Origin of the sequence: Jiella sonneratiae, assembly GCF_017353515.1 — a bacterium.
GTDB lineage: Bacteria > Pseudomonadota > Alphaproteobacteria > Rhizobiales > Rhizobiaceae > Jiella > Jiella sonneratiae.
This window is the reverse complement of sequence record NZ_JAFMPY010000003.1, coordinates 1-224,263: the sequence shown is the minus strand read 5'-3', so window position 1 is coordinate 224,263 and position 224,263 is coordinate 1. Positions and strand designations below refer to the sequence as shown.

The 224,263-nt window shown below is 68.3% G+C and carries 208 protein-coding genes, 4 tRNA genes, 1 other RNA gene and 1 riboswitch (1 of these 214 cut by a window edge); of the genes, 93 read left to right on the top strand and 120 right to left on the bottom strand.

Annotated elements, in window-relative coordinates; all coding sequences use genetic code 11:
* Positions 1–118: the 5' portion of a C40 family peptidase gene (locus J1C47_RS03335; RefSeq protein ID WP_207349302.1), read on the bottom strand. Its footprint begins 755 nt before the window's first position; the window shows 118 of its 873 coding nt (coding positions 1–118); it begins with the start codon at positions 116–118; its stop codon lies beyond the left edge, outside the window.
* A 98-nt stretch (positions 119–216) separates the two neighbouring features.
* Complete coding sequence (locus J1C47_RS03330) at positions 217–1,626, bottom strand: leucyl aminopeptidase family protein (protein ID WP_207349301.1); 1,410 nt, start codon at positions 1,624–1,626, stop codon at positions 217–219.
* A 254-nt stretch (positions 1,627–1,880) separates the two neighbouring features.
* Here J1C47_RS03330 and J1C47_RS03325 point away from each other — a divergent pair, with 254 nt between their 5' ends.
* The gene (locus J1C47_RS03325) at positions 1,881–2,696 is read left to right on the top strand and encodes a tetratricopeptide repeat protein (protein WP_207349300.1); all 816 of its coding nucleotides are present in this window, start codon (positions 1,881–1,883) and stop codon (positions 2,694–2,696) included.
* A 96-nt stretch (positions 2,697–2,792) separates the two neighbouring features.
* Here J1C47_RS03325 and J1C47_RS03320 read toward each other — a convergent pair whose 3' ends face one another.
* The 9 genes from J1C47_RS03320 to J1C47_RS03280 all read right to left on the bottom strand — a co-directional run bounded on the left by J1C47_RS03320 (position 2,793) and on the right by J1C47_RS03280 (position 10,357).
* The gene (locus J1C47_RS03320) at positions 2,793–3,167 is read right to left on the bottom strand and encodes a DUF2934 domain-containing protein (RefSeq protein WP_207349299.1); all 375 of its coding nucleotides are present in this window, start codon (positions 3,165–3,167) and stop codon (positions 2,793–2,795) included.
* 468 nt (positions 3,168–3,635) lie between these two features.
* Positions 3,636–4,313, bottom strand: a complete 678-nt coding sequence (gene gph / locus J1C47_RS03315) for a phosphoglycolate phosphatase (protein WP_207349298.1) — start codon at positions 4,311–4,313, stop codon at positions 3,636–3,638.
* A complete protein-coding gene (locus tag J1C47_RS03310) occupies positions 4,313–4,870 on the bottom strand; it encodes a thioredoxin family protein (RefSeq protein WP_207349297.1) in 558 nt (185 codons plus the stop codon). Before J1C47_RS03310 ends, gph begins: the two co-directional genes overlap by 1 nt.
* Before the next feature lie 148 nt (positions 4,871–5,018).
* Entirely contained in the window at positions 5,019–5,225 is a 207-nt protein-coding gene (locus tag J1C47_RS03305) for a hypothetical protein (protein ID WP_210382227.1), read from the bottom strand.
* A 177-nt stretch (positions 5,226–5,402) separates the two neighbouring features.
* Positions 5,403–6,212, bottom strand: coding sequence for a formylmethanofuran dehydrogenase subunit C (locus J1C47_RS03300; RefSeq protein WP_207349296.1), 810 nt, complete (start codon positions 6,210–6,212; stop codon positions 5,403–5,405).
* The gene (gene fhcD / locus J1C47_RS03295; protein WP_207349295.1) at positions 6,209–7,129 is read right to left on the bottom strand and encodes a formylmethanofuran--tetrahydromethanopterin N-formyltransferase; all 921 of its coding nucleotides are present in this window, start codon (positions 7,127–7,129) and stop codon (positions 6,209–6,211) included. Before fhcD ends, J1C47_RS03300 begins: the two co-directional genes overlap by 4 nt.
* Positions 7,117–8,757 carry a formylmethanofuran dehydrogenase subunit A gene (locus tag J1C47_RS03290; protein WP_207349294.1) on the bottom strand — a complete coding sequence of 547 codons (1,641 nt, stop codon included), beginning with the start codon at positions 8,755–8,757 and terminating at the stop codon, positions 7,117–7,119. Before J1C47_RS03290 ends, fhcD begins: the two co-directional genes overlap by 13 nt.
* 30 nt (positions 8,758–8,787) lie before the next feature.
* Positions 8,788–9,900 carry a molybdopterin-binding domain-containing protein gene (locus tag J1C47_RS03285; protein WP_207349293.1) on the bottom strand — a complete coding sequence of 371 codons (1,113 nt, stop codon included), beginning with the start codon at positions 9,898–9,900 and terminating at the stop codon, positions 8,788–8,790.
* Positions 9,901–9,985: 85 nt separating this feature from the next.
* Positions 9,986–10,357: a 4a-hydroxytetrahydrobiopterin dehydratase gene (locus J1C47_RS03280; RefSeq protein ID WP_425354530.1), complete on the bottom strand. Its 372-nt coding sequence runs from the start codon at positions 10,355–10,357 to the stop codon at positions 9,986–9,988.
* Between the two features lie 73 nt (positions 10,358–10,430).
* Here J1C47_RS03280 and J1C47_RS03275 point away from each other — a divergent pair, with 73 nt between their 5' ends.
* From J1C47_RS03275 to J1C47_RS03240, 8 genes are all read left to right on the top strand, one after another.
* Positions 10,431–11,414, top strand: a complete 984-nt coding sequence (locus J1C47_RS03275) for a beta-ribofuranosylaminobenzene 5'-phosphate synthase family protein (RefSeq protein ID WP_207349291.1) — start codon at positions 10,431–10,433, stop codon at positions 11,412–11,414.
* A gap of 90 nt (positions 11,415–11,504) precedes the next feature.
* On the top strand, positions 11,505–12,398 hold the full coding sequence (locus tag J1C47_RS03270; protein ID WP_207349290.1) for an NAD(P)-dependent methylenetetrahydromethanopterin dehydrogenase: 894 nt from the start codon (positions 11,505–11,507) through the stop codon (positions 12,396–12,398).
* The gene (locus J1C47_RS03265; protein WP_207349289.1) at positions 12,395–13,525 is read left to right on the top strand and encodes an ATP-grasp domain-containing protein; all 1,131 of its coding nucleotides are present in this window, start codon (positions 12,395–12,397) and stop codon (positions 13,523–13,525) included. The genes J1C47_RS03270 and J1C47_RS03265 overlap by 4 nt, the downstream gene beginning before the upstream one ends.
* Complete coding sequence (mch, locus tag J1C47_RS03260) at positions 13,522–14,496, top strand: methenyltetrahydromethanopterin cyclohydrolase (protein WP_207349288.1); 975 nt, start codon at positions 13,522–13,524, stop codon at positions 14,494–14,496. Before J1C47_RS03265 ends, mch begins: the two co-directional genes overlap by 4 nt.
* Positions 14,497–14,509: 13 nt before the next feature.
* A complete protein-coding gene (locus J1C47_RS03255; protein WP_207349287.1) occupies positions 14,510–15,442 on the top strand; it encodes an ATP-grasp domain-containing protein in 933 nt (310 codons plus the stop codon).
* The gene (locus J1C47_RS03250) at positions 15,439–16,335 is read left to right on the top strand and encodes a triphosphoribosyl-dephospho-CoA synthase (RefSeq protein ID WP_207349286.1); all 897 of its coding nucleotides are present in this window, start codon (positions 15,439–15,441) and stop codon (positions 16,333–16,335) included. The genes J1C47_RS03255 and J1C47_RS03250 overlap by 4 nt, the downstream gene beginning before the upstream one ends.
* Before the next feature lie 233 nt (positions 16,336–16,568).
* Positions 16,569–17,078 (top strand): formaldehyde-activating enzyme, encoded by a 510-nt coding sequence (gene fae, locus J1C47_RS03245; protein ID WP_207349285.1) that lies wholly within the window; start codon positions 16,569–16,571, stop codon positions 17,076–17,078.
* A gap of 264 nt (positions 17,079–17,342) precedes the next feature.
* Positions 17,343–18,116, top strand: coding sequence for an NAD kinase (locus J1C47_RS03240; RefSeq protein ID WP_207349284.1), 774 nt, complete (start codon positions 17,343–17,345; stop codon positions 18,114–18,116).
* Between the two features lie 159 nt (positions 18,117–18,275).
* Here the strand turns inward: J1C47_RS03240 and J1C47_RS03235 are convergent, their stop codons facing one another.
* From J1C47_RS03235 to J1C47_RS03225, 3 genes are all read right to left on the bottom strand, one after another.
* Positions 18,276–19,403: a DUF2336 domain-containing protein gene (locus J1C47_RS03235; protein WP_207349283.1), complete on the bottom strand. Its 1,128-nt coding sequence runs from the start codon at positions 19,401–19,403 to the stop codon at positions 18,276–18,278.
* A 162-nt stretch (positions 19,404–19,565) separates the two neighbouring features.
* Positions 19,566–20,186 carry a flavin reductase family protein gene (locus J1C47_RS03230; protein WP_425354533.1) on the bottom strand — a complete coding sequence of 207 codons (621 nt, stop codon included), beginning with the start codon at positions 20,184–20,186 and terminating at the stop codon, positions 19,566–19,568.
* A gap of 2 nt (positions 20,187–20,188) precedes the next feature.
* Positions 20,189–20,773: a nitroreductase family protein gene (locus J1C47_RS03225; protein ID WP_207349281.1), complete on the bottom strand. Its 585-nt coding sequence runs from the start codon at positions 20,771–20,773 to the stop codon at positions 20,189–20,191.
* A gap of 769 nt (positions 20,774–21,542) precedes the next feature.
* Here J1C47_RS03225 and J1C47_RS03220 point away from each other — a divergent pair.
* Positions 21,543–22,676, top strand: a complete 1,134-nt coding sequence (locus J1C47_RS03220; RefSeq protein ID WP_245396327.1) for a hypothetical protein — start codon at positions 21,543–21,545, stop codon at positions 22,674–22,676.
* A gap of 54 nt (positions 22,677–22,730) precedes the next feature.
* Here J1C47_RS03220 and J1C47_RS03215 read toward each other — a convergent pair whose 3' ends face one another.
* From J1C47_RS03215 to pdxH, 5 genes are all read right to left on the bottom strand, one after another.
* Positions 22,731–24,131 carry an NAD(P)(+) transhydrogenase (Re/Si-specific) subunit beta gene (locus tag J1C47_RS03215; RefSeq protein ID WP_207349280.1) on the bottom strand — a complete coding sequence of 467 codons (1,401 nt, stop codon included), beginning with the start codon at positions 24,129–24,131 and terminating at the stop codon, positions 22,731–22,733.
* A 10-nt stretch (positions 24,132–24,141) separates the two neighbouring features.
* Positions 24,142–24,564 (bottom strand): proton-translocating transhydrogenase family protein, encoded by a 423-nt coding sequence (locus tag J1C47_RS03210; RefSeq protein ID WP_207349279.1) that lies wholly within the window; start codon positions 24,562–24,564, stop codon positions 24,142–24,144.
* Positions 24,564–25,769 (bottom strand): Re/Si-specific NAD(P)(+) transhydrogenase subunit alpha, encoded by a 1,206-nt coding sequence (locus tag J1C47_RS03205; protein ID WP_207349278.1) that lies wholly within the window; start codon positions 25,767–25,769, stop codon positions 24,564–24,566. Before J1C47_RS03205 ends, J1C47_RS03210 begins: the two co-directional genes overlap by 1 nt.
* A gap of 71 nt (positions 25,770–25,840) precedes the next feature.
* Positions 25,841–26,065, bottom strand: a complete 225-nt coding sequence (locus J1C47_RS03200; RefSeq protein WP_207349277.1) for an aa3-type cytochrome c oxidase subunit IV — start codon at positions 26,063–26,065, stop codon at positions 25,841–25,843.
* Positions 26,066–26,201: 136 nt separating this feature from the next.
* Positions 26,202–26,822, bottom strand: coding sequence for a pyridoxamine 5'-phosphate oxidase (gene pdxH, locus J1C47_RS03195; protein WP_207349276.1), 621 nt, complete (start codon positions 26,820–26,822; stop codon positions 26,202–26,204).
* 66 nt (positions 26,823–26,888) lie between these two features.
* On the opposite strand from pdxH, the gene J1C47_RS03190 reads away from it, so the two are divergent.
* The 5 genes from J1C47_RS03190 to J1C47_RS03170 all read left to right on the top strand — a co-directional run bounded on the left by J1C47_RS03190 (position 26,889) and on the right by J1C47_RS03170 (position 30,754).
* Complete coding sequence (locus J1C47_RS03190) at positions 26,889–27,296, top strand: RT0821/Lpp0805 family surface protein (RefSeq protein ID WP_207349275.1); 408 nt, start codon at positions 26,889–26,891, stop codon at positions 27,294–27,296.
* Positions 27,297–27,462: 166 nt separating this feature from the next.
* Entirely contained in the window at positions 27,463–28,422 is a 960-nt protein-coding gene (locus J1C47_RS03185) for a DnaJ C-terminal domain-containing protein (RefSeq protein WP_207349274.1), read from the top strand.
* 111 nt (positions 28,423–28,533) lie between these two features.
* The gene (gene fabI, locus J1C47_RS03180; protein WP_207349273.1) at positions 28,534–29,355 is read left to right on the top strand and encodes an enoyl-ACP reductase FabI; all 822 of its coding nucleotides are present in this window, start codon (positions 28,534–28,536) and stop codon (positions 29,353–29,355) included.
* A 117-nt stretch (positions 29,356–29,472) separates the two neighbouring features.
* The gene (locus J1C47_RS03175; protein WP_207349272.1) at positions 29,473–30,084 is read left to right on the top strand and encodes a histidine phosphatase family protein; all 612 of its coding nucleotides are present in this window, start codon (positions 29,473–29,475) and stop codon (positions 30,082–30,084) included.
* Positions 30,085–30,148: 64 nt separating this feature from the next.
* Positions 30,149–30,754 carry an LOG family protein gene (locus J1C47_RS03170; protein ID WP_207349271.1) on the top strand — a complete coding sequence of 202 codons (606 nt, stop codon included), beginning with the start codon at positions 30,149–30,151 and terminating at the stop codon, positions 30,752–30,754.
* 61 nt (positions 30,755–30,815) lie between these two features.
* Here J1C47_RS03170 and J1C47_RS03165 read toward each other — a convergent pair whose 3' ends face one another.
* From J1C47_RS03165 to J1C47_RS03130, 9 genes are all read right to left on the bottom strand, one after another.
* Positions 30,816–32,123: a replication-associated recombination protein A gene (locus tag J1C47_RS03165; protein ID WP_207349447.1), complete on the bottom strand. Its 1,308-nt coding sequence runs from the start codon at positions 32,121–32,123 to the stop codon at positions 30,816–30,818.
* Positions 32,124–32,223: 100 nt separating this feature from the next.
* Positions 32,224–33,804 (bottom strand): Do family serine endopeptidase, encoded by a 1,581-nt coding sequence (locus tag J1C47_RS03160; protein WP_207349270.1) that lies wholly within the window; start codon positions 33,802–33,804, stop codon positions 32,224–32,226.
* Positions 33,805–34,096: 292 nt separating this feature from the next.
* Positions 34,097–34,225 (bottom strand): hypothetical protein, encoded by a 129-nt coding sequence (locus J1C47_RS23960; protein WP_281065458.1) that lies wholly within the window; start codon positions 34,223–34,225, stop codon positions 34,097–34,099.
* A gap of 276 nt (positions 34,226–34,501) precedes the next feature.
* Positions 34,502–35,527 (bottom strand): NAD-dependent epimerase/dehydratase family protein, encoded by a 1,026-nt coding sequence (locus J1C47_RS03155; RefSeq protein WP_207349269.1) that lies wholly within the window; start codon positions 35,525–35,527, stop codon positions 34,502–34,504.
* A gap of 203 nt (positions 35,528–35,730) precedes the next feature.
* Positions 35,731–36,153 (bottom strand): 50S ribosomal protein L17, encoded by a 423-nt coding sequence (rplQ, locus tag J1C47_RS03150; RefSeq protein ID WP_207349268.1) that lies wholly within the window; start codon positions 36,151–36,153, stop codon positions 35,731–35,733.
* 172 nt (positions 36,154–36,325) lie between these two features.
* Positions 36,326–37,360, bottom strand: a complete 1,035-nt coding sequence (locus J1C47_RS03145) for a DNA-directed RNA polymerase subunit alpha (protein ID WP_207349267.1) — start codon at positions 37,358–37,360, stop codon at positions 36,326–36,328.
* A 208-nt stretch (positions 37,361–37,568) separates the two neighbouring features.
* On the bottom strand, positions 37,569–37,958 hold the full coding sequence (rpsK, locus tag J1C47_RS03140; RefSeq protein ID WP_207349266.1) for a 30S ribosomal protein S11: 390 nt from the start codon (positions 37,956–37,958) through the stop codon (positions 37,569–37,571).
* Positions 37,959–38,128: 170 nt separating this feature from the next.
* Entirely contained in the window at positions 38,129–38,497 is a 369-nt protein-coding gene (rpsM, locus tag J1C47_RS03135; protein ID WP_207349265.1) for a 30S ribosomal protein S13, read from the bottom strand.
* Between the two features lie 340 nt (positions 38,498–38,837).
* Positions 38,838–39,287, bottom strand: a complete 450-nt coding sequence (locus J1C47_RS03130; RefSeq protein WP_207349264.1) for a GatB/YqeY domain-containing protein — start codon at positions 39,285–39,287, stop codon at positions 38,838–38,840.
* 351 nt (positions 39,288–39,638) lie between these two features.
* Between J1C47_RS03130 and carA the strand changes: the two genes are divergently transcribed.
* The 5 genes from carA (at position 39,639) to J1C47_RS03100 (ending at position 46,905) form a co-directional block, all read left to right on the top strand.
* A complete protein-coding gene (carA, locus tag J1C47_RS03125; protein WP_207349263.1) occupies positions 39,639–40,826 on the top strand; it encodes a glutamine-hydrolyzing carbamoyl-phosphate synthase small subunit in 1,188 nt (395 codons plus the stop codon).
* 317 nt (positions 40,827–41,143) lie between these two features.
* A complete protein-coding gene (carB, locus tag J1C47_RS03120; protein ID WP_207349262.1) occupies positions 41,144–44,650 on the top strand; it encodes a carbamoyl-phosphate synthase large subunit in 3,507 nt (1,168 codons plus the stop codon).
* Between the two features lie 220 nt (positions 44,651–44,870).
* The gene (gene greA / locus J1C47_RS03115) at positions 44,871–45,344 is read left to right on the top strand and encodes a transcription elongation factor GreA (protein WP_207349261.1); all 474 of its coding nucleotides are present in this window, start codon (positions 44,871–44,873) and stop codon (positions 45,342–45,344) included.
* Positions 45,345–45,375: 31 nt separating this feature from the next.
* Entirely contained in the window at positions 45,376–45,840 is a 465-nt protein-coding gene (locus J1C47_RS23605; protein ID WP_245396326.1) for a BrnT family toxin, read from the top strand.
* Positions 45,841–45,852: 12 nt separating this feature from the next.
* A complete protein-coding gene (locus J1C47_RS03100) occupies positions 45,853–46,905 on the top strand; it encodes a glycosyltransferase family 4 protein (RefSeq protein WP_207349259.1) in 1,053 nt (350 codons plus the stop codon).
* 160 nt (positions 46,906–47,065) lie between these two features.
* On the opposite strand, the gene J1C47_RS03095 is transcribed toward J1C47_RS03100, so the two are convergent.
* Complete coding sequence (locus tag J1C47_RS03095; protein ID WP_207349258.1) at positions 47,066–47,902, bottom strand: glycosyltransferase family 25 protein; 837 nt, start codon at positions 47,900–47,902, stop codon at positions 47,066–47,068.
* A gap of 5 nt (positions 47,903–47,907) precedes the next feature.
* Positions 47,908–49,293, bottom strand: a complete 1,386-nt coding sequence (locus tag J1C47_RS03090) for a TrkH family potassium uptake protein (RefSeq protein ID WP_207349446.1) — start codon at positions 49,291–49,293, stop codon at positions 47,908–47,910.
* 267 nt (positions 49,294–49,560) lie between these two features.
* Here J1C47_RS03090 and trxB point away from each other — a divergent pair, with 267 nt between their 5' ends.
* The 3 genes from trxB to J1C47_RS03075 all read left to right on the top strand — a co-directional run bounded on the left by trxB (position 49,561) and on the right by J1C47_RS03075 (position 52,359).
* Positions 49,561–50,532, top strand: a complete 972-nt coding sequence (trxB, locus tag J1C47_RS03085; RefSeq protein WP_207349257.1) for a thioredoxin-disulfide reductase — start codon at positions 49,561–49,563, stop codon at positions 50,530–50,532.
* A gap of 54 nt (positions 50,533–50,586) precedes the next feature.
* Positions 50,587–51,483: a LysR family transcriptional regulator gene (locus J1C47_RS03080; RefSeq protein ID WP_207349256.1), complete on the top strand. Its 897-nt coding sequence runs from the start codon at positions 50,587–50,589 to the stop codon at positions 51,481–51,483.
* Between the two features lie 84 nt (positions 51,484–51,567).
* Positions 51,568–52,359, top strand: coding sequence for a metallophosphoesterase (locus J1C47_RS03075; protein ID WP_207349255.1), 792 nt, complete (start codon positions 51,568–51,570; stop codon positions 52,357–52,359).
* Between the two features lie 146 nt (positions 52,360–52,505).
* Here the strand turns inward: J1C47_RS03075 and J1C47_RS03070 are convergent, their stop codons facing one another.
* The 3 genes from J1C47_RS03070 to J1C47_RS03060 all read right to left on the bottom strand — a co-directional run bounded on the left by J1C47_RS03070 (position 52,506) and on the right by J1C47_RS03060 (position 54,077).
* The gene (locus J1C47_RS03070) at positions 52,506–52,991 is read right to left on the bottom strand and encodes an SRPBCC family protein (RefSeq protein ID WP_207349254.1); all 486 of its coding nucleotides are present in this window, start codon (positions 52,989–52,991) and stop codon (positions 52,506–52,508) included.
* 290 nt (positions 52,992–53,281) lie between these two features.
* Positions 53,282–53,560, bottom strand: a complete 279-nt coding sequence (locus J1C47_RS03065; RefSeq protein ID WP_207349253.1) for a hypothetical protein — start codon at positions 53,558–53,560, stop codon at positions 53,282–53,284.
* A gap of 268 nt (positions 53,561–53,828) precedes the next feature.
* Positions 53,829–54,077, bottom strand: a complete 249-nt coding sequence (locus tag J1C47_RS03060; RefSeq protein ID WP_207349252.1) for a hypothetical protein — start codon at positions 54,075–54,077, stop codon at positions 53,829–53,831.
* 596 nt (positions 54,078–54,673) lie between these two features.
* Between J1C47_RS03060 and J1C47_RS03055 the strand changes: the two genes are divergently transcribed.
* On the top strand, positions 54,674–55,693 hold the full coding sequence (locus tag J1C47_RS03055; RefSeq protein ID WP_207349251.1) for an SOUL family heme-binding protein: 1,020 nt from the start codon (positions 54,674–54,676) through the stop codon (positions 55,691–55,693).
* A gap of 154 nt (positions 55,694–55,847) precedes the next feature.
* On the opposite strand, the gene J1C47_RS03050 is transcribed toward J1C47_RS03055, so the two are convergent.
* The gene (locus J1C47_RS03050) at positions 55,848–56,531 is read right to left on the bottom strand and encodes a queuosine precursor transporter (protein ID WP_207349250.1); all 684 of its coding nucleotides are present in this window, start codon (positions 56,529–56,531) and stop codon (positions 55,848–55,850) included.
* Positions 56,532–56,694: 163 nt separating this feature from the next.
* Positions 56,695–56,994, bottom strand: a complete 300-nt coding sequence (gene rpmB / locus J1C47_RS03045; RefSeq protein WP_207349249.1) for a 50S ribosomal protein L28 — start codon at positions 56,992–56,994, stop codon at positions 56,695–56,697.
* 296 nt (positions 56,995–57,290) lie between these two features.
* Here rpmB and J1C47_RS03040 point away from each other — a divergent pair, with 296 nt between their 5' ends.
* From J1C47_RS03040 to J1C47_RS03025, 4 genes are all read left to right on the top strand, one after another.
* Positions 57,291–58,082 (top strand): DUF3108 domain-containing protein, encoded by a 792-nt coding sequence (locus tag J1C47_RS03040; RefSeq protein ID WP_245396325.1) that lies wholly within the window; start codon positions 57,291–57,293, stop codon positions 58,080–58,082.
* 284 nt (positions 58,083–58,366) lie between these two features.
* A complete protein-coding gene (locus J1C47_RS03035; RefSeq protein WP_207349247.1) occupies positions 58,367–60,586 on the top strand; it encodes a DUF2610 domain-containing protein in 2,220 nt (739 codons plus the stop codon).
* 293 nt (positions 60,587–60,879) lie between these two features.
* The gene (locus J1C47_RS03030) at positions 60,880–61,845 is read left to right on the top strand and encodes a cyclase family protein (RefSeq protein ID WP_207349246.1); all 966 of its coding nucleotides are present in this window, start codon (positions 60,880–60,882) and stop codon (positions 61,843–61,845) included.
* 147 nt (positions 61,846–61,992) lie between these two features.
* Positions 61,993–63,417 (top strand): DUF2252 domain-containing protein, encoded by a 1,425-nt coding sequence (locus J1C47_RS03025; protein ID WP_207349245.1) that lies wholly within the window; start codon positions 61,993–61,995, stop codon positions 63,415–63,417.
* Between the two features lie 92 nt (positions 63,418–63,509).
* On the opposite strand, the gene J1C47_RS03020 is transcribed toward J1C47_RS03025, so the two are convergent.
* Both J1C47_RS03020 and J1C47_RS03015 read right to left on the bottom strand, forming a co-directional pair.
* Positions 63,510–63,941, bottom strand: coding sequence for a hypothetical protein (locus tag J1C47_RS03020; protein ID WP_207349244.1), 432 nt, complete (start codon positions 63,939–63,941; stop codon positions 63,510–63,512).
* Positions 63,942–63,945: 4 nt separating this feature from the next.
* Positions 63,946–64,338 (bottom strand): hypothetical protein, encoded by a 393-nt coding sequence (locus J1C47_RS03015; protein WP_207349243.1) that lies wholly within the window; start codon positions 64,336–64,338, stop codon positions 63,946–63,948.
* 75 nt (positions 64,339–64,413) lie between these two features.
* Here J1C47_RS03015 and J1C47_RS24195 point away from each other — a divergent pair, with 75 nt between their 5' ends.
* The 5 genes from J1C47_RS24195 (at position 64,414) to J1C47_RS02990 (ending at position 73,759) form a co-directional block, all read left to right on the top strand.
* Positions 64,414–65,010 carry a hypothetical protein gene (locus J1C47_RS24195; RefSeq protein WP_207349242.1) on the top strand — a complete coding sequence of 199 codons (597 nt, stop codon included), beginning with the start codon at positions 64,414–64,416 and terminating at the stop codon, positions 65,008–65,010.
* Positions 65,011–65,553: 543 nt separating this feature from the next.
* Positions 65,554–69,087: an excinuclease ABC subunit UvrB gene (gene uvrB, locus J1C47_RS03005; protein WP_207349241.1), complete on the top strand. Its 3,534-nt coding sequence runs from the start codon at positions 65,554–65,556 to the stop codon at positions 69,085–69,087.
* Between the two features lie 631 nt (positions 69,088–69,718).
* A complete protein-coding gene (locus tag J1C47_RS03000; RefSeq protein WP_207349240.1) occupies positions 69,719–70,006 on the top strand; it encodes a GIY-YIG nuclease family protein in 288 nt (95 codons plus the stop codon).
* 837 nt (positions 70,007–70,843) lie between these two features.
* Positions 70,844–72,421: a tetratricopeptide repeat protein gene (locus tag J1C47_RS02995; RefSeq protein WP_207349239.1), complete on the top strand. Its 1,578-nt coding sequence runs from the start codon at positions 70,844–70,846 to the stop codon at positions 72,419–72,421.
* Between the two features lie 813 nt (positions 72,422–73,234).
* Complete coding sequence (locus tag J1C47_RS02990) at positions 73,235–73,759, top strand: hypothetical protein (protein WP_207349238.1); 525 nt, start codon at positions 73,235–73,237, stop codon at positions 73,757–73,759.
* Positions 73,760–73,859: 100 nt separating this feature from the next.
* Here J1C47_RS02990 and ftsW read toward each other — a convergent pair whose 3' ends face one another.
* From ftsW to J1C47_RS02930, 12 genes are all read right to left on the bottom strand, one after another.
* Positions 73,860–75,014, bottom strand: coding sequence for a putative lipid II flippase FtsW (gene ftsW / locus J1C47_RS02985; protein WP_425354532.1), 1,155 nt, complete (start codon positions 75,012–75,014; stop codon positions 73,860–73,862).
* Positions 75,015–75,022: 8 nt separating this feature from the next.
* Entirely contained in the window at positions 75,023–76,420 is a 1,398-nt protein-coding gene (gene murD, locus J1C47_RS02980) for a UDP-N-acetylmuramoyl-L-alanine--D-glutamate ligase (RefSeq protein ID WP_207349237.1), read from the bottom strand.
* 10 nt (positions 76,421–76,430) lie between these two features.
* Positions 76,431–77,513 carry a phospho-N-acetylmuramoyl-pentapeptide-transferase gene (gene mraY, locus J1C47_RS02975; RefSeq protein ID WP_207349236.1) on the bottom strand — a complete coding sequence of 361 codons (1,083 nt, stop codon included), beginning with the start codon at positions 77,511–77,513 and terminating at the stop codon, positions 76,431–76,433.
* Positions 77,510–79,000 carry a UDP-N-acetylmuramoylalanyl-D-glutamyl-2,6-diaminopimelate--D-alanyl-D-alanine ligase gene (locus tag J1C47_RS02970; protein ID WP_207349235.1) on the bottom strand — a complete coding sequence of 497 codons (1,491 nt, stop codon included), beginning with the start codon at positions 78,998–79,000 and terminating at the stop codon, positions 77,510–77,512. Before J1C47_RS02970 ends, mraY begins: the two co-directional genes overlap by 4 nt.
* Entirely contained in the window at positions 78,997–80,445 is a 1,449-nt protein-coding gene (locus tag J1C47_RS02965; protein ID WP_207349234.1) for a UDP-N-acetylmuramoyl-L-alanyl-D-glutamate--2,6-diaminopimelate ligase, read from the bottom strand. Before J1C47_RS02965 ends, J1C47_RS02970 begins: the two co-directional genes overlap by 4 nt.
* Before the next feature lie 64 nt (positions 80,446–80,509).
* Positions 80,510–82,258 (bottom strand): peptidoglycan D,D-transpeptidase FtsI family protein, encoded by a 1,749-nt coding sequence (locus tag J1C47_RS02960; RefSeq protein ID WP_207349233.1) that lies wholly within the window; start codon positions 82,256–82,258, stop codon positions 80,510–80,512.
* Positions 82,255–82,611 (bottom strand): cell division protein FtsL, encoded by a 357-nt coding sequence (ftsL, locus tag J1C47_RS02955; protein WP_207349232.1) that lies wholly within the window; start codon positions 82,609–82,611, stop codon positions 82,255–82,257. The genes J1C47_RS02960 and ftsL overlap by 4 nt, the downstream gene beginning before the upstream one ends.
* Positions 82,612–82,614: 3 nt before the next feature.
* Positions 82,615–83,649, bottom strand: a complete 1,035-nt coding sequence (gene rsmH, locus J1C47_RS02950; RefSeq protein WP_207349231.1) for a 16S rRNA (cytosine(1402)-N(4))-methyltransferase RsmH — start codon at positions 83,647–83,649, stop codon at positions 82,615–82,617.
* Positions 83,649–84,119, bottom strand: coding sequence for a division/cell wall cluster transcriptional repressor MraZ (gene mraZ, locus J1C47_RS02945; protein ID WP_207349230.1), 471 nt, complete (start codon positions 84,117–84,119; stop codon positions 83,649–83,651). Before mraZ ends, rsmH begins: the two co-directional genes overlap by 1 nt.
* Before the next feature lie 600 nt (positions 84,120–84,719).
* An RNA gene (rnpB, locus tag J1C47_RS02940) (RNase P RNA component class A) lies at positions 84,720–85,162 on the bottom strand.
* Between the two features lie 68 nt (positions 85,163–85,230).
* On the bottom strand, positions 85,231–86,016 hold the full coding sequence (locus J1C47_RS02935) for an N-acetylmuramoyl-L-alanine amidase (protein ID WP_342591922.1): 786 nt from the start codon (positions 86,014–86,016) through the stop codon (positions 85,231–85,233).
* On the bottom strand, positions 86,001–86,714 hold the full coding sequence (locus J1C47_RS02930) for a J domain-containing protein (protein ID WP_207349229.1): 714 nt from the start codon (positions 86,712–86,714) through the stop codon (positions 86,001–86,003). The genes J1C47_RS02935 and J1C47_RS02930 overlap by 16 nt, the downstream gene beginning before the upstream one ends.
* A 346-nt stretch (positions 86,715–87,060) precedes the next feature.
* On the opposite strand from J1C47_RS02930, the gene J1C47_RS02925 reads away from it, so the two are divergent.
* The 6 genes from J1C47_RS02925 to J1C47_RS02900 all read left to right on the top strand — a co-directional run bounded on the left by J1C47_RS02925 (position 87,061) and on the right by J1C47_RS02900 (position 92,145).
* Complete coding sequence (locus tag J1C47_RS02925; protein WP_207349228.1) at positions 87,061–87,885, top strand: glycoside hydrolase family 25 protein; 825 nt, start codon at positions 87,061–87,063, stop codon at positions 87,883–87,885.
* Between the two features lie 70 nt (positions 87,886–87,955).
* On the top strand, positions 87,956–89,143 hold the full coding sequence (locus tag J1C47_RS02920; RefSeq protein ID WP_207349227.1) for a lytic murein transglycosylase: 1,188 nt from the start codon (positions 87,956–87,958) through the stop codon (positions 89,141–89,143).
* 393 nt (positions 89,144–89,536) lie between these two features.
* On the top strand, positions 89,537–90,268 hold the full coding sequence (locus tag J1C47_RS02915; RefSeq protein WP_207349226.1) for a helix-turn-helix transcriptional regulator: 732 nt from the start codon (positions 89,537–89,539) through the stop codon (positions 90,266–90,268).
* Between the two features lie 444 nt (positions 90,269–90,712).
* The gene (locus tag J1C47_RS02910; RefSeq protein WP_207349225.1) at positions 90,713–91,456 is read left to right on the top strand and encodes an acyl-homoserine-lactone synthase; all 744 of its coding nucleotides are present in this window, start codon (positions 90,713–90,715) and stop codon (positions 91,454–91,456) included.
* Complete coding sequence (locus J1C47_RS02905) at positions 91,453–91,764, top strand: hypothetical protein (RefSeq protein WP_207349224.1); 312 nt, start codon at positions 91,453–91,455, stop codon at positions 91,762–91,764. The genes J1C47_RS02910 and J1C47_RS02905 overlap by 4 nt, the downstream gene beginning before the upstream one ends.
* A gap of 90 nt (positions 91,765–91,854) precedes the next feature.
* Positions 91,855–92,145 (top strand): helix-turn-helix domain-containing protein, encoded by a 291-nt coding sequence (locus J1C47_RS02900; RefSeq protein WP_245396323.1) that lies wholly within the window; start codon positions 91,855–91,857, stop codon positions 92,143–92,145.
* 123 nt (positions 92,146–92,268) lie between these two features.
* On the opposite strand, the gene recJ is transcribed toward J1C47_RS02900, so the two are convergent.
* The 5 genes from recJ to J1C47_RS02875 all read right to left on the bottom strand — a co-directional run bounded on the left by recJ (position 92,269) and on the right by J1C47_RS02875 (position 98,806).
* Entirely contained in the window at positions 92,269–94,068 is a 1,800-nt protein-coding gene (gene recJ / locus J1C47_RS02895; RefSeq protein ID WP_207349222.1) for a single-stranded-DNA-specific exonuclease RecJ, read from the bottom strand.
* A gap of 148 nt (positions 94,069–94,216) precedes the next feature.
* Entirely contained in the window at positions 94,217–95,209 is a 993-nt protein-coding gene (gene glpX / locus J1C47_RS02890; RefSeq protein WP_207349221.1) for a class II fructose-bisphosphatase, read from the bottom strand.
* Positions 95,210–95,608: 399 nt separating this feature from the next.
* Positions 95,609–96,913: a homoserine dehydrogenase gene (locus tag J1C47_RS02885; protein WP_207349220.1), complete on the bottom strand. Its 1,305-nt coding sequence runs from the start codon at positions 96,911–96,913 to the stop codon at positions 95,609–95,611.
* Positions 96,914–97,044: 131 nt separating this feature from the next.
* The gene (locus tag J1C47_RS02880) at positions 97,045–98,262 is read right to left on the bottom strand and encodes an LL-diaminopimelate aminotransferase (RefSeq protein WP_207349219.1); all 1,218 of its coding nucleotides are present in this window, start codon (positions 98,260–98,262) and stop codon (positions 97,045–97,047) included.
* Between the two features lie 112 nt (positions 98,263–98,374).
* Entirely contained in the window at positions 98,375–98,806 is a 432-nt protein-coding gene (locus J1C47_RS02875; protein WP_207349218.1) for a hypothetical protein, read from the bottom strand.
* Between the two features lie 248 nt (positions 98,807–99,054).
* On the opposite strand from J1C47_RS02875, the gene phaC reads away from it, so the two are divergent.
* The 5 genes from phaC (at position 99,055) to radC (ending at position 104,083) form a co-directional block, all read left to right on the top strand.
* Positions 99,055–100,887, top strand: coding sequence for a class I poly(R)-hydroxyalkanoic acid synthase (gene phaC / locus J1C47_RS02870; protein ID WP_207349217.1), 1,833 nt, complete (start codon positions 99,055–99,057; stop codon positions 100,885–100,887).
* Positions 100,888–101,217: 330 nt separating this feature from the next.
* Complete coding sequence (locus J1C47_RS02865; protein ID WP_207349216.1) at positions 101,218–101,664, top strand: glyoxalase superfamily protein; 447 nt, start codon at positions 101,218–101,220, stop codon at positions 101,662–101,664.
* 54 nt (positions 101,665–101,718) lie between these two features.
* Entirely contained in the window at positions 101,719–102,429 is a 711-nt protein-coding gene (gene sfsA, locus J1C47_RS02860) for a DNA/RNA nuclease SfsA (RefSeq protein ID WP_207349215.1), read from the top strand.
* Positions 102,426–103,277: a type I methionyl aminopeptidase gene (gene map / locus J1C47_RS02855; protein WP_207349214.1), complete on the top strand. Its 852-nt coding sequence runs from the start codon at positions 102,426–102,428 to the stop codon at positions 103,275–103,277. Before sfsA ends, map begins: the two co-directional genes overlap by 4 nt.
* A gap of 8 nt (positions 103,278–103,285) precedes the next feature.
* Positions 103,286–104,083, top strand: coding sequence for a RadC family protein (radC, locus tag J1C47_RS02850; protein ID WP_207349213.1), 798 nt, complete (start codon positions 103,286–103,288; stop codon positions 104,081–104,083).
* Between the two features lie 22 nt (positions 104,084–104,105).
* Here the strand turns inward: radC and J1C47_RS02845 are convergent, their stop codons facing one another.
* The 12 genes from J1C47_RS02845 to J1C47_RS02790 all read right to left on the bottom strand — a co-directional run bounded on the left by J1C47_RS02845 (position 104,106) and on the right by J1C47_RS02790 (position 117,014).
* Positions 104,106–104,387 (bottom strand): usg protein, encoded by a 282-nt coding sequence (locus tag J1C47_RS02845; protein WP_207349212.1) that lies wholly within the window; start codon positions 104,385–104,387, stop codon positions 104,106–104,108.
* Between the two features lie 262 nt (positions 104,388–104,649).
* A complete protein-coding gene (locus J1C47_RS02840) occupies positions 104,650–106,185 on the bottom strand; it encodes a cryptochrome/photolyase family protein (RefSeq protein ID WP_207349211.1) in 1,536 nt (511 codons plus the stop codon).
* Between the two features lie 7 nt (positions 106,186–106,192).
* Positions 106,193–106,921: an SDR family NAD(P)-dependent oxidoreductase gene (locus tag J1C47_RS02835; protein WP_207349210.1), complete on the bottom strand. Its 729-nt coding sequence runs from the start codon at positions 106,919–106,921 to the stop codon at positions 106,193–106,195.
* Between the two features lie 162 nt (positions 106,922–107,083).
* Positions 107,084–108,481, bottom strand: coding sequence for a sigma 54-interacting transcriptional regulator (locus J1C47_RS02830; RefSeq protein ID WP_207349209.1), 1,398 nt, complete (start codon positions 108,479–108,481; stop codon positions 107,084–107,086).
* A 9-nt stretch (positions 108,482–108,490) separates the two neighbouring features.
* Positions 108,491–110,248: a sensor histidine kinase gene (locus J1C47_RS02825; RefSeq protein WP_207349208.1), complete on the bottom strand. Its 1,758-nt coding sequence runs from the start codon at positions 110,246–110,248 to the stop codon at positions 108,491–108,493.
* A 68-nt stretch (positions 110,249–110,316) separates the two neighbouring features.
* Entirely contained in the window at positions 110,317–111,312 is a 996-nt protein-coding gene (locus tag J1C47_RS02820; protein WP_207349207.1) for an alcohol dehydrogenase catalytic domain-containing protein, read from the bottom strand.
* 8 nt (positions 111,313–111,320) lie between these two features.
* Positions 111,321–112,085 (bottom strand): SDR family NAD(P)-dependent oxidoreductase, encoded by a 765-nt coding sequence (locus tag J1C47_RS02815; protein WP_207349206.1) that lies wholly within the window; start codon positions 112,083–112,085, stop codon positions 111,321–111,323.
* A 4-nt stretch (positions 112,086–112,089) separates the two neighbouring features.
* Positions 112,090–113,403 carry a histidinol dehydrogenase gene (hisD, locus tag J1C47_RS02810; RefSeq protein WP_207349205.1) on the bottom strand — a complete coding sequence of 438 codons (1,314 nt, stop codon included), beginning with the start codon at positions 113,401–113,403 and terminating at the stop codon, positions 112,090–112,092.
* Between the two features lie 67 nt (positions 113,404–113,470).
* Positions 113,471–114,529 (bottom strand): ABC transporter substrate-binding protein, encoded by a 1,059-nt coding sequence (locus J1C47_RS02805; RefSeq protein WP_207349204.1) that lies wholly within the window; start codon positions 114,527–114,529, stop codon positions 113,471–113,473.
* A gap of 107 nt (positions 114,530–114,636) precedes the next feature.
* A complete protein-coding gene (locus J1C47_RS02800; protein ID WP_207349203.1) occupies positions 114,637–115,434 on the bottom strand; it encodes an ABC transporter ATP-binding protein in 798 nt (265 codons plus the stop codon).
* Between the two features lie 13 nt (positions 115,435–115,447).
* Complete coding sequence (locus J1C47_RS02795) at positions 115,448–116,236, bottom strand: ABC transporter permease (RefSeq protein ID WP_207349202.1); 789 nt, start codon at positions 116,234–116,236, stop codon at positions 115,448–115,450.
* A gap of 1 nt (position 116,237) precedes the next feature.
* On the bottom strand, positions 116,238–117,014 hold the full coding sequence (locus J1C47_RS02790) for an ABC transporter permease (protein ID WP_207349201.1): 777 nt from the start codon (positions 117,012–117,014) through the stop codon (positions 116,238–116,240).
* Between the two features lie 167 nt (positions 117,015–117,181).
* On the opposite strand from J1C47_RS02790, the gene J1C47_RS02785 reads away from it, so the two are divergent.
* Both J1C47_RS02785 and J1C47_RS02780 read left to right on the top strand, forming a co-directional pair.
* Positions 117,182–118,204, top strand: coding sequence for a LacI family DNA-binding transcriptional regulator (locus J1C47_RS02785; protein WP_207349200.1), 1,023 nt, complete (start codon positions 117,182–117,184; stop codon positions 118,202–118,204).
* A gap of 109 nt (positions 118,205–118,313) precedes the next feature.
* A complete protein-coding gene (locus J1C47_RS02780; RefSeq protein ID WP_207349199.1) occupies positions 118,314–119,516 on the top strand; it encodes a DegT/DnrJ/EryC1/StrS family aminotransferase in 1,203 nt (400 codons plus the stop codon).
* A 159-nt stretch (positions 119,517–119,675) separates the two neighbouring features.
* Here J1C47_RS02780 and J1C47_RS02775 read toward each other — a convergent pair whose 3' ends face one another.
* From J1C47_RS02775 to cuyB, 4 genes are all read right to left on the bottom strand, one after another.
* A complete protein-coding gene (locus tag J1C47_RS02775; RefSeq protein ID WP_207349443.1) occupies positions 119,676–120,491 on the bottom strand; it encodes an ABC transporter permease subunit in 816 nt (271 codons plus the stop codon).
* 98 nt (positions 120,492–120,589) lie between these two features.
* Positions 120,590–121,381, bottom strand: coding sequence for a taurine ABC transporter ATP-binding protein (locus tag J1C47_RS02770; protein WP_207349198.1), 792 nt, complete (start codon positions 121,379–121,381; stop codon positions 120,590–120,592).
* 71 nt (positions 121,382–121,452) lie between these two features.
* A complete protein-coding gene (gene tauA / locus J1C47_RS02765; RefSeq protein WP_245396322.1) occupies positions 121,453–122,451 on the bottom strand; it encodes a taurine ABC transporter substrate-binding protein in 999 nt (332 codons plus the stop codon).
* Between the two features lie 120 nt (positions 122,452–122,571).
* Complete coding sequence (cuyB, locus tag J1C47_RS02760; protein ID WP_207349197.1) at positions 122,572–123,303, bottom strand: cysteate racemase; 732 nt, start codon at positions 123,301–123,303, stop codon at positions 122,572–122,574.
* Positions 123,304–123,410: 107 nt separating this feature from the next.
* Between cuyB and J1C47_RS02755 the strand changes: the two genes are divergently transcribed.
* Complete coding sequence (locus tag J1C47_RS02755; RefSeq protein ID WP_207349196.1) at positions 123,411–124,988, top strand: aminotransferase-like domain-containing protein; 1,578 nt, start codon at positions 123,411–123,413, stop codon at positions 124,986–124,988.
* Here J1C47_RS02755 and aptA read toward each other — a convergent pair.
* On the bottom strand, positions 124,982–126,304 hold the full coding sequence (gene aptA / locus J1C47_RS02750; protein ID WP_207349195.1) for an omega-aminotransferase AptA: 1,323 nt from the start codon (positions 126,302–126,304) through the stop codon (positions 124,982–124,984). The two genes, J1C47_RS02755 and aptA, sit on opposite strands and share 7 nt — an antisense overlap.
* 173 nt (positions 126,305–126,477) lie before the next feature.
* On the opposite strand from aptA, the gene J1C47_RS02745 reads away from it, so the two are divergent.
* On the top strand, positions 126,478–127,293 hold the full coding sequence (locus J1C47_RS02745; RefSeq protein WP_207349194.1) for a sulfite exporter TauE/SafE family protein: 816 nt from the start codon (positions 126,478–126,480) through the stop codon (positions 127,291–127,293).
* On the top strand, positions 127,290–128,039 hold the full coding sequence (locus tag J1C47_RS02740; RefSeq protein ID WP_207349193.1) for an SDR family oxidoreductase: 750 nt from the start codon (positions 127,290–127,292) through the stop codon (positions 128,037–128,039). The genes J1C47_RS02745 and J1C47_RS02740 overlap by 4 nt, the downstream gene beginning before the upstream one ends.
* A 132-nt stretch (positions 128,040–128,171) precedes the next feature.
* Here J1C47_RS02740 and J1C47_RS02735 read toward each other — a convergent pair.
* The 4 genes from J1C47_RS02735 to J1C47_RS02720 all read right to left on the bottom strand — a co-directional run bounded on the left by J1C47_RS02735 (position 128,172) and on the right by J1C47_RS02720 (position 130,495).
* A tRNA-Pro gene (locus tag J1C47_RS02735) sits at positions 128,172–128,248 on the bottom strand.
* 81 nt (positions 128,249–128,329) lie between these two features.
* Positions 128,330–128,779 (bottom strand): Fur family transcriptional regulator, encoded by a 450-nt coding sequence (locus tag J1C47_RS02730; protein WP_207349192.1) that lies wholly within the window; start codon positions 128,777–128,779, stop codon positions 128,330–128,332.
* Positions 128,776–129,606, bottom strand: a complete 831-nt coding sequence (locus J1C47_RS02725; protein ID WP_207349191.1) for a metal ABC transporter permease — start codon at positions 129,604–129,606, stop codon at positions 128,776–128,778. The genes J1C47_RS02730 and J1C47_RS02725 overlap by 4 nt, the downstream gene beginning before the upstream one ends.
* Positions 129,599–130,495 (bottom strand): ATP-binding cassette domain-containing protein, encoded by an 897-nt coding sequence (locus J1C47_RS02720; protein WP_207349190.1) that lies wholly within the window; start codon positions 130,493–130,495, stop codon positions 129,599–129,601. The genes J1C47_RS02725 and J1C47_RS02720 overlap by 8 nt, the downstream gene beginning before the upstream one ends.
* A gap of 214 nt (positions 130,496–130,709) precedes the next feature.
* On the opposite strand from J1C47_RS02720, the gene J1C47_RS02715 reads away from it, so the two are divergent.
* The 7 genes from J1C47_RS02715 to J1C47_RS02685 all read left to right on the top strand — a co-directional run bounded on the left by J1C47_RS02715 (position 130,710) and on the right by J1C47_RS02685 (position 137,825).
* Entirely contained in the window at positions 130,710–131,711 is a 1,002-nt protein-coding gene (locus tag J1C47_RS02715) for a zinc ABC transporter substrate-binding protein (RefSeq protein ID WP_342591921.1), read from the top strand.
* 258 nt (positions 131,712–131,969) lie between these two features.
* Positions 131,970–133,334 carry a substrate-binding protein gene (locus J1C47_RS02710; protein ID WP_207349188.1) on the top strand — a complete coding sequence of 455 codons (1,365 nt, stop codon included), beginning with the start codon at positions 131,970–131,972 and terminating at the stop codon, positions 133,332–133,334.
* Between the two features lie 216 nt (positions 133,335–133,550).
* Entirely contained in the window at positions 133,551–134,564 is a 1,014-nt protein-coding gene (locus tag J1C47_RS02705; RefSeq protein ID WP_207349187.1) for a branched-chain amino acid ABC transporter permease, read from the top strand.
* 93 nt (positions 134,565–134,657) lie between these two features.
* The gene (locus tag J1C47_RS02700; RefSeq protein WP_425354531.1) at positions 134,658–135,803 is read left to right on the top strand and encodes a branched-chain amino acid ABC transporter permease; all 1,146 of its coding nucleotides are present in this window, start codon (positions 134,658–134,660) and stop codon (positions 135,801–135,803) included.
* Positions 135,804–135,816: 13 nt separating this feature from the next.
* Complete coding sequence (locus J1C47_RS02695) at positions 135,817–136,578, top strand: ABC transporter ATP-binding protein (RefSeq protein ID WP_207349186.1); 762 nt, start codon at positions 135,817–135,819, stop codon at positions 136,576–136,578.
* A complete protein-coding gene (locus tag J1C47_RS02690; RefSeq protein ID WP_207349185.1) occupies positions 136,575–137,345 on the top strand; it encodes an ABC transporter ATP-binding protein in 771 nt (256 codons plus the stop codon). The genes J1C47_RS02695 and J1C47_RS02690 overlap by 4 nt, the downstream gene beginning before the upstream one ends.
* Before the next feature lie 210 nt (positions 137,346–137,555).
* On the top strand, positions 137,556–137,825 hold the full coding sequence (locus J1C47_RS02685; RefSeq protein ID WP_207349184.1) for a type 1 periplasmic-binding domain-containing protein: 270 nt from the start codon (positions 137,556–137,558) through the stop codon (positions 137,823–137,825).
* 183 nt (positions 137,826–138,008) lie between these two features.
* On the opposite strand, the gene J1C47_RS02680 is transcribed toward J1C47_RS02685, so the two are convergent.
* A complete protein-coding gene (locus J1C47_RS02680) occupies positions 138,009–138,338 on the bottom strand; it encodes a response regulator (RefSeq protein ID WP_342591920.1) in 330 nt (109 codons plus the stop codon).
* Positions 138,339–138,384: 46 nt separating this feature from the next.
* Positions 138,385–139,914: a sensor histidine kinase gene (locus J1C47_RS02675; RefSeq protein ID WP_207349182.1), complete on the bottom strand. Its 1,530-nt coding sequence runs from the start codon at positions 139,912–139,914 to the stop codon at positions 138,385–138,387.
* Between the two features lie 619 nt (positions 139,915–140,533).
* Here J1C47_RS02675 and ugpB point away from each other — a divergent pair.
* From ugpB to ppa, 5 genes are all read left to right on the top strand, one after another.
* On the top strand, positions 140,534–141,832 hold the full coding sequence (ugpB, locus tag J1C47_RS02670) for a sn-glycerol-3-phosphate ABC transporter substrate-binding protein UgpB (RefSeq protein WP_207349181.1): 1,299 nt from the start codon (positions 140,534–140,536) through the stop codon (positions 141,830–141,832).
* A gap of 122 nt (positions 141,833–141,954) precedes the next feature.
* Positions 141,955–142,836, top strand: coding sequence for a sn-glycerol-3-phosphate ABC transporter permease UgpA (gene ugpA, locus J1C47_RS02665; RefSeq protein ID WP_207349180.1), 882 nt, complete (start codon positions 141,955–141,957; stop codon positions 142,834–142,836).
* Between the two features lie 12 nt (positions 142,837–142,848).
* Entirely contained in the window at positions 142,849–143,697 is an 849-nt protein-coding gene (gene ugpE, locus J1C47_RS02660; protein ID WP_207349179.1) for a sn-glycerol-3-phosphate ABC transporter permease UgpE, read from the top strand.
* Position 143,698: 1 nt separating this feature from the next.
* Positions 143,699–144,763 carry a sn-glycerol-3-phosphate ABC transporter ATP-binding protein UgpC gene (locus J1C47_RS02655; RefSeq protein ID WP_207349178.1) on the top strand — a complete coding sequence of 355 codons (1,065 nt, stop codon included), beginning with the start codon at positions 143,699–143,701 and terminating at the stop codon, positions 144,761–144,763.
* Between the two features lie 218 nt (positions 144,764–144,981).
* A complete protein-coding gene (ppa, locus tag J1C47_RS02650) occupies positions 144,982–145,542 on the top strand; it encodes an inorganic diphosphatase (protein WP_207349177.1) in 561 nt (186 codons plus the stop codon).
* 266 nt (positions 145,543–145,808) lie between these two features.
* Here ppa and J1C47_RS02645 read toward each other — a convergent pair whose 3' ends face one another.
* The gene (locus J1C47_RS02645) at positions 145,809–145,973 is read right to left on the bottom strand and encodes a hypothetical protein (RefSeq protein WP_207349176.1); all 165 of its coding nucleotides are present in this window, start codon (positions 145,971–145,973) and stop codon (positions 145,809–145,811) included.
* Between J1C47_RS02645 and J1C47_RS02640 the strand changes: the two genes are divergently transcribed.
* The 5 genes from J1C47_RS02640 (at position 145,937) to J1C47_RS02620 (ending at position 151,874) form a co-directional block, all read left to right on the top strand.
* Positions 145,937–146,013: transfer RNA gene (locus J1C47_RS02640), tRNA-Met, on the top strand. The genes J1C47_RS02645 and J1C47_RS02640 overlap by 37 nt on opposite strands.
* A gap of 281 nt (positions 146,014–146,294) precedes the next feature.
* Positions 146,295–147,956, top strand: coding sequence for an ABC transporter substrate-binding protein (locus J1C47_RS02635; protein WP_207349175.1), 1,662 nt, complete (start codon positions 146,295–146,297; stop codon positions 147,954–147,956).
* A 5-nt stretch (positions 147,957–147,961) separates the two neighbouring features.
* Entirely contained in the window at positions 147,962–148,927 is a 966-nt protein-coding gene (locus J1C47_RS02630) for an ABC transporter permease (RefSeq protein ID WP_342591919.1), read from the top strand.
* On the top strand, positions 148,924–149,817 hold the full coding sequence (locus J1C47_RS02625; protein WP_207349174.1) for an ABC transporter permease: 894 nt from the start codon (positions 148,924–148,926) through the stop codon (positions 149,815–149,817). The genes J1C47_RS02630 and J1C47_RS02625 overlap by 4 nt, the downstream gene beginning before the upstream one ends.
* On the top strand, positions 149,814–151,874 hold the full coding sequence (locus J1C47_RS02620; protein WP_207349173.1) for an ABC transporter ATP-binding protein: 2,061 nt from the start codon (positions 149,814–149,816) through the stop codon (positions 151,872–151,874). The genes J1C47_RS02625 and J1C47_RS02620 overlap by 4 nt, the downstream gene beginning before the upstream one ends.
* A gap of 26 nt (positions 151,875–151,900) precedes the next feature.
* On the opposite strand, the gene J1C47_RS02615 is transcribed toward J1C47_RS02620, so the two are convergent.
* From J1C47_RS02615 to pdhA, 10 genes are all read right to left on the bottom strand, one after another.
* Positions 151,901–152,347, bottom strand: coding sequence for a type II toxin-antitoxin system RatA family toxin (locus tag J1C47_RS02615; RefSeq protein WP_207349172.1), 447 nt, complete (start codon positions 152,345–152,347; stop codon positions 151,901–151,903).
* Positions 152,348–152,351: 4 nt separating this feature from the next.
* Positions 152,352–153,326 (bottom strand): lipoyl synthase, encoded by a 975-nt coding sequence (gene lipA / locus J1C47_RS02610; protein ID WP_207349171.1) that lies wholly within the window; start codon positions 153,324–153,326, stop codon positions 152,352–152,354.
* A 106-nt stretch (positions 153,327–153,432) separates the two neighbouring features.
* Positions 153,433–153,681, bottom strand: coding sequence for a GlsB/YeaQ/YmgE family stress response membrane protein (locus J1C47_RS02605; protein WP_207349170.1), 249 nt, complete (start codon positions 153,679–153,681; stop codon positions 153,433–153,435).
* Positions 153,682–153,851: 170 nt separating this feature from the next.
* Positions 153,852–155,306, bottom strand: a complete 1,455-nt coding sequence (gene lpdA / locus J1C47_RS02600) for a dihydrolipoyl dehydrogenase (RefSeq protein ID WP_207349169.1) — start codon at positions 155,304–155,306, stop codon at positions 153,852–153,854.
* A gap of 118 nt (positions 155,307–155,424) precedes the next feature.
* Complete coding sequence (locus J1C47_RS02595; RefSeq protein WP_207349168.1) at positions 155,425–156,072, bottom strand: SGNH/GDSL hydrolase family protein; 648 nt, start codon at positions 156,070–156,072, stop codon at positions 155,425–155,427.
* Positions 156,073–156,082: 10 nt separating this feature from the next.
* Positions 156,083–157,525 carry a pyruvate dehydrogenase complex dihydrolipoamide acetyltransferase gene (locus J1C47_RS02590; RefSeq protein ID WP_207349167.1) on the bottom strand — a complete coding sequence of 481 codons (1,443 nt, stop codon included), beginning with the start codon at positions 157,523–157,525 and terminating at the stop codon, positions 156,083–156,085.
* Positions 157,526–157,546: 21 nt separating this feature from the next.
* Entirely contained in the window at positions 157,547–158,164 is a 618-nt protein-coding gene (locus tag J1C47_RS02585) for a Uma2 family endonuclease (RefSeq protein WP_207349166.1), read from the bottom strand.
* A 14-nt stretch (positions 158,165–158,178) separates the two neighbouring features.
* Entirely contained in the window at positions 158,179–158,682 is a 504-nt protein-coding gene (locus J1C47_RS02580) for an SRPBCC family protein (RefSeq protein ID WP_207349165.1), read from the bottom strand.
* 23 nt (positions 158,683–158,705) lie between these two features.
* Complete coding sequence (locus J1C47_RS02575) at positions 158,706–160,178, bottom strand: pyruvate dehydrogenase complex E1 component subunit beta (protein WP_207349164.1); 1,473 nt, start codon at positions 160,176–160,178, stop codon at positions 158,706–158,708.
* 177 nt (positions 160,179–160,355) lie between these two features.
* Positions 160,356–161,465 (bottom strand): pyruvate dehydrogenase (acetyl-transferring) E1 component subunit alpha, encoded by a 1,110-nt coding sequence (gene pdhA, locus J1C47_RS02570; protein ID WP_207349163.1) that lies wholly within the window; start codon positions 161,463–161,465, stop codon positions 160,356–160,358.
* A gap of 719 nt (positions 161,466–162,184) precedes the next feature.
* Here pdhA and J1C47_RS02565 point away from each other — a divergent pair.
* Positions 162,185–162,261 (top strand) — tRNA-Met (locus tag J1C47_RS02565).
* A gap of 553 nt (positions 162,262–162,814) precedes the next feature.
* Here the strand turns inward: J1C47_RS02565 and dnaK are convergent.
* Both dnaK and J1C47_RS02555 read right to left on the bottom strand, forming a co-directional pair.
* Positions 162,815–164,746 (bottom strand): molecular chaperone DnaK, encoded by a 1,932-nt coding sequence (gene dnaK / locus J1C47_RS02560; RefSeq protein ID WP_207349162.1) that lies wholly within the window; start codon positions 164,744–164,746, stop codon positions 162,815–162,817.
* A 578-nt stretch (positions 164,747–165,324) separates the two neighbouring features.
* A complete protein-coding gene (locus J1C47_RS02555; protein WP_207349161.1) occupies positions 165,325–167,580 on the bottom strand; it encodes a transglycosylase domain-containing protein in 2,256 nt (751 codons plus the stop codon).
* Between the two features lie 392 nt (positions 167,581–167,972).
* On the opposite strand from J1C47_RS02555, the gene J1C47_RS02550 reads away from it, so the two are divergent.
* Positions 167,973–168,770, top strand: coding sequence for an SDR family NAD(P)-dependent oxidoreductase (locus tag J1C47_RS02550; RefSeq protein WP_207349160.1), 798 nt, complete (start codon positions 167,973–167,975; stop codon positions 168,768–168,770).
* A 67-nt stretch (positions 168,771–168,837) separates the two neighbouring features.
* Here J1C47_RS02550 and J1C47_RS02545 read toward each other — a convergent pair whose 3' ends face one another.
* Both J1C47_RS02545 and J1C47_RS02540 read right to left on the bottom strand, forming a co-directional pair.
* Positions 168,838–169,656 (bottom strand): alpha/beta fold hydrolase, encoded by an 819-nt coding sequence (locus J1C47_RS02545; protein WP_207349159.1) that lies wholly within the window; start codon positions 169,654–169,656, stop codon positions 168,838–168,840.
* Positions 169,657–169,806: 150 nt separating this feature from the next.
* Positions 169,807–170,637 (bottom strand): MipA/OmpV family protein, encoded by an 831-nt coding sequence (locus J1C47_RS02540; RefSeq protein ID WP_207349158.1) that lies wholly within the window; start codon positions 170,635–170,637, stop codon positions 169,807–169,809.
* A gap of 281 nt (positions 170,638–170,918) precedes the next feature.
* Between J1C47_RS02540 and J1C47_RS02535 the strand changes: the two genes are divergently transcribed.
* From J1C47_RS02535 to J1C47_RS02520, 4 genes are all read left to right on the top strand, one after another.
* Complete coding sequence (locus tag J1C47_RS02535) at positions 170,919–173,174, top strand: tetratricopeptide repeat protein (protein ID WP_207349157.1); 2,256 nt, start codon at positions 170,919–170,921, stop codon at positions 173,172–173,174.
* Between the two features lie 388 nt (positions 173,175–173,562).
* On the top strand, positions 173,563–174,318 hold the full coding sequence (gene lipB / locus J1C47_RS02530) for a lipoyl(octanoyl) transferase LipB (RefSeq protein ID WP_245396321.1): 756 nt from the start codon (positions 173,563–173,565) through the stop codon (positions 174,316–174,318).
* Positions 174,319–174,349: 31 nt separating this feature from the next.
* Complete coding sequence (locus J1C47_RS02525) at positions 174,350–174,670, top strand: hypothetical protein (RefSeq protein ID WP_207349155.1); 321 nt, start codon at positions 174,350–174,352, stop codon at positions 174,668–174,670.
* A 3-nt stretch (positions 174,671–174,673) separates the two neighbouring features.
* Positions 174,674–174,922: a hypothetical protein gene (locus tag J1C47_RS02520; protein WP_207349154.1), complete on the top strand. Its 249-nt coding sequence runs from the start codon at positions 174,674–174,676 to the stop codon at positions 174,920–174,922.
* Positions 174,923–174,929: 7 nt separating this feature from the next.
* On the opposite strand, the gene J1C47_RS02515 is transcribed toward J1C47_RS02520, so the two are convergent.
* Complete coding sequence (locus J1C47_RS02515; protein ID WP_207349153.1) at positions 174,930–175,208, bottom strand: acylphosphatase; 279 nt, start codon at positions 175,206–175,208, stop codon at positions 174,930–174,932.
* Between the two features lie 182 nt (positions 175,209–175,390).
* On the opposite strand from J1C47_RS02515, the gene J1C47_RS02510 reads away from it, so the two are divergent.
* The 4 genes from J1C47_RS02510 (at position 175,391) to J1C47_RS02495 (ending at position 178,690) form a co-directional block, all read left to right on the top strand.
* The gene (locus J1C47_RS02510) at positions 175,391–175,837 is read left to right on the top strand and encodes a YaiI/YqxD family protein (RefSeq protein ID WP_207349152.1); all 447 of its coding nucleotides are present in this window, start codon (positions 175,391–175,393) and stop codon (positions 175,835–175,837) included.
* A gap of 125 nt (positions 175,838–175,962) precedes the next feature.
* Positions 175,963–176,811, top strand: a complete 849-nt coding sequence (locus J1C47_RS02505; protein ID WP_207349151.1) for a cytochrome b/b6 domain-containing protein — start codon at positions 175,963–175,965, stop codon at positions 176,809–176,811.
* Complete coding sequence (locus J1C47_RS02500; RefSeq protein WP_207349150.1) at positions 176,808–177,590, top strand: molybdopterin-dependent oxidoreductase; 783 nt, start codon at positions 176,808–176,810, stop codon at positions 177,588–177,590. The genes J1C47_RS02505 and J1C47_RS02500 overlap by 4 nt, the downstream gene beginning before the upstream one ends.
* 119 nt (positions 177,591–177,709) lie before the next feature.
* The gene (locus tag J1C47_RS02495) at positions 177,710–178,690 is read left to right on the top strand and encodes a diguanylate cyclase (protein ID WP_207349149.1); all 981 of its coding nucleotides are present in this window, start codon (positions 177,710–177,712) and stop codon (positions 178,688–178,690) included.
* 37 nt (positions 178,691–178,727) lie between these two features.
* Here J1C47_RS02495 and J1C47_RS02490 read toward each other — a convergent pair whose 3' ends face one another.
* From J1C47_RS02490 to J1C47_RS02460, 7 genes are all read right to left on the bottom strand, one after another.
* Positions 178,728–179,453, bottom strand: coding sequence for an ATP12 family chaperone protein (locus J1C47_RS02490; protein ID WP_207349148.1), 726 nt, complete (start codon positions 179,451–179,453; stop codon positions 178,728–178,730).
* 92 nt (positions 179,454–179,545) lie between these two features.
* A complete protein-coding gene (locus J1C47_RS02485) occupies positions 179,546–180,211 on the bottom strand; it encodes an HAD-IA family hydrolase (protein WP_207349147.1) in 666 nt (221 codons plus the stop codon).
* A 10-nt stretch (positions 180,212–180,221) separates the two neighbouring features.
* Entirely contained in the window at positions 180,222–181,205 is a 984-nt protein-coding gene (locus tag J1C47_RS02480; protein WP_207349146.1) for an RluA family pseudouridine synthase, read from the bottom strand.
* Positions 181,206–181,476: 271 nt separating this feature from the next.
* Positions 181,477–182,427 (bottom strand): NAD-dependent epimerase/dehydratase family protein, encoded by a 951-nt coding sequence (locus J1C47_RS02475; RefSeq protein ID WP_207349145.1) that lies wholly within the window; start codon positions 182,425–182,427, stop codon positions 181,477–181,479.
* A gap of 52 nt (positions 182,428–182,479) precedes the next feature.
* The gene (locus tag J1C47_RS02470; protein WP_207349144.1) at positions 182,480–183,313 is read right to left on the bottom strand and encodes an aspartyl/asparaginyl beta-hydroxylase domain-containing protein; all 834 of its coding nucleotides are present in this window, start codon (positions 183,311–183,313) and stop codon (positions 182,480–182,482) included.
* A 136-nt stretch (positions 183,314–183,449) separates the two neighbouring features.
* Entirely contained in the window at positions 183,450–183,827 is a 378-nt protein-coding gene (gene crcB / locus J1C47_RS02465; RefSeq protein ID WP_207349143.1) for a fluoride efflux transporter CrcB, read from the bottom strand.
* Positions 183,828–183,923: 96 nt separating this feature from the next.
* Positions 183,924–185,540: a BCCT family transporter gene (locus J1C47_RS02460; RefSeq protein ID WP_207349142.1), complete on the bottom strand. Its 1,617-nt coding sequence runs from the start codon at positions 185,538–185,540 to the stop codon at positions 183,924–183,926.
* A 301-nt stretch (positions 185,541–185,841) separates the two neighbouring features.
* On the opposite strand from J1C47_RS02460, the gene J1C47_RS02455 reads away from it, so the two are divergent.
* The 3 genes from J1C47_RS02455 to truA all read left to right on the top strand — a co-directional run bounded on the left by J1C47_RS02455 (position 185,842) and on the right by truA (position 189,386).
* A complete protein-coding gene (locus J1C47_RS02455) occupies positions 185,842–186,567 on the top strand; it encodes an SDR family NAD(P)-dependent oxidoreductase (RefSeq protein WP_342591918.1) in 726 nt (241 codons plus the stop codon).
* 184 nt (positions 186,568–186,751) lie between these two features.
* Complete coding sequence (locus J1C47_RS02450; RefSeq protein ID WP_207349140.1) at positions 186,752–188,302, top strand: bifunctional GNAT family N-acetyltransferase/carbon-nitrogen hydrolase family protein; 1,551 nt, start codon at positions 186,752–186,754, stop codon at positions 188,300–188,302.
* A 304-nt stretch (positions 188,303–188,606) separates the two neighbouring features.
* Positions 188,607–189,386 carry a tRNA pseudouridine(38-40) synthase TruA gene (truA, locus tag J1C47_RS02445; protein WP_207349139.1) on the top strand — a complete coding sequence of 260 codons (780 nt, stop codon included), beginning with the start codon at positions 188,607–188,609 and terminating at the stop codon, positions 189,384–189,386.
* A gap of 141 nt (positions 189,387–189,527) precedes the next feature.
* On the opposite strand, the gene J1C47_RS02440 is transcribed toward truA, so the two are convergent.
* The 3 genes from J1C47_RS02440 to J1C47_RS02430 form a co-directional block, all read right to left on the bottom strand.
* Positions 189,528–189,719, bottom strand: coding sequence for a hypothetical protein (locus J1C47_RS02440; RefSeq protein ID WP_207349138.1), 192 nt, complete (start codon positions 189,717–189,719; stop codon positions 189,528–189,530).
* Positions 189,716–190,057, bottom strand: coding sequence for a hypothetical protein (locus J1C47_RS02435; RefSeq protein WP_207349137.1), 342 nt, complete (start codon positions 190,055–190,057; stop codon positions 189,716–189,718). The genes J1C47_RS02440 and J1C47_RS02435 overlap by 4 nt, the downstream gene beginning before the upstream one ends.
* A gap of 322 nt (positions 190,058–190,379) precedes the next feature.
* Entirely contained in the window at positions 190,380–191,282 is a 903-nt protein-coding gene (locus tag J1C47_RS02430) for a LysR family transcriptional regulator (protein ID WP_207349136.1), read from the bottom strand.
* A 96-nt stretch (positions 191,283–191,378) separates the two neighbouring features.
* On the opposite strand from J1C47_RS02430, the gene J1C47_RS02425 reads away from it, so the two are divergent.
* Entirely contained in the window at positions 191,379–192,245 is an 867-nt protein-coding gene (locus J1C47_RS02425) for an aldo/keto reductase family oxidoreductase (protein ID WP_207349135.1), read from the top strand.
* Positions 192,246–192,297: 52 nt separating this feature from the next.
* On the opposite strand, the gene J1C47_RS02420 is transcribed toward J1C47_RS02425, so the two are convergent.
* On the bottom strand, positions 192,298–192,888 hold the full coding sequence (locus J1C47_RS02420; RefSeq protein WP_207349134.1) for a hypothetical protein: 591 nt from the start codon (positions 192,886–192,888) through the stop codon (positions 192,298–192,300).
* A 4-nt stretch (positions 192,889–192,892) separates the two neighbouring features.
* Positions 192,893–194,083, bottom strand: coding sequence for a succinyl-diaminopimelate desuccinylase (gene dapE, locus J1C47_RS02415; protein WP_207349439.1), 1,191 nt, complete (start codon positions 194,081–194,083; stop codon positions 192,893–192,895).
* A gap of 270 nt (positions 194,084–194,353) precedes the next feature.
* Here dapE and J1C47_RS02410 point away from each other — a divergent pair, with 270 nt between their 5' ends.
* The gene (locus J1C47_RS02410) at positions 194,354–195,421 is read left to right on the top strand and encodes a lytic transglycosylase domain-containing protein (RefSeq protein WP_207349133.1); all 1,068 of its coding nucleotides are present in this window, start codon (positions 194,354–194,356) and stop codon (positions 195,419–195,421) included.
* A 50-nt stretch (positions 195,422–195,471) separates the two neighbouring features.
* Here J1C47_RS02410 and J1C47_RS02405 read toward each other — a convergent pair whose 3' ends face one another.
* The 3 genes from J1C47_RS02405 to dapD form a co-directional block, all read right to left on the bottom strand.
* On the bottom strand, positions 195,472–196,227 hold the full coding sequence (locus tag J1C47_RS02405; protein ID WP_207349132.1) for a phosphodiester glycosidase family protein: 756 nt from the start codon (positions 196,225–196,227) through the stop codon (positions 195,472–195,474).
* Positions 196,228–196,298: 71 nt separating this feature from the next.
* Positions 196,299–196,748, bottom strand: a complete 450-nt coding sequence (locus tag J1C47_RS02400) for a GNAT family N-acetyltransferase (RefSeq protein WP_207349131.1) — start codon at positions 196,746–196,748, stop codon at positions 196,299–196,301.
* 162 nt (positions 196,749–196,910) lie between these two features.
* Positions 196,911–197,765, bottom strand: coding sequence for a 2,3,4,5-tetrahydropyridine-2,6-dicarboxylate N-succinyltransferase (gene dapD / locus J1C47_RS02395; protein WP_207349130.1), 855 nt, complete (start codon positions 197,763–197,765; stop codon positions 196,911–196,913).
* A gap of 120 nt (positions 197,766–197,885) precedes the next feature.
* Here dapD and J1C47_RS02390 point away from each other — a divergent pair, with 120 nt between their 5' ends.
* Positions 197,886–198,740 carry an LOG family protein gene (locus J1C47_RS02390; protein ID WP_207349129.1) on the top strand — a complete coding sequence of 285 codons (855 nt, stop codon included), beginning with the start codon at positions 197,886–197,888 and terminating at the stop codon, positions 198,738–198,740.
* Positions 198,741–198,764: 24 nt separating this feature from the next.
* On the opposite strand, the gene J1C47_RS02385 is transcribed toward J1C47_RS02390, so the two are convergent.
* Both J1C47_RS02385 and J1C47_RS02380 read right to left on the bottom strand, forming a co-directional pair.
* Positions 198,765–200,063, bottom strand: a complete 1,299-nt coding sequence (locus J1C47_RS02385; RefSeq protein ID WP_207349128.1) for a ChaN family lipoprotein — start codon at positions 200,061–200,063, stop codon at positions 198,765–198,767.
* A 288-nt stretch (positions 200,064–200,351) separates the two neighbouring features.
* Positions 200,352–201,491 (bottom strand): acyl-CoA dehydrogenase family protein, encoded by a 1,140-nt coding sequence (locus tag J1C47_RS02380; protein WP_207349127.1) that lies wholly within the window; start codon positions 201,489–201,491, stop codon positions 200,352–200,354.
* 188 nt (positions 201,492–201,679) lie between these two features.
* Positions 201,680–201,891: riboswitch (cobalamin riboswitch) on the top strand.
* 54 nt (positions 201,892–201,945) lie between these two features.
* Between J1C47_RS02380 and J1C47_RS02375 the strand changes: the two genes are divergently transcribed.
* Positions 201,946–202,629, top strand: a complete 684-nt coding sequence (locus J1C47_RS02375) for an energy-coupling factor ABC transporter permease (protein ID WP_207349126.1) — start codon at positions 201,946–201,948, stop codon at positions 202,627–202,629.
* 284 nt (positions 202,630–202,913) lie between these two features.
* Complete coding sequence (locus J1C47_RS02370; protein ID WP_207349125.1) at positions 202,914–204,500, top strand: acetolactate synthase large subunit; 1,587 nt, start codon at positions 202,914–202,916, stop codon at positions 204,498–204,500.
* Between the two features lie 166 nt (positions 204,501–204,666).
* Here the strand turns inward: J1C47_RS02370 and J1C47_RS02365 are convergent.
* Together J1C47_RS02365 and J1C47_RS23600 are read right to left on the bottom strand one after the other, a co-directional pair.
* Positions 204,667–204,741, bottom strand: a tRNA-Glu gene (locus J1C47_RS02365).
* Positions 204,742–205,072: 331 nt separating this feature from the next.
* Positions 205,073–205,459 carry a hypothetical protein gene (locus J1C47_RS23600; RefSeq protein WP_245396320.1) on the bottom strand — a complete coding sequence of 129 codons (387 nt, stop codon included), beginning with the start codon at positions 205,457–205,459 and terminating at the stop codon, positions 205,073–205,075.
* Positions 205,460–205,547: 88 nt separating this feature from the next.
* Here J1C47_RS23600 and J1C47_RS02355 point away from each other — a divergent pair, with 88 nt between their 5' ends.
* The gene (locus tag J1C47_RS02355; RefSeq protein WP_207349124.1) at positions 205,548–206,564 is read left to right on the top strand and encodes an RluA family pseudouridine synthase; all 1,017 of its coding nucleotides are present in this window, start codon (positions 205,548–205,550) and stop codon (positions 206,562–206,564) included.
* A 253-nt stretch (positions 206,565–206,817) separates the two neighbouring features.
* Positions 206,818–207,720 (top strand): RNA polymerase sigma factor RpoH, encoded by a 903-nt coding sequence (rpoH, locus tag J1C47_RS02350; RefSeq protein ID WP_207349123.1) that lies wholly within the window; start codon positions 206,818–206,820, stop codon positions 207,718–207,720.
* Between the two features lie 171 nt (positions 207,721–207,891).
* Here rpoH and J1C47_RS02345 read toward each other — a convergent pair whose 3' ends face one another.
* Entirely contained in the window at positions 207,892–208,914 is a 1,023-nt protein-coding gene (locus J1C47_RS02345) for a DUF2125 domain-containing protein (protein WP_207349122.1), read from the bottom strand.
* Between the two features lie 64 nt (positions 208,915–208,978).
* Between J1C47_RS02345 and J1C47_RS02340 the strand changes: the two genes are divergently transcribed.
* A complete protein-coding gene (locus J1C47_RS02340) occupies positions 208,979–209,491 on the top strand; it encodes a gamma-glutamylcyclotransferase (protein WP_207349121.1) in 513 nt (170 codons plus the stop codon).
* On the opposite strand, the gene J1C47_RS02335 is transcribed toward J1C47_RS02340, so the two are convergent.
* The 4 genes from J1C47_RS02335 to ftsE all read right to left on the bottom strand — a co-directional run bounded on the left by J1C47_RS02335 (position 209,467) and on the right by ftsE (position 213,179).
* On the bottom strand, positions 209,467–210,321 hold the full coding sequence (locus J1C47_RS02335; RefSeq protein ID WP_207349120.1) for a lysophospholipid acyltransferase family protein: 855 nt from the start codon (positions 210,319–210,321) through the stop codon (positions 209,467–209,469). The two genes, J1C47_RS02340 and J1C47_RS02335, sit on opposite strands and share 25 nt — an antisense overlap.
* Positions 210,322–210,623: 302 nt before the next feature.
* Entirely contained in the window at positions 210,624–211,337 is a 714-nt protein-coding gene (locus J1C47_RS02330; RefSeq protein ID WP_207349119.1) for a YdcF family protein, read from the bottom strand.
* Between the two features lie 200 nt (positions 211,338–211,537).
* The gene (locus J1C47_RS02325) at positions 211,538–212,527 is read right to left on the bottom strand and encodes a cell division protein FtsX (protein ID WP_245396319.1); all 990 of its coding nucleotides are present in this window, start codon (positions 212,525–212,527) and stop codon (positions 211,538–211,540) included.
* Positions 212,520–213,179 (bottom strand): cell division ATP-binding protein FtsE, encoded by a 660-nt coding sequence (gene ftsE, locus J1C47_RS02320; RefSeq protein ID WP_207349118.1) that lies wholly within the window; start codon positions 213,177–213,179, stop codon positions 212,520–212,522. Before ftsE ends, J1C47_RS02325 begins: the two co-directional genes overlap by 8 nt.
* 160 nt (positions 213,180–213,339) lie before the next feature.
* On the opposite strand from ftsE, the gene J1C47_RS23595 reads away from it, so the two are divergent.
* The 3 genes from J1C47_RS23595 to J1C47_RS02305 are packed head-to-tail and all read left to right on the top strand — an operon-like array spanning position 213,340 to position 215,181.
* Complete coding sequence (locus tag J1C47_RS23595; protein ID WP_207349117.1) at positions 213,340–214,077, top strand: hypothetical protein; 738 nt, start codon at positions 213,340–213,342, stop codon at positions 214,075–214,077.
* Complete coding sequence (gene hpt / locus J1C47_RS23590; protein WP_207349116.1) at positions 214,074–214,616, top strand: hypoxanthine phosphoribosyltransferase; 543 nt, start codon at positions 214,074–214,076, stop codon at positions 214,614–214,616. Before J1C47_RS23595 ends, hpt begins: the two co-directional genes overlap by 4 nt.
* On the top strand, positions 214,558–215,181 hold the full coding sequence (locus J1C47_RS02305) for a response regulator (RefSeq protein WP_342591917.1): 624 nt from the start codon (positions 214,558–214,560) through the stop codon (positions 215,179–215,181). Before hpt ends, J1C47_RS02305 begins: the two co-directional genes overlap by 59 nt.
* Before the next feature lie 164 nt (positions 215,182–215,345).
* Here J1C47_RS02305 and sciP read toward each other — a convergent pair whose 3' ends face one another.
* Positions 215,346–215,636 carry a CtrA inhibitor SciP gene (gene sciP / locus J1C47_RS02300; protein WP_207349115.1) on the bottom strand — a complete coding sequence of 97 codons (291 nt, stop codon included), beginning with the start codon at positions 215,634–215,636 and terminating at the stop codon, positions 215,346–215,348.
* Between the two features lie 307 nt (positions 215,637–215,943).
* Here sciP and mnmA point away from each other — a divergent pair, with 307 nt between their 5' ends.
* Positions 215,944–217,122 carry a tRNA 2-thiouridine(34) synthase MnmA gene (mnmA, locus tag J1C47_RS02295; protein WP_207349114.1) on the top strand — a complete coding sequence of 393 codons (1,179 nt, stop codon included), beginning with the start codon at positions 215,944–215,946 and terminating at the stop codon, positions 217,120–217,122.
* 388 nt (positions 217,123–217,510) lie between these two features.
* Here the strand turns inward: mnmA and J1C47_RS02290 are convergent, their stop codons facing one another.
* Positions 217,511–218,458 carry a Gfo/Idh/MocA family protein gene (locus tag J1C47_RS02290; RefSeq protein ID WP_207349113.1) on the bottom strand — a complete coding sequence of 316 codons (948 nt, stop codon included), beginning with the start codon at positions 218,456–218,458 and terminating at the stop codon, positions 217,511–217,513.
* Between the two features lie 168 nt (positions 218,459–218,626).
* Positions 218,627–220,129 carry a sigma-54-dependent transcriptional regulator gene (locus J1C47_RS02285; protein ID WP_207349112.1) on the bottom strand — a complete coding sequence of 501 codons (1,503 nt, stop codon included), beginning with the start codon at positions 220,127–220,129 and terminating at the stop codon, positions 218,627–218,629.
* Between the two features lie 238 nt (positions 220,130–220,367).
* Here J1C47_RS02285 and J1C47_RS02280 point away from each other — a divergent pair, with 238 nt between their 5' ends.
* Both J1C47_RS02280 and J1C47_RS02275 read left to right on the top strand, forming a co-directional pair.
* Complete coding sequence (locus J1C47_RS02280) at positions 220,368–222,191, top strand: M3 family oligoendopeptidase (RefSeq protein WP_207349436.1); 1,824 nt, start codon at positions 220,368–220,370, stop codon at positions 222,189–222,191.
* 165 nt (positions 222,192–222,356) lie between these two features.
* Positions 222,357–223,913, top strand: a complete 1,557-nt coding sequence (locus J1C47_RS02275) for an ABC transporter substrate-binding protein (RefSeq protein WP_207349111.1) — start codon at positions 222,357–222,359, stop codon at positions 223,911–223,913.
* Positions 223,914–224,263 lie beyond the last annotated feature (350 nt).

Here is a 224,263-nt window from a genome sequence, read left to right as displayed (position 1 = left end):
CGGCGACGACTCGCGGCTTGCCTGCCACGAAGCGCGCCGCCTCGACTCGGCCCTCGAGCCGAATGTCGGCAAGGTCCGTGCGAAAGGCGTTCAGCCGGGCGTCGGGCTTGTCGGTCATCGGCCTCCTCCAACGTCTCCTGAGATATTTTATCGCCGGCGACCGCTCGCAACCGCCGTCCGGAGGCGCCGCGGTCACAGTCTCCCGGCGCAGGCCGGTCAGCGCGCGCCGTAGCGTTTTTTCAAGACGTCGTAGAGCGCCCGGATCGCCTGCGCCTCGCCGCCGACGGGGCCGATCGGCGCGGCCTTCGGCCGCCAGCCGTAGATGTCGAAATGCGCCCAAATCCGGGCCTTTTCGACGAAGCCCTCGAGGAACAGCGCCGCAGTGATCGAGCCGGCGAAGCCGTCGCTCGTGACGTTGTTGACGTCGGCGATCTTGGAGGCGAGATTTTCGGCATAGGGCTGCCAGAGCGGCAACTGCCACACCGGATCGGCCACTCGCGCCGCGCTGTCGCCGAGCGCGGCGGCGAAGCCTTTGTCGGCGGTGTAGAAGGGCGGCACCTCCGGCCCCAGCGCCACCCGGGCCGCGCCCGTCAGCGTCGCCATGTCGACGATGATCTCCGGCTCCTCGGAATCGGCGAGGTCGAGTGCGTCGGCGAGCACCAGCCGCCCCTCGGCATCGGTGTTGCCGATCTCGACCGTCCGGCCCTTGCGGCTCGTCAGCACGTCGCCCGGCCGGAAGGCCGCGCCGCCGATCGAATTCTCCACCGCCGGGATCAGGACCCGCAGCCGCACGGCAAGGCCACTCGCCATGACCAGCCGGGCGAGGCCGAGGACGTTGGCGGCGCCGCCCATGTCCTTCTTCATCAGCAGCATGCCCGAAGACGGCTTGATGTCGAGGCCGCCGGTGTCGAAGCAGACGCCCTTTCCGACCAGCGTCACCTTCGGCGCGTCGGCGCGGCCCCAGGAAAAATCGATCAGCCGCGGCGCCGAGGCGCTGGCGCGCCCGACAGCATGGATCATCGGGAAGTTCTGCGCCAAAAGCTCGTCGCCGGTGGTGACGCTGAAGGCGGCGCCGAATTCCGACGCCAGCGACCGCGCCGCCGCTTCGAGTTCGGCCGGGCCGAGGTCGTTGGTCGGGGTGTTGATCAGGTCGCGGGCGAGGAACACGGCCTCGGCGAGGCGGCGGGCCTCGGCGACGTCGGCGCCGTCGCCGGCGAACACCTCGCCCGGCGCGTCCGCGGCGGCAGCGCTGTCGCCGCCCTTGTAGCGGGAGAAACGGTAGCCTCCGAGAAGCATCGCGAGGGCCCGCAGCGTCGGATCGCCCGCCCTCTCGTCCGTCTCGACGTGCCAGGCCCCGCCGGGCAGCTTGCCCGCCAGCGCGCCGAAGGCGAGCGCCGTCGCACCGGCCGCCCATTCGCCCTTCGCCGGCCGGCCGAGCCCGAGGACCGCCGATTGCGCTTCGCCCTTCGCCCCCGGCACGACGAGGACCGCGCCGGCCTCGCCGCCGAAGCGCATGGTCCGTGCCCACTGCCGCTCGCCGTCGGGCAGCGTCTCGACCTCGCCCGAAAAGACGGTGCGGACCGGGCGCGAGGCGGCGCCGGGCGTCGAAGAGAGCGTGATCGGCATGGCAGGTGCTCCTTGATTCGCGTGACGGCCGCGGCGGTCGCCACCCGACCGGACTTGTCGGCACCTCGGGTCGCATAATCAAGAGGCGCGATCGCCTTCGCGCCCTGCGGCCGACGTCGCGGCTGCGGGAAAGCCCCGTCGGGGAGCCGGTTCCGACAGCGAATTAACCTTCGGTTAGGGTTAACAAACTATTCCTTCGGGAAAGCAGCCACGCAGCCGGGCCGTGGCCGTCCGCCCCGCCATGGAGTTCACCGATGACCGTCCGCCACCTTGCCCCGTCCTTCCGCCTCAAGCGGCTCGCCCTCGGTCTCGCGGCGGCTGCGCTGCTGGCGGCCCAGGGCTGCGCCTCGGTTTCCGGCGAGACGACGGGCTCGGTCAGCCGCGCGGACGGCGGCGCGACGATTTCGTCGCTGCCGGCGGGCCAGATCGACGGCGCGCTCCAGTCCTACGGCGAGGCCTATCAGAAAAACCCGAAGGACAAGGGCACCGGCATGTCCTATGCGGCGATCCTGCAGATGGCGGGCCGCAACGACCAGTCGCTCGCCGTCATGCAGCAGGTGGCGATCGCCAATCCCAACGACCGCGACGTCCTCGCCGCCTATGGCAAGGCGCTTGCGGCGGCGGGCAACCTGCCGAAGGCGCTGGAGACCGTGCGCCGCGCCCAGACGCCCGACCGCCCCGACTGGCGCCTGCTCTCGGCCGAGGGCGCGATCCTCGACCAGATCGGCCAGTCCGATCAGGCCCGCGTCCTCTATCGCAAGGCGCTCGACATTCGTCCGAACGAGCCGACGATCCTTTCCAATCTCGGCATGTCCTACGTCCTCACCAACGATCTCGCCTCGGCGGAACAGTATCTGCGCCAGGCGGCGAAGATCCCCGGCGTCGACAGCCGCGTGCGCCAAAATCTCGCGCTGGTCGTCGGGCTGCAGGGGCGGTTCGACGAAGCCCAGCAGATCGCCGTCGCCGACCTGCCGCCGCAGCAGGCCGAAGCCAACGCCGCCTATCTCAGGCAGATGCTCGCACAGCAGAACACCTGGTCGATGCTTAAGGACAAGGAAAAGCGCGGCTGAAGCCTTCCGGTTCGCCGCGCGAGGCAGGTTTGCTGACGGGCGAGCGGGCACCGCTCGTACGTGAGAGATGCTCCCCCTCGGGGCGGCCCTGCCCGGTCAGAAACGCTGGCCGACACGCAGCCGCACCTGTTCGCCGTCGCTCATCACCTTGCCGAAACCGTCGGCAAGCGCCGGCTTGCGGCGCCAGACCGGGCGCTGCTCGGATATCTCGTTCGGATAGAGATCCCGGCTGAAAGGCTCGGGCGTCCACAGCGCCGTGCGCAGGCGGTCGATCTCCGAGCCGCCGGCATTCATGGCGAAGGCGTCGACCTGCCGCTCCTCGGCCGGCTCGGCCTTTGCCGGATGGAGCTCCCCGTAGATCCGGTTGGCCTGCGCCCAGTGCTCGTGCTCACGGCCGCTCGGGCAGCCTTCCTGTTCCCAGATCTGATAGGCCAACGCCCGGATCTCCGCCGCATCGTCGATCCTCGGCATGACAGTCTCCTTCCCGCCCGCCCATCGGCAGGAGCCAACGCGATACTTCATCGACACAGAAATACCGTGCACCGGCAACCGGTTGCATCGAACACGCGACTCAGGAATTTTATCTAATTGGCAGCCTAAATTTTTTTCGTCAAGCCTGCGCTTGACAGAACGTGCGCTGCAGCAAGGCCGGCTGATTCACAATCCGGTCAGATAGGCGATTGCAACGATCAGAAGCCAGAATCCGGCCGTAACCAGCAGAATCGTGTCCTCGGCGGTTCGATAACTCATGAACAAACTTTCCCTCCTCCGTCGATCATCGACGAAGTTCGAAGCCGCATCCGGAATCTCACCTAGATGCCTGAAGCAAAAGTCAAATCAGTCGGGGAGGGAATACCGCGCACAGGCGGGCCGCGCCGGCGTTGGACGCAGTGGCGGACGAGCTGCTCCGCCGCTGCGCCGAGCGGGACCGATCGCCTTTCAGCGCAGACTTGCGAACAACTGCGGCAGGTCGGCGAGCCCTGTCGCCACCGCATCGGCGCCGAGGTCTTCGGCCGCGATCCGGGTGTAGCCGCCGGCGACGACGACGACGGCGATCGCACCGGCCTTGGCGGCGCCGACGTCGTTCTCGCTATCGCCGACGAAGAGCACGTCGGAGGGCGGCAGGGAGAGCCTCTCGCAGGCCAGGAGCAAGAGCCCCGGCTCGGGCTTCTTCGCAGGACCGGCATCGCCACCGACGACGACGTCCATCAGGTCGTAGAGGCCGAAATGCCGCAGGATCGCCTCGGTGGCATGGCCCGGCTTGTTGGTCACGACGCCGAGCGCCCTGCCCTCTTCCTTCAGTTGCCGCGTCACCTCGCTGGCGCCGGAATAGAGCGTCGTCAGCTCGGTGCTCCGCGGCTCGTAGATCTTCAGGAAGCGGTCGACGATCCTGTCGCGCGTCGCCGCATCGAGGCTCTTGCCGAGCCCGGCATAGGCCCGCTCGATCAGCTTCGGCACGCCGGCGCCGATCATCCCGGTCACCGCTTCGAGGGTGAAGGGCGGTTCGCCGTAGCTTTCCAGCGTCTGATTGAGCGCGGCATGTAGATCGGGGGCGGAATCGACCAGCGTCCCGTCGAGATCGAAGAGCACCGCCTTCGGCCAGCCATCCGTCGCCATCAGGCGGCATCCTTCCATTTGATCGAACAGCCGATCGACGGGATCTGCTCGCGCGGCCCCTCGCCGGTCTCGGCGATCTGGCGCATCGCCTCGTAGAGGTCGCGCCGCGTGCCTGCGGGCGCCTCCCGGCCGCGCGAGGCGTCGATGCGGCCGCGATACTGAAGCGTCAGATCCTTGTCGAAGCCGAAGAAATCCGGCGTGCAGACGGCGCCGTAGTCCTTGGCGACGCGCTGGTCCTTATCGTGGAGATAGGGAAAGGCAAAGCCGTGCGCCGCCGCGAAGGCGGCCATGTTCTCAAACGAGTCGGCCGGATAGGCCACCGCGTCGTTGGAGCAGATCGCCACCGTGCCGATGCCGATCGCCGCAAGGTCGCGCGCATCGCGCACCAGCCGGTCGATCACCGCCTTCACATAGGGGCAGTGATTGCAGATGAAGGCGACGAGGAGCCCGTTGTCGCCGCGGCAATCGAGCAGCCGGTGGGACTTGCCGTCGACGCCCGGCAGTTCGGCGTCGCGCGCCGCCCAGCCGAAGTCGCAGATTGGGGGCTGCTGAGCCATCGTCACCCTCCCGATCGCATCCGGTGCCGGGAAGGATTATGGAGCGCGGCGCCGCCGAGGAAAGCGCGGCGGCAGCACCGGCCCGGCGGGCGACGCAGCTGGTCGGCGGGTCGGCAGCAGACACCCGGCAGGCGCGATGCAGCGCCGGTCAGACCGGCTGCTTGCGCTGGTCCGGCCACTCGCAGCGCCAGCGCGTCACCTTCCATTTCGGATGCTCGCCCGCCCATTGGGCGACGTAGGGAGCCGACAGCATCATGCATTGGGCGCTGGTCGCGCGGGCCTGATAGGTCAGGCGTTCCTGCTTGCAGTTCGCCGGGTCGGCGAGAAGGCAGACGGTCAGGACGAGATCGATCATCGGACGGATGCTTCCTCAAACGGGCGGTGCCCACACCGGTCGGTCGGATGTCAGAAGATACGGCGATGATAGGCAGGCGGATCCGCCGCGACAGAGCCCCGCCCCGCGACGAATCGGCGCGACCCGAAAAGCTGAAACGCGCCCGAAGGTGGCGGCGGACGCGCCGCCGCCCGTCCCTCAGAGCGGCAGGAAGATCTCGCCGAGGCCGAGCACGGCGGTGTCGCCGCCGAGCCGGCGCATCGGCGCGCCGTCGAACGGCACTTCGCCGACCTCGCCTTGCGCGAAGGCGCTCGCCATCACCTTCAGGATCAGGATGTCGGCCGGCCCGTTGTCGACGAAGGTCGGAGCGAAGCGCTCGGCGCCGCCGCAGAGGATCAGCGTGCCGCGCTTCATCATCCGCCCGGGCGTGCCGGCCGCGCGCCTGCCGACGACGATCGTGCCGGCGATCATCCGGCTGCCGAGGCCGTCTCCCGCCTCGCCGGCGACGCAGATGACGCCGCGCCGCATGCGGTCGCCGGCGCGTTCGCCGGCCCTGCCGCCGACGACGATGGTGCCGCCCTTCAGCCCCATCGTCTCGCCCGCCAGCGGGCCGCCGAGGAAGTCGCCGGCGTCGCCGCCGATGCGCAGGACGCCGCCCTCCATCGCCGAGCCGGCATGCATGCCGGCCGAGCCGGTAACGGTGATGCGTCCGGCCTTGAGCATGCGGCCGAGCCGCGCGCCGGCATCGCCCTCGACGGTGATCTCGCCGCCCGCCATCGCTTCGCCGATGCGGTCGAAACGCGGCGAGCCGCCGGCAAAGCGCAGCACCGACGGGTCGTCGCCGCTCACCGCGAAGACGTCGCCGACGACAACGCCGCGGCGGCTCGTGCCAATCGCGATGCGCGCGATCTCGGCGCTCGACAGGCCCTTCAGCCGCGCCGGCACCAGCGCAGAGAGGTCGAGCCGCTCCTCCGGTTCCTGCGTCTTCAGAAAGGTCATCCCGGTCATGGCAGGAGATCCTTCAGATGGAAGTGGTGCGGGCCGAGATTGCCGCCATAGTTGCCGGCGCCGATCCGCAGCGCCCCTTCCGCCGGGCCGAGATCGGTCACCGCCTTGATGCCGACGCGCATCGCGTCGGCGACCGCACCGGCGGTCAGCCCGTCGATGACGATCTCCAGCACCGAGCCGATCTCCGGGCCGAGCTGGCTCGCCGTCACGCCTTTCAGCGTCGGGCAGTAGGCGTCGTTGGTGGAGGCCATCATGCCCTTGTACTTGCCGCCGACCTTGGAGCCGGACCGCACGATGCCGCCCGGAAACGGCATGATCACGTCCGGCACCTTGCGCATCGCCGCGATCGCCGCCTCGGAAGCGGCCAGCGCCTGGGCGGTGCTGCGCGCCATCAGCAGGAGATTGCCGCCGCCGACGCCGTCGGTGGTGATGCCGGTCTTCGCCTCGCAGAGGAACTCGCCCTCCATCACCGGCATGCGCCAGAAGTGCCTGCCCTCGAACTTCTTGGAGATCTGCCAGCCATCGGCGAAATAGCGGATCGCCGATCCGAGATCGATTTGCTTCTCGCCGCCGAGATCGGCGTAGCAGGCCGAGGTCGGGCTGGTCAGCACGCACTGGCCGAGCCGCGTCGTCACCTGCTTCTCGAGGCCGCCGGCGTCGAAGCCGAAGAACAGCACCCTGACGCCCGGCCGCCCGTCGCGCGTCTCCTCGGGCGAAAGCATCCGGTCGATGCCACCCTCGCAGCCGCAGGCGATCACCGAGGTCGCGAAACCGGTCATCGCACGGGCGGCTTCCAGCGCCCACTTCTCGTTCACCGCGGTGATCTGCAGTGCCGTGCCGGCCATCGGAAAGGCCTCGGCGAAGCCGTCGTCGATGACGACGCCGTTGATCACTCCTGCCTCCGTTACGCCCGGCATGGCACCACCTCGAACGGATCGTCGCGGCGCAGCGCGCCTTCCGGCACCTCGAACCAGCGGGAGGAAACCCCGTAGCGCTCGTCGAAATAGCGGTCGAGCCGGGTCTTCATCGCCTTGTCCGGTTCGGGCCTGAGCGTCACCGCCCGGCCGAGCGTGCGCCTGACCACCGTCCCGTCCTTCACCACCACGACGCCGTCCTTCAGGACATAGGCGGCCTTGCCGAACATCGCCGCCTTGTCGTCGTTCGGCCGGTAGACGGCGATGTCGGCGCCGGCGCCGGCGCCGAGATGGCCGCGATCCGGCGTGCCGAGCAGCCGGGCCGGCGCCGCCCGGGTCATCACGGCGATCTCCTCAAGCGTATATTCCCGTTCGAGTTCAGGAAGTTGCGTCATCTTCTTCACAGACGATGGCAAGGCGTCGAGCCACTTCGCCCGGACCCCGCGATCCATCAGCAGCGCGAAGACGTCCGGATAGGCGGTAAAGGGCGCGCCGTTCGGATGGTCGGTGGTGAAGAACACCCGCGACGGGTCCTCGATCAGGAGGAAGAGTTCGAGGCCGATCGCCCATTGCAGGGCGTTGAAGAAGCTCCTGGCCTTGTAGTCCATCGGCACGACGCCGCCGCCGTTCGCCTCGTGGTCGAAGATGACGCTCTTCTTCGGGCTCGCCTGCTTGGAGCCGGCGAACTGACGCAATTCGTCGGAGGAGATCGTGACCGTCTGGCCGAACATCACCTGGCCGATGTCGACCGTCACCTCCGGCGTCGCGTTGACGAGGTCGGCGAGCGCCTGGGCGCGCGAGGAGAAGCGCCGCTTGCCCTCGTCGCCATAGCCGTAGAACTGGATGTGGGCGAGGTGCAGCGGGTCGCCCTCGGCGGCCCGGATCGTCGCCGCGATCGAATCGGACGCCGCGCCCGGCACGCCGAGATTGTTGCAGTGGACATGCAGCGGATGCGGGATGCCGAGGCCGGTCACCGCCTTCTGCAGCGTCTTGACGATCTGGCGCGAGGAGACGCCGTAGTCCGGCACCACGTCGTCGAAGTCGAACTTGCGGACGTTTTCCTTGAAGGCCGCCGAACCGCCGGCATTGATGCATTTGACGCCGAGGGCGCGGCTTGCGGCCACCGTCCAGGCGACGTAGTCGGCGATCGCCGTCTCGCTCTCGCCGTCGCGGATCATCGACATCATGAGGTCGTCGTTGCCGAGGACGACGAGCGTCGCCTTGTCGATGATCGGCGTGTCGGCGAGTTCCAGATGCGCATGCAGCGCCGAGGACGGCGCCATGGCCGGCTCGACCACCATGGTGAAGCCCATCTCGGCATAGCGCAGGCCCGTCTCCTCGGTGGTCCAGCCGACCTTGGAGAGCGCCGTTTCGCCTGGGCGGGCGGAAAACGCCCGGTGCCATTCGGGCAGGAGCAGGCGCGCGGTGTTCACGTGGCCGCCGGCGATGTGGGAATGGATGTCGATCGCGCCGGCCATGACGACGAGGCCGGTGCAGTCGATCGTCTCGTCCGGCGCCTTGGCGTCGGTCGGCGCATCGACGACGACGCCGTCCGAGACGAAGACGTCGCCGACGCCGTTGCGATTGTTGGCGGGATCGACCACGTGGCCGCCCTTCAGCCGTGTCAGCATGTTCGGTAGATCCTCCCGGCCGGCGATCGGTCAGGCCGCATCGGCGACGCGGCCGCCGAGGCGATCGGCCAGCGCGTCGAGGATGGCGGCCGCCGTCGGCAGCTCGCTTTTGGCGTCGGCGGGGCGGCCGACGAAGCTGCCAAACCGCGCATCGTAGAACACCGCGTCGTGGTCGCAGCCCGCGGCGCCGACCGCGAAGGTCACGCGGGCGCCTTCGACGGCGCCCGGTTCGCTGGTGACGGCGATCTGCGGCAGGGCGCATGGCGGCCCGCCGGCGCCGGGCTCCGCCAGCGCGTCGACGATCAGCGCGAGGTCCGCCTCGCCGTCGCCGGAGAGCTGCCGGCGGGCCGAAAACAGCGCCGCGTCATGTTCGGCAGCGCCCCTTCCGAAGCCGACCCGCAGCGGAAAGCCGCTCGTCCAGGCGCCCTGCAGCGCGGCGCCCATGGCGTTGGTCGAGGCCGAGACGGGCAAGGTGCTCGCCCGGGTCGTCTCGTTGAGGTCGGAAACGAGGCCGAAGACCTGCTCGGTTCCGAGCGCGCCGAGTTCGGCCGGCGCGAAGACGACGGCGGCAAAGCCGGCACCTTTCAGAAATTCCGCAAGGCCTGCGACCGCATCCCCGCCGACGGCGCCCTCGCCGGCCCGGCGGCCCGAAAGCTTCGCCCTGACGAGGCCGACGACGTCGACGATGTCTTCCGGCGCACAGTCGACATGCTCTGCCCGGCCGCGCCCGGCGCTATCGAGCGGCGCGCGGCAGAGGGAACGGAACTCGCGCGCGTCGCCCCTGGTCCGGACGCCGAGATCGGGCTCGGTCTCGGTCAGCATCGCCAGAAGATCGGGAGCGACTTTCGCAACCTCGTCGCCGAGGACGAGCACACGGTCGGCGCGTCTCTTCATCTCGGCCGGTGCGCCGAGGAAGGCGCCGCCGTCCCGCAGCGCCGTCAGAAGCGGATAGATCGCGTCGGATTCGCCGTGATCGACGATCGCGCCGATCCGTCTTGCGAGGCCAAGGGCGGCCCGTATCCCGGAAACGTCGGTCCGGAGCCCTCCGACGAAGGGCTGGCGCGAGCGCTCGAGGAGTTCCGCCGCCGCTGCCAGTGCGTCCGCTTCAGCGGCCGGTCGCCCGTCGATCCACGCCCTGTCCACGCTCACCCGCTTTCTGTGCCCGCGGGGAAGTTACAGCCTCCGCCGCGAAGGTCAAATCGCCGGCCCGGGCTCGCGCGGCCGGCGGTCACGACTTGTCGTATTTGATGTAGGCAAAGCGCGGATCGTCCGGCGTTCCGGACAGAGGGCCGTCCTCGCGGCCAGGCTGCCACATCACCACCTCCTCGATCTTCTTGGCGAGGGCGAAGTCCGAATCGGTGATGCCCTTGGCGGCGTGATTGACCAGCCGCACCTCCACCCAGGCGTAGGAGGCGGTGATGTCGGGGTGGTGGAAGGCCGCCTCCGCCAGATGGCCGACGGTGTTGATCACCATCAGCGTGCCCTTCCAGCCCTGCGTCTTGTAGGTCCGCCGGATCCAACCGTCCTCGAGACGCCATGTCGGCAGCTCCGCCTTGAGGCGCGCCTCGACTTCCGCATCGGAATAGGTCTTCGCAGCCATGGATTTTCTCCCTTGCCCCGTCATCCATGGCCGCAATAATAGGACACGGGCACCTTGAAGGCAGGATATTTTTTTGACTGACGACGTCGTCACGGTGTTAGCGCCTGCTCGCCTGCATCTCGGCTTCCTCGATCCCGGCGGCTCGCTCGGCCGCCGATTCGGCGGCGTCGGGCTGGCGATCGACGCCCCGGCGACGACGCTGCGCATCGCCCGTGCGGCCCGCGACACGGTGACCGGCGAAGAGGCCGAGCGCGCCCGCGCCTATCTCGGCCTGATGCGCGAGGCTCTCGGCCTGACCGGCCGTCACGCGCTGACCGTCGACACCGTCATGCCGGCCCATGCCGGCTTCGGCTCGGGCACCCAGCTGGCGCTTGCCGTCGCCGGCGGCCTCAGGCGCCTCGAAGGCCTGCCGCCAGACCCTGCCGCCGATGCCGCGCTGCTCGGCCGCGGCCACCGCTCCGGGCTCGGGGTCGCCTTCGTCGAGGGTGGCGGCGTCGCCGTCGACGGCGGCAAGGGCGCCAGCGAAGAGCCGCCGCCGCTGATCGCCCGCCTGCCGTTTCCGGAGGCCTGGCGGGTCATCCTCGTCATGGATCCGCGGGGCGCCGGCTTCCACGGCCAGGCCGAACTCGACGCCTTCGCCACCCTGCCGCCCTTCCCGGTCGAGCATGCCGGGCGGATCTGCCGGCTGGTGCTGATGCAGGCCCTGCCCGGCCTCGCCGAGACCGACCTTCACGCCTTCGGTTCGGCGATCGGCGAGATCCAGGCAATGGTCGGCTCGCATTTCGCCCCGGCCCAGGGCGGCGTCTTCACCAGCCCGCGCGTCGCCGCGGCCTGCGGCTGGCTCGCGGCGAACGGCGCCCACGGCATCGGCCAGAGCTCCTGGGGGCCGACCGGTTTCGCCTTCGCCGAAAGCCGGGCGAGCGCCGAAAGCCTCGTCGCGAGGCTCGCCGAGACCGGGCTTGCCGAAGCCCTCGACGTGCGCGTCGTCGGCGGCCGCAACCGCGGCATCGACATCGGCGCGGCGCCGGCCGTCCGCCTTCGGGCGGGAACCGGCTGAGACGCCGGCCCGCGCCGACCCATCCCGAACGGCCTCCGCATCCGCGACGGGGCGCCACCACTTTGACGAGATCGACGGAGGAAAGATCCGATGGCCAAGAACATCCTGCACATGCTGACGCCCCACAAGCACGTCAGCCCCTTCGACGTGAACATGGCGCTCGACGCCGGATACGATTCGGTCACGCCCTACGAAGAGGTCTCGCTCGACGAGGTGGCCGACCTCGTGCAGGACGTGATCTTCTCGCGCCCGCCGGATCGCGGGGTGAACTCGGCGGTGTTCTTCGGCGGCGACGACGCCGTCCTGGCGCTCGACATGATCGAGAAGGCGAGAAACGCCCTCGTCCCGCCCTTCGTCTGCAACATCATGGCCGATCCCGCCGGTTCCTTCACCACCGCCGCGGCGATGGTCGCGATCGTCGAACAGACGCTGAAGGCCGAGAAGAACAAGTCGCTCGCCGACGTCTCGATCGCGGTCTTCGGCGCCACCGGCGTCGTCGGCTACTGCGCGGCGGTGATCGCGGCGCTGGAAGGCGCCAAAGTGAAGATCGTCGGCTATTCCGGCCTCGAACGGGTGCAGAAGCGCGCCGACGAGATGGAGGAGCGCTTCGGGGCAAAGGTCGAGCCGGCGGACGGCTCCAGCGACGAGAAGAACACCGCCATCGTCAAGGAGGCCGAGGTCGTCTTTTCCGCCGCCAAGGCCGGCGTGCAGGTGCTCAGCCTGAAGCAGCTGCAGGCGGCCGAACGGCTGCTCGTCGCGGCCGACGCCAACGCCGTCCCGCCGCTCGGGCTCGAAGGCATCGACGTGATGGCCAAGGGCGAGCCGATCGAGGGCACGAGCGCGCTCGGCATCGGCGCCCTCGCCGTCGGGCCGCTCAAGTCGAGCACCGAGCAGGGCCTGTTGAAGCGGATGATCGAGGCCGGCGAACCGCAGGTGCTGGACTTCCGCGACGCCTTCAAGCTCGCCCGCAGCCTCGCGTCGTGAGCACCGCCCGCCCCCCGGCGATCCTCGCGGCGGCGTTTTCCGCACGGCAGATCGCCGCGAGCGCCCGGCTCGCCGGGATCGCGGCGCTCGCCGTCGACTTCTTCGGCGATCTCGACCTTCGCGCCGAGGCGACGCGCGCGGAGGTCCTGCGCGGACATTATCCCGACGGGTTCTCCGGCGAAGACCTTCTCGCCGCGCTCGACCGTCTCGCGACTGGCGATACCCCGCTCGGCTTCGTCTACGGCGCCGGCTTCGAGGACCGGCCGGAGCTTCTCGAAGCGATCGCGGCGCGCTGGCCGATCCTCGGCACCGACCCCGCCACTGCCCGCCGCCTGAAGGATCCAGAACGCTTCGCGAGGATCTGCGGCGAAGCCGGCATCGCCCATCCCGAGATCTGCCGCAGCAGGCCGGACGATCCCGCCGAGTGGCTGTCGAAGAGGGTCGGCGGCAGCGGCGGCAGCCACGTCGCCCCGGGCGACGCCGCGCCCGCACCAGACCGCTACTACCAGCGCTTCGTTGCCGGCGATCGGGTCTCCCTCGCCTTCGCCGCCGCCGGTGCGCGCTTCGTCGCGATCGGCTATTCGCGGCAATGGGCCGATCCGAGCCCGGCCGAGCCCTATCGCTACGGCGGCGCGGTCGGTCCGATCGCGGTGCCGGCGGCCGCGGACGCGGCGATGCGCGAGGCCGTCGCCGGCTTCCTCGATCGTCTGCCGCTCGCCGGCCTCTGCAGCGCCGATTTCGTCCTCGGCGACGGCGCCCCGGTGCTGCTCGAGATCAATGCCCGGCCGGGCGCGACGCTCGACGTCTTCGAAAGCGCCGATCGCCCGCTCGTCGCCCTGCATCTCGACGCGGTCCGCGGCAAGCTGCCCGCTCTGGCCGCCCCGGCCATGGCGCCGGCGCGCTTCCGCGCGTCGGGCCTCGCCTGGGCGCGGACGCCGCTGCAGCTTTCGGCCGGCTTCGTCTGGCCGGAGTGGACGCGCGACCGGAGTTCGCCGCCATACGCGATCGCGGCGGGCGAGCCGATCTGTACCGTCGTCGCCGAGGCCGACAGTGAAGCGGAGGCCGAACGGCTCTTTCATGCCAGAACCGAACAGATTGCCGACGTACTGAGGAGTATGGCAGCATGAGTGCAACGAGGATCCTTTCCGTCAACCAGGGCGTCCTGCGGCTCGTCGAGGAACTGCGCGAGCGGGCCCAGGAGCTGAAGGTGGCGGTGTCGACGGGCGCGGCGGGCGAGACCGTGATCGACGCGGGCGGCAGCGTCCCGGGCAGTCTCGAAGCCGGGCGTCTCGTCACCGAGATCTGCCTCGGCGGCCTCGGAACCGTGTCGATCGGCGCGTCGGAGCGCCTGACCCGCTGGCCCTTCGCCCTGACGGTGCGCACCTCCAATCCGGTCGTCGCCTGCATGGGCAGCCAGTATGCCGGCTGGCAGCTCACCGCCGAGCCGGGCGAGGAAAGCTACTTTTCCATGGGCTCCGGCCCGGCCCGCGCCCTCGCCGGCAAGGAGGCGCTGTTCAAGGACATCGCCTATGCCGACCAGAACGACAGCGCGACGCTGGTGCTCGAGGCCGCCAGCGCCCCGCCGGAAGCCTTGGTGCGCCGCATCGCCCATGCCTGCGACGTCGCCCCGGAAAAGCTCACGATCGTCTACACCCCGACGCAGTCGCTCGCCGGCAGCGTCCAGATCGTCGGCCGCGTCGTCGAGGTGGCGCTGCACAAGGCCCACGAACTGCATTTCGATCTCGGCGCGATCGTCGAGGGCATCGGCACCGCCCCCCTCGCCCCGCCGCATCCCGACTTTCTGACCGCCATGGGCCGCACCAACGACGCGGTGATCTACGGCGGCCGGGTGATGCTGCACGTCACCGGCCCGGCGGATGCCGCAAAGGCGCTCGCCGAGCGGCTGCCGAGCAGCACGTCGCAGGACTACGGCAAGCCGTTCAAGGAGGTCTTCAGCCGCTACGACGGCGACTTCTACAAGATCGACGGCATGCTGTTCTCCCCCGCCGAGGTGCATGTTTTGGCGCTCGAAACCGGCGAGACCTTCTCCGCCGGCGGCGTCGACGCGGAGCTGATCGATGCCTCCTTCGGCGGCTGAGCCAAAGGGCGGCATGCGGCCCCGCATCCTGCTGGTCACGGCCTCCCTCGACGGCCATGCGCGCGAGCTCGCCGCGGCGTTCGAGGCGCGCGGCGCCGTCGTCGTCGCGAGCGGCCTCTGCGACGTCGGCTTCGACACCGGGGCGCGCCACGGCCTGACCTTTCCAGGCTTCGGGGAAGCGCTTCCCGACGCCGTCTGCCTGCGCACCATGGACGGCGGCAGCTTCGAGGCGGTGACGCGCCGGCTCTCGCTCCTCCATGCGCTGGAGCGGCTCGGCGTCCTCGTCTCGAACGGCGCGCGGGCGGTGGAGAACTGCGTCGACAAGGCGATGACGAGTTTCCTCCTCGCCGGTGCCGGTCTGCCCTCGCCGCGGAGCTTTGCGGTGGAATCGCGCCGCGAGGCCGAGCGGATCCTCGCCGCCGAGCGCCGTCCGCTGGTGCTGAAGCCTCTGTTCGGGGCGCAGGGCAAGGGGTTGAAGCTCGTCGGCAGCGTCGACGACCTGCCGCCGGCCGAGGCGATCGCCGGCAGCGTCTATTATCTCCAGCGCTACATCGGCCATTCCAGCGACGGCCGCTTCTCGGACTACCGCGTCCTCGTCTCGCGCGGCCGCGCGGTGGCCGCGATGCGCCGCGAGGCGGCCTGCTGGATCACCAACATCAAGCAGGGCGCCCGCGCCTGCCCGATCGAGCCGGACCCGGCGCTGGAGGCGCTGGCGGTGGCGGCGACGGCCGCCGTCGGCGGCGACTTCTGCGGCGTCGACATCCTCAAGGACGCGGCCGGTCTTCCGCAGGTGCTGGAGGTGAACTCGATGCCAGCCTGGACCGGGCTGAAGAAGGCGAGCGGGCTGGACATCGCCGGCGTCAGGGCGGCCGATCTTCTTGCGACGCTCGCGGCGCGGCGCGCCAGCACCCCGGCGCCGGATCCGGCGACGCCGGCCTTCGCATGAGGCTCGGGCCGGAGGCGATCGCCCGGTCCTTCCTCGCCGCCTGCCGGGCCGAGATCGAGACGCTGAAGCCCGGCAACGTCCACCGCTTCGCCCCCGGCCACGGCATGACGGTCGCGACCTTCCTCGATGCCGCCGCCGCGGCGGCGCCCGCCGTCGCGGCGCCGGCAAGCCGGGTCGGCCGGCGCATCCTTACGGCGACCGAGGCGAGCTTTTCCGCCGTCGGGATGAACGCCAATCTCGGGATCGTGCTCCTCTGCGCGCCGCTCGCCGCGGCCGCGGAGCAGGTCGCCGCCGAACCGACGTCCGAGCTCTCGCACGCCGAGGCCACCTCCGCCCTTCGCCGGGCGGTGGCGGGCGTTCTCGCCGGTCTCGACGCCGAGGATGCGCGGCTTGCCTTCCAGGCGATCGCCCTCGCCTCGCCCGGCGGTCTCGGCGCCCGCGCGGAGCACGACGTGCGCACCGCCCCGACGATCGGCCTCGTCGCCGCCATGGCTCTCGCCGCCGACGTCGACCTCGTCGCGCGCCAGTATGTCGACGGCTATCGCGAGGTCTTCGAGACGGGCCTTGCGGCGGTGGCTGATTCGGCCGGACGAGGGGCGCCGGAGCCCCTCGGCGACCCCGCGGCGCTCGCCGCCTTCCTCGCCTTCGCCGCGACGTTTCCCGACGGCCACCTCGCCCGCAAGTTCGGGCCGAAGGTGGCGGAAGACTGCCGCAAGCGCTTCAGATCGTTCACTGATCGCCTGGGCCGGATCGCCGCTCCGCAGGCCCGGCTCGATGCGGCGCTCGCCTTCGACGCCGCGTTGAAGTTCGAAGGGCGCAATCCCGGCACCTCCGCCGACCTCACCGTGGCGACGCTCTTTGCCAACGAACTTGCACAAGCGCTCGCAGGGTGATTGACTGTGCCGCGCCGGGGCCCATGTGGCCCCTAGCTATCTGGCAAACCGGTCCCGAGCGGACGCCGCGAACAAGGATAGTCGTAGCCGGGATCCCCGGCGGCCGGGAGGATGACGATGCTCCGCCGCGGCTCTGCCCGGCGGTGGAACGCGTTTTTCCTTCAGGTTCGTACATCTTAACGCGGCCGGCCCCGCCGGGCGCAGCAGCTAACGCAGTTTGGAGGAATGGCTCTATGGCGACAATCAACAAGGTGATGGTCGGCGAATCGCTCGTCGGCGAGGGCAACGAGGTCGCCCACATCGACCTGATCATCGGCCCGCGCGGTTCGGCGGCGGAGGCGGCGTTCTGCAACTCGCTGACCAACAACAAGGACGGCTTCACCACGCTGCTCGCCGTGGTCGCGCCGAACCTGCCGTGCAAGCCGAACACCGTGATGTTCAACAAAGTCACCATCAAGGGCGCCAAGCAGGCCGTCCAGATGTTCGGCCCGGCCCAGACCGCCGTCGCGCGCGCCGTCGCCGACTCGGTCGAGAAGGGCGTGATCCCGGCGGCCGAGGCCGACGACCTGTTCATCTGCGTCGGCGTCTTCATCCACTGGGAAGCCGAGGACGACGCCAAGATCCGCGACTACAACTATCAGGCCACGATGGAATCCATCGAGCGCGCCATCAAGGGCACGCCGACGGCGGCCGAGGTCGTCTCGAAGAAGGGTTCCGCCGCTCACCCCTTCGCCGGCGCCTAGACAAGGAACCATCCCGGGGAAGAGGAAAAGCCGGCGATGCCCGCCGGCCTTCTCCGGCGATTGGCCGCCAAGCTCGGCTTCCAGTAGGAAGCCCATTCTCGGGACAGGTTGGAGAGGGGCCGCAAGGCCCCTTTCTTCTAGAGCAACCCGCACGGATCGCAGGTGGCGACATCTGTCCCCGGCGAGGCTCGCACGTCGCGCCTCCGGCGATCGTCACGGGCCGCCCGGCCGCCCGATCCACCCCATGGTCCGCCGCTTCCGCCGATGCCCCGCCCGTTCCACTCCATCGCCTTCGTCGCGAGCGACGCCGAACCCGCCCAGGAGGCGGCGCGGCGGCTCTCGGCGCTCTACGGCAACGCCTCCCTCGCCTCGGCGGAGGTGATCGTCGCGCTCGGCGGCGACGGCTTCATGCTGCAGACGCTGCACCGCTTCATGGACACCGCCCAGCCGATCTACGGCATGAACAAGGGCACGGTCGGCTTCCTGATGAACCACTATCGCGAGGAGGGGCTGCGCGAGCGGCTGGCCGCGGCGGTGGAGAACGCCATCCATCCGCTGGTGATGGTCGCCACCGATGCCGACGGCGTCGAGCATCGCGCGCTGGCGATCAACGAGGTGTCGATCTTCCGCCAGTCCTACCAGGCGGCGAGGCTGCAGATCTCCATCGACGGCAAGGTGCGGCTGGAGGAGCTCGTCTGCGACGGCGTCATGGTCGCGACGCCGACCGGCTCGACCGCCTACAATCTCTCCGCCCAGGGACCGATCCTGCCGATCGACGCGCCGCTGCTGGCGCTGACGCCGGTCAGTCCGTTCCGTCCGCGCCGCTGGCGCGGCGCCCTGCTGCGCAAGCATCAGGAGGTGACGATCGCCGCGCTCGAGGCCGGCAAGCGGCCGGTCAACGCCGTCGCCGACGCCACCGAGGTGAAGTCTGTGCAGACGGTGACGATCCGCGAATCGATCGACGACACCTGCTACCTGCTGTTCGACCCGGAACATTCCTGGGACGAGCGGATCCTCACCGAACAGTTCCGCTACTAGCATGATCCCGAAAAGTGGGAACCGGTTTTCGGAAGAGATCATGCGGAAACAGGAAGACGGAGCGGGAGGATGGGCGAAGCTCGTTTCATCCCGCTCTAGGACGGCGGCCGGCCGACCACCCGCATGTCGCGCGACGGCGGAAGTGTCGTCGGGGGCCGGTCAGGCCGCGGCGCGGACGCTCTCGCGGGCCGCATCGCGCTCCGCCTCGCCGGCGAGCTGGCGCAGCAGGGTCAGCGCCTCGGCGGGAACCGTCCGTGCCGCCCCGGTCGCGCTCAGCCGGCCGAGGAGCAGCGCCGGCACCGCCGCGGGCCGCAGCGCCCGCTCGCCGCGCGCGATCGCCCGCCACAGCGCGATCGCCTCGGCGAACAGGGTCGCGAGACCCTCGGGGAGCCCGCAGTCGAGGACGAGCGCCCGGAGCGCGGAGGATTTGCCCGCCGCGACGATCGCCCCCACCCGCCGCTCCGAGCGGCCGGAGAGGCTGGCAAGCAGCGTCGCGAAGAGTTCGACGTTGCCGACGGCGACGACGCGCACCAGCAGCGACGGCGTCACCGCGCCGCTGCGGCGCAGATAGTCGCCGAATTCCGGCATCTGCCGGTCGGTCAGCTGTTCCGCCAAAACGTTGGTGCCGCGTTCGCCGGCAGCGAAGGCCACCGCGCCGGCGCGCTTCTCGCCGTAAAGGTTGGAAAGCAGTCCGGACGCCGCCAGCGCGTCGCGCACGGCGAGCATCAGGCGGTGGCGCACCGCCGGCGGCAGGTCCGAGCGGCCGAGCAGCGCCTCGCGGATCGGACCCTCGTCGCCGAAGCGCTCCGAAAGCCGCGTAAAGCTCGCCTCGGCGATCGCGGCGCCGTCGTTGCGGCAGAGGGCCAGCACCGCCTCGGCTTCGCCGATCTCGGCGATCACCGCCGCCACCGGCAGCGGCACGACGGGCCGCTCGGCGATCGCCCGGCGCGCGGCGGCAGAGCCGACGGCCGCGAGGTCGACGAGGGCCCCTTCGCCGAGATGCATCGACCGGCCGGCGATTTCAGCGGCCACCGGCGCGACGTCCGAGGCGAGAGCGAAGACCAGCGCCTCCGGCACGTTGCGGCCGGCGCCGAGGACCTTCGCCATGGCGAGCCTGACGGCCGGCGCCGGGTCGTCGAGCAGCAGCGTCAGCGAGGCGACGATGGTGTCGCGGTCGGAGCCGGTCGCCCCGCCGAAGACCAGCGCCTCGGCCAGCATCGTCGCCGCCTCGCAGCGCTCTTTGGCCGATGCTTCCCGGGTCCATTTGGCAAAACGCTGGACGATCATGGACGCTCCCCGCTGCGATGAGACTGGTTGCGCCGATGATCGCGGCAAATGGTTTAGCTTTCGTTCACCATGTCCGTTGACGGAAAGAAAACTTCGTCGGGCTTGGAAAATCTCGGCGCCGTCGAACGCCGCCGGGGAGCGAGCCCGACGATCGCGCCGACCTCAGACGTCCGAGGCGTCCGGCCGGCGCGGCCGGCGCATCTGGAACACCCGGTCGCCGACCGCATAGTCGAAATAGCCGAGCCGGGCGAGCGGTGCCGCGAGCGCCATGTCGACCAGCCCGTCCTTGAGAATCGCCTCGTCGATGTGGATCGCCACCACCTCGCCGATCACCACCGTGTTCTCCGACGGCCTGCCGTCCAGCCCCTCGGGGCGGAAGGACTGCGTCACCCTGCATTCAAGCGCCGCCGGGCTCTCGGCGACGCGCGGCGCAGTGACGAGCCGGCAGGGCGCCTCGGTGAGGCCCGAGAAGGCGAACTCGCTCACCCCGCGCGGTGCCGGCGCCGAGCTCCGGTTGAGCTTCGCCGCGAGGTCCCGCGTCGCGAGGTTGGCGACGAACTCGCCGCTCTCGATGGCGAAGGTCGCGGTGTCCTTCATCCCGGCCGAGGAGAACATCACCAGCTTCGGCCGGTCGCTGATCGCGTTGAAGAAGCTGTAGGGCGCGAGATTGACCGCTCCGTCGCGGCTGCGCGTCGAGATCCAGCCGATCGGGCGCGGCGCGACAATCGCCTTGAACGGGTCGTGCGGCAGGCCGTGGGCGTTGTCCGCCGTCGTATAGAACAGCATCACGCGGCTCCCGGCGCCCGGGCCTCGCTGACGATCGTCGCAAGGTCCGGCCGCGGCCGCTCCGACGGCGGCTCGCCCGGCGTTCCGACATGGACGAAGCCGATCACCCTCTCCTCGGGGGCGATGCCGAGGATCGCCTTGGCTTCGTCGTCATAGGCGACCCACTCGGTCACCCAGTTGGCGGCATAGCCCTTGGCATGCACGGCGGTGACGAGGTTCATCGCCGCCGCGGCGCCCGAAAGCTGCTGCTCCCAGACCGGGATCTTGACGTGCTCCTTCGCCGTGGAGACGACGCCGACGACCAGCGGCGCGCGGGTGAAGCGCTCGCTCTCGACCTTGCGCCGGTTGTCGGTCATCCGCGCGCCCTCGCGCCCGGCGACGAGATCCGCCAGCGCCCGGCCGATCGCCGCGGCCGCCTCGCCGCGATAGAGGATGAAGCGCCACGGGGCGAGCTTGCCGTGGTCGGGAACGCGGGCCGCGATCGTCAGGATCTCGTCCAGCGCCGCACCGGACGGCGCCGGTTCGACGAGCATCGGAATCGGGATGGAGCGGCGGGTGGCGAGCAGGGTCGTTGCGTCGGGCAAGGCTTCGTCTCCGGGAATGGCGCTGCGGCGAAAGTGATCCGGTCCCTGCGCCCGGCCCCCGCGTCGATCGGACCGGAGCGCGCTTGCCGCAAGCGTCGAATCACGCGCCGAGCGGTTGGGTGTCGCGTGTCGTTCGGATCCGCCGGGCGATGCGACGCAGGATCGCGGCCGGGGCCCGAATGTCGATGGTCATCCCCTACAGCATGGGCCGGGAAATCGGAATCGATTTTCGCCAGGCACGGTTCAGGGAACCAAGGTGCGGGGGGCATCCCTGGAGGGTCCCGGACGACGCGCGGCGCCCGATGCGCAGCGCCGAAGCCGCGCCCGGGCACGGCGATTGGCCTGATCTCCCCCCTTGTGGGGGAGATGCCGGCAGGCAGAGGGGGGTAGCCTCGCGCCCGACCTTTAAATCCGAGCGCACCCCCCTCTGGGTTGCCACCCATCTCCCCCACAAGGGGGGAGATCGAAACGTCGCCGATGGCACTTGCCTGCAAGCGATTGTCCCGCTGCCCGGCGGCCGCCTTGAATTTGCCGACGATATGCGGTCAAGACTTGCAGCATGGGGGAAGCGTTCTCGATCGCTCCGCAACGGCGGCAAGGCGATCCTGCGGGCAAGGACGGGCGGATCCGCCGTGGCGACGTCGTCGGCCGCGGTGTGGAGCCGTGCCCCGATCCCGCCCCGGCGGGCAAGGCGCCGTCCGGCCGCGCCGGCAAAACGGTGCGCCGTCTTCGGGCCGCGACCGCCCTTTCGCTGCTTCGCCGCTGTGCCTTGCTCTGCCTTCTCCTTCCGGCCGGCGCGGCGCCGGCCCTCGCTCAGGCGCATGGCGGCGGAGGTGGCGGTGGGGGCGGCGGAATCCTCGGCGGCCTCGGCGACATCTTCGGCGGCAGCCCGGAACGCCCCGGCCCCTACGTCTCGCCCTCGGCGAGCGACCTCTTGCCCAATGCCCGCGACGTCGGCGCCCCGAACGGTGGACCGCTGCGGCACTTCGAGCCGATCGCCCTGCCGAACAAGCCCGGCACGCTGCAGGCGCCGAAGATCGAGCTGCCGGGCCTGCCGGCCTATGCGCCGCAGACCGGCCCGAACCAGAATCTCCTGCGCCGGCGCGAGGCGCTCTCCCTGAAGGCCGTCCTGTCGGAGGGCGGGCCGGAGATCCCGAACGGGCTGATCTGGCGGCTCTATTCGGCGGTGCCGTCGATCGACGGCAGTTCCTCGCTGGTCGCCTCGTCCGAAAGCCCGACGCCGAACTTCGAGGTGCCGCCCGGCACCTATATCCTGCATGTCGGCTTCGGCCGGGCCGGCGTCGTCGAGCGCATCGACTTCACCGGCGTCAAGACCCAGCAGACCATCGTCCTCAAGGCGGGCGGGCTGAAGCTGAACGCCGTCGTCGGTGACGAGGGCAAGCCGCCGGCCTCGCGGCTGACCTTCGACGTCTATGCCGGCGACGACGGCGAGGATGCCGAGCGCAAGCTGGTGGCGAGCGACGTCGCACCGGAGAAGGTCCTGCGGCTGAATGCCGGCTCCTATCTGGTGGTGTCGCATTACGGATCGGCCAATGCCGTGGTGCGCGCCGACATCCGCGTCGAGGCCGGCAAGCTCACCGAGGCGACGCTCACCCAGCGCGCCGCGCTCCTCACCATGAAGCTGGTGCGCGAGCACGGCGGCGAGGCGATCGCCGACACCGCCTGGACGATCACCACCGCCTCGGGGGATCTGGTGCGCCAGAGCGTCGGGGCGTTCCCGACCATGGTGCTCGCGGCGGGCGACTACGTCATCGTCGCCAAGAACAACAACAAGGTCTTCCAGCGCCCGTTCACCGTCGAGGCCGGCCACGACACCGACGTCGAGGTCCTCACCTCCGACCTCGCGACCCCGGACGATCCGGAAGCGGGCTCCGGCGACTGACCGCGAAGCGGCCGGCGGGCCGTCGGACGGCCCGCCCCCGGCGAAGCGCTTCAGTCAGTGGTCGAACGCCTTGACGATGTCCTCGACCATCTTCTTGGCGTCGGCGAGCAGCATCATCGTGTTGTCCTTGTAGAACAACGTGTTGTCGATGCCGGCATAGCCGGAGCCGAGCGAGCGCTTGACGAACAGGCAGGTCTGCGCCTGGTCGACGTTGAGGATCGGCATGCCGTAGATCGGCGAGGACTTGTCGTCGCGCGCCGCCGGGTTGGTGACGTCGTTGGCGCCGATGACGAAGGCGACGTCGGCCTGGGCGAACTCCGAATTGATGTCCTCGAGCTCGAAGACGTCGTCATAGGGAACGTTCGCCTCGGCGAGCAGCACGTTCATGTGCCCCGGCATGCGGCCCGCCACCGGATGGATGGCGTATTTCACCTCGACGCCTTCCTCCTTCAGCTTGTCGGCCATCTCGCGCAGCGCATGCTGGGCCTGCGCCACCGCCATGCCGTAGCCCGGCACGATGATCACCTTCGAGGCGTTCTTCATGAGATAGGCCGCGTCGTCGGCCGAGCCCTGCTTGATCGTCCGGTCGCCGAGATCGTCAGCCCCGGCCGGCCCGCTCTCGCCGCCGAAGCCGCCGAGGATGACCGACACGAAGGAGCGGTTCATCCCCTTGCACATGATGTAGGAGAGGATCGCGCCGGACGAGCCGACCAGCGCCCCGGTGATGATCAGCGCGAGGTTCTGCAGGGTGAAGCCGATGCCCGCCGCCGCCCAGCCGGAATAGGAGTTCAGCATCGAGACGACGACCGGCATGTCGGCGCCGCCGATCGGCACGATCAGGAGCACGCCGAGCGCCAGCGAAACGAGCACCACCAGCCAGAACAGGAGATGGCTCTCGGAGGCCGCGAACCAGATCACCAGCACGACCAGGAGGATGGCGAGCGCGACATTGATGGCGTGGCGCTGCGGCAGCATGATCGGCTTGCCGCTCATCCGGCCGTCGAGCTTCAGGAAGGCGATCACCGAGCCGGTGAAGGTGATCGCGCCGATGGCGACGCCGATCGACATCTCGACCAGCGCCTGGCCGTGGATCGCACCGACCGTGCCGATGCCGATCGCCTCGGGCGCATAGAGCGCGGCGGCCGCGACCATCACGGCGGCGAGGCCGACCAGCGAGTGGAAGGCGGCGACGAGCTGCGGCATCGCCGTCATGGCGATGCGCCGCGCGATGACCGCGCCGGCGGTGCCGCCGATGGCGATGCCGATGATGATCAGCAGCAGCCCGCCGAAGGAAGGGCCGGCGAGGAACAGCGTGGTCAGGATGGCGATCGCCATGCCGACCATGCCCATCAGGTTGCCCTGGCGGCTGGTCGTCGGGTGCGAGAGCCCGCGCAGCGCCAGGATGAACAGCACCCCGGAGACGAGGTAGAAGAAGGCGGCGGTGGTTTCGGACATCGCTACCGCCTCACTTCTGCTTCTTCTTGTACATGCCGAGCATGCGCTGGGTGACGAGGAAGCCGCCGAAGATGTTCACCGAGGCGAGCACCAGGGCGACGAAGCCGAAGGTGGTGGCGAGGCCCGAGGCCGAGAGGCCGACGGCGAGCAGCGCGCCGACGATGATCACCGAGGAGATGGCGTTGGTGACCGACATCAGCGGCGTGTGCAGCGCCGGCGTCACCGACCAGACGACGTAGTAGCCGACGAAGATCGCCAGGATGAAGATCGCGAAGTGGAAGACGAACGGGTCGATGCCGGCATGGCCGGTCGCCGCCGCGGCGTGGCCGTAACCCTCGCCGATCATCCGTTCGACGCCGTTGCGCGCGTCGTTGATCGCCGAGCCGGCCTCGTTCAGCCGCTGCAGCGTCTCTCTTGCCATGTCGCCGGCCATCACGCGTTCCCCCCTTGCCTGCTCTCGCCCGTCGCGGGCGCTCCGCCGGCACTTTCGGCCGCCGCTGCAGCCGGGGCCTTCTCCCGCGCGAAGTTCGGATGGACCACCCGCCCGTCGCGGGTCAGCAGCGTCGCCTTCACCAGATCGTCGTCGAAGTCGATCTTCAGCGCCCCCGTCTCCTTGTCCGTCATCGTCTCGAGGAAGGCGGCGAGGTTCTTGGCGTAGAGCAGCGAGGCGCTGGCGGCGATGCGGCCGGGCACGTTGGCATGGCCGATGATCCGCGCCGGCCCCGCCGTCACGGTCTCGCCCGCCTTCGCGCCCTCGACGTTGCCGCCGCGCTCGACCGCAAGGTCGACGAGCAGCGAGCCGGGACGCATGGAGGCGACCATCGCGGCGGTGACGAGCCGCGGCGCCGGGCGGCCGGGGATCAGCGCCGTGGTGATGACGATGTCCTGCTTGGCGATGTGGGCGGCGACGAGCTCGGCCTGTTTCTTGCGGTAGCCCTCGGACATCTCTTTGGCGTAGCCGCCGGCGGTCTCGGCCGCCTTGAACTCCTCGTCCTCGACGGCGATGAATTTCGAGCCGAGCGATTCCACCTGTTCCTTCGCCGCTGGCCTCACGTCGGTGGCGGTGACGACGGCGCCGAGCCGCCGCGCCGTCGCGATCGCCTGGAGGCCGGCGACGCCGGCGCCCATGACGAAGACGCGCGCAGCCGGCACGGTGCCGGCCGCGGTCATCATCATCGGAAAGGCCCGGTCGAAGGCGGCCGCCGCGTCGAGCACCGCGCGATAGCCGGCGAGATTGGCCTGCGAGGAAAGCACGTCCATCACCTGGGCGCGGGTGATGCGCGGCATCAGCTCCATGGCGAAGGCGAGGATGCCCGCCTCCGCCATCGCCGCGACCTCGTCCTCGTGGCCGTAGGGGTCCATCGTCGCGATGACGGCGGTTCCGCTGCCGTAGGAGGAAAGCTCCTCGCGCGTCGGCCGCCGCACCTTGAGGACCATGTCGGCCGCGCCGGCGGCATCGGGACCGGCAATCGTCGCGCCGGCATCCTCAAACGCCGCGTCTAGAATCCGCGAGGCCTCGCCGGCGCCGGATTCAACCAGGACCTCGGCGCCCTTGCCGGTCAGCTTCTTGACGGTGTCGGGCGAGGCCGCGACCCGGCTCTCCCCCTCCGTCCTCTCCTTCGGAACGAAGATCTTCATGCGGCGGCACCTCCCCTGCCCGTCGCCATGCCTGCGGACCCTTCTTTTCGCGGGGTCCGTCCAGCCGGGACTTAACGAAGGGCGAGGTAGCCGACGACCAGCACCACCACGAAGGCGAGCACCGAGGCGATGACGCCGCTGCCCATGATCAGGCCGACCATCATGCCGACGAGCAGCGCGACGACACCCACCGTGCCCCATTTGAACAGCCCGAGGAACAGGCTGAAGGTCTTCTCATGCTCCGGATAGTCCATCTCGGCAGCATACGACGTGTCGACTTTGATATCCCCGGCCATGGCAGCCCTCCACTTCTGTCACACCATGCACATATCGAATGCCGAACACCCTGGCAACGCGGCAGGCGGGCCTGCGAGGGCAATCGCCTCGCACAGTCCGAGTGTCAGGCGATTTGCCTGGGTGGGCCGCCGCCGGTCAGGGCGAGAGCCGACCGACGGTCCATGCCGCGTCGAGCCTTTCGCGGGTGAAGGCGATGCGGTCATGCAGGCGGAAGGCGCCGTCCTGCCAGAATTCGATCGACAGCGGCATCAGCCGGAAGCCCGACCAGTGCGCCGGCCGCGGGATCTCGCCGTCGCCGAACTCCGCCTCGTAGCGCTCGACCGCATCGACGAGCTGCTGCCGGCTTTCGAGCCGGCGCGACTGCTTCGAGGCCCAGGCCCCGATGCGGCTTCCCCGCGGCCGCGAGGCGTAATAGGCGTCCGCCTCGGCGTCTGTGACCACCTCCGTCGTGCCGCGCAGCCGCACCTGCCGGCGCCGGCTCTTCCAGTGGAAGCACATCGCCGCCTTGCCGGTGGCGAGGATCTGCCGGCCCTTGGCGCTCTCGAAATTGGTGTAGAAGACGAAGCCGCGCGCGTCGAAGCCCTTCAAGAGCACCATCCGGACGTCCGGCATCCCGGCCTCGTCGACGCTCGCCAGCGCCAGCGCGATCGCATCGTTCGGCTCGCTCTCCTCGGCCTCTTCCAGCCAGCCGGCGAAGAACGCCACGGGGTCGGGCCCGACCGTGGTTTCATCGAGTCTTAAGGGTTGTTCGGTCATTTGTGATACTGCCCCGGATGATACGGCGCGGCGGCGATTCGCCGGACCGGACGACATATGAGATCGATGCTGCGGTACAAGACGGTCTGTGTTCTTGCCCTCTCCGCGGGTCTCGGCGGCTGCGTGGTCGCCGGGCCGAGCGTCGAGGATACGCTGCTTGACCCCACCATCACCGGTTCCGTCAAGCCGGTCGAGACGCCGGCCGACGCCGACGTCGATTCGGACCGGCGCATCGTCAGGAATGCCGTCTCCTCCGCCGATCTCGACAAAGGGGCGGGCCGCTACGCCTGGTCCAATCCGGAGACCGGCTCGAGCGGCGTCATCACCGCGCTCGACCAGCAGCGCGACGGGGAGAGCATCTGCCGCTCCTTCGAGACCTCGCGCCAGCGTTTCGACGGCATCGCGCTCTACCAGGGACGGGCCTGTTCGGCGGGCGCCGGCGAGTGGGCGCTGGTCGAATTCGCCAGGCGCTGACCGTTCGGCGGTCGTTCGAGGACGGCAAAAAGCGCGCCGCGCGCGTGATCTGTCGGTCGCGATCTTCAATTTTCCCGATAGGGCGATCATATAGAAGGCGATTTTGACGGCGTGCGACACTGCCGTTCCCCCGCTCCAATGCCCATCATGAAGGAAACGACAGCCTATGCGCGATCCCTACTCCGTGCTCGGCGTCTCGAAGTCGGCGAGCGACAAGGAGATCAAGTCCGCCTTTCGCAAGCTCGCGAAGAAGTACCATCCGGACGCCAATTCCAACGATCCCGCCGCGGCCAGCCGCTTCAACGAGGCCAACACCGCCTACGAGATTCTCGGCGACAAGGACAAGCGCGGTCAGTACGACCGCGGCGAGATCGACGCCGAGGGCAAGCCGAAGTTCCAGGGCTTTGCCGGCGGCGATCCGTTCGGCGGCGGCGGCCCCTTCGCGGGCGGCCGGCCGCGTCCGGGCGGCTACGAATACCGCTCGTCCACCAAGGCCGAGGATTTCGACGCCGACAGCATCTTCTCCAGCCTGTTCGAGGGCGCCTTCGGCGGCGGCGGGGCGAAACGCTCTTCGGCGAGCGGCGGCTTTTCCGGGGCGCGCAAGGCCGCATCGAAGGGCGCCGACATCACCGCCAATCTCAGCATCGACCTCGAGGACGTCGTCTCCAACGAGAAGGTCGAGGCCGCCTTCGCTTCCGGCAAGAAGCTCGCCATCCGCCTGCCGATGGGCGTCGAGGACGGCCAGACCATCCGCCTCAGGGGCCAGGGCCAGCCCTCCCCGACCTCGGGCGGCGAAGCGGGCGACGCGCTCATCACCATTCGAATCGCGCCGCATCGCCGCTTCCGGGTCGACGGGCGGGACCTGCGCTGCGACGTCGAGGTGCCGCTGCGCACCGCCGTCCTCGGCGGCCGCCTGGAGGTCGACACGCTCGACGGCCGGGTCGCTTTGAACGTTCCGGCCTGGACGAGCTCCGGCAAGGTCTTCCGCTTCAAGGGCAAGGGCCTCACCACCAAGGAGGGCGGCCGCGGCGACCTCTACGTCAAGGCCGAGATCGTCCTGCCGGAGGGCGACCGCGAGCTCGAGGCGCTGATGCGCCAGCGCTCGAAGGAGCCTGCCGCAGGGTGACGAGGCGTCGCCGGAAACGGCGCCCGCCCCGTGCTTGATGCCCCCTCACCTCTGTGCCATACCCGCGCCGCACAGAAAATCAGCAAAACATCCATTGGAGGATAGGGCGCCATGGCTGGATCGACGGGTCTGATGGATGGCAAGCGCGGCCTCGTCATGGGGGTCGCGAACAACCGTTCGATCGCCTGGGGGATCGCCAAGGCTCTGGCCGATGCGGGCGCGGAGATCGCCCTGACCTATCAGGGGGATGCGCTGAAGAAGCGGGTCGCGCCGCTGGCCGACGAACTCGGCGCCTTCCTCGCCGGACACTGCGACGTCACGGACGAGGCGACGATCGATTCCGTCTTTGCGGAAATCGAGGCGAAGTGGGGCGCGCTCGACTTCGTCGTCCATGCCATCGCCTTTTCCGACAAGGACGAACTCACCGGCCGCTACGTCGAGACCAGCCGCGAGAACTTCCGCAAGACGATGGACATCTCGGTCTATTCGCTGACCTCGATCACCGCCCGCGCCGAGAGGCTGATGAACGCCGGCGGCTCGATCCTGACCCTGACCTATTACGGCGCCGAGAAAGTGATGCCGCACTACAACGTCATGGGCGTCGCCAAGGCGGCGCTGGAGGCGTCGGTACGCTATCTCGCCGTCGACCTCGGCAACAAGGCGATCCGCGTCAACGCGATCTCGGCCGGGCCGATCAAGACACTTGCCGCCTCCGGCATCGGCGACTTCCGCTATATCCTCAAGTGGAACGAGTACAACGCCCCGCTGAAGCGCTCCGTCACCATCGACGAGGTCGGCCAGTCGGCGCTCTACCTTCTGTCCGACATGTCGCGCGGCGTGACCGGCGAGGTCCATCACGTCGACTGCGGCTATCACACCGTCGGCATGAAGGCGGTCGACGCGCCGGACATCTCCGTCGTCAAGGACGCCTGAGAGCAACCTCGCAGAACCGCCGCTACCGGTCGTGAGGATCGTTTCGAGAGTCCACCATCGTTCCCGCTGCGACGGCCCGAAGCCGCCGCCGGCGTCACCTGCGGAACCCGCTCGCCCATGACAGAAGCCTCGCTGAGCGACCGGCCGGAGCTCTACCTCGTCCGCCACGGTCAGACCGAATGGAACGCCGAGGGCCGGCTGCAGGGACAGGTGGACGTTCCGCTCAACGCGCTCGGCCGATCGCAGGCGCGCCGCAACGGCCGCTATTTGCGCAACGTCCTCGGCGAGCGCGCCGGCGGCTTCCGCTTCGTCGCGAGCCCGCTCGGACGGGCGAGCGAGACGATGCGGATCCTGCGTGCCGAAATGGGTTTCGCCCCGGAGGACTTCGCCACCGACGAGCGGCTCGTCGAGCTGCATTTCGGCGACTGGCAGGGCTCGACCCTGGCCGAGGTCGCAGGCTTCGATCCGGACGGCATCCGGCGGCGCAAGGCCGACAAATGGGGCTTCGTGCCGCCGGGCGGGCGCGGCGAATCCTACGCCATGCTGGCGGAGCGCGTCCGGCCGGTCTTCGAGGCCCTGGACGGCCCGACGATCGTCGCCGCCCATGGCGGCGTCAGCCGCTGCTTCCTGGCGCTCTACGCCGGCGTTCCGGGCAACGAGGCGGTCCGTACGGAGATCCCGCAGGACCGCATCCTCCACATCAAGGACGGCCAGCTCGCCTGGGTGTGACCGTCGCGCTGCCGCGCCATCCGTCGCGCTTGATTTTCCGCTCCCGGCATCGGACCTTGGCTGCATGAACACGATTCGATCCGTCTGCGTCTATTGCGGCTCGTCTTCCGGCCGCAGCCCTGCCTATGTCGCAGCCGCCCGGCAGCTCGGCACAAAGATGGGCGAGGCCGGCATGGAGCTCGTCTATGGCGGCGGCACCCGCGGCATCATGGGCGCGGTTTCCGACGCGGTGCTCGCCGCCGGCGGCAGGGTGACCGGCATCATCCCGCAATTCCTCATCGACATGGAGGCGACGCAGCGTGAGCTCGCCCGCCTCGACGAGCTGATCGTCACCGAAGACATGCACGAGCGCAAGCACATGATGTTCCAGCGCTCCGACGCCTTCGTGGCGCTGCCGGGCGGCATCGGCACGCTGGAGGAACTCGTCGAGATCATGACCTGGAGCCAGCTCGGCCGCCACGAGAAGCCGGTGGTCATCGCCAATGTCGAGGGCTTCTGGGATCCGCTCGCCCGGCTCTTCGAGCACATGAACGACGAAGGCTTCCTGCATTCCACCGACCGGGTGAAGCCGCTGGTCGTCGAGCGGGTCGAGGAGATCGTCCCGACGCTGGCCCGCCACGGCGCGGCCGGGACCGGCCGCGGCCGCGAGGAAATCATCGAGCGCCTGTAGTCCGGGCCCGCTCCGGCAGGTCGCTCGCCTGGCCGGCTGTCCCCCCCCGGTCACCCGCTGGTCATTGCCCGCCACGCTCCTTCCGCAGCCGGTCGAGCCGCGCCAGATGCTCGCCGAGGCGTTTTTCCTCGCCGCGGCCGGTCGGCTCGTAGAAGCGCCGACGCCCCATCGCCTCGGGAAAATAGTCCTGCCCGGAAAAGCCGTCCGGCTGGTCGTGATCGTAGAGATAGCCGGCGCCGTAGCCCTCGTCCTTCATCAGCCCGGTCGGGGCGTTGAGGATGTGCTTGGGCGGCAGCAGCGAGCCGTGCTCCTTCGCCGCCCGCATCGCCGCCTTGTAGGCGACGTAGACGGCGTTCGACTTCGGCGCGGCGGCGAGATAGGCCGTCGCTTCGGCGAGCGCCAGTTCCCCTTCCGGCGAGCCGAGATAGTCGTAGGCGTCCTTGGCCGCGAGCGCCACGGTAAGCGCCCGCGGATCGGCGAGACCCACGTCCTCCGACGCCATGCGCACCAGCCGGCGGCCGAGATAGAGCGGGTTCTCGCCGGCATCGAGCATCCGGGCGAGCCAGTAGAGCGCGGCGTCGACGTCGGAGCCGCGTACCGCCTTGTGGAGGGCGGAAATGAGGTTGTAATGGCCGTCCTGGCCCTTGTCGTAGATCGGCGCCCGCCGCTGGACGACGTCGAGCAGCGTCTGGGCGCCCAGCACCTCGTCCGTCTTCGCCGCCCGCCAGACTTCCTCGGCGAGCGTCAGCACTGCGCGCCCGTCGCCGTCGGCAAGCTGCAGGAGGAGGTCGCGCGCCGCCGCGTCCAGCGGCAGCGCCCGGCCGGTCGCCTCCTCCGCCCGACCGAGCAGCCTGCCGAGACTGTCCGGGGCAAGCGCATGGAAGGTCAGGACGCGGGCACGCGACAGCAGCGCCGCATTGAGCTCGAAGGACGGGTTCTCCGTCGTCGCCCCGACGAGCACCACCGTGCCGTCCTCCATCACCGGCAGGAAACTGTCCTGCTGGGCGCGGTTGAAGCGGTGGATCTCGTCGACGAAGAGCAGCGTGACGCGGCCGCTCCGCCGCCGCAGCCGCGCCGATTCGAACACCTTCTTCAGATCCGCGACGCCGGAGAAGATCGCCGAGATCTGTTCGAAGGCGTAGTCAACCTCGCTGGCGAGCAGCCGGGCGACGGTGGTCTTGCCGGTGCCGGGCGGACCCCAGAAGATCATCGAGCCGAGGCTCTTGTTGGCGAGCATGCGGGTGAGCGCCCCACCCTCCCCGGTCAGGTGCTCCTGTCCGACGACCTCGGCGAGGCGGCGCGGCCGCAGCCGGTCCGCCAGGGGCCGCGCCGCCTCCGCGCGCTCGCGCGCTTCCCCGCCCTCCGGCATGGCGGCAGCGGCAGCCTCACGGCCGCCGCGCGGCCCCGCGCGGACCGGCTGAGGCGGCGGATCGTCGCCGAAGAGGTCGCTCACCGCCCCGCCCCGTCGGTCATCGCACCACCTGGGTCAGCCGCCGTCCGCCCCGGTCGATGTCGAACTGCCAGCCCCGATAGTCTTCCTCCGCGAGGCCTTGCAGCGTTTCGGTCGAATCGACGGCCTTGCCGTTCACCTCGAGCAGAATGTCGCCGGCCTGCAGGCCGAACCGGGCGGCGAGCGAGCGCGGCGCCACCTTGGCGATGACGACGCCGGTCGAATCCTGCGGCAGCTTGAACTCGCCCGCGACGCGTGGCGAAAGATTGTCCACCGTCGCCCCGGCGAAGGGATTGCGCCCCTCGATCGTGCGCTCGTCGCGCGGCGGGTTCTCCGGCGCCTGTTCCAGCTTGAGCGAAATCTCTTCGGTCTTGTCGGAAGCCAGGACGTCGAGATCGACGGACTTGCCGATGCCAAGGGTCGCGAGGCGGTAGGTCAGGGCGTCCGGCGTCGCGACGTCGCGGCCGTCTGCCTTCAGCACCACGTCGCCGACCTTGAGGCCCGCCTTCGCCGCCGGTCCCTTCGGATAGATCGAGCGGACCAGTGCGCCGCTCGGCCGGTCGAGCCCGAGCGCCTCGGCGATGTCGCCGGTCACCGGCGCGAAGTCGGCGCCGATGAAGGGCGGCTCGTAGCGCCCGCCGTCCTTGGCGGCCCTCACGAAGGTCGCGACCATGTTCGAGGGGATGGCGAAGCCGATGCCGTTGGAGCCGCCGGAGCGCGAGTAGATCGCCGTGTTCACCCCGGCGAGATGGCCGGCCATGTCGATCAGCGCGCCGCCGGAATTGCCCGGATTGATCGCCGCGTCGGTCTGGATGAAGAAGCCGAAGTCGTTGACGCCGATGTGATTGCGGGCGAGCGCCGAGACGATGCCGTTGGTCACCGTCTGGCCGATGCCGAAGGGATTGCCGATCGCCAGCACCAGGTCGCCGGTCTCGAGCTCGTCGGAATCGGCGAGCGGGATCGTCGGGAACGGCCCGTCGCCGCCCTCGATCTTCAGGACGGCGAGGTCGACGGTGGCGTCCTTGGCAAGCACCTTGGTCTCGAACTCGCGGCCGTCGGCAAAGGCGATCTTCACCTCGTCGGCGCCCTCGACGACGTGATTGTTGGTGACGACGAGGCCGGAGGCGTCGACGATCACACCGGAGCCGAGCGACTGCTCCATGCGCGGCGGGCTTTCGAACTGGTTGCCGAAGAACTGGCCGAAGAACGGATCGTCGGCGAAGGGCGAGCGCCGCGCCGCGACCTTGCGGGCGGCATAGACGTTGACGACGGCCGGCGCGGTCTTCTTCACCAGCGGCGCGAAGGAGAGCTTGATCTCGGCAGCGGATTCCGGAACCCGCTCGCCGGCCTGGCCGGCGTCACCGCCCGTCGCGGCGACGCGTTCGAGCCGGGGCGAATCGCCCTCGTCCCAACGCGGCCCGTCGGCGAGGCCGAGGCCGCGCCGCAGGGTGTCGTCGCCGGGTGCCAGCCGCACCGGCCGGTCTGCCGCCGCCGGCCCGAACAGCCGGCTGAACACCGAGCCCTGGCCGAGTGCGGACGGCACCGCAAAGGCGGTTCCAGCGACCAGGACGGCCGCGACGGCGAGGAGTTTGAGCTTCATGTCGCCCCCTTCGATGGCGCATGGATCGCGGCGGTCCGACATCGGCAAGGGCGTCCGTCCGCAGCCAGGAAACCGCTGGCGGGCATGTCGCACATATCGCAACCGCAAGACCCGCGCGCTTGGTCGGTCTTGGCGGGTGGCGGCCGCCGAACGCCCCCAGGCGAGGCGCGCACTGGCGGATGCCAGGGGCCGCCGGAGCCGCTCCACCCGGAAGCGGCATAGACCAGAGGAATGCCACGAAAAAGGGGCCACGCGGGCCCCTTTTCGCATACCGATGATTGGCGCCGGGTCGTCAGTTCCCGGTGCTGCCGACGATCTCGCTCGAAACGGCGTCGCTCGGCAGGTCCGCCGTGGCGTAGCTGGCGGTCAGCACGCCGAAAGCGGCGATGGCGCCCAGAAGTGTGAGGAGGGTCCGACGCATGGTACTCCGGCCGATTGTGTTCATTGTGCTCGCATCATTCATGAAGATTGTTTCAACCGCGTAAACGTTGCCACAATGTTGTGGCGGCTGCCCCATTCCTGACGTCAAAGGGTGAAGGGCCCCATTTGGTTGCTTCGCTTCTCACGAAAATCGAATGTGCGGCGCATATCGCACGCCCGCCCCGGGGCGGCGAGGTCATTTCGGCCACAGTGAGCTTTTTCACTGGCGTCAATCTTAACAGCCAAGGTTACCTTGCGTCAACGAGGATGCGCGGCCCTATCCTGCGAGGCCGCGCTGCATCAGACTGACCGCTGCGGCCTCAACGGCGCGGGCCGCTTCGGCAGGCGCAAAGCCGAGAATCCGCCGCGCCGGATCGGTGTCGAACCCCTTGCCGCGCCCGAGCTCGCCGACCACCGCCCGAAGGTCCGGCACGACGAGCGCCGCCAGCCGCACGACGAGGTCCGGCAGCCGCAGCCGCGGCACCTTTCCCCGGCACTCGGGAACCGCCGCGGCGATCGCCTGCCCCATCTCCATCAGCGACAGCGACCCGGCCGACAGCGCGAATCGCCGGCCCGCCGCCCCCTCCGCCGTCAGGGCGCCGACATGGGCGGCGGCGACGTCGCGGACGTCGACGACGCCGAAGCGGACGTCCGGCACCGCCGGCATCTTGCCGCGCATCATCATCCGCACCAGCCGCATCGACGCGCCGAACTCGTCGTCGAGAAGCGGGCCGAGCACGACGGCGGGGTTGATCGCCACCATGTCGAGGCCGGCCTTGGAGGCGGCATCGCGGGCGGCAGCTTCCGCCTCGGTCTTCGACACCGCATAGGGCGAGATGCTCTTCGACGTCACGTCGGACCAGTCGTCCTCGCCGAAGGGCGCGTCACCGCGGGCCCGGCCGTGGCCGTAGGACATGGCGGCGACGGAGGAGGTCAGGACGAGGCGCGTCGCGCCGGCCCGCGCGGCGGCCGCGACGACGCGCAGGGCGCCGCCCTTCGCCGCCGGAGTAAGAGCGAACTTCTCCCGCGGCTGGCGCAGCGGCAGCGGCGAGGCGGCGTGGCAGACGAGACCGCAACCCTCGGCCGCAGCGTCCCAGCCGTCGTCGCACAAGAGATCCGCCACGGCGATTTCCAGCCGCGCGACGTCCGCCCCGGCAGAAGCCAGCGAGCGCCGCAGCGCCTCGCCCTTGTCGCGGCTGCGCACCGTCCCGCGGACGAGGTAGCCGCCGCCGAGAAGCGCGAACGCGATGTGCTTGGCGATGAAGCCGGACGCTCCGGTGAGGAGAACGCGTGTTTCGGCCATGAAAGTCTCCTCCGATCGGTCTCAGGCACCGGAACGGCGGGCCCGCACCGCCGTTCCCGCACCTTTGGCCCGTCGAACCATCGGGCATGCTCCCGTCGTGCCGCCGCAAGGCGCGGGCGCCCCGCACATCCGGGCACGGCGACGAAAAAAGGGGAGCCGAAGCCCCCCTCAAATCGCTCTGGAATATCGGCTGCCGGAGCGGCTTACGCCGCTTCCTCGTTGCCCTCGGCCTCGACCCGGGCGCGGTCGGCGGCGCCGCGCGCATCGACGTCGCGGTCGACGAACTCGATCACCGCGAGCGGAGCGTTGTCGCCGCGGCGGAAACCGGCCTTGAGGACGCGGCAGTAGCCGCCGTTGCGCTCCGAATAGCGGGCGGCGAGCGTGTCGAACAGCTTGGCGGTGGCGGCTTCGTCGCGCAGCCGCGAGGCGGCGATGCGGCGGGCGTGCAGGTCGCCGCGCTTGCCGAGGGTGATCAGCTTCTCGACGATCGGGCGAAGATCCTTCGCCTTCGGCAGCGTCGTGACGATCTGCTCGTGTTCGATCAGCGAGGCCGCCATGTTGGCGAACATCGCCTTGCGGTGGCTGGCGGTACGGTTGAGCTTACGGCCGCGATTGGCGTGGCGCATTTTGGGTTTCCTTCAGGTGAAAGAGCCGGCTCTCGCCGGGGGTCGGTATCTTTGCGTCCCTGCCGGATCGTCCGACAGGCCGCCGTGCCTTTGAATGATTGTTGCGTGCCTTGAAGGACACGAGATGCGCCCGGCCGCCCCGATCAGGGGCGGCCGGGCGCCTGTTCGTCGCTCAGTACTGGTCTTCGTAGCGCTTGGCCAGGTCGTCGATGTTTTCCGGCGGCCAGGACGGCACTTCCATACCGAGGTGAAGGCCCATCGATGCGAGCACTTCCTTGATCTCGTTCAGCGACTTGCGGCCGAAGTTCGGGGTGCGCAGCATCTCCGCCTCGGTCTTCTGGATGAGATCGCCGATATAGACGATGTTGTCGTTCTTCAGGCAGTTCGCCGAGCGGACGGAAAGCTCCAGCTCGTCGACCTTCTTGAGCAGCGCCGGGTTGAAGGCGAGCTCGGCGATCTGCTCGTCGGCCACCCCCGGAGCGCCCGGACGCGCCTCGCGCTGCGGCTCCTCGAAGTTGATGAAGACCGACAGCTGGTCCTGCAGGATGCGGGCCGCATAGGCGACCGCGTCCTCGCCGGAGATCGAGCCGTCCGTCTCGATCGTCATGGTCAGCTTGTCCTTGTTGAGGTCCTGACCCTCGCGGGTGTTCTCGACCTTGTAGGACACCTTCTTGACCGGCGAGAACAGGCTGTCGACCGGGATCAGGCCGATCGGCGCGTCCTCGGCGCGGTTCTGGTCGGCGGGCACGTAGCCCTTGCCGGTGTTGACCGTGAACTCCATGCGGATCTCGGCGCCGTCGTCCAGCGTGCAGATGACGTGCTCGGGATTGAGGATCTCGACGTCGCCGACCGTCTGGATGTCACCGGCGGTGACGATGCCGGGGCCGGCCTTGCGGACGACCATCCGCTTCGGCCCCTCGCCCTGCATGGAGATGTTGATCTCCTTGATGTTCAGGACGATGTCGGTGACGTCCTCGCGGACGCCGGGGATCGAGGAGAATTCGTGCAGCACGCCGTCGATCTGGACGGCGGTGACCGAGGCGCCGCGGAGCGACGAGAGAAGAACGCGGCGCAGGGCGTTGCCGAGCGTCAGGCCGAAGCCGCGCTCCAGCGGCTCGGCGACGAGGGTCGCCTTCGAGCGGCTGTTCTCGTTCTTGAAGACGAGCTGGTTCGGCTTGGTCAGCTCTTGCCAGTTGGCAGATATCATGGGGGATGCCTCTCAGTTTCCTCGCCACCATCCAATCGTGGCGAAAGGTCTGAACCCGGGCGGCGGCCCCTGGCGGGCCTGCGCCTTCCGGAAAATCCAAATGGCGGAGCGTCGAACGCCCCGCCTCAATGCCGCATCGCGGCCTTCCGCATGCTCCTGCGCGTGCCGAGGCGCCCGCCCGCAGACAGGACGCGCCGGCGACGGCGGGTCAGACGCGCCGCTTCTTGCGCGGGCGCACGCCGTTGTGCGGGATCGGCGTCACGTCGCGGATCGAGGTGATCGTGAAGCCGGCCGACTGCAAAGCGCGCAGCGCCGATTCGCGGCCGGAGCCCGGACCGCAGACCTCGACCTCGAGGGTGCGCATGCCGTGCTCCTGCGCCTTCTTGGCGCAGTCCTCGGCGGCGATCTGCGCGGCGAAGGGCGTCGACTTGCGCGAGCCCTTGAAGCCCTGGGCACCCGCCGACGACCAGGCGATGGTGTTGCCCTGCGCGTCGGTGATGGTGATCAGCGTGTTGTTGAAGGTCGAGTTGACGTGCGCCACGCCCGACGAAATGTTCTTGCGCTCGCGGCGGCGAACGCGCTGGACATCCTTGGCCATTCAGTCTTCCTGTTCGATCTCGACACCGCCGTAGTTCCGGCGGCTCCACCTACGGCGCGGTCCGCGCCGAGCGTCCGACGCGATCCGCCGGCCATAGCCGGCAAGACCCCGCGTCCGGAGCATGATCGCCCGGCGCGCCGCTCGATGCGGCCGCCCGGCCCTCACGAATCTTACTTCTTCTTGCCGGCGATCGCCTTCGCCGGACCCTTGCGGGTGCGGGCGTTGGTGTGGGTCCGCTGACCCCGCACGGGCAGGCCGCGGCGATGCCGGAGGCCGCGATAGCAGCCGAGGTCCATCAGCCGCTTGATGTTCATCGCCGTCTCGCGGCGCAGGTCGCCCTCGACCTGGTAGTCGCGGTCGATAATTTCGCGGATCTGCAGGACTTCGGCGTCGCTGAGATCATTGACCCGGCGCTCGTCGGTGAGATTCGCCTTGGACATGATCTGCCTGGCGAAGGACGGCCCGATGCCGTGGATGTACTGCAGCGCGATGACGACGCGCTTGCCGGATGGAATGTTGACGCCAGCGATACGTGCCACGTCGCTTCTCCTACAATGTCAGGCAGGCTTTGAGGCCCGCTCGGTCCCAGGGCGATGCGCCCGATCGTTCACGCGGGGGCTTCATGGCCGAAAACGGCCGAACGGTTCTCGATTCGAGCCCCGTGTCAGCCGCAAAGATCGCGAATGCGCTGGCTATAGAAACAACTTCCCGCGAAGTCAACCGGAAGTGCCGGCCGGAACAGCGGGCCGAAAGACTTCCGCCGAAGACGGGGGCCGAGCATTCGGGAGGCTGGCCCCGGCGACGTCCCGCCGCCGTTTTCTCCCGCGCCCTTCCCGGCTGACACGATGCCGGCCGGCTGCCGTGCGGCCGAGCACAGTCTCAGCGCAGCAGCCCCTTCACCACGGTCGAGGCCTTGCCGAAGTCCATCTTGCCGGGATAGCGCTCCTTCAGATGGTTCATGCAGCGGCCGACGTCGCGCAGGCTCTTCGATTCGGTGTCCTCGACGGCCTGGCGGCAGGCCCGCTCGATCTCGCCGCTGTCGAGCTGCGGGGGAAGGAACTCGCGGATCACCGCGATCTCCTCGCGCTCCTGCTCGGCCAGTTCCAGCCGCCCGTTGTCCTCGTAGGTGCGCGCCGATTCCTGGCGCTGCTTGATCATCTTGATCAGAATGTGCAGCACCTCCTCCTCGCTCACCGGGTCGCGCCCGGCGCTGCGGTTGGCGATGTCGCGGTCCTTGATGGCGGCGTTGATGAGCCGCAGGGTGCTGATGCGGCGTTTGTCCTGCTGTTTGACTGCGGCGTTGAGAGCGTCGGTGAGATGCTCGCGCATGATGCCTGACTTTCGAGTTCGACTGACGTGGCGCCCGAAACGGCGCGCTCGTGTTGATCTACTGCAATACCTGTTGCGGCCCGACGTAAAGCTCTATCGCGCCGGAAACGGCGCTGCCGCATGAACGAAACGGTCGGATGTCGCCCGGCTGCATCGGATCCGCCGGACCTCGTCCGGCTCCGGGATGCACTTGCCCGTCGGCGCCGCGTGCATGTAGAGACCGCGTGGACTTTGCGCAAGATGGCTTGCCCGCGCCTGACCCGGCACCGATATGGAGTGCCGGACGACGGCCCGCTGCAGGGCGCCGCGGCCCGCAAGTCAGCTTCGAATCGACATGTGAAAGGAACGACGATGGCCGGCGAAGCCTGGACTGAGCGCAAGACGACGGCGGTGCTCGTCCTTGCCGACGGAACGGTGATCGAGGGATATGGCGTCGGCGCCGAGGGCGCGACGGAGGGCGAGGTGTGTTTCAACACCGCCCTCACCGGCTATCAGGAGATCCTGACCGATCCGTCCTATGCCAAGCAGATCGTCACCTTCACCTTTCCCCATATCGGCAATGTCGGCGCCAATCCCGACGACCACGAAGACCTGACCCCGGCAAATTCCTGCGGCGCCGTCGGCGCGATCTTCCGGGCCGACGTGACCGCCCCGTCGAACTACCGCTCGGCCGGCCATCTCGACGCCTGGCTGAAGGCGCGCGGCATCGTCGGCCTGACCGGCATCGACACGCGGGCGCTCACCGCCTTCATCCGCGACAACGGCATGCCCAACGCCGTCATCGCCCATTCCGAAGCCGGCAGCTTCGACATCGACGCCCTGAAAGCCCGGGCCAAAGCATGGCCGGGCATCGTCGGCCTCGACCTCGCGAAACACGTCGGCGTCGCCGAGAACGCCGTGTGGAAGGAGACGCCCTGGATCTGGGACGCCGGCTATGCCGAGACGAGCGAGCCGCGCTACCGGGTCGTCGCCGTCGACTACGGCACCAAGCGCAACATCCTGAGGCTGATGTGCGGCCACGGCGCCGAGGTCGTCGTCGTGCCGCCGACCGCGAGCGCCGAGGACATCCTCGCGCATCGGCCGGACGGCGTGTTCCTCTCCAACGGTCCGGGCGATCCGGCAGCGACCGGCGCATACGCCGTGCCGACGATCCGCAAGCTGATCGAAGCCGACGTGCCGCTGTTCGGCATCTGCCTCGGCCATCAGCTGCTGGCGCTGGCGCTGGGCGGCAGGACCGAGAAGATGCATCAGGGCCATCACGGCGCCAATCATCCGGTCAAGGACTACACCACGAACAAGGTCGAGATCGTCTCGATGAACCACGGCTTCGCGGTCGCCGCCGACAGCCTGCCGACGGGCGTCGAGGAGACCCACCGCTCGCTGTTCGACGGCTCCAACTGTGGCCTCAGGCTCTCCGGCAAGCCGGTGTTCTCGGTGCAGCACCACCCGGAAGCCTCGCCCGGCCCGCAGGATTCGCACTATCTCTTCCAGCGCTTCTTCGACCTCATCGACGAGCGCCGCGCGAAGAAGGCCGCCTGAGCCGGTTTGCGGCAGCCGGCCCGCGGCTCCGGCCGGGCAGCGGCCGGAACCCGCGACGGCCCGCGCACCGTCGCCGCGATCGCACGGCACACTTCGATCGGCTCCCGCCCGGAGCAGAGTTCGGGCTGCATGCACCTCGGGGTGGCAGAGACGCCCCCGCAGCATGCGCCGGTCGCTTTTCGGCGGCTTCGCCCCTTTCGCCTTCGCCATGGCTTGCCTATAAGCCGGCCTCAGCCTCATGAACCCTCGCCGGCCCGCCGCCCGCCTCGTCGCGCGCGGCGCGGACCGGCGCGCTTGCAATCGGACGATCCGCCAAAATGCCCAAACGCACCGACCTGAAATCGATCCTCATCATCGGCGCCGGCCCGATCATCATCGGCCAGGCCTGCGAGTTCGACTATTCGGGCACGCAGGCCTGCAAGGCGCTGCGCGAAGAGGGCTACCGGATCATCCTGGTCAATTCCAACCCGGCGACGATCATGACCGATCCCGATCTCGCCGACGCCACCTATATCGAGCCGATCACGCCGGAGGTCGTCGCCAAGATCATCGCCAAGGAGCGGCCGGACGCGATCCTGCCGACCATGGGCGGGCAGACCGCGCTCAACACCGCCTTGTCGCTCCGGCGCATGGGGGTGCTCGAACGCTACGGCGTCGAGATGATCGGCGCCAATGCCGACGCCATCGACAAGGCCGAGGACCGCTCGCTGTTCCGCGAGGCGATGGCGAAGATCGGGCTGGCGACGCCGAAGTCGATGCTCGCCAATGCCAGCGAGGCGAAGGCCGCCGACCGCGCCGCCCATGAGGAGAGGAAGGCGGCGCTGCGCCGCGAGATCGCCGACCAGGAGGAGCGCGAGGCGCGGCTCGAGGCGCTCGAGACCGAGTGGCAGCACGGCGAGGGCGAGCGCAAGCAGCGCTACATGGGCCGGGCGCTGGCGACCGCAGCGGAAGCGCTGGAAGAGGTCGGCCTGCCGGCGATCATCCGTCCCTCCTTCACCCTCGGCGGCACCGGCGGCGGCATCGCCTACAACCGCTCGGAATTCTTCGAGATCGTCGAGACCGGCCTCGACGCCTCGCCGACCACCGAGGTGCTGATCGAGGAATCGGTGCTCGGCTGGAAGGAGTTCGAGATGGAGGTCGTCCGCGACAAGGCGGACAACTGCATCATCGTCTGCGCCATCGAGAACGTCGATCCGATGGGCGTCCATACCGGCGATTCGATCACCGTCGCCCCTGCCCTGACGCTCACCGACAAGGAATACCAGGTGATGCGCAACGCCTCGATCGCGGTCCTGCGGGAGATCGGCGTCGAGACCGGCGGCTCGAACGTGCAGTTCGCGGTGAACCCCGAGAACGGCCGGCTGGTGGTCATCGAGATGAACCCGCGGGTATCCCGGTCCTCCGCCCTCGCCTCCAAGGCGACCGGCTTTCCGATCGCCAAGGTCGCCGCGAAGCTCGCCGTCGGCTATACGCTCGACGAGATCCAGAACGACATCACCGACGGCGCGACGCCGGCATCCTTCGAGCCGTCGATCGACTACGTCGTCACCAAGATCCCGCGCTTTGCCTTCGAGAAGTTTCCCGGCGCCGAGCCTATCCTGACGACGGCGATGAAGTCGGTCGGCGAGGTGATGGCGATCGGCCGGACCTTCGCCGAATCGCTGCAGAAGGCGCTGCGCGGCCTCGAGACGGGGCTCACCGGCCTCGACGAGATCGAGATCCCGGGCCTCGGCGCCAACGGCGACCATTCCGACGACAAGAACGCCATCCGCGCCGCCATCGGCACGCCCACCCCCGATCGTCTGCGCATGGTCGCCCAGGCGATGCGGCTCGGCATGTCGATCGCCGACGTCCATGCCGGCTGCAAGATCGACCCGTGGTTCCTCGCCCAGATCAAGGCGATCGTCGACACCGAGAAGAAGATCGCTTCGATCGGCCTGCCGCAGGATGCCGACAATCTCCGGCTCCTGAAGTCGATGGGCTTTTCCGACGCCCGGCTCGCCAGCCTGACGAAGAAGCGGCCGAAGGAGATCGCCGAGCTGCGCAACCGCCTCGGCGTGCGGCCGGTGTTCAAGCGCATCGACACCTGCGCCGCCGAGTTCGCCTCGCCGACCCCCTACATGTACTCGACCTACGAGCGCCCCTTCGCCGGCACCCTGCGCTCCGAGGCGAAGGTCAGCGGCCGCCGCAAGGTGGTCATTCTCGGCGGCGGCCCGAACCGGATCGGCCAGGGCATCGAGTTCGACTATTGCTGCTGCCATGCCGCCTTCGCCCTCAAGGACGCGGGCTTCGAGGCGATCATGATCAACTGCAATCCCGAGACCGTCTCGACCGACTACGACACCTCCGACCGGCTGTATTTCGAGCCGCTGACCGCCGAGGACGTCATCGAGATCATGCGGGCTGAGCAGGAGGACGGCGAGGTCGTCGGCGTCATCGTGCAGTTCGGCGGCCAGACGCCGCTGAAGCTCGCCGAGGCGCTGGAGAAGAACGGCATCCCGATCCTCGGCACCGCCCCGGATGCGATCGATCTCGCCGAGGACCGCGACCGCTTCCAGAAGCTCCTCTTCAAGCTCGACCTCAAGCAGCCGAACAACGGCATCGCCTTCTCGGTCGAGCAGGCGCGGCTCGTCGCCGCCGAGATCGGCTTTCCGCTGGTCGTGCGCCCGTCCTACGTCCTCGGCGGCCGGGCGATGCAGATCATCCATTCCGAGACGATGCTGCAGAGCTATCTGCTCGACATCGTTCCGGGTCTCGTCCCGGAGGACATCAAGCAGCGCTATCCGAACGACAAGACCGGCCAGATCAACACGCTGCTCGGCAAGAACCCGCTGCTCTTCGACAGCTATCTGACCGACGCCATCGAGGTCGACGTCGACTGCCTTAGCGACGGCAAAGAGAGCTTCGTCGCCGGCATCATGGAGCATATCGAGGAGGCCGGCATCCATTCCGGCGATTCGGCCTGCTCGCTGCCGGTCCATTCGCTGTCGAGGGAAACGACCGACGAGCTCGCCCGCCAGAGCGAGGCGCTCGCCCGCTCGCTCTCGGTCGGCGGCCTGATGAACGTGCAGTTCGCCATCAAGGACGGCGACATCTACGTGCTCGAGGTCAATCCGCGCGCCTCGCGCACCGTGCCCTTCGTCGCCAAGACCGTCGGCCGTCCGATCGCCAAGATCGCCGCCCGCATCATGGCCGGCGAAACCCTGTCGGAAGCGTTCGCGACCTATGGCGGCAAGCCGGACACCCACAATGTCAGGCACATCGCGGTGAAGGAGGCGGTGTTCCCCTTCGCGCGCTTTCCCGGCGTCGACACGCTGCTCGGCCCGGAGATGCGCTCGACCGGCGAGGTCATGGGCCTCGACACCGACTATGCCATCGCCTTCGCCAAGGCGCAGCTCGGCGCCGGCGTCGACCTGCCGCGCGACGGCACCGTCTTCGTGTCGGTGAAGGACGCCGACAAGGAGCGCTGCCTGCCGGCCGTGCGCCGTCTGGCGGATCTCGGCTTCGCGGTGATGGCGACCGGCGGCACCCAGCGCTTCCTCGCCGAAAACGGCATCGACGCGACCAAGATCAACAAGGTGCTCGAGGGTCGTCCGCACATCGAGGACGCCATCCGCAACCGCCAGGTCCAGCTGGTGCTGAACACCACCGAGGGGGCCAAGGCGCTGTCGGATTCGCGCTCGCTGCGCCGCGCCGCGCTGATCCACAAGGTGCCCTACTACACCACGCTGGCGGGCATGGTCGCAGCCGCCGAAGCGATCGCGGCGCTGAAGAAGGGCAACCTTGAAGTTCGGCCGCTTCAGTCGTACTTTACCGCTGCCTGACGATGTCCGGCGCCTGACGGACGGGCGTCTGAGGCTGCTTCAATCCAGTCCGCCAAGTCGTGCTGGTCCGGAACGGCAACGCCGTTCGGGGCTGGTTTTCTTATTGTGTCGGGGGTGGAAATTCCCGACAATCCTCGAAAGACCGGTTTCACGCAGAGCGCGAAACTTTCGCAAAATCGACCTCGCGCCAGGCGCGCGGTCCGCAATGAAGGTGGAGGCCATGGACAAGGTCCCGATGACGAGTCGCGGTTTCGAGGCGCTGCGGGAAGAGCTGCGCCGTCGCCAGCAGGAGGAGCGGCCGCGCATCATCGCGGCGATCTCCGAGGCGCGCGCTCATGGCGACCTCTCCGAGAACGCCGAATATCACGCCGCCAAGGAGGCGCAGAGCCTCAACGAGGGCCGCATCGCCGAGCTGGAGGACCTGACGGCCCGCGCCGAGGTGATCGACGTCTCGAAGATGTCCGGCGACCGGGTGAAGTTCGGCGCCACCGTCAAGCTGGTCGACGAGGACACCGAGGAGGAGAAGCGCTTCCAGATCGTCGGCGATCAGGAAGCCGACGTGAAGGAGGGCAAGATCTCGATCTCCTCCCCCATCGCCCGGGCGCTGATCGGCAAGAGCGAGGGCGACACGGTCGAGGTCGCGGCGCCCGGCGGCGCGCGGTCCTACGAGATTCTCGAAGTGATGTGGCGGTAGGCACCGGCTCCGCAGTCCGGATGGGCTCTCGATGGATTACGAGCATGATCCGGACAAGAGCGCATCCAACAAGCTGAAGCATGGTATCGACTTCGAGGAAGCAAAATCGCTCTTCGACGACACGAGGCGCTTGGAACTCGATGCGCAATCGCAGAGCGAAGCCAGATACGTCGCCGTCGGAAGGCTCGGAGGCAGGCACTGGGCGGCAATCTTCACCCGCAGGGGCGCCGCATCCGGCTCATCTCGGTGCGACTGGCACGAACCAGCGAGGTACGGTTCTATGAAGGCCCATGACATCGACCTCGTCTTCGACGAGGGTGGTTCGCTCGACGGCATCGTCGACTGGTCGAAAGGGCGCCGGATCAACCAGCCGGCCACGACTGTCTCCATCGAGCTGTCGCCGAGGCTGATCGATGCCGTCGACGGCGAGGCGGAGCGAAGGGGTCTGTCGCGGGAAGACGTCATCCGTGCGCTGATCTCGGATCACCTCGCCTGACCTGATCTCTGCTTGCCCGACCTTTCCGCCATCCACGTCATCGCGCCCAACTTCAAGCGGCGGCTGTCCGGCGTCACCTCGACGATCGTCCAGCTCGTCCCCTTCCAGGCCCGCAGCGTCGCCATCGTGACGCTGGGGCCCGGCCTGCCGGCGGATCTTCCCCGCATGCGCTGGCGCGATCTTCCGAAGCTCTGGCGCAGGCCGCAAGGCCGGCCGTTTCGCATCTGGCATGCCCGGCGCAACACCGAGATGCTGGCGGGCGTCGTCCTGCGGGACGTGCTGCGCGCGCCGCTGAAGCTCCTCTTCACCTCTGCCGCCCAGCGCCGCCACACCGCCTGGACGCGGTTTCTCATCTCCCGCATGGACGCCGTGGTCGCGACCAGCGAGCGCAGCCGGGCCTATCTCGAAGTGCCGGCCCGCGTCGTCATGCACGGCGTCGACTGCGAGCGCTTCAATCCCGCGGGGCCGTCGCCCGCCGGCGAGCTCGCCGCCGCCATGGCCGGCCGCAAGATCGTCGGCTGTTCCGGGCGCATCCGCCATCAGAAAGGCACCGATCTCTTTGTCGAGGCGATGATCGCGCTCCTGCCCTCCCATCCCGACTGGTCGGCGGTGATCACCGGCCGCGTGACCGCCGACAACGAGGCCTTCGCCGAGGACCTGCGCCGCCGCATCGCCGCGGCGGGGCTCGCGGAGCGGATCGTCTTCGCCGGCGAGGTCGACGACGTCGCCGCCTGGTTCCGGCGATTCGATCTCTATGTCGCGCCGCCCCGCAACGAAGGCTTCGGGCTGACCCCGCTGGAGGCGATGGCGAGCCGCACCCCGGTCGTCGCCAGCGACGCCGGCGCATTCGCCGAGCTGATCGTCGAGGGCGTCACCGGCCGCGTCGTGCCGCCGGGCGACGCCGCCGCCCTCGCTGCCGCCATCGCGCCTTATCTCGCCGACGACGCGCTCCGCGAAAGAACCGCCGCGGCTGCCCTCGCCCACGTCCGCAGCGCCTTCCCGCTGGAGCGGGAGGCCGGAGAGCTCGCCGCCGTCTACGAGGCGCTCTGGTCCGCCGCGCGGTAGTGGCTTGAATTTGACATGTGAGTCGCGACCGGATGAGGCGTCGTATCAACTGTCAGATTCGAAAAATCCACGAGAATCATAAACTTGGCTGGTGGTCTTTCGATTCCGACATTTGCCGCGCGGTCTCCACGAGACGGTGCCAAATGTCGGAATCGGACCGCTAGCGCCGCATTTCGGCGTCGAGTGCCGCGCGCGAGATCGGCAGGAGCTGCTCGAAGGCCGCGGCGTCGAAGGCTGCCCGGCGAAAGTCGACGTCGGCGAGCCGCCGCAGCTGGACGAGGCCGAGCCTGAACTGCGTCGCCTGCCGCCGCCACAGATAGGGCAGATTGTCCATCACGGGCGCAAGCGGTTGGCGCGGCTGGTGGATCGAGGTCGTGGTCGACAGCCCGACCTCGAAGCCCCGCTCGGCGAGGAGATGCACCTGCATCGTCGCCGCCGGCTCGACCTGTGCGATCGTCAGCCGGCAGACGCCGAACATGTAGGCGTCGACGGGCGCGGCACGCCTGTCCGCCCGTTCGAGCAGCCGGCGCGCCCCGGCCTGCGACAGGTAATAGGCCCCGGCCCCGGATTTTTCGCGCGCGACGGGCGTCAGCCGGAAGCCGCCGAACCTCGTCGGCGGCCGCTTCGAGAAGAACTTCCGCCGGTCGACCGTCTCGAAGTTGACGAGGTCGTAGCCGCTGTCCGCGACGCGCGCCGCCGCCTCGGCGAAATGCGTCGAGAAGATCGTGTCGTCCTCGAGGACGATCAGCCCCGCCGCCGCCTCGGCGGCCCGCCGCCAGAGCGTGCGGTGCGACAGGAAGGCGGCGAGCTCCGGCCGGGTCATCGGCCGCTCCCACCGGGTGGAAAGCCGCCGGAACGTCGCGTCGTCGACCGCCCCCGCCTCCACCGCCGCGAATCGCTGCAGCGCCAGGCCGAGGCTCTTCGCCTGCACCTCCATCAGCGCCCGGCGCTCCGCCGCCCGGTCGAGGTTGATGTAGACGATGGCGGGGACCGGCATCGGTCTCAGTCCACCCAGACCGACGGGAAGAACAGGATCAGCACGGTCACCAGTTCCAGCCGGCCGAGCAGCATCGCCGCCGACAGGACCCAGAGCGCCGGATCGGGCACGGTGGAGAAGTTGCCCGCCGGGCCGATCACCTGGCCGAAGCCCGGGCCGACGTTCGACAGCGCCGTCAGCGTGCCGGAAAAGGCGGTGATCAGGTCGAGACCGAAGACCGTCAGGAGGACCGTCCCCATCAGCAGCGTGCCGAAGAACAGGAAGAAGAAGATAGTGACGGTCTGGATTGTCTGGGCGCTGATGTCGTCGTTGCCGTATTTCAGCCGGATCACCGCATGCGGCCGCACCAGCCGGCGGAAGCTCGCCCGCACCACGAGATAGAGGACGACGAGGCGGTTCGCCTTGATGCCGCCCGCCGTCGAGCCGGCGCAGCCGCCGATGAAGGAGGCGAGGAAGAAGATGCCGATCGCCGCGTTCGACCAGAGCGTATAGTCCTCGGAGGCGTAGCCGGTCGTGGTGATCACCGAGACGAGGTTGAAGGTGGAAGAAATCAGCGCCTCGCCGAAGGGCGTCTCGTTGATGATCCGGCGCGTCACCGCGATGGCGAAGCTCAGCACCGCGCAGATCACCACGAAGACGACGATCTGCGGGTCGCGCCAGAGCTGGAACCGCCGCGGCAGGAAGGCCCGCACGTAGACGACGAAGGGCAGCGCCGCCAAAAGCATGAACACCGTCGAGGCGATCAGCAGCGGGTTGCTGTCGAAATAGCCCATCGAGGCGTCGTGGGTCGAGTAGCCGCCGGTCGCCAGCGTCGTCATCGCGTGGTTGGTGGCGTCGAAGAACGACATGCCGAGCGAGGTATAGGTGATGGAGCAGAGCAGCGTCAGCGCGATATAGGCGGCGATCAGGCCGCCGGTCAGCTGGTTGACCCGCGGCAGCACCTTGTCCGACTTGTCCGAGCTTTCCATGTGGAACAGCGCGAGGCCGCCGGCCTGCAGCGACGGCAGGATGAGCAGCACCATGCCGATGATCCCGATGCCGCCGAGCCACTGCAGCAGCGAGCGCCAGAGGAGAATGCCGCGCGGCAGCGAATCGAGCCCGGAAATCACCGTCGAGCCTGTCGTCGTCAGGCCGGACATCGATTCGAAGATCGCGCCGGCGAAGGTGACGTTCACCGAGGAGAAATAGATCGGCAGCGCGCCGATCAGGCAGGCCGCGAGCCAGACGGTGGTCACCAGCAGGAAGCCGAGCTTCTGGGTGAATTGCGGCCGCTCCCCGCGCGTCGCCACCGCGACCAGCGCGCAGACCACCCCGACGAGGAAGCCGGTGCCGACGAACACGCGCCAGTCCTCGTTCTGGTCGGTGAGGTCGGTCAGTGCCGGCAGGAGCATGGCAAAGGCGAGGCCGAGGCCGAAGCTCGCGGTGACGTGGGCGATCGTCCTGAAAATGTCCGCCTCTCGAAGTGCTGGCCGGCCCTTTCGCAAGGCCCCGGACCCGCTTCTCTAGTGCGTCGGGGCGACGGCGGCAATTCACCGGGGCGCCGCGCCGCCGTCTTGGCAGCGCGGACAGGCGCTCGTGTTGCAGCACGGCATCCCCTCGTCTATTGAACGGGTCGATCCCCGTTGCCATCTGCCAGACGCATTGCTCGCGAGGCTGCCATGTCCGAACGTCACGCCAACGTCCTCATCCTCGGTTCCGGTCCGGCCGGCTACACCGCGGCGATCTACGCCGCCCGGGCGATGATGAAGCCGCTGATCGTCGCCGGCCTGCAGGAAGGCGGGCAGCTGACGATCACCACCGACGTCGAGAACTATCCGGGTTACGCCGAGCCGGTGCAGGGTCCCTGGATGATGGAGCAGATGAAGGCGCAGGCGCTGAACGTCGGCGCCGAGATCGCCAGCGACATCATCGTCGCGGCGGAACTCGGCCGGCGCCCGTTCCGGCTCACGGGTGATTCCGGCACTGTCTATACCTGCGACGCGCTGATCGTCGCGACGGGCGCCCAGGCCAGGTGGCTCGGCCTCGACAGCGAAGCGACCTTCCAGGGATTCGGCGTCTCCGCCTGCGCCACCTGCGACGGCTTCTTCTATCGCGGCCGCGAGGTCGTCGTCGTCGGCGGCGGCAACACCGCCGTCGAGGAGGCCCTCTACCTCTCCCACATCGCCCGCAAGGTCACCCTCGTCCATCGCCGCGACGAGCTCAGGGCCGAGCGCATCCTGCAGGAGCGCCTGTTCAAGGCCGAGAACGTCGAAATCCTCTGGAACACCGCCGTCGAGGCGGTGCTCGGGGTCGAGAAGCCGATGAAGTCGGTGACCGGCATCCGCCTGAAGAACACAGTGACCGGCGAGACCAGCGAGAAGCCGGTCGACGGCGTCTTCGTCGCCATCGGCCATGCGCCGGCGGTCGATCTCTTCGTCGGCCAGTTGAAGCAGAAGCCGTCGGGCTATCTCTGGGTCGAACCGGGCACGACGCGCACCTCGCTCGAAGGCGTCTTCGCTGCCGGCGACGTTGCCGACGACGTCTACCGCCAGGCCGTCACAGCCGCCGGCATGGGCTGCATGGCGGCGCTGGAGGCAGAGAAGTGGCTCGCCGAACAGGCGCTTTCCGAACCGCGCGCGGCGGCGGAATAGCGCGCCGATCCCCCTTCCGGCCGCGGCGCCGGATCGCTTGAAGGACCAACCACCATGGCCCTCGACTGGGACAAGCTGCGGATCTTCCACGCCGCCGCCGAAGCCGGCTCTTTCACCCACGCCGCCGATGCGCTGAATCTCAGCCAGTCGGCGATCAGCCGCCAGGTTGCGGCGCTGGAAAACGAGATCGGCGTGCCGCTGTTCCACCGCCACGCCCGCGGCCTCGTCCTGTCGGAACAGGGCGAACTGTTGTTCCAGACCGCCAACGACGTGCTGAAGCGCCTCGAGACGGTGCGCATGCAGCTCACCGAGACGAAGGAAAAGCCGACCGGCAAGCTGCGCGTCACGACGACGGTCGGCCTCGGCTCCGGCTGGCTGACCGAGCGGGCCCGCGAGTTTCTCGAACTCTATCCCGATCTCGAACTGCAGCTGGTTTTCGACAACGAGGAAATCGACCTCACCATGCGCAAGGCCGACGCGGCGATCCGCCTGCGCCAGCCGCAGCAGCCGGATCTCATCCAGCGCCGGCTGTTCACGGTGCATCTCCACGTCTATGCCGCGCCGAGCTATCTCGCCCGCTTCGGCACGCCCGAGACCGTCGAAGACCTCGACCGGCACCGGATCATCACCTTCGGCGAGCCGGCGCCGAACTATCTGCGCAACCTCAACACGCTGGAGACGGTGGGCCTGCCGGAAGGCAAGAGCCGCAGTCCGATCCTGCAGATCAACAATCTCATGGCGATCCGCTCGGCGATCGAGAGCGGCACCGGCCTCGCGCTCCTGCCCGACTACATGATCGACAAGCGCTCCAAGCTCGTCCAGGTCCTGCCGGAGATGGAAATGCCGGCCTTCGACACCTATCTCTGCTACACCGAGCAGATGCGCAGCGCCGCCAAGCTGAAGGTGTTCCGCGACTTCCTCATCTCCAAGGCCCGCACCTGGGCCTACTGAGGCGGTCCGGCGGCGGCGCGGTCGGCGCGGCGCCCCTAGGCACCGGCGCGCCCGGACACCACCTGCGATGCGAAGGCAGAGATCTTGGCGAAGGACCCGGCTTCGAACGGACCGACCGACATCGTCGCGATCGGCGACGTGCACGGCGAATCGGAGCTGCTCCGGCAGTTCCTCGCCGGGATCGACCGGCTGGCGGCGGATCGCGGCGTTTCGCCGGCGATCTATCTACTCGGCGATCTCGTCGACCGCGGCGCGGACAGCCGCGGCGCCATGGAGGTGGCCGAAGCCGTTCTGTCGGAACGGCCGGGCTCGAAGCTCCTGCTCGGCAATCACGACGAATGGCTGTTGCGCTTCCTGTCGGGCGAACTCGACAGGGAGGAGACGCTGCACTGGATCGACCAGGGCGGCGGCGAGACCCTTGCCTCCTACGGCTGCAGCGCGGGCGACAGCCTCGATACGATGCGCCGGGCGATCGACCGGCGCTGGCCCGGGCATCGCAAGATGCTCGCCGCGGCTTCGGCGATCGAATTCGCCGGGCCTTTCGCCTTCGTCCATGCGGGGATCGATCCGCGCCGGCCGCTCGAGGCGCAGCGCCGCCAGGACTGCATCTGGATCCGCGCCCCCTTCATGAACCACGTCGGACGGCTCAGCCACCTCGTCCTGCACGGCCACACGCCGCAGAAGGCAGGTCTGCCGACGATCACGGAGAATCGCCTGTCGCTCGACACCGGCGCGGTGTTCACCGGCTGCCTCACCGGCGCCTGGGTCGATACACGCAGCGGCGCGATCACCTGCCTCCAGGCGGTGGACTGCCAGGATCTGGAGGAGGTGGAGCCGCGGCGGCTCGACCGCGGCTTCGGCACGGGGCTCGGCTGAGGGACCGGCGGCGGCCGCGCCTGCCGCTATTTCCCGCAGAGCGCCGGGCCGTCACGGCGCCGGGATCGGCCGACGCCGCGGCGGCGCCGCAGCTTCGCCTGCCCCAACGCTCTGCCCCCGGCCGCCGGCGCCGCAGCGTCCCGGCGTCACATCTTGCCGGCTTTTTCCTTCAGCGAGGCGAGCCCGGCGTCGTAGATCCCGCCGATCACCTCGGACGCCTTGTCGTCGCTGGCGCCCTTGGCGTCGAAATGCCCGGACCAGTCGACCGTCGCGCTGTCGCCGGATCCCGAGACGCTGATCGTCGATTCGTAGTTCTCGACCGGCAGCGGCCCCTCGAGGATCTTGTAGGTGTAGCTCATCTTGTCGTCGTCGCGGGAGACCTCCTCCTCGACGAGCGTCGCGCCGTCGGGCAGGGTCAGGGTCCGGACGTTCTTGCCGCCGTCCTGTTTGAGCTCGCACTTCTTCACGGCCGGGTGCCAGTTCTGGATGTCGCAGAACGTGCCGATCATCTTCCAGACGCTGTCCGGCGCGGCGGCGATCTCGGCCGATTTTGACACCTCGATGGCAAAGGCCGGCGATGCGGCGACGAGGCCGGCCGCGGCCAGGGCGAGCGTCTTCACGCGAAACGTCATGATGTCCTCCCATGCGCCGCCGGACGTCTCGCCCGCGGCGCCCTCCCAGGGTGCCCGTCGGCTAGCTAGGCGCGGCCGCCGCATCGGCAATCGGCGACGGCGGCCGGTGGCCGTTTTGCCGCAGCCGCGGCGCGACGGGCGTGACGAAGCAGCGCCGCACTCTTCTGTCCTGGACCCTTCGTTCTTAACGCACGCCAGACGCAAACGCACCCGGCGACCGCGCTTCGCGCGATCGCCGGGCGGTACCGTTCGGCGTGGTCGGCCGTCAGGCCGGCGCGGCCGGGCCGCGATCAGCCGCAGACGCGAACCTTCTTGTAATACTTGTAGTAGCCGTCATAGACCGCGATGGTCTTCCACCAGCAGTGCTTGCGCTTCTTGTAGTACTTCACCTTCGGCTTGTGGTAGTGGACCTTTGGCTTCGGCTTGTAATGGTGATACTGGTTATAGTCGTAGTCGTAATAGCCGACGGGCTGGACGTAACCGCCGACCTGTTCGGCCGCTTCGACGGAGGCGCCGAGGGTGACGGTCGATGCGAAGGCGATGGCAGAGGCGAGGAGGAGACTGCGCATTGCAACACCTTTCTTTCCGTTAGGTGACTTTCCTAGCACGAAGTTCGTAGCCCCCGTCAACTGAACGGAATCTGAACGACACACCATTCCGCTACGTCAAGTTGGAGGATGAGCGGCGCCGCGCTTCTTTCGTGTCGGCAGCGATTGTCCATCGTGACCGGCGCGGTCGCACGCGACCTCCGGACACGAAAAAGGCGGCACCAGCCCCGCTGATGCCGCCGTTCTCATTCCGGTCGAAGCCCGCTCCCCGCGGGCGGCCGAGGTCGCCTCAATGGCAGACTTTGGTCTTCTCGACGACCTTCTTGCCATGGTGATAGCGGACCACCTTCTTGGTGTAGCAGTCCTTGTGATGCTTCACCTTCTCCACGACCACCGGGCCCTTGTGGATCACGTGATGGCGAGGCGCCGGGGCATGCGTGTCGCCGATGACGACCTTCACGTCGGCGGCCTGGGCGGCCGCGCCGGCACCGAGGCTCGCGGCGAAGGCAAGAGCGGAAGCGATGATCAGTTTACGCATAACGACAATCCTTTCAGGTCGTTGGTCGTCGAATGAACGATGATCGAACCGTATCGTTCCCCAACTGAATGGGCGCTGAACGATCAGGATTGCAGACGTTCAGGGACGCGACGCACCGCCGGCTACCGGACGGGTCGAGCCCAATGGCGCGACGGGAAAGGTGAGGGAAAAGCCGCACTGCTTCAAAGGCGCGAAGGCGCCTAAGCCGGCTTCCGGGAACCGGGCTTGGATGGCGCCATCACCCGACGCAGGGCAAAAAAAATAGGCGGCCCGAGGCCGCCTGAAGTTTGGCTGGAGTATCAGGTCGAAAACCCGATATCGCCACAACGCATATCCGCCGAACATGGTTGCAGTTGGGCAACGCCCTCCGACAAAATTCTTTGCATCCGCATTCGGCCGTCACCATCTCGTGAAATAGCAGCGCGCGAAACGTGATCGCGGTGGCGCCTTCGGGCCTGCCGGGCCTGCTTCGCCGCAGTGCGCAACCATTGGCGCGGGCCGACGTTATCGGGCAGCATCCGGCGGCTGAGCGGCCGGCCGCCTCTCGCGCCGTCCCGCCTCGCCTTCGACGCATCAGAACGTCAGGAGTTTTGCATATGTTTCGGGACAGACCGAGCACTTACGAGCAGGTCACCAACGCCCTCGGCGCGCTGAGCGAGCGGATCGGAGAATTGGAAGGGCAGCTGGCCGAACGGATCGATCCGACCCCGACCGCGGCCGAGCGCGCGCGGCGGGCGCTGGGACGGGTCATTCCGGGGATGACGCCTGAGCCGACCGGCCTTTCGCGCTACCTGCCGCATCTCTCCGACTACTGGCCCGACGACGCCGGCCGGCGCGCCCGCCGTCAGGTGCGGGCGCTGCAGGATGCAGGCGGCGACCTCGCCCACGGCGCGGAAGACTACTTCGATTCCGCCCGCCGGCATCTCTCGAACTGGTCGGCGCCGGCCCTCGCCTCGCTGCGCGGCCATCTTCCCGCCCGCTACCGGCCCGAGCCTGAGGCGCGCAACCGCGAACTGACGGCCCTTCTCGTCCTCGGCGGCGCGGTCGTCGCCGTCGGCGCGGCCTACTACGTCACCAAGAAGGTCAACGAGCACAGCGAGGAGCCGGACTACGACGTCGTGCGCTCGGACGGTCCGGTCGACATCCGCGACTATGACGGGATGATCGTCGCCGAGACGGTGAAGAGCGGCTATCACGAAAAGGCCCGCCGCCTCGGCTTCACCACGCTCGCCGACTACATCTTCGCGAAAAACCGGCCGGGCAAGCGCATCAAGATGACGACGCCGGTGCTGCAGCAGCTCGCCGACGGCGAGGGCCGGTCCAAGGGCTGGGCGGTGCGCTTCGTCATGCCGAAGAAGTTCACGTTGGCGAGCCTGCCCGAGCCGGGCGGCAGCGACGTCGAGTTGAAGGAAGTCGCGCCGCGCCGCGTCGCGGCCATCCGGTTCAACGGCAACTTCACCGCAACGCTTGCCAGCAAGCATCTGATGACGCTCTATAATTACCTGGCGGACAACAATCTGAAGCAGAAGGGCGATCCGGAATACGCCTTCTACAATCCGCCCTGGACCCCGGGCTTCCTGAAGCGAAACGAGATCCTCATCGAAATCGAGCGCTGATCGTAACGCGCACGACGGCCGACCGGCCGCGACGCGCCAGACATCATAAACCGCAAAGGCCGGCGATCCGATCGCCGGCCTTTTTCATGTGGTTGTCGGTGTCGATCGAGATCTGGATGGTTCCGCCGATGCCGGCCGGTCGATCCGGGCCGGCTCAGGCCGGCTGCGGCCGATAGGGCATGAAGCGCTGCATGATCACCCGGTAGGGAATCAGGGCGAAGACCGAGATCAGCAGCTTCACGCTGAAATCGCCGATCGCCCACGAGATCCAGCGCGGCGTTTCGGCATGGAAAAGGCCGAGCAGCGGCGCGCTTTCGAGCGCGAAACCGTCGTTCGCGCCGAGGAAGACGAAGGCCGGCGCGAAGGCGATCGAGAAGAAGGTGATCGTGTCGAGCACCGAGCCGCTGAGCGAGGAGAGCGCCGGAGCCCGCCACCAGCGATCTTGGCGCAGCCGGTTGAACACCGCGACGTCGAGGAGCTGCGCGGCGAGGAAGGCGCTGCCGGAGGCGACGGCGATGCGGAACAGGCGCTCGGCGGTCGTCGCAAAGCCCAGGAGGCCGAGATCGAAGAGGAGCGGCGGCACCAGCAGCGAGCAGATCACCGCGGCGGTAAAACCCGCATAGACCACCCGCCTCGCGACCCGCGGGCCGTGACGCCGGTTGGTGAGATCGGTCACCAGGAAGGCGAAGGGATAGGTGAAGGCGCCGTAGGTCAGGACGTCGGCGAGCTGCAGCCCGCCGATCTCCGCGAACAGCGGATATTGCACGGCGACGTTGGAGGCGAGGACGATGACGGCCATCGCCGCCACCGGCAGCGCGTAGATGCGTGGGACGCTCATTTTTTTATCCTGGGTGATGGAACCAGCCAAGTTTTGGCGCGGCCGGCATGGCCACGCGGCGATCGTCATGCGCGGGACGAAACCCACGCGGACATCGGCATGACGGAGGCGCGGCGCCGGAGGCCACGTCCCGGCCGCGCCGGTGCCGGCCGGTCCGCCCTGCTCAGGCCGCGGCGGGAGCCTCGGCGACCTTCTTGGCGATCTGGCGCTTCAGGAGCCGCGCGCGCTGCGACAGTTCCTTTTCGTCGGCCTTGAGCAGGAAGGCGTCGAGGCCGCCGCGGTGCTCGACCGAGCGCAGCGCATGGGCCGAGACGCGCAGCCGGAACCGCTGGCCGAGCGCGTCGGAGATCAGCGTGACGTTGCACAGGTTCGGCAGGAAGCGCCGGCGCGTCTTGTTGTTGGCGTGCGAGACGTTGTTGCCCGTCTGGACCGCCTTGCCGGTCAGTTCGCAAGCGCGTGACATCGGTTCACCTTTCAGATTTCAGACTGCCGTCAAACCCTTCGGCCGCGCGCCGCCGTGAACAACCGGCGCGATCATCGCTTCGGGCATGATCGGGAAAATCCCGCGCTCTATAGTCGCGATCGAAAAATGCGTCAAGGTTTCGCCGCCGCCGCAGGCGCCCTGCGCGGGAAGCGCCGGGTGTGGCTTTGGTTCAACTCGCCAAGGCCTCGGTCCTGCCTGTAGGATCGGATGAACGATCCCGTTTCCGGGACGTTTCAGCCAGACGGCTTCGACCCCCAGAGATGCGGCACCCTCCCATGCGCTTCAGGCACCTTGCGATTCGTTTCGCCACCCTCGCCGCCCTCGCCGTGCCGGCCGCCCCCGCGGCGCGCGCCGCCGATGGGACGGTGACCACCGAATACGGCATGGCGCTGGTCGGCCTGATCATCGGCAAGGCGACCTTCGACACGGTGATTGACGGCGACCGCTTCAGCGTCGAAGGCCGCATGTCCTCCGCCGGCCTCGGCAAGCTGGTCTCCAGCACCGGCGGCACCAGCCGGGTCTCCGGCCGGATGACCGCCCGCGGTTTCTCCCCCGAGCGCTACGCCCTCGACTACACCTCCGACGGCAAGCACTGGACGAGCGACGTGCGCATGCGCTCCGGCCGCGTCACCTCGTCGAATGTCAGCCCCAAGCGGTCGCGGGACGAAAAGCCCTCCTACGTCCCCGTCGAGCGCGCGCAGCTGACCTCCGTGCTCGATCCGCTGAGCGGGCTGATGATCCGCACCGGCGACGCCTCCGGCGTCTGCCGCCGCACCCTGCCGCTCTATGACGGCTGGTCGCGGCTCGACCTGAAGCTCGCCCCGGCCGGCCGGCAGACGGTCTCCCTGGCCGGCTACAGCGGCGAGGCCGCCGTCTGCAACGTCCGCATCGATCCGGTCAGCGGCTACGACAGGAAGTCCAAGGGCCTGCAGTTCCTGAAAAGACAGACGATCGCGCTCTGGTTCGCGCCGGTTGCCCGGCCGGACGTCTGGGTGCCGGTCTATGCGCGGATCCCGACGACCATCGGCCCGCTGACGCTGCAGGCGACCTCGGTCTCGACGAAGTGACCGTCTCGCCGTTCGGCCGTCCGGGCGTCCCGGGGCAATCCCCAGGGCGTTGGCCCCTTCCCCTCCACGCGACTGCCCTGCCGGTCGCCGCTGCAGCATCCGCCGCATCCGCCCAAGCAGATCGCGGATGAAACCGTTCCCGCGCAGCACCGCCATGCCGGTTTCCTGCAGCGTCCGCGCGGCTTGACGCTCGGCGGACTCTTCCGTTACGTCCGAAAGGTGCCGGCGCAGGAAATTCCATTTGTCGCCGAGACGGTCTTGCTTGAAACGAACGGCAGCCCGCGATGAAATACGTCCTGGCGATCCTTGCTCTCTTGCTTGCGGCGGCGACCTTCTCCCCTGCCGCAGCGGAAGAGCGGATCGCTCTGGTCATCGGCAACGACCGCTACGAACACCTGCGGGTCGACAGCCAGCTCGAGCGGGCCGGACGGGACGCGGCGGCGATCGGCAACGCGCTCGAGACGATCGGCTTCAGGGTCCTGCGCGGCAGCAATCTCGACCGCCGCGACATGCTGGCGATGATCCGCCGGTTCCGCGCCACGGTGAAGCCCGGCGACGTCGCCCTGTTCTTCTTCGCCGGCCACGGCGTCGCCATCGACGGCACCAACTATCTCCTGCCGACCGACATCCGCCCCACCGGCAAGGAGGAGATCGCAGCCGCCGCCGTGCCGGAGACACGGATCGAGTCGGATCTCCTCGATGCCGGCGCGAAGACCGGCGTGCTGGTCCTCGACGCGTGCCGCAACAACCCCTTCGGCGCCGGCAAAGACCGATCGCTCGGGCGCTCGCGCGGCCTCGACGCCTCGCATGCGGTTCCCGGCATCTTCAAGCTGTTCTCGGCCGGCACCGGCCAGGCGGCCATCGAAAGTCTCGGCGAGGCCGACGCCGATCCGAACTCGCTGTTCACCCGCATCCTCGCCGCCGAGATCAAGAAGCCCGGCCAGAGCCTGATCGATCTCACCTATGCGGTGAAGCGCCAGGTGCTCGCCCTCTCCGGCAACCGCCAGAACCCGGCCTATTACGACGGCGGGTTTGCCGCCGACGTCTATCTCGCCGGGCGCGGCGAGCCCGAGGCACCCCAGGCGCTTTCCTGCTCGGGGGCGGGAACGCATTTCGCCGTCGCCCAGAAGCTCGGCACGCGCGCCGCGCTGGAGGCCCATCTCGGCTTCTACGGCCACTGCCCCTATGCGCCCTTCGCCAAGGCGCTGCTCGATTCGATGGAAAAGGAGGGAACGCCGCAGGCGGTGCTCGCCGATCCGCCTTCGGTCGAGGGCGCGGCGGAGCTCGCGAAGACCGAGGCGCTGGTGCGCGGCTGCGGCCTTGCGGCGGCGAGCCCGCGCGACGCCGGCCGGCCGGAGGACATGCCGGGCGTCGCCCTCGCCTCGATCGACGCGGCAAAGGCGATCCCGGCCTGCGAGGCGGCGGTCGCGGCGCGGCCGGAGGACCCGCGCCTCGCCTATCAGCTCGGCCGTGCGCTCAGCGCCTCGCCCGAGCGGCGTCGAGAAGCTGCCGCGGCCTTCGGCAAGGCCGCCGATCGCGGCTTTCCCCTCGCCCAGACGAGCCTCGGCCGCCTCTATGCCGGCGGCATCGGCGTGCCGCGGGACGTCGGCCGCGCCGTCGATCTTTACCGCAAAGCGGCGGTGCGCGACGACGCCGTCGCGCAGTTCGAGCTCGGCCAGATGTACGAGAAGGGCCTCGGCCTGCCGCGCAACCTGCCCGGCGCCCTCACCTGGTACGAGCGGGCGGCCGAGAACGGCAGCCGGGCGGCGCATGGCGCCGCGGCGCGCATCCTCACCGACAACGCCTCCGGGTTCGGGCGCACCGGCGACTATGCCCGGGCGGCCGATCACTGGCGGGAGGCCGCCAGGGGCGGCGACGCGGAGGCGGCGTTCAAGCTCGCCATCGCGCTGCGCGACGGCCAGATCGAGGCGAACTCCGAGCACGAGATGATGGACAGCTTCGACGCGGCCGCCCGCACCGGCAGGGCCGACGCCCTGATCGCGCTGGCGCGGATCCATCTCCAGCGGCGTCACAATCGCGACGCCCTCGACCTCGCCTACCGGGCCTACGACATCGCCTCGAAGGCGCCGATCGACAGCGAGAACGGCTGGCTGCCGCTGCAGTTCATCTCCGCCTCGCTGGTCGTGAAGATCGTCCGCCAGGCGCGTCTGCTGCCCCGCTCGCAGCGCGAGTTCGACGGCTTCCGCAACGATTTCTCCGACTTCGGATTCCGCCGCTTCACCGTTCCCGCCACCTGCGACGGCGAGACCCGGCCCTTCTCGATCTATGCCTGGGACTGGTCGCGCGACCACGACATGGTGGGCCCGCAGCTCGAATGGCTGGCCAAGGCGCGGGGCTGCAAGGTCCCGGCCGGGATCGCCGAGGATTTCGGCAAGGCGTTTGCGGACGCGCGCAAACGCAATGTCGGCTATGCCGACCTGATCCTGTCGACGCTGCACGACGTGAAGAAGGAAACGACCGGCGCCGCTGCCGACATGCCGTGAGCGTGCGGGCCGGCTCCCCCGGCATTCGCCTGCACCGGCATTCCCGCACCGGCCGGCCCGCTCGCAAAGCTCCCCCCGAGGCGTCTCGGCCCGGCTCGCGCCCTGCCCGGCTGCGTCGGCCTAATCTCAAAAATCCGCTTTGGATCAATGTTTTGCGAAAAGATTCTCGGAAATCACTTTCGCTTGTCCGCACCCGCCGGGCCAGCCAAGTGGCGCGCGCAACCCGCCCCTAGCCAAGCCCGCTGCCCGCTTGCTAGGCTCGCCTCCGGTCTCGTCATCGAAGGGGTTGCGACATGCGGCAGCGGATCGTTCGGCACCTGGCGAAGGGCGCTCTCGCCACTCTCGCCTTCGGCATCGTCGCCTGCGGCGCGGCCACATCGGCTGCGCAGGCCGAAGACGGCGGGCCGGAGGGCCTCTGGTCGGTCTATGACGATGCGCTGAAGGGCGCGAAATACGTCGACCTCACCCACACGATCACGCCGAAGATCCCGGTCTGGGCCGGCTTCGCCGATCCGACCTTTGCGCCCGCCAAGGCCGGCAAGGATCTCGAGGGCTATGCGAAGAAGGGCGACACCTACAGCTACGAGAAGCACGGCTTCGAGGCGACGGACTATCACCTGCCGACCGACCAGCTCGGCACGCAGCTCGATCCCCCCGCCCACTGGGCGCCGGAATATCCGGCGATCGACGAGCTCCCCGCGACCTACACGCTGCGGCCGCTCGTCGTCATCTCGATCGTCGACCAGCTGAAGGACGATCCGAACTACGCGCTGACGGTCTCCGACGTCGAGGCCTGGGAAAAGCAGCACGGCCGCGTGCCGGAGGGCTCGGTCGTCTTCGTGCGCTCCGACTGGTCGAAGACGTGGCCGGACCCGGCGCTCGCCACCCTGACGAAATTCCCGCAGGTCGGCCTCGACGCGCTGAAGTTTCTGCACGAACAGCGCCACATCCTGTTCCACGGCCACGAACCGCTCGACACCGATTCGACGCCCAATCTCGAGGGCGAGGACTGGCTGATGCATCACGGCTACGCCCAGGCCGAGGGCGTCGCCCATCTCGACGAGGTGCCGGCGACCGGCTGCCTCGTCTCGATCGGCTATCCGAAATTCGGCGGCGGGCTCGGCGGCTACGCCCGCTACGTCGCGATCTGCCCGCCCGACTGGCAGTACGGCGTGACCGTCGGGCCGAACGACGCGCCGCTGCCGAAGTCCGACAAGAAGCTGCACTACGACGCGGCCGCGGGAATGCGGGTGCGCTGAACCGCGCCCCGCCCCCGCCTGCGCAACCCCCGTCCCTCCGCCCGCGCCTTCCCTCCGTCCGAGCCGGGCAGGCCGCGCGGCGCGCCACGGAACGGCGGCGCGCGAAGCCGCGTTGCCACGAGAGCGCGAAAAGGACAGGGAGCAGGCATGGCCAAGGATCGCAAGAAGCAGACGGACGAGACGAAGACCAGGACCACGGAGGTCAAGCCGTCCCGCAAGGCAGACGGCAGCGTCGAGTCGTTCCGCGAACTCTCCCGGCGCGTCGCCACGGGCGAACAGCTCGTGCCGCCGGTCTTCCTCAAGGGCCAGGCGCGGCGCGAGCATGTGCGCTCGACGCTGCGGGAGGATCACGCCCAGCGGATCGAGCAGCGCAATCCGGCCGCCGCGGCAAAGTTCGACAAGCTCGCCGATGACTTCTTCAAGTTCTTCCGCGGCACCGCACTCCTGTTCTATCGCGACATGGTCGGCCAGGACGCCCACATGCCCTCGGTGATGGCGCTCGGCGACGTCCATCCGGAGAATTTCGGCGTGATGCCGGACGAGAACGGCGCGCCGATCTTCGGCGTCAACGACTTCGACGAGACGATCTACGCCCCCTTCACATGGGACCTGAAGCGCGGTGCCACCGGCTTCTGGATCGCCGCCCGCGAGGAAGGCGGCCTCAACCGCAAGAAGCGGCGCAAGATCGTCAAGAAGTTCGTCAAGGGCTATCTCGAGGCGATGCAGTCCTATGCCGAGCACGCGACGGAAAAGAACGACGGCTACCGCATGGACAATTCCCCTGCGGTCATCCAGCGGCTCTTCGAGGAGGCCTGGGAAGAGCGCCACACCTGGCTCTGGGACGATTACCTCAAGCCCTCGGGCCGCGGCTTCCGCGCCTCCGACGAGCTGCAGCCGATGTCGAGCGAGATCGGCAAGTTCCAGAAGGCGATCGACGATCTGGCGAAGGCCAACGGCATCGACGCGCCCGACCGGGCCGGCGAGCTCAAGGTCAAGGACGTCTGCATGCGCCACGGCCAGGGCACGGCGTCGCTCGGCCTGCCGCGCTACTACGTGCTGATCGAGGGGCCGTCGAAGGACGCCACCGACGACCTGATCATCGAATTCAAGCGGGCGCGCCAGTCGGCGGTCGAGGGCCTCGCCCCGCCGTCGGAGTTCCACGCCGGCGCGAAGGCCGATCGGATCGCCCACGGCCAGTCGGTGCAGCTCGCCCATGGCGACATCTTCTACGGCGCCGTCGAGATCGACGGCGAGAGCTTCATGAGCCGCGAGCGCGCGCCGTTCCGCGACGACATCGACCTCGACGAGCTGAGCTTCGGCACCTGGAAGGAATATGCCGAGGTCTGCGGCGCCGCCCTGGCGCAGGCCCATGCGCTGTCCGACGATCTCGGCCAGATCGACTACGACGTCGAGCCCTCGATCATCGCGGCGGCGACCCCGCGCGCCCTCTTCGTCGCCGACATCGTCCGCTATGCCGAGGAAGCCGCCGACCGGCTCGAGGCCGATCACGCCTTCTTCCGGGAGGACCACGCCCTCGGCGCCTTCGACCGGATCGACATGGTCTATCGCTGATCGCAGCTTCGGTGCCTTGGTCGCGGCGGCCGGGCGGCCGGCGCGCCCAGCACGGGGTCGCTCCGACCGACGCGGCGCCGTCGCAATTCGCGTCACTTGCCGAGCGTCGCGTCCGAGGTGCTCTTCTCGATCACCGGCTTCTCGCCCGGCTGATGCGACATCGTCATCGTCCGGCTCGACAGGTCGTCACCCTTGATCTTCGTCTTGGTCCGCGACTTCGAGAAGGTGCCGCCGTCCTGCGCGCTTGCCCGCGACTTCGCGTCGAGCTTGTCCTTGTGGGCCTTCACCTGCGTTCGGCTGTCGGTTTTGCCGTCCACGGCCGCCGCCGAACCGCCCGAGCCGATGGAGGCGGCATAGTCGCCGTCGGCGCCGGTGGAGGCGCCGCCCGTGCCGAGCGTGGTCGCAGCGGTGCCGCCGGCGGCGGCGCTGCCGCCCGAGCCGATCACAGCCGCATCCTCCGCCAGTGCCGACAGGGAGACTGCCGAGGTCATGATCCCGGCGAAGAAGAATGTCGCGATCCGCATCGGTCTACTCCGTCTCGTCGATGACGACGCACTTGCCGTCGGATTGGGTGACCACCGTCCGGCCGGAACCGTCGCTGGACGAGGCCATCGCCGTCGCACCGGTTCCGGGGCTCGTCTGCGTCACGGTCGCGCCGCCCGCCGAGTTCGATGTGGTGACCTGGCCGTTGCCGGCGGTCACGCTGGTCGACATCGACTGACCGCCGCTGCCGCCGCCGATCTCGGTCGAGCCGCTCACGCTGCCCCCGCCAGCCCGGATCTTCGAGGCGAGGCCCGGATTATGGTCGAGGTCGCTGCGCTTGATCGTCACGCAGTCGTCGGTGCTGGACGCCGCCATCGCATTGCCGGTGAAGGTCGAGGCCGCGGCCGTCGCCACGGCGAGAAGGATCGAGACACGCATTGCCGCCTCCCATTCGGTTCGTGGTGGCCGGCCCCTTGCGGAGCCGGCCGTGGATCGTGCGAGTTAAGTCAGCACTTGCCCTTTTTCGCCTGGCCCGGCGCGCAGTCCTTGTTGGAGGTGTCGTCCTGCGCCGCGCCGGCCGCGCTGCCGCCGGTGCCCATCGAGGAGGACGACATGCCGGCACCGGCCGAGGTGCCGCCCGTGCCCATGGTCGATGCCGAGCCTGAGCCGCTGGCCGAGCCCGCGGCGCTGCCGCCCGTGCCCATCGACGAGGACGACGCGCCGTCGCCTGCCGAAGTGCCGCCGGTGCCCAGCGTCGAGGCCGAACCGGAGCCCGAACCGTCACCCGAACCGGACGCGCTGCCACCCGTGCCGACTGAAGAGGACGACGTCCCGTCGCCCGCCGAAGTGCCGCCGGTGCCCAGCGTCGAAGCCGAACCGGAGCCCGAACCGTCACCCGAACCGGACGCGCTGCCACCCGTGCCGACCGATGAAGACGACATGCCGTCACCCGCCGAGGTGCCGCCCGTTCCCAGCGTCGAGGCCGAGCCGGAACCCGAGCCGTCGCCGCTCGACGAGGTCGAACCACCCGTGCCGACGGTCGAGGACGAAGTGCCGTCCTGGATGATCGTGCCGCCCGTGCCGGTGGTCGAGGAGGACGACTGCGCATAGCCGAGACCGACGCTGCCGGCGAGAAGAATCGTGGCAAGAGCTGTGGTCTGGAGGTATTTCATTGACTTTCTCCCGTAAGTTACATCCGCCTCGTCTTGCGAGAGCGAACTGGTGAGGAGAAGGACGGCGAAGATTATTTCGTTCCTTGCCAGAATGTCGCATTATCAGATAGATAAACGAGTCGTTCATCAACCGTTCATCTTCGAGGCAAGGGGATCCAATGCATAGGCGGAATATGAGGCTCACAGAGCGTTTTAGCGGTCGCTGAGCCGGATGTCGGCCCCGGCCGCCATGCTTTGACCACGATATGAACACGATCGGAAAGTCGCGTCGCGGCCACCGATCTTCTCGGGCGATCGGCTTTCCGACACCCGGCGCCGGCTGAAGAGAGGTCCGCGCGTCACTTCCCCGACAGACCGTTCGGAGGCGCATCTCGCGAAAACGGGGCTCCGGCGCAGGCATCTGTTCTCCTGATGCGACCGACGCCCTCGGTCGTCCGCCGCCACCTTCCATCGCCGCCGCGTGGTCTCTATATGTTCCGCCATGGCTTCCCGACCCCGCAATGCCCCGCGCCGCTCCGCCCCCGCCGATCGTGACGGCGTCGGCGACGAGCCGGTCTTCGACCCCTCCGCCCCGGCCCGCCGCGGCCCGCTCGGCGACTTTTCCGACGCCTCCGCCCGCGCCGACGGACCGCGCGCCGGCGGCTTCGGCGAGGCGCCGCAGGCCGGCTTCGAGGCCGGCGCGTCTCTCGCCGGGCCGATCTCCGGCTGGGCCGACGAGATCGCCCGCAGCGCCGAGACGAAAGCCGAGCGCGCCGCCGATGCGGATCAGGCCCCCGGGAAGGCCGCCGGCAAGACGGCGAAGACCGCCGAAGACGCAGGCGCCGATCCGAGCGAAGCGAGGCAAGGCCGACCGGCCGTCGGGCGGTCAGCCCGCCCAAGTGGAGCGAAGGCGCGCAGCGCCGACAGCGTGAACGCGAACAAAAAGCCGATGAAATCGGCCCGCGGCACCTCGATGGGCGGCACCACCGACCCGCAGAAGCGCGCCGCCGCCGGCCTCAATCCGGTGGCCGGCATGGACGTCTCGCTGGAAGACGCCAAAAGCCTGCCCGAGGGCGGCGTCACCGCCACGGTCGAGGCGCTGACCAAGCTGATCTCCGAGGGCAACCCGCTGATCAAGAACGGCGAGGTCTGGCTGCCGCACCGCCCGGCCCGGCCGGAAAAGTCCGAGGGCGGGGTGAAATTCCGCATCGCCTCGGACTATACGCCCATGGGCGACCAGCCGACGGCGATCGCCGACCTCGTCTCCGGCATCGCCGATCACGACAAGACCCAGGTGCTGCTCGGCGTCACCGGCTCCGGCAAGACCTTCACCGTCGCCAACGTCATCGAGCGCACCCAGCGCCCGGCGCTGATCCTCGCCCCGAACAAGACGCTGGCGGCCCAGCTCTACGGCGAGTTCAAGTCGTTCTTCCCGGACAACGCCGTCGAATACTTCGTCTCCTATTACGACTACTACCAGCCCGAGGCCTACGTGCCGCGCTCGGACACCTATATCGAGAAGGAATCCTCGATCAACGAACAGATCGACCGGATGCGCCACGCCGCCACCCGGGCCCTCCTCGAACGCGACGACGCGATCATCGTCGCCTCGGTCTCCTGCATCTACGGTATCGGCTCGGTCGAGACCTATACGGCGATGACCTTCCAGATGAGCGTCGGCGACCGGCTCGACCAGCGCCAGCTCCTCGCCGACCTCGTCGCCCAGCAGTACAAGCGCCGCGACATGGATTTCTCCCGCGGCTCCTTCCGGGTGCGCGGCGACACGATCGAGCTCTTCCCCGCCCACCTCGAAGACCGGGCCTGGCGCATCTCGCTGTTCGGCGACGAGATCGAGGCGATCCACGAATTCGACCCGCTCACCGGCCAGAAGACAGACGAGCTGAAGTCGGTGAAGATCTACGCCAATTCCCACTACGTCACCCCCCGCCCGACCCTCAACCAGGCGGTCAAGTCGATCCGGCAGGAGCTGAAGCACCGCCTCGCCGAGCTGGAAAAGGCCGGGCGTCTGCTGGAGGCGCAGCGGCTCGAACAGCGCACGAGATTCGACATCGAGATGATCGAGGCGACCGGATCGTGTGCGGGGATCGAGAACTATTCGCGCTATCTCACCGGCCGGGCTCCCGGCCATCCGCCGCCGACGCTCTTCGAATACCTCCCCGACAACGCCCTCGTCTTCATCGACGAGAGCCACGTCACCGTGCCGCAGATCGGCGCGATGTATCGCGGCGACTTTCGCCGCAAGGCGACGCTCGCCGAATACGGCTTCCGCCTGCCCTCCTGCATGGACAACCGCCCCCTCCGCTTCGAGGAGTGGGACGCCATGCGGCCGCAGACCGTCGCGGTCTCGGCGACCCCCGGCGCCTGGGAACTCGAGGAATCCGGCGGCGTCTTCGCCGAACAGGTGATCCGCCCGACCGGCCTCACCGACCCGCCGGTCGAGGTCCGCCCCGCCCGCTCCCAGGTCGACGATCTCCTCGGCGAGATCCGCGAGACCGTCGACAAGGGCTACCGCGTCCTCTGCACCGTTCTCACCAAGCGCATGGCCGAGGATCTCACCGAATATCTGCACGAGCAGGGCGTCCGCGTCCGCTACATGCACTCCGACATCGACACCCTCGAACGCATCGAGATCATCCGCGATCTCCGCCTCGGCGCCTTCGACGTCCTCGTCGGCATCAACCTCCTGCGCGAAGGCCTCGACATCCCCGAATGCGGCCTCGTCGCCATTCTCGACGCCGACAAGGAAGGCTTCCTGCGCTCGGAGACCTCCCTCGTCCAGACCATCGGCCGCGCCGCGCGCAACGTCGACGGCAAGGTGATCCTCTATGCCGACCAGGTCACCGGCTCGATGGAGCGGGCGATGGCCGAGACCACCCGCCGCCGCGAGAAGCAGGAGGCCTACAACGCCGAGCACGGCATCACCCCGGCGAGCGTCAAGGCCAAGATCGCCGACATCCTCGACTCCTATTACGAAAAGGACCACGTCCGCGTCGACGTCGGCCCCACCGCGAAGGAAGGCGAGCTCGTCGGCAACAATCTGCGCGCCCATATCGAGCATCTGGAAAAGCAGATGCGCGAATCCGCCGCCGACCTCGACTTCGAACGCGCCGCGCGCCTCCGCGACGAGATCAAGAAGTTGAACGCGAAAGAGCTGGAATTCGGCGGCAACGTCCGGCTCGACGCCGTCGCGGACGCTGGCAATGGCGCCCGCGCCTCAAAACTGAGCCCTCATCCTGAGGCGACCGGAACGGCCGTCGAAGGGCGCGGGCGCGGCACGGGCGCCGGCACCTCCACCTCCCCCTTGAGGGGAGGTCGCGCCGCAGGGGCGGGTGGGGGTCCCTCGCGCAGCGAGGACTCTGGCGATCCCCTCGCCGACGCCGTCGCCATGGAGGAATCCGTCATGGGCCCCTCCACCGGCCGCACCAAACACGGCAGGAAGGCCAAGCGCGACCGCGCCCCGATCGGCGACGAACGCTTCGGCCCGCGCGGCGAAGTCCTCAAGGCTCCCGGCTCCGGCACCGTTGCCGCCCCCGCCTCGCTGTTCAGGAAGCCGTCGCTCGATGACATGGGCCCCGGCACAGACATGGCGGTCCCGGCGGGCCGCCAGTCACCGTCCCCCGACGATCGTCATTCTCGGGCCCCGTCCCGAGAATCCAGGGACGACGGGCGCGGCGGCACCTCCCCTCATCCTGAGGTGCCCGGAACGGGCCTCGAAGGACGAGGGGAAGGCTCCCGCTCCTACTTCCGCAAGAACACCCTCGACGAAATGACCGTCGGCCGCACCGAAAAGCCCACCGGCAAGACCCCGCCGAAAAAGCCGGAGCCCTCGAAGCAGCCGATCTCCCCCCGTGTGGGGGAGATGTCCGGCAGGACAGAGGGGGGTGCGCCGCGCTCGACGCCCGACGATAGCCCCGCCCCCATCCGCCGCGAACGCATCGGCCGCGGCTCCTACGAGGACCCCGCCGACCAGAAGCGCAAACGCCGGCCGAGCAAGACCGGCCGGCCGGGGCGGTGAGGCCGCAAGCACCGCCGCCCTCTCTCCCCCTTGTGGGAGAGAAAGCCTTTTCGCGGTCTTGGGCCTCGGCTTGCCGACGTCCAAGTCGCAGAAAAGGCAAGAGAGGGGTTTCCCCGTCAACATCGCCGCAATCGCTGACAAGGTGCGCGAGAACCATCAGCGTTCCCCTCAGCAGCCACCACGGACCCGGTGAAACCCCTCTCTTGCGATTTCTATCACCTGGCTTCGCCAGGACGATGAAATCGCTTTCTCTCCCACAAGGGGGAGAGAGCACCCACGCCCGACGCTCCGCGCAGCCCCTTTCAGGTCAGGCGCTCCCACCCCTCCACTTCGTCATCCTCGGCCCGCAGGGTCGGGGATCCATGCCGGAGCCGCGCCACCGCCGCTCCGCATCAGAACGGCCTCCTCCGCCACGCACCGCCCTCCCCGAACCCGATCACCGACGGCCATGCGGAGGCATGGATCCCCGACCCTACCGGGCCGAGGATGACGAAGCGTCGGTGACGGCGCCTCGCCCTGTCGCGCCCCGCAACCGCGGAAGCCTTGCACCGGCTCGCGAGCCCCGCGGCCTCGGCGGCGCAGCCCTCGCCGCCGCCTTGACGCCACCCCCGCCACCCTGCACCATCCCCTCATGGCGGGACACGTCTACATCATGGCGTCGCAGCGGAACGGCACGCTCTACATCGGCGTGACGTCCGACCTCGCCCGCCGCGTCTTCGAACACAAGTCGGAAGCGACCAAGGGCTTCACCAGCCGCTACGGCTGCAAGCGCCTCGTCTGGTACGAAGAGCACTTCGACATCCGCGACGCCATCGCCCGCGAAAAGTCCCTGAAGAAGTGGTCCCCCGCGCGAAAGATCGCCCTCATCGAGACGATGAACCCCGACTGGCAGGAACTTTACCGGGGCCTGTGGTGGTGACGGCGGATCGGCCCAATGGCGAGCACAAATGTGCCGGCGGCCTTCAAGCGCCGCATCAGAACGTCGCCACTCACCCCTCCACTTCGTCATCCTCGGCCCGCAGGGTCGGGGATCCATGCCGAAACCAGCCCACCGCTGCTCCGCATCAGAACGGCGGCCGCCACCCACCACTTCGTCATCCTCGGCCCGCAGGGTCGGGGATCCATGCCGGAACCTTCCCACCGCTGCTCCCATCAGAACGACGCCGCCCACGCCCACCGCCTCGCCACGCTAACCCCCGCAGGGTCGGGGATCCACCCCGGAACCGTGGCACAGCCGCCTCGCGTCAGAACGGCGCCACCCCACGCACCACCATTCCCGAACCCGATCACTAGCGTCGATGCTGCTCCGGCATGGATCCCCGGCCCTATCGGGCCGAGGATGACGAAGCGTTGAGGGTACCGCTCGTTCTGGCCCGCCACTCCCAGCCCGCAAACGCATGGGCCGCGGCTCCTACGAAGACATCGCCAACTAGAAGCGCTAGCGGACGCCGAGCAACCCCGGTCGGCCGGGGCGGTAGAGGGCATTGTCTCCGCCTCGTCCTGGCGGACCTTTTATTTGTGTAAGGAGTCTTTTTGGCAGGGCAGAGTGACGTATCTTCTGCCATAATCGAAGGATTGGAGGCAGGCGACGCGCGCATGGTCACCCGAGATGTTATCCTAATACGGTTTCTGACCGGCAGTTTTTTACGTAGAATTCTATATTATATACTGTGGCAATTCTATTCGCAATTCCGCGAAGTCACTGAAAATTGCCTTTTGAGAGAAAAGGATTCACTATATGACTACAAATAATGACATGGCATCTTTTTTCACTGGAGTCGATTTTAAATTTATTGTTTCTGCCATCATCTCATGGCCGATGGCCCTGTTTGCGGTTTGTATCACCCTGCTTTTTTTGACAAAATATGTAGTTAAACACCTGATATCTACACCAGGTCTTATATTACAAATACCCGGAGGTATTAAAATACAAGTTCCAACACCATCGGTTGATGTCTCACCTGCTGGGGTCATCATCGAGTCGAAGGAATCAACGAAAAGCAGTGTTCCTGCCGTGCCCGATGGCGAAAAATCGCTACAGAGCATTGACGAATTGGTTGATCATATGAAGTTTTTCGCTCTCGTCGACGATCGCAATATTGACGGTGTTCGAGAATTTCTTGATGACCTGCAGACTCGTGGGTTCGAAGAATTTATGGGTGATACCATAACGTTGGCTCGAACTTTCTGGCTCAACATTGTCGGCGATGAGACCTCCTTGCAAGAAACCCTTAATTTGGATTCTTCTATCGAGAAAAATCGGACCGTTTTAAGAATCGCGGCCAGAGAATTGGACCGTCGGGGCGACAGATATAATTCGGAGCGAGTGCTTGAGAGGTTGAAAGGGTTTCCTGAAGAACATGAGGTGCGCGCACTGCTGATTCGTACGCAGGATGGGGTCGACGCGGCCATAGAGTACGTCGATAGCCACATTGAGGACGACAAGGGCTCTGCAGAATTATTAAGGATGGCTGTCGATTTTTGTGGAGATAAATACTCTAGAAAGAAAGCTTCTTATCTTTATAAAATAGTAAAATTAATACCGAAGGATGAGACTGCGCGTTTTGAGCTAGCGTTTTTAATCAATGAAACTCTTGAAAGTGCTTTTCAATACAAACGCATCTTAAGCGACAATCCAAAAAACTCAATGGCCCGGAATAATCTTTCGACGATATACGACTCCATAAATCTCCCGATCTACGCTGTAAATATGCTGCAAAAGGCTGCAGAAACAGGAGATGACTACCCGCGAGGAAATTTGGCAATTCGCTTGGCCGATCGTGGTTTTGTTGACCTCGCAGAAAAGCAAATTGTACCTGAAACTGGATTGCACAAATTAGAGCGAAGAACATCGGAGGCCATATCATACATTGCTACTATACGAAAGGATCAATCAGAAAAATTCGATCGATTTCACGACTCCACTACAAATTTTGCGACCCTATGCACTTGGGCTTTCAAAACAAATGGTGGAGTGAAAGCTTCCTACGCCCTCCCTTCCGGAACTTTTAAAAAGGGAGAAATGAAAATAACATTTGGATCAGAAAAGATTTCATTCTCTCAGGGCGATTCAATATTCACATCAAACACCCCAGATATTTGCTACCTTCCTTGGTGTCTTTTCAATTTTACAGAAGACGGTGGAAATAAGACATACCGGAGCCCTCTTTTGATTGGCCCTAGCGAAAGAAAGATATATATATTTTTTGGTTGCGACCAAGTGCGAATTTTCTACATGGATGATGTAAACTCAAGAGGAATTTCGGAGGCTTTTTTAAGTGAGGGCGAAGGCATCCATAAAATCTCACCTCCGTCACCGCCGGTCGAGGACTAGCCGGCCCGCCGAGGTCATGGCCCCGAGTAGACTACTCTGTTGCTCCACGGGAACGAGGGGCACCCCGCCTCACTCCACCCCCCGCCAATATCTCTCCCCCCCATCTCCCCACAACCCCTTGATTTCCCTCACCCTCCCGAAAAAACTTATCCCCACCCCTCCTCGCGCCCCCATACTTCCCCCATCGCCGGTCCACCCGACACCAGTCGACGGGAACCGGGCACGGGCGCTCACCGGGAGCGTTCGCGGGCCGGCGATGCGGTCTCCGCGCCGTTCGCCCTTCCGGAGGGCGGGCGTCCCGGACGGCCTCCCGGCGCCGCTGGCCCCTCGCGCACTACGGCGCGGGTGCGGATCGGTCCGCTTGAGGTCGCCGCGCTGAAAAGACGCGGCGGGTGAAGCGCCAGCCGCCACCGGAACCCGTCGATCAGGCGGGCGACGGTCCATGGGAGGTCGCATCAGAGCCGCGCGGTGCGCCGGAGGCGAGCCGGATTGTTGATTGAACGGAGGGCTTGCCTCCGGTGCACCGCCGCCCGAGCCTTTCGCGAGGGCGGCGATCAGGGGCCCACCAGCGACGAGCGCCGCGAGGAGCTTAAGGGTGGGACAGAGAATCGATCGACCCGGCTGCCAAATGCGGCGCGGGAACGCCGACACGTGGCCCGACGCCGGCAGGACAGGCGCGGCACCCCCGCGTCGTCATTCTCGGGCCCCGTCCCGAGAATCCAGGGGCGGCTTCGGCAAACGGTCGGAGTACAAGCCGCCGGCCGGCCGGGGAACGCCCGGAGGACGCAGCCAGATCGAAAATGTGAGGAGCCCATGCGCGACGAACCGCAGATCGACCCGCCGGTGACCGCCGGGGAGCGGGCCGAAAGCATCGCCATCGCCCGGCGGCACATTTCGGCCTGCCGCGCCGCGCTGATCGCCGCCGGCCTCGGCAAGGCGCCGCCGCGGCGACGCCGCCGCAAAGCGGAGCGGGACGCGCCGGCGGGGGACGCCGAGCCGACGCCGCAAGACGGCGAACGGGCGCTGGCGGCGATCGCGCAGGGGCTGACCCATCACTGCCGGCGCGGCGACTGCCGCCGCGCCTTCGCCTGCCGCTTCGGGGGGCGGGGCAAGGATGCCGCCGGTGCCGCGCCGCCCTGCCTCATGAGGCTGCCGCAACAGGCGGTGCTGGCGCTCCGCCTCGGCGTCATGCGCATACGCGCGCCGGAGGCGTTCCGCGAGCCGCGCCTTCAAGCGCTCGAGGCGGCGGCGGTCCGCGCGCGCCGGACGGCCACCGTCGCGGCAGAGCCGTCGGGCGCCGGCCGCGAACCCGGGCGCCCGGGGGGCACGCGCGCGTGACGCCGGGGCGACGCCGCAATGACGCGGGATCCGGCCCGGCTTGCGGTCTGCGCGAGACGTCTTCAACGGGCGGACGCGTCAGCTTCTTCGCCGGTTGGTATCAAGCGCCGTGCAGCAGCAGCGTGCGGTGCACCAGCTGGTCGGTGAAGGAGCGGTTCTCGGCGCGCTTGCGGGTGAGCGCCAGGATGAAGCCGGCGGACATGGCGATGGCGAGCATCGACGAGCCGCCATAGGAGATGAAGGGCAGCGTCATGCCCTTGGCGGGCATCAGCTGCAGGTTCACCGCCATGTTGATGATCGACTGCAGGCCGAAGATGAAGACCAGGCCGCAGATCGACAGCCGCACGAAGGGATCGCGCTGCTTCAGGGCGGTCGAGAGGCCGCGCAGGACGACGAAGGCGAAGAGCGAGGCGAGCGCCATGCAGGCGACGATGCCGAACTCCTCGGCGAGCACCGAGAAGGCGAAGTCGGTGTGGCTGTCCGGCAGAAGCCGCTTCACCGTCCCCTCGCCCGGGCCCTGGCCGAGCCAGCCGCCGTTGAGGATCGCCTCGCGCGCCCGGTCGGTCTGGAAGGTGTCGCCCTCGCCGGTCCAGAAGCGGTTCACGCGGCTCGCCACGTGGTCGAACATGACGTAGGCGCTGACCGCGCCGACGGCGCCGAAGCCGCCGAGAATGACGATCCACAGCCAGGAGAGCCCGGCCATGAAGACGAGGCCGCCCCAGGCGCCGGCGACCAGCATGGTCTGGCCGAGATCCGGCTGGGCGACGAGCAGCGCCGTGACGATGAGGAGCAGGATCAGCGCGTAGAGATTGCCCGGAACGTCCGCCCGTTTGACCTTTTCGGCGAGGAGCCAGGCGCAGATGACGACGAAGCAGGGCTTCATGAATTCCGAGGGCTGGATGTTGAGCGGGCCGAAGTCGATCCAGCGGCGGGCGCCCTTGATCTCGGTGCCGAAGAACAGCGCGGCGATCATCAGGAGGATCGAGACGACCAAAACGACGAAGGCCGCCCGGCGCACGGCCCGGGGCGAGAGCATCGAGGTCGCGATCATCACGACGACGGAGGGCGCGAGGAACAGCGCGTGGCGCTTGACGAAGTGGAACGGCTCGAGGCCGATGCGCTCGGCGACCGGCGGGCTGGCGGCGAAGGACAGCATGAAGCCGGCGACGAGCAGGATCAGGAAAGCGGCGAACAGCCACTTGTCGACGCTGCGCCACCAGTCGGCGACCAGCGTCCTGGTCGACTGCCCCGTCAATGCCATCGTCATCGCGAATCCCCGCGGGTTCCCTCGACGTCCGGCAGGGCGGCCACCGCCGCGCGGAAGGCATCGCCCCGGACCTCGAAATTCCGAAACTGGTCGAAGCTCGCGCAGGCCGGAGACAGGAGGACCACGGCATCCTCTCCGGCCGCCTTCGCGTCGGCCGCCGCACGTTCGACGGCGACGGCGAGTGTGCCAGAGATTTCGTAAGGAATTCGTTCACCAAGAGTCGCGGCGAAGGCGGGCGCCGCCTCGCCGATCAGATAGGCCTTGGCGATCCGCGGAAAGAACGGCTTCAGGGAGGCGATGCCGCCCTCCTTGGGCAGGCCTCCGGCGATCCAGTAGATCCGCTGGAAGGCGGCGAGCGCCGGCGCCGCGGCATCGGCGTTGGTCGCCTTGGAATCGTTGACGAAGAGCACCGGCCCGATGCGCCCGACCTCTTCCATGCGGTGGGCAAGGCCCGGAAAGCTCCTAAGCCCCTCGGCGATGGCCGGGTCGGCGATGCCGAGAAGCGTCAGGGCCGCGACCGCCGCCGCAGCGTTCTGGGCGTTGTGGCGGCCGCGCAGCGAGCCGATGCCGGCGAGCCGGAAGCGCGCCTCGCCCTGGCCCGGCATGCGGCGGACGAGTTCCGCCCCGTCGAAGCCGACGCCGCTCCGCAGATCGCTCTGGGAGATGCGGGTGACGGCCTTGCCGTCCGATTCCAGCCCGTCGGCGATCAGCCGGCAGGGCTCGGTGTCGACGCCGATCACCGCCTTGCCGGAGCCGGCGACGAGCCGCGCCTTGATCGCGGCGTAGTTGCCCATGGTGCCGTGGCGGTCGAGATGGTCGGGCGAGAGGTTGAGGAGGATGCCGACCGTCGGCTCGATCGTCGGGGCGAGGTCGATCTGGTAGGACGAGCACTCGACGACGTAGTGGCGGCCGGGCGACGGCGGATCGAGCGTCAGCACCGCGACGCCGATATTGCCGCCGAGCTGGGTGTCCTTCTCGGCTACCTTCAGGCAGTGGGCGATCAGCGCCGTCGTCGTCGACTTGCCGTTGGTGCCGGTGATGGCGACGAAGGGCGCGTTTGGCGCCAGCGCCCGCCGCTCGCGCGAGAACAGCTCGATGTCGCCGATCACCGGGACCTGGTGGAGCCGCGCCAGATCGACGCTCCAATGCGGCCGCGGATGGGTGAGCGGCACGCCGGGCGACAGGACGAGGGCGGCGAGCCGCGTCCAGTCGGCGGTGCGAAGGTCCGCCGTCGCGATTCCGGCCGCCGCCGCCTTCTCGACGCTCGACGGATTGTCGTCATGAGCGAGGACGTCGGCGCCGCCGGCCGCCAGCGCCAGGGCGGTTGCGAGGCCGGAGCCACCGAGACCGAACAGGGCGACCTTCTGACCGGCGAAACAGCTGACGGGGATCATCGCGTCGCGTTCATCTCAATTTCAGGGTCGACAGGCCGACGAAGGCCAGCATGAAGGCAATGATCCAGAAGCGTACCACCACCTGGCTCTCCGTCCAGCCGAGTTTTTCGAAATGGTGGTGGATCGGCGCCATCAGGAACACCCGCTTGCCGGTCAGCTTGAACGAGGCGACCTGGATGATCACCGACATCGCCTCGATGACGAAGAGACCGCCGATGATCGCCAGCACGATCTCGTGCTTGGTCGCCACGGCGATCGCCCCGGTCATGCCGCCGAGGGCGAGCGAGCCGGTATCGCCCATGAAGATCGCCGCCGGCGGCGCATTGAACCAGAGGAAGCCGAGGCCGGCGCCGATCACCGCGCCGCAGAGCGGCGCCAGCTCGCCGGTGCCGGCGACGTAGTGGATCTGCAGGTAGTTGGAGAAGTTCACGTTGCCCGAGAGATAGGCGATCAGGCCGAAGGCGGCGGCGGCGATCATGATCGGCACGATGGCGAGCCCGTCGAGACCGTCGGTGAGGTTGACCGCGTTCGCGGCGCCGACGACGACGAACGCCCCGAAGGCGACGTAGAACCAGCCGAGATCGAGCAGGACTTCCTTGATGAAGGGGAAGGCGAGCGACGTGGCGAAGCTTCCCGTCCCGGCATAGACGACGGCGGCGACGGCAAAGGCCGCGATGACGAATTCCAGCGCCAGCCGCGCCCGGCCGGAAAAGCCGAGATGGCTCTGCTTGGTCACCTTCAGATAGTCGTCATAAAAGCCGATGGCGCCGAAGCCGACGGTCACCAGCAGCACCGTCCAGACGTAGATGTTGCGCAGATCCGCCCAGATCAGCGTCGAGCCGATGACGCCGGAGAGGATCATCAGCCCGCCCATGGTCGGGGTGCCGGCCTTCTTGAAATGCGTCTGCGGCCCGTCGGCGCGGATCGGCTGGCCGCGGCCCTGGCGGATCCGCAGCGTCGAGATGATCGCCGGACCGAAGAGGAAGACGACGATGAAGCCGGTGATCATCGACGCGCCGGTGCGGAAGGTGATGTATCTGAAGACGTTGAAGAGCGGGAAGACGTCCGCGAAATTGCCGAGATAGGCGATCATTCGGCGGCTCCGGAGGTCGTGTCAGCCGCTGCGGCGTCGGTCTCGGCGGGAGGCGTCGCCGCACCCGCTTTTTGGGTTTCGTGTCCGGCAAGCAGCGTTTCGACCAAGGGCGAGAATCCAATACTCTTCGAGGCTTTGACGAGGACGACGTCGCCGCCGCGCATGGTGGATCTGAGATCGTCGAGAAGCGCGCCGTTGGTCTCGTGCCAGCGGCAGTCGATCTCGCCGGAAAGAACCGTCTCGAGCGCCTTCATCTCGGCGCCGGCGAGAAAGGCGACGTCGACCTTCGCCGCGACGACGGCCTCCTTCAGGCCGGCATGGAGTTCGCCGGAGGAGGTTCCGAGTTCGAGCATGTCGCCGAGAACGGCGATGCGCCGCCCGCCCTCTCCCGCTTCGGCGCGCCCCAGGACCTCGAGGGCCGCCCGCATCGAGGCGGGATTGGCGTTGTAGCTGTCGTCGATGAGGGTGGCGGCGGAACCGTCCGACAGGGCCAGAGCATGCCTGGCGCCGCGTCCCTTGACGGCGCGCCAGTCGCTCAGCGCCGCGGCGACCTTGCTAACGTCGGCGCCGATCCGTTCGGCCGCGCCGAGCACCGCGAGGACGTTCTGGGCCATGTGCCGGCCGGGCGTCGCGAGAGAGACGTGCAGCGCCTCGCCGGCGATCTCGGCATCGATCCTGGCGCCGTCGCGGGTCGCCTCGAAGGCGATCAGCCGGAAGTCGGCGCCGGACGCCTCGCCGAAGGTGGCGATGTTCCTCACGCCGGCCTTGCGGGCGAGATCGGAGAGCAGGCCGCATTTCGGGTCGTCGGCGTTGACGATCGCGGTTCCGTCCGGAACGAGACCCTCGAAGATCTCCGCCTTCGCCTCGGCGATCTCGTCGAGATCGCGGAAATGACCGAGATGCGCCGGCGCGATGAGCGTGACGATCGCGACATGCGGGCGCACCAGCTTGACCAGCGGCCGGATCTCGCCGGGATGGTTCATGCCGATCTCGAAGACGGCGTAGTTCGTCTCGGCCGGCAGCCGGGCCAGCGACAGCGGCACGCCCCAGTGATTGTTGAAGGAGGCGGCGCTCGCATGGACGCGGCCGACAGCCGACAGGCCGTGGCGCAGCGCCTCCTTGGTGGTGGTCTTGCCGACGCTGCCGGTGACCGCGACGACCTTCGCCTTCGAGCGGGCGCGCGCCGCTTCCGACAGGCGCGACAGCGCCTTGAGGACGTCGTCGACGACGAGCATCGGTACCTGCACCCGGCCGAGCGCCGGCAGCTTCTGCTCCGCCACGACGGCGAGCGTCGCGCCGGCCCGGTGCGCGGTCGACAGGAAGTCGTGGCCGTCGAAGCGCTCGCCCTTGATGGCGAAGAAGGCGTCGCCGCGCTCCAGGGTGCGGGTGTCGATCGAGATGCCCGTGATGCCGCCGGGCAGAGAGCCCATCGGCCGCGCCTGCATCGCCTCGACGAGGACGCGGGTCTCCCAGAGATAGTCCGTCATTGCGCAAGCTCCGCGATCGCCGCCCGCACTTCCTCGTGGTCGCTGAACGGGTGCGTCACCTCGCCGATCTTCTGGCCGGTTTCATGTCCCTTGCCGGCGACGATCACCGTATCGCCGGATGCGGAGTCCGCGATGGCCGCGCGGATCGCCGCCCTCCGGTCGCCGATCTCCCGGGCTCCGGGAGCGGCGGCCATGATCGCCGCGCGGATCAGCGCCGGATCCTCGGAACGGGGATTGTCGTCGGTGACGATGACGACGTCGGCAAGCCGGGTGGCGATCTCGCCCATCATCGGCCGCTTGGCGCGGTCGCGGTCGCCGCCGCAGCCGAAGACGACGACGACCCGGCCGGTGGTGAAGGGGCGGACCGAGGCGATGACGTTTTCCAGTGCCTCGGGCTTGTGGGCATAGTCGACGAAGACCGGCACGCCGGCGCGCGTGTTTCCAGCAAGTTCGAGGCGGCCGCTCGCGCCTTTCAGCGATTCCAGCGCGTGCAGCGCGTCGCGCGGCGGAACGCCGGTGGCGATCGCAAGGCCCGCCGCGACGAGCGCGTTGGCCATCTGGAAGCCGCCGGCGAGCGGCAGCACGACACGGTGGAACTCGCCCTCGACCTCGACTTCGGCGATCTGCCGGCTGCGTTCGTGCTCGAGGCGCTTCAGGCGCAGATAGTCGCCCTTGCGGCCGACCGTCATGACGCGGGCGGAGGTGCCGGTGGCGACTTCGATCGCCCGCCCCGACCAGGCGTCGTCGGCGTTGATCACCGCCGGGGCGCCCTTCGGCAAGAGCGCCGTGAACAGGCGCATCTTCGCCTGGAAATAGCTCTCGGCATCCGGATGGTAGTCGAGGTGGTCGTGGCCGAGATTGGTGAAGGCGGCGGCGGCAAGCCGCATGCCGTCGAGCCGGTGCTGGTCGAGACCGTGGCTCGAGGCCTCCATCGCCGCATGGGTGACGCCGCTTTTCGCAAGCGATGCCATCAGCTCGGCGAGCGCCACCGGATCCGGCGTCGTCAGGGAGCCTTCGGTCGTCAGCGCCGGGGAGACCACGCCGGTCGTGCCGATCGAGGCCGCGACGTGACCGGTCCGCTCCCAGATCTGGCGGGTGAAGGTGGCGATCGAGGTCTTGCCGGCGGTGCCCGTCACCGCCACCAGATGTTCCGGCTGGGCGCCGTAGAACCGCGCCGCCATGACCGCCAAGGCATGGCGCGGCTCGGCGCTGCGCAGCACCGGCAGATTGGAACTGATCGCGGCATCCTCGCGGCAGAGGATCGCGGCGGCTCCCTTCGCCGCGGCGTCGGCGGCAAAGCTCGCCCCGTCCGCCCGGCTTCCCGGCAGGGCGGCGAAGAGCGCACCCGGCTTTGCCTGCCGCGAATCGGCGGTCAGAAGGGAGATGTCGGGATCGGCCCCACCCGATAAGGCGCCGAGCCCCCGTGCGAGAAGGGAGAGCTGCATCGAAGCTGGTCCTTGCCCCGTCGAATGCCGGCCGCCCCCGGCCGGCTGTTCGGTCTTCTATAGCCTAATATGCGACGAGCAAGGACTTTCCCTCGTCCCCGAATTCGGGATGGACGCCGAGGAACGTTGCCGAGCGGCGGATGATGTTGCCGGCCATCACGGCGGCGTTCATGCCGGCCGTCGCATAGTATTTGCCCTTCTCGGCGTGGGGCTCGTCGATGATCGTCAGGACGATGTAACGGGGATGGTCGATCGGGAAGGCCGCGACGAAGGCGTTGAACTTCTTGGTGTTGGAGTAGCGCCCGTGCACCACCTTGTTGGCCGTGCCGGTCTTGCCGCCGACGAGGTAACCGGGAGTGCCGGCGTTGCTGCCGGAGCCGTGCGGATCGGTGACGTTGAGGCGGAAGATGGAGCGCATCTGATCGCTGGTCTTCTGCGAGATGACGCGCTTGGCGACGGCGGCCGCCTGCTCCTTCGTGCGCGGCAGGAAGGTCGGCTGGATGAGCAGCCCGCCGTTCACCACCGCCGCGGCGGCGACGGCAGTGTTCAGCGGCGTGGTCGAGACGCCGTGGCCGAAGGCGATGGTGATGTTGTTGATCTGCCGCCAGACCTTCGGCTGGGTCGGTGTCGCGACTTCCGGCAGTTCGGTCTTTGTCCGGGACAAGAGGCCGAGCCTCGTCAGAAACTCCTTGTGCGCGTCGATGCCGATGAGTTCGGCTTCCCGTGCCGAGCCGATGTTGGACGAGTGGATGAAGATCTCCGGCACGGAGAGGACGCGGCGGGTGGCGTGGAAATCGTGAATGGTGAAGCCGCCGATCCTCAGCGGCTTGGTGGCGTCGAAGGTGTCGGTGATCTTCACCTTGCCGGAATCGAGCGCCATCGCCGTCGTGAAGATCTTGAAGGTCGAGCCCATTTCGTAGAGGCCGGCGGAGACCCGGTTCAGCCGGTTCTTGTCGAGGGCCTGGGACGGGATGTTGGGGTCGTAGTCGGGTACCGAGGTCATGGCGATCACTTCGCCGGTCTCGACGTCGAGGACGAGGCCGCCGGCCGCCAGCGCCTTGTAGCGCTGCATGCCCTGGGCCACCTCGTCCTGGACGATGTGCTGGACGCGCAGGTCCATCGACAGCCGCACCGGCGCGAGGTCGGCTTCGGTCGCAAGACCGCTGTTCTGCAGCGCCCTGAAGCCCTGGTCGTCGATCCACTTCTCCATGCCCGCCGTGCCCTGGTTGTCGACGTTGACATGGCCGACGATGTAGGCGGCGGTCGAGCGCCCGGGATAGAAGCGGGTCTTCTCGGAGCGGAACCCGATCCCCGGAATTCCGAGATCGAGGATCGCCTGCTTCTGGCTCGGCGTCAGCTCCCGCTTCAGCCAGATGAAGCCCTGGTCGCCCGACAGCCGCTTGTAGAGCCACTTCGGATCGAGATCCGGCAGGACGGTCAGGAGGAGTTCGCTCGCCTCGTCGGGGTCGATGATCCGGCGCGGTTCGGCAAACAGCGAGAAGGTGGTGATGTCGGTCGCCAGCACCCGGCCGTTGCGGTCTAGGATCTCCGGCCGGGCGGTCATGATCCTGTCGGCACGGAAATAGCTGGCGGTCTTGTCCGGCTCGATGCCCCATTCGGCGAGGCGGGCACCGATGACCAGATAGACGGCCGCGAACAGCCCGATCGCCAGCGCGAAGCGGCCGCCGTTCAACGGGGTTTCGAGGCGCCTGCGATGCGACAGGCGGGGAAAGCGCAGGATTGCGGGCTCGGCGGCCGCGTCAGCGCTCCGCGGGCGGCTCGGCCGCCTCAGGAGCTCTCCGACGCCCTTCATTTCGCCGGCCTTGCGACGTTGTATGCGATCCGGCCGTCCTGCGGCACGGGAACCGGCGTCGGCACGGCCTTCGGGGCCGGCAGTTCGTCCGGCGCGACGATCTGGTCGGGCCGGATCGGCTTCAGTTCGAGCTCGTCGGCATAGATGTCGGCGAGGCGCTGCAGGCGCGAGGGCTGGTCGAGAAGGGTCCAGTCGGCCTCGAGCAGGGAGATCGTCTCCTTCTCGAGGGCGATCTTCCGGTCGACCTTGGCGATCTCGGTCTCGACCAGTTCGGCATCGTGCTTGATCGCATAGGTATAGGCGGCCGCGCCGAGCATCGACAGGACGAGGAGGGTGTTCAGGGCTTTCAGCACGGCTCAGTCTCCGGTCTCGGGTAGGTCGGCAAGATTGGGAAGTCCGGCGAAGTCCAGCGACTCGCCGCTCTGGCGCGGCAGGGCCGCCGTCCGCGTGCCGAGCCGCAGCTTGGCGGACCGGGCGCGCGGATTGCTCTCGGCCTCCGCCGGCCCGGCGGAAACCGCCTTGCCGCCGGCCGTAAAGGTGAGTGCACGCTCGCCGGCATCGGGAAGGTGGCGCGAGGCGGAAGGCTGCGTCGAGCGATCCTTGAGGAAGCGCTTGACGATCCGGTCTTCCAGCGAATGGAAGGTCACGACGACGAGCCGCCCGCCGGGCTTCAGCACGCGCTCGGCGGCGACCAGGGCACGGGCGAGCTCGCCGAGCTCGTCGTTGACGAAGATGCGCAGGGCCTGGAAGCTGCGGGTGGCCGGATCGATCCTGTCCTTGGGCGCACGGCCCACCACGCCGGCGATCACCGATGCGAGATCGAGCGTGCGCTCGAACGGCCGTTCGGCGCGCCGCGCCACGATCGCCCTGGCGATGCGCCCCGCCTGGCGCTCCTCGCCGAGAAAGCCGAGAATCCGCGCGAGATCGCCGGCCTTGAAGGAATTGACGACATCCGCGGCCGTCGCCCCGGTCGCCGCCATGCGCATGTCGAGCGGACCGTCCTTCTGGAAGGAGAAGCCGCGCTCCGCCTCGTCGATCTGCATGGAGGAGACGCCGATGTCGAGGACGACGCCCTCGACGCCGTCGGGGGCGTGCTCGCGGGCGATCGCCTCGAGTTCGGAGAACCGGCCCTCGACGAGGCTCAGCCGGCCGCCGGCCTCGGCGACGAGGCCCGCCCCCGCGGCGATCGCCGTCGGATCGCGGTCGATGCCGATCACGGACGCGCCGTGCATGAGCAGCGCCCGGCTGTAGCCGCCGGCACCGAAGGTGCCGTCGACGACGATCTCGTGAGGGGTCGGCGCCAGCGCGCCGACCACCTCTTCTAGAAGCACCGGAACATGACGGACGGGTCCGCCAACGCCGGGATCCTCAATCCCGCCGTCGCCCGCCATTATTCCGATGTTTCGACGAAAGCCGAAGTCCCTCTGTCCCGTGCCAGCTTGTCCCGCAGCCGGTCGCGCAGCGCGCCGCGCACTGCCTCGAAGCGATCCGGCTCCCAGAGCTGGAACGTATCCTTCAGGCCGACGAAGGTGACGCGGTCGGCGATCCCGGTATGCGAGCGGATGAAATCGGTCATCTGGATGCGCCCCTCCGAATCCGTCTTCAGATAGGCTCCGTCGCCATAGGCGTAGAGCGCCATCTCCTGATAAAGGTCGCTGAAGGGATCGAGCGCCGCCATCTGCCTCTCGAAATGCTCCATCATCTCCGGCCCGCCGACGTTGATCGCCGGCTGGGAAAGCGCCCGCATCGCAAAGAGCTCGCGGATGCCGCGGCGCTCGATGACATTGCGGAACTGCGAGGGCACGGAGACCCGGCCCTTCGCGTCGACGTTGTGGACGTAGCTCGAAAGAAAGCGGTCCATCGACGACTGCTCGACCCACCCTGCCACACACCGACACCTGCACCACGCCCGTCCCGGCCGCCGCGGCCACCCGGCCATCGACGCAGGACCACACCCCGGCCGAGGCTTTGGACGAAGCCACGACCGCTCTTTCCGCACTGCGGAAATACGCCGTACACTGCTTGATTGCCGGCCTGAAACGGCCGTTGCGATGTCGGTTTTGGGATAGCATGGGCATCCGTGGGCGTCAATGGGAAGGGCCTTTTCCAGCACCCCGTCCAGATCACCCCGCAGCCTAGGCCGACAGGCGTTAACACTCGACTAACATTAATGAATTCTCTTCAGATTATGAATCCTTTCGATTCCGCTATGGAAGCCGCCGCCGGTCGCCGGGCGCCTTTGCCGCAAGGCTGACGCAAGGCGTCGTCGCACCTGCGCCGAGGCTCGCGACGGACGGCCGGGAAAATCGCGTCGCGGCTAACGAGGATCCTTTCGGGACCGTTCGCCGAAGGCCCCGTACTGCAATGCAATACCCCCGGCCAGCGCCGGCGACCGGGCACAGGATACAGCGACGGCGCAGTCGCGACGCTGCGGCACGGAGCCGCTGTGGCGGGAAGATGAAGCGTCAGCCGGCCTGTAAGCCGGGTTCTGTCGGCGGCAGAGCCGCCGGGCGACCATTCCTCTGGGACGGCCCTTGCGGACCGCCTCGAGCAACCCACCCGGACGACTGGCCCGGAGAATGGCTGGCGTGGGACGAAATCCCACGCCGCGTCGTCCCTATTCGGTCTTGCTCCCGGTGGGGTTTACCATGCCGCCGCCGTTGCCGGCGCCGCGGTGGGCTCTTACCCCACCTTTTCACCCTTACCCCGCCGGCAGTTCGGCTCCCGGCAAACGGGCGCTTCGGCGATCGAGCCGAACTGCAGGCGGGGCGGTCTGTTTTCTGTGGCACTTTCCCTGGGGTCGCCCCCGCCGGACGTTATCCGGCACCGTCTCTCCGTGGAGCCCGGACTTTCCTCCCCCGCCGCCTTTCGGCGTGTGACGGGAGCGGCCGCCCGGCCGGCTGACGGCGCCTCACTCGGCCAGCGGCGCGCGCTTGTCAACGGACGCGCGTCCGGAAAAGCTCGTCCGGCGCTCATGCAGTGCGCTCGCCGCGGCCGCCCCGGGCGAGCGCGCCGATCAACGCATCGAGCGTCGCGACCGTCGAGACGTCGGCGATGCCGTCGACCCGCGCCGGGCGGAAATGCCGCTGGAACGCGGTCACCGCACACCGGGTGACATCGTCGAAGCGTCCGGTCGGCGGGACGTCGTAGCCATAGCCGGCAAGGCGCCTCTGCAGGGCGAGGACTGACGGGCCCGCGTCGCCCTCGGCGAGGACCCTGCCGTCCCGGATCGCCGCCGCCGGCACGAAATGGCCGATGCCGCGCGCGGCGAGCACCTCCCAGGGAAACTTCTCGCCCGGATCCTGCTTGCGGGCCGGCGCGACGTCGGAATGGCCGAGCACGCGCTCCGGCCGGATGGCGTTGCGCGCCACGATGTCGGCGGCAAGCCCGGCCACTGCGTCGATCTGCGGCGGCGGGAAGTCGGGCAGCCCGCCGGCATGGCCGGGATTGACGATCTCGATGCCGATCGAGAGCGAATTGACGTCGGAGACACCCTGCCAGCTCCCCTGCCCCGCATGCCAGGCCCGCTCGGCCTCCGGCACCATCTGGACGATGCGGCCGTCCTCGTGGACGACGTAGTGACAGGAGACCTCGCTCGCCGGATCCTGAAGCCAGCGCACCGCGCCCTCGCCCGTGCCCATGCCGGTGTAATGCAGGATGAGGATGCTCGGCGGGCCGAAGCACCGCCGCTCGTTGCGGTTCGGCGACGGCCGCAGCTCGCCGACCAGCGGGCTGTCGGGCGTCAAGCCGCCGGCCACTTGGCGATCTTCGTATAGGCGTCGTTGATGGCCTTCATCCGCTCCGAGGCGATGAACATGAACTCGTCCGGCACGCCGCGGGCGGCCAGCCTGTCCGGATGGTTCTCCTTGACCAGCGTCAGATACTGCGCGCGCGCCTCGGCATGGGTGGCGTCGGCGTCGAGGCCGAGAACCGCATAGGGGTTGTCCGGCCCCTGGATGTGCCGCTCGCGCAGCCGCGCGAAGGCCGCCGCGTCGAGGCCGAAGATCCCGGCGATCTCCTCGATGAAGGCGAGTTCGCGCTCGTGGACGAGGCCATCGGCCTTGGCGATGTGAAACAATGCGTCGAGGACGTCCGAGAGGATCTGGCAGTTGCCGCTCTCGTCCTCGCACATCGACCTGAGCCGCGCCGCATAGACCTCGAAGCCGGCGACGTCCTGCTTGGCGATGTCGTAGAGCCGGAAGACGTTCTTCATCTCCTCGGGCGGAATCTCCAGGATCTGCCGGAAGGCCGAGACCTCCGCCGTCGAGACGATCCCGTCCGCCTTCGCCATCTTCGCCGACAGGGCGATAATCGCGACCGAGAAGGCGACCTTGCGCCGTGTGTCGCGGTCACCGGCAAAGAGCGACCGGACGGCATCAAGGACCGCGCTGAACGTCGCCCGGCCGCTCGCCGGGAGCTGCTGCACGAGAGCGCTGAGGGTTGCAAATATCGCCATCGCTCGTGACCGTTCCGCTTGAACTTCGGCAGGCTTTGCGGCGGCGGCCCGACGACCGCCCCGCGGCATCGCCTTCGGCGATCGGCTGCGCGCCTCCTCGCAGCCCGGCAAAGCGCGGCGCCGCAGGCCTGACTCTCGCCTCGACGCACCCCGTGAGAAGGATGGTCCGCTATCGCCCCTCCTCAAGTCCCGGTCAAGCCGCGCATGCTGATCTCGGGCGAAGAGACGGCCGCTGCCGCACCACGGCAGGCGGCGGCTGTGGCATTGGCGCAATTGCGCGCAACGGCTTCCAAAGCGCAAAAAGGGCTTGTGAGCCGGATCGCGCGAAAGGGAGAGAAGTCTGGCCATGGACGTCAGCCACAGGGTGCGAAACCATCAGAGAGACGACGAGCCGGCCCGCCCCGCCGCCGGGCGCACCTCTCGCCGGGCATTTCTGGCGGCCCTCGGGGCCTCGGCGGCCCTCGCCGGCTGCCGCTCGACCGCGACGAGCGTCGAGGATCTCGGTCTTTCCTCCTTCTCGGCGCAGACCGCCTCGGCCTATCCGATCCACGGCATCGACGTCGCCAAGTATCAGGGCGACATCGACTGGGAGGAGGCGCAGAACGGCGGCGTCGCCTTCGCCTGGCTGAAGGCGACGGAAGGCGGCGACCGGGTCGACGACCGCTTCGACGAATACTGGCGCGAGGCCGGCAAGGTCCGTGTTCCCCGCGGCGCCTATCACTTCTGGTACCACTGCCGGCCGGGCGACGAGCAGGCCGACTGGTTCATCCGCAACGTGCCGCGCCAGCGCGGCGCCCTGCCGCCGGTGATCGACGTCGAATGGACGCCGTTCTCGCCCACCTGCACGATCCGGCCGCCGCGCGACGAGCTGGTCCGCGAGGTCGGCAGGATGTCCGCGGCGCTCGAGCGGCACTACGGCCAGCGGCCGATCCTCTACGTCCCGATCGACGTGCATCGCGACCGCCTGGTCGGCGCCTTTCCGAGGCACGAATTCTGGCTGCGCGCCGTCAAGGACCATCCCGACAACGTCTACGAGGACCGCAAATTCCGCTTCTGGCAGTACACCGCGACGGGAACCGTGCCCGGCGTCAAGGGCGAGGTCGACCGCAACGCCTTCGCCGGATCGAGGAACGACTGGATCGCCTGGCTGAAGCACAACCTCGCGACATGATCTCTTCAATCTGCCATCAAGTCGCGGTAACCGCCCGCCGATTCGATCGCCTGTCCGGAGTTTCCGCCCGATGACCCTAGTCCCGCGCCTCGCCGCGCTCCTCGCGCTCCTTGCCGCCGGAACGGCCACCGCCAGGGCCCAGCAGTGCGGCGGCGACTTTCAGGCCTTTCTCGACGGCGTCCGGCAGGAGGCGCTGGCCAAGGGGCTTTCCCAGAACGCGGTCGACACCGCGGTGGCCGACATGCGCTTCGAACCGAAGGTCATTTCCCGCGACCGCGCCCAGGGGGTCTTCGCCCAGGACTGGCGGCAGTTCGCCACCCGCATGGTCAGCGGCTACCGGCTGAAATACGGCCGCCAGAACCTTCAGAAATACGACGAAGTGTTCGAGGACGTCGAAGCGCAGACCGGCGTTCCCGGCCCGGTGATCGCCAGCTTCTGGGGCCTCGAGACGGATTACGGCGCCGTCCTCGGCGATTTCGAGACCCTGCCCGCGCTGGCGACGCTCGCCCATGACTGCCGCCGGCCTGAACTGTTCCGCCCGCATCTGATGGCGGCGATCGAGATCGTCGACAAAGGCTATCTGAAGCCGAGCGAGATGCGGGGCGCCTGGGCCGGCGAGATCGGCCAGACGCAGCTCCTGCCGGAGGAATACGTGACCTTCGGCACCGACGAGGACAACAACGGCCGCGTCGACCTGCGCAAGGACACCCCCGACGTCCTGATGACCACCGGCAAGTACATCGCCTCCCTCGGCTGGCGCCGGGGCGAGCCGTGGCTCGAAGCGGTGCGCGTGCCGAAGGACTTCCCGTGGGACCGCGCCGCGCTGGTCAACAAGGAGCCGCGTTCGAGCTTCGCCTCGCTCGGCGTCACCAAGGCGGACGGCTCGCCGCTGGAGAACGACGCGCTGTCGGCGGCGCTGCTCCTGCCGATGGGACGCGACGGGCCGGCCTTCCTCGCCTTCCCGAACTTCGAGATCTATCTCGCCTGGAACAAGTCGCTGGTCTATTCCCTGACCGCCGCCTATTTCGCGACGCGCCTCGCCGGCGCCCCGCCGGTGGACATGGGGAACCCCGCCCCCGGCCTCTCGGTCGACCAGACCAAGGCCCTGCAGCAGAAGCTCGTGGCGCGCGGCTACGACGTCGGGGGCGTCGACGGCGTCGTCGGCGAGAACACGCGGGGGGCGGTGCGCAAGGAGCAGCAGCGGCTCGGGCTCCCCGCCGACGGCTGGCCGACAGCCGACCTCCTTTCGGCGCTCTGACGCCTTCCGGCGGCGCCGTCCGCAACCCGAAGTCGATCCGCACCCGCCTGACGGACGACCTGCCGGAGAGCCGCCGCCGCATGTAACGCGTCCAGCGGCGACCAGAACTTACGCAAAGTCATGCGAAGTCTTCTTCGCCGACGCAAAGAACGACGCCGGGCTGATTCCCATCGCGGCCGACGCCGCGAGTTCGTCGCCCGCCGCGCGGTCCGTCGCAACTCAATCGGACGAGAAAAGCGTCCCTCAACCCTGACGGTTGCACCAGAGCGCCTCGGCGGCGGCCGAACATCGCGCGGCCGCACCAACAGCATCGCAGTCAATTCTATTAGACGTTGACGCAATAGCGGATTCATTGTTGAGTTCGATGCACACGTCTCAACTCTGCAGGCCGCCATGGGACAATACGCCACCGACGAGATGTTCAGGTTTGTCGACTGCATCCAGCATCTGGAAGATCAGGATGCGATCGCTACGGAGCTGTTCAAGACGGTTCGCCCCTTCGGGTTCACGAGCTACGGCATTTCCGGTCTTCCGCGACCGAACGAGTCGGTCGAGCCGTATTTCCTGCTGTCCGGCTGGCAGCCGGAATGGTTCGACCGTTACGTACGAAACGACTACGTCCATTTCGATCCGGTGATCGCCCATACCACCCGGACCGACGCGCCCTTTACCTGGGAGGAGGCCTGCAGCGGCCGCAAGATCTCCGCCGACGCGCGAAAGGTGATGGACGAGGCCACCGCTTTCGGCATGCGGCAGGGACTGACCGTGCCGATCTACACGCTCGGCGGCCTTTCGGCGGTCGTCACCTTCGGCGGCGATCGCATCGAACTCTCCGGCCGCGAACGCGGCGCCCTCCACATGATCGCGATCTACGCCCACAGCCAGATCAGGCGTCTCGCCTCCCGGCGCCGCGACGACGAGGCGGACCGCGCCCCGTTCTCGGCGCGCGAGCGCGAGTGCGTCCTGTGGTGTGCCGAGGGGAAGACCAACTGGGAGATCGGGCGGATCACCGGCCTGTCCGAAAAGACGATCGAGAGCTACCTGCGCAATGCCAGCCAGAAGGTCGGCGCCATGAACCGGGCGCAGCTCGTCGCCGAGAGCTTTCGCCAGCGCCGCATCGCGTGACGGCCGCCGCCGGCCGGCATCGCCGCCTACCCTTCGAGCATCACGGCTCGCGCCGCCCAGGACGCGGAACGGCGCCTGCCGGGCGCCGCTGCACTTGGCCTTGCCGCCGGGTGCCGCCGGACTTGCCCCTCCTCATGTGACGGTTCCGGCCCGGGGGCCGCCGCCTAGCGCCCGGCGCGCTCCCGCTCGTCCTGCAGCTCGCCCCCGCCGTCTCCGGCTGATCCGGCCGGACCGCGGCGCCGCATCGCGGTGTCACGGGGATCGCGGCGTGCCCCAGGCGTCGCCCGAACGGAGCCCGGCACCCCGCCGAAAGGACGCGCCGGACACACGCCCGCCGAGCCCGATCATCCGGCCTCCTGCCGCCACGTCAATACCGGGAAATCCCTGAATTTGCATCCGTCTTCCCCCGGCGCACAAGCGCAGAGAGCTGGAAGGAGACGGCCCATGATGAGAATGATCACCACCGCCAACATGCCGCGCTTTGCCGACGTCATGGAGGACGTCTGGTCCTTCCGGCACCGACATTTCGTCGACCGCTTCGGCTGGCGCGCGCTCACCAAGCCCGACGGGCGGGAGATCGACCAGTTCGACACCGACGGTGCCGTCCACCTGCCGCTCGTCCTCGACGGCAAGGTGACGGGCTACACCCGCCTGCTGCGGACCGACCGGCCGCATCTCCTCTCCGACGTCTATCCCGAGCTGATGGACGGCGCGCCCTGGCCGCGCGGCGACGACATCCTCGAATGGACCCGCTGCGTCGCCGAACCGGGCGTCACCAACCCCGAGGGCGTCAGCGCCAACTTCCTGGTCTTCGCCGGCGTCGCCGAAGCCTTCGTCGCGCTCGGCCTGCGCGGCGTCATCGTCCAGACCCACCCGAAGCTGGTGACCCGGCTGCTCGAGACCGGGTGGCAGGTCCGCCCGCTGAACGTGCCGCGAATTTACGACGGCGCGCCGCTGGCGGTAATCTTCGCCCACGCGACTGCCGAGACCGTCGCGATCAGCCGCGCGCAGTTCGGCCTCGACGGTCCGGTGCTGACGGTTGATTCGGACATGCCGCATCCGACGCGACCCGACGCGAGGGTGGAAATGCACCCCGGATGGGGTGCGACATATTCGCGCACGGCCGATTCGACCGATTCACCTCGACACGGCGGCAAGGGCATTAACTCTGGGAGGAAGCAGGGATGATTTCCGAGGACATCATGCGTTCGTCGCAAGCCCAAGAGGCTGCACACTTCCTGATATCGAGCCTTTCTGCAGTCCGTGGGCTTTCGCTCGCGGCGGCGCGGGCCATCGAGCTTGCGATCTGCGAGTGCGATAACCGTTTCGTCATACCGGAGCGGGCGATGGCGCCGGAGCGCGTTAACCGAAATGCCCTGCTACACACTTTGAATTATGCAATTCCTGAGTTAGAGCATTCCCGTCCAGAAGCTGCCGCTGCAGTGACTTTGGCTGTCAAGATCCTGGTCCAGCAGCAGGCACCAAACCGTCAGTAAGATAGTCTAATTATGCGTAATTCAAAAGCAGCATCCGATATCGATCGGCAGATCGCCGCCCGCATCAGGCTTGCGCGCCTGGAGACGGGCATGTCTCAGGAAAAACTGGCCGAAGCGCTGGGAATCACCTTCCAGCAGGTCCAGAAATACGAAAAGGGCCTGAACCGGATATCCGCGGGTCGCCTGCGCGAGATCGCCGATACTCTGGGTCGCGAGGTCACCTGGTTCTTCGAGGAAATGCCGACCTTCGAAGCCTATCCGACCCTGTCGAAGGCCGACCTGCGCATGCTGAAGAACCTCAAGGCTCTCTCGCCGGAGACCCGCCGGGCACTCGACGCCCTGCTGGCTTCGCTCAATCCCGACATGGAGACCGCCGAATAGGGTCTTCGACCGTCGCCGCGCGCCGGATTCGGCACGACGACGGCGCAGGACGAACGGACGTCAGTCGCGAAGCAGGACGGGCTTCGACGGCTCTCGCATCCGCCGACGCCGGCCCTCGCGACGTCACGCGTAGCCTGCGACGGCCGCATCCAGAATCCGGAAACTGACCTCCTGCTCTCCCCGAAAGAAGTCGGCGGAGAGGCTACCAGCCAGATGCAATGCCCTGCCTTGACTGGACTGGAGGATTTCGCCCAGATCGCTTCCGGCCGCCTTGAAGGCGATGGCCCGCATCGTGGCCCCTTCCTCCCCCTTTAGCCGCACCGCGACATGGCCGTTGCCGACGATCCGCGCATCGACCACCCTGTGCCGCGCGACGGCGAGCAGCGGCGGCTCGTGCCCGGCACCGAACGGCCCCGCTTTTTCCAGCATTTCATAGAGCGGCACGGTCACGCCCGCCGCGCTCACCGCCGCGTCGATCCTAAGCGCGTCGGCACGCGAGGCCGCCGCGACGTCGGCCAGCGCCTCGGCCTCGAGAAAGTGGCGGAGATCGCCCAGCCGCTCGCGCCGCACGGTGAGGCCCGCCGCCATGGCATGGCCGCCGCCCTTCTCGACGATGCCGCAGTCCACGGCCTTGCGCACCAGCCGCCCGAGATCGACGCCGGCCACCGACCGGCCGGAGCCGCTGCCTTTGCCGTCGGCGCCGAAGGCGACGGCGAAGGCCGGGCGGCGGTAGCGTTCCTTGAGGCGTGCGGCGATCAGGCCGACGATGCCGGGATGCCAGTCGTTCGAGGCGGCGACGAGGACCGGCGGTCCCTCGCCCGCGCCGATCTCGGCCGCCACCTCCGCATCCGCCTCGGCGAGCATCCGCGCCTCCATCGCCTGGCGCTCGCCGTTGAGGACGTCGAGCCGCTCGGCGATCGCCTCCGCCTCGACCTGGTCGAGCAGACAGAGAAGCCGGCTGCCGAGGGCGGCATCGCCGATCCGGCCGCCGGCATTGATGCGCGGGCCGATCAGGAAGCCGAGATGGCCGGAGCGGACCGGGCCGGAGAGCCGCGCGACGCGGCAGAGCGCCTTCAGCCCGACATTGTCGTGCCGGCGCATCACCGCGAGACCCTGCACGACGAAGGCGCGGTTGAGGCCCTTGAGCGGCACCACGTCGCAGACCGTTGCCAGCGCGACGAGATCGACAAGCCGCATGAGGTCGATCGGCGGCTCGGTGACGACCCGCCGCTGCCTCAGCAGCCGCCGGGTGGCGACGAGCGTCATGAAGACGACGCCGGCAGCGGCGAGATGGCCGAGCCCCGACAGATCGTCCTGGCGGTTGGGATTGACCAGCGCCGTCACCGACGGCAGGTCGGCGGCGGCCTGATGGTGGTCGAGAACCACGACGTCGAGGCCGCGCTGCCTCGCGTGGGCGAAGACCTCGCAGCTCGACGTGCCGCAATCGACGGAAACGAGCAACGTCGCCCCGGCATCGGCGATTTCGTCGATCGCCGGACGGTTCGGGCCGTAGCCCTCGGTGATGCGGTCGGGGATCCTGATCGCCGGATCGAGACCGTAATGGGCGAGGAAGCGCCAGATGAGCGCCGACGACGCCGCACCGTCGACGTCGTAGTCGCCGAAGATCGCGACGCGCTCCCGCCTTGCGACGGCGTCGGCGAGGCGCGCCGCGGCCGCGTCCATGTCGGTGAGGACCGACGGGTCCGGCATCTCGTCGCGCAGCTTCGGCGCGAGGAACCGTGCAGCCGTCGCCGTCTCGACGCCGCGCGCGGCCATGACGCGGGCGACGACGTCGGGAATTCCGAGCTTCTGGGCCATGGCGAGCGCCTCGCCCTCGCCGCGGGCGTCGAGCGCGCTCTTCCAGCGGCGCCCGGTGGCGGAGCGTTCGACCCCCAGAAAGTGGTTGCTGCCGGTTGCCGGCATCCTGTCTCGGCCGAGCATGACTGTACGAAGCGGTTCCTCGAAGGCGTTGCAAAGCGCCGTTATCGCAGAGTCGGTGGTCTGCGTGAACCGCTTCCGGCCCCGTCCGCCACTTCAAAATGCCGGGCCCGGTCGGGCGCGGGGCAAGAGGTCAGACGGACGGGCCCGCCCTGCCGAGGTCGGCGACGTGATGGTGGGCGCGCACCTCGCGGATGGTGCGGGAGAAGGAGCGCATCAGGACCGTGTGGGTGGTGACGCGGTCCCGGTAGAACCTGACGCCGTCGAGCAGGTTGCCGTCGGTGACGCCGGTCGCGGCGAAGATGACGTTGCCCGCGGCCATCTCCTCGGCGCTGTAGATCTTCTCGGGATCGCCGACGCCCATGCGTTCGGCCCGGGCGCGCTTCTCGATGGTGTTGAGCTGCAGCCGGGCCTGCATCTGGCCGCCGGTGCAGCGCAGCGCCGCGGCGGCGAGCACCCCCTCCGGCGCGCCGCCGATGCCCATATAGATGTCGATGCCGGTCTCCTCCGGGTCGGTCGTCTGGATGACGCCGGCCACGTCGCCGTCGCCGATCAGCCGGATCGCCGCGCCGGCTTCGCGAACCGCCGCGATCAGCTGCGCGTGCCGCGGCCGGTCGAGGATGCAGGCGGTGAGATCGGCAATGCGGACACCCTTCGCCTCGGCGAGCGCCGCGAGATTTGCCTCCGGCGATTTGGTCAGGTCGACGACGCCGGTCGGATAGCCGGGCCCGATGGCGATCTTCTCCATATAGACGTCTGGGGCGTTCAAGAGGCTGCCGCGCTCCGCCATGGCGACCACCGCCAGCGAGTTCGGCAGGTTCTTGGCGCAGACGGTCGTGCCCTCCAGCGGATCGAGCGCGATGTCGACGGCAATGCCGCCGCGGCCCACCTTTTCGCCGATATAGAGCATCGGCGCGTCGTCCCGCTCGCCCTCGCCGATCACCACGGTGCCGTCGATGTCGATCTGGTTCAGCGCCTGGCGCATGGCGTCGACCGCGGCCTGGTCGGCGGCCTTCTCGTCGCCCCGGCCGCGCAGCCGCGCCGCGGCGATCGCCGCCTGCTCGGTGACGCGCGCGAGTTCGAGGGACAGGACCCGGTTCAAATTCTCGCCGATCTTCGCCGCCATCTCGTCCATCCGTTGCTACCGCCCCGCCGCGATTCCCCGAGACGCGATTTCCAGCCCCCGTCGTGGCGAGACATTCGGCCAGAACGCTCGTTGGAAGGGCACCGCGTGTCTCAACCGGGCCACCGGTCGAAATTCCCGCCGCGTGAATCATAGACCATAGAGGCTTTTCGCCGCCACGACGAAAGCCGTTGCCGGGCGTCGATATGACCCGCTTGCGTGTCGGGCCGATGTCGCTCCCGGGCGGTCGGCGGTTCCGCTCGCCACGGACCGCCGACGCTGCGACAGGTGCCGGTCAAGCTCCCGGCAGCTCGCGGACGCATCCAGGCAAAGCGACCGGGCCCCGAGCCGCAGATCCCGCCTTTCCCGCCGGCCGATGCCCGGCGGGCCCTTCCGACGAATTCAGTCGAGATCCTCGATGCGAATCATCTGGGGCTCGCCGGAAAGGTGGCCATCCTTCGAAAGCGCTTCGAGAGCGGCGCGAATCGCCGCCTCGGTGGTCTCGTGGGTGACGAGGATCACCGGGGCCGTCCCTTCGCCGGTCTTCAGATCGGCCTTGCGCTGGACGATCGACTCCAGAGAAATCCCGTTCTCGGCCATCCGGTTGGCGATCGAGGCGAAGGCGCCGACGCGGTCGTAGACGGCGAGGCGGATGTAGTAGCCGCCCTCGTGGGCCCGCATGCGGGCGCGCTGATAGGGCTGCAGCCGCGCCGGCGGCACGCCGAGCGTCGGCGGCACGAAGCCGCCGGCGACGTCCATGATGTCGGAAAGCACCGCCGAGGAGGTCGCCGCGCCGCCCGCACCGGGTCCGGCAAGGAGGATCGAGCCGAGAAGGTCGGAATCGATCGCCACCGCATTGGTGACGCCGTCGATCTGGGCGAGTGCCGAGCGCGCCGGGATCATCGCCGGATGGACGCGCTGCTCGATGCCGCTGTCGGTGCGCAGCGCGACCGCGAGGAGCTTGATCCGGTAGCCGAGCTCGCTCGCGGCGAGGATGTCGGCGATGGTGATCCGGGAGATCCCCTCGACGAAGATGCTCTCCAGCGAGATCTCGGTGCCGAAGGCGAGCGAGGTCAGGATCGCCAGCTTGTGGGCGGCGTCGTAGCCGCCGATGTCGAAGGTCGGATCGGCCTCGGCGTAACCGAGCGCCTGGGCGTCCTTCAGGCAGGCGTCGAAGCCGATGCCCTCCTTCTCCATACGGGTCAGTATGTAGTTGCAGGTGCCGTTGAGAATTCCGTAGACGCGGTTCACCTCGTTGGCCGAGAGCGCTTCGCGCATGGTCTTGATCGCCGGGATGCCGCCGGCGACGGCGGCCTCGAAGAGGATCTCCGTGCCGTTGGCCGCGGCGAGCTTTGCGAGTTCGACGCCGTGATGGGCAAGCAGCGCCTTGTTGGCCGTGACCACCGGTATGCCGCGCTCGAGGGCGGCCTTCACCGCCTCGTGCACCACCCCCTCGGAGCCGCCGATGAGTTCGACGAAGGCGTCGATCGCCGCTTCCCGTGCCAACGTCAGCGGATCGTCGAACCAGGCCATGCCGTCGGTGTCGAAGCCGCGGCGGCGATCGCGGTCGCGCGCCGAGATCGCGGTCACCCGGATCGTCCGGCCGACCCGCTCCGCCAGGAGGTCCGATTTCCGCTCGATCAGCTGCGCGACGTTCGCGCCGACGGTGCCGAGCCCGGCAATGCCGAGCCGCAATTCGCTTTTCATGCCAAACTCGTTTCTGGCAGGACGCCCGGGCGGCAGGGCCGATCCCCGGCGTCGTCACGGATGGAAGGAACGCCGGGCGGCAAGGCGCCGCCCCGTCAAGGCCGCCCTCGCTCGCCCGTCAGCCGCGCGGCTCAGGACCGGGCGCGAAGCGAGACGACGTTCTGCCCCGCTTCGCCGCCGGACGCAAGGAAGCGGCGCAGATTGCGGGCCGCCTGCCGGATGCGGTGCTCGTTCTCGACCAGCGCGATGCGCACGTGGTCGTCGCCGTGCTCGCCGAAGCCGATGCCGGGGGCGACCGCGACCTGGGCCTCCTCGATCAGGAGCTTGGAGAATTCCAGCGAGCCGAGATGGCGATAGGCCGGCGGGATCGGCGCCCAGGCGAACATGGTCGATGCCGGCGGCGGCACCTGCCAGCCGGCACGGCCGAAGGATTCGACGAGGACGTCGCGGCGCTTGCGGTAGATCGTGCGGACCTCTTCGATCGCCGCGTCGCCGCCGTTCAGCGCGGCGGTCGCGGCCACCTGGATCGGCGTGAAGGCGCCGTAGTCGAGATAGGACTTCACCCGCGCCAGCGCCCCGAGCAGGCGCTCGTTGCCGACGGCGAAGCCGATCCGCCAGCCCGGCATGGAGAAGGTCTTCGACATCGAGGTGAACTCGACAGCGACGTCCATCGCCCCCTCGACCTGAAGGATCGACGGCGGCGGCACGTCGTCGAAATAGATCTCGGCATAGGCGAGGTCGGAAAGGACGATGATCTCGTTCCTGCGGGCGAAATCGACGATCTCCTTGTAGAAGGCGAGATCGGCGACGTAGGCCGTCGGATTGGACGGGTAGTTCAGGATGATCGCGATCGGCTTGGGGATCGAATGGCGCACCGCCCGGTCGATGGCGGCGAAGAAGTCGCGATCCGGCTTGGCGGGAATCGCCCGGATGGTGCCGCCCGCCATCAGGAAGCCGAAGGCGTGGATCGGATAGGTCGGGTTGGGGCACAGCACCACGTCGCCCGGCGCGGTGATCGCCTGGGCCATGTTGGCGAAGCCCTCCTTCGAGCCGAGCGTCGCCACCACCTGCCTGGCCGGGTCGAGCTTCACGCCGAAGCGGCGCTCGTAATAGCCCGCCTGGGCGCGGCGCAGCCCGGCGATACCCTTCGAGGCCGAGTAGCGGTGCGTGCGCGAGTCCTGGATGACCTCGCACATCTTGTCGACGACGAACTGCGGCGTGGGCAGATCCGGATTGCCCATGCCGAGGTCGATGATGTCGGCGCCGCGGGCCCGGGCGGCGGCCTTCAGCCGGTTGACTTCCTCGAAGACGTAAGGCGGCAGACGCCGGACTTTGTGAAATTCTTCCATCGCTCTCGTCCTCCGGCACCATGCCGGGAATGGTCTCCGGCCGGATGCCGGAACAAGATCTCGCTTCGGCGCCCACCGCCACTGAACCACGGCCGTCCGGCCGGCGCGGCGTCTACTGGCCGGTCTGGATCTGCCGCAGCACCTCTTCGGGCGTGCGGCTCGGGGCCTGGCCGGACCCGACCTTCACGGCAGCCGATTCGGGCTTGCGGGCGAGCGCGGCGTCGACTTCCTCGGCCTGACGCCGCTTCAGCCGCTTCAGCCGGGCGATCTCCGCGTCGTAGCCGCGGGTCGAGGCGGCGCCCCCGCGCTTACCGGCGAGCGCTGCGGCCCGCCGTCGCTGCGCCGCGACCGTGGCATCGTCGACCTGGGGCGCGGCGGCGTCGGGATAGGCGCCGAGCATCGGATAGCCGTCGGGGCCGAGGCGCTGGCCGGAGCGGCCGTCCGGGGCGACGGGATGGTAGGCGACGGTCTGCGGCGTCATCGCCTCCTCGTAGGCCGCCTGGCAGCCGGCGAGCGCCGCCGTCATGGCCAATGCCGTCAACATGCGAGGGGCGATCCCACCGGCCATTCCCAACAGTCCATCCGAAGCAACCACCGACAGGCGTGCAGACCGCTTCAAATCCGCGACGCCTGTGTCATATCCTACGGACAAGGCAAACACAAAGAAGCCAGCGTCCGTTTCATGTCGCCGTTGCAAGATTGGCGCTAGGAATCGAGACGCATCCGATCGCCGGACGCGACACGCCGAGACCGTCGCCGCACCGGCCGGGGAACAGGGAGGACGCAAGACCGATGGCCAGCAAAGCCACCAGGCCCGAGACGGATCCGCTCGCCATGCATACCGAGGACTTCGTGGTGAAGGATCCCGAGGCCTTCAGCCGGAACATGGCGCGCATGCTGGAGCAGATCGGCAAAGCCGCCGCCGCCTGGGTCGCACCCCGGGAAAAGGGGGAGGTCGTCGACGGCGGGCCGATTTCCATGGCCGAGGTGGTGCAGACGCTCTCCAAGGTTTCCGAATATTGGATGACCGATCCGGCGCGGGCGATGGAGGCCCAGACCAACCTCTTCGCCAGCTACCTGAACATCTGGAGCAATTCCATCCGCCGGCTCGCCGGCGAGGCGCCCGACCATCCGGTCGACGCGGCCAAGGGCGACAAGCGCTTCGCCGGGGCCGACTGGAACGAGAATCTGTTCTTCGACTTCGTCAAGCAGACCTATCTGTTGACCAGCCGCTGGGCCGACGAGCTCGTCGAGCGGGCGGAGGGGCTCGATCCGCATACACGGCACAAGGCCGCCTTCTACGTCCGCCAGATCTCCAACGCGCTCGCCCCCTCGAACTTCGTGATGACCAATCCGGAGCTGTACCGCGAGACCATCGCCTCGAACGGCGAGAACCTCGTCAAGGGCATGAAGATGTTCGCCGAGGATATGGTCGCCGGCCGCGGAACGCTGAGGCTGCGGCAGTCGGACTACAGCAAGTACCAGGTCGGCCGCGACATGGCGGTGACGCCCGGCAAGGTCGTCGCGGAGAACGATCTCTGCCAGATCATCCAGTATGCGCCGCAGACCGAGACGGTGTTCCGCCGCCCGCTGCTCATCGTGCCGCCCTGGATCAACAAGTTCTACATCCTCGATCTCAATCCGGAGAAGTCGTTCATCGGCTGGGCGGTGAAGCAGGGGCTGACGGTGTTCGTCGTCTCCTGGGTCAATCCGGACGAGCGCCAGGCCGAGAAGGGCTGGCAGGAATATATCGAGGAGGGAATCCGCTTCGGCCTCGACACGGCGGAGAAGGCGACCGGCGAAGCGCAGGTCAACGCCGTCGGCTATTGCGTCGGCGGCACGCTGCTCGGCGCCTCGCTCGCCTATCTGAAGGCGAAGGGCGACGAGCGGATCAAGACGACGACCTTCCTCACCACCCAGATCGACTTCACCCATGCCGGCGACCTCAAGGTCTTCGTCGACGAGACCCAGCTGAAGGCGCTCGAGCGCTCGATGGAGCGGGGCTATCTGGAAGGCTCGCAGATGGCGACGGCCTTCAACCTTCTGCGCTCCGGCGATCTGATCTGGCCCTATTTCGTCAACAACTACCTGCGCGGCAAGGAGCCGCTGCCCTTCGACCTTCTCTACTGGAACGCCGATTCGACGCGGATGCCGAAGGCGAACCACCTCTTCTACCTGCGCAACTGCTATCACGAGAACCGGCTCTCGCGCGGCAAGATGGAGATCGGCGGCGTCAGGCTCGACCTCTCCAAGGTGACGATGCCGATCTACAACCTCGCCACCAAGGAAGACCACATCGCCCCCGCGCGGTCGGTCTATCGCGGCTGCCTCGCCTTCGGCTCGAAGGTCGATTTCGTGCTCACCGGCTCCGGCCACATCGCCGGCGTCGTCAACCCGCCGGCGAAGAACAAGTACCAGTACTGGACCGGCCCGGCGCCGAAGGACACCGGCGGCTTCGAGGACTGGCTCTTGGCGGCGAGGGAAACGCCGGGCTCCTGGTGGGGCCACTGGCTGGAATGGCTGACGCCGCATCTCGGCGACAGGATCGAGCCGCGCGAGCCGGGCGGCGGCCGGCTGACGCCGATCGAGGACGCGCCGGGGCGGTATGTGCGGATGCCGTCCTGACGGCCGGAGCGCGCCGCCATGCGCCCCGGCGCTGGAAGCGACCGGCCCGAAGGAGCGAGCGTCCGTCCGCGATCAGGGCGATCGCCCTGCCGGCCCGGGCTTCGGGCGATTGCTCCGGGCGGATCGGCATCGCCCGGATTGCCGCCGGTCGCGAGGACGGCTATAGGCGTCTCCAGGGCTCGAGGCGCCCGCCGTCCGCTGGCTGATCGCCGTGGTGAAGTCCTCCCCGAGACGCAACCGTCGAAGCCTTCGATCGGGCATCGCCGGCCGGCGGCAATGCGGACACCCGCCAGATTTGGCCGCCATGCGATGCCGGAAGGAGCTTCCGACATGCAATCTCCCACTATTCCCCTGCCCTCGCTGCCCGTTCTGAAGGATCAGGCAAGGCGGCTGCGGGCCTCGCTCGAGGCGGCCGGACAGCCGGTCTCGCATTGCCGGGCGCTGGAGCTCGTCGCCCATCAGCACGGGTTCCGCGACTGGAACACGCTGCACGCCCGGCTCGGCAACCGGCCGCGCCTGTCGCCCTACACCCTCGGGTCGCGGGTCGCAGGCTGCTATCTCGGCCAGCGCTTCACCGGCGAGGTGATCGCGGCGAGCGCCTTCGAGGCCGACCCGACCCGCATCCGCCTGACGCTGAGGTTCGACGAGCCGGTCGACGTCGTCACCTTCGACAGCTTCTCGGCCTTCCGGCACCGGGTGAACTGCGTCGTCGACGACACCGGGCGCAGCCGCGAGAAGACGTCGGACGGGCGGCCGCATGTGGAACTCGCCTGGTAGAGTCGGGACCGCGGCGACGTTGACCCGGCGGGGGCGAGGAGCTACCCGCCGGCGATGCAGTTCCCCGCCCCGCTGATCCCCGGCCGCCTGATCGAGCGCTACAAGCGCTTCCTCGCCGACGTCGCGATCGACGGCGAGGGTGCCCCGGTCACCGTCCACTGCCCCAATCCTGGCGCCATGATGGGGCTGAAGGCGCCAGGCGCGCGGGTCTTCCTGTCGCGCTCGCCCAACCTCAAGCGCAAGCTGCCGCTGACGCTGGAGATCGTCGAGGCGGACGGAACGCTCGTCGGCATCAACACCGGCCTTCCCAACCGGATCGCCGAGGAGGCGATCGCCGCGGGCCTCGTCCAGGAACTCTCCGGCCTCGGGCCGGCCCGGCGCGAGGTGCGCTATGCCGCCGCCTCGCGGGTCGACCTCCTCTACCGGCAGCCGGACGGACGCGCGGTCTTCGTCGAGGTGAAGAACGTCCATCTGAGGCGCGAAGCGGGCCTCGCCGAGTTTCCCGACTGCGTGACGACGCGCGGCGCCCGCCACCTCGACGATCTCGCCGCCGAGGTCGCGGCGGGCAGCCGCGCGGTGATGCTCTACGTCGTGCAGCGGGCGGACTGCGACCGGCTCGCCTTCGCCGCCGATCTCGACCCCGCCTATGCGGCGGGCTTCGCCGCGGCACGGCGCCGAGGGGTTGAAGCCTTCGCCGTTCGGTGCGACATCACCCTTGACGGGATCATCCCCAACCGCACCCTCCCGATCGTCGAGCGACCATGACCACCTATCTCGAGGCCGAGGCGAATCCGATCCGCAACACCGGCGCCATCCGGCTCTACGGGCCGGAGGCCTTCGCCGGCATGCGCCAGGCCTGCCAGCTGACGGCGCGCTGCCTCGACGGCCTGGCGGAACTGGTGGTGCCCGGCGCGACGACGCAGGCGCTCGACGACTTCGTCTACGACTTCGCCCTGTCGAACGGCGCCGTCCCCGCGACGCTGAACTACCGCGGCTACATGAAGAGCGTCTGCACCTCGATCAATCACGTGGTCTGCCACGGTATTCCCAACGAGAAGCCGCTGAAGGAAGGCGACATCGTCAATGTCGACGTCACGCTGATCGTCGACGGCTGGCACGGGGATTCCTCGCGCATGTATCCGGTCGGGCGGATCAAGCGGGCGGCCGAGCGGCTCTGCGAGGTGACCTACCGCTCGCTGCTCCTCGGCATCGAGGCGGTGAAGCCGGGCGGCCATGTCGGCGACATCGGCGAGGCGATCCAGAGCTACGCCGAGGCCGAGCGTTGCTCGGTGGTGCGGGACTTCTGCGGCCACGGTGTCGGCAAGCTCTTCCACGACGCGCCGAACGTCCTGCATTACGGCCGCCGCGGCGAAGGCCCCGAACTGAAGCCCGGCATGATCTTCACCGTCGAGCCGATGATCAATCTCGGGCGGCCGCACGTGAAGATCCTCAACGACGGCTGGACGGCCGTCACCCGCGACCGGACGCTCTCCGCCCAGTACGAACACACGCTGGGTGTCACCGAGGACGGCTACGAGGTGTTCACCCACTCTCCGGCAGGGCTCGACACGCCGGGGATCGCCTTCACGCGCGAACCGGCCGCGGCCGAATAGGCGCGGCGATGGCTTCGTCCGGCGATCGCGGAGACCTCACCGGAGCGGACGACGTCTGGCCGGGGCTCGAGGAGCGCATATCCAGGTCGCCGCAGCCCCAGCGCAAGGCCGCGGGCACCGGCGAAGACCGGGCCGCGCGCCATCACGACGGCCATCGCGACCGGCTGCGGGCGCGTTTCGCCGCGGCGGGGGACGACGCGCTCGCCGACTACGAGCTGCTCGAACTGATCCTCTTCCGTTCGATCCCGCGCAAGGACGTCAAGCCGATCGCGAAAGCGCTTATCGCGCATTTCGGCTCGCTCGCCGAGGTGCTCGGCGCGCCGACGCGGCGCCTCACCGAGGTTCCGGGCGTCAAGGACGCCGTCGCCCTCGACATCGCCGTCGTCGCGGCGGTCAACCGGCGCGGCATGCGCTCGGCGGTGCGGCAGCGCGAAGTGCTTTCTTCATGGGCCGCGGTGCTCGACTACTGCAAGGCGGCGATGGCCCACGAAGGGCGCGAGCAGTTCCGCATCCTGTTTCTCGACAAGAAGAACGCCCTCATCGCCGACGAGGTGCAGGGCACCGGAACGGTCGACCACACGCCGGTCTATCCGCGCGAGGTCATGCGCCGCGCGCTGGAACTGAACGCCACCGCGATCATCCTCGTCCACAACCATCCCTCCGGCGACCCGACACCCTCGCGCGCCGACATCGACATGACGAAGACGATCGTCGAGACCGCGCGGCCGCTCGGCGTCGCCGTCCACGACCACATCATCATCGGCAAGAACGGCCATGCCAGCCTCAAGGGGCTGCGGCTGATCTGACGGCGCGGCCGAGGCCGGATCGTCAGTGCAGATGGCCGCCGTCCTTCACGAGGCGGATTTCCTTCGGCGTGATCAGCCCCTGATGCATGACGCGGACGGAATGGATGATCGCCTCGATCTCCCGCTCCCAATGGTCGAGAAACCGCTTTAGACGCGGATAGTCCGGCGCCATGTCCTCGAACTGCCAGAAGAAGGTCTGGAGCAACGTCGGATGATCCGGCATGCGATACAGCACCTCGGCCGAGGTGAGGCTGTATCCCTGAAGCATCCGACGGAACGACGCGTCGACAGATCTGGCAGTCATCGGCACACCTCTTCGAAAAGCGGCGGCCGGCGAGCGGCCGACGCTGGATCATCCGCATCCAACTTGACGGACACGGGTGTCCGATCAGTGGAGCGATCAGACGATGCTGCGCCGCCTTCGTTAACGAGACGTTAAGCGACCCTGCGACATTCGGCCAGTTTCAGAGCGAGGGAAACCCGAAGCCGTGCGGTGCCACCGCCCTCGCCCGTCTTTCGCGCGCGCCGTTGCATTTGCACAACAAATCGGCATGCCTCGTTGATGATCAGTATTCACCCGTCGAGACGAGGCCGTCGAGGAAGCCTTCCGCCTCGCGCCGGATCGTCGCCACCTTCTTCGCATCCATCCGCCCGAGCGTCGCATAGGTGCGGGCCATGCGGGGGTTGCCCTGCAGCCGCTCGGCGTTGCGGGCGACGAAATCCCAGTAGAGCAGGTTGAACGGGCAGGCGCCCTCGCCGGTCTTCAGCTTCGGCGAATAGCGGCAGGACCCGCAATAGTCGGACATTTTGTCGATATAGTTCGCCGAGGCGGCATAGGGCTTGGAGGCGAACAGCCCGCCGTCGGCATAGAGGATCATGCCGACGACGTTCGGCATCTCCACCCACTCATAGGCATCGTGATAGACGACGAGATACCACTCCTGCACCTCTTTTGGATCGAAGCCGCAGAGGAGGCAGAAATTGCCGATCACCATCAGCCGCTGGATGTGGTGGTTGTAGGCGCTGTCCCGCACCTCGCGGAAGCACGCCCCCAGGCAGTTGAGATCGGTCTCCCCGGTCCAGAAGAAGTCGGGCAGCTTCCGGCGGGCGAGGAGCTTGTTGGACGCGGCATAGTCCGGCATCTCGCGCCAGTAGACGCCGCGGACGAACTCCCGCCAGCCGATGATCTGGCGGATGAAGCCCTCGACGGCGTTGATCGGCGCGCTGCCGTCCCGCCAGGCGGCTTCCGCCCGCTCGCAGGCCTCGCGCGGGTCGATCAGGCCGCAATTGATCAGCGCCGAGACGTGCGAGTGGAAGAGCAGCGGCTCGCCCTCCCGCATGGCATCCTGATAGGTGCCGAAATCCGGCAGCGCCGTTTCGACGAACCAGGCGAGGGAGTGCAGCGCCTGGCGCCGGGTGACCGGATAGTCGAAATCGTCGAGACCGCCGAAATGGTTGCCGAAGCGGGCGGCGACGAGATCCAGAACCTCTCGCGTCGTCTCGTCCACGCCATAGGTCGGCCGCTCCGGCGGGGCGACGTCCGCCGCGAGCGGCTCGCGGTTGGAATGGTCGAAATTCCAGCGGCCCCCGGCGGGCTCGTCGCCCTCCATGAGATAGCCGGTCTCCTTGCGCATCTCGCGATAGAAGAACTCCATCCGCAGCTGCTTCAGACCATGAGCAAAGGCGCGGAAGCGCTCGTGGCTGCAGAGAAAACGATCGTCCGGCCGGATGTCGACCGAGACGTCCAGTTCCTCGCGCCAGTCCTCCATCATCTGCCGCACCCGCCATTCGCCGGGCTCCGTCACGACGACGCCATCCGGCCGGTGGCGCGCCACGGCGCGTTCGAGTTCGCCGGTGAAGCAGCCGGTGTTTGCGGCATCGTCGAGGGCGACGTAGTCGACGGTGACGTCCCGCGCCCTCAGATCCTCGGCAAAGTGCCGCATGGCGGCGAAGAGGAAGGCGATCTTGCGCTTGTGATGACGGACGTAGCGCGTCTCGTCGGCGACCTCGCACATCAGGACGACGTCGCCTTCGGCAAGATCACGGAGCGAAGAGAGATTGCGGCTGAGCTGGTCGCCGAGCACGAAGCGGAGCGTCGCCATGGCGCGCCTAGCTCCGCCCGATGCGGATGGAGGAGCGGCCGCCGTCGACGCCGATGACCTGCCCAGTGATCCAGGATCCCGCCCCGGTGAGGAGCAGTTCGGCCATGGCCGCGATGTCGTCCGCCCGGCCGAGCCGCGGGACGGCATGCATCCGGGCGATCGCGTCAGCCATTTTCTCGTTGCCGGCGACGGTGCGACCGAGCGGCGTGTCGACGAGCGACGGCGCGATCGCGTTGACGCGGATCCGCGGGGCGAATTCCGTCGCCAGCGTGCGCGTCAGCCCGACCACGGCCCCCTTCGCCATGGCGATCGAGGCGTGGGCGGCAAAGCCCTGGTCGACGGCGACGGTCGAGAAGAACACCGCGGCGGCGCCCTCTTCCGCCGCGAGCAGCGCCGGCGTCGCGGCGGAAAAGGCGAGCGCCGCGCCGAGGGCGTTGAGCCGGAAGTCGCTCAGATAGTCCTCCGCCGTCGTCTTCCGGAACGGTTTGAGATTGATCGAACCGACGGCATAGACGAACCCGTCGAGAGGCTCCGGCAGCGCCTCGCCCGCCGCCTCGACCGCCGCTCGATCCGTGACGTCGCAGACGATCGTCGCGGCGGAAAGCTCGTCGCCGAGGCGGGCGAGCGCCTCGCCGTTCCGGCCGGCGAGGACGAGTTCGTGCCCCGCCTGGTGCAGCCGGCGCGCGATGGCCGAACCGATGCCGCCGCTGCCCCCGAAGATCAGATGTCGTCCCATGGCGCCCCTTCGCCTTCGCTGCCCCGGATCGTCGCGCGCCGTCGGCGCCTTTGGTGGCCGAACACGAAAGAGGACGAAGCGTTGCGGCAGCAAGGGCGGCTGCGGCGATATGTCGGGGCCGCCAGCGGGTGGATGCCCGTCCCACGCCAGCCGGGCGGCGCGTCAGTCCTCGAGCCGCTCGGAGCCCTCGATGCCGAGCCGGCGGATCTTGTCGTAGAGCCCCTTGCGGGAGATCTGCAGCGCCTCGTAGGTCGGCTTCAGCGCGCCGTTGTTGCGCGCAAGCTCCGCCTCGATCAGCGCGCGTTCATGGGCGGCGAGACGCTCGGCCAGCGAGCCGGCGGCGACCGGGGCCACCTGCCGTCGGCCGGCATCTGACATGTCGGATGCGCCGGCGCCATCGTCGGCTTCGAAGCCGGACCACATGCCGAGCACGAAGCGGTCGGCATAGTTGCGCAGCTCCCGCACGTTGCCGGGCCAGTCGGCGCGCATCAGCGCGATTTCCAGCGCGTGGCTGACCGGCGGGATCTCGCGGCGGAAACGCGCCCGCGCCTCGCGCGCCAGATGGAAGAACAGCAGCGGCACGTCCTCGCGCCGCTCGCGCAGCGGCGGGATCGTCAGCGCCACCACGGCGAGCCGGTAGTAGAGGTCGAGGCGGAAGCGGCCGGCGCGCCCCATCTCGCCGAGATCGGTCTTGGTCGCGGCGACGAAGCGCACGTCGAGCGGGATCGCCCGGTTGGAGCCGAGACGCTCGACCGAGCGGGTCTCGATGGCGCGCAGCAGCTTGGCCTGCAGGTCAAGCGGCATCGATTCGATCTCGTCGAGGAAGATGGTGCCGCCGTTCGCATGTTCGAGCTTGCCGATCCGCTGCTTCGCTGCGCCGGTGAAGGCGCCGGGCTCGTGGCCGAAGAGCTCGGATTCGATGATGTCGGCCGGCAGCGCCGCACAGTTGATCGCGACGAAGTTGCCCTTCGCCCGGCCGCCGCAGTCGTGCAGGGCGCGGGCGACCACCTCCTTGCCGGTGCCGGTCTCGCCGAGGACGAGGATGTCGACGTCGGTGTCGGCGAGCGCCTCGATCTTCTGGCGCAGGCGCTGGATTCCGGGGGTGCGCCCGACCAGCCGGCCGGCGAGTTCGTCGCCGCCGTCGAGGGTGGAGCGCAGGATGCGGTTTTCGAGAACCAGCCGGCGCTTTTCCAGCGCCCGCTCGACGACGGCGCTCAGCCTGGAGACGGAGAACGGCTTCTCGATGAAATCGTAGGCGCCCGCGCGCATCGCATCCACCGCCATCTGCACATCGCCGTGGCCGGTGATGAGGATCACCGGCATCGTCGGGTCGATCGACAGCGCGGCCTTGAGCAGGGAAAGCCCGTCCATCCCCGGCATGCGGATGTCGCTGACGATGACGGCGTAGGCCTCCGGCCCGATCCGCGCCAGCACCTCCTCGGTGGTGCGATGCGGCGAGACGGTGAAGCCGCCGAGCACGAGGCCCTGTTCGAGGGCGTGGCGCAGGTCGGCATCGTCCTCGATCAGGTGGACGAGCGTTGCTTGGAAAGTCTCCGGCACCTCAGATCCTCATTCAGCCGCTTCGCGCGCGTCGGCCGCAGCCACCAGCCGCACCGCCAGCACGCACCCGCCCGCCGGGCTGTCGCGCAGTTCGAGGCTGCCGCCGCAGTCCCTGGCGATGCTGTAGGCGATGGAGAGCCCGATGCCGATCCCCGCGCCGGCTTCCTTCGTCGAAAAGAACGGCTCGAAGACGCTGTCGCGGATCTCCGCGGCGATCCCCGGCCCGTTGTCGGCGACGAGGACGACGACCCCGCCTTCGGCCGTTTCGAGGCCGATCCGCAGCGTCGGTTGCGGGCGGTCGGCCAGAGCGTCGATGGCGTTGTTGGCGAGATTGACGAAGATCTGCGACAGCCGCGTGCGGCCGCCGAGGACGGCGAGGCCGCGCAGCCGCTCGTCGACCTCGATCAAAATGCCCGCCTTGCGCGCCCGCGGCCGCACGAGGATCATCGCCTCGTCGAGCACCGCCCCGAGCGAGACCGCGACGTTGCTGGTTCCCGGCTTGCGGGCGAAGGACAGGAGCGTGCGGGAGAGTTCGGCCATCCGCTCGACCATGGCGCCGATGCGGGTCAGGTTCTCCGCCGCCAGATCGCCGCGCCCACGGGCGAGGAACTGGCCGGCATTCTCGGCATAGGTGCCGATCGCCGCGAGCGGCTGGTTGAACTCGTGGCTGAGCGCTGCCGACATCTGGCCGAGGGCGGCGAGCTTGGCGGTCTGGACGAGATCGGCCTGGGCCTTGCGCAGCCGCTCCTCGGCCTGGCGGCGTTCGCCGATCTCGGTGGAGAGCGAGCGGTTGGTCGCATTGAGCGCCCGCGTGCGGTCGCGCACCAGGCGTTCCAGCCGCAGCCCCGCGACCCGTTCGGCCCGCCGTGCGAGCACCATGCGCTCGCGCCGGGAGAGGACGAGCGCCACACCCGCGGCGACGAGCAATGCCGCGAGGGCGGCGATCATCGCGCCCGCGAGCCGCGCCTGCTCGACCGGACGCGCATCGGCGAGGACATGCAGCCGCCAGTCGAGCAGCGGCAGGTCGCGCGCCAGATCGATGAAGGGGATCGCCTGCCCCGCGACGCGGAAGCGGCGCTGCGGCGCCTCGCCCTCGGCCACGCTGGAAAGCGGCGCGAGCCGCCATTCCGGCTGGTTGGTGAGGAAGATCGTTCCCGCCGGATCGGTGACGAAGATCGGGTTTGTGGAGAGCGACCAGGTCGCCTCGATCACGTCGAAGCCGACATAGACGACGACGATGCCGAGGAGAGCGTCGCTGCGCCTGACGCCGGACGCGAAGGCATAGGCCCGCTCGTCGCTGTCGAGCGAGATGGCGGCGCGGCCGAGACGGCCCTGGCGGACGGCCTCGATCAGCGCCGAGCGCTCGTGCGGCGCTTCGAAGAACAGCGCGCGCGCCGAGGCGAGCGCGGTGCCGTCCGGACGCAGGAACGCGATGTCCTTGGCGCCGGAAAGGCTGGCGACTTCGCGCGCCTTCAGCCGGGCCCGGCGGGCCGCTTCGTTGCCGGGGTCAGCGGCGAAGAGGTCGGCCACGTCGGCCTGACGCGCGAGGAGAGCCGGCAACAGCCGGTACTTGTCGAGGATGCCGGTCAGCGTCTCGCGCTGCACGGCGAGCGTCTCGGCCGCCTCCCGGCGGACGCCGGCCCGGGCGGATTCGGCGCGGCTTTCGGCAAACAGCCAGATCACCGCGGCTGAGGCGAGCACGACGAGGAGCGCCGCACCCGCCCGGACGCGCCGAAACCTTCGCCTGATGCCCCGCCTCGTCGTCATCTCTTCGGAAAACCGCCTATCGCGGCGGAAGTCCAGCGAAAAACGCCCGCCGGGGCCGTGGAAAGCGGCTACGGCAAGAGGACGATCTTCGCCGCCGGCACGGTTCCCGCGTCGATGTCGGCGAAGGCGCGGGCGCCTTCCGAAAGGCTCCGGCGCTCGGTCCAGCCGATCGCGCCGAAGCGCCGCCGCTCGAGGGCTGCCACCGTGTCGGCGAAGTCCTGCGGCGTGTAGCAGTAGGATCCGGTCAGCGTGACCTCCTGAAGCGTCAGCTTGCGGATGTCGAGCCCGTCCGACCCGGGCAGAAGGCCGATATGCACGATGACGCCGCCCGGGCGGACCATGCGGCTCGCGGCGGCGCGCGTCGCCCCGGCGCCGACCGCATCGACGACGAGATCGACGCTGTCGGGTTCGGGACCGTCCCCACCGCCCGGATCGTAGACCTTGAGGCCGCCGACATCCTCCAGCGTCCGGCGGCGCAGCGCATTGGTCTCGCCGACGCTGATCTCGGCGGCGGCGAAGAGTCTCGCAACCAAAGCTGCGGCAAGTCCGATGGCGCCGCCGCCGAGGACGGCGACGCGCGCCGTCGCGATCGGCCGGGCGAGCCTTTCGGCGCCGATCCGCACCGCGTGCCAGGACACCGCGATCGGTTCGGCCAGCGCCGCCTCCTCGATCGGCAGGTCGTCGCCGATGACGTGGAGGTTGCGCTCGGGAACGCGCACATAGCCCGCGAAGGCACCCTGGCGCGGCGGCATCGAGAGGATCTGGCGGGTCGGCGACAGATGCGCCCGTCCCTCGACCGCGAAGGGACAGAGCGGGTCGACCACGAGCGGATTGATGGTGACGCGCATTCCCGCCCGCGGGCCATGAGCGATCGTCCCCGCCGCCTCGTGACCGAGGATCAGCGGCGCCGGCCGGCGCGCATCATGGCCGTGATAGGCGTGCATGTCCGAACCGCAGATGCCGACCGCCTCGACCTTGACGATCGCCTCGCCATCGGTCGGCCCGGGTTGCGGCTCGTCGCGATAGTCGAGCGTGTGCGGACCGGTATAGACCAGGGCTTTCATGGCGGATCCTATTTCGCGGTGAAGCCGCCGTCGACGGCGAGCGTCTGGCCGGTGACGTAGGCGGACGCGTCGGAGGCGAGGAAGATCGTCGCGCCGTGGAGATCCTCCAGCCGGCCGTTGCGGCCGATCGCGGTCTGGGCGGCGAGCCGCCCGGCCCGCTCCTCGTCGCCGAAGACCGGGGCGGTCAGCGGCGTCGGGAAAAAGCCCGGCGCGATGGCGTTGCAGGTGACACCGTGGCGCGACCATTCTTCGGCGATCGCGCGGGTGAGCTGGACGATGCCGCCCTTGGCCGCGCCGTAGGGCGCCGAGTCGGGAAAGGCCCGCGTGCTCTGCAGGGACGCGACGTTGACGATCCGGCCCCATCGGCGTTCGGCCATCTGCGGCGCGAAGGCCTGCGTCAGAAGGAACGGCGCTCGCAGATGCACCCGCATGTGGAGGTCGAAGGCCTCGGCCGAGACCTTGGCGAAGGGCTGGCGCAGATTGATGCCGGCCGCATTGACCAGGATATCGACCGGCGCGTCGGCGAGCGACGCCGCAAGCTGGCCCGGCGCCCCGGCATCGGCGAGATCGGCGACCCGAAAATCGGCCTGAAAGCCCTTGTCGCAGAGCGTGGCCGCTGCCTTTTCCAGTTCGTCCGCCCGCCGTGCCGTCAGGACGACCGCAGCGCCGGCCAGCGCCAGCGCGTGCGCCATCGCATGGCCGATGCCGCTGTTGCCGCCGGTCACCAGAGCCCGGCGGCCGGAGAGGTCGAAGAGATCGGTCGCCGCGAACATCTCCTCAGTCCCTGACCGGCGCGCCGAGGTCGACGTTCGAGCCCGGCGCGTATTTCTCCATCCTGACGTCGCTGGTGCGGGCATGACCTTCCATGCCCTCCAGCCGCGAGATGCGGGCCGAGACCGGCGCGATGGTGCGGCAGCCGTCGCGGTTCATCTTCTGCCAGGTCAGCGGCTTCAGGAACTTGTGCACTGAAAGCCCGGCGGAATAGCGCGCCGCGAACTTGGTCGGCAGGATGTGGTTCGGCCCGGACACCTTGTCGCCGAAGGCGACGTTGGTCTCCTCGCCGAGGAACAGCGAGCCGTAGTTGACGAGGTTTTCCAGCCACCAGTCGAGATCGTCGCAATGCACTTCGAGGTGCTCGCTGGCATAGCTGTCGGAGACCTCGGCCATCTCCTCGCGGCTGTCGCAGAGAACGATTTCGCCATAGTCGCGCCAGGCGGCCTCGGAAGCGCCGCGCGCCGTGGGCGGAAGCTTTTCGATCAGCTCCGGGATCAGCCGGGCGACGTCGTCCGCGACGCGGCGCGAGGAGGTGATCAGCCAGGCCGGGCTTTCCGCCCCGTGTTCCATCTGTCCGACGAGATCGGTGGCGACGATCATCGGATCGGCGGTGTCGTCGGCGAGAACCGCCACCTCCGAGGGGCCGGCGAAGACGTCGATGCCGACCTTGCCGAACAGCGTGCGCTTGGCCTCGGCGACGAACTTGTTGCCGGGCCCGACGATGATGTCGGCCGCCTTGCCGGTGAACAGGCCGTAGGCCATGGAGGCGATCGCCTGGACGCCGCCGAGCGTCATGATGATGTCGGCGCCGGCGACCGTCATGGCGTAGAGCACGTGCGGGTGGATGCCCTCGCCCTTGAACGGCGTCGAACAGGCGATGACGGTCTTGACGCCGGCCGCCTTGGCGGTGGCGATCGACATGTAGGCGGAGGCGATGTGAGCGTAGCGCCCGGTCGGGACGTAGCAGCCGGCGGTCTTCACCGGCACGAGCTTCTGGCCGAGCCACAAACCTGGAACCGGCTCGATGGCGAAATCCCCGACCGAGCGCATCTGCGCCTCGGCGAAGGAGCGGACCTGCCCGGCGGCAAACGCGATGTCGTCCTTGATGCTCTGCGGGATCTGGGCGGTGCGCCGGGCGATCTCCTCCTCGCCGACGACGATCTCGCCGGTCCATTTGTCGAGCTTCTCGGCGTAGCCGCGCACCGCCGCCTCGCCGCCCTTTTCGATCGCGGCGAGCATGTCGTCGACGACCTTCCGGGCGTTGCCCGCCTCGGTCTCTGCGGTCTTTTCTGCCTTTTTCAGATAGGTCACGGTCACGTCTCGGCCCTCGTCGTTGGCGCCCCGGGGACGGCCGTAGGATCGGCCGTCCCCGCGCGGCTCTCTGTTATTTCTGGTTGAATTCGGTGGCGAACGCCCGGAGCTTGGGATCGTCGGCGACCATCTTCATGTACTTGTCGGTGACGTAGCTCTTCGGATCGGGGTTCTCGGGCAGCGTGCCGACGCTCGCCATGAACTTGCCGATGTCGGAGAACCAGGTGTCGACCTTCGATTCCCCGCTCGAGGCGTCGAGAAGCTTCAGCTGCTCGTCGAGCGAAAACACCGGCCGCAGCTTGAATTCCTCGTCCATCGCCTCGGGCGTCGCTTCGAGCCCGCCCTGCTTGTAGAAGGCGAGCGCCATCTTCTTGGCCTCGTCCTCATGCGACTTCGCCCAGGACCACCCCCGCAGATAGACCGCGAGGAACTTCGCGACGTCGTCCGGATGCGCCTCGGCGAATTCCTTCGTGACGATCAGCGCACCGGGAACGATGGCATCGGCATCGGCGCCGCTGCAGAGATATTTCGCGTCGGCGCGGCTCTGCAGCGTGTAGGTGTTGGGGGCCCAGACGCCCGCGACGTCGCCGTTGCCGGAGGTGACGGCGGTGATGATCTGGGCCTGGCCGAGATTGACGAACTGCACCTCGTCCTGCTTTACGCCCATCTTTTCCAGGCACTTGCGCGCGGCATAGTCGACGGTGGAATTGGTGGTCAGGAGCAGCCGCTGGCCTTCCAGCTTCTTCGGATCGGCCTTGATCTCGTCGTACTTCTTGCCGGTGACCATCAGCGCGTTGGTCTTCGACTCGTCATTGGTGATGCCGACCGTCATGATGTTGAAGCGCACGGCGCCGAGCACCGCCGGGACGGAGCCGGTGCCCCCGACATCCCAGGAGCCGGATGCGCCGGCGGCGATCTGCGGCGCGCCGGAGGGGAAGGTCGAAAAGGTCGGATCGAGGCCGACGTCCTTCCACCAGCCCTTCTCGCTGGCATAGTAGAAGGGCAGCGCCCAGTAGAGCGAGGGCTGGTAGCTGACGCCGATCTTGTCGGCGGCACCGGCCGCGCCGGGCGCGAGCGTCGCGGCCGCCAGGCTGGCGGCGATGCCGAGCGCGAGCGTTCGAATGCGTTTCATCGTTTCCTCCCATTCGTTTCCTCGGATCTCCGCCGGCGGCGGGGACGATTCCTCCGCACGCCGCGCCGAGGGCCTCGAGGCGGCCCGCGGCGCGGCGGCTTCGGAGCTCAGTGGCCGATCTCGGCCTTTTCCTCGCGCAGCGACTTCCAGATCCGCGTGCGCAGATGGACGAAGGATTCCAGATCCATGACGTCCTCGATCCGCTCGTGGCCGTCCCACCGTTCGGCGAGGCGCACCGTCTTGACGTCGATGATTTCCTTGATCGTCCCCGGCCGCCGGCTCATGATCGCGACGCGGTCGGCGAGATAGACTGCCTCCTCGACGGCATGGGTGATGAAGAGGACGGTGCGCGGATTGACCCGCGCCAGCCGCACCAGCTCTTCCTGCATGACGACGCGGGTCTGCGCGTCGAGCGCGCCGAAGGGCTCGTCCATCAAGAGGACGTCGGGGTCGAGGACATAGGCCCTGGCGATCGCGACGCGCTGCTGCATGCCGCCGGAGAGCTGGTGCGGATAGGCGTCGCCATGGCTCTCCAGCGACATCAGCTTCAAAGACCCGGCGACGAGATGATCGCGCTGGTCTTTGCCGATGCGCTTGTTGCGCAGGCCGAACTCGATGTTCTGGCGCACCGTCTTCCACGGAAACAGGGCGAACTGCTGGAACACCACCGCGCGGTCGGCGCCCGGCCGCACCACCGGCCGGTCGTTGACCAGCACCTTGCCGGCCGACACGCCCTCGAAGCCAGCGACCATGCGCAGACAGGTGGTCTTGCCGCAGCCGGAGGGGCCGACGATCGCCACGAACTCCTTCTCGCCGATGGCGAGCGAGACGTCGTCGAGCGCCTTGAAGCCCGTTCTGGCGTTGCCGAAAACCTTTCCGACGCCTTCGAAGCGTATCGAGCCCAAACCGGTCCTCCCCTTATCCATCCAAGCCGCGATGCCGGCGGATCGACGCTTCCGTCCAGCGCAGCGCCATGTCGATCGCCAGGCCGACGATGCCGATCGCCACCATCCCGGCCATGACGGTCGACGTCGCGACGTTGGCCTGCGCCTGCACCATCATGAAGCCGACGCCCGTCGAGGCGACGATCAGCTCGGCGCCGACCAGCGACTGCCAGCCGAGCCCCGCGGCGACCCTGAGCCCCGCGACCAGCGAGGGCACGGAGGCCGGCAGAAGGATGTCGACGATCATTCTGAAATGGCCGGTGCCGAGCATTTCGGCGGCCTCCACGAGGCGCCGGTCGACCTGCCTCGCGCCGCGATAGGCGTTGATGACGCAGGGCGGGAAGGCGCCGGCGAAGATGATCATCACCGGCCCGCCGATCCCCGTGCCGAACCACAGCGCGGCGAACGGCACCCAGGCGATCGGCGCGATGAAGCGCAGGCCGTCGAAGATCGGGCTGACGATCTCGTCGACGAGCCGGAACCAGCCCATCATCAGGCCGAGCGGGATGCCGATGAGTGCGGCGAGCGCGAAGCCGGCGATGAAACGCGTGAAGCTGTAGGCGATGTGTGCGGGAAGCGTGGCGCCGGCGAAGGGCTCGGTGGTGAGCGTGGCGACGCGTTCGGCGACGGCGATCGGGCTCGGCAGGAACGACGGCGGAACGAGCCCGGCGGTCGGCAGCAGCAGCCAGATGCCGAAGAAGACGAAAAGACCGATCAGGCCGAGGCGGAGCGTCTGACCGAGTGTCAGCGGCGCGCTGTCCATGTCAGCCCCTCCCCTGCAGCGACCAGGACAGGACCCGCCGTTCGACGAGGCCGAGGACGAAGGTCGTCGCCCAGCCGAGCACGCCGACCGTCAGCATGCCGACGAGGATCATCGCCGGATAGATGTCCTGCTGCGCCATGTTGAGGACGAAGCCGACGCCGACCAGCGCGCCGACGAGTTCGGCCGCGACGAGCGTCGTCCACGAGGCCTGCAGCGACAGCCTGAGGCCGGTGAAGATCATCGGCAGGGAGGCCGGGACGATCACCTCGCCCGCCATGCGCAGCGGCGGCGTGCCGAGCATGCGGGCCGCCTCGATCACCGACTTGTCGATGTTGCGCACCCCGGCATGGGCGTTGATCACCGAGGGCACGAAGGCGGCGAACCAGATGACCATGACCTTGGCGGCGTCCCCGAGCCCCAGCCACAGGATCGCCAGCGGGATCCAGGCGAGCGGCGGGATCGGCCGGATCAGCATGAAGACCGGGTTGATCAGCGCTTCCGCGCGGCGGTTCCAGCCCATCAGGAGGCCGAGCGGAATGCCGGTCCCCACCGCCACGAGGAAGCTGATGACGATGAGACGGAGGCTGTGCAGGGCATGGTCGACGAGCGTGCTTCCGGCATAGCCGCGCAGCTCGATCTGCTTCAGCGCGACCCAGAACTGCGCCGGCGTCGGGAACCGCCCGGCGGGAATGATCCCGAACCAGCTGGTCAGGGCGAACCAGAGAATGATGATGCCGCCGACCGCGCACAGGCCGACGACGGCCTTCCTCCCGCGCATGGTCTCCCTCCCGATGAAACTTATTTTCATTATTTTGAAAGAAAGTTTCACAGCCATCCGGGAATGTCAACGGCTAAAGATTCCGTGCTCGCTTGGGTCGGCGCTTCGCTTGAACGGTGGCGATTTCGCGGTTAGACAGATGAAAATATTTTCAGTATGGATGCTCGATGGCACGCGGCACGCGCCCCAGATTGATCGACGTCGCGCGGGACAGCCAGGTCTCGCTGGCCACCGTCTCGCGGGCCTTGGCGCAGCCGGAACTCGTCAACCAGGCGACGCTTCGCCGGGTGCTGTCGAGCGCCGAGCGCCTCGGCTATCTCGAGCGGCCCGGCGTGTCGGCCGGCCGCGGCCCCACGCACACCATCGGGGCGATCGTCCCGACGCTCGACAATGCCACCTTCTCGCACGCGCTGGAGGTGATGCAGAGCCGGCTCGCCCCGCACGGCTACCAGCTGCTGGTCGCCAGCACCGGCTACAGTCCCGCGGCCGAGACGGAGGCGATCCGGTCCTTCCTGTCGCGCCGCGTCGACGGGCTGATGCTCGTCGGCGCCGCGCGGTCGCAGGAGACCATCGGCATTCTGCAGGAGACCGCGATCCCGGTGGTCCTGACCTGGGTCGCGGACGCGCGTTTCGACACGGTGGCGATCGACAATGCCGAGGCCGGGCGTCTGGCGGCCCGCCACCTGATCGGGCTCGGCCACCGCCGGATCGCCGTGGTGACCGGGCACCGCGTCAACAACGACCGCCAGAGGCTGCGCGTCGAGGGCGTGCGCGCCGAGATCGTCGGCGCCGGACTGGCGCTGCCGGAATGGCTGATCAGCCAGCAGCCCTATACGCTGGCGGGGGGACGCACCGGCTGCGCGACGCTCCTGTCCCTCGCCGAGCCGCCGACCGCCATCGTCTGCGGCATCGATATCCAGGCCTTCGGCTGCCTGGTCGAGACCCAGGCGCGGGGCATCAGGGTGCCGGAGGACCTGTCGCTCGTCGGCATCGACGACCTCGAAATGTCGGCCCACATGTCGCCGGCGCTCACCACCGTGAACATTCCCACCACCACGATCGGCGAGCAGGCGGCCGACAAGCTGATGGCGCGGATCGAGGGGCGCCCGACGGAAGCTGCGACGCAGCTGCCGGTGGCGCTGGTGGTCCGCCAGTCGACCGCCCGCGCTCCGGGGCGAACGGCCTCGTGACGCCGCCGGCGGCCCCGCCGCTTCAGCCGCCCTCGCGGATGTCCATCGCCCGCGGGGCGCCACGATTTTTCGGAGCGCAGGCCGCGGCCCGTTCCTGACGGAGACTTCGATGAAGCCGTTTCGAGGAAGCTTCACCCAGCAGGAGCCGATCGCCGAGGACGCCATCGAAGCGGCGGTCGAGGTTCTGCGCAGCGGCCGCCTGCATCGCTACAACAGCGTCGCGGGCGAGACCCCGGCGGCGGCCGTGCTGGAGGCCGCCTTTGCCGCCTATCAGGGCGCGCGCTACTGCCTCGCCTGCGCGTCTGGCGGCTATGCGATGGCGATCGCGCTGCGGGCGGCGGGTCTTCGCCCCGGCGAGACCGTGCTCACCAACGCCTTCACCCTGGCGCCGGTGCCCGGCGCCATCGCCGCCGCCGGCGGCACGCCGGCCCTCGTCGAGATCACTCCGGATCTGGTGGTCGACCTCGACGACTTGGCGCACCGGTTCGAGGCGACCGGGTCGCGCTTCTTCCTGCTGTCGAGCATGCGCGGCCATCTCGCCGACATGGACGCCGTCGCCGCAGTCGTCGCGCGCTTCGGCGCCGTGATGATCGAGGACTGCGCCCACACGATGGGCGCGACGTGGCAGGGGCGGAAGAGCGGAAGCTTCGGCCTCGCCGGCTGCTTTTCCACCCAGACCTACAAGCATCTCAACGCCGGCGAAGGCGGGCTTCTGACCTCCGACGACCCGGAGTTCATGGCGAGGGCGATCATCCTGTCGGGCTCCTACATGCTCTACGGGCGGCACGGCGCCGCGCCGGAGCCGAGCGTCTTCGAGACGATCCGCCTCGAAACCCCGAACATGTCGGGCCGGATGGACAATCTGCGCGCGGCGATCCTCGTTCCGCAGCTCCAGCGTCTTTCAGAGAACATCGAGCGCTGGAACGAGCGTTATCGGATCGTCGCCTCAGGGCTCGCCGGCTGCGAGGGGATCGTCCTGCCGAAGCGGCGCGACGAGGAGGGCTTCGTCGGCAGTTCCATCCAGTTCCTGATCCCGAACGTCGCGCCCGAAGCCGCCCGGGCGTTCGTCGCGGCCGCCGGCGATCTCGGCGTCGACCTGAAATGGTTCGGCGCCGACGAGCCGGTGGCCTTCACGTCCAACCACACGAGCTGGCGCTACATGCCGGCACAGTCGCTGCCGCGCACCGACGCCGTCCTGTCCGGCCTGTTCGACATGCGTCTGCCGCTGACCTTCAGCGCGGCGGATTGCGCCGAGATCGCCGCGATCATCCGGCACTGCCACGCCGCGGTGATCGGCGGCCGGCGCCGCTGACCGCGGGCCGCGACGGACCGGCCCGATCGGCCGCATTCGCTTGATTCAGGACCCGGCCGAGAAGCGCGCGGTTTGCCCGCTGTCGCCGGGATTGCGGGCGCGCCGGGCGCGGCTCATCGGGCCGACGGCATCGGATCGGCGTCGGCCCGTTCCCCGCAGCTACATCCGTCCCTTCCACGGGACGACGCGCCGCTCGATGAAGCGCATCAGGAGGTCGAAGGCATAGGCGATCGCGGCGATCACCACGATGCCCATGATCACCGTCGCGGTCTGCAGGAACTGCGAGGCCGTCAGCACCATGTAGCCGAGGCCCTTGGTGGCCGCGACCATCTCCGCCGCGACGAGCGTCGTCCAGCCGAAGCCGATGCCGATGCGCATGGCGGTCAGGATCTCCGGCAGCGCCGAGGGCAGGATGACGTGCCGCATCACCTGCCAGCGCGAGGCGCCGAAGGAATAGGCCGCGTGGATCTGCTCGATCGCCGCCGAGCGCACGCCGGACTTCGCCCCGAGCGCTATCGGCGCGAAGCACGACAGGAAGATCAAAAGCACCTTCGAGGTCTCGCCGATGCCGAACCAGATGATCATCAGCGGCAGGTAGGCGAGCGGCGGGATCGGCCGGTAGAATTCGATCGGCGGGTCGAAGATGCCCCGGATCGTCGGGCTCATGCCCATGGCGAGGCCGAGCGGCACGCCGACCAGACATGCGAGAAGGAAGGCGCCGAACACCCGCGCGGCGGAAATCCCGGCATGCGCCAGAAGCGAGGTGCCGGTGAAGCCGTCGGTCAGGACGTCGACGAACTTCTGGAAGATCGCCTGCGGCGAGGGAACGAAGAGCGGCTTGACGAGGCCGAGCGCCGTCACCAGCCACCAGACGAAGATGAAGATCGCGATGGTGACGAGGCTGAGGACGACGGTCTCGCCCTGCCCCGGCACGCCATAGGTCTCGCCGGGCTTGGTCGGGCGGCTCCTGGCCATCCGCGCCACGCCGCCGCCGATCGCCTCGCGCCATCCGGAGGTCGCAGGCGACGCCGGCTCCTGCACCCGGGTCTCGTCGTTGGTCGGTCGAACGATGCTCATGCGGCCTCCTCCTCCTCGTCGGCGAAGATGATGGCGAGCACTTCCTCGCGAAGCGCGATGAAGTCGGACGAGGCCTTGATCGCGCGCGCCGGCTGCCCTTCGCAGAACCGCCGTGAGAACGGCAGGTCGAAGCGGTGGGCGATGCGCCCCGGCCGGGGCGACATGACAATCAGCCTGGTGCCCATGAACAGCGCCTCCTCGACGCTGTGGGTGATGAAGAAGACCGACTTTCCGGTCTCGTTCCAGATCCTCAGGATCAGCTCCTGCGCCCGCTCCCGGGTCAGCGCGTCGAGCGCGCCGAGCGGCTCGTCCATCAAGAGGAGCTTGGGATCGCAGGTCAGCGCCCGCGCGATGCCGACGCGCTGCTGCATGCCGCCCGACAGCGAATAGACCGGCGAGTTCTCGAAGCCCGCGAGGCCGAGCAGGCCGATGAATTTTTCCGCCACCTGATGGCGCTCGGCGCGCGGGCGGCCCTGCAGCTTCAGCCCGAAGGCGACGTTGTCGAGAACGTTCAGCCAGGGCAGCAGCGCATGCTTCTGGAACACCACGGAGCGGTCGGCGCTCGGCCCGGAAACGGGGACGCCGTCGAGGACGATGTCGCCCGACGAGGGGGCGAGAAAGCCGGCGATCAGGTTCAGAAGCGTTGACTTGCCGCAGCCCGATGCGCCGAGCGCCACGGTAAAATCGCCCGGCTCGATCGTCAGCTCGACCTTGCGCAGGGCCTCGACCGGCGGCCGGCCGTTCACCGCGGGATATTCGACGGATGCCTGCTTGATCTCAAGTGCCATGACGTCCCTCCTTGGGGGTCTCCGCGCCGACAAGGCGCGGAGAACGGTCGGCATTGCGGCGATCGGCCCGCCTATTCGGCCGCGGCCTTGGCGAACTCGTCGGTGACGAAGGGCGTGTAGTCGTCCTTGACGCTGTCGATGCGGCCGGCGGACTTCAGGAATTCCGCCGTCGCCTTGGTGGCGTCGGCGCCCTTCTTGCCGAGCCAGCCGCTCTCGATCTGCTTCTTCAGCGGCAGGAAGGTGTAGCCCGACAGGACCGCCGGCACCTGATCGGGCGCAGCGCCCGTGCGATCGGCGATGGTCTTCACCGGCGCACTGTCGGCCGTCCACTTCGAGGTGTCCGCGAGATAGGCGTCGTTCGCCTCGGCCATGGTCTTGGTGAAGGCGATCATCGCGTCCTTGTGCTTGTCGGCGAAGTCCTTGTTCACCACCCAGGCGTCGAAGGTCGGATAGCCCCACTCGGCGGTCTCGTCCGCGCCGACGAGCCGCGTGCCGTTCTCCATCAGCTTGCCCTGGGCGGGCTCCCAGACGAAGCCGGCGTCGATCGCGCCCTGCTGCCACGCCGCGACCATCTGGTCAGGCGACATGTTCATGATGGTGACGTCGCCCGGATCGACGCCGGCATGCTTCAAGGCTCCCATCAGGGAGAAGTGCGAGGTCGAGCCGATCGGCACGGCGACCCGCTTGCCCTTCAGATCAGCCAGCGTCTTGATGCCCGCGTCGTTGCGCACGATCAGGGATTCCGCCGTGCCGATGACCTCGGCGACCATGAACATTTCGAGGTCGAGCCCCTGCGTCGCGGCGATCGCCATGGGCGAGGAGCCGAGTTCGGCGACGTTGACGTCGCCGGAGGCCATGGCGGCGATCACGTCGGTGCCGGCCGAGAACTTGCGCCAGTCGATCTTCCAGCCGGTGGCCTTCTCGAATTTGGCATCGGCAGCGGCCACCTGGTCCGGCGTCGGGTTGCCGAAATGGCCGACGATGACGGTGTCCTGCGCGACCGCCGTTCCCGCCAGGAGGCCCGTGCCGGCCAGGCCTGCCAAGAGAACGACTGCTAGCTTATTCATCATTCTGCTCTCCGATGTTCGTCTGGGTTCATGCGCCGCCCGTTGAAGGGGTCTTGTCTGCGCGTCGCGGTCCGGCAGGTTTCAGCAAGCAAGGATCATGCCGCCGAAACGCACCGGCCGTATTCAGGCCTCCCCGAAACGCGGCGCCGGCCCGCGATCGGCGGAAGCGAAGGCTACCACGGCGCCGGCCAGCACATCGAGCGTGTCGACGACCGGACAGTCGCCGGCGATCGCCCCGGCGATGACCGAGAATTCGGTGCAGGCAACGACGAGGACGTCGGCACCGGTGCCGTGAAGTTCCGCGGCGGCGGCTCTCAGAAGCGCGGCCGCCCGGCCGCTGGCGTCGCCGGCCTTCACCAGCCGGATCGCCGCCAGCATGGCGGCCTCGTCGCCAGGATAGAGCGTCGCGATGCCGGCCCCGGCGAAGGTGCGATCGAAGATCCCCGCCAGGCGCACCGCCGGCGATCCGAGGATGCCGACCCTTCGGGCGGACCGGCCCGCCACCGCGCCGACGGAAAGATCGATCATGTCGAGAAACGGGACCGACACCGCGGCGGCGATTTCGCCGGCATAGTGATGCGCGGTGTTGCAGGGCATGGCCAGCGCCTCGGCACCGCCCGCCTCGAGCCGCCGCGCCATTTCGACGAGCACCGGCGCCGGGCTTTCGCCTGTGCCTTCGATGATCGCCGCGATACGCGACGGCACCTGGGTGTTGTTGTCGACCAGCATCGGAACGTGGTCCCGATCGTCGCGCGCGCTCGTCCGGTCGATGATCCGCTGCATCAGGAGAACCGTCGCCTGCGGCCCCATGCCGCCGAGGATGCCGATGCGGCGCTTGGGCGATGCGCGGCTCATGCGGCACGGACCTTTCCCGCTCGGCGGCGGGTTGGCGTGAATTGCCGAGCCTCCCCCGGCATGGCTAAGGTGCCGCGATGCAGAGGACGACGCACCGAGAGCCGGCGATGACCACCCGTTCGAGCCGCATGCCGAACCATGCCCTGCTGCGCCCTCTCGACCCCGGCCGGCCGCTGCAGCGCCAGATCCAGGAGCGGATCGTCGAGGCGATCCTGTCCGGTGCGATCGTGTCGCACGAGCCGCTGCCGGCGACCCGGGTGATGGCGCGGCAGCTCAGCGTGTCGCGCAACACCGTCACCCTCGTCTACGAGAAGATGGCGGAGGACGGCTATCTCACCGCCGTCGAGCGGCGCGGCTACTTCGTCGACGAGCGCTTCCTGCGCCTTTCGGCCGAGACCCGCCGCGCCGCGATGGGACCGTTCAATCCCGACCGCCCCGCCGACGCCCGGCCCAGCGGCTGGGCCCGCCACATGCGGCTGCGGCCGTCGCACCAGCCCAACATCCGCAAACCCACGGACTGGCAGCGCTTCCCCTACCCCTTCGTCTACGGCCAGGTCGCGGCCGACCCGGTCTCGCTGACCAAATGGCGCGACTGCATCCATCAGGCCGGACGCGCCGAGCATCTGAAGAGCCTGATGACCGATCTCGTCGACGCCGACGATCCGCTGCTGATCGAGCAGATCATCCGGCGGATCCTGCCGCGCCGCGGCATCCGGGCCGGCGCGGACGAGATCCTCGTGACCATCGGGTCGCAGAATGCCGTCTATCTGGTTTCGCGCCTGTTCTGTGGCCCGGGAACCAGGGTGGCCTTCGAGAATCCGGGCTATGTCGACGCCCGCAACATCTTCGAGCTCGACGGCGCCGAGATCGTCGACCTGCCCGTCGATGCCAGCGGCGCGCGGCCGAACCAGCGGCTTGATGACTGCGACCTCGTCTACGTCACGCCCAGCCATCAGGCCCCGACCAACGTCACCATGACCATGCAGCGGCGGCTGGCGCTTCTCCAGGCCGCCGAACGCCACGACCTTCTGATCGTCGAGGACGACTACGAGCACGAGCTGAACCATGTCGGCCCGCGCCAGCACGCCCTGCGCGGCTACGACCGTTCCGGCCGCGTCCTGCATGCCGGCAGCCTTTCGAAGCCGGTGTTTCCGGGACTGAGGCTCGGCTTCATCGTCGCGGCGCCGGAGGTGATCGTCGAGCTCCGGGCCCTGCGGCGCCTGATGTACCGGCATCCCTCGGCGCTCGACCAGCGCGCCATGGCGCTGTTCATGTCGGAAGGCCATTACGACGCCCATATCCGCCGCCAGCAGGACATGCTCGCCCGGCGCTGGACGACGATGCTCGGCGAGATCGAACGCCAGCTGCCGGATTGCGAGGCGACGATGACGACAGGCGGATCCGCCCTGTGGCTCCGCCTGCCGGAGGGGATCGCGGCCGGCGCGTTCCAGGCCGAGGCGGCGAGACACGGCGCCGTGGTCGAGGTCGGCGACATCCACTTCCGTCAGCCCCGGCCGGAGCACAACTTCCTGCGGCTCGGCTTCGGACCGATCGACAATGCCAGGATACCAGCGGGTATCGCGGCGCTCAGGCAGGCGCTCGACGCCTGTCTCGCGGCGCGGAACCGGGCTCCGCCCCGGCCGGAGGAGCCGCGCGTCGAGGAGCGTGACGCCGGCGCTCAATGAAGCTCGGCCCGGCCGAGCACGCGCCGCAGGATGTCGGTCATCTGCTCGAGTTCGCCATCGGTCGCGACGAAGGCCGGAGCGACGATCAGCGCGTCGCCGGTCGCCTTGACGTGCAGCCCGGCGTCGAACAGCGCCCGCTGGACCAGCGAGCCCTTGAGCCCGGGCTTGTCGGCCGGCGCGAGCTGGATGCCCGCCATCATGCCGTAGCCCCTGAGGTCGACGACCTGCGGCAGGTTGCGCAGCCCGAAGATCAGGTCGAGGAAGCGGGGCGAGAGGTCGCGGGCCCGGTCGAACAGCTTCTCGTCGCGATAGACGTCGAGCGTCGCGAGCGCGGCGGCACAGGCCACGGGATGGGCCGAATAGGTGTAGCCGTGGAAGAGCTCCGGCCGGTCGGCCTCGCCGGCGGCGGCGAAGATCGCGTCCTGGATCTTCGCGGTGGTCGCCACCGCGCTCATCGGCACGGCGCCGTTGGTCAGCGCCTTGGCCATGGTCATCACGTCGGGCGTGACCGAAAATTCCTGGCCGGCGAAGGCCGAGCCGGTGCGCCCGAAGCCGGTGATCACCTCGTCGAAGATCAAGAGCAGGCCGTATTTGTCGGCGATGGCGCGCAGGCGCTCCAGATAGCCCTTCGGCGGGACGATGGTGCCGATCGACCCGGCGATCGGCTCGACGAAGACGCCGGCGATCGTGTCGGCGCCAAAGGTGCGGCAGATCTCCTCGAGGTCGTCGGCCAGTTCCGCCCCGGTCTCCGGCTGGCCGCAGGTGTAGCGCTGCTCCTCGGTCCAGGTGTGGCGCATGTGGACGACGTCGCAGGTGACGCCGGAAAACTCCCGGCGGTTGTTGACCATGCCGGCGAGCGACGTGCCGCCGAGATTGACCCCGTGATAGCCCCAGTTGCGCGAGACGAAGCGGCTGCGCTGACCCTCGCCCCTGGCGCGGTGATAGGTCAGGCAGATCTTCATCGCGCTGTCGACGGCCTCGGAGCCTGACGAGGCGAAGAACACCCGGTCGAGCCCCTCCGGCAGGATCTCGGCCAGGCGTTCGGCCAGCGTGAAGGAGATCGGCGCTCCCCTTTGGAAATGCGGGGTGTAGTCGAGCGTCATCAGCTGTGCGTGGACGGCGTCGGCGATTTCGCGGCGGCCGTGCCCGGCCGGGGTGCAGAACAGGCCGGATGAGCCGTCGAGAATGGTGTCGCCCTCGGGCGTGACATAGTGGACGCCTTCCGCCCTCGCGAACATCTGCGGCGTTTCGCGGAACAGGCGGTTGTTGGTGAACGGCATCCAGTGATGCGCGAAATTCGTCTGTGCGGCCGGCATCCGGCGTCCTCCGTGTCGAGAGACGCAAAGCTGACGCGAGTGCCGTGGCGGCGGAAAGAGCCAGATCGAAGTGTCGATGGGTCCAGCGCTGGACTCATCGATCCCGGCGACTGGACCTGTTCATTCGCAACGCCGCGGGGGATGGTCCGGCTCACTTCATCGGAGCCGCCGCCTTGGGACTGGAGCTTTTGCTCGCCTTTCTCGCCGTGATCGTCGCAGCCGTGGTCCGCGGCGCGACCGGCTTCGGCTTCTCGCTCGTCGCGGCGCCGCTCTTGTCGCTGCTCTGGCCGGCGGAATTCGCCACCGGCATCGTCCTCTGCCTCGACCTCTTCGCCACCGCGCTTCTGGTGCGCGGCGGCATCCTCGCAGGACTCGACCGGCGCGAGGCGGCGCTCGTCGGGAGCGCCGGCCTCGTCGGCGCCGTCGCCGGCGTCTTCGCGCTCAAGGCGCTGCCCGCGGGGCCGGCGCTGATCGGCCTCAACGTCGCCGTCCTCGTCTCGGCGCTGGCGGCGCTGCTGAGGCTTCGCTGGCGCTGGCTCGACAGCGCCGGCGCGGCGGTCGCGGCCGGCTTCCTGACCGGCGCGATGATCGGGGCCTTCGCGGTTGGGGGCACCCTCGTCGTCGCCTGGCTGATGGCCAGCCGGCGCACGCCGGACCAGGCGCGCGCCCTGCTTGCCGTCGTCTTCGCGCTGACCGACACGGGGTCGATCGCCCTGCGCGCGTTTCTCGGCCTGCTGCCGGCGTCCAGCCTGACGGTCATGGCCCTGCTGGCGCCGGCGGTGGTGGCGGGCATCGTCCTCGGCAAGCACGTCTACGGGCGGATCAGCGCCGAGGCCTGGAAGCGCGCCGTCGCCTGCCTTCTGATCGTGCTGGCGCTGGCCAGCCTGTCGCGGGCTCTCACCTTGCCGTCGCAGGCGGCGTCGCCCGCGCAGGCGGCCTCGCCGGACCCGTCGGCGCTTCGTTCGACCATCGATCTGGAGGTCTCATGACCGGAACCCTTCTCGTCACCGGCGCAACCTCCGGCTTCGGCCAGGCGACGGCGCGCCGCTTCGCGGCCGCCGGCTGGCGGGTGATCGGCACCGGGCGGCGGGCCGAACGGCTGGAGGCGCTTCAGGCCGAGCTCGGCGCATGCTTTTGGCCGGCCGTCTTCGACATGACCGACGAGGCGGCCATGGACGCGGCGCTGCAAGCCTTGCCGACGGAATTTTCGGCGATCGACCTTCTCGTCAACAATGCCGGCCTGGCGCTCGGGACCGGCCCGGCGCAGGAATGCGATCTTGCCGAATGGAAGACGATGATCGCCACCAACGTCACCGCGCTGACCGCCATGACCCATCGGCTGCTGCCCGGGCTGATCGAGCGCCGGGGCGGCATCGTCAACCTGTCGTCGATCGCCGCCAACTGGCCCTATCCGGGCGGCAACGTCTATGGCGGGACGAAAGCCTTCGTGCAGCAGTTCACCCGCGGGCTGAGGGCCGATCTCCACGGCACCGGCGTGCGCGTCACCTCGATCGAACCGGGCCTGTGCGAAAGCGAATTCACGCTGGTGCGGACCGGCGGCGACAAGGCGGCCTACGACACGCTCTATGGCGGCGCCCATGCCCTGCAGCCGGAAGACATCGCCGAGACGATCTTCTGGGTCGCGAGTCTCCCGCCGCACGTCAACGTCAACCAGCTGGAGCTGATGCCGGTCAGCCAGAGCTGGGGCCCGTTCCGGGTGCATCGCGACATGTGAGGGCGATCGGTCCGGCGTCGTCGGCAAAACCGCGCGGCCGGAAACGACAACGCCGACGAGACGAAGCGAACGGACCTCGGATACCCCGCCCGGCCCGGCTGGGTGGTCCCGTTCGACAATGTCCGGAAATGCTGGTCGGAGTGGCAGGATTTGAACCTGCGACCCCCTCGTCCCGAACGAGGTGCGCTACCAGACTGCGCTACACTCCGTGACCTGCGCCGCGGTATATAACGAGGGCTTTTGAGGACCGCAAGCACGCAGGCGGGATTTGCGCGGATTCTCGGAAAGCCTCAGCGGCGGCTCGTCTCGGGGCCCGGTTTTCCGGGCTTTCCGGCCGCCGCGGCGGCCCGGCAGGCGGCGCACAGGCCGGAGATTTCCAAGGTCGTCGCCCGCGTCTCGAAGTCTTCCGCCTCGGCCCAGGCGGAAAAGCGCGCCTCGATCTTCGAATCGGAAAATTCCCACACCCGCGCGCAGTTCTCGCAGATCGCGAAGGCGACCATCGTCTCGCCGGCATGCTCGTGCGGATGGGAGCAGGCGACGAAGGCCTTCAGGCTGTCGAGGCGATGGACGAGCCCGGTCTCCAGCAGCTTGTCGAGGGCGCGGTAGACCTGCAGCGGCGCCCGGAACCCCTCCTCCCGCAGCCGGTCGAGAATGGCATAGGCGCTGAGCGGCTCGCCGGCCTTGGTGAGCGTGCCAAGGACGAGGGTCTGGTTGCGGGTCAGAGCGGGCGTCTGCGTCATGGCGCCGGCTCCGAGGCGGCCGGCTTTCCGGCCGACGCGGAAAGCTTCGGCAGCGGCAGCAGCGCGAGAAGAAACAGGCCGAGCGCGGCGACGACGATCGACGGGCCGGACGGCGTGTCGTAGCCGAGCGAGAGATAGAGGCCGCCCCCCGAGGCGAACGCGCCGATCACCGCCGCCGAAAGCGCCATGACCTCCGGCGAGGTCGCAAAGCGCCGCGCGGTCGCGGCGGGAATGATCAGGAGCGCGGTGATCAGCAGGATGCCGACGATCTTCATCGCGATGGCGATGACGAAGGCAAGAAGCAGCATGAAGAGGATCCTGGCGCGTTCCGGCGCCTGGCCCTCGGCGGCGGCGACCTCGGCGTTCACCGTGCCGGCGAGGAGCGGACGCCAGAGCAGCGCCAGCGCGGCGGCAACGACGACCGCGCCGCCCCAGACCACGGCGAGGTCCGTCTTCGTCACCGCCAGGATGTCGCCGAACAGATAGCCGAGGAGATCGACCCTCACCCCCGGCATGAAGGCGAGCGAGACGAGGCCGATGGCGAGGGAGGAATGCGACAGGATACCGAGCAGCGAGTCGGTCGAAAGCCCGCCGCGCCGCTGCAGCAGGACGAGCGCCATCGAGACCAGCGCCGAGACCAGGAAGACCGCCGGCAGCGTCGCCCAGTCGAAGGCCAGCGCCAAAGCGATGCCGAGCAGCGCCGAATGCGCCATCGTGTCGCCGAAATAGGCCATGCGCCGCCAGACGACGAAGCAGCCGAGGGGCCCGGCGACGACCGCGATGCCGATGCCGGCGAGGAGCGCACGGACGAAGAAGTCGTCAAGCATGGTCGTGCTCCCTGCTTGCGGCATCCGCTTCCTCCTTTGCGCCGGAGGCCGCGTCACGGCCTTCGTCGTCCGCGCCATGGTCATGGCCGCAGCCGGCCGGATGATGGTGGTCGCCGCCGCCGGGCGGATAGGCGATGCGCCCGTCCGGCAGATGCGTGTGGTCGTGGTGGTGGCGGTAGACAGCGAGCGCCTCGGCCGCCCGGTCGCCGAACAGCCGGCGATAGGCCGGCGAGGCCGCGACCGAACTCGGCGTTCCCTCGCAGCAGACGTGGCCGTTGAGGCAGACCACACGGTCGGTCTTCGCCATCACGACATGCAGATCGTGGGAGATCAGCAGGACGGCGCAGCCCTCGCTCTCGCGCAGTTCGGAGATCAGTTCGTAGAGCGCGATCTCGCCGGAAAAATCGACGCCCTGCACCGGTTCGTCGAGGACGAGGAGATGCGGCCGGCGCAGCATCGCGCGGGCGAGCAGCGCCCGCTGGAACTCGCCGCCCGACAGGTCGTGCACCTGGGCGGTGCGCAGATGCAGCACCCCGACCCGGTCGAGCACCGCATCGATCTCGGCCGGGCTCGCCCGGGCGGTGAGGGTCATCAGCCGCGCAACGCTCATCGGCAGCGAGCGGTCGATCGCGAGCTTCTGCGGCACGTAGCCGACGACGAGGCCGGCGCTACGCCGCACTTCTCCCGCATCCGGCGCGAGGATGCCGATCGCCGCCTTCGCCGTCGTCGTCTTGCCGGAACCGTTCGGGCCGATCAGCGTGACGATCTCGCCCGGACGGATCGAAAGATCGACACCGCGGACCAGCCAGCGGCCGGACCGGAACACCCCCATCCCCCGCATCGCGACGAGCGTCTGCGGCGGCTGCGGGCTCGAATTGGACTGCGTCATCGAACGACCTTTTCTCGCCTGCGGTCTTGCTTTTGCCATATGTTATAGCATAACGCAATTGCTGTAACGATATAACATTGGAGCAGGTTCGATGCCGCACGTTCCCTTCCCCGCCGCCACGCGTTCGAAGACAGGCAGGCCGGCGACCGGCCGGTCGAGGCCGGGCGCGGCGACCCCGCCCCGGGGCACCGCCGCCGTCGCACATAAAATGCCCGTGGACGCATCGCACCTTGCCGAAGCGAAGAATCCCGCCGGCAGCGGCCTTGCCGCCGCCTCGGCGCTGATCGGCGCGCTCGTCGTCGCGCTCGCCGCGATTTCCCCCGCCGCGGCGGCCGACGCGCCGCGGGTCGTCGCCTCGATCAAGCCGGTGAACTCGCTGGTCGCGGCGGTCATGGCGGGGGTCGGCGAGCCGCATCTGATCGTCCGCGGCGCCGGCTCGCCGCACACCTCGGCACTTAGACCCTCCGATGCGGCGGCGCTCTCCGAAGCCGACGCGATCTTCTGGATCGGCCCGCAGGTCGAGAATTTCCTGATCAAGCCGATCGGCGCGCTCGGCACCGACGCCGCGACCGTGACGCTGTGGGACGCACCGGGGGTGAGCAAGCTGAAGGCCCGCTCCGGCGCGATGTTCGAGCCGGACGACGACGCGCCGAGCGCGGCCGAGCCCGCTGCCGATGCCGGGGCGGAGGGCGACAATCCCTACAACGAGCACGTCTGGCTCGATCCGGAAAACGCCGTCGCGATGACGAAGGCCATCGCCGCGACGCTCGAGCGCGTCGATCCCGGCCATGCCGACACCTACAGGAAGAACGCCGAGGCCTACGTCCAGCGGCTGCACGCGGTCGAGACCGAGGTGGCGGCGGTGCTGAAAGGGGTGCCGCAGAAACCCTATGTGGTGTTCCACGACGCCTATCAGTATTTCGAGCACCGCTTCCACGTGCCGGCGGCGGGGGCGATCACCGTCAGCCCCGAAAAGGCGCCCGGCGCCGCGCGGCTGCGCGAGATCCGCACGAAGGTCGAGAGCGTCGACGCGGCCTGCGTCTTTACGGAGCCGGAATTCGAGCCGAGCCTCGTTGCGACCATCGTCGAGGGCACCAATGCCAGGACCGGCGTCCTCGATCCGCTCGGCGCCGACCTTGCCGACGGCCCGGACCTCTATCCGACGCTGATGCGCAACCTCGCCCGCGATCTCGCCGCCTGTCTCGGCAAGGGCTGACGATGTCGCTCGGGCATTGCCGGCCGCCGCCCCGGCCGCCCGTCAGTAACGGTGAGAATATATTGCGCCGCGAAAAACGCGTTGCGGCGCATTCACTGCAAAACGCCGGCCGGCCCGGCGGCCCGCCGGTTTAGTCCAAAGTATTATAGCTTGAAACATCCCACTCGTAGACGATAGGCATGAAATAGCGGTGCGCTGGTGTCGGGAGGAATCGGTTCGCAGCCGCCGCTGTTCGGACTTCGTTTCGGGAGGAGAAGAATGGCTATAGACACGACGGCCTGGAGCCGCCGCAGGATCTTGAAGACCGGCGCCGCGCTCGGCACCGGCCTCGCCGTACCGCACGTCTTCGTACGCAACGCCTGGTCGCAGAACAACCAGTTCTGCAACAATCCGACCGGCGGCAACGTCGTGCTCGGCTTCAACGTCCCGCAGTCCGGCCCCTATGCCGACGAGGGCGCCGACGAGCTGCGGGCGTTCAAGCTCGCCGTCCAGCACCTCAACGGCGAGGGCGACGGCGGCCTGATGAAGACGCTCAAGCCCTCGAGCCTCAAGGGCAACGGCGTCCTCGGCAAGAAGGTCACCTTCGTCACCGGCGACACCCAGACCAAGTCCGACGCGGCGAGAGCCTCGGCCAAGCGGATGATCGAGGCCGACAAGGCGATCATGATCTCCGGCGGTTCGTCCTCCGGCGTCGCGGTTGCGGTGCAGTCGCTGTGCCAGGACATGGGCGTGATCTTCATGGCCGGCCTGACCCATTCCAACGACACGACCGGCAAGGACAAGCGGCGCTACGGCTTCCGCCACTTCTTCAACGCCTACATGTCCGGTCAGGCGCTCGGCCCGGTGCTCGGCGAGGAATACGGCAAGGACCGCAAGGCCTACCACCTGACCGCCGACTACACCTGGGGCTGGACCCAGGAAGAGTCGATCAAGAACGCCACCGAGGCGCTCGGCTGGCAGACGGTCCAGGCGGTGCGCACTCCGCTCGGCGCCGGCGACTTCTCGCAGTATCTGACGCCGGTGCTGAATTCGGGCGCCGACGTCCTGATCCTCAACCACTACGGCGGCGACATGGTGAACTCGCTGCGGCAGGCGGTCACCCAGTTCGACATGAAGAGCAAGCAGGTCAACGGCAAGGACTTCCAGATCGTCGTGCCGCTGTTCTCCGAGCTGATGGCCCAGGGCGCCGGCGACGCGGTGAAGGGCATCCTCGGCACCGCCAACTGGGACTGGAAGCTCGACAACGAGGCCTCCAAGGTTCTCGCCAAGTCGTTCGGCGAAGCCTACGGCTCGCCGCCGTCGCAGGCTGCCCAGACCTGCTACGTGCAGACGCTGCTCTATGCCAACGCCGTCGAGACCGCCGGCACCTTCTATCCGCCGGAAGTCATCAAGGCGCTGGAAGGCTTCGAGTTCGACGGCATGGGCAACGGCCCGACCCTCTACCGCGCCGAAGACCATCAGTGCTTCAAGGACTGCCTCGTCGTGCGCGGCAAGGAGAACCCGACCAACCAGTTCGATCTCATGGAGATCGTCAAGGTCGTGCCGCGCGATCAGGTGACCTACGATCCGTCGATCTTCGGCGGCGAGCTCGGTCCGGCAGACGTCAAGGGATGCGCGGCCTGACGAAGGCCCGCAAGAAGCTTCGGGCGGGTGGCGGAAACGCCGCCCGCCCGAGTGTTCGCCCGGGCATCGCGGGCATCACGGGCAGGGCATTCGGGCGGGCGCGCCGCTGACCACCCGCGCGGGCCGGTGGCCGGCGGCCCCGCCCCGGACCCGACGGTTCGCCGCCGCCTTGATCAGACCATCCCCCCTTCGCCGGAAGGCACCCTGGTAGGCTCGATGGACGCCATCATACTTCAGATCCTCAACGGCCTGGACAAGGGCGGCGCCTATGCGCTGATCGCCCTCGGGCTCACGCTGATCTTCGGCACGCTCGGTGTCGTCAACTTCGCCCACGGCGCGCTGTTCATGCTCGGCGCCTTCTGTTCGGTGACATTCGTGCGGATCCTGACGATCTCGGAGCGGGTGCGCGACGAAAGCGTCACCTTCTTCGAGGCCTACAAGGAGATCCCCTATCTGGAGATCTGGTACGGCGACGCCGGCAAGGCGATCGTCGCCTGGGCGGTGCCGCTGTCGATCCTCCTCGCCGTGCCGGTCATGCTGCTCGTCGGCTTCGCCATGGAGCGCGGCCTGATCCGCTTCTTCTACAAGCGCAGCCACGCCGAACAGATCCTCGTCACCTTCGGCCTCGCGATCGTCCTGCAGGAGATCGTCAAATACTTCTTCGGCGCCAATCCGATCCCGATCACGGCGCCGCCGGCGCTGGCCGGCAGCGCGGACATCGGCGCCCTCTTCGGCCTGCCGAACATCAGCTATCCGATGTGGCGGATCGTCTACTTCCTGTTCTCGCTCGCCGTCATCGCCGTCGTCTTCGCCTTCCTGCAGCTGACCACCTTCGGCATGGTGGTGCGCGCCGGCATGGCCGACCGCGAGACCGTCGGTCTGCTCGGGATCAACATCGGCCGAAAGTTCACCATCGTCTTCGGCATCGCCGCCGTGGTGGCGGGCCTTGCGGGTGTCATGTACACGCCGATCCTCGCGCCGAACTACCATCTCGGCATGGAATTCCTGGTGCTGTCCTTCGTCGTCGTCGTGGTCGGGGGCATGGGCTCGCTGGTCGGGGCGGTGTTCGCCGGCTTCCTGCTCGGCATTCTGCAGTCCTTCGCCTCGATGACCGAGGTCAAGGCGATCTTTCCGGGCATCGACCAGATCATCATCTATCTCGTCGCCGTGGTGATCCTGCTCGTCAGGCCGCGCGGCCTGATGGGTCGCCGCGGCGTGATGGAGGCCTGAGCGATGAGCCAGAGTGTCATGACGTCGCAAGAGAACCCGGGTGAGGGGATGGGTGAGAGCCCGGCGGAAAGCCACGCGCCGCGGGGCGACGGCATGCGGGGCTTCCTCGCCTCCAGCCGCAGCGACTGGCTGCTCGTCGCCGTCTTCGCCGCGGCGATCCTCACCATGCCGATCTGGCTGGCGCCGATCGGCGCGGGCTATCCGGACATTTTGCAGAAATTCGCGATCTTCGGGATCTTCGCCCTCGGCTTCAACATCCTCTTCGGCTTCTCCGGCTACCTTTCCTTCGGCCATGCGGCCTTTCTCGGCGCCGGCTCCTACGCCGCCGTCTGGATGTTCAAGCTGCTGTCGATGAACGCGCTGATCGCCCTCGCCTTCGCCATCGTCGTCGGCGGCGTCTTCGCCCTCCTGATCGGCTTCGTCAGCCTGCGGCGCTCCGGCATCTACTTCTCGATCCTCACGCTCGCCTTCGCGCAGATGTCCTACAACCTCGCCTATTCGGTGCTCACGCCGATCACCAACGGCGAGACCGGCCTGCAGGTGACCATCTCGGACCCGCGCGTCCTCGACGCGATGTTCGGCGGGGTCGCGAGACGCGGCGTGCCGGAACTCTTCGGCATGGAACTGCAGGGCTGGCCGGGCTTCTATTTTTCCGCCGTGCTCTTGATCCTCGCCTTCTTCCTGACGCTGCGGATCCGCAATTCGACCTTCGGCCTGATGCTGTTCGCCATCAAGTCGAACCAGAACCGCATGAACTACACCGGCTTTGCGACGCGGCCCTATCTGCTCGCCGCCTTCGTGATCTCCGGCATGTATGCCGGGCTCGCCGGCGGCCTTCTCGCGGTGACGGATCCCCTCGCCGGCGCCGACCGGATGCAGTGGACCGCCTCGGGCGAAGTCGTGCTGATGACCATTCTCGGCGGCGTCGGCACGCTGCTCGGCCCGGTGATCGGCGCGGCGGTGATGAAATATCTCGAGCAGATCTTCTCCTCGTTCAACGAGGGCGTCCTGCACCGCACCTTCGACTTCCTGCCGACCGGGCTGCAGGACTTCATGGTGGCGATCACCAGCCCCTTCGTCGGCGAGGGCTGGCAGCTGACGCTGGGCCTCCTGTTCATGATCGTCGTGATCTTCCTGCCGGGCGGGATCATGGAAGGCGTGAGGCGGATCGCCTCCCGCTTCCGCAGCGGCCGCGGCGGCGCCTCGCCCACGCCCGCGCCCGCCGGCGGCGGACACTGAGGAAAGGCCGCGCATGTCCACAGAACTCCTGTCGATCAAGGGCGTCTCGAAGCGCTTCGGCGGCCTCAGAGCCCTCGACGACGTCAATCTCAGCGTCGAGAAGGGCTCCGTCCACGCCATCATCGGGCCGAACGGCGCCGGCAAGTCGACGCTTCTCAACTGTCTCGTCGGCCGGATCATCCCCGACGAGGGCTCGGTCACCTTCGACGGCGACTCGCTGCTCGGCCACAAGCCGCACCAGATCAACCAGGCCGGCATCGCCCGGGTGTTCCAGACGCCCGAGGTCTTCGGCGACCTGTCGGTCTTCGAGAACGTCATGATCCCCGCCTGCGCCAAGCGCGACGGGGCGTTTCGCATCAATGCCTGGGGCCGGGCCCGGGAGCGCCGCGTGGTGCGGGAAGAGGCCGAGCACATCCTCGACGACCTGAACCTCTGGCAGCAGCGCGACCAGATCGTCAATTCGATGTCGCGCGGCGACAAGCGGCGGCTGGAACTCGCCATGTGCCTCGTCCAGCACCCGAAGCTGCTCTTGCTCGACGAGCCCACCGCCGGCATGTCGCGGGCCGACACCAACAACACCGTCGACCTTTTGAAGAAGATCGCCGAGCGCGGCGTCACCAAGGTGATCATCGAGCACGACATGCACGTCGTGTTCTCCCTCGCCGACAAGGTCAGCGTCATGGCGCAGGGGACGGTGATCGCCGAAGGCACGCCCGAGGAGATCAAGGCCAGCGAACGCGTGCAGGAAGCCTATCTGGGGGGAGCCCATCTATGAGCGAGACGCTTTCCCACGCAAAGGCGGCGCCGGCCGCGCGCGGCCCGCGGGCCGAGGCCGACCGGCCGTTCTTCTCGGCGCGGAACATGCACGCCTATTACGGCGAGAGCTACATCGTCCAGGGCGTCTCCTTCGACGTCCGGCATGGCGAGATCCTCGCGCTTCTCGGCCGCAACGGCGCCGGCAAGACATCGACGCTCAGAACCATCGCAAGGGCCGGTTCGCCGGAGTTGAAGCGCGGCGAGATCTGGCTCGACGGCGAGGCGCTCCACGACATGCAGGCCTATCAGGCGGCGCGCGCCGGCGTCCAGCTCGTGCCCGAGGATCGGCGGATCATCCCGGGCCTTACCGTCGAGGAAAATCTCAAGCTCGCGCGCATCGAGCCGCCGGCCGGCTGGGAGCTCGAGCGTATCTACGATCACTTTCCGCGCCTTGCCGAGCGGCGCAACCAGGAAGGCGTGACGATGTCGGGCGGCGAACAGCAGATGCTGGCGGTCGCCCGGGCGCTCGCCCGCGAGGTCAAGCTGCTGCTCCTCGACGAGCCCTATGAGGGGCTCGCTCCGGTCATCGTCAAGGAGATCGAGAGGATCCTCGAGGAGATCAAGGAGATCGGCATCACCACCATCCTCGTCGAGCAGAACGCCATCGCCGCCCTGCATCTCGCCGATCGCGCCATCATCCTCGACATGGGCGAGGTGGTCTTCGACGGCTCAGCCAAGGAGATCATCGAGAACAAGGACATGCGCATGCAGTATCTCGCCGTCTAGCTTCCGTTTCACACGCACGGCAGCGTCGCCGGGTGGGGAGACCCGCCGGTACGGAAGCCCGAAGCCGTCCCTCCGGCGGACTGCGCCGCCCGGGCGGCGGATCGCGAAGCGGCGGGGGAAGAAGCCAGCCGGGCGGCCGCATGGCGTATGGGCGCAAGCTTGTGGGAGAGTTCCGCCGGCTCCGCCCCGCCTGCCTCGCCGGCCTTGCCCATGCCGTTTCGTTGCGGCCTTTCGTTCGACATCCGGACCTGCAGCGCCAACGTCTTCACCGCTGCCATCGAACTGACGCGCGAGGATCCGAGCACCTGGGTCGCGACGGCCGCCACCGATCCGCAGCTGGTCGGCGCGGTCCCCGTGCGGGCGCTCGCCATGCTTCTCGCCGGCGAGGATCCCGACCACAACGTCGTGGTGCCGCCGACCCTGGTGACACACGACATGCTTTTTACCAGCGACGTCAAGAACATGGAAGAGTTGTCTTAGAAACTGCCGCAATTCGCCGCTACCGACGTCGCCAAGCCGGCATGGATGCCCGCAGCCGGCAAGTGACCGGCCACGGCATGCGCCAGGAAGCGCCCGCCGCCCGAGGCCACCGGGCGCTCTCCGGCAGATGCCGCGAGCGTTTCCAGGCGCCCCGAAATCGGCCCCCGGAGCGGCGGGGCCGCTTCAGGACAGGCAGAGGGCCAGCGACTGGCCGATGTCCTCCGACGTGTAGGGCTTCTGCAGGATCGGAACCTCGGTCCACCGCTTGTCGACGCCGTCGCGGCCGTATCCGGTGGCGAAGATGAAGGGAATGCCCATGCCGGTCAGCCGCTCGGCGATCGGATAGACCATTTCGCCGCAGACATTCACGTCGAGGACGGCGCAGTCGATGTCGACGGCCGAATTCAGGAGTTCCTCGGCGGCGCGCAGCCGCATCGCCGGTCCGACGACGCTGCATCCGAGCTCGAGCAGCATGTCCTCGAGTTGCAGCGCGACGAGACTCTCGTCCTCCACGACCAAAACGCGCAGACCAGCTATCGCTTCCCCCATGCCAGCCCCCTCACAGAACAAAGCCCGCGACCTCTGGCAGGCCGACCTCCAGGCGACAAATGAGACCGGTATCGCCGACATCAAGAGCGAGGCTGCCGCCGAGTTCACCTTCCGCGATGCTGCGCATGATGCGGATTCCGACGCCCGGCCGCAGCGCCGCCGCCTCGCGGGGCGGCAGGATCTCCCGCCAGGTCAGGAAGAGCCTGTCCGTCGCCCGCTCGTCGCGCCGCCAGTCGATCTCGACACGGCCCTCGTCGTCGCGGAGCGCGCCATGCTGGCGGGCGTTGGCGAACAGTTCGTGGATGACGATCGCGAGCGCCACTCCCGACTTCGGCGAGAGCAGCACCTCTTCGCCGCGGCGCACGATCCGGTCGCAAGCCACCGACTGGGCCCTGCCGCAGAACAGCTCGGTCAGCGGCACAGCCTCCCACCGCCGCTCGGCGAGGATGTTGTGGACCCGGCTCAGCGCCATGATCCGCGCCTCGAAGGCGTAGCGGGCCGTCTCCATGTCGCCGGGATCGCGGAAACTCTGCCGCGCCATCGACTGGATGGTGGCGAGGGTGTTCTTCACGCGGTGGTTCAACTCGTCCAGCAGCGTGCGCTGATGATGGGCGGCGCGCGTCGCTTCCGTGCGGTCGACACCCTGGACGAAGACGCCGTAGACGCTGCCTTGCGCGTCGCGGACGGGATTGCAGAAGCAGTCGACGTATCTCGCACCGTCGACGTCGTCCGAGGCGGTGCGCAGGCTGATCTTCAGGCCCTCGCGCGTCACGGCCCGTGCCTCGCCGATCGCCTCGCCCAGCATCGCCGTGAAGTCCTGTCCGGCAAGTTCCGGGAGCGCTTCGAGCAGCGGCCTGGCGACGATCGGCCGCTGGCCGACGAAGCGCGCGAAACTGTCGCTGACGAATGTCGCGAGGAGATCCTTGCCCTCGAAGACCGCGATCATCCCCGGGGCCTGACTGAACAGCCGGTGGAATTCCTCGTTTTCGGCGAGCGTCTGCTGATAGGCCGCCTCCACCACCTCGGCGTTTCTGAACAGCGCGAGCTCGGCGGTGCCGGACTGGGCCGAGGACCGCTCGACCGCTTCCATCCGTGCGATGGGCGTCACGTCGTTGGTGTTCTGGATCACGAAGATCGCCCGCCCCTCGTCGTCGAGGATCGGCGTGTGCGTGGCGCTCCAGTAGCGCGTCTCGCGCCCGCCGCCGCGCTCGGCCGGCAGATCGATCTCGTAGGGGATCAGCGCGATGGTGTCCGCCTCGCCGGTTTCGAAAGCGGTCATGAGGGAGGCGCGCAGACGCTCTTCCGGCTCCCGGCTCTCGGGAAACATCTCGAAGAGGTTTTTGCCGAGGAGATCCTCGCGCCGTCGCATCAGCACCCGCTCGTAGGCGCGATTGACGGCGACGAAGCACAGGTCGCGATCGAGGATCATGTGCGGCGTCGCGACGAGGTCGAACACGCGGGAGAAGTCGAGCGGCCGCATCGCCTCGCGGTCCACGGCCGGCATGTCGGGTCTGTCGTTCTGGTTGCCTGCGTTCATCATTCAAACGGTTTTTCCGCGAAGGACCGGCCCTGTCGCCTGCCTTCGCGGTTCTTGCGATCTCAAGGTTCAAAACGTCGGGGCGGTACCGTCGTCGATGGCGGACCGCCGCTGCGGGTAACCGGCCGGGCACACAGGCATCGCGGCTTTCGCCGCAGCCAGCGGCGCTGTGATGACGACGGCGATCGCATGCGCTTGACGTTCCTGTGACGGTACCGGTGTCGAGGCCATATGGGAGGCTTATTCCGATCGGCCATCCCAATGCAAATGCTGAGGCTTTTCGCCGACGTCGCGGTCGGGCTTTTTGCAATTCAGGATCGATTTTAGCCCGGCACTCCCGCCACCCCGCCAGGCGGGCGGACTCGGGCCGGCCAGGACCTGCCGTGCCGCGGGTCGCCGGCGGTGCGGCGGCGCGGGCATATCGGAACCGTGCCCGGCGATCCGGCCGCGCGCTGGTGGACGCCGCCGCCTGCAGCCGGGACGTTGCGGACATGGCCCGCGTGTCATAGAAACGTCATGTTGGCCTGGCGACCGCCCCGCCGCCTTGCGGCGGCTGCGTCATCAAACTGTTGCACAGGCTATCCAATAAGCGGACCACCGCAATCGCATCAGAGGAAACCCCATGTCGATCCGCAGCCTGATTCTGTCCGGCGTTCTCGCCGCGACCACCGCCCTGCCCGCCTTCGCCCAGACGGAGCTGCAGTGGTGGCACGCCATGACCGGCGCCAACAACGAGGTGGTCGATACCCTCGCCAAGGAATTCAACGACAGCCAGAAGGACTACAAGGTTGTCCCGGTGTTCAAGGGCACCTATCCCGAGACGCTGAATGCCGGCATCGCCGCCTTCCGCGCCAAGCAGACCCCGGCGATCATCCAGGTCTTCGACGTCGGCACCGGCGTCATGATGGGCGCCGAGGGCGCGGTGAAGCCGGTCGCCGAAGTGCTCGAGGCGGCGGGTGAGAAATTCGACAAGTCGAAGTACCTCCCCGGCATCGTCGCCTATTATTCCAAGCCGGACGGCACCATGCTGTCCTTCCCGTACAACTCTTCGTCGCCGATCCTCTACTACAACAAGGACATTTTCAAGAAGGCCGGCCTCGACGTCGACAATCCGCCGAAGACCTGGCAGGAGGTGTTCGAGACCGCCCGCAAGATCAAGAAGTCCGGCGCGTCCGACTGCGGCTACACCTCGACCTGGCTGACCTGGATCCATCTCGAGAATTTCGCGGCCTGGAACGACGTCCCCTACGGCACCGAAGAAAACGGCCTCGCCGGCACCGACGTGAAGCTCGAGCTGAACGAGCCGATCTACGTCGAGCACTTCAAGGCGCTCGCCGACCTCGCCAAGGAAGGCGTCTTCCGCTACGGCGGCCGCACCTCCGAGGCCAAGCAGCTCTTCCTCTCCGGCGAATGCGCCATGCTGACGGAATCCTCCGGCGGCCTCGGCGACGTCGTCAAGTCGGGCATCAACTACGGCATCGGCCAGCTGCCCTACGACGAGAACGCCAAGAGCGCGCCGCAGAACACCATCCCCGGCGGCGCCAGCCTCTGGGTCTTCGGCGGCAAGTCCGACGAGGAGTACAAGGGCATCGGCGCGTTCTTCAAATTCCTGTCGCAGACCGACGTCCAGCAGCGCCTGCACGAGAAGTCGGGCTATCTGCCGGTGACGACGGCGGCCTACGAGCAGACCAAGAAGTCCGGCTTCTACGAGAAGAACCCGGGGCGCGAGACGCCGATCACCCAGATGATGGGCAAGGAGCCGACCGGGAACTCCAAGGGCGTCCGCCTTCCCAACCTGCCGCAGATCCGCGACATCGAGAACGAGCAGTTCGAAGCGCTGCTCGCCGGCAAGCAGGATGCCCAGACGACGATGGACAACATCGTCAAGCTCGGCAACGCGGCGATCGCCGAGGCCCAGTGACCCGCCGCAAGGCGTGAAACCGGCGGTGCGGCGCCCCAAGCGCCGCGCCGCCGATCCTGCCAGCCCCGACCGCGCGCCTTTTGCCCCACCCGGCGGCCGCTTTCCAAGTCGCAAGGCCACCCGTGCCGAAAGCCGTCTTTCCCAACAGGTTCCTGCCCTACCTGCTGCTCGCGCCGCAGGTGGCGATCACCCTCGTCTTCTTCTACTGGCCCGCCAGCCAGGCGTTGTACCAGTCGACGCTGAAGGAGGACCCGTTCGGCCTGAAGAGCAAGTTCGTCGGCCTCGCCAACTTCGCCGCCGTGCTCGGGGATCCGGACTATCTGCACTCGGTGCGGGTCACGGTGGTGTTTTCCGTCTCGACCGCCGTCCTCGCTCTCGCCCTCGCCCTCTTCCTGGCGACGGCCGCCGAGAAGGTCGTGCGCGGCAAGGCCTTCTACCGCACGCTGCTGATCTGGCCCTATGCCGTCGCGCCGGCCGTCGCCGGTCTGCTGTGGCTGTTTATGTTCAATCCGGCGATGGGCACCTTCGCCTATCTCCTGCGCGACGCCGGCTACCGCTGGAACCCGCTGCTCGACGGCGACCAGGCGATGGTGCTGGTCGTCGTCGCGGCCGCCTGGAAGCAGATCAGCTACAATTTTTTGTTCTTCGTCGCGGCGCTGCAGTCGATCCCGCGCTCGCTGATCGAGGCGGCGGCGATCGACGGCGCGTCCTCGACCAAGCGCTTCTGGACGATCGTCTTCCCGCTGATCGCGCCGACGACCTTCTTCCTGCTCGTCGTCAACACCGTCTACGCCTTCTTCGACACCTTCGGCATCATCGACGCCGTCACCGGCGGCGGGCCGGCCCAGGCGACGCAGACGCTGGTCTACAAGGTCTACAACGACGGCTTCGTCAATCTCGACCTCGGCGGCTCGGCCGCCCAGTCGGTGATCCTGATGGCGATCGTCATCGCCCTCACCGCGGTGCAGTTCCGCTACGTCGAACGCCGCGTGCATTATGGCTGAGGGAAACGTCCGATGATCGAACGCCGCGGCATCGGCCGCCCCGTCGCGCACCTCGTCCTCGTCCTCGGCGTCTTCGTCGTCGCCTTCCCGATCTACTACACCTTCATCGCCTCGACCCAGTCGCTCACCACGATCCTGCGCCCGCCGCTGCCGCTGACGCCCGGCGGCGAATTCGCGGCCAATTACGGCGAGGCGATCTTCGGCGGCATCGGCCGGATCGGCGGCGTCGACGTCCTGACGCTCCTGTTCAACACCCTGGTGATGGCCCTCGGCATCGCGCTCGGCAAGATCTTCATCTCGATCCTCTCGGCCTTCGCGATCGTGTTCTTCCGCTTCCCGCTGCGCATGGCGTTCTTCTGGCTGATCTTCGTCACGCTGATGCTGCCGGTCGAGGTCCGCATCCTCCCGACCTACAAGGTGATGGTCGATCTCGGGCTGATCGACACCTATGCCGGGCTGATCCTGCCGCTGATCGCCTCGGCGACGGCGACGCTGTTGTTCCGGCAGTTCTTCATGACGATCCCCTCGGAACTCGTGGAAGCCGCCCGCATCGACGGCGCCGGGCCGCTGCGCTTCCTGCGCGACATCCTCATCCCGCTTTCCAGGACGAACATCGCCGCGCTGTTCGTCATCCTCTTCATCTACGGATGGACGCAGTATCTGTGGCCGCTCCTGGTCACCAACGACAACCAGATGAACACCATCGTCATCGCCCTCAGGAAGATGGTCTCCTTCGCCGATGCCGACACGCCCTGGCACATGGTGATGGTGACGGCGATCCTGGCGATCCTGCCGCCGGTTCTGGTCGTCGTCCTGATGCAGCGCTGGTTCGTGCGCGGCCTGGTCGAATCGGAAAAGTGACGTGGCGAAGATCGAACTGAACGAGGTCCGCAAGGTCTATCCGGGCAATGTCGAGGCGGTGAAGGGCGTCTCCCTGTCGATCGAGGACGGCGCCTTCGTCGTGCTCGTCGGCCCCTCCGGCTGCGGCAAGTCCACCCTGCTGCGCATGGTCGCCGGGCTCGAATCGATCACCTCCGGCACGGTTGCGATCGGCGAGCGGGTGGTCAACGCGCTGGAGCCGGCCGAGCGCGACATCGCCATGGTGTTCCAGAACTATGCGCTCTATCCGCATATGAGCGTGCGCCGGAACCTCGAATACGGGCTGCGCAACCGCAAGATGGCCGCGGACGAGATTGCCCGGCGGGTCGACGAGGCCGCGAAGATGCTGGAGATCGCGGCGCTTCTCGACCGCCGCCCCGGCCAGCTCTCCGGCGGCCAGCGCCAGCGGGTCGCGATGGGCCGGGCGCTGGTGCGCGAACCCGCCGCCTTCCTGTTCGACGAGCCGCTCTCCAACCTCGACGCCAAGCTGCGCGTCCAGATGCGGGCCGAGATCCGCCGCCTGCAGCGGCGGCTGAAGACGACGAGCCTCTACGTGACCCACGACCAGCTCGAGGCGATGACCCTCGCCGACAAGCTCGTCGTCCTCAACGGCGGCAGGATCGAGCAGGCGGGTTCGCCGATGGAGGTCTATGAACGGCCGGCGAGCCTCTTCGTCGCCACCTTCATCGGCTCGCCGGCGATGAACCTCCTGCCGCTCGGCGCCGGCGGCCTCGCCGGGCTGACCCTGCCCGCCGGCGCGGCCTCGGCGGCGGGTGCCGGCGAGACGCTCGGCATCCGGCCGGAACACATGCGCCTCGTCGAGGACGGCGCGCCGCAGCCACAGGACATGGTCTTCGACCTCACGGTGTCGGGCGTCGAGGTGGTCGGCGCCGAGAGCTTCATCTACGGGACGCTGCCGGAGGGCGGGCCGGAGGTGGCCGTCCGGGTGCCGGGATACAGCCATGTCGAGCCGGGCACCCGTCTCGTCGCCGCCGCCGACACGGCGAACCTGCATCGTTTCGACCAGAAGACCGGGCATCGGCTCTGAGGTCGCGGCCCGGGGGCGAATGCCGTGCCCCGTCCGGGCCTCGCGGGAGCGGCGACAGGCGGCAGCAGCCCGGGCGCGAGCGTTGCAACCGGCCGTGCAAGCCGCTAATCCAGCCGGCGAGCGGCCGGCGGGCGCACGCTCGGACAGCTCCGGCGAGCCGGAGCTTCGTGCCGGGACGTCGCCGGCGGCCGGGATCGGACCACAGGAGATCATCCGACATGCGCATCGACGCGATCAAGCGCGGCATCAATCCCCCCGAGGACGTCAACGTCATCATCGAGGTTCCCGTCGGCGGCCATCCGATCAAGTACGAGATGGACAAGGACGCCGGCTGCCTCGTCGTCGACCGGTTCCTCTACACGCCGATGACCTATCCGGGGAACTACGGCTTCGTCCCGCACACCCTTTCCGACGACGGCGATCCCATCGACGTCCTGATCTGCAACACCCGTCCGCTGTTTCCCGGCTGCGTCATCAACTGCCGGCCGATCGGCGTCCTCGTCATGGAGGACAACAAGGGCAAGGACGAGAAGATCATCGCCGTGCCCTCGCCCGACCTCACCCAGCGCTACGCCAAGGTCTACGAGCCGACCGACCTGCCCGAGATCACGCTGAAGCAGATCGAGCACTTCTTCGAGCACTACAAGGATCTCGAGCCCGGCAAGTGGGTGAAGATCGGCGACTGGGGCGGCAGCACCATGGCGCGGCAGCTGATCGTCGAGGCGATCGACCGGGCCGATGCGATCGCCGGCGAATCGGCGGAAGCCGCCGAGGACTGAGCCGGGACACGTCCGGCCCGCCGCCGGCCGGGCGCTGGTTCGCTGCGAATTCCTCGCCGACCAGCGTTCCGAGGCTGCGACGGCCCGCGATGCGGCTTTCGCGGCACGGCACCGGTCGACGTCGCCCGACGCGAGTCGCCCGGGTGACTCGCTGCAAAGCCGGGTCAGGCCGGGGCGTCGGCCGGTCAGGCCGCGCGAAGCCGCGGCCGAAACACCGCCCCGCTTGGATCATTTGCGAAGCCGCCCAACCGTTTAGGCGGCTTTTTTCACGCGTTTTCGCCGGAATTCACACCCGCCGCGAAAAAACCGGCGGCGATAGCGAATACCCCCTTTTCATTCATCCGGCCGTCGCATACATAGCTGCCACCGACGGCGCCGAGCGCGCCGTTGCCGACGCGGGGTGGAGCAGCCCGGTAGCTCGTCAGGCTCATAACCTGAAGGTCAGAGGTTCAAATCCTCTCCCCGCAACCACTGAAAAACACTCCCGCACCCGACGGTGCCGGGAGTGTTTTTCGTTTGGACGACTGATCGATCCCTGCCGCGCCAGCCGACGATCGGCAGCCCGCCGTCTTGCCGTGCCGCGCCGCCGAAATCGCCGCCCATCGGCCAGTCCCGACCGTGTCCCCGAGCCGCGTGCAGCCTTTGGCCGGCCATCGAATGACCGACGCGAGGCCTTTCCCTTTGCCTCAAAACTTGCTTGAGTTCGGCTCGTGTCAGGTTTGAGGACCGTCAACACCGAAGGGGTCGACGCCATGTTTCGCGCCATCAGCAATCTCGCCGCTCTGAGGCTCGGCCGCCCGGCCATGCAGAACGAGGTCATCGACGAGCTTCTTGCCGGGCGGCTCGACCGCCGCGCCTTCCTTCGCCACGGCAGCCGCGTCGGCCTGTCGATGGCGGTGATGGCGGCGGCGATGAAGACCGTCGGCTTCGAGCCGATCGGCGAGGCCCGCGCCGAAGGCGGCCAGCCGGGCGGGACCATGCGCATCGCGCTCATCGCGCCCTCCGGCAAGATCGACCCGGTCACCGTGTCGGACCAGTACGGCCTTCTCGTCCTGCAGCAGGTCGGCGACTTCCTGGTCCTCGACGGGCCGGACCTCGTGCTGAAGCCGATGCTCGCCACGGAGTGGACGCCGAACGACGACGGCACCGTCTGGACCTTCAAGCTGCGCGAGAACGTCAAGTTCCACGACGGCAAGACGATGACGGCCGACGACGTCGTCGCCTCGATCAACCGCCTTGCCGATCCGGCCAACGGCTCGAACGCCCTGTCCGCCTTCAAGGGCGTCCTGTCCAAGGACGGCGCCAAGAAGGTCGACGACCTGACGGTCGAGTTCCATCTCGACGCGCCGAACGGCAATTTCCCCTATTACCTCTCCTCGGACAACTACAACGCCATCATCCTGCCGGCCGACTATTCCGGCGACTTCGAGATGCACATGGTCGGCACCGGACCGTTCAAGCTCGACAAGTACACGCCGAAGGTCGGGGCGAGCTTCGTCAAGAATCCCAACTACTGGGACGGCGCGCCGCTGCTCGACCGGGTCGAGCTCAGCTTCTACAACGACCAGCAGCCGCAGGTGCTGGCGCTGCTCGGCGGCCAGGTGGACGTGATCCAGCAGGTCACCGTCCAGGGCTCGCAGAGCCTGTTCAACAACCCCGCGGTCGAGATCATCCGCCTGCCGTCGAACGCCCACCGCGAAATCCACATGAAGTGCCAGTCCGGCCCCTTCAAGGACAAGCGGGTGCGCCAGGCCATGGCCCTGACGCTCGACCGGCCGCGGCTGATCCAGGGCCTGTTCCGCGGCATGGCGGAGCTCGGCAACGATTCGCCCTTCGCGCCGATCTTCCCCTCCACCGACAAGACCGTCGAACAGCGCGCCAAGGACATCGACAAGGCCAAGCAGCTGATGGCCGATGCCGGCACCACGGGCTTCGACGTGACCTTCACGACGATGCAGATCCAAGAACTGCCGGCGCTGGCGAGCCTGATCAAGAACGCCGCCGCCGAGATCGGCATCAACGTCACGCTGAAGATCGAAGATTCCGGCGCCTATTACGGCAGCGCCGTCCCCGGCAAGTCGGACTGGCTGGATTCGGAATTCGGCATGACCGACTACGGCCATCGCGGCATTCCCAACGTCTTCCTGACGGCGCCGCTGAAGAGCGACGGCACCTGGAACGCGGCGAATTTCCAAAATTCCGACTACGACAAGCTCGTGACGGACTACGTCGCCGCCATCGAACTGAAGGCGCAGCAGGAGATCGCCGGCAAGATCCAGCGGCTGCTGCTCGAGGAGACGCCGATCATCTACCCCTATTTCTACGACTATCTCACCGCGGCCTCGCCCAAGGTGAAGAACATGCAGCCGACAGCCATGGGCCAGCTGTTCCTCCAGAAGGCGACCGTGGGCTGATTTCCGTGGGCCCGGCGTTCGGCCGCTTCCTCCTGCGCAGGCTCGGGCTGAGCCTGCTCACGCTGTGGCTCGTCAGCGTCGTGGTGTTTCTCGGTGCGCAGGTACTGCCGGGCGATCCGGGCCGGGCGATCCTCGGCCCCCTCGCCGACCAGCGGGCGGTGGCCGCGCTCAACAAGGAGCTCGGCGCCGACAGGCCGCCGGTCGAGGTCTACGTCTCCTGGGTCGGCGACATGCTGAAGGGCGACATGGGCCAGTCATACGCCTATCGCGCCCCGGTCGCCCCCTTCGTCGGCGACGCGCTGGTGAAGTCGCTGAAGCTCGTCGGCGTCATCTTCCTCATCGTCGTCCCGCTCGGCGTCGGCGCGGGGGTGATCGCGGCGCTGAATGCCGGCCGGCCGCTCGACCGCATCATCTCGGTGGCGAGCCTGTCGCTCACGGTCATTCCGGAATTCGTCTCGGCCATTGCGCTGATTTTGGTCTTCGCGGTGATCCTGCGCTGGCTGCCGCTCTCGGCGACCTGGCCGGAGGGCGCCGGGCCGCTGACCCAGCTTCAGTATCTCATCCTGCCGGCGCTGCCGCTGGTCATCGTCCTGTTCGGCTACATCGCGCGGATGGCGCGGGCGGGCACGGCCGAGGCGCTGGCCTCCGACTACACGCGGACCGCCGTCCTGAAGGGCCTGCCGTGGCGCACCGTGATGACCCGCCACGTGCTGCGCAACGCCCTCGTCCCGACGATCACCGTGATTGCCGCCCAGACCGGCTATGCGCTCGGCGGCCTCGTCGTGGTCGAGACGCTGTTCCGCTACCAGGGCATCGGCAATCTCGTCCTTTCCGCGGCCAAGGCAAAGGATTTCGCCATGCTGCAGGCCGGCATCCTGACGATCGGCGCCTTCTTCATCGTCGCGACGCTGATCGCCGACTGCATCACCGTGATGCTCAATCCCCGGCTGCGGGCGGAGATGGGCGGATGAGCGCGACCGCCGAGGGCATCGAGACACCTGAGGGCGAAGCGGCGCCGGCCGGCCCCGCCATCCGGGCCGAGCGCTCGACGCTCGGTATCCTTCTGCGCAGCCCCGCCTTCCTGATCGGCGCCGGGATCGTGCTGTTCTGGGCGTTCTGCGCCGCCTTTGCGCCGGCCTTCGTGCCCTACGATCCGCTTGCCGACGATCTCCTCAACACCCTCGCCCCGCCGTCGGCCGAGCACTGGTTCGGCACCGACCAGATCGGCCGCGACGTGTTCTCCCGCGTCCTCGTCGGCGCCCGCGACATCCTGACCATCGCGCCGCTCGCGACGCTGCTCGGCACCGCTCTCGGCACGGCGGTCGGCCTCGTCATGGGCTATTTCGGCGGCTGGGTCGACGCGATCATCGGCCGGCTGATCGAGGTGCTGCTCTCGCTGCCGCTGATCATCGTTGCGCTGATGGTGCTCGTCGCGCTCGGTCCGGCGACGCCGACCGTCATCATCGTCGTCGGCCTCGTCTTCACCCCGCTCGTGGCGCGCACGGTGCGCGCCGCGGTGCTCTCCGAGCGCCATCTCGACTACGTCCCCGCCGCAGCGGTGCGCGGCGAAGGCGCCCTCCACGTGATGTTCGTCGAGATCCTGCCGAACATCTGGCCGCCGATCATCGTCGAGGCGACGGTCCGCCTCGGCTATGCGATCTTCACCATCGCCTCGCTCTCCTTCCTCGGCTTCGGCGTGCAGCCGCCCTCGCCGGACTGGGGCCTCGCGATCGCCGAGAACTACGGCGTCCTCGTCGGTGGTTTCTGGTGGACGGTGGTGCCGGCGACGGTCGCCACCGCCTCGCTCGTCGTCGGGGTGAACCTCGTCGCCGAAGGCCTGCAGCGGGCGCTTGCCGAATGACCAGGACAGACACCGCCTCCCCCGCCCTCGAACTCGACGATCTGAGCGTCGCCTATCACGTCCGCGGCCGCGACCTGCCGGTGCTGTCGAACGTCACCCTGACGATCCGGCGCGGCGAGGCCTACGGTCTCGTCGGCGAATCCGGCTCGGGCAAGTCGACCGTCGCGCTGGCGCTGCAGCGGGTCCTGCCGGCCAACGGCCGGATTTCCGGGGGCCACGCCCGCGTCGCCGGCAAGGACGTCGCGACGCTCGGATCGGCGGCGCTGCGGCAGATGCGCGCCAGGGACGTCGCGATGGTCTTCCAGGATCCCGGCAAGGCGCTGAACCCCTCGCTCACCGTCGGCCGGCAGATGGCGGAAGTTTTCGAGATCCTCGGTGCCGCCGGCAAGGAGCGCTACCGGCGCGGCGAGGAGATGCTCGGCCGCGTGCGCATCTCCGATCCCGCCCGGGTGATGGCGAGCTTTCCGCACCAGCTCTCCGGCGGCATGCAGCAGCGCGTCGTCATCGCCATGGCCCTCGCCAAGGACCCGGCGCTGCTGATCCTCGACGAGCCGACGACCGGGCTCGACGCGACGATCGAGGCGGAAGTGCTCGATCTCGTCGACACGCTGCGCCAGGAATTCGGCGCCGCGATCCTGTTCATCAGCCACAATCTCGCCGCCGTCGCCTCGCTCTGCAGCCGCGTCGGCGTGCTCTATGCCGGCCGCCTCGTCGAGGAGGGACCGGCCCGCGCGCTGTTCGCCGATCCGCGCCACCCCTACACCGCGGGCCTCCTGCGCTGCCTGCCGCGGGCCGGCTTCAAGGGCGGGCCGGCGCTCGACAACATCCCGGGCTTCCCGCCCCCGCCCGGCTCGATCACCAGAGGCTGCGTCTTCGCGCCGCGCTGCGGCCTCGCCGAGGAACGCTGCCGGGCGGAAGAGCCGCCGCTCTACGCCATCGGAAGCGGCCGCGGCAGCCGCTGCCACTTCCACGACCGCGTCGACGACCTGCCGCGGATGAGCGAGCCGCCTCAGGTCAACTCGCCGGAGCGCGGCCCGAACGTCGAGCCGGTCCTGAAGCTCGAACATCTCTCCAAGACCTACAAGCTTCCCGGCGATCGCCGGGTCCAGGCGCTGCGCGACGTTTCCCTCTCGCTCGCGCCGGGCGAGACGCTGGGTCTCGTCGGCGAATCGGGTTCCGGCAAGTCGACCCTCGCCAATCTCGTCCTCGGGCTGGCCGAACACGACGCGGGCGGCCGCATCAGCCTCGACGGCACGGCGATCGCGCCGAGCGTCCATGCGCGCCCGCGCGAGGCGGTGAAGTCGGTGCAGATCGTGTTCCAGAACCCGGATTCGGCGCTCAACCGCGCCCACACGGTCAAGCATCTGATCGGCCGGGCGGTGGAGCGTCTCGCCGGCGTCGGCGGGGCGGAGCGCGACGGCCGGGTGAAGCGGCTGCTCGAGGCGGTGCGGCTGACGCCGCGCCAGCTTCCGGCAAAGCCGCGCCAGCTTTCCGGCGGCATGAAGCAGCGCGTCGCCGTCGCAAGGGCCTTCGCCGCCGATCCGCGCGTCATCGTCTGCGACGAGCCCACCTCGGCACTCGACGTCTCGGTGCAGTCGGCGATCCTGAACCTGTTGACCGAGCTGCAGGCCGAGCGCCAGGTCAGCTACATCCTGATCTCCCACGATCTCGGCGTCGTGAGGCATCTCTCGGACAGGATTGCGGTGATGTATCTCGGGCGCCTGATGGAGATCGGCCCGGCGCGCAGCGTGCTGCAGGGGCCGCACCATCCCTATACGGAGGCGCTGCTCTCGGCGGCGCCGACGGTGACGGGCGAGCGCGGCACGCGCATCAAGCTGGAAGGGCAGATCCCGAGCCCGGTCAACCCGCCGACCGGCTGCGTCTTCAACACCCGCTGCCCGCGCAAGTTCGCCAAGATCTGCGAGACCGAGGAGCCCGGCTTCGCGCCCGACGCGGAAGGCCATGCGATCCGCTGCCACCTGCCGCGCGAAAAGCTCGGGCGGGGGCGGACCGGCCCGGGCGCACCGGCCGCGGCCGAAACGGCTGCCTCCGGCTGATCCCGGCAGCGACCGTCCGGCTCAGCTCAGCGGTAGATCTTGTCGGCCCGTTCCTCGAAGGCCGCGGCGAAACGCCGGAAGGCGTAGTCGAACATCGAGCCCATCAGCATGCCGAGGGTCCGGCTCTTGAACTCGTATTCGATGAAGAACTTGACGTCGCAGGTGTCGTCGCCGGTCGGCTCGAACTCCCAGCGATTGTCGAGGAACTTGAACGGCCCGTTGACGTAGGAAACCTCGATGCGCCGCTCCTCGGGCTTCAGCAGCACCTGCGAGGTGAAGGTCTCGCGCACCATCTTGTAGGCCACCGTCATGTCGGCGACGAGCAGGCGCTTGCCCTCCTTCTCGCGCTCCGAGCGGATCGTCAGCGCCTGGCAGAGGGGCAGGAACTCGGGATATTTCTCGACGTCGGCGACGAGCGCGAACATTTCGTCGGCGCTGTGCTTGACGTGGCGGGTCGTCTGAAATTTCGGCATGAGATCAGGCGGCCGCCCGGCGGGCGAGGCGCGCGGCCTTCAGGCGCTCGAAATCTTCGCCCGCATGGTGCGAGGATCGGGTCAGCGGGCTCGCCGAGACGACGAGGAACCCCTTGGTCAGCGCCACGCTCTGCAGCGAGCGGAACTCGTCCGGCGTCACGTAGCGGATGACGGGGTGGTGCTTCTTCGTCGGCTGCAGATACTGGCCGACGGTGAGGAAGTCGACATCGGCGGTCCTGAGGTCGTCCATCAGCTGCAGCACCTCGTTGCGCTCCTCGCCGAGCCCGACCATGATTCCGGACTTGGTGAAGATCGTCGGATCGAGCTCCTTCACCCGCTGCAGCAGGCGGATCGAATGAAAGTAGCGCGCGCCCGGGCGCACGGTCAGGTATTTCGACGGGACGGTCTCGAGATTGTGGTTGAAGACGTCGGGCTTCGCCTCGACCACCCTCTCGAGAGCGCCGGGCTTCCTCAAAAAGTCGGGGGTGAGGATCTCGACCGTCGTCCCGGGGGCCGCGGCGCGGATGGCGCGGATCGTCCGCACGAAGTGCTCGGCGCCGCCGTCGGCAAGGTCGTCACGGTCGACCGAGGTGATGACGACATGGTTGAGACCCATCTTGGCGACGGCTCGGCCGACGCTTTCGGGCTCGTTCTCGTCGAGGGCATGCGGCATGCCGGTGGCGACGTTGCAGAACGAGCAGGCCCTGGTGCAGACCCCGCCCATGATCATGAAGGTGGCGTGCTTCTTTTCCCAGCAACCGCCGATATTGGGGCAACCGGCTTCCTCGCAGACCGTGACGAGCTTGTTTTCCCGGGCGATCTCGCGGGTTTCGAAATAGCCCTTTGAGACCGGCGCCTTCACCCGGATCCAGTCCGGCTTCGGCGGGCTCGCCGCAGCGTCCGGCCGATGCGCCTTTTCGGGATGGCGAAGCCGCGGCTTTTGCCCTTCGGCGGAACGGTTGTCGAGGATCGTGACCATGACGCCTACTTAAGCCGGCGGTTTTCGCGATGCAATCTTCCGGGGCCCCTGCGACGGCAGGTGCATGACGGCCTTGACCGTCATGCAGGGATCGCGCGGCCGCGCGTCAGCGTCGGATGGCGCGGAAGATGAAGATCAGCAGGCAGGCGCCGACGAAGCCGGTGATCAGATAGGCCCAGGAGAATTCCGCCCCGGCCGGCACGCCGATGTTGAACAGGGAAAGGACGAAGCTGAGGACCAGGGCGCCGACCACCCCGAGAATGATGTTCATGATGAAGCCCATGTCGCTCTTCATCACCTGTTCGGCGAGCCAGCCGGCGATGCCGCCGACGATGATTGCTGCGAGGAAACCCATTTCGAAAACTCCTGCGGACCGTTGATTGGTTGGCTGCAACAGTAGTTAGCGCCGCGCCACGGCGAACAAGAGGCCTTTGAAGGGATTCGGCCCGCCGAACGCCGGATTCCGGCACCGACCTGCCCCAAGGGACCCAGCCGTCGCCGGGGCGGAAACGTCCGTCCGCCGCTTCAGAGGTGGATCACCCGGCCGAAGGCATCCATGACGCTCTCGTGCATCATTTCCGACAGGGTCGGATGCGGGAAGCAGGTGTGGATCAGCTCTTCCTCGGTGGTCTCGAGCCCCATGGCGATGACGAAGCCCTGGATCAGCTCGGTCACTTCGGCGCCGACCATGTGGGCGCCGAGAAGCTGGCCGGTCTTGGCGTCGAACACCGTCTTGACCAGGCCCTCCGGCTCGCCGAGGGCGATCGCCTTGCCGTTGCCGTTGAAGGTGAAGCGGCCGACCTTGACCTCGTAGCCCGCCTCCTTGGCCTTGGCTTCGGTGAGGCCGACCGAGGCGACCTGCGGCTGGCAGTAGGTGCAGCCGGGAATCTCGGTCTTCTTCATCGGATGGACGTCCATCCCCTTGATCTTCTCGACGCAGATCGTGCCCTCGTGCTCGGCCTTGTGGGCGAGCATCGGCGGTCCGGCGACGTCGCCGATGGCGTAGATGCCCTCGACATTGGTCTTGCCGAAGCCGTCGATCTTGATGCAGCCGCGCTCGGTCTGAACGCCGATCGCTTCGAGGCCGAGGCCCTCGATGTTGCCCTGGACGCCGACCGCCGAGATCAGCCGCTCGGCCTTCAGCGTCTCGGACTTGCCGCCCTTCAATTCCACGGTGACGGAAACGCCGTCGCCGCCCTTCTCGACCTTCGCCACCTTGGCGTCGGTGAGGATCTTCAGCCCCTGCTTCTCGAATTGCTTGCGGGCGACCTTGGCGATCTCGGCGTCCTCCACCGGCATGATCTGCGGCAGGAGCTCGACGACCGTGACGTTAGCGCCCATCGTCTTGTAGAAGGAGGCGAATTCGATGCCGATCGCGCCGGAGCCCATGACGATCAGGCTCTTCGGAATGGCCTTCGGCTTCATCGCCTCGAAATAGGTCCAGATGCGGTCGCCGTCGGGCTCGATCCCCGGCAGCACCCGCGGCCTTGCTCCGGTGGCGACGATGACATTCTTCGCCTTGTAGGTCCCCTCGCCGAGCGTGCCCTTGGGCACCGGATTCTGCGGCTCGACGGCGGGCTTGGTCGGCTTGCCGACGGTGACCTCGACCGGGCCGCCCTTGCCGGCTTTGGAGATCTTCGCCTCGCCCCAGATGACGTCGATCTTGTTCTTCTTCATCAGATAGCCGACGCCGCCGTTGAGCTGCGCCGAGACCTGGCGCGAGCGCTTGACCACGGCCTCGGTGTCGACCTCGGGCTTGGCGATCTTCAGCCCGTAATTCTTGGCGTTCTCGGCATAGTGGAAGATCTCCGCCGAGCGGAGCAGCGCCTTGGTCGGGATGCAGCCCCAGTTGAGGCAGATGCCGCCGAGATGCTCGCGCTCGACGACGGCGGTCTTGAAGCCGAGCTGGGCGGCTCTGATCGCGGCGACATAGCCGCCCGGCCCGCCGCCGATGATCAGGATGTCGTAGGTGTCGGCCATGGGTCGTCTCCTCGGACGCGATCGTCTGGTTGCTTTTTGTCGAAGATGAGTGATGGGCGGCGCGCCGCCCGCGCCTCAAACGATCCGTGTGCGCGGCACAGAGGCAGCGGCGGCATCGTCAGGCTTCGGCGGCCAGAAGGCTGCGGATCGGCTCGACCAGCGCCTCGCCGAGCGCCCGCGTGTGTTCCGCCGTCAGGTGGACGCCGTCGAGCGGCGTCGTCTCACAGACCTCGGAGGCGTCGAACATCGCACATTTGTATTCCTCGGCGACCTTGGTGACCGCCGAGCGGAAATGCTGGCTCTCCTCCACCGCATGGCCGAAGAGCAGAGCGAAATCCGGCTCCATCGTCTCGCAGAACATCGGCGGGGCGACGAGCAACAGCTTCGGCGGCTGGTAGCCGCGCTGATAGGGAAAGGTCTGGACGATCTCGACCAGACGTTCGAGGCCCTGCCGGCTTTCGAACACGCGCCCGCCGCCGGTGTGGCGCTTCAGGTCGTTGGTGCCGAGCATGATGACGACGAGGTCGAGCGGCTGGTGGCTGGCGAGCACCGTCGGCAGGATGCGCGCGCCGTTGCGGTCTGCGAACACCATCTCGTCGTCGAAGACGGTCGTGCGGCCGTTGAGCGCCTCGGAGATCACCCGGACGTCGTGCCCGAGCTTCTTGGCGACGACGTTCGGCCAGCGGTCGAAGAATTCGTGCCGGAGGCCGGTCTCGGGATTGTAGCCCCATGTGAGCGAGTCGCCATAGGCGAGGACGGTCTTCATCGAGGCGCCCTCAGACCAGCATCGACATCGGATTTTCGATCAGCTGCTTGAAGGCCGAGAGCAGCTCGGCGCCGAGCGCACCGTCGACCGCCCGGTGGTCGGTGGAGAGCGTCGCGGTCATCACCGTCGCGACGGTGACGGCGCCGCCCTTCACCACCGCCCGCTGCTCCCCGGCGCCGACGGCGAGGATCGTCGCATGCGGCGGGTTGATGACGGCGGAAAAGTCCTTGATGCCGAACATGCCGAGATTGGAGACCGCGGACGTGCCGCCCTGATACTCCTCGGGCTTCAGCTTGCGCGAGCGCGCCCGCTTGGCGAGGTCCTTCATCTCGTTGGAGATCGCCGACAGCGTCTTTTCCTCGGCGCGGCGGATGATCGGCGTGATCAGCCCGCCCTCGATCGAGACGGCGACGCCGACGTCGGCATGCTTGTGGACGAGCATCGCGCCTTCGGTCCAGGAGGCGTTGGCCATCGGCACGGCCTTCAGCGCCAGCGCATGGGCCTTGATGATCATGTCGTTGACCGACAGCTTGTAGGCCGGCCGGTCGCCGCCGTCCGTCTTGGTCACCGGGGCGGCGTCGTTGAGCTGCTTGCGCAGGGCGAGCAGCGCGTCGATCTCGCAGTCGAGGGTCAGGTAGAAATGCGGGACGGTCTGCTTCGCCTCGACCAGCCGCTTGGCGATGGTCTTGCGCATGCCGTCATGCGGGATCTTCTCGTAGGAGCCCTCGGCAAACAGCTTGAGGATCTGCTCGTCGCTGGCGCCCTTGGCGACGGGCGCCGCCGCGGCACCGCCGGCGGGGGCGGCCTGAGGCGCCTTCTCGGCGGGCTTTTCGGCCGGCTTCCCGGCGCCGCCGTCCTTCTTTGCCGTCTCGACGTCGGCCTTGACGACCCGGCCGTGCGGGCCGGAACCGGCGATCGCGGCAAGATCGATGCCGGCTTCCTTGGCGAGACGCCGGGCAAGCGGCGAGGCGAAGACGCGCCCGCCCTTGCCGTCGCTCGGTGCTGCGCCTTCCTTCGCGGCGCCGTTCGCGCCGTTTGCCGCCGCGCCCCCCGTGGCGCGACTGTCGCCGCGCATTTCCGGCGTCTTCGCCGCTTCCTTCGATCCCGTCGTCGCGGCATCGGCCTTCGGATCCGGCGTCATCGCGCCGCCTTTGCCGTCGCCGCCGGAGGCCTTGCCGCCACCGCCGCTCGCCGCCTCGGAAACGTCCTCGCCCTCGGCCGCGAGGACGGCGATCACCTCGTTGACCTTGACGCCCTCGGTGCCGGCCGGAACGACGATCTTCGCCAGCGTGCCCTCGTCGACCGCCTCGACCTCCATCGTCGCCTTGTCGGTCTCGATCTCGGCGATGATGTCGCCGGCGGAGACGGTGTCGCCTTCCTTGATCAGCCACTTGGCGAGATTGCCCTCCTCCATCGTCGGAGACAGAGCGGGCATGGTCACGTTGATCGGCATCTGGGCGTCTCCGAAGGCATCTTACTGCGCGTTTTGAGTGTCGTCTGGGTTGGAGGCGGCTGGATTGAGCGGCCAGAGAATGGTCAGAGGGAATGAGATGGCGTCGAAGGGCGCGGCTTTGACTTCGACGTGGTTGTCGAAAGTCGGGCCGACGACCCACCGGCCGTCGGCGAGAGCGAAGGTTTCGAGAAGCTCGGCACGCGGGTCGAGAATCCACATGTGGGTCACGCCGGCCTCGGCATAGATGCGGCGCTTGGCGCCCCTGTCGTGGCGCTCGGTCGAGGGCGAAAGGACTTCGCAGACCCAGTCGGGCGCAGTTTCGATAAAGGCCTTGTTGAACGACGGCAGACGCTCCCGCCGCCAAGCCGCAATGTCTGGGACCACAACGTCGTCTTCGAAATGCAATTCCGGCTCGCCGAGAAAGACCCAGCCGCCCGGGCCGGAACGCCCGCGCTGGAATGCGTCGCCCAGCTCAGTGCCGAGAGCCGATGACGCCGCAGCATGCTTCGGCGCAGGCCGCGGATGGGTGACCAGTTCGCCGTCGATGATCTCGGCCGCGAGGAGCGGGTCGACCGCCTCGAGGTCGGCATAGGTCGCGGGCCGATGGCGAGTGTCGGAGAACGCTTCGGCGGTGGACATCGCGGCTCCTTCCCTCAATGCCGGCCGTTTCCGGTCGATACAGGCGTCTCTCCCTCGTCATGGACCAGATCCTCGGCGAAGGCGGCGAGATTGTCGAGATGACGCTCCCACCCGCCCTGGTGATCGAGAAGATAGGTCGCCCGGTCGGGCTCCGCCGCCTGCTCCCAGCCCTGATGCTCGATAGTGAACCGGGTCCCGCCCGCGATGGGCGCGAGGGTCACGGAGACGACGGTGTCGAACTCCCAGTCCTCGTCGGCCCACACCATGACCAGCCCTTCCGGCGGATGAAACGCCGTCACCTCGGCCCGGGTCCGGCGCGCGCGCCCCGAGGGGTCCGTCCAGGGCTCGGTGAAGCGGCCGCCGGGCTTCGCCTCGAATTCAAGGTTGTCGCGCCACCAGATCCTGAAGCAGGACGGATCGGTCAGGCAGCGCCAGACGTGCTCGCGGGGCCGACGCACGTCCTTCGTCAGGATCAGCGTCCCCTCGAGGCTCTGCTCTGCCGCGGCCCGAAGCGTCATCGCGGGTGAACCCTCCCCCTCGTTCAGTCCCGGTAGGTCACGGCCTTCACCGCGTCGATCACTTCCTTGACCGAGGGCAGTGCCAGCTTCTCGAGATTGGCGGCATAGGGCATCGGCACGTCCTTGCCGGCGACCTTGAGGACCGGGGCGTCGAGATGGTCGAAGGCGCGGACCATGATCTCCGAGGCGATGTGGGCGCCGACGGAGCTCTGCGGGAAGCCCTCCTCGACGGTGACGCAGCGGTTGGTCTTCTTCACCGAGCGGATGACGGTGTCGAGGTCCATCGGGCGGATGGTGCGAAGGTCGATCACCTCGGCCTCGATGCCTTCCTTGGCGAGTTCCTCGGCGGCCTTGACCGCATAGGTCATGCCGATGCCGAAGGAGACGATGGTGACGTCGGTGCCCTTGCGGTGGATGCGCGCCTTGCCGATCGGCACGGTCCAGTCGTCGAGCTTGGGGATCTCGAAGGAGTGGCCGTAGAGGATCTCGTTTTCGAGGAAGATCACCGGGTTGGGATCGCGGATCGCCGACTTGAGCAGGCCCTTGGCGTCGGCCGCGGTGAAGGGCTGCACCACCTTCAGCCCCGGCACGTGGCTGTACCACGCGGCATAATCCTGGCTGTGCTGGGCGGCGACGCGGGCGGCGGCCCCGTTCGGCCCGCGGAAGACGATCGGGCAGCCCATCTGGCCGCCCGCCATATAGAGGGTCTTCGCCGCCGAATTGATGATCTGGTCGATCGCCTGCATGGCGAAGTTGAAGGTCATGAACTCGACGATCGGCTTCAGCCCGCCGAAGGCGGCGCCGACGCCGAGGCCGGCGAAGCCGTGCTCGGTGATCGGCGTGTCGACGACGCGCCGCGCGCCGAACTCGTCGAGCAGACCTTGCGTGATCTTGTAGGCGCCCTGGTACTCGGCGACCTCCTCGCCCATGACGAAGACCATCTCGTCGCGGCGCATCTCCTCGGCCATGGCGTCGCGCAGCGCCTCGCGTACCGTCACGGACACCATCTCGGTGCCCTCGGGGATCTCCTGCGCCAGCGCGCCCTCGGCATCGTCCGGATCCGGATGGGTCTTGCCTTCGGCGGGAACGCGGCGGGCCGACATGTCCTCGACGGCGTTGCCGCCGGCGGGCTCGCTCGCCTTCGCCGACTGCTTCTCGTCGCTCTCGCGGGTCGCCGAGGTGTCCTCGGCGGCCGAGGCCGTGGCACCGCGCGACGCGCCGCCGGCGCCGCTCTCCAGCGCGCTCTCGTCCTCGCCCTCGGCAAGGAGCAGCGCGATCGGCGTGTTGACCTTGACGCCCTCGGAGCCCTCGTCGACCAAAATCTTGCCGAGCGTCCCCTCGTCGACGGCCTCCACCTCCATGGTGGCCTTGTCGGTCTCGATCTCGGCGATCACGTCACCGGCCGCGACGCTGTCGCCGACCTGCTTCACCCACTTGGCGAGCGTCCCCTCCTCCATGGTCGGGGACAGCGCCGGCATCAGGATTTCGGTCGGCATGAAGGTGTTTCCTCCTGAAGGTCAGGCCTGTTTTCGGGGCTCTTCGGCGGGCGGCATCGCCGTGTCCCGCAGCCGGCCCGTTGAGACTTCAGACACGCGGCGCGGTCATTCGCGCCGACACCGGACGCCGGCAGACCCGGCGCCGGAACGCTTTATCGACCGCCCGCGGCCCGCCGGCTACTCCGCGGCCTGCGGCACCGCCTCGGCATAGATGTCGGTCCACAGTTCCGACACGTCCGGCTCGGGGTCGTTCTGGGCGAAGTCGGCGGCGTCGGCAACGACGTCGCGCACCTCCTTGTCGACGGCCTTGACGTCGTCCTCGGACATGCCGTGGTCGGAGACGAGGCGCTTCTTCACCTGCTCGATCGGATCGGATTCCGAGCGCATCTTCTGCACCTCGTCGCGGGTCCGGTATTTCGCCGGGTCGGACATCGAGTGGCCGCGATAGCGATAGGTCATCATTTCGAGAATGATCGGGCCGTCGCCGGACCGGCAGTGCTCGGCCGCGAGATCGCCCGCCGCCTTCACCGCCCTGACGTCCATGCCGTCGACCTGGAAGCCGGGAATCTTGAACGAGACGCCGCGGTGGGAGAAGTTGGTCTCGGCCGAGGCGCGGCTCACCGAGGTGCCCATGGCGTAGCGGTTGTTCTCGATGACGTAGACGACGGGCAGCTTCCACAGCGAGGCCATGTTGAAGCTCTCGTAGACCTGCCCCTGATTGGCCGCGCCGTCGCCGAAATAGGTGATCGCGATGGCGTCGGTGCCGTTGTACTTGTTGGAGAAGGCGAGCCCGGTGCCGATCGGCACCTGGGCGCCGACGATGCCGTGCCCGCCGAAGAACTTCTTCTCCTTGGAGAACATGTGCATCGAGCCGCCCTTGCCCTTGGAATAGCCCGAGCGCCGGCCGGTGAGCTCGGCCATCACGCCGCGCGCCTCCATGCCGGTGGCCAGCATGTGGCCGTGGTCGCGATAGCCGGTGACGACCTCGTCGCCCTCCTTCATCGCCATCTGCATACCGACGACGACGGCCTCCTGGCCGATATAGAGGTGGCAGAAGCCGCCGATGAAGCCCATGCCGTAGAGCTGACCGGCCTTTTCCTCGAAGCGGCGAATGAGCAGCATGTCGCGATAGGCGCGGACGTCCTCGTCGCGGGAGAACTTCGCCGGCGCCGGGGCGTCGAAATGTTCGAGCGTCTTGACGATCTCGTGGGCCGAACCCGCCTTGGCCGTCCCGCCCTTTTCGGTGGAGGGCGCACCGGCCCCCGACTTTCTCGATCTCGCCGCCATTGTCGCTCCCTTGACCCGCGATGGAGAGGTTCCAGGTCTTTCGTTGGGAAGCAAGTATATTGGAGCCCCACCTCCCTTCAAGCGCATTTGAACGTTTAACCGGCGATCAGTTCAATCGGCATGATCCTGCCCCTTCAATCGGACGTCGGTTAAATCGGCGGGGCCGGCCCGCTGCGCTGCCGGGTCGTGTGGCCGCAGGGGCAGCGGGAGCAGACCCGCATGCTCCGCGTCGGGTGAGTGCTTCGCCACCCGGCGGCGGGCCGAAAGGCTCCACTGTGAGACCCGGTGATTCCCGTGCCGCGCGGCGACGGCTGTGACGCAGAAGAGCCGGGGCGACGCTCCGGCCATCTCGTCCCGTCCGAGGGCGTGACCGCCGAGCGCCGCCGCCACTTACAGCCCGTCCGGGAAGTCCCCGGTTGAGGATTGGGGCGAGATTTTCGTCGTCTCGCCAGGCGCCGAACGCAGTCGATGCCGGCGGAATCGGCGAGGATCGGCAACGACGCGAGGGGCGAAAAGCGCCGCCAAGCCGACCCGAGTGACTTTCCGGACGTGCTCTTAAAGGCGATCGCTCCGGGACGAGCTCATGGCAGTCGCTCGAAGAGTGGCGCGTGCCATCGAAAACGCTCCGAGCGATTGCCCGTCAGACGACGCGAAGGCCATTGACAGGCGCGGCGCCGGCTTCGTATATCGCCGCGTCGCCCGATGCTGCGCGGCGCGGCGGCGGAGTAGCTCAGTTGGTTAGAGCAGCGGAATCATAATCCGCGTGTCGGGGGTTCAAGTCCCTCCTCCGCTACCAAATTTCCCTTTGTCCGGCATGGAGACACAGGTCAGCTGACGCCCGCAGCACATGGGAGTCGGCCTTCCGGCGAAGGACGTGCCGAGCACCGGCAGTTCCCCTCCATGCGGCGCCCCCTTGCCCTGCATCTCGGCCTCGCGTTCAGAGGTCAGGGAACTCCGCTGAGCGCAGATATACGCCCCGCGTCGTTGCGATGGCATACCCGGCATTGCCCGTCGCCAGCGGTTCGCCTCGCCTCCCGCCAAATTCAGCGATTGCCACCCAAAACCGGCTCGCGCGTGCAGCCACACGCAGCGCCATGGGAACGAGCAGGCGGCCGACGCTCCGCAAGAGGCTCCCAAGCGGTCGTGACGTCGCCAGCAATGGCGGCCCACACCAACCAGCAACCACCCACCGCCGAACGCCGACCACCAACCACCGACTGCCGACCGCCGACCGCCGACCGCCGACCGCTGCGCATGCCCAACCAGACTCCCGACGCAAAAAAAGCCCCGGTGCTCGTCGCACCGGGGCTTTCGTCTTCTCAGGCTGCCGGCCGGTGGCCGGAGAGAGGTCAGGCCGACTTCTTGCGCTGCTCGTCGTCGACTTCCTCGTAGTCGGCATCGACGACGTCGTCCTTGCCCGCACCCGAGCTGCCGGCCGCGGCTTCGTCGCCGTCCTCGCCCTCGCTCGCCTGGGCCGCCTCGTACATCGCCTGGCCGAGCTTCATCGAGGCCTGGGCGAGCGTGTCGCTCTTCGCCTTGATCGCGTCGGCCTCGGCGTCGTCCTTCTCGAGCTCGGCCTTCAGATCGTCGATCGCCGAACGGATGGCGCCGCGGTCGGCCTCGGAGACCTTGTCGCCATAGTCGGCCAGCGACTTCTCGGCCGAATGGACGAGGCTCTCCGCCTGGTTCCGTGCCTCGACGGCCGCTCGGCGCTTCTTGTCGGTCTCGGCATTCGCCTCGGCGTCCTTGACCATCTTCTCGATGTCGGCATCCGACAGGCCGCCCGAAGCCTGGATGGTGATCCGCTGCTCCTTGTTGGTGCCCTTGTCCTTGGCCGAGACGTTGACGATGCCGTTGGCGTCGATGTCGAAGGTCACCTCGATCTGCGGCACGCCGCGCGGTGCCGGCGGAATGCCCTCGAGGTTGAACCGGCCGAGCAGCTTGTTGTCGGCCGCCATCTCGCGCTCGCCCTGATAGACCTGGATGGTCACGGCGTTCTGGTTGTCCTCGGCGGTCGAGAAGACCTGGCTCTTCTTGGTCGGGATCGTGGTGTTGCGGTCGATCAGCCGGGTGAACACGCCGCCCAGCGTCTCGATGCCGAGCGACAGCGGCGTGACGTCGAGCAAGAGCACGTCCTTGACGTCGCCCTGCAGCACGCCGGCCTGGATCGCCGCGCCCATGGCCACGACCTCGTCCGGATTGACGCCCTTGTGCGGCTCCTTGCCGAAGAAGTTCTTCACCGTCTCCTGGATCTTCGGCATGCGGGTCATGCCGCCGACGAGCACCACCTCGTCGATGTCCGACTGCGACAGGCCGGCATCCTTCAGCGCCGCCTTCATCGGCTCGACCGTGCGCTGCACCAGGTCATCGACCAACGCCTCGAACTTCGAGCGCGTCAGCTTGATGTTCAGATGCTTCGGCCCGGTCTGGTCGGCGGTGATGAAGGGCAGGTTGATCTCGGTCTGGGCCGCGGAGGACAGTTCGATCTTGGCCTTCTCGGCCGCCTCCTTGAGGCGCTGAAGCGCGAGCTTGTCGTTCTTCAGGTCGATGCCCTGATCCTTCTTGAACTCGGTCGCCAGATAGTCGACGAGCCGCATGTCGAAGTCCTCGCCGCCGAGGAAGGTGTCGCCGTTCGTCGACTTCACCTCGAAGACGCCGTCGCCGATCTCCAGCACCGACACGTCGAAGGTGCCGCCGCCGAGGTCGTAGACCGCGATGGTCTTGCCGTCGTTCTTCTCGAGGCCGTAGGCGAGCGCCGCGGCGGTGGGCTCGTTGATGATGCGCAGCACCTCGAGGCCGGCGATCTTGCCGGCGTCCTTGGTGGCCTGGCGCTGGGCGTCGTTGAAATAGGCGGGAACGGTGATGACGGCCTTGTCGACCTTCTCGCCGAGATAGGCCTCGGCGGTCTCCTTCATCTTCTGAAGGACCATGGCGGAGATCTGCGAGGGGGAATACTTGTCGCTGCCGGCCTTGACCCAGGCGTCGCCGTTGTCGGCCTTGACGATGTCGTAGGGCACGAGGCCCTTGTCCTTGGCCACGGTCGGATCATCGTAGCGGCGGCCGATCAGGCGCTTGACCGCGAAGAGGGTGTTGGTCGGGTTGGTGACCGCCTGGCGCTTCGCCGGCTGGCCGACCAGACGCTCGCCGTCGTCGTTGAACGCCACCATCGACGGCGTCGTGCGCGCGCCCTCGGAATTCTCGATGACCTTGGCGTTCTTGCCGTCCATGACGGCGACGCAGGAATTGGTCGTGCCGAGGTCGATACCGATAACCTTCGCCATGTTCATTTCTCTCCTTGTTACAGCGAGCCGCCCGGGACCCTCGTCGAGGCATTCCCGCTGGGCGACCCCCACGTGGCGTCTTCGAAATTGCAAAGGACGTGCCGGATCCGAAAGCAGTGCTTCCCGCCCGGACGGTGATGGCGGCTATATATGAACGGCTCCAAACCGACGCAAGGCGCGCCTTGACGCTTTCGTGAGCAGGCCGGCGGCGGAGCGCCGCGACGCCCGGCGGTGCGCGGTCCGGCCGAAAATCGGGGAGACCGAGGGAACCGAAGGCCCGCCCCGTGCGCTAGGCGAGGGTGCGGGCCGGTCAAGGCCACGCCGTATGCCTGCCCGAACCTGCCCGAGGGAGAAGACCCATGAACAGCATCATCTATCTCGTCGGCCTCGTGGTCGTCGTCGTCGTCGTCCTGTCGCTCCTCGGCGTCGTCTGAGCCGCGACCGTCAGGCGACGAAATGAGCAAGGCGGCGCGCTCTTTCCGGAACGCGCCGCCTTGCTCATCCTTCCCGCACCACCCGCCCCGCCGACCGCGCGGAAGCAGCGGCGCTGCCGCCGGCCAGGGGCCGCGTGAGGCGCCCTATCCTCCGAAGATCTTGCGGAACAGGCTGCGGTCGTCCTCGCGGCGCCGCGGCGAGACCCGTTCCTCGACGACGACGCCGGCAGGCGGCGCCCCGTCGTAGATCATCCTCTGCCGCCCGTCGGCCCGGCCCTGCCCGTCCTGCGGGACGCCGTCTTCACGGGGCAGTTCGGTGTCGTAATATTCCTCGCCGTTGCCATCGGCGACGAGCGGCGCCTGCGGCTCACCGATCTTGTAGTCCCCCGGCAGCGGCACGTTCGGCGTGCCCTCGAGCGCTACCGACATGTACTGGTGCCAGGCCTCGGCCGGCAGCGAACCGCCGGTGACGCGCTTCATCTTGGCGCCGTTGTCGTTGCCGAGCCAGACGCCGGTGACGAGTTCCGCCGTGTAGCCGACGAACCAGGCGTCCTTGAAGTCCTGGGTCGTGCCGGTCTTACCGGCGGCGTCGAAGCCGTCGAGAGCGGCCTTGCGGCCGGTGCCGGAACTCACCACCCGCCGCAGCATGGCGTTCATCATCGCCATCATGTCTTCGGAGAGCACTTTCGGCGGCACCTCGGCCCCCCGCTCCCAGAGCACCTTGCCGTCCTCGGTGGTGATCTTATTGACGAGATGCGGCGACGCCTCGTAGCCGCCATTGGCGAAGGGCGCGAAGGCGCTGGTCAGTTCGAGCAGCGAGACCTCGGACGTTCCGAGCGCGATCGACGGATTGTCGACGATGTCGGACTTGATGCCGAGCCGGTGGGCGGTGTCGATCACCGCCTTGGTGCCGACATTGTCGATCAGCTTGGCGGCGACGGTGTTCAGCGAGAAGCGCAGGGCATCGGCGACCATCACCGGGCCGCGATAGGTATTCTCGTAGTTCGACGGCCGCCAGTTGCCGATCTGGACCGGCCCGTCGACGATGATGCTCTCCGGCCGCCAGCCGTGTTCGAGGGCGGTCTCGTAGACGAATGGCTTGAAGGTCGAGCCGGGCTGGCGCTTGGCGTCGACGGCGCGGTTGAACTGGCTCTCGGCATAGTCGCGGCCGCCGACCAGCGCCCGGATCGCCCCGGTGCCGTCGAGGGAGACCAGCGCGCCCTGGGAAACGTTCTGCTTGGATCCGTCGACGGTCTGCCGGATGGCCTTTTCGGCGGCATTTTCCAGCGGCATCTCGATGGTGGTCTCGACGATCACGTCCTGCTTGACCTCGCCGATCAGGTCCTTGATGTCGCGCATCACGATGTCGGCGGCGTATTGCTGGGCGCCGTCCCAGTAGCTCTTGGCCTTGACCGGCTTCTGGGCGACCGCGTCGGCATATTCCTGCCGGGTGATCTTGCCCTCGTCGCGCATCGCCGCGAGCACCACCTCGGCGCGCTCCTTGGCGGCCTCCGGATCGCGGGCGGGAGAGAGCCGCGACGGCGCCTTGAGGAGGCCTGCGAGGGTCGCGGCCTCGGACAGGGTGACGTCGCTTGCCGACTTGTTGAAGTAGCGGCGCGCCGCCGCCTCGACGCCCGTCGCGCCCGAGCCGAAATAGACCCGGTTGAGATACATGTCGAGGATCTGATCCTTGGTGAACTTGTGCTCCAGCCAGACGGCGAGGATCGCTTCCTGGATCTTGCGCTGGATGGTCTGTTCGGGATCGAGAAAGATGTTCTTGGCGAGCTGCTGGGTCAGCGTCGAGCCGCCCTGCACGGTGCTGCCGGCCTCCCAGTTGGTCATGAACGCCCGGACGATGCCGATCGGATCGACGCCCCAGTGGTCGTAGAAGCGCCGGTCCTCGATGGCGACGACCGCTTCGGGAATGTAGGGGCTCATCTCGTCGAGCGAGACCGCCTTGCCGCCGGTCAGGCCGCGATTGGCGAGAAGGTCGCCGTCGACCGAGACGATCTTGACGTTGGGCGGACGGGCCGGGATCTCCCAGGCCTCCTGCGGCAGCTTGACGGCGAAGTAGCCGATGACGGCGGCGACCGCGAGGCCGCCCCACAGCGCACCGGCAAGGCCGAGGCGGAACAGATGGCCGAAAAAGCTCCGCCGGCGCCGCTTGCGGGGTCCGCCGCCGTCGCCGCCCGAGCCGCCGCGGCGCGATCCCGCCCGGCCGCCGCTTCCGCCGCCGCCGGCTTTCGTCCGGGCCGGCGCGGATTTTGCCGCGGGCTTGCGCTTGCGATCGTTCGCCGCCGTCGGGACGGCGCGATCGTCCGGGCTGATCGTCAGCCCGTCCTCACCCGTCCCCTCGTCACGATCGAAGCTCGGTTCGATCCGCTCGCGCCGTGCCGCCATACGCAGCCTCTCATCCACCTCGAGGGCGACGCGACGGCGCGCCTTCGGCACGCCCGATCCCCCTTCCGTCTTCCCCATCGCCGCGGCCGATCACGGGCGGCGGCGTTCCGCGGCAGCCCGATCGACCCTTCTTCCAGTAACCACGCGTCTGACCGCATCCGGGCACCCGTCCCCACGGGTCCCGAGGCCATGGCGAATGCCTCGGCCCGCCGGAATCGGCAGGGTCGCTTGTCCATCGTAATTGCGGCGATTTAACGGGGCTTTAAGCAATGCGGCCGGCCGGAAAGCGGCTGCGAACGGACCGTCGTGCCGGCCCGGCCCTTCACCTGCGAGCGATGCTCCTAAGTGGCGCTCCAGAGCATTGCGCAACCGAACGAGCGAGACGTCCAACGATGCAGATCGACCTTTCCGACAAGACCGCCCTCGTCACCGGATCCAGCGGCGGCATCGGTCTCGCCTCCGCCAAGGGCCTCGCCCGGGCCGGAGCCCGCGTCGTCGTCAACGGCCGCGACGCCGAACGGGTGGAAGCCGCGATCCGCGCCGTCCTCGACGCGGCGCCGCGCTCCGACGTTTCCGGGATCGCCGCGGACCTTTCCGCAGCCGACGGCTGCGACACGCTGCTGCGGGCGCTCCCCGAGACCGACATCCTCGTCAACAATGTCGGCATCTTCGGGCCGAAGCCGTTTTTCGAAATCGACGACGCCACTTGGGAGCGCTTCTTCCAGCTGAACGTCATGTCGGGCGTCAGGCTGTCGCGGGCCTATCTGCCGGAAATGATGAAGCGGGGCTGGGGCCGCGTGGTGTTCATCTCGTCGGAATCGGCTCTGAACATTCCCGCCGACATGATCCATTACGGCTTCACCAAGACCGCTCTCCTGTCGCTTTCGCGCGGCCTCGCCAAGCTCGCGGCCGGCACCGGCGTCACCGTCAACTCCGTCCTGCCCGGCCCGACGATGTCGGAGGGGGTCAGGGAGATGCTGAAGGACATGGCCGAGGAGAAGGGCGTCTCGATCGAGGAGGCCGGCGAGATGTTCGTGAAGTCCGAACGCCCGAGCTCGGTGCTCGGCCGGCCGGCCACCGTCGAGGAGGTGGCGAACATGATCGTCTATGCCTGCTCGAAGGAGGCCTCGGCGACGAGCGGCGGCGCGCTGCGCGTCGACGGCGGGGTTGTCGATTCGATCGTGCCCTGAGGCAGGCGAAACGGCCGGGTCTCGCGGGCCCGGTCGCTCGCTCATCTGAGAGCCGCACCTGCCGGCGTCACCTGGCGAAATCGACGAGGTCGCGCACCAGCCGGTCCTGCTCGGTGTAGTGCAAGCCGTGCGGCGCGCCGTCATAGGCGACGAGCTCGGAGCTGCGGATCATACCCGCCGCCCGCTTGCCCGAAATGTCGAAGGGCACCGTCGAATCCGAGGTCCCGTGGACGACGAGCGTCGGAACCTCGAACGACCCCATGTCGGCCCTGAAGTCCGTACGACCGAAGGCGTCGACACATTTGATGGTGGCCCGCAGCGAAGCCTGCAGGGCCATCTGCTTGGTCCATTCGAGATAGGCCGAGGAGACCGACCAGTCGAGCATGCCGACGCCGTAGAACTGCTTGCCGAAGGTTTCGAGGAAGCCCGGCCGGTCCTTCTTCAATTCGTCGACGAAGCCGTCGAAGGTCGCGGGCGGAACGCCGTCGGGATTGCTGTCGTCCTTGAGGAGATAGGGCGTGACGGCCGAGACCAGCGCCGCGTGGGTCACCTGCCTGCCGCCATGGCGGGACATGTAGCGGGCGACCTCGCCGCCGCCCATGGAAAAGCCGACCAGCGTCACGTCGGAGAGGCCGAGCCCGTCGATCACGGCGGCAAGATCGTCCGACAGCGTGTCGTAGTCGTAGCCGGCGCCCGGCTGGCCGGACCGGCCGAAGCCGCGGCGATCGTAGGCGACGACGCGGAAGCCGTGCTCGACGAGTTCGTTCGCCACATGGTCCCACATGTCGGCATTGAGCGGCCAGCCATGGACGAGGACGAAGGGCCGCCCCTCGCCCCAGTCCTTGGCGAAGATCTCGACGCCGTCCTTGGTCTCGATGACGGGCATTGCGGAGCCCTCCTTCGTTTCAGGGAAGTCGGACCGACAACGCGCCAGAAGCTCCGCCGTTCACTTCACGCATGAAGCTTTCGGCAAAGACGGGGCGGCCGCTCGCCGACCGGCGATGCCCGCAGCCTGAAACCGGACGGAAACGAAGGATCAGAAAAGATCGAGGGAGAAGCGCTTCGAGACGCCGAGGGTGAAGGAATACTGGTCCTTGTCGCCGGCCTTGACGATCGGCGAGTCGGCCGCGTCGCCGACCAGCCGGTCCCACGAGGCGTCGGCGTTGAGGAACCAGTCGGGGCTGAACTCGTAGCGCGCCGAGGCCGCGACGCCGACCGTGCGGAAGCCGCCGCCGGCGTCGTAGGCCTGGAACTTGCCGCCGCTGGCGATCTCTTCCGCGGCCGAGACGGAGAAGTAGTCGTCCATGTAGCCCTTCGAGGCGAAGCTCACCGTCGGCCCGAGCTTCAGGGTGACGGTGTCGGTCGGCCGGGCGATGAGATTCGCCCCGGCATTGCCGACGAAGCCCTCGGCGCCGCCGAAGGCATAGCGGGCCTCGCCGTAGACCTCGGCATATTGCCACTCGTAGGAGACCTTGATGCCGGCCTCGTAGGTGGCGTCGACGTCGTCGAGGCCGCTCAGCTCGGGATGGTCGGAGGACTTGCGGGCGCCGACATAGTTGAAGGACGGGCCGATCGACAGGCCGAGGCCGTCCGGGCCGCCGAAGGAGCCGATGCCCGGCAGGTTGAGATATTCGACCGAGAAGATCGCGCCCGGCACCACGCGGTAGTCGTTCGAGCCGAGGAATTCCGGCTCGACGACGCCCTTGATCCCGAGTTCGAAGACGAGGTCGTCGTCGCCGTAGTCGAAGCTGGCAGGCTGCGGAGCGGCCGGCGCCGGATCATAGGGACCGACGACATCGGCCGCGCCCGCCAGGGCGGTCGAAGCAAAGAGCGCGGCGACGACCACCGAGGCGAAGCGCAAAGCCATGAACTGATACTCCAGCCGTTCTGCATGCCTCGTTCTGATTGGCCCGGAGCGTCGCCGATGGGCGCGCCCCGTCGGACATGCTGGGCAAGGACATGCCGGAGGTGTCGAATGAGCGCAATTCACACAGAGGGTGAAAAGCGACATCGGCGGCGTCATTCGGACCGGGCGTTGCAGGAGGGTGACAGGCGGTTGCGAGCGCGGCGCAAGGGCGAAGCCTGCATGTCGTTGCGGAAGCGGTCGCCGTCGGCCACAATCAGCGGGCGCGGGACCGGGGAGATCCGATGCGAAGCGAAGTCTGCGAGAAGATGTCCACCTTCTGCACGGCGCTGTTCGGCGTCGCGACGGCGACCAGCCTCGGCGTCGGGACGGGTCTCCTCGGCCTCGGGGCGACGGCCCTGGCGATACCCATCGTCGTCTCGAAGCTGCGGGCCGCCGGCGCAAGGCCCGAGCCGCATCCGACGATGGTCCGTCTCGAACGGGCGCTGGTTCAAAACTTCGATGCCTGGGCGAGGACCGGCGACATCTCCCCGGATGCCGTCGCACCGATGGAAGCCGCCCTTGCCGCCGTTTTGCCAAAACTCAGCCCTTCGCCCGAACTGGTGATCCGCACCGGGCGGGACTCGATGAAGCTCGCCCGGCTGGTCGTTACGGAGGCGGCCCGGCTGCAGCCCGGCGACTTTGCCGAAAGCGCCGATCCGCAACACGGCGTGAACCGCCGCGCCCTCGTAGGGCTCCTCCTCGCCGCGATCGGCGAACTCGACGGCAAGGCGGATTTCGAGAACGTCGTGATGCCGTGGTTCCAGCGGGAGGTGCTGAGCGATCTCAAGAAGCTGGGATCGGGGCAGAAAGCGATCCAGGCCGATGTCGCAGGGCTTCACGACCGTCTCGACGCTCTGCCGCAGAAGCTGGCTGAGGAAATCCTGAAGCTTCTTCCGAGAGCGGAGACGGAGGCCGCAGCAAAGGCCGGCATCCCGGAGGCGACGATCGTCGAACTCGCCCGGCGGATTGCGGCGGACGTCACCGACGGCGACCGGGCGCTTCGGGAACTCGAACGCGCCGTCGCGATTGCCATCGAGGTGCAGGAGGATGCCGCCCGCGGCAGCAACACCGGTGCATTCGTCGACGAGGTGCTGCGGCGCATGGCGGCCCTGTCCGCCGAGGGCCGATATGACGAGGCCTCGTCCGAAGCCGATCGTGCCTTTGCCGACTGGCAAGCGGCGGAGGAAGAGCGTCGCCAGGAAGCCTCGGCACGCGGCATCCGCATTCTTCGAGCCGGCGTCCGGTCCGACATGCTGCGACGCGATGCCCGGTCGGTGGCGCAGCGGTTCGCCGAAATTCTCGACCTCGAAACCAATGAGCCCAATCGTTTCGAGGCACTGCGACGACTTCAGGACGAGTGGTACGTGCGGGGCCGCGATCAGGGCCTCAACCTCGACTTGGAGGTGTCGATCGAGCTTGCCCGTATCGCTCTCGCCCGCGCCGTGAACCCGGATCAGCGTGGCGCGGTGCTGAACGATTTTGCGATTTCGCTTCAAGAGCTCGGCCAGCGCGAGACCGGCACCCGGCGCCTGGAGGAGGCCGTCGCCGCCTATCGCGCCGCCCTCGAAGAATACACCCGCGAGCGTGCCCCGCTCGACTGGGCCGCGACGCACAACAATCTCGGCACCGCCCTGCAAACCCTCGGCGAGCGCGAGACCGGCACCGCGCGGCTGGAAGAGGCCGTCGTCGCCTATCGCGCCGCCCTCGAAGAACGGACCCGCGAGCGCGTCCCCCTCGACTGGGCCGTGACACAGAACAACCTCGGCAACGCCCTTCGCGCCCTCGGCGAACGCGAGACCGGCACCGCGCGCCTGGAGGAGGCCGTCGCCGCCTATCGCGCCGCTCTCGAAGAACGAACCCGCGAGCGCGTGCCCCTCGGCTGGGCCATGACACAGAACAATCTCGGCATCGCCCTTAAGGCCCTCGGCCAGCGCGAGACCGGCACCGGGCGCCTGGAAGAGGCCGTCACCGCCTATCACGCCGCCCTCGAAGAGCGAACCCGCGAGCGCGTCCCCCTCGACTGGGCTATGACACAGAACAATCTCGGCAACGCCCTTCAAGCCCTCGGCGAACGCGAGACCGGCACGGGGCGCCTGGAAGAGGCCGTTGTCGCCTATCGCGCCGCCCTCGAAGAATACACCCGCGACCGCGTCCCTCTCGACTGGGCCGCCACTCAGAACAATCTCGGCGCCGCCCTGCAAACCCTCGGCGCGCGCGAGACCGGCACCTTGCGCCTGGAAGAGGCCGTCGCCGCCTATCGCGCCGCCCTCGAAGAACGGACCCGCGAGCGCGTGCCGTTTCTCTGTGCGCAGACACGGGAAAACATGGCGATCGCGTACCTGGTGACATTCGACAAGACCGGCGACCGCGATCATCTCGACGCGGCGCTCGAAGCCGTCGCCGACGCTCTCGGCGTCTACCGCGAGGCGCGGTCGGACTTCTTTGTCGAAAAGGCCGAGCGCCTGCGCGCCGCCATCCTGTCGCGGACGGAAAACTGAGGCCGAAAAAGAAGAAGGGCGCGGCGATCCCCCGATAGCCGCACCCTTCCAGCAGTCCCCCGCTCCTCTTGCGAGGTTCGGTCATCCCCACACCGCAAGCTGGCCTATCGCATGATCGTGACCAAAAATCGATCACGTCTCGCGACACCGTGGCTTTTTCGGTGTCCCCTATGCCGCTCAAATTAGCGGCGATCCGTTAAGACGACGTTAATGGACCAACCGACTTGCGCGAAGCTGACCGGCCGGCGGCCGCAAGAAGGCGGCGCCGCACCGTCGCCGGAACGCGGCGACGTGACGCCGTCCGTCCTCCGGCCCCCTGAACGCCGAACCCGTTGCCGCCGCAGGCATGCCCGTTCCGCTCGGCGCCCGCGGTCGCTATATCGCGGGGATGGACAGTCCGATCGCCCCCTCCCCGCGGCTCGATGCCGCGACGACGCGCTTTCTCGCAACCCCCGGCAGCCCGCCGGTCGAATGGCTGACCCTCGACGGGCTGACGGACTACGAAACCGCGCTTGCCGCGATGGAAGCACGTGCGGCGGCGATTGCCGACGGCAGCGCGCCGGAAGCCGTTCTCTGTCTCGAGCACCCGCCGCTCTATACGGCCGGCACCGGCGCGAAGGCGGACGATCTTCTCGACAGCCGGTTTCCGGTCTTTGCGGCGGGGCGCGGCGGCCAGTACACCTATCACGGCCCCGGCCAGCGGGTCGCCTATGTGATGCTCGACCTCAGGCGGCGCCGCCAGGACGTCAGGGCCTTCGTCGCGGCGCTGGAAGCCTGGATCATCGCCACCCTCGCCGATTTCCAGGTGACCGGCGAACGGCGCGAGGACCGGGTGGGGGTGTGGGTGCGGCGCCCGGAGCGGCCGGCGGCGCCGGACGGATCGGTCGCCGAGGACAAGATCGCGGCGATCGGCATCAGGGTGCGGCGCTGGGTGACATTCCACGGCATATCGCTCAACGTCGATCCCGACCTGTCGCATTTTTCCGGCATCGTGCCCTGCGGCATCCGCGGCCATGGCGTGACCAGCCTCGGAGATCTCGGCATCCTCGTCTCGCTGCCCGAGGTTGACGGCCTCTTGAGGAAGAACTTCGAGGCGGTGTTCGGGGAAACACGGGAATTTGCTGAAAGCACAACCCTCGGCTAAGAGGGTGGCTGCGGCGTGCTCGGAGGAAGTCGTGGCCGAACATTTGCTCAAGCTCGTGCTCGCACATATGTACAGCTACGTCTTGTTGGGCGCCGTGATGCTGTTCGTGCTCGATCGAAACAAAGGGCGGGAACCGTTCTCCGTTTTCAAGGCCATCAATATCGATGCCCGCCGTCCACTCGTGCTCGTTCTCGATATTCTGTTCTCGTGTGCGCTTGGCGGACTGGTGGTTTATCTTCTGACTGATCCGCAGACGGTCCGGCAAGCCATCGTAACCGGGCTCGGCACGACGGGTATCCTGTCGACGCTCGGCAAAGCGCCTCTGGCCGACGGTGCAGACAAGGAGGGATGAACGATGTCCGATCGCTCTTCGACGAAGACCATCACGAACATCGTTGCCGTCGTGTCGATCGGCCTCCCGCTTCTGCTTCCAGGCTCCGGGGTTTTCGACGACATGCTGAACCACCCGGCCGTTCACGGCGGGTCGCTGGCGTTGGCCATCGACTACGGGAAGATGCTTTTCCCTCTCCTCGCGATCGCCGTGACCCTCGCCCTGTTTTACGTCGCTCGCAGTCGTGAACGCCATCGCTCCGATCGCTGGTGACCCTAGCTCATTCCGTCGGCCACACCTCGAAGTCGCCTTCGTATGCCTCGACTTCGCCGACCACCACGACGTCCTTGACGCTGCTGCAGGGCGGCCCCTTTGCGGCCGCCTCGAGCATCGCGTCGACCGCCGCGTCGTCGCCGGTGAACACCGCCTCCACCGCGCCGGAGCGGCAGTTGCGCACCCAGCCCGACAGGCCGAGCCGCCGCGCCTCCTCCTCGGTCCATGCGCGGTAGCCGACCCCCTGGACCCGGCCGGTGATCTCGACGTGGAGGCTCTTCGTCATCGGCTTTCGTCCCGCTGGTTTCTCGTCCAGTATCGTCCGATATCGGCGCTCGGCAAGGCCGGCATGCCCGTCCGTCCGTCGCCTCGCGCCGGGAGGCGGACCGGCCGTGCCCCTGCCGGAGCCCGACGTCGCCCGTCGTTGGGGCCGGAACGCCGCGTCGCGAAGGATACGGAACGAAGCTGATGGTCACACTCTACGTGGATGCCGACGCCTGCCCGGTGAAGGACGAGGCGATCGAAGTCGCCGGCCGCCGGAGCGCCGCAGTGATCCTCGTCTCGAACGGCGGCATCCGGCCGTCCCGCTATCCGGAGGCCCGGGTGGTCGTCGTGCCCGACGGGCCGGACGTCGCGGACGACTGGATCGTCGAGCGTTGCGCGGCCGGCGACGTGGTGATCACCGCCGACATCCCGCTGGCCTCGCGGGCGCTCGAAAAAGGCGCCATGGCGCTCGGCCCGACGGGCCGCGAATTCGACGGCGAGAGCATCGGCGCCGCGCTCTCGATGCGGGCGTTCAACGCGCATCTGCGCGAGACCGGCGAATCGCGCGGCTTCAACGCCGCGTTCACGGCCGCCGACCGCTCCCGCTTCCTGCAGGCCCTCGACCGGGTCCTGACCCGGAGCGCGCGCTGACCTCCCATCACGATCGGGAGAGGGCCTGAAACCGCGCCGCCCGCCCCGGCGAATACGGCACAGTCGGAGCGGACGGTTCGGCGCAGACGCGCGTCGAACGAAGACGATCCAACGGAGGACTTGGGATGACGACGGCCAGCGAAGTCGAGACCGCGACCAACGAGGCGCCACGCGAGCGCGGCAGGCTCGTCTACCGCCAGAGGCTGGCGACGCGGATCACCCACTGGCTCTGGGCGGTGACGCTGTTCTTCATGCTGCTCTCGGGCCTGCAGATCTTCATGGCGCGGCCCGATCTCTACATCGGCCAGCAGTCCGGCTTCGGCTTCGACAATGCCGTCCTGTCCATCGGCGCCCGCAAGGTCGGCGGCGAGGTGCAGGGGGTGACGACGCTGTTCGGGACGAGCTACGACACGACCGGCTGGCTCGGCCGGGTCGCTGAGGGCGACCGCTTCGCCAACAAGAGTTTCCCGGGCTGGCTGACCATTCCCGGCTATCGCGATCTCGCGACCGGCCGGGTGGTGCACTTCTTCTTCGCCTGGGTGCTCGTCGCGACGCTCCTCGCGTGGCTGGCGGCAAGCCTTGCCAACGGCCACCTGCGCGAACTCCTCCCGACCGGCCGGGACGTCAGGCATCTGCCGCGCGACGTCGCGGACCACCTGCGGCTGCGCTTTGCCCATGACGGCCGCTACAACGTCCTGCAGAAGCTTTCCTATGCGGGCGTGCTCTTCGTCGCCATGCCGCTGATCGTCCTGACCGGGCTCACCATGTCGCCCGGCGCCGTCGCCAAGCTGCCGTTCCTGCTCGACCTCTTCGGCGGCCGGCAGACCGCCCGCACGATCCACTTCCTCGTGATGTTCGCCCTCGTCCTGTTCTTCATCGTCCACGTTCTGATGGTCGTCCTCGCCGGCCCGCTCAACGAGCTGCGGTCGATGATCACCGGCTGGTACCGCACCGACCCGGAGCATCGCCCGTGACCCGCCTTGCCCTGTCCCGCCGCCGCTTCCTGACCGGCGCCACCCTCGCCTCGGCCGGCACCCTCTCGGGCTGCTTCGACCCGCTCGGCAACCGCGATTCCTCGGTCCGCGGCGTCCTCGAAACGGCGAACTCGCTGACCTATCGCGTCCAGCGCATGCTGCTCGGCAGCGACGATCTCGCCCGCGAATATTCCGAGAGCGAGATCCGCCAGCCGCAGCGGCCGAACGGCTCGACCGACCCGCGCGACGGCGACTACCGGCAGATGGCCGGGGAAAACTTCGCGTCCTATCGCCTGAAGATCGGCGGTCTGGTCGATGCGCCGCTCGAGGTGTCGCTCGACGAATTGCGCGCCATGCCCGCGCGCACCCAGATCACCCGGCACGACTGCGTCGAGGGCTGGAGTTGCATCGCCAAGTGGACCGGCGTGCCGCTCGCCGGCCTCATCGACCAGGTCCGGCCGAAGACGTCCGCCCGCTTCGTCGTGTTCGAATGCTTCGACACGATGGAGAATGGCTTTACGGGACCGATCAAATACTACGAATCGATCGACCTCCACGACGCCCGACATCCCCAGACGATCCTAGCCTACGGCCTCAACGGCGCGCCTCTGCCGGTCTCGAACGGCGCCCCGCTCAGGGTCCGGGTCGAGCGCCAGCTGGGCTACAAAATGGCCAAATACATCCGCTCGCTGACGCTCACCGACGACCTCGCCGCCTATGGCGACGGCAACGGCGGATATTGGGAAGACCGAGGTTACGAATGGTTCGCCGGCATATGATATAGCAACTTTGGTGGGAATTTCTTTGTTGTTAGAAGAATCAGTCCGCTTCTTGGCGGATTAAATAAATCTTATCGAACGTATGCTTTCCTGATCGGGACCCTTGGGAGGCGTTCCGCATGAAGGCAAGGAAGAACCAGAGCGACTTTGCGGTGCGCCTGATGCAGCACCTGGTCGTGCCGACCTTCGTCCTCGACAAGACCGGTCATGTGATCATCTGGAACAAGGCGTGCGAAAGGCTCACCGGCATCCGCGCCGAGGACGTCATAGGCACCCGCCGCCACTGGACGGGCTTCTACACCGAAGAGCGTCCCTGCCTCGCCGACCTGGTGATCGCCCACGCCGCCGCCGACATCGCCTCGCTCTATACGGTCGACTGCTCGTCCGAGCCCGACCGGGGCATTCTCTCCGCCGAAAACTGGTGCCACCTGCCGATCGTCGGCGGCCTGCGCTACCTCGCCATCGACGCCGGGCCGATCCACGACGAAGCCGGCGAACTCATCGCCGTCGTCGAGACGCTGCGCGACATCACCGTCCAGAAGGAAGCGCAGGACAAGCTCGAAGTCCTGGTGCGGCAGGATTCCCTCACCGGCATTCCGAACCGGCGGCTGTTCGACGAATATCTGCAGGGCGAGTGGCAGATCGCCACCGGCACCGCCCGCCCGCTTGCCCTCCTGATGATCGATATCGATCACTTCAAGGTCTACAACGACACGCTCGGCCACGTCGCCGGCGACCAGTGCCTGAAGCGGATCGCGGAGCTGATCAGCGCCGAGACACGCCGCGAATGCGACGTCTGTGCGCGCTACGGCGGCGAGGAATTCGCCGTCATCCTGCCGCGGACGGATCTTCCCGGCGCCGTCGCCGTGGCCAAGCGCATCGCGCGGGCCGTCGCGCATGCCAGGATCCCCAATCCGGGGCTCGGCCCGCGCGGCCGTCTGACCATGAGCATCGGCGCCGCGGCGTTCGACCCGGAGAACCGGCCGGCCAGTCCCGACGACCTTCTCGCCGCGGCCGACGCAGCGCTCTATGCGGCCAAGCAGTCGGGCCGCGCCTGCGTGCGCACGAGCACCCGGGAGCTGGCGGTCTCGGCCGCCTGAGCCAATCGCGCCGGCCACGCCGATCGCTTCTCCGCGGTCAGCGCCGCAGGAGCAGCGCCGCGGCCGCCATTTCCCGAAAGCGCAACGCGCGCCGCTGTTCCGCCTCCGCGTCGCGTCCCCATTGCTCGACGTTCCAGTCCTCGTCGAGATGGGCGAGCGCCCAGGCTTCCTCGACGTCGAGCCGGCCGTCGGCGACCGCCAGCGCGATCAGCGCCGAGCCTGTCAGGGTCGTGACCTGATGCAGCGCGGCCACGGCATAGCCGTCCCGAATCCGTGCGAGATGGTCGCGGATCGCCTGCAGCGACGCTTCGGGCTGGGCGACGTGCATGACCCCCTGGGCAAGCACGAAACGCGCGCCGAACCGGCCTTCCGCCCAATCCAGCAGCGGGTCCCAGCGCTCGCGCTGCCGCGTCACCAGACGATCCGGCTCTCCGGCGCGGTAGAACAGGAGGTCGGTCTCGGCGAAGCGGGCGATGTCGTCCCTCACTGGCTCCGGATCGGCGAGGATGCCGTCGATCGTCGTGTTGACGAGCCGTGTCAGCGGCATCGTCGCCGGATCGATGCGGTCGCCCTGGGCCGCCCATTCCTCCACAAGCGCCTCGGCGACATGGGCTTGGCGAACCGCGAGCGGATGGCGCGCCGGCGTCCGCACCGGCCGGCCGTCGAGTTCGACGGCAAACCCCGCGGGCGTCTCGGCGAGCGTCACCTCCTTGTAGAACCGCTTCGGGAGTTCCGGCCGGGCAAGCAGCGGGTTGTCGGACATGAAGCTTTCACCCTTTCGCGAAAATCCGGAGATGGGAGGTCCGCCGCCCGCCGCAAGCGCAAGACTTAAGGTCGACGTGGCAGCCCGCCGGGTCAGTCGGCGAGAAACCGCTCGAGCGCGGCCCCGAGTGCATGGGTTTCGGCGACGATCTCATGGGCGCCTGCCCGGCGCATCAGTTCCGGCGAATGGCTCCCCCAGGCGACGCCGACCGCCCGCGAGCCCGCCGCCCGCGCCATCTCCATGTCGAAGGTGGTGTCGCCGACCACCACCGCGGCTTCCGGCGCGATGCCGAACTCCGCGCAGCATTCGAGCACCATCGCCGGATGCGGCTTCGACGGACAATCGTCCGCCGTGCGGACGGCGTGGAAACAGTCGCTCAGGCCGTGATGCGCCGTCAGCGCCGCGACGCCGCGGCGCGACTTGCCGGTGACCATGCCGACGAAGACCTCGTCCCTCGCCGCCAGAGCCCGCACCAGCTCGGCCATGCCCGGAAACAGCCGTTCCGAAAAGTCCGGGCGCGCGCGCTCGGCGCGGTATTCGATCCGGTAGCCCTCGGCGAGGTCGACGACGACCCGCTCGTCGAGCGAAGGCCGCAGCGCATGCACGGCCTTTTCGAGCGACAGGCCGATGATCGCCCGCGTCGCCTCGGGCGGCGGCGGATCGAGGTCGAACCGGCGGAACGCCCGGTCCATGATCGCGACGATCAGGCCGGCCGAATCGGCGATCGTGCCGTCGCAGTCGAAAAGTACCGCCTTCATCGCCACTGTCTCAGTCGCCGAGGGCGGCTTCGTCGAAGCCGAAGAGGTTGAAGGTCTGGACCATGTGTTCGGGAAGCGGGGCGATCTGGTCGATCATGCCCTTGTCCGGATGCGGAATGACGATGCGCCGGGCATGGAGGTGAAGCCGCTTCTGGACGCCGCCGGGAAACTCCCAGTTGGTGTCGTGCTCGAAATATTTCGGATCGCCGAGGATCGGATGGCCGATCTCGGCGGCGTGGACGCGCAGCTGGTGGGTGCGGCCGGTGTGGGGCTGCATCTCGAGCCAGGCGAAATTCTGCGCCACCTGGTCGATCACCCGGTAGTGCGACAGCGCGTGATCGGCGCCCTCGTCGCCGTGCCGGGCGACGCGCATGCGGTCGCCGTCCGGCGTCTGCTCCTTCTTCAGGAAGGTCGAGATGCGCCCCTCGCGCCGTGCCGGCACGCCTTTGACGATCGCCCAGTAGTGCTTCTGCGTGTCGCGCTCGCGGAACGCCTTGGTGAGATGCGTAGCGGCGCCGCGCGTGCGCGCGACGAGGAGGATGCCCGAGGTGTCGCGGTCGATGCGGTGGACGAGCCGCGGCTTCTCGCCCTTCCTGTTGCGCCAGGCCTCCAGCATCCCGTCGACATGCCGCGTGACGCCCGAGCCGCCCTGCACGGCAAGGCCCGCCGGCTTGTTGAACACGAGGACCTTGTCGTCCTCGTAGATCAGCATCTTCGCCAGAACGTCGCCGTCCTGGCTGTGGCGCATGGTGTTGGCGGTCAGCGGCCGGGCGTCGAGCTTGGCATCGGTGGCGAGCGGCGGCACCCGGACCATCTGGCCGGGCTCGATGCGGGTGTCCGACTTGGCACGGCCGCCGTCGACGCGGATCTGGCCCGAGCGCAGGAGCTTCTGCAACTGGCCGAAGCCGAGGCCGGGATAATGCAGCTTGAACCAGCGGTCGAGCCTGAGCCCGGCCTCGTCCTCGTCCACCCGTCGCTGCTCGACGCCAGCCAATGGTCCTGCCTCTCGTTCGGTCGCGGCCACATGCCGGATACTGGCCGGGCGCGTTTCCCGTCTCCTAAAGAATGCCGTGCGGTAGGGCAATGCGGACAGGAGGGCGGCGACGCAGCGCACGACAGTCCGGGGCCGTCGGTGACGCGTCGATCTCCGCTTGCCGGGGGGATCAGGCGAACTGCCTCGCCCGTCGAACCTGATCGAGCGCTGTGACGCGACGAACGCCAAGCCGCCAAGCCGCCCCAGACCCGCGTCTCACGCCGACCGGCCCTCAGACCTCTTTCGGCGAGACATAGGCGGGATCGTGCTGGAAGGGCAGCGGACCGCCCTCCTCCAGCGCCTTCAGGATCGCCGCGAAATCCGTGCGGCAGCGAAAGCCGAGGACGCGCTCCATGCGGCTCGCGTCGTAGACCCGGCCGATCGAGCCCGGCAGTTGCCATCCCCGGGCCGCGTAGAGTTGCGCCGCCTGCGGGAAGTGCCGGGCAATCACCGCGGCGGCGCCGCACTTCAACTCCCCCGCCTCGTTGCGCTGAAACGGCGTCGGCGCCGCGACGACGAAGGTCTCGAAGCCGAGTTCCGGCGCCCGGTCGAGCGCTGCGATATGCGCCGCGGCGGCGTCCTCGACGGTCAGCCGGCGGTTCAGGAACTCGTTTGCCTTGAGGTTCTCGCCGGAAAGATGGTCGAGCGTGTCGTCCTCCTCGGGAAAGAACCGTGCGGTCCGCAGGACGACGATGCCGAGCCGATGCTCGCTCGCAAAGAGGCGGCACAGCCCCTCCGCCGCGAGCTTCGTCACGCCGTAGACGTTGCGCGGCGCGAGCGGCCCCGCCGTCTCGTCCAGCCAGACGGCGGCATCGCCCGCCTCGTCGCGGATCGCCTGCGAGATCATCAGCGAGGTCGTGGAAGTGAAGACGAAGCGATCGTGGCCCGCCGCCGCGGCGGCTTCGAGAAGGTTGAGCGTCCCGGTGACGTTGACGTCGACGAAGGCCTGCTTGGGATAGCGCGCGACGTCCGGCTTGTGCAGCGCGCCGCCGTGAATCACCGCTTCGATGCCGTGTTCAAGAAACACCTCCTCGACCAAGGCCCGGTCCGCAACGCTGCCGACGACGTCGGTATGGCCGCCGGGCGCGACGTCGAGCCCGGTGACGGTGTCGCCCCGCGCCTTCAGCGCCGGCGCGAGGTATCGTCCGAGCCAGCCGGAAGAACCGGTCAGAAGGATGCGCATGATCGTGCTGCTCCAGCCTCGATAGGGGGACCGACCCGGCCGCCTGGCCGACTCAGGCGGCGGGCCTCTCCGCGCCGCCGCGCCGGTCGATCATCTTCCAGTTCCTGTAGAACATCGCCTTCAGCCGGTCGGCCACGGCCGACACGCCGACGAGCAGCGCCGAGAGAAGGCCGGGCACCGGGCTCGGCCGGATGACGTCCATGAAGACGTTGTAGCGTCTGGCGTCCACCTCGTTGACCGACTGGTGGAACAGCGTGTCGTCGAAGATGTAGAGCGGATCGTCGCGCCAGAGATGCTTTATGCCGTCGCATTCGATGAACACGCGGTCGCTGTCGGCCGGCGCGAGATTGAGCAGCACCCGGAGGGTCAGCCGCAGCGGCCCGTAGTGCCAGGTGGTCGATTCCTTGCCCGAGAACACCGAGACCGCGATGGTCCGCACATATCTGAAGTCGCGGTTGAACTCGGGCACATTGTCGACGAAGCGCTTGCCGTACCACTGGTAGACATACATGCCGCGCCGCCCTTCGGCGAACTGCGAATCGATGTCGGCGATGATCTCGCTCTTGCGCGCCCGGAAGGTGTCGAGCACGGTCTCGATCTCGCCGCGCCATTCCGGCGGGAAGTCCTCGATCCGCCAGACGCCGGGATTGCGATAGCTGAGAAGATCGATCAGCAGATTGAAGGGCGAGAGCAGCCAGGTCGGGATGCCGTTCCCCATGAAGTAGCGGCTGTACATCAACTGCGTCTTCGCCTTGTTGCGGCCGACGTCGATCAGGCCGCAGACGATCCAGACGATGGCGACGATCGGGATCAGCCAGAGGCACAGCAGCGCGAGCGGCACCGCGATCGCCACGCGGCGCAGGAGCTTCTTCGTTTTGCGGGTCATGATTGCGGGATCTCCCTCCGCCCTGGGGTCGCTCGGCGGCCCGAGGCAAACTTGCGCGGACGGCATACCCGCCGGTGTTCCGGTCAGGCAAGGGTCGGGAGCGGCCGACAGACCGTCACCGGGCGGCGACGGCGTCTCAGCCGAACGCGCGGACCAGCGCAAGCCCGGCAAAGAGCGCGGCCAGGCCGAGCACCACCGAGCCGAGCACGTAGACCGCCGCCAGCAGGAGATCGCCGCGCTCGTAGAGCAGTGCCGTGTCGAGCGAGAAGGAGGAGAAGGTGGTGAAGCCGCCGAGGACGCCGGTCGCGAAGAACAGCCTGAGTTCGGCGGATGCCCCGAGGCGGCGCGCCAGGAGCTCGATGAAGGCGCCCATGACGAAGGAGCCGACGACGTTCACGAACATCGTCGCGTAGGGAAAGCCGGGCCCGAGCAGACGGATCGCCGCGAGGCCCGCGAGATGCCGCAGCGCCGCGCCGATGCCGCCGCCGAGCGCGACGATGAAGACGTTGAACATGCGCTCAAAATTCCGGAAGTCGTCGAATGAAGGCGCCTTGCGGCCGGCGCGGAACGCCGGTCGCAAGGCGGGAGAAAGAGCGGCGTCGGGGCACCCTCAGACCTTGTAGCCCTTCGCCTTCATCTTTTCGAGGAAGGGCTGCTTCCTTTCGTCGGCCAGCCCCTTCCAGGTCGACCAGCACAGGAAGAGCAACAGGATCGCGAAGGGGAAGCCCGTCGCGACGGCCGCCGCCTGGAGGGCCGCAAGGCCGCCGCCGAGAAGCAGCGTGATCGCCACGAGACCCTCGAAGGTCGCCCAGAACACCCGCTGCGGCACCGGCGCGTCGATCTTGCCGCCGGCGGTGATGGTATCGATCACCAGCGAGCCGGAATCGGACGAGGTGACGAAGAAGACGATCACCAGCACGATGCCGATGAAGGAGGTAATCGTCTGCAGCGGCAGCTGGTCCAGCATGACGAACAGCTTGGTCTCGAGCGAGGCGTCGACGATGCCGGAGAACCCGCCGATCGTCTCGGTGAGCGCCGTGCCGCCGAAGACCGTCATCCAGATGATCGAGACGACGCTCGGGATGATCAGCACGCAGGTGATGAACTCGCGCACCGTGCGCCCCCGCGAGACCCGGGCGATGAACATGCCGACGAAGGGCGACCAGCTCATCCACCAGGCCCAGTAGAAGGTCGTCCAGCCGGTGCGATAGCCGTCGTCCGCCCGCCCGAACGGGTTCGAGAGAGGGATGAACTCCTTAGCGTAAGCCACGGTATTGCCAACGAATCCCTGCAGCAACTCCGAAGTCGGGCCGACGAAGAACACGAAGAGGAGCAGCAAGAGCGCCAGCACCATGTTGATCTCGGACAGGCGCCGCACGCCGGCATCGAGGCCCGCCACGACCGAGGTCAGGGCGACGGCGGTGATGAGGCAGATGAGGACGATGTTGCTGACGATCCCGTCCGGCACGCCGAACAGGTAGTTCAGGCCGCTGGTCGCCTGTTCCGCCCCGAAGCCGAGCGAGGTGGCGAGGCCGAACAGCGTCGCGAAGACGGCGAGGATGTCGACGATGTGGCCGGGCCAGCCCCAGGCCCGGTCGCCGAGCAGCGGATAGAACACCGACCGCATGGTCAGCGGCAGGCCCCAATTGTAGCTGAAGAAGGCGAGCGCCAGGGCGACGACGGCGTAGATCGCCCAGGGATGCAGCGCCCAGTGATAGATCGTCGCCGCCATGCCGAGCCGGCGCGCCGCCTCGGTGTCTCCGGCCGCGCCCATCAGCGGCGCGTCGGCACCGCCGGCCATCGACGAGGAGAAATGCGTCACCGGCTCCGACACGCCGTAGAACATCAGGCCGATGCCCATGCCGGCGGCAAACAGCATGGCGAACCAGCCGAAATAGCCGAATTCCGGCTGCGCGTCGTTGCCGCCGAGCTTGACCTTGCCGAGCGGCGAAGCCACCACGGCGACGCAGAAGAGCACGAAGACGTCGCCCGCGAGGAGGAACAGCCAGTCGAAGGTCGAGGTGATCGCCGGGCGCAGCCAGCCGAAGAAGTCGTCGGCCACGGTGGGAAAGAGCAGCGTGAAGGCGACGAAGGCGATGATCACGCTCGCCGAGATCGGGAACACGGGGTTGTGGATGTCGAGCCCGAACCGCTGGATGTTGTCCTGGCCGACCTCGTAGTCGGTCACCGACACTTCGGGTATCTCGGTGGTCTGTTGTGTGGACATCGAGACCTCGTCAATGTTGCAATGAAGATGCGCCCGCGCGGCGCAAAGGGCACGGCCTAACGCAGCGGGCCGACGATCGCCAGTGTGGCCAGTAGATGGCCCACTGCCTCGTCGATCAACCCCGAAGCCGCAGCTTTGCCGAAATTTCGCCAGATTTCGCGCCGGGCGGCGACGGCCGGGACAGCGACGCGGAAGCGTAAGCGACACGTCGGAGCGGCCGCGTGGGACATGCAGTCGCCGCGGAATATCCGCTGAAAGGGCGCAGGAAATGGCAAACGGGCGGCCTCTCGAAGGCAAGATCGTGCTGATCACCGGGGCCGCCGGCGAGATCGGCACGGCGAGCGCCGCGCTGATGGCACGGCGCGGCGCGCGGATCGTCGCCGTCGATCGGCCGGGTGCCGACTTTTCCGGCCTTAAGGCCGCGGTCGGCGAGGATCTCGTTTCGGTCGAGGCCGACGTGACGCACGAGGCCTCCGTCCGCGCCTACGTCGGACGGGCGCTCGCCGTCGCCGGACGGATCGACGTCTTCTTCAACAATGCCGGCGTCGCCGGCCCCGTCGCGCCGGTGGCCGACTATCCGCTCGAGGCGTTCCGGGCGGTGATGGCGGTGAATGTCGAAGGGGTGTTTCTCGGGCTGAAGCACGTCCTGCCGGTGATGCAGAGCCAGGGCTTCGGCTCGATCGTCAACTCCTCCAGCGCATCCGGCCTCACCGGCTGGCCCGGCATGTGGGGCTACAATGCCAGCAAGCATGCGGTCGTCGGCCTGACGCGGGTGGCGGCGAGCGAGGCGGCGCCCCACGGCGTGCGGGTCAACTGCATCAATCCCGGCCCGATCCGCAGCCGGATGATGGGCGGGCTCGACGCCAGCATCGGCTCGGAGGAGGCCCGGCGCGCCCGCGGCATCCCGGCGCGGCGCTACGGTCTGGTCGAGGAGGTCGCCGGGGTCGTCGCCTTCCTCGCCTCGGACGATTCCGGCTACGTCAACGGCGCCGTGCACCCCATCGACGGCGGACTGACCGCCGTTTGACGGCGGGGCGCACCGCCGTCGCGGCCCCGGGAACCGGCAGACGACGGAGCGGAATCGCGCCGCGGCCTTGCCCTTCAACCGGCATCTTGCTTGTGGGGCTCGATTTCCGGCCTATCTCGGGCATTCGGCCGCCAGCGGCCGCACCCGTCATCCGCAACACCGCCTCGAAGGAATTCGCCCGCCCATGGCCGAGAAGCGCTCGACCCCGAAGATCGAAGTCCGCACCGCGACGACCAAGGACGTCGCCGCCATCATCGCCCTCTCCGCCAAGGTGTTCAAGGACGAGGCCCCCTATACGCGCGGCATGGTCATGGGCCAGCTCTCGGCCTTTCCCGAAGGCCAGTTCGTCGTGGTCTACGAGGACGAGATCGTCGGCTACGCCGCGACGATGGTGCTGCCCGAAGCGAAGGTGATGAAGCAGCATTCCTGGGCCGAGGTCACCGGCGGCGGCTATGCCGCGATGCACGACCGCAAAGGCGACTGGCTCTACGGCATCGAGGTCTGCGTCGATCCGGACCGCCGCCGCCTCAGGATCGGCAAGCGGCTCTACGACGCGCGGCGGCGCCTGTGCACCGACATGGACCTGAAGGGCATCGCCTTCGGCGGCCGCCTGCCCGGTTACCGGCGCAATGCCCGCAAATACGCCTCGCCCGAAGACTATATCGAGGCGGTTCGCAAGAACGAGCTGACCGACCCCGTCGCGACCTTCCACCTGCGTTCCGGCTTCGAGCCGCAGTTCCTCCTGAAGAACTACTATCCCCAGGACGTCGCATCCGGCGGCCACGGCGTGCTGATGGTCTGGCGCAACCCCTATTACGATCCGGAACAGGCGCGCCAGCCGGTCAACCGGTCCAACCCGGACGTGGTGCGCATCGTCACAGTGCAGATGAAGGCGCGCAAGATCGCCGCGCCGCAGGAATTCTACGACGCGGTCGAATATTTCATCGAGGTCGCGGCGGAATACGAAGCCGACTTCGTGGTGTTTCCCGAGCTCTTCACCCTGATGCTCCTCTCCTGCGAGGCCGAGGAGCTGAAGCCGGAGGCGGCGATCCGGCGGCTCACCGAGCACACGCCGGAATTCACCGAGCGGCTGACGGAAATGGCGATCCGGCGCAACATCAACATCATCGGCGGCAGCCACGCGACGAAGACCGAGGACGGCGAGATCCAGAACGTCGGCTACGCGTTCCTGCGCGACGGATCGGTGCATGCGCGCGAAAAGATCCATCCGACGCCGAACGAGCGGACCTACTGGCACATCCAGGGCGGCGATCCGATCGACGTCGTGGAGACGGACTGCGGCCCGGTCGGCATCATGATCTGCTACGATTCGGAATTTCCGGAGATCGCCCGCCGGCTCTGCGACCAGGGGGCGCGCATCCTGTTCGTGCCGTTCAACACCGACACCCGCCACGGCTATCTCCGGGTGCGCTACTGCTGCCAGGCGCGGGCGATCGAGAACCAGTGCTACGTCGTGACCAGCGGCATGACCGGCAATCTCGCCAATGTCGACAATCTCGACATCGAATACGCACAGTCCGGGATCTTCACCCCTTGCGACTTCCCCTTCGCCCGGGACGGCATCGCCGCCGAGGCCTCGGAGAACGTCGAGATGGTCGCCGTCGCCGATCTCAACCTCTCGACCCTCTCCTGGGCGCGCTACGAGGGCTCGGTCCGCAACTTCCGCGACCGGCGGCTCGACCTCTACCGCACCCGCTGGTCGGACGGGGGCTAATGGATTGAATTTGACATTTGAGTCCCGATCGGGTGAGGCGACGTATCGAATGTCAAATTCGAAAAATCCAGTAGGATCATAATGATGGCTCGTGGTCTTTCGATTCCGACATTTGCTGCGCGGTCTCCACAGGACGCTACCAAATGTCGGAATCGGACCACGAGAGAACGACCGCCGGAGAACGTATGGAACGCCGGCGCGCGGGCCGGCGGCAGATGCCAGTCGGCGAGACCCGCGCTTCGGGCGCCGTCGATGGCGATCGTCGTGACTGCGCCCGTGCCCCGACCTTCCGCAAGGCCTGCCGATGCCCCGCTACAAGCTCACCATCGAATATGACGGCCGGCCCTATTGCGGCTGGCAGCGGCAGGACAACGGGCTTTCCGTCCAGGAGGTGATCGAGACCGGCATCCGCGGCTTCACGAAAGAGACAGTGACGCTGTTCGGCGCCGGCCGCACCGACGCCGGCGTCCACGCCACCGGCCAGGTGGCGCATGTCGACCTCGCGCGCGACTGGCCGGAAGACACGGTGCGCGACGCGCTCAACGCCCATATCCGCGACGAGCTCGTCTCGGTCGTTGCAGCGGAGCGCGTCGGGGCCGATTTCGACGCCAGGTTCTCGGCGCGAAAGCGCTGGTATCTCTACCGGATCTTCAATCGCCGGGCGCCCCCCGCCGTCGATCGCGGCAAGGTCTGGTGGGTCTGGAAGACGCTCGACGTCGCCGCCATGCACGAGGCCGCCCAGGCACTCGTCGGCACCCACGACTTCAACACCTTCCGCTCCACCCACTGCCAGGCGAAGAACCCGATCCGCACGCTGGAGGAACTCTCGGTGACGAAGGGCCCCGGCGACGAGGTGCACATCACCGCCATGGCCCAGTCCTTCCTGCACAACCAGATCCGCTCCTTCGCCGGCACGCTGAAGCTCGTCGGCGAACACCGCTGGACGACGGCGGACGTCGTCGCGGCCCTCGATGCCAGGGACCGCACGCGCTGCGGCCCGGTTGCGCCGCCGGACGGGCTTTATCTGACGAAGATCGAATACGGCAACGCGCCGAAGCGGACGCTGCCGGCGTATGAAGCATGATAAAGGCCGCCGGGTTGATCGAGAGCAGACCGGAGACTCGGGCAATATGCAGGCGAAAGGTCAATCCTTCCGGCTGCGGTGATGCCGGCTTCTCTTCGTCGCCCGTATGGAAAGCAACGCTGACCGGCTTCGGCGATCTTGTCAGCTTGACGGCTCACGCGAGCCTTTCTGGCTTTCGAAGAGATCGCGGAAGAGGTTCTGTTCCTCCCAGACGCTCTCGTCGGAGTCTCGACTCACCTTTCTCGCCAAGAGCACGAGCACGATCAGCGCGAACAGCCCGATGGTCACACCAAGGACTGGAAGTGCGATGGAAGTGGCGGAAAAAGCATTCATTGCAACTCCTCTACGGCATCCTGGTACCGGTCGACCTTTTCTTCGTGCGCAAACTTCTTGGCATTCATCCAGTGGGATATTCCGAGGCCCAGCATGAGTATGCCGGCCCCCGTCGCTGTCACCACGGCCGCACCCAGAACGAACGGTGAGGCGACGGTCGCCATCGCCACCCCTCCGCCGGCTGCAAGTGCTCCACCGATTCCAATTCCCACCTGCTGAGCGGTCTGTGCTGCATTTCCAGCGCTGTTCGCTCGTCGCTTTTCTCGCCGCGCGAGTTCTCTCAACCGCTGCCTCAGCATGGGTTTGTCGACGGGCTCGACGATGAGGTTGATCCGCATCCCTCCGATGTCAAGTGACAGAAGGGAATGGCCGGGAGGCAGCGAGGGAGCGCCGAACATGGAGGAACGGACCGTCGCGGCAGGAGGTGCCCGAGCGACGCCAGGTCGACTCGTATCGTCGTCTGACATGTCGCACACCCTCCAGGAAAGATTGATTCCGACCTGCGTTGAGTCTTGAAAGATTGCAGCTAGAGATAACACGATGCGCCGATCAAGATCCACGACCATCGAGAATCAGGATCGCGCTGAGCTCGACGGGATGTTGCCCTGAATCACGACCGCGACGCATGGCGACCACCATCCCGAGCCGGAGACGTGGCGCTCACCACCGCATCCCCCTCGCAAAATCCACGAATGCCCGGAGCGGCGCCGGCAGGTGCTTTCGGCCCGGATAGTAGAGAAACGGCCCGGAAAAGCTCTGCCACCAGTCTTCGAGCACCGGTTCGAGCCGGCCGTCATCGAGCGGCGGGCGGAGCCACTCCTCGAACAGCCCGATAACGCCCGCGCCTTCGACCGCGGCGTCGACGGCAAGATCGATGCCGCCGCCCGTCGAGGCGATCAGCGGTCCCGAGACCTCGACCTTGACCGTCTCGCCGGCCCTTTCGAACTCCCAGGGCGTTGTCAGCGCGCCGCCGCGGAACCGGCCGAGAATGCATCGATGGGCGAGGAGATCGCGCGGATGTTCCGGCCGCCCGACGCGGTCGAGATAGGCCGGCGCGGCCGCCACCGCCATTTTCTGCATGCGCGGGCCGATCGGCACGGCGACCATGTCCTGCTCCAGCCGCTCGTCGTAGCGGATGCCGGCGTCGCATCCCTCCGCCAGGACGTCGACGAAGCTGTCCTCGCAGATCACCTCGAGCCGGATGTCGGGAAAGGCGGCGAGGAAACCCGGCACGATCTTCGGCAGGACGAGCCGCGCCACGGCGACGGGCACGTTGAGCTTCAGCGTCCCGGCCGGCCGGTCGCGGAACCGGTTGACGACGTCGAGTGCCGCCTCGACCTCCAGGAGCGCCGGACCGAGCCGCTCCATCAGCCGCCGCCCCGCCTCTGTCGGCGCGACGCTGCGGGTGGTCCGGTTGAGCAGCCTGACGTCGAGCCGAGCCTCCAGCCGGCGAACTGCTTCCGACAGGCCGGAGGCGCTCTTGCCGGTAGCGCGCGCCGCATCGCGAAAGCCGCCGGCACGCACCACCGCGAGGAATTCCTGAAGATCGGCCAGATCGGTCATCGTTCGCCCTTCCGCACGACCCGTGCGGATCATCCTCGCTTATCGCACACAGCGGAAGGGCCTAGCTAGGAAACCGGACAAAAGAGGAGTTCGACCATGACCGACCTTTCGAAAGCCGGAACCTTCAGACTCGGCGACAGACCCGTGAAACGCATGGGCTACGGGGCGATGCAGCTCGCCGGCCCCGGCGTCTTCGGCCCGCCCAGGGACCGCCCCGGGGCGGTCGCGGTGCTCCGCGCCGCGGTTAAAGCCGGCGTCGACCACATCGACACCAGCGACTTCTACGGCCCGCACGTCACCAACGAGATCATCCGCAAAGCGCTTTTCCCCTATCCGGAGGATCTCACCATCGTCACCAAGATCGGCGCCCGGCGCGGCCCGGACGGCTCCTGGAACCTTGCCGACAAGCCGGCCGATCTGAGGAGCGCGGTCGAGGACAATCTGAGAAACCTCGGCCTCGACGCGATGGATGTCGTCAATCTGCGGATCATGTTCGATGTCCACGGCCCGGCCGAGGGCTCGATCGAGGCACCGATGACCGCGCTCGCGGACCTGCAGCGCCAGGGCCTCGTCAGGCACATCGGCCTTTCCAACGTCACCCCGGCGCAGGTCGCCGAGGGCCGGCGGATCGCCGAAATCGTCTGCGTGCAGAATCAGTACAACCTCGCCCACCGAAACGACGACGGGCTGGTCGATGCGCTGGCGCGGGACGGCATCGCCTATGTGCCGTTCTTTCCGCTCGGCGGCTTCTCGCCGCTGCAGTCGGAAACGCTGTCCAGGGTGGCGACGGGGCTCGGCCATACGGAGATGCAGGTGGCGCTCGCCTGGCTGCTCCGGCGCTCGGACAACGTCCTTCTGATCCCGGGGACGTGTTCCCTCGCGCATCTTCGCGAAAACCTCGCCGCGGCCGAGATCGAACTGCCGGCGGAGACGGTGGCGGAACTCGACCTGATCGGCGGCTGACGAGGGCGCGATCCTGCCGGGCCGGAGCGTCGACGCTCCGGCCCGGCGTGTCTTACACCAGCGGCACGCCGGTGACGTCCATCACCGCGCCGTAGCTCATGAGATAGGCGACGACCATCATGACGGTGATGGCGACGGCGGCCGGAAAGTCGCGGCCGAGGGCGAAATAGAGCAGCCGCACGGTGAGGGTCACCGTCGCGATGGTGACCAGCAGGCCGAGAAGCGCGGTCGCCTCGTTCGGGCCGAACAGGATGATCACCACCCAGTACGGCACCACTGCCCAGGAAAGCAGCGCGCCGCCCCAGTTAAAGGCGACCACCAGCGGCACGATCTTCTTCGAATAGCCGATGCGCCGGGCAACGATCATCAAAATGAAGACCGGCAGCAGCCAGGCAAGGATGTCCGCGAAGGCATGGGCGCCGTAGATCACGACGCCGCTCCTCTCGCCCGTCGGCGCATGGCCGCCGCTGAGCTCGTAGGCGAGCCAGGACAGAGCGAGCGGCGGCATGGCGACGATCACCGACGCGAAGGACTGCCAGAAGCCGTCGGCCGACAGGTCGAGCCGGCGCAGACCCTCGGGCTTGCCGGCCATCAGCAGGAATGCGCCGGAGAAATACCGGACGATTTCCGAAAAATTCGGCACGAAATCAGGCGTTGGCGGCGAACCAGCGGGAAATGAGGGCTTCATAGACATCCGTCAGTCCCCGGAGATCGGACAAGGCGACCCGCTCATTGGACATATGCATGGTCTTCCCGACAAGCCCGAATTCCACCACCGGACAATGATCCTTGATGAAGCGTGCATCCGAGGTGCCGCCCGAGGTGGAAAGTTCCGGCCGGCGGCCGGTCACAGCGACGACAGCCGCGACCAGCGCCTCGGTCAAGCCGCCCGATTCGGTCAGGAAGGCCTCCGACGGCGGCTCGCGCCAGAAAAGTTCGTAGCCGGCGGCCGACCTTCCTTTCCGCAGCCGCTCTGCGGCGGCGCCGCGGGCGATTCGTCCCTCGAGTTCGGCCTTCAGCGTCGGGACCGACCATCGGTCGTTGAAGCGGACGTTGAAGAAGATCGAGCAGCGCGACGCGATGACGTTGACGGAAGGATTGCCCGTCTCGATCGCGGTGATCTCGAGATTGGACGGCTGGAAGGCCTCCGTCCCGCCGTCGAGCGGTTCGGCGAGGAGCGCGTCGGCGATCTGGACGGCGCTTGCCACCGGATTGTCGGCCAGATGCGGATAGGCCGCGTGACCCTGCCGGCCGATCACCCGCACCTCGCAGGACAGCGAGCCGCGGCGGCCGATCTTGATCATCTCGCCGAGCGCCTCGGGGTTGGTCGGCTCGCCGACGAGGCAGGCGGTGAAGCGCTCTCCCTTCGCCTTCGCCCAGTCGAGCAGCTTCGCCGTGCCGTTGATGCCGGGCCCCTCCTCGTCGCCGGTGACGAGGAAGGACAGCCTTCCCGGCGGCAGGCCATGCCGGCGGCGATAGCGCGCGAAGGCGGCCACGAAGGCGGCGATGCCGCCCTTCATGTCGACCGCGCCGCGGCCGATCATCTCCCCGTCCTCGACGACCGCGCCGAAGGGGTCGTGGCGCCATTCCGCCGGATCGCCCGGCGGCACGACGTCGGTATGGCCGGCGAAGACGAGATGCGGTCCGGCGACGCCGATCGCCGCGAAGAGGTTCTCCACCGGCGGCGTCCCCGGCTCGGTGAAGACCGGCCGCGCCACCGTGAAGCCTTCGCTCCCGAGCAGCCTCTCGAGCAAGGCGAGCGCGCCCCCCTCCTCAGGCGTCACCGACGGGCAGCGGATCAGCCCGGCGAGGACGGCGACGGGGTCGGTCGGGTCGATCTCTTCCGCGAAAGCGGCAGGCCCGGCGTCAGGGATGGGTGATTTCATCATCGTCCGGGAATAGCCGAGTTGATGCCGCGCCGCCACAGCGACGCCGTCTCGGTGACGATCCGTTAAGGTTTGACGGCTGCCGCCACCTCTTCGCCACGATTGCGCCGCGATCGGCCCGGAAGTCGGCAGGCGGGAACATTTCGAGCGGGGGCTCACGTGCTGCTTCACCGGACGGATCGGTCGATCGATCTTTCACTGCCGCGTCTTGCGGCATCCACGATGGCGCTCGCGGCCCTTCTCGCCGTCTCCGGATGCATCGCCGACGGCCCGGGCGGCTCGCCGCTCGGCGTCGCCTTCGCCGGCAAGGAGGACGATGCCGCGGGCGACGACGACGCCCGGCAGGTGGCGGCGACGCAGGAGACCGACGCCAAGTCCGGCGGTGTCAAAAAGGCCGACCGGGTGATCGCGGCGCGCGAGGCGCGCAAATCGGCCGAGACGGGCACGATCTCCGGCAGCGCGGCGATCGACAGGATGATCGTCCAGCATGCCAAGGAGAACGGCATTCCCCCGGCCCTTGCCTTCGCGGTCGTCAGGGTCGAGAGCCGCTACAATCCCCGCGCCCGCGGCGCCGGCGTCTACGGCCTGTCGCAGATCAAGCCGGCGACCGCCCGCAGCCTCGGCTTTTCGGGCTCTGCCAGCGACCTCCTCGACGCCGACACCAATCTCACCTACGGCATGAAATATCTGAAGGGCGCCTGGGAGCAGAGCGGCCACGACGTCTGCGGCACGGCGATGAAATACAAGGGCGGCCACCGCACCACCCGCATGACCGCCGCCGCCCGCAGCTACTGCTCCAAGGTCAAGGCCCACATGGCCGAACTCGACGTCGCCCGGCGTGGACCGGGCGAGGCCGTCCCGGCACGGATCGAGACGACGCGAATCGCCGAGCGTGCGCCGGCCGCCGAAGACGCGGCGACGGTGGCCTCGGCCGGCCGGGCGGCAAGCCGGCAGCAAGCGGAGCGCCGCGGCGGCGCCGCGGCGAGCCTCGTCCAGGCCACCGCCTTCGCCCCCGCCGCAGGCGGGCCAGCGGCCGCGACGACGGTGACGGATGCGGAGCGGTCGGCTCCGGTCGAGGCGGTGCCGCGCTCGATCAAGGTGACTGTCGAGCATGATCGCCCGGACGTCGCGTCCACCCGGGGCGGCCGCGTCGCCGCTGGCGCCAAAAAGGTGCCCACCCCCGCCGAAGCGCCGGCCGACGGGACGCGCGAGCGGGACGAAAACCTCGCCGCCCGCTTCGGCGACGGCGACGCGGCGGTGCCGACGCTCCGGCCCTCGCTCGCCGACTGAGGGCCGGGAGCTTCCCGCACACTTCCGCTCGTCTTTCGGCGCTCAGCCGCTCATCGCGGCGTGACGACGAGCATCGGGCCCAGCCGGTCGCGGCGATAGTCGATGCCGCCGGCCGGGTAGTAGAGGCTGGAGATCGTGCCGTCGAAGAACAGCGCGTTCCGGCAGCCGAGCCGATCCTTGAAGAAGCCGCCGAAGTCCCAGAAGTTCACCGGCGTGCGCGAGAGGACGAGGCTGACGACCCGGCCGTCCTCGCGGGCGCAGACGCCGTTTCGGACGTTCAGACTGTCCGACCCTTCGATGAAGCGCGGATGCAGCCTGCCGTCGACGACGAGCATCGGGCCGGACTGGGTCGCGAGTTCAGGCCGGTGGCGGGTCTCAAGGTAGCGCGACGATTCCATCACCCGGGCGCGGCCGTCCTCGACGAAGAAGACGCCGTTCGGGCGCAGCGAATAGTTGCCGGAGCCGGTGCCGAGCACGGCGGCGTGGCGTTCCCTGCCGTCCTGGACCGCGAGCCCGACCGGCCGGCGGTCCTCGTGATACATGCCGGCATTCATGATCAGCGCGACCTCTCGATCGGGCATCGAAGCCTTGACCGCCTCGAAGGTTTCGTAGGGCCTGCCGTCCGCATCGAGCGCCCGAAGCGAAACCAGGTAGCGATCGAGCGGCACGTCGCAGACGATGTATTCGACGCGCTTCGCAGTCTCGGTGCGGCAGAGGCCGGCATGGCCTTCGGGCAGCGCGGGAACCGTCTGGAACAGGCCGAGCAGGCCGGCCGCGGCAAGCGGCATGGCGAACATCGATGGCATGGCGGTCGTTTCCTCGTGCGCGTTGCGGGTCGTGACGACGACGACCGGACTCGCCCGGGCCGACGCTCCGCTCAGAAGCGGTTGTACTTGATGAAGGGCGTCTTGGTGCCGATGCGGTCGTAGAGCCGTCGCGCCGGGTGATTGAACTCCTGCGTCATCCAATAGACGGTCGGCGTTCCGTTCGCGTCCGCCGCGGCATAGACGGCCTCGATCAGCGCACGGCCGACGCCCTTGCCGCGAAGTTCGGGGTCGGCATAGAGGTCCTGCAGATAGCAGACGTCTTCCAGCTTCCACATGTGGCGATGGTAGAGGTAGTGGACGAGGCCGGCGGGCCGGCCGCCCACGACCGCGAGCAGGCCGTGGCAGTCGCGTTCGCCAGGATCGATCAGCCGGGCAAAGCTCGATCGATAGACGTCCTCGCTCGCGACGCTGTCGTAGAATGCCAGATAGGCCGTCCAGAGCCGGCGCCACTCGCTTTCGTCGCCCGCCTCGATCGGCCGAACGGTGAGATCGTGCTGCATCGGATCGTCGCTCTCCCGCCGGACCTTCCCGATATGGCGGGCGCTGCGTTCCGGCGATCTGCAGCGTGGTTGGCACTCACCCGAAAGCTCGGCCCAGGATGAGTTCAGGCCCGGGGCAATCGCGCTCTCACGGTTTCGGACGCGCGTCGGGACGCGCTGCCCTCAGCTCCTCAGCAGCTCGTTGATCGAGGTCTTCGACCGCGTCCGCTCGTCGACACGCTTGACGATGACAGCGCAGTAGAGGCTCGGCCCCGGCTCGCCGTTGCCCATCGGCTTGCCGGGCAGCGCCCCGGCGACGACCACCGAATAGGGCGGCACCTCGCCATAGGAGATCTCGCCGGTCGCCCGGTCGACGATCTTCGTCGACTTGCCGATGAAGACGCCCATGCCGAGCACCGAGCCCTCGCGCACGATGCAGCCCTCGACCACCTCCGAGCGCGCGCCGATGAAGCAGTTGTCCTCGATGATCGTCGGCCCGGCCTGCATCGGTTCGAGAACGCCGCCGATGCCGACGCCGCCGGACAGATGCACGTTTTTGCCGATCTGGGCGCAGGAACCGACCGTCGCCCAGGTATCGACCATCGTGCCTTCGTCGACATAGGCGCCGAGATTGACGAAGGAGGGCATCAGCACGACGCCGCGGCCGACATGCGCCGAGCGGCGGACGACGGCGTTCGGCACCGCCCTCAGCCCCGCCTCGCGGAACCGGTTCTCGCCCCAGCCCTCGAACTTCGACGGCACCTTGTCCCACCAGGTCGCGCCGCCCGGCCCGCCCTCGATCACCGCCATGTCGTTGAGCCGGAAGGAGAGGAGCACGGCCTTCTTCAGCCACTGATGCACGGTCCAGGAGCCGTCCGCCCCCCGCGTCGCGACGCGGGCCTCGCCGCGGTCGAGCAGGTCGAGCGCCGCGTCCACCGCCTCGCGCACCGCGCCGGTCGTCGCGGGGGAGACCGCGTCGCGCTCGTCGAAGGCGCGTTCGATCGTGGCTTCGAGGGCGGCGCGGTCGGGCGCGGTCATCGGCATGGCTCCATGTTCGGTGATGAGCGGCGCCGGAAAGGGCACCCTGTGCAAATCGCGGCGGACCCTAGTTCCCAGCTTTCGGAAGGTCAATCGAAGCCACAGATGCAAGGCCCGAGCATGTCAGACGACACACCGCGCAACCGCGACGGCTGGGACCCGTTTCCGAGTTCGCGCAGCGACCGGCAGGAAGCCGCGAGGAAATCCGGCGGCACGCCGCAGACCCGGTCGCCGACCTATCGCCTCGCCTTCGACGATCCCGACTTCCTGACGCGGGAGGAGACCCGCGGAGTGCGGCTGCAGCTCGAACTGATGAAGCCGGAACTCGCCTTCCTCGACGCCGGCATCCTGTCGACGGTGGTGCTGTTCGGCGGCGCGCGGATCCCGCCGCCCGGCGTCGCCGCCTGGGCGGCCCGCAACGAGACCCAGAAGAAGAATCTCGAGGCCAATTCGAAATTCTACGAAGAGGCGCGGCGCTTCGCCCGGCTCGCCTCGCAGCATTCGGCAGACAGCCACGGGGGCAAGGAGTTCGTCATCGTCACCGGCGGCGGTCCGGGCGTCATGGAAGCCGGCAATCGCGGCGCCGCGGACGTCGGCGCCCCGTCGATCGCACTCAATATCACGGTGCCTCACGAACAGGAGCCGAACCGGTTCGCGACGCCCGAACTCTGCTTCAACTTCCACTACTTCGCCATCCGCAAGATGCATTTCCTCGTCAGGGCGAAGGCGATGGCGATCTTTCCCGGCGGCTTCGGCACGATGGACGAACTGTTCGAGGCGCTGGCCCTCATCCAGACGAGGCGGATGCAGAAGATCCCGGTCGTGCTGTTCGGAGAAGGGTTCTGGCGGCGGGTGTTGAACTTCGAGGTCCTGGCGGAGGAAGGCACGATCGCACCGGGCGACCTCGACCTGATCACCTTCGCGGAAACGGCGGAGGAGGGCTGGCAGGCGATCCGGACGTTCTACGGGTTCTGAGCCCGCCCAGCCCCGGCCCTCGCCTCACTCGCCGGCCTTTTCCTCCATGCGCCGGCGCAGCGACTGGCACGGATCGTCGACGTCGGCGCGGGGGGTGAAGATCGTAAAGTCGTAAGGGGCCGGCGCCTCGGCGCTGAGGCCGTAATCGGCGGGATCGCCGTCCTCGCCCGCGACCTCGAGCATCCGCACCGACAGGGCGTCGGCTGCCGGATCCTTCTTCTTCAGGATCGAGGGCACGCCACGGTCGGCGCGGACATGACCGGCACCGGCGATCAGCACCGCCTTGTCGCGGGTCTTCGCGGCGTCGACCATCGCGGCGGCGAGCGCCCCGTCACGGGCGCGCTGGGCAACGGCCATCGGCGCGATGGCGGCCACCGGCATCAGGCCGCAATGGGCGCTGCGCACCTCGTCCTCGAGCTCGGCGCGCAAAGCGGGGTCGGCGGGAGCATCCAGCGAAAGCCGGGCGCGCTCTTCGGCCGGCAGGTTGTCGACGCCGTTCGCGGCGATCGAACTGACGACGTCACGGTCGAGATCCCCCGCCGCGACCGACAGGCCCTGGCGTTTGGCGGTCTCGAAGAGCGGACGATAGCCTGAAAAGTCGGGCCAGCCACGCGCCGTCCATTCGAGCCGGTCCGCGAGCGAATCGAGGTCGATCGACCCCGCCTCAGACGAGCCGAAGGCCGAGACGGCGCTGCCGAGCCGCATCGGGATCATCTCGAAGACCAGCGACATGTCGGCCGACTGGGCGGCGAGATCCGCGACGATGTCGTTCTGCAGGCGGTGATGATCGGGATTGTCGTGGGTCTCGCCAAGGAGGACGTAGCGGGCGGCCTTCGCGGCGCCGAGAAGCGCCGACGCGTCGGACCGGTTGCCGTCGCCCTGATAGATGCCGCCGACCAGCGGATTGTCGGCGAAGTAGCGCGACTGCCAGGCCTGCTCGCCGGCGCCGGAGAGCCGGCTGGACAGAGGCGTCGCCTCGAAGGCGGGTGCCGCACTTCCGCCGGCAGCGACCCGCGCCGCGGCGTCGCCCGCCGCGGCGACCTTCCTCAGGAATGCGGAGGCGCCGTTGCCGGCCGCGCCCGCCATCCGGTCGGGGGACAGGGCTGCCTGCGGAATCCGGCTCGCCGCGACGCTTTCGGCAAGACGATGATCGACGGCCCCGGCGAAGGGCTCGACGGTCGAGACGTTGACCTCGGCGAAATCCTCGTCGCCCTTGCGCCGGTATCCGAGCGAGACCTTGTCCGCGGCAACAGCCGCCGAACCGTCGCCGTCGGCGGCCTGCGCGATGGCCGGAGCGGCAACCCCGGCGTCGTCAGACGGCATGTTCTGTGCGACGCCGTAGCCAATCCCCCCGAGGACGGCTGCAAGCGACGGAACAATCCAGTGACGGCTTTTCAAGTCGAACGACCCCCAACCCCGGCTGACACGCGCGGCCTCGTTCCCCTCGAGTCCGCCCGCGTCGCTGAGCAATACGAATTACGCCAGCTTGTGGCAAAACTATTGCAGATTTCACACCGGACGAGTTTTTTCGGAGGAATTTCCTTCCCACGGCCGCGGCTGGCCGGCCGCATCCAGCCAGCGGCAAGGTGCGCGGCGGCAGACTGGCCGCCCTCAGTCGCCGGCCAGCATCGCCCTCGCGACGATCAGGCGCATGATCTCGTTGCTGCCTTCGAGAATCTGGTGGACCCGCAGATCGCGGACGATCTTCTCGATCCCGTAGTCGGCGAGATAGCCGTAGCCGCCGTGCAGCTGCAGCGCCATGTTCGCCACCTCGAAGCTCGCATCGGTGACGAAGCGCTTCGCCATGGCGCAGGCCTTGGTCGCGTCCGGAGCCTTGCGGTCGAGCTTCCAGGCCGCCTCGCGCAGGAAGATCCGCGCCGCCGAGAGCTCGGTCTCCATGTCGGCGAGCCGGAACTGCAGCGCCTGGAATTCCGTCAGCGTCCGCCCGAAGGCTTGGCGCTCGCGCATGTAGGAAAGCGTCCTGTCGAGCGCCGCCTGGGCGGCGCCGAGCGCGCAGGCGGCGATGTTGAGCCGGCCGCCGTCGAGACCCTTCATGGCGTAGGAAAAGCCCCTGCCCTCCTCGCCGAGGAGGTTTCCGGCGGGTAGGCGGCAGGCCTCGAACCGGACCTCGGCGGTCGGCTGGGCGATCCAGCCCATCTTCCGCTCCTCGGCGCCGAAGGAAAGGCCCGGCGTGCCCTTCTCGACCAGGAAGGCGGAAATGCCCTTCGGCCCCGCCTCGCCGCTGCGCGCCATGACGAGATAAAGGTCCGAGAAGCCGGCGCCGGAAATGAAGCTCTTGGTGCCGTCGAGGACCCAGCCGTCCCCGTCGCGCCGCGCGCTGGTGCGCAGTGCCGCGGCATCCGAGCCCGACCCGGGCTCGGTCAGGCAGTAGCTGCCGACCGCCTGCATCGAGACGAGTTTGGGCAGGAAGGTCCGGCGCTGTTCCTCGCTGCCGAATCCGTCGACCATCCAGGCGACCATGTTGTGGATCGAGAGAAACGCCGAGACCGACGGATCGCCGTAGGACAGCGCCTCGAAGATCAGGACCGCGTCGAGCCGCGAAAGACCCGAGCCGAAATCGTCGCGGACGTAGATCGCCGCCATGCCGAGGGCGGCGAGTTCCTCGAGCACGTTTCGCGGCAGGCGCTTCTCCGCCTCCCAGCGCGCGGCGAAGGGCGCCATCTTCTCGGCGGCGAAATCCCGCGCCATGGCGAAGATCTGCTGCTGCTCCTCGGTCGGCGAGAAATCCATGGCGTCGCTCCTCCGTCGTTTCCCCGCGCCGCGCTTTTTTTCGTCGGATCCCGGCCGCATAGGCCGCCCGAAACCGCGTCGGTCCCTATCCGTGCATCTGAGCGCGGCAGACCTTGGAATTCAAGCGACGCCGCCGCGCCGGGACACGGCGGCCGCGGCCTTCGCCCTTGCCAAGCCCGCGACCGTTGCGTAGCCATTGGGGCGATGGTTCCGCCAAGCGAGAGCGACGCGGATGAAAAGGGAACACGGTGAGGCGTACCCATCAGGGACCGAGACCGTGGCTGCCCCCGCAACTGTGAGCGGCGAGCCCAGCCCTGAATGCCACTGGCCGGAACGGCCGGGAAGGTGGGCAAGGCGACGACCCGCGAGCCAGGAGACCTGCCATCGACGTCCGCGCCCGAAGGCGCAACCCGAAACGATCCTCGCACGGTGGGTGCGAAAGGAGAAACATCCCATGCATATCGAACCAGGCGTCGTCGACGGCGCCAAGATCGTCCTCAGCTATGCGACGGGCGTCGCATCCCTCGGCCTCGTCGGCAAGATGGCGCTCTCGACCATCCGCACCGACGGCGGCGCCGCGGCGCTGGCCATGCGGTCGGTGGCGACCACCGCCCTCGTCTTCTCGTTCTTTCAGATCCTGCCGCATTATCCGGCCGGCGTCTCCGAGGTGCATCTGATCCTCGGCTCGACGCTCCTCCTGCTGTTCGGCGCGGGGGCCGCGGGGATCGGCCTCGTCGTCGGGCTTCTCCTCCAGGGGCTGTTCTTCGCGCCCTTCGACCTGCCGCAATACGGCATGAACGTCACGACGCTGATCGTCCCGCTGTTCGCGCTCTCGGCGCTTGCCGAGCGCCTGATTGCGCCCCGGACCGCCTATGTCGACCTCAGCTACCGCCAGGCGCTGACGCTCTCCACCGCCTATCAGGGCGGCATCGTCGCCTGGGTGGCGTTCTGGGCGTTCTACGGCCAGGGCTTCGGGGCGGCGAACGTCGCCAACGTGCTTGCCTTCGGCGGCGCCTACATGCTGGTGGTGGTCATCGAGCCGCTGGCCGATCTGGCGGTGCTCGCCGGCGCCAAGACGCTGCACGGCCTCGCCGGCTCGCCGATGATCCAGCGCCGGGTGCATCACGCCGCGGCCTGACCCGAAGACCGGGGCGGCGGAAACGCCAGGGTCGCAGTCGTGCGGCATCGGACATGCTCCGGCCTTCAGCCTGCCGATCCGAGGCTTGCCCGGCCTCTCCGACGCCCGAGATTTCCAAGCGCGCAAAGGCCGGGACGACCGGCCTTTGCGCAAACGGGTCGATGCGGGACGGCGCGACGCCCCGCGGACGGCGCCGGAAAGCCGGACGCCCGGCCGCGGCGTGAGTTCCGACGCGATGCCCGATGGGACCGAGCGAACACCACGTCACATGCGAAAGGGCTGCGATGAGTGCTGAACGCAAGACGAACGGCGCCGAACGGCTCTGCGACACGCTGATCGCCCAGGGCGTCGACACCTGCTTCGCCAATCCGGGCACCTCGGAGATGCATTTCGTCGGAGCGCTCGACCGGCGGCCGGAGATGCGCTGCGTCCTCGGACTGTTCGAGGGCGTCGTCACCGGCGCGGCGGACGGCTACGCCCGCATGGCGGAAAAGCCGGCGGCGACCCTCCTGCATCTCGGGCCGGGCCTCGCGAACGGTCTTGCCAATCTCCACAACGCCAAGCGGGCGCGCACGCCGCTGATCAACGTCGTCGGCGACCACGCCACCCATCATCTGAGACACGAGGCGCCGCTCGCCAGCGACATCGACGGCCTGGCGCGGCCGATGTCGAACTGGCTCGGACGGGCGACCCGGCCGGACGAGGTCGGCCCGCTGGCGGCTGCGGCGTGGCGGGCCGCCGTCTCGACGCCGGGCGTCGCGACGCTCGTGCTTCCGGGCGACGCCGCCTGGAACGCCGCCGCGCCGGTCCCGATCGTCCCCCTCGCGCGCGATGCGCCGAAGGCCGTCGACGCGGCGAAGATCCGGGCGATCGCGCGCGCCGTCGCGACCGGCGGGCGGACCGTCTTTCTCGTCGGCGGCCGGGCGCTGCGCGCGGACGTCCTTCCCCTCGTCGCGGCCATTGCGGAAAGGACAGGGGCCGAGTTCGTCGCGGAGACCTTCAACGCACGAATCGAGCGCGGCACAGGCAGGATCGCCATCGGCAAGCTTCCCTACGGCGTCGACGACGCCGTCCGCCACCTCGCCGGCGCCAAACGCGTCGTCTTGATCGATGCGCGCCCGCCGGTCGGCTTCTTCGCCTATCCGGGCAAGCCGAGCGAGCTTCAGGACCCCGCGGCGAGCCTCTACCGGCTGGTCGAGCCCGACGAGGACCTCGCAGAGGCGCTCGCGCTTCTCGCCGAGGGGGTCGGCGCGGAACACCGGCCGAGGACCGCCACTGCCCCCGGCCCCGCCCCTGCCCCGGGATTTCGGCCGGACGACCTGCCGAAGGGTCCGCTGACCGCGCAGTCGACCTGCGCCATCGTCGCCGCGCTGCTGCCCGAGGAAGCGATCGTCTGCGACGAATCGATCAGCGCCGGCGCCACCTTCTTCGAGACGAGCTACGGCGGGGCACGCCACGACTATCTGCAGATCACCGGCGGTTCGATCGGGATCGGCCTGCCGCTCGGAACCGGCGCCGCCGTCGCCTGCCCCGGCCGCCGCGTCGTCTGCCTGCAGGCGGACGGCAGCGCCATGTATACGATCCAGGCACTGTGGACGCAGGCGCGCGAACGCCTCGACGTGACGACGGTGATTCTCTCCAACCGCCGCTACGCCATCCTCGAACACGAGATGCGCAACGTCGGCATCCTGCAATATGGCGAGAACGCCCGCCGGATGCTGCGTTTCGACGATCCGCCGCTCGACTGGGTGGCGCTCGCCGGGGGCCACGGCGTCGAGGCGGCCCGGGCGGAGACCGGCGAAGCGCTGGCGGATCTGCTGCGCGCCGCGAACGCCCGCAAGGGCCCGTTCCTGATCGAAGCGGCGATCTGACGCGGCGTGGCGGACCAGCCGGCAACGCTCGTCCGTCGGAGGGAAATCCCCTGCCGTGGCTTCGAGCCTGCGGGCGGCCGGAGGGACGAATTCCGCGGCGCGGAAGACGGCCGTAACCAGCCTGCGCTCAGGCGGTTGAAGTCGACGATGATCAAATGAGGAAAAGTGGTACGCCCAAGGGGAATCGAACCCCTGTTTGCGCCGTGAGAGGGCGCCGTCCTGACCGCTAGACGATGGGCGCTCGACGCCGGTAGCCGGCGCCTGTGGGGAGCTGATTAGAGGCTTCGTGCCGCGAACGCAAGTGCTTTCTCAGCCAGTCGCGACGATCGATTGAACTGTGGCTAGGCGAGGCGATTGGCCCGATCTCCCCCCTTGCGGGGGAGATGCCGGAAGGCAGAGGGGGGTATGGTCAAGAAAACCTTCGACTGACGGCGCTGCACCCCCCTCTGGGTTGCCACCCTTCTCCCCCGCAAGGGGGGAGATCGAAGCGTCGCCGACGGCTCCTGGTCTTCAAGCGATTGCCCCGCTCGCCGGCTCGGGGCGATCGCCCGGATTTGCGGCCGGATTGGAGGTCAGGGCAGCGCCGCCTTGCGCAGGCCGACGCGCGTCGCCTCGCCGCGGGTTACGTCGAGGCGCTTGAGGATCCGGCCGTCGGACAGCGAGACGACATAGAGCCGGTCGATGCCGCCGGCCCGGGTGCGGATCATCGCCCGGTCGCCGTCGAGCGCCGTCTCGACGATCTCCTCGTCGGCCGGCAGTTCGATGCTCGAGGCCGTGGCGCCGAGGCCGCCGGACTTCGGCACCGCCTTGTAGACAACGACGCCGAGCACCGCCATAACGCCGACGAGCATGATGCCGATCGAGACGGCGAGCAGCCGCACCATCTTGCGCCTCAGGCGCTCGGCGGCCGGATCGAGCGGCTTGTCCTCGTCGGCCGCCTCGTGGCTGATTTGGCCCATGATGTCTTCCTTCGCACCGGATGATTGAGAGCGGCAGGCCGGTCCCGCCGCCCCGGATCGTCGGGCTGCTCCTACAGGGCATGAAACCATGGAGACAAGACGCTTCACCGTCGAAACCGCCGCGGCGGGCACGCGCCTCGACGTCTTCCTCGCCGAAGCTTTGGGGGGCGAGATCTCCCGCAGCCGCGTGAAGTCGCTGGTCGAGGCGGGCCATGCGCGGGTCGGCGGCCGCCCGGCGAGCGGCGCCAAGCAGAAGCTCGCGGAGGGCGACGGCGTCGAGATCGTTCTCCCCGCGCCGGAGGATCCGCTGCCCCGACCGGAGGCGATCCCGCTTTCCATCGTCTACGAGGACTCAGCGCTCATCGTCGTCGACAAGCCGGCCGGTCTCGTCGTCCATCCGGGTGCCGGCAACCCCGACGGCACTCTCGTCAACGCCCTCGTCGCCCATTGCGGCCCGAGCCTCACCGGCATCGGCGGGGTCCGCCGGCCCGGCATCGTCCACCGCATCGACAAGGACACCAGCGGGCTGCTGGTCGTCGCCAAGACCGAGGCGGCGCATCGCTCGCTTTCCGGACAGTTTGCCGAACACGGCCGGGACGGCCGGCTGTCGCGCGGCTATCTCGCGGTCGTGTGGGGCGAGCCCCGGCCTTTGTCGGGCATCGTCGATGCCGCGCTCGGCCGGTCGACGGCGAACCGCATCAAGCGCGCGGTGGTGCCTGAGGGGCGCAGCGACGCGCGCCACGCCGTCACCCATTACCGCACGCTCGCCTGCGGCACGGCGGCGGCCGAGGCCGCCCTCGTCTCCTGCCGGCTGGAGACCGGCCGGACGCACCAGATCCGCGTCCACATGGCGCATCTCGGCCACCCGCTGGTCGGCGATCCGCTCTACGGGGCGGGCGTGAGGACGAAGGCCGCGAAGCTCGAGCCGGCGCCGCGGGCGGTGGTCGAGGCGTTTTCCCGGCAGGCGCTGCACGCCGCCGAACTCGGCTTCCGGCATCCGGATGACGACCGCGCGCTGAATTTCCGCTCGGCGCTCCCGCCCGACATGACGGCTCTCGCCGCGGCCCTGGCGATCGACCTTCCCGAAAACGTGACCGCCGGCTGAGATCATCCCGGTTCCGGCGGCATCGCGGACAACGCATTGTTCTGAAAGCGCGGGGATGCACGCCACCGGCAGCGCGGGGCGCCGGGCGAGCCATGCGGGCCGATGCCGGCTCATCTGCGCCACGGGAATGATGTAATCGTCGCCGATCGTCACCATATGGCGTCTCGGGCGTTGACGGATCGGCGCAAGCGATCCCGATGCCGGCCGGCTTCACAGCCGAAGCGGCCGAAATGGAGAGAATGGAGGGCGCAACATGGCCCAGATGAATCTTCCGACGATCTCGTCCGGAGACGGCGGTCTGACCCGCTATCTGGAAGAGATCCGGCGGTTTCCGATGCTGGAACCGCAGGAAGAATACATGCTTGCCAAGCGCTATGCCGAGCACGACGACCGGCAGGCGGCGCACAAGCTCGTCACCAGCCACCTAAGACTCGTGGCCAAGATCGCAATGGGTTACCGGGGCTACGGCTTGCCGATCGGCGAAGTCATCTCGGAAGGCAATGTCGGCCTGATGCAGGCGGTCAAGCGCTTCGACCCGGAGCGGGGCTTCCGTCTCGCCACCTATGCGATGTGGTGGATCAAGGCCTCGATCCAGGAATACATCCTGCGGTCCTGGAGCCTCGTGAAGATGGGGACCACCGCGAATCAGAAGCGGCTGTTCTTCAACCTGCGCAAGATGAAGAGCCGCATCCAGGCGCTCGACGAGGGCGACCTCAAGCCCGACCAGGTGTCGCAGATCGCCACCACGCTCGGCGTCTCCGAGGACGAGGTGGTGTCGATGAACCGGCGGCTTTCCGGCGACACCTCGCTGAACGCCCCGATCCGCGCGACCGAGGGCGAATCGGGCGAGTGGCAGGACTGGCTCGTCGACGATGCGGACTCCCAGGAGGACGTGCTCGTGCGCCAGGACGAGTACGACCAGCGGCGGGGCATGCTGCGCTCGGCGATGGGCGTCCTCAACGACCGGGAGCGCCGGATCTTCGAGGCGCGCCGGCTGGCGGAGGAGCCGCTGACCCTCGAGGCGCTGTCCGGCGAGTTCGACATCTCGCGCGAGCGGGTCCGGCAGATCGAGGTCCGGGCCTTCGAGAAGGTGCAGAAGGCGGTCCGCGACAAGGCGGCCGCCGCCAACGAGGCGCTGGTGCCGGTCAGTGCCTGACGCGCCTTGAACCGCCGGTCGAAAGTGCTGAAGAGCCGGGGTCCGCCCCGGCTTTTGCATGTAGCGCAGGGCGTTCGGCAGGAGGGCTCGCGCGAAAGCCTCGGCCCGATGCTCTCGCCGGAGGGCCCGCCCGCCTTCCCCGGCTGTCGCTTCACGAAGAATGCTCCGGCGTCACTCCAGCGACGGCAGCTTGCCGATCGGAAAGATGCCGGCGGCGAGAATGCCGTTCTTGGCCCGCAGTTCGATGACCGTCCGCCCGTCCGAGCGGCGTCCCGCCATCGGCAGCGCCGAGGCGATGGCGGCGGCGACGTCGCGCAGCTTCGGAAGGACCACCGTGACGAAGTCGGCGATCCGCTTCGGCTCGGCGATCGCGAGTTCGAACTTGCCCGAAACGCGGCCTTCTTCGTCGAAGGAGAAGTCGCCGCTGAGTTCGGCATTGGCGGTGTCCATCTCGAGAAGCAGCGAGCGGAGCGAGACGTGGCGGCCGGCGAAGAGCTCGCGCCCGGTCAGCCCCGTCGCGGCGCCGGAGAGCCAGTCGGCCGCCCCGTCGATCGTCAGGTCGGTGCTGGCGTCGAGCGCCGGCAGGTCGGGCGCCCCGGAGAAGACCAGCCGGCCGCCCTTCATCAGCGTGAAGACGTCGAGATTGCCGTCGCGGCGGCGGGCATGGACCTCGGTGTGGCCGGCGTCCATCACCGGCTGGCCGTCGCCCCCCGCGGCGGCGAGAGCGACTTTCGGATCGTCGGTCACGATCGAGAAATGGTCGAGCCCGGCGGTCCAGAACGTCGCCGAGGCCTGTGCCAGCGACCAGCGGAAGTCGAGCGGCGGAAGGTCGGCGCCGCTGAGCCGCAGCGGTCCGTCGAGTTCCCCGACGATGCGGTTCGGCCGGTAGATCTGGGCGGCCGTGCGGATCGCCCCGGCCGAGGCCTTGATCTGGCGGTGACGCGTCTCGACCACCGAGAGGCTGTCGCAGCGAAATCCGATCCTGAACGGGAAACCGAAGACCTCCCGGTCGGGGCATTCGACCGTGGTTCCGCGCGCCCGCGCCTGCTCGATCGCTCTAGTCAGTTCGCCGTCGAGCCGGCCGGCGAGATAGAACCAGGCGCCCGAGAGGCCGGCAGCCAAGAGCACCGCGACGACGGCAACGCCGATGAGGCCGCGGCGCGCTCTGGAGGGACTGTCGCTTGACGAGGCCATCCCGTTATCCTTTTACACGGAGCCGATTCTGCCGGACACGGATCGTCGGGGCGATTTGAAACCAATGCAAGATTTCTGGGTCTTCGGGTATGGTTCGCTGATCTGGCGTCCCGGCTTTGACTATGTGGAACGCGCAAAAGCAAGAGTTGCGGGCTATCATCGCTCGCTCTGCGTCCATTCGCACGTCCATCGCGGCACGCCGGAGCGGCCGGGTCTGGTCTTCGGCCTGGATCGCGGCGGCTCCTGCGTCGGCATGGCGTTCCGCGTCGAGGGCGCCAGGCGCGAGGAGACGCTGGCCTATCTGAGGGCCCGCGAGCTCGTCACCAACGTCTACCGCGAGGCGCTGCTGCCCGTGCGGACCACGGACGGCCGCCGGATCGCCGCCGTCTCCTACGTCGTCGACCGCGGCCACGCCCAGTATGCCGGCAAGATCGACGCGGCGAGCGCCGCGGCGATCGTGGCGCGAAGCCACGGCCAGTCGGGGCCGAACGTCGACTATGTGCGGAGCGCCTACGAGCACATCGCGGCGATGGGCCTGCGGGACCGCTGGCTTCAGGAGGTGGTGCTGCGGCTCTGAGCGCCGCGCTCCGGCTTTCCCGGTTCGGGCGGTTCGACCGGTTCGCCCGGTTCGAATCGAGGGTCCGCGTGGGCGGGCTTTGGGACATCTGCGGCGGCGCCGGCCTGCTGCGTCGGGCCGGCCTCCCCGCACAGCTCGCGCGAGCGCGTCTCGATCGCCGTCCGCAGCGTCGTCAGGAAGCGGGTGCGCTCGAGGCCGGGACCGATCGGCTCGAGGAAATCGGCGCGGATCGTGCCGGGACGCTTGACGAAGCCGTTGCGCGGCCAGAACAGCCCGGAATTCAGCGCGACCGGAACCACCGGCAGGCCGAGCGCCTCGTAGAGCCGGTAGACGCCCTGGCGGTATTCCACCTCGGCGCCGGGACGGGTGCGCGTTCCCTCCGGAAAGATGATGATCCGCCGTCCGGCGGCGATCGCCTCCCGGGCCGCCTCCATCATCGCCGGAATGGCGCCGCCGCGCTTCGCCCGGTCGACCGGAATCATCTTCATGTGCCGGGCGAAGGCGCCGAAGATCGGGATCGACAGGAGCTCCTTCTTCAGGATGAAGGTCGGCCGCTCGACCACCGTCAAAAGCGACAGGATCTCCCACACCGACTGGTGCTTCGACGCGACGATGGCGCTGCCCGCCGGCAGGCGTTCGAGGCCAGAAAGCTCGGAGCTCGTTCCGGCGACGTGTTCGAGCAGCCACAGGCTCGACCGCGCCCAGTTGCGCACGATCCACCAGCCCCGCTCCTCGCGCACGAAGAAGAAGATCGGCGCCCAGAACAGCAGCCGGAGCGTCAGGTTGCCGTAGAACAGGATGTTGAAGGCGATCGAACGCAGAAGCGTCATGAGAGGTCCGGAGCTAGTGGATTGAATTTGACATTTGTGTCCCGATCGGGTGCGGCGTCGTATCAAATGTCAAATTCGAAAAATCCACCAGGATCATCATCTTGGCTAGTGGTCTTTCGATTCCGACATTTGCTGCGCGGTCTCCACGGGACGGTACCAAATGTCGGAAGCGGACCACTAGCAGCCTGCGCACCCAAGGGGAGCGCCACGCGGCGTTCATAGGACCGATCGCCGCTCGGGCCAAGGCGGGAAGCGGCGCCCTGGGGCTCCGCCGGGCCGCGGGACACGCGGCATCCGCAGCGTCAGTCCAGGCTCGCCATGTGCGAGGCGTCGTCCTCGTTTTCCTGCGGCGCCATGCCGAGCCCGCCGCGGATGCGGGTGGCGACGTATTTGCCGTATTCGGTGAGGAGCAGCCGCAGGCCCGACCCGGTCAACAGCCGCTCGCCGCTCCACAGGTCGTCGCGCCGCACCGCGACCGGCGTCACCGACCGGATGCTGGAGACGCGGTCGAATTCCAGCAGCGAACGCGGCATGTGATAGTCGCTGGTGACGAGGATCAGGTCGCGATAGCCGCGCTTTTCCGCCCAGCGGCCGGCAATCTCGGCGTTGCCGATGGTGTCGGCGGCGAGATAGTCGATGTCGACGCAGCAGTCGAAGAGGCGCTTGTCGGTGTTGGTGAGCCGCGCCAGCGTGGCGACGCTGGTGCCCGGATGGACGCCGCTGATCAGGAGCCGCCGGCCCTTGCCGCTGCGCAGGAGATCGAGCCCGTAGTCGATCCGCATGGCGCCGCCGGTCAAAACAACGATGGCGTCGGCGTCGGCGCTCGCCACCGGCGTCGACAGCCGGTCGACCTCCTCGGTGAAGCGCCAGAAACCGCCGAGCAGATAGCCGGCGATACCGGCGAAGGCGAGAGTCGCGGCGAGGCGCTTGCGCAGCCGTGGCCGACGCCCGAGCTTTCCCGTCCCGGCGGCAAGGCGCGGGGAAGACCGGAAAATTGGCTCGGCGGCAATCGTCATTGCATCTCCGTGTCGGCCGCGCTCAGGGAAAGACCCTGCGACCGACCCTTCGTCCGGCGACCGACTGGACCGAGCGGCCCCACCCGTAAACGCCATCCGTCCGTTTCCGATCCGGCCGTCACCTGCGCCGGCGCGGCCGGTCTGCCGGCCGGGCCCGGCATCTGATCAGACTAGACTCCGCCAATGGCGTGAACCAATCCCTAATTTTCGACCGGCGAAATCATGTCGATCTCCGCAAGATGGCGGGTGACCGTCAGCCGCGAGGTCAACGCCGTCAGGGCCGCCACGGTTGCAACGAGCAGCAGGACACCGACATAGCCGGTCCAGCCGATGGTGAAGGAGCCGAACAGGGCGCTGATCTGATCGGCCTCCGGCGTCTGGCGATTGGCCTCGGTGAGGTGGCCCAGAACGACAAAGACGACGATGGCGACGGCGCCGCCGGCCGCCGCCCCGATCAGGCCGAGCCGGAGGAAATGCCGTTCGAACTCCCGCGCGATGAAGCTCGATCGCGCACCTACGAAATGCAGCACCTCGACGATGTGGCGGTTCCCCGACATCGCGCCGCGTGTGGCGAACACCACCGTCAGCGTCGTCGCGACGATGACGAGGGCAAGCACGAAGACCCCGACGAAGACGACGGTCCGCGCCATGGTGACGAGCCGCGACACCCAGGCGCGGTGATCGTCGAGATCGGCCTGCGGCACGGCCTCCTGGAGTTCCTGCCGCATGAACTCGAAATTCGGCGGATCCCCGGTGTCGATGGAGACGACCACCAGCCGCGGCACCGGCAGTTCCTGAAGGTCGACGCCCTCCCCCAGCCACGGCTCCAGCAGCCGGCCCGTCGCCGCCTCGTCGAGGACCGTCGCGCCTTTGACCCCCGGCGTCTGCAGCGCGATCTGGCGCACCGTCTCCAGCGCCTGGGCCATGTCCAGCCCGTCCGCCGGCTTCACCTGCACCGTGATCTCGTTGGAGATGTCGTTCTGCCAGCGGCCGGCGGTGTCGGTGACGAGGCTGACGGCGCCGACGGTCAGCGCCGCGAGAAAGGTCATGATGGCGATCACCGTCGTCAGGGCCCGGCCGGCGACGTTGCCGGCGGGGACGATCGGCGTCTGGCCCCTACCCCTCAGCGTGGCGACGAGGCGCTGCGTCCGGGAGGGACCGGCGGTGCTTGGCGCTGCGGTGTCAGTCATAGATTTCCAGTCGTCCGTCCGCCAGCACCAGCCGCCGCGCGTCGACCTGTTCCATCAGGCCGAGATCGTGGGTGGCGATGACGACCGCGGTGCCGGATCGGTTGAGTTCGAGAAAGAGGCGCAGGAGACGCCGCGCCAGCGGCGCGTCGACGTTGCCGGTCGGCTCGTCGGCGAGCAGGATGTCCGGCTGGTCGATGAGCGCCCGGGCAATGGCCGCGCGCTGCTTCTCGCCGCCGGACAGGACGATCGGCAGCGCGTCGAGCCGCTCGCCGAGCCCGACCCACTTGATCAGGTCGACGACGTCCTGGCGGTACTCATGCTCCTGCCGGCCGCGCACCCGAAGCGGCAGCGCGACGTTCTCGTAGGTGGTCATGTGGTCGAGCAGGCGAAAGTCCTGGAAGACGACGCCGATCCTCCGCCTGATCGACGGCAGGTCCTTGCGCGACAGGGTTGCGACGTCGCGGCCGAGCACCGTGATCAGGCCGCGGGTCGGCCGCAGCGCCAGGAACAGCATGCGCAGGAGGCTGGTCTTGCCGGCACCCGACGGCCCGGTGAGGAATTGGAACGACTGGCGGCGTATCTCGAAGGTGAGATCGCGCAGCACTTCGGGGCCCATGTCGTAGCGCAGGCCGACGTTCTCGAAACGGATCAAGACGGAGCCTCTTCCCTTCTGTCGATTCGAAGCTTCGGCGGTGAGACGGCAGCAAAGTGGCCATTTGACGTTCGCGCCGGAGCACCCGCCGCGCCCCGCCGCTTCACCACTCGTTAACCATAAAAACTTACGGTCGGCTGAACAGCCAGCGGGGGTGCCCATGCGCGAGCACGTCGAAAGCCGTCATTCTCAGACCGAATTTCACGCTGCCTCGCAGCGCTCGAGCCCCGCCGCACGCACCATCGACGGCGCTGCGAAGGTTACCGCCCGGCGGCGGACCGAGGCGCCTTTCGGCGACGCCAGGGAGCCGTCGGCCTTCGGGCGGCGGGCCGGCGGGGACGCATCCGATCGCAAGAGCGTCACCGACCAGGCCGCTCCGGCCAGCCCCGACGTCCGCGATGCCGAGGCGGTGGAATTTTCGTCGGAACGCCTTCTTCCCGCATCGCCCGTCGCCCTCGGGGCCGGCCCCGCGAAGCGGCGCATGCCCGGGCGCATCGGCCTCTTCGTCTGCGCTTTCGCCTTCGGCGCCCTGCTTCTTCCGGTCTTCCTCGTCTCCTTCCCCGAGGCTCCGATCGCCGCCACCGCGACGAATGCCGGCGGCTATCCGGTAGAGCTTTCGACCGTCAGCGCCCGGGTCGCCGATCACGGCGCGGGCCGCGTCCTGACCGTCGAAGGTCGGATCACCAATCCCTCCCGCGGCGACGCCGCCGTTCCGCCCCTGAAGATCGACTTCGCCGATCGCGACACGGGCTTGCGCTCGCGCACGCTTCAGACCAGTGTCGCACGGCTATCCGCCGGCCAGTCGATCGAGTTCGTCTCGATGGTCGCCCTGGCGGAGGATTCGACAGGAGAGGTGAGAGTGGGATTCGTCGACGCAGCGCCCGAAGGCCGCCGGTGATCAGCATTCGCGGACGGACGATCGACGTCCTCTACAGCGCCGAGACGATCGCCGCCGAGGTCGACCGTCTGGCACGCGAGATCGCCGCGGGGGCGGGCGACGATCTCGTCGTCGTGTCGGTGCTGAAGGGCGCCTTCGTCTTCGCCGCGGACCTCATCCGTGCCATGCACCACGCCGGCGTCGCGCCTCAGGTCGAGTTCATCTCGCTGTCGAGCTACGGCGCGGGGACGGTCGGCGGAGAGGTGAAGATCCTGCGCGACATCGATGCGGACGTCGCCGGACGGCCGGTCCTCCTCGTCGACGACATCCTGGAGTCCGGCCGCACCCTCGCCTTTGCCCGCAAACTCCTCCTGTCGCGGGGCGCGACCAGCGTCGGGCTCGCGGTGCTGCTCGAAAAGCGCGGCCATCGCCAGGCGGACATCGAGGCGGATTTCGTCGGCTTCGACTGTCCCGACCACTTCGTCGTCGGATACGGCATGGATGTCGGCCACGCCTTCCGCGAGCTGCCGTTCATCGGCCACGTCGTCGGCGAGGGTTGAGGCCGGGCGCGATGCACATCTGCCGGAAACCAGCCTCGCCCGGCGAGCGGGACGCCCCGCGCCGTCAATTGCGGCCGGGCGCAAGCTCGGCGCAAGCTCGCTCGGTCATCGTGTCATATCAAATCAGTCATCGTGGATGAGGGAGTCCGAGGTGGCAAAACTGCTCATCGCCGAAGACGACCACGGTGTGCGCCTTCTGGTCGAACGCGCACTTCGTCTCGAAGGGCACGAGGTGATCGCCGTCGAGGACGGCGAGATCGCGCTCGAAGTGCTGGTCGAGCACGACGGCGCCTTCGATCTCGTTCTGTCCGATATCCGCATGCCGGCGATGACCGGCATCGAACTCGCCCATGCCGCCGCCGCGCGCTGGCCGGGCCTGCCGATCCAGCTGATGACCGGCTATGCCGAGCAGAAGGAAGCGGCGGAAGATCTCGCGGCGATCATTCTCGGCGTCATCGAAAAGCCGTTCAGCATCGCCGAGATTCGCCGGCATGTCGGGCGGGTGCTGGCGACGGCGCGTCCGGGGCATCGCCGCGACGGTCGGGCCGAGCGGTTCTGCGCCTGAGCGGCAGCTGACGCGGCTTCGCCGGGAACGTACGGTGTCTACCGGCCGCGCCGGCGGACGCCGTTGCGAAACGGCCCCTGCCGCGAAGCGTCGGGCTTCGCATCATGTCTTCAGACCCGCGCCAGGAATTGGGCCCGGGGGATGGCGGCGGCGCCGCGCCGAGGTCAGTGAAGATCGACCTTGCGGCGGTATTCCTGGAGCTGCGTCGTGCGAAGGCCGGCAAGGCCGTGCTGATCGATCGACATCTGCCAGGAAAGAAACTCCTCGACGGTGAGCGTATAGCGCGAACAGGCCTCGTCGAGGCTGAGCAGCCCTCCCCGGACCGCAGCGACGACTTCCGCCTTGCGACGGATCACCCATCGCCTGGTGTTGGTTGGCGGCAGGTCCGCCAGGGTCAGCGGGCTACCATCTGGCCCGATGACATATTTGACACGTGGTCTAACCTGATCGGTCATTGCACTCTCGACACACTACCCAAAGACCCAATCGTGACGACCGTAGCGTTTGCTTCTAAAGAAAGAGTCAAGCCCGGCGTAAGCTTTCGATAAGAAGTTGCTGAAAACTCTTGGCGAACCCGCTTCGGCAGGCAGGCGCTTCGAAAAAAGTTGACCGCTCCGGGCAGCTTTGCGCCATGGCCGACCGTTGAAAGGCCGGGCGCAATCGCGATATGGCTGCGCAGCCTCGTGCTCGCACCATCATGCTCGCCAACGTCCGCCAGCGCGGCCTGCCGAGCGAACCGACCGCCGCCAAGTCAGCAGCATCATGACACTCAACAGCCTCGACATCGCCAAGCCGCCGTCCGAGACGCGCGTCGTCGTCGCCATGTCCGGCGGCGTCGATTCCTCGGTGACCGCCGCGCTTCTCGCCGAAGCCGGCTACGACGTCGTCGGCATCACGCTGCAGCTCTACGACGGCGGCGCCGGCCCGCGCCGCGCCGGCGCCTGCTGCGCCGGGCAGGACATCCACGACGCGCGGCGGGTGGCCGAGGCTCTCGGCATCGACCACTACGTCCTCGACTACGAGGAGCGCTTCCGAAAGGCGGTCATCGATCCCTTCGCGGCGAGCTACATCGCCGGCGAAACGCCGATTCCCTGCGTCGCCTGCAACCAGACCGTCAAGTTCCGCGACCTCCTCGAGACCGCTGCGGATCTCGGCGCCGACGCGCTGGCCACAGGCCACTACGTCGAGTCGCGGCAGCGGGACGGCCACCGCGCGATGTTCCGCCCGAAGGATCTCGACCGCGACCAGAGCTACTTTCTCTACGGGACGACGCAGGCGCAGCTCGACTTCCTGCGCTTTCCGCTCGGCACCATGACCAAGGACGAAACGCGCGCGATCGCCGCGCGCTTCGGCCTCGCCGTCGCCGACAAGCCCGACAGCCAGGACATCTGTTTCGTCTCGAAGGGCCGCTATTTCGACGTCATCCGCAAGCTGCGGCCCGAGGCCGGGGAACCGGGGGAGATCGTCCATGTCGACGGCCGCCGCCTCGGCCGGCATGCCGGCATCGTCCACTTCACCATCGGCCAGCGCCGCGGCCTCGGTATCGCCGCGGGCGATCCGCTCTACGTGGTGGCGCTCGACGCGGCCACCGCCACGGTGACGGTCGGCCCGCGCGAGGCGCTCGCGACGCGGCGGATCCGGCTACGGGACCTCAACTGGCTCGGCGCGCGAAGCGTGGCGGCGCACGCCGCCGCCGGCGGTGAGGTGTTCGTCAAGGTCCGCTCGACCCGCCCGCCCGCTCCGGCGCGCATCCTCGCAGCGGAGGGCGGCTCGGTCGAGGTCGAACTGGTTCTCGGGGAAGACGGGATCGCCCCCGGCCAGGCCTGCGTCTTCTACGACGGCGTCGAGGCCGGCGCCGAAGTTCTCGGCGGCGGGGTCATTGTCGAAGGTCTTTCGGCCGGCCGCCTCGCCGCCCGGGAGGGCGTCGCGGCGAGCGTTTAGAGGGTTGGGAGCCTCGTCATCGGCCGGGTCGAACGCTGCCCCGCCTGTCGACCGGGCTGATCGTTCATTACCACAAATGCGCCGGCGCTTTTGTACCCCCCTCTGTCCTGCCGGACATCTCCCCCGCAAGGGGGGAGATCGATCCCGCGCAGAGGTCAGCGCCCACCCTGCGGCGGACGAGCCTTGCATCGGCCTTCCAGAAAGAGGTGTCGGTCTTCCAGATTGAGGTGTCGGCCTTCCACAAAGAGGTGAACGCGCCGACGCTGCCGATCTCCCCCCTTGCGGGGGAGATGTCCGGCAGGACAGAGGGGGGTGGAACACGCCGCTCGGTCTCGGATGGCCGCCCAATGACCGGACCCGAACGGAAGACCGCGAAAATCCCGCCGGCCTAGCCCAGCGGCGACGCCTCGTTGAGGATGCGGACGGTCTCGACGGCCTCCGCCGCTCCCGTTTCCGGCTGGCGGCGATGCACGATGCAGTCGATGAAATGGCGGAGCTCGCGGTCGAGCGGCAGGCCGGGCGAGACAGGCAGATGCGTCACCGGCGCGTTCTCGAAGGCGAACACCTCGCCGTCGCGCCAGACCTGATGGCCGTAGAGCGCCAGCTTCTCGCCCTCGGGCGCGAGGTCGTCGAAGACGATCATCCCCTTGGTGCCGACCACCGAAAAGCGCCGGTCGCGATAGGGCGAGATACGCGAGACGTGAACCTCCGCCTTCAGCCCGCCGGCAAATTCCAGCACGACGTCCGCCACGTCCGTCGCGTCCGACAGGACGGTGCGGCGCATAGCCCGGACGGCGAGCGGCATCGAATTCGCGAGCTTCAGGATCAGCGACAGGTCGTGCGGCGCGAGGTCCCAGACGACGTCCATGCCGAGGAAGCGGCCGAGCCCCATGCGGTTGGCGACGATGTGCCGGACGGTGCCGATCCGCCCCTCCGCCACAACGGCGCAGAGCTTCTGGAAGACCGGATGGAAGCGCAGCACGTGACCGACCATCAGGAGGCGGTCGGCCTTTTCGGCGACTGCCGCCGTCAGCTCGGCGTCGGCGACGTCGAGGGCGATCGGCTTTTCGATCAGGACGTCCTTGCCGGCGGCGAAGGCGGCCCGCGCCACCGGACCGTGGACGCTCGCCGGCAGCGCCAGCACGACGGCGTCGATGTCGCTGGAAGCGATCGCCTCGTCCGGCTCCATGGCGGGCACGCCGTGCCGCTCGGCGAAGCGTTCGGCGCGGTCGAGATTGCGATCGGCAACGGCCGTGAGCGCTCCGATTTCGGCGAGCGTCCTGACGTGGTTCTGTCCCCACTGGCCGCAGCCGATCACGGCGATCTTCGGATGCATCTTGCTTTCAGCCTTTCCTTCTTCGTCGAAACCCACGGCTGAAGGCAGCGAGCCGGAAGGCCCGGCTTCAAGCCGTCCCCCCGCCGGCCAGCCCCTACACCCGCGCGGTGCGCGGCGGCAAGGCGCCGGACGCCCGGCAAAACTCCGCCGCCCTGCGGACAAATGCCGTCAGCGGCGCTCGGCGATGTTGTATTCGCGCATCTTCCGGTAGAGGGTCGACCGGCCGATGCCGAGGCGGCGGGCGATCTCGCTCATCCGCCCGTCATATTGCGCGAGCGCCATCCGGATGAGGTCCGCCTCGACGTCGACGATGCGGCGGACCTGTCCCTCGCCGTCACGCAGCGGGAACTCCGGGACGAAGGGCCGGTCGCGCCGGACCGGCGCCTCGACGCCCGCGCGGTTCGGGCCCGGCAAATCGGCGCTTAGCTCTCCGCGCCGGTCGTCCGCCAGGCCCACCGTCTGCCGCGGCTCTGCCGCGGCGACACGCGTGCCGCCGACGGCCGCCGCGTCCATCAGGGCCGTAATCTGGCGGAAATCCTCGACGCCGAGCGTCTCGTCGTCCGACAGCACGACGGCCCGATGCAGCGTGTTTTCGAGCTGGCGGATGTTGCCGGGCCAGTCGTAGGCTTCGAGCAGCCGCAGCGCCGCCTCGTCGATGCCGTTTGCCGGGGATCGCCGCTCGACGCCGACGAGCCGCTCGAGGAAGCCTTCGACGAGGCCGCGGATCTCGGGCCGCCTTTCGCGCAGCGGCGGCATGGTGATCTCGACGGCGTTGAGGCGATAATAGAGGTCCTCGCGAAAGCGGCCGGCGGCGACGGCCTCGGCGAGGCTGCGATTGGTCGCCGAAATCACCCGGACGTCGACGCGAAGCGGCGCCTTCGAGCCGACGGGATCGATCTCGCCCTCCTGCAGGACGCGCAGGAGCTTCACCTGCGCCGCCGGGGCGAGTTCGCCGACCTCGTCGAGGAACAGCGTGCCGCCGTCCGCCTCGGCGAACTTGCCGCGGTGCTCGTCGGTGGCGTCGGTGAAGGCACCCCGCGCATGGCCGAACAGGATGCTCTCGACGAGATCGGCCGGCAGGGCGCCGCAATTGACCGCGACGAACGGCTTCGACGCGCGTTCGCCGGCAGCCCGGATGGCGCGGGCCAGCCACTCCTTGCCGACGCCGGTCTCGCCGCTGATCAGGATGGGGATGCTGGATCGCGCCGCCTTTGCCGCCATCGCGAGGACCGGCCGCATCACCGGCGAGGCCTCGCCGGGCGCGAGCGTCGTGTCGCCGCGCTTCGGCCGCGCCGCGGCATGCATGCGCACGGCGTTGGCGAGCGTCTCGCGCAGCCGCTCCGGCGACACCGGCTTGACCACGAAATCGAAGGCCCCGGCGCGCATCGCCTCGACCACCGTGTCGATCGAGCCCTTGGCGGTCTGCACGACGATCGGCACGTCGAGGCGGTTGCGGCGCATTTCCGCCATCACCTCCATGCCGCTCTTGTCCGGCATCAGCAGATCGAGCACCACTGCGGCGATCTGGCCGGCATTGCGACCGCCGAGGGCGTCGAGCGCCGCGCGGCCGCCGTCGCAATGCAGCGGCTGCAGCCCCATGCGGGCGACATGCGCGTCGAGCAGCCGACGCTGGATGGGATCGTCGTCGACGATGAGGACGATGTCGGTCATTGACGCCTCCGGTCTCGTCTTGGTGCGAGAATGACCCACTTTGGCACGGGCGCCTAAAATCCGACTGAACGGAAACGGACAATTAATTCTCTGTAATTTCAGTCGAATTTGACGCAAGTGGCGGGCGTCACGATATCGTCGGGAGATTGGCCGCGCCTTCGGGCTTGGCCGGGGCGAGCCGGAGGGCTATTGCCTCCGGACGGCGTCGAGACAGAATGGAAAGAAGCTCTTGAGAACGATTGCGACGATCATTGCCGCCCGTTCCGCGGCCGAGGCGGCTGCGACGACGGCGGGCGACCTTCCCGAGTGGAATCTCGCCGATCTCTATCCCGCGATGACGAGCCCGGAGCTCGCCGCGGACATGGACCGCGCGCGGCAGGCGGCGGCGGCCTTCCAGGAGCGCTGGCGCGGCCGGCTCGCCGAGGCGGCGGCAGCAGAGGACGGCAACCTCGTCGAAGCCATCCGCGCCTACGAGGGCCTCGAGGAACTGCTCGGCCGGATCATCTCCTTTGCCGGCCTCGTCTATTCCGGCGACACCTCGGATCCGGCGCGGGCGAAGTTCTACGGCGACACCCAGTCGAACGTCACCGACATCGCCTCGAAGCTCCTGTTCTTCGCGCTGGAGCTCAACCGCATCGACGACGCCGTCCTCGATGCGGCGATGGACCGCGATCCGGCGCTCGGCCACTACCGGCCGTGGATCGTCGATCTCAGGAAGGACAAGCCCTACCAGCTGGAAGACCGCGTGGAAGAGCTGTTCCACGACAAGGCGGTGACCGGCGCGGGATCCTGGAACCGGCTGTTCGACGAGACGCTGACGTCGCTGCGCTTCACCGTCGACGGCGAGGACATGGCGATCGAAGCCGCGCTCAACATGCTGCAGGATCCCGAGCCCGAGAAGCGGCGCAAGGCGGCGAACGCCCTCGCCAACGTGTTTTCCCAAAATCTCAGGGTCTTCACCCTCATCACCAACACGCTGGCCAAGGACAAGGAGATCTCCGACCGCTGGCGCGGCTTTGCCGACGTCGCCGATTCGCGCCACCTCGCCAACCGGGTCGAGCGCGACGTCGTCGACGCCCTGACCGCCGCCGTCGACGAGGCCTATCCCCGCATCTCCCATCGCTATTACGCGATGAAGGCGAAATGGCTCGGCGTCGACCAGCTCGAATACTGGGACCGCAACGCCCCGCTGCCCGACGCCAGGCGCCGCGACATCCCGTGGGGCGAGGCCCGCTCGACGGTGCTTTCGGCCTATTCGGGCTTCTCGCCGGAAATGGCGTCGATCGCCGAGCGCTTCTTCGACAATTCATGGATCGACGCGGCGATCCGGCCCGGCAAGGCGCCCGGCGCCTTCGCCCATCCGACGGTGCCGAGCGTCCACCCCTATGTCCTCCTCAACTACATGGGCAAGCCGCGCGACGTGATGACGCTCGCCCACGAACTCGGCCACGGCGTGCATCAGGTGCTGGCCGGCCGGCAGGGGGCGCTGATGGCGCCGACGCCGCTGACGCTCGCCGAGACCGCCTCGGTCTTCGGCGAGATGCTGACCTTCCGGTCGCTGCTCGACCAGGCGAAGACCGACGCCGAGAGGAAGACGCTGCTCGCCTCGAAGGTCGAGGACATGATCAACACGGTGGTCCGGCAGATCGCCTTCTACCAGTTCGAGCGCAAGCTCCACACCGAGCGACGCCAGGGCGAACTGACCTCGGAGCGGATCGGCGAGATCTGGCTGGAGGTGCAGGGCAAGAGCCTCGGCCCGGCGATCCGGCTCGGCGACGGCTACGAGACCTACTGGACCTACGTGCCGCACTTCATCCACACGCCGTTCTACGTCTACGCCTATGCCTTTGGCGACTGCCTGGTGAACTCGCTCTATGCGGTCTACCGCAATTCGGAGGCCGGATTTCAGGAGAAGTATTTCGCCATGCTGAAGGCCGGCGGCACCAAGCACCATTCGGAGCTGCTGGCACCCTTCGGCCTCGACGCCTCCGATCCGGCCTTCTGGTCGAAGGGGCTCGGCATGATCTCCGGCTTCATCGACGAGCTGGAGAAGATGGGCTGAGCCGATCGGCCGGCGCTGCCGCCCGAACATTGCGAGGCCGCCCCCGCCGGGCGGCCTCTTTCGTGTCGAGGCCCCGGCCGTCCGCGGCGCGGAATCGCGACCTTTCCTTGCCATCGGCGAGCATCGCCTAAGTGTCGAAGACACCGCCACGGAAAGGAGCCCTCGATGCGAAACCTCTTGGCCGCCGCGTTTGCGATCCTCGCTCTGGCGATGGCCGGGCCGGCCGCAGCCCAGACGCCGCCGAACGTCCTGATCGTCGGGCAAATCGCCGAGCCGAAGTCCCTCGATCCGCAGGCCGTCACCGCGACCAACGACTTCCGCATCCTCGTCAACCTCTATGACGGGCTGGTGCGCTTCAAGAAGGGGACGCTGGAGGTCGAGCCGGCGCTGGCCAAGAGCTGGGACATTTCCGAGGACGGCAAGACCTACACCTTCCACCTGCGCGACGACGTCACGTTCCACGACGGCACGCCCTTCGACGCCGAGGCGGTGAAGTTCACCTTCGACCGCATGCTGAAGGACGACCATCCGTTCCACGATACCGGCCCCTTCCCCCTCGCCTTCTTCTTCTCGCAGGTCGACAGCGTCACCGCCAAGGACGCGCACACCGTCGTCTTCCAGCTGAAGGAACCTTTCGCGCCGTTCCTCTCGAACCTCGCCTATCCGACCGGGCTGATCGTCTCGCCCGAGGCCGTGAAGAAATACGGCAAGGATTTCGGCCGCCATCCGGTCGGCACCGGCGCCTTCAAGTTCGAGGGCTGGGACCCGAACGCCAAGGTCGTGGTCTCGCGCAACGAGGATTACTGGGACGGCCCGCCGCAGCTCGAAGCGGTCGTCTTCCGGCCGATCGCCGACGCCAACACCCGTGTCGCCGAGATGCTGTCGGGCGGCATCGACCTGATGGTCGAAGTGCCGCCGGACAGTCTCTCGCAGTTCCGGAGCGATGCGAACTACACGGTCTACGAGGAGGCCGGACCGCATCTCTGGTTCCTGATCCTCAACACCAAGGAGGGCCCGTTCTCGGACAAGCGGGTGCGCCAGGCGGTGAACTACGCCATCGACAAGAAGGCGATCACCGAGAACGTCCTGCAGGGCACGGCGACGATCGCCGCCGGGCCGATCCCCGGCGCCTTCGAATGGGCGAACGACGGCTCGGTCGCGCCCTACCCTCACGATCCGGAAAAGGCCAAGGAGCTGATCCGCCAGGCCGGCGCCGAGGGCAAGACACTGACCTTCTACGTGCCGGAGGGCGGCTCGGGCATGCTCGATCCGGTCGCCATGGCCACCGCGATCCAGGCGGATCTCAAGAAGGTCGGCCTTCAGGTCAACATCCAGACCTACGAGTGGAACACCTATCTCGCCAACGTCAATCCGGGCCTGAAAGGCAAGGCGGACATGGCGGAGATGGCCTGGATGACCAACGATCCCGACACCCTGCCCTTCCTCGCGCTCCGCTCAGACGCGATGCCCGACGAGGGCGGCTTCAACTCCGGCTACTATGCCAATCCGGAGGTCGACAAGCTGCTCGACGAGGCCCGCAAGACGACGGACCAGAAAGAGCGCGGCGCGCTCTATGAAAAGGTCCAGAAGATCGTCCATGACGACGCGCCCTGGGCCTTCGTCGCCAACTGGAAGCAGAACGCCGTCACGACGGCGACGGTCCAGGGCTTCGAGCTCGAGCCGTCGTTTCTGCTGATGCTCAAGGACGTGACCAAGGGGTGAGCGGGAACATGCTCGCTCGATCGGTCTTCACCTGCCGGCGCAGCGCCCCCCTCTGGGCTGCCGCCCATCTCCCCCACAAGGGGGGAGATCAGCAGCTTTTGCGTTCGCAGCCTCTTTTCGTCCGTTCGTGCAAACTATCCGCTTTGATAGTTGGCCGAGACGCGGGGGCGGGATCGATCTCCCCCCTTGCGGGGGAGATGTCCGGCAGGACAGAGGGGGGCTCGCAGCTACCTGTCACCCGAGAGCCGGCCGCACTCCGACGCCCAGCCCTCCAACGACGCGGGGGGGGGGGGGGGGGGGGGGGGCCGGGGGCCCGGCCGCCCCGCGGCCCCCCGCCGGGGCGCCCGCCC

What these genes read in the sequence shown, in the direction of transcription:
- J1C47_RS03330 (WP_207349301.1), bottom strand. Translation starts at nt 1,626, where the DNA reads ATGCCGATCACGCTCTCTTCGACGCCCGGCGCCGCCTCGCGCCCGGTC.
- J1C47_RS03325 (WP_207349300.1), top strand. Translation starts at nt 1,881, where the DNA reads ATGACCGTCCGCCACCTTGCCCCGTCCTTCCGCCTCAAGCGGCTCGCC.
- J1C47_RS03320 (WP_207349299.1), bottom strand. Translation starts at nt 3,167, where the DNA reads ATGCCGAGGATCGACGATGCGGCGGAGATCCGGGCGTTGGCCTATCAG.
- gph (WP_207349298.1), bottom strand. Translation starts at nt 4,313, where the DNA reads ATGGCGACGGATGGCTGGCCGAAGGCGGTGCTCTTCGATCTCGACGGG.
- J1C47_RS03310 (WP_207349297.1), bottom strand. Translation starts at nt 4,870, where the DNA reads ATGGCTCAGCAGCCCCCAATCTGCGACTTCGGCTGGGCGGCGCGCGAC.
- J1C47_RS03305 (WP_210382227.1), bottom strand. Translation starts at nt 5,225, where the DNA reads ATGATCGATCTCGTCCTGACCGTCTGCCTTCTCGCCGACCCGGCGAAC.
- J1C47_RS03300 (WP_207349296.1), bottom strand. Translation starts at nt 6,212, where the DNA reads ATGACCGGGATGACCTTTCTGAAGACGCAGGAACCGGAGGAGCGGCTC.
- fhcD (WP_207349295.1), bottom strand. Translation starts at nt 7,129, where the DNA reads ATGCCGGGCGTAACGGAGGCAGGAGTGATCAACGGCGTCGTCATCGAC.
- J1C47_RS03290 (WP_207349294.1), bottom strand. Translation starts at nt 8,757, where the DNA reads ATGCTGACACGGCTGAAGGGCGGCCACGTGGTCGATCCCGCCAACAAT.
- J1C47_RS03280 (WP_425354530.1), bottom strand. Translation starts at nt 10,357, where the DNA reads ATGGCTGCGAAGACCTATTCCGATGCGGAAGTCGAGGCGCGCCTCAAG.
- J1C47_RS03270 (WP_207349290.1), top strand. Translation starts at nt 11,505, where the DNA reads ATGGCCAAGAACATCCTGCACATGCTGACGCCCCACAAGCACGTCAGC.
- mch (WP_207349288.1), top strand. Translation starts at nt 13,522, where the DNA reads ATGAGTGCAACGAGGATCCTTTCCGTCAACCAGGGCGTCCTGCGGCTC.
- J1C47_RS03255 (WP_207349287.1), top strand. Translation starts at nt 14,510, where the DNA reads ATGCGGCCCCGCATCCTGCTGGTCACGGCCTCCCTCGACGGCCATGCG.
- J1C47_RS03250 (WP_207349286.1), top strand. Translation starts at nt 15,439, where the DNA reads ATGAGGCTCGGGCCGGAGGCGATCGCCCGGTCCTTCCTCGCCGCCTGC.
- fae (WP_207349285.1), top strand. Translation starts at nt 16,569, where the DNA reads ATGGCGACAATCAACAAGGTGATGGTCGGCGAATCGCTCGTCGGCGAG.
- J1C47_RS03240 (WP_207349284.1), top strand. Translation starts at nt 17,343, where the DNA reads ATGCCCCGCCCGTTCCACTCCATCGCCTTCGTCGCGAGCGACGCCGAA.
- J1C47_RS03235 (WP_207349283.1), bottom strand. Translation starts at nt 19,403, where the DNA reads ATGATCGTCCAGCGTTTTGCCAAATGGACCCGGGAAGCATCGGCCAAA.
- J1C47_RS03215 (WP_207349280.1), bottom strand. Translation starts at nt 24,131, where the DNA reads ATGTCCGAAACCACCGCCGCCTTCTTCTACCTCGTCTCCGGGGTGCTG.
- J1C47_RS03210 (WP_207349279.1), bottom strand. Translation starts at nt 24,564, where the DNA reads ATGGCCGGCGACATGGCAAGAGAGACGCTGCAGCGGCTGAACGAGGCC.
- J1C47_RS03205 (WP_207349278.1), bottom strand. Translation starts at nt 25,769, where the DNA reads ATGAAGATCTTCGTTCCGAAGGAGAGGACGGAGGGGGAGAGCCGGGTC.
- J1C47_RS03200 (WP_207349277.1), bottom strand. Translation starts at nt 26,065, where the DNA reads ATGGCCGGGGATATCAAAGTCGACACGTCGTATGCTGCCGAGATGGAC.
- pdxH (WP_207349276.1), bottom strand. Translation starts at nt 26,822, where the DNA reads ATGACCGAACAACCCTTAAGACTCGATGAAACCACGGTCGGGCCCGAC.
- J1C47_RS03190 (WP_207349275.1), top strand. Translation starts at nt 26,889, where the DNA reads ATGCTGCGGTACAAGACGGTCTGTGTTCTTGCCCTCTCCGCGGGTCTC.
- J1C47_RS03185 (WP_207349274.1), top strand. Translation starts at nt 27,463, where the DNA reads ATGCGCGATCCCTACTCCGTGCTCGGCGTCTCGAAGTCGGCGAGCGAC.
- fabI (WP_207349273.1), top strand. Translation starts at nt 28,534, where the DNA reads ATGGCTGGATCGACGGGTCTGATGGATGGCAAGCGCGGCCTCGTCATG.
- J1C47_RS03175 (WP_207349272.1), top strand. Translation starts at nt 29,473, where the DNA reads ATGACAGAAGCCTCGCTGAGCGACCGGCCGGAGCTCTACCTCGTCCGC.
- J1C47_RS03170 (WP_207349271.1), top strand. Translation starts at nt 30,149, where the DNA reads ATGAACACGATTCGATCCGTCTGCGTCTATTGCGGCTCGTCTTCCGGC.
- J1C47_RS03165 (WP_207349447.1), bottom strand. Translation starts at nt 32,123, where the DNA reads ATGCCGGAGGGCGGGGAAGCGCGCGAGCGCGCGGAGGCGGCGCGGCCC.
- J1C47_RS03160 (WP_207349270.1), bottom strand. Translation starts at nt 33,804, where the DNA reads ATGAAGCTCAAACTCCTCGCCGTCGCGGCCGTCCTGGTCGCTGGAACC.
- J1C47_RS23960 (WP_281065458.1), bottom strand. Translation starts at nt 34,225, where the DNA reads ATGCGTCGGACCCTCCTCACACTTCTGGGCGCCATCGCCGCTTTCGGC.
- J1C47_RS03155 (WP_207349269.1), bottom strand. Translation starts at nt 35,527, where the DNA reads ATGGCCGAAACACGCGTTCTCCTCACCGGAGCGTCCGGCTTCATCGCC.
- rplQ (WP_207349268.1), bottom strand. Translation starts at nt 36,153, where the DNA reads ATGCGCCACGCCAATCGCGGCCGTAAGCTCAACCGTACCGCCAGCCAC.
- J1C47_RS03145 (WP_207349267.1), bottom strand. Translation starts at nt 37,360, where the DNA reads ATGATATCTGCCAACTGGCAAGAGCTGACCAAGCCGAACCAGCTCGTC.
- rpsK (WP_207349266.1), bottom strand. Translation starts at nt 37,958, where the DNA reads ATGGCCAAGGATGTCCAGCGCGTTCGCCGCCGCGAGCGCAAGAACATT.
- J1C47_RS03130 (WP_207349264.1), bottom strand. Translation starts at nt 39,287, where the DNA reads ATGCGCGAGCATCTCACCGACGCTCTCAACGCCGCAGTCAAACAGCAG.
- carA (WP_207349263.1), top strand. Translation starts at nt 39,639, where the DNA reads ATGGCCGGCGAAGCCTGGACTGAGCGCAAGACGACGGCGGTGCTCGTC.
- carB (WP_207349262.1), top strand. Translation starts at nt 41,144, where the DNA reads ATGCCCAAACGCACCGACCTGAAATCGATCCTCATCATCGGCGCCGGC.
- greA (WP_207349261.1), top strand. Translation starts at nt 44,871, where the DNA reads ATGGACAAGGTCCCGATGACGAGTCGCGGTTTCGAGGCGCTGCGGGAA.
- J1C47_RS23605 (WP_245396326.1), top strand. Translation starts at nt 45,376, where the DNA reads ATGGATTACGAGCATGATCCGGACAAGAGCGCATCCAACAAGCTGAAG.
- J1C47_RS03095 (WP_207349258.1), bottom strand. Translation starts at nt 47,902, where the DNA reads ATGCCGGTCCCCGCCATCGTCTACATCAACCTCGACCGGGCGGCGGAG.
- J1C47_RS03090 (WP_207349446.1), bottom strand. Translation starts at nt 49,293, where the DNA reads ATGCTCCTGCCGGCACTGACCGACCTCACCGACCAGAACGAGGACTGG.
- trxB (WP_207349257.1), top strand. Translation starts at nt 49,561, where the DNA reads ATGTCCGAACGTCACGCCAACGTCCTCATCCTCGGTTCCGGTCCGGCC.
- J1C47_RS03080 (WP_207349256.1), top strand. Translation starts at nt 50,587, where the DNA reads ATGGCCCTCGACTGGGACAAGCTGCGGATCTTCCACGCCGCCGCCGAA.
- J1C47_RS03070 (WP_207349254.1), bottom strand. Translation starts at nt 52,991, where the DNA reads ATGACGTTTCGCGTGAAGACGCTCGCCCTGGCCGCGGCCGGCCTCGTC.
- J1C47_RS03065 (WP_207349253.1), bottom strand. Translation starts at nt 53,560, where the DNA reads ATGCGCAGTCTCCTCCTCGCCTCTGCCATCGCCTTCGCATCGACCGTC.
- J1C47_RS03060 (WP_207349252.1), bottom strand. Translation starts at nt 54,077, where the DNA reads ATGCGTAAACTGATCATCGCTTCCGCTCTTGCCTTCGCCGCGAGCCTC.
- J1C47_RS03055 (WP_207349251.1), top strand. Translation starts at nt 54,674, where the DNA reads ATGTTTCGGGACAGACCGAGCACTTACGAGCAGGTCACCAACGCCCTC.
- J1C47_RS03050 (WP_207349250.1), bottom strand. Translation starts at nt 56,531, where the DNA reads ATGAGCGTCCCACGCATCTACGCGCTGCCGGTGGCGGCGATGGCCGTC.
- rpmB (WP_207349249.1), bottom strand. Translation starts at nt 56,994, where the DNA reads ATGTCACGCGCTTGCGAACTGACCGGCAAGGCGGTCCAGACGGGCAAC.
- J1C47_RS03040 (WP_245396325.1), top strand. Translation starts at nt 57,291, where the DNA reads ATGCGCTTCAGGCACCTTGCGATTCGTTTCGCCACCCTCGCCGCCCTC.
- J1C47_RS03035 (WP_207349247.1), top strand. Translation starts at nt 58,367, where the DNA reads ATGAAATACGTCCTGGCGATCCTTGCTCTCTTGCTTGCGGCGGCGACC.
- J1C47_RS03030 (WP_207349246.1), top strand. Translation starts at nt 60,880, where the DNA reads ATGCGGCAGCGGATCGTTCGGCACCTGGCGAAGGGCGCTCTCGCCACT.
- J1C47_RS03025 (WP_207349245.1), top strand. Translation starts at nt 61,993, where the DNA reads ATGGCCAAGGATCGCAAGAAGCAGACGGACGAGACGAAGACCAGGACC.
- J1C47_RS03020 (WP_207349244.1), bottom strand. Translation starts at nt 63,941, where the DNA reads ATGCGGATCGCGACATTCTTCTTCGCCGGGATCATGACCTCGGCAGTC.
- J1C47_RS03015 (WP_207349243.1), bottom strand. Translation starts at nt 64,338, where the DNA reads ATGCGTGTCTCGATCCTTCTCGCCGTGGCGACGGCCGCGGCCTCGACC.
- uvrB (WP_207349241.1), top strand. Translation starts at nt 65,554, where the DNA reads ATGGCTTCCCGACCCCGCAATGCCCCGCGCCGCTCCGCCCCCGCCGAT.
- J1C47_RS03000 (WP_207349240.1), top strand. Translation starts at nt 69,719, where the DNA reads ATGGCGGGACACGTCTACATCATGGCGTCGCAGCGGAACGGCACGCTC.
- J1C47_RS02995 (WP_207349239.1), top strand. Translation starts at nt 70,844, where the DNA reads ATGGCATCTTTTTTCACTGGAGTCGATTTTAAATTTATTGTTTCTGCC.
- J1C47_RS02990 (WP_207349238.1), top strand. Translation starts at nt 73,235, where the DNA reads ATGCGCGACGAACCGCAGATCGACCCGCCGGTGACCGCCGGGGAGCGG.
- murD (WP_207349237.1), bottom strand. Translation starts at nt 76,420, where the DNA reads ATGATCCCCGTCAGCTGTTTCGCCGGTCAGAAGGTCGCCCTGTTCGGT.
- mraY (WP_207349236.1), bottom strand. Translation starts at nt 77,513, where the DNA reads ATGATCGCCTATCTCGGCAATTTCGCGGACGTCTTCCCGCTCTTCAAC.
- J1C47_RS02970 (WP_207349235.1), bottom strand. Translation starts at nt 79,000, where the DNA reads ATGACGGACTATCTCTGGGAGACCCGCGTCCTCGTCGAGGCGATGCAG.
- J1C47_RS02965 (WP_207349234.1), bottom strand. Translation starts at nt 80,445, where the DNA reads ATGCAGCTCTCCCTTCTCGCACGGGGGCTCGGCGCCTTATCGGGTGGG.
- J1C47_RS02960 (WP_207349233.1), bottom strand. Translation starts at nt 82,258, where the DNA reads ATGAAGGGCGTCGGAGAGCTCCTGAGGCGGCCGAGCCGCCCGCGGAGC.
- rsmH (WP_207349231.1), bottom strand. Translation starts at nt 83,649, where the DNA reads ATGGCGGGCGACGGCGGGATTGAGGATCCCGGCGTTGGCGGACCCGTC.
- mraZ (WP_207349230.1), bottom strand. Translation starts at nt 84,119, where the DNA reads ATGGACCGCTTTCTTTCGAGCTACGTCCACAACGTCGACGCGAAGGGC.
- J1C47_RS02930 (WP_207349229.1), bottom strand. Translation starts at nt 86,714, where the DNA reads ATGGCGATATTTGCAACCCTCAGCGCTCTCGTGCAGCAGCTCCCGGCG.
- J1C47_RS02925 (WP_207349228.1), top strand. Translation starts at nt 87,061, where the DNA reads ATGGACGTCAGCCACAGGGTGCGAAACCATCAGAGAGACGACGAGCCG.
- J1C47_RS02920 (WP_207349227.1), top strand. Translation starts at nt 87,956, where the DNA reads ATGACCCTAGTCCCGCGCCTCGCCGCGCTCCTCGCGCTCCTTGCCGCC.
- J1C47_RS02915 (WP_207349226.1), top strand. Translation starts at nt 89,537, where the DNA reads ATGGGACAATACGCCACCGACGAGATGTTCAGGTTTGTCGACTGCATC.
- J1C47_RS02910 (WP_207349225.1), top strand. Translation starts at nt 90,713, where the DNA reads ATGATGAGAATGATCACCACCGCCAACATGCCGCGCTTTGCCGACGTC.
- J1C47_RS02905 (WP_207349224.1), top strand. Translation starts at nt 91,453, where the DNA reads ATGATTTCCGAGGACATCATGCGTTCGTCGCAAGCCCAAGAGGCTGCA.
- J1C47_RS02900 (WP_245396323.1), top strand. Translation starts at nt 91,855, where the DNA reads ATGTCTCAGGAAAAACTGGCCGAAGCGCTGGGAATCACCTTCCAGCAG.
- recJ (WP_207349222.1), bottom strand. Translation starts at nt 94,068, where the DNA reads ATGCCGGCAACCGGCAGCAACCACTTTCTGGGGGTCGAACGCTCCGCC.
- glpX (WP_207349221.1), bottom strand. Translation starts at nt 95,209, where the DNA reads ATGGCGGCGAAGATCGGCGAGAATTTGAACCGGGTCCTGTCCCTCGAA.
- J1C47_RS02885 (WP_207349220.1), bottom strand. Translation starts at nt 96,913, where the DNA reads ATGAAAAGCGAATTGCGGCTCGGCATTGCCGGGCTCGGCACCGTCGGC.
- J1C47_RS02880 (WP_207349219.1), bottom strand. Translation starts at nt 98,262, where the DNA reads ATGGAAGAATTTCACAAAGTCCGGCGTCTGCCGCCTTACGTCTTCGAG.
- J1C47_RS02875 (WP_207349218.1), bottom strand. Translation starts at nt 98,806, where the DNA reads ATGTTGACGGCATTGGCCATGACGGCGGCGCTCGCCGGCTGCCAGGCG.
- phaC (WP_207349217.1), top strand. Translation starts at nt 99,055, where the DNA reads ATGGCCAGCAAAGCCACCAGGCCCGAGACGGATCCGCTCGCCATGCAT.
- J1C47_RS02865 (WP_207349216.1), top strand. Translation starts at nt 101,218, where the DNA reads ATGCAATCTCCCACTATTCCCCTGCCCTCGCTGCCCGTTCTGAAGGAT.
- sfsA (WP_207349215.1), top strand. Translation starts at nt 101,719, where the DNA reads ATGCAGTTCCCCGCCCCGCTGATCCCCGGCCGCCTGATCGAGCGCTAC.
- map (WP_207349214.1), top strand. Translation starts at nt 102,426, where the DNA reads ATGACCACCTATCTCGAGGCCGAGGCGAATCCGATCCGCAACACCGGC.
- radC (WP_207349213.1), top strand. Translation starts at nt 103,286, where the DNA reads ATGGCTTCGTCCGGCGATCGCGGAGACCTCACCGGAGCGGACGACGTC.
- J1C47_RS02845 (WP_207349212.1), bottom strand. Translation starts at nt 104,387, where the DNA reads ATGACTGCCAGATCTGTCGACGCGTCGTTCCGTCGGATGCTTCAGGGA.
- J1C47_RS02840 (WP_207349211.1), bottom strand. Translation starts at nt 106,185, where the DNA reads ATGGCGACGCTCCGCTTCGTGCTCGGCGACCAGCTCAGCCGCAATCTC.
- J1C47_RS02835 (WP_207349210.1), bottom strand. Translation starts at nt 106,921, where the DNA reads ATGGGACGACATCTGATCTTCGGGGGCAGCGGCGGCATCGGTTCGGCC.
- J1C47_RS02825 (WP_207349208.1), bottom strand. Translation starts at nt 110,248, where the DNA reads ATGACGACGAGGCGGGGCATCAGGCGAAGGTTTCGGCGCGTCCGGGCG.
- J1C47_RS02820 (WP_207349207.1), bottom strand. Translation starts at nt 111,312, where the DNA reads ATGAAAGCCCTGGTCTATACCGGTCCGCACACGCTCGACTATCGCGAC.
- J1C47_RS02815 (WP_207349206.1), bottom strand. Translation starts at nt 112,085, where the DNA reads ATGTTCGCGGCGACCGATCTCTTCGACCTCTCCGGCCGCCGGGCTCTG.
- J1C47_RS02805 (WP_207349204.1), bottom strand. Translation starts at nt 114,529, where the DNA reads ATGAAACGCATTCGAACGCTCGCGCTCGGCATCGCCGCCAGCCTGGCG.
- J1C47_RS02795 (WP_207349202.1), bottom strand. Translation starts at nt 116,236, where the DNA reads ATGGACAGCGCGCCGCTGACACTCGGTCAGACGCTCCGCCTCGGCCTG.
- J1C47_RS02790 (WP_207349201.1), bottom strand. Translation starts at nt 117,014, where the DNA reads ATGCGCGGGAGGAAGGCCGTCGTCGGCCTGTGCGCGGTCGGCGGCATC.
- J1C47_RS02785 (WP_207349200.1), top strand. Translation starts at nt 117,182, where the DNA reads ATGGCACGCGGCACGCGCCCCAGATTGATCGACGTCGCGCGGGACAGC.
- J1C47_RS02780 (WP_207349199.1), top strand. Translation starts at nt 118,314, where the DNA reads ATGAAGCCGTTTCGAGGAAGCTTCACCCAGCAGGAGCCGATCGCCGAG.
- J1C47_RS02775 (WP_207349443.1), bottom strand. Translation starts at nt 120,491, where the DNA reads ATGGCCAGGAGCCGCCCGACCAAGCCCGGCGAGACCTATGGCGTGCCG.
- J1C47_RS02770 (WP_207349198.1), bottom strand. Translation starts at nt 121,381, where the DNA reads ATGGCACTTGAGATCAAGCAGGCATCCGTCGAATATCCCGCGGTGAAC.
- tauA (WP_245396322.1), bottom strand. Translation starts at nt 122,451, where the DNA reads ATGATGAATAAGCTAGCAGTCGTTCTCTTGGCAGGCCTGGCCGGCACG.
- cuyB (WP_207349197.1), bottom strand. Translation starts at nt 123,303, where the DNA reads ATGAGCCGCGCATCGCCCAAGCGCCGCATCGGCATCCTCGGCGGCATG.
- J1C47_RS02755 (WP_207349196.1), top strand. Translation starts at nt 123,411, where the DNA reads ATGACCACCCGTTCGAGCCGCATGCCGAACCATGCCCTGCTGCGCCCT.
- aptA (WP_207349195.1), bottom strand. Translation starts at nt 126,304, where the DNA reads ATGCCGGCCGCACAGACGAATTTCGCGCATCACTGGATGCCGTTCACC.
- J1C47_RS02740 (WP_207349193.1), top strand. Translation starts at nt 127,290, where the DNA reads ATGACCGGAACCCTTCTCGTCACCGGCGCAACCTCCGGCTTCGGCCAG.
- J1C47_RS02730 (WP_207349192.1), bottom strand. Translation starts at nt 128,779, where the DNA reads ATGACGCAGACGCCCGCTCTGACCCGCAACCAGACCCTCGTCCTTGGC.
- J1C47_RS02725 (WP_207349191.1), bottom strand. Translation starts at nt 129,606, where the DNA reads ATGCTTGACGACTTCTTCGTCCGTGCGCTCCTCGCCGGCATCGGCATC.
- J1C47_RS02720 (WP_207349190.1), bottom strand. Translation starts at nt 130,495, where the DNA reads ATGACGCAGTCCAATTCGAGCCCGCAGCCGCCGCAGACGCTCGTCGCG.
- J1C47_RS02710 (WP_207349188.1), top strand. Translation starts at nt 131,970, where the DNA reads ATGGCTATAGACACGACGGCCTGGAGCCGCCGCAGGATCTTGAAGACC.
- J1C47_RS02705 (WP_207349187.1), top strand. Translation starts at nt 133,551, where the DNA reads ATGGACGCCATCATACTTCAGATCCTCAACGGCCTGGACAAGGGCGGC.
- J1C47_RS02700 (WP_425354531.1), top strand. Translation starts at nt 134,658, where the DNA reads ATGCGGGGCTTCCTCGCCTCCAGCCGCAGCGACTGGCTGCTCGTCGCC.
- J1C47_RS02695 (WP_207349186.1), top strand. Translation starts at nt 135,817, where the DNA reads ATGTCCACAGAACTCCTGTCGATCAAGGGCGTCTCGAAGCGCTTCGGC.
- J1C47_RS02690 (WP_207349185.1), top strand. Translation starts at nt 136,575, where the DNA reads ATGAGCGAGACGCTTTCCCACGCAAAGGCGGCGCCGGCCGCGCGCGGC.
- J1C47_RS02685 (WP_207349184.1), top strand. Translation starts at nt 137,556, where the DNA reads ATGCCGTTTCGTTGCGGCCTTTCGTTCGACATCCGGACCTGCAGCGCC.
- J1C47_RS02675 (WP_207349182.1), bottom strand. Translation starts at nt 139,914, where the DNA reads ATGATGAACGCAGGCAACCAGAACGACAGACCCGACATGCCGGCCGTG.
- ugpB (WP_207349181.1), top strand. Translation starts at nt 140,534, where the DNA reads ATGTCGATCCGCAGCCTGATTCTGTCCGGCGTTCTCGCCGCGACCACC.
- ugpE (WP_207349179.1), top strand. Translation starts at nt 142,849, where the DNA reads ATGATCGAACGCCGCGGCATCGGCCGCCCCGTCGCGCACCTCGTCCTC.
- ppa (WP_207349177.1), top strand. Translation starts at nt 144,982, where the DNA reads ATGCGCATCGACGCGATCAAGCGCGGCATCAATCCCCCCGAGGACGTC.
- J1C47_RS02645 (WP_207349176.1), bottom strand. Translation starts at nt 145,973, where the DNA reads ATGAGCCTGACGAGCTACCGGGCTGCTCCACCCCGCGTCGGCAACGGC.
- J1C47_RS02635 (WP_207349175.1), top strand. Translation starts at nt 146,295, where the DNA reads ATGTTTCGCGCCATCAGCAATCTCGCCGCTCTGAGGCTCGGCCGCCCG.
- J1C47_RS02625 (WP_207349174.1), top strand. Translation starts at nt 148,924, where the DNA reads ATGAGCGCGACCGCCGAGGGCATCGAGACACCTGAGGGCGAAGCGGCG.
- J1C47_RS02620 (WP_207349173.1), top strand. Translation starts at nt 149,814, where the DNA reads ATGACCAGGACAGACACCGCCTCCCCCGCCCTCGAACTCGACGATCTG.
- J1C47_RS02615 (WP_207349172.1), bottom strand. Translation starts at nt 152,347, where the DNA reads ATGCCGAAATTTCAGACGACCCGCCACGTCAAGCACAGCGCCGACGAA.
- lipA (WP_207349171.1), bottom strand. Translation starts at nt 153,326, where the DNA reads ATGGTCACGATCCTCGACAACCGTTCCGCCGAAGGGCAAAAGCCGCGG.
- J1C47_RS02605 (WP_207349170.1), bottom strand. Translation starts at nt 153,681, where the DNA reads ATGGGTTTCCTCGCAGCAATCATCGTCGGCGGCATCGCCGGCTGGCTC.
- lpdA (WP_207349169.1), bottom strand. Translation starts at nt 155,306, where the DNA reads ATGGCCGACACCTACGACATCCTGATCATCGGCGGCGGGCCGGGCGGC.
- J1C47_RS02595 (WP_207349168.1), bottom strand. Translation starts at nt 156,072, where the DNA reads ATGAAGACCGTCCTCGCCTATGGCGACTCGCTCACATGGGGCTACAAT.
- J1C47_RS02590 (WP_207349167.1), bottom strand. Translation starts at nt 157,525, where the DNA reads ATGCCGATCAACGTGACCATGCCCGCTCTGTCTCCGACGATGGAGGAG.
- J1C47_RS02585 (WP_207349166.1), bottom strand. Translation starts at nt 158,164, where the DNA reads ATGTCCACCGCCGAAGCGTTCTCCGACACTCGCCATCGGCCCGCGACC.
- J1C47_RS02580 (WP_207349165.1), bottom strand. Translation starts at nt 158,682, where the DNA reads ATGACGCTTCGGGCCGCGGCAGAGCAGAGCCTCGAGGGGACGCTGATC.
- J1C47_RS02575 (WP_207349164.1), bottom strand. Translation starts at nt 160,178, where the DNA reads ATGCCGACCGAAATCCTGATGCCGGCGCTGTCCCCGACCATGGAGGAG.
- pdhA (WP_207349163.1), bottom strand. Translation starts at nt 161,465, where the DNA reads ATGGCGGCGAGATCGAGAAAGTCGGGGGCCGGTGCGCCCTCCACCGAA.
- dnaK (WP_207349162.1), bottom strand. Translation starts at nt 164,746, where the DNA reads ATGGCGAAGGTTATCGGTATCGACCTCGGCACGACCAATTCCTGCGTC.
- J1C47_RS02555 (WP_207349161.1), bottom strand. Translation starts at nt 167,580, where the DNA reads ATGGCGGCACGGCGCGAGCGGATCGAACCGAGCTTCGATCGTGACGAG.
- J1C47_RS02550 (WP_207349160.1), top strand. Translation starts at nt 167,973, where the DNA reads ATGCAGATCGACCTTTCCGACAAGACCGCCCTCGTCACCGGATCCAGC.
- J1C47_RS02545 (WP_207349159.1), bottom strand. Translation starts at nt 169,656, where the DNA reads ATGCCCGTCATCGAGACCAAGGACGGCGTCGAGATCTTCGCCAAGGAC.
- J1C47_RS02540 (WP_207349158.1), bottom strand. Translation starts at nt 170,637, where the DNA reads ATGGCTTTGCGCTTCGCCTCGGTGGTCGTCGCCGCGCTCTTTGCTTCG.
- J1C47_RS02535 (WP_207349157.1), top strand. Translation starts at nt 170,919, where the DNA reads ATGCGAAGCGAAGTCTGCGAGAAGATGTCCACCTTCTGCACGGCGCTG.
- lipB (WP_245396321.1), top strand. Translation starts at nt 173,563, where the DNA reads ATGGACAGTCCGATCGCCCCCTCCCCGCGGCTCGATGCCGCGACGACG.
- J1C47_RS02520 (WP_207349154.1), top strand. Translation starts at nt 174,674, where the DNA reads ATGTCCGATCGCTCTTCGACGAAGACCATCACGAACATCGTTGCCGTC.
- J1C47_RS02515 (WP_207349153.1), bottom strand. Translation starts at nt 175,208, where the DNA reads ATGACGAAGAGCCTCCACGTCGAGATCACCGGCCGGGTCCAGGGGGTC.
- J1C47_RS02510 (WP_207349152.1), top strand. Translation starts at nt 175,391, where the DNA reads ATGGTCACACTCTACGTGGATGCCGACGCCTGCCCGGTGAAGGACGAG.
- J1C47_RS02505 (WP_207349151.1), top strand. Translation starts at nt 175,963, where the DNA reads ATGACGACGGCCAGCGAAGTCGAGACCGCGACCAACGAGGCGCCACGC.
- J1C47_RS02495 (WP_207349149.1), top strand. Translation starts at nt 177,710, where the DNA reads ATGAAGGCAAGGAAGAACCAGAGCGACTTTGCGGTGCGCCTGATGCAG.
- J1C47_RS02490 (WP_207349148.1), bottom strand. Translation starts at nt 179,453, where the DNA reads ATGTCCGACAACCCGCTGCTTGCCCGGCCGGAACTCCCGAAGCGGTTC.
- J1C47_RS02485 (WP_207349147.1), bottom strand. Translation starts at nt 180,211, where the DNA reads ATGAAGGCGGTACTTTTCGACTGCGACGGCACGATCGCCGATTCGGCC.
- J1C47_RS02475 (WP_207349145.1), bottom strand. Translation starts at nt 182,427, where the DNA reads ATGCGCATCCTTCTGACCGGTTCTTCCGGCTGGCTCGGACGATACCTC.
- J1C47_RS02470 (WP_207349144.1), bottom strand. Translation starts at nt 183,313, where the DNA reads ATGACCCGCAAAACGAAGAAGCTCCTGCGCCGCGTGGCGATCGCGGTG.
- crcB (WP_207349143.1), bottom strand. Translation starts at nt 183,827, where the DNA reads ATGTTCAACGTCTTCATCGTCGCGCTCGGCGGCGGCATCGGCGCGGCG.
- J1C47_RS02460 (WP_207349142.1), bottom strand. Translation starts at nt 185,540, where the DNA reads ATGTCCACACAACAGACCACCGAGATACCCGAAGTGTCGGTGACCGAC.
- J1C47_RS02450 (WP_207349140.1), top strand. Translation starts at nt 186,752, where the DNA reads ATGGCCGAGAAGCGCTCGACCCCGAAGATCGAAGTCCGCACCGCGACG.
- truA (WP_207349139.1), top strand. Translation starts at nt 188,607, where the DNA reads ATGCCCCGCTACAAGCTCACCATCGAATATGACGGCCGGCCCTATTGC.
- J1C47_RS02440 (WP_207349138.1), bottom strand. Translation starts at nt 189,719, where the DNA reads ATGAATGCTTTTTCCGCCACTTCCATCGCACTTCCAGTCCTTGGTGTG.
- J1C47_RS02435 (WP_207349137.1), bottom strand. Translation starts at nt 190,057, where the DNA reads ATGCGGATCAACCTCATCGTCGAGCCCGTCGACAAACCCATGCTGAGG.
- J1C47_RS02430 (WP_207349136.1), bottom strand. Translation starts at nt 191,282, where the DNA reads ATGACCGATCTGGCCGATCTTCAGGAATTCCTCGCGGTGGTGCGTGCC.
- J1C47_RS02425 (WP_207349135.1), top strand. Translation starts at nt 191,379, where the DNA reads ATGACCGACCTTTCGAAAGCCGGAACCTTCAGACTCGGCGACAGACCC.
- J1C47_RS02410 (WP_207349133.1), top strand. Translation starts at nt 194,354, where the DNA reads ATGGCGCTCGCGGCCCTTCTCGCCGTCTCCGGATGCATCGCCGACGGC.
- J1C47_RS02405 (WP_207349132.1), bottom strand. Translation starts at nt 196,227, where the DNA reads ATGCCATCGATGTTCGCCATGCCGCTTGCCGCGGCCGGCCTGCTCGGC.
- J1C47_RS02400 (WP_207349131.1), bottom strand. Translation starts at nt 196,748, where the DNA reads ATGCAGCACGATCTCACCGTTCGGCCGATCGAGGCGGGCGACGAAAGC.
- dapD (WP_207349130.1), bottom strand. Translation starts at nt 197,765, where the DNA reads ATGACCGCGCCCGACCGCGCCGCCCTCGAAGCCACGATCGAACGCGCC.
- J1C47_RS02390 (WP_207349129.1), top strand. Translation starts at nt 197,886, where the DNA reads ATGTCAGACGACACACCGCGCAACCGCGACGGCTGGGACCCGTTTCCG.
- J1C47_RS02385 (WP_207349128.1), bottom strand. Translation starts at nt 200,063, where the DNA reads ATGCCGTCTGACGACGCCGGGGTTGCCGCTCCGGCCATCGCGCAGGCC.
- J1C47_RS02380 (WP_207349127.1), bottom strand. Translation starts at nt 201,491, where the DNA reads ATGGATTTCTCGCCGACCGAGGAGCAGCAGCAGATCTTCGCCATGGCG.
- J1C47_RS02375 (WP_207349126.1), top strand. Translation starts at nt 201,946, where the DNA reads ATGCATATCGAACCAGGCGTCGTCGACGGCGCCAAGATCGTCCTCAGC.
- J1C47_RS02370 (WP_207349125.1), top strand. Translation starts at nt 202,914, where the DNA reads ATGAGTGCTGAACGCAAGACGAACGGCGCCGAACGGCTCTGCGACACG.
- J1C47_RS23600 (WP_245396320.1), bottom strand. Translation starts at nt 205,459, where the DNA reads ATGGGCCAAATCAGCCACGAGGCGGCCGACGAGGACAAGCCGCTCGAT.
- J1C47_RS02355 (WP_207349124.1), top strand. Translation starts at nt 205,548, where the DNA reads ATGGAGACAAGACGCTTCACCGTCGAAACCGCCGCGGCGGGCACGCGC.
- rpoH (WP_207349123.1), top strand. Translation starts at nt 206,818, where the DNA reads ATGGCCCAGATGAATCTTCCGACGATCTCGTCCGGAGACGGCGGTCTG.
- J1C47_RS02345 (WP_207349122.1), bottom strand. Translation starts at nt 208,914, where the DNA reads ATGGCCTCGTCAAGCGACAGTCCCTCCAGAGCGCGCCGCGGCCTCATC.
- J1C47_RS02340 (WP_207349121.1), top strand. Translation starts at nt 208,979, where the DNA reads ATGCAAGATTTCTGGGTCTTCGGGTATGGTTCGCTGATCTGGCGTCCC.
- J1C47_RS02335 (WP_207349120.1), bottom strand. Translation starts at nt 210,321, where the DNA reads ATGACGCTTCTGCGTTCGATCGCCTTCAACATCCTGTTCTACGGCAAC.
- J1C47_RS02330 (WP_207349119.1), bottom strand. Translation starts at nt 211,337, where the DNA reads ATGACGATTGCCGCCGAGCCAATTTTCCGGTCTTCCCCGCGCCTTGCC.
- J1C47_RS02325 (WP_245396319.1), bottom strand. Translation starts at nt 212,527, where the DNA reads ATGACTGACACCGCAGCGCCAAGCACCGCCGGTCCCTCCCGGACGCAG.
- J1C47_RS23595 (WP_207349117.1), top strand. Translation starts at nt 213,340, where the DNA reads ATGCGCGAGCACGTCGAAAGCCGTCATTCTCAGACCGAATTTCACGCT.
- J1C47_RS02305 (WP_342591917.1), top strand. Translation starts at nt 214,558, where the DNA reads ATGTCGGCCACGCCTTCCGCGAGCTGCCGTTCATCGGCCACGTCGTCG.
- sciP (WP_207349115.1), bottom strand. Translation starts at nt 215,636, where the DNA reads ATGACCGATCAGGTTAGACCACGTGTCAAATATGTCATCGGGCCAGAT.
- mnmA (WP_207349114.1), top strand. Translation starts at nt 215,944, where the DNA reads ATGACACTCAACAGCCTCGACATCGCCAAGCCGCCGTCCGAGACGCGC.
- J1C47_RS02290 (WP_207349113.1), bottom strand. Translation starts at nt 218,458, where the DNA reads ATGCATCCGAAGATCGCCGTGATCGGCTGCGGCCAGTGGGGACAGAAC.
- J1C47_RS02285 (WP_207349112.1), bottom strand. Translation starts at nt 220,129, where the DNA reads ATGACCGACATCGTCCTCATCGTCGACGACGATCCCATCCAGCGTCGG.
- J1C47_RS02275 (WP_207349111.1), top strand. Translation starts at nt 222,357, where the DNA reads ATGCGAAACCTCTTGGCCGCCGCGTTTGCGATCCTCGCTCTGGCGATG.